Here is a 165957-nt window from a genome sequence, read left to right on the forward strand (position 1 = left end):
ACACGGCGGTCCTGGTCACGCTGACCGCCCGGCAGATAAATCCCGACGCGAAGATCGTGGTCGCGGTGCGCGAGGAGGAGAACGCGCCGCTGGTGCGCCAGTCCGGCGCCGACGCGGTGATCACCAGCGCCAGCGCGGCCGGCCGGCTGCTCGGCCTGTCGGTGCTCAGCCCCAGCGCGGGCATGGTGATGGAGGACCTGATCCAGCAGGGCAGCGGGCTCGACATCGTGGAACGGCCGGTCATAAAGGCCGAGGTCGGCAGAGGCGTGGGCGAGACCGACGACCTGGTGGTGAGCGTCGTACGGGGCCACCGAGTCCTCGGCTACGACGACCCGGCCATCGGCAGACTGGAAATGACGGACCGTCTCATCACCATCGTGCGGGTTCCGTGAGGCCCGGGGCTCAACACCGTCGTGCGGGTTCCGTGAGGCCCGGGGCTCAACACCGTCGTGCGGTTCCGTGAGGCTGAGGTCGCGGGTCGCTGCCGTGCGGGTTCCGTGAGGCTGGGGTCGCGGGGCACCGTCGGTGTGGGTCCCTGAGGCCGGTTCGCGGGGCTCCGTCGTGGGCGTCCGCTGAGGTCACGGGTCCCAGGAGTAGCCTCGCGGGCATGCGAGCGATCACGATTCCAGAACCCGGTGGACCCGAGGCGCTGGTGTGGGCCGACGTCCCGGATCCCGAGCCCGGCGAGGGCGAAGTGCTGATCGACGTGGTGGCCAGCGCCGTCAACCGCGCCGATCTGTTGCAGCGCCAGGGCCACTACAACCCGCCGCCCGGCGCGTCCCCGTACCCCGGTCTCGAATGTTCCGGGCGGATCGCCGCGCTCGGCCCCGGCGTCACCGGGTGGGCCGTGGGCGACGAGGTGTGCGCGCTGCTCTCCGGCGGCGGTTACGCGGAGAAGGTCGCCGTCCCGGCGGGGCAGCTGCTGCCCGTGCCCGAGGGCGTGAGCATCGACCACGCGGCCTCGCTGCCCGAGGTGACCTGCACCGTCTGGTCCAACGTCTTCATGGTGGCCCACCTCAGGCCCGGCGAGACGCTGCTCGTGCACGGCGGCTCCAGCGGTATCGGCACGATGGCGATCCAGCTCGCGAAGGCCGTCGGCGCGAAGATCGCCGTCACCGCGGGGACCGAGGAGAAGCTGCGGTTCTGTGCCGACCTCGGCGCCGACATCCTCATCAACTACCGCGAGCAGGACTTCGTCGAGGAGCTGAAGCGGGCCACCGACGGCGTCGGCGCCGACGTCATCCTGGACAACATGGGCGCCAAGTACCTGGACCGGAACGTCCAGGCGCTGGCCGTCAACGGACGGCTCGCGATCATCGGCATGCAGGGTGGCACCAAGGGCGAGCTGAACATCGGCACCCTGCTCGGCAAGCGGGGCGCGGTCAGCGCGACCTCGCTGCGCGGGCGTCCGCTGAACGAGAAGGCTGCCATCGTCGCCGCCGTCCGCGAGCACGTGTGGCCGCTGATCTCGGCCGGTCACGTACGGCCGATCGTGGACCGCGAGCTGCCGATGGACCGGGCGGCCGACGCCCACCGGGTCCTGGAGGAGAGCTCGCACAGCGGCAAGGTGCTGCTCGTCGTGCCGTAGCTGTTCGTAACCGCGGGTGCGGGTGCGGGTGGGTGTGCGTGTGCGGGTGCGGGTACGGGTGCGAGCGGCCGGGTCAGCCGCGCCGTACCCGCAGGGCGACGAAGGCCAGCGCCAGGCCGCAGCCGACCAGGACCAGGCCGGTGCCCAGCGGCAGGATGCGCAGCACCGGCTCCTGCTCGGCGGTACGGACGACGGATGTGCCGGCCGGGGCGGGGGAGGCGGGGGCGCGCGTGGTGTCACCGGACGGTTCGGCCGCGCCGCCGTCCGCCGACCCTGGGGACTCGCCGACCTCCCCCTCCTTTCCCTTCTCCGTCCCCCGTTCCCTCTCCCTCTGCTCGGCGGGATGGGCGGGATCGGCGGGGTCGCGGTCCCGCCGGACCGGGTCGGCGTCCTCGCCGTGCGGCGTTGCCCTCTCGCGGCCCGGACGGACCCGGCCCTCGCCCGCGGGGTGTCCGGCCCGGGGCGGGTCGGTGCTCGCGGGCTTCTCCCGGGCCTGCCCGTGCTCCGAGACATCGGACGCGTCGGACCCGTCGGACCCCTCGGTCGAGGACGCTGGGTCGGAGGCCGGGTCGGAGGCCGGGTCGGAGGTGGGGTCGGAAGCGGGTTCGGAGGAAGGCGCGGACGCGGCCGGGGACGGATCCCCCGAGGCGTCGGCCACCGACCCCGCGTCCTCGACGGCCGCCGTCTCGACTGCGGCCCCGGCGGTCGCGTAGGACGAGCCGGTGTCGTACGCCGCTGCACTGCCGTACGACGAAGCGGTGCCGTATGACGAAGCGGTGCCGTACGACGAAGCGGTGCCGTACGGCAGTGCCGCGGCGTGTGGCATCTGGGTGGCGCCGCCGGCCCATGTCAGGGCCAGCAGCAGTCCCAGCCCCGCCACGCGCGGCCCGGGGCCGCCCGCCCGCCGGCTGCGGAGCTTCGGAGTCACGTCGGTGACCCCCTCCCGTGCGGAGTCGCCAAGATCAACGGGATCAGCCTCACACGAGGTGTCGATCCCGGCATCTCGGGCGATTGCCGCGGCCCGTCCGGAGTCGGAGGCCGGCCCGTCCGGAGTCGGAGGCGGGTCCGTCCGGAGTCGGACGATAGCCACCGTTTCGTACACGGTGGATCACCCCGCGCAGGGGGCACCACCGTGGTGAGGTGGACAAGTGCGAGAGAATGGCGGCATGGAGATGCCGAGGAACGAACGGTCACCGGAGAACCCGAACATCCTGGTCGTCGGCCAGGACGGGTTGGCTCTCGGTGGCGCCGGGGACGAGGACTCCCGCGAGATCCCGGTGACGGAGATGGTGGAGCAGCCCGCCAAGGTGATGCGCATCGGCAGCATGATCAAACAGCTGCTGGAGGAGGTGCGCGCGGCTCCTCTGGACGAGGCCAGCCGGGTGCGGCTCAAGGAGATCCACGCCAGTTCCGTGAAGGAGCTGGAGGACGGTCTCGCGCCCGAGCTCGTCGAGGAGCTCGAGCGGCTTTCCCTGCCGTTCACGGACGAGGGGACGCCGAGCGACGCGGAGCTGCGGATCGCGCAGGCCCAGCTCGTCGGCTGGCTGGAGGGTCTCTTCCACGGGATCCAGACCACGCTGTTCGCCCAGCAGATGGCGGCCAGGGCCCAGCTCGAGCAGATGCGCCGGGCGCTGCCGCCGGGCGTCGGCGGCGGCGAGGGGGACGAGGACCCGCACACGGCCGGCCGCCAGGGCGGCCCGTACCTCTGAGCGGCACGGCACCCGCCTACAGCCGGCACGACACCGGACGGCACGGCACCCGCCTACAGCCGATACGACACCCGGACGGCACGGCACCCGCCTACAGCCGATACGACACCCGGACGGCACGGCACCCGCCTACAGCCGACACGACACCCGTACGACACAACGCGACACGACACCTCCAGGCCGCACCGGCCACGGACCCGGTCGCACCGCACACGGACGACGAAAGGGCCCGGCACACCGTGCCCCGGGCCCTTCGCGCGCGTGGGTGTCGCGGACGCGGGCGCTACGCCGGGTCGCCCGTCGACACGCTCAGCTCGATGTCCGGCATGTCCTCCGGGTCGACGTCCGTGCCCGCGGAGGGGAACTGGTCCATGACCGTGCCCTCGCCGTAGGTGTTCTCGTCGACGTTCTTGATCTTCATGGTCCAGCCCGCGGCCTGGAAGCAGGACTTCACCGACTTGATGTACTTGAAGGAGAAGTCCGGGACCTTGATCTTGTCGGGGTCGTTGTACGACTCCTCCGGCTCCGTGCACTCGGTCGACTCGATCGTCTTCGTCTCGTCGGGTCCCTTGTGATCGGCGCCCTCGGACGCCGTTGCGGAGGAGCTGGCCTCGGTGCCGCCGCCCTTGTCGTCGTCGCTGCCCTTGTTCAGGGACAGGGCCGTGACCAGGCCGCCGATCGCGATGAGCGCCACGACGATCGCGCCGATCACCACGGATCTGTTGCTTCTGCGGCCGCCCGGACCGCCGCTGTTCTGGCCCGCGTTGTGCCCGGTGTTGTGCGGCGCGATGTTGTACGGCGGCGGGGTCGAGGTGCCCTGCTGATGGGAGTACGCGGCGGTCTGCGGCGGTGCCTGGTAGCCGCTGTGCTGCGGATAGCCGTACGACGAGTTCGCGGGCGCCGGGGTCGGCGGGCCGTACGGGCCCGGCTGGTACGGGGTCTGCACCGGGCCGGTCGGCGCCGGGGCCGCCTGGTCGACCGGCGGGAAGACGGCCGAGCCGACGCCGGCCCCGCTCGCGGTCTGCGCGCCCGGGACGATGCTCGGGGCGGCGGCCTGGAACGACTGGGCGACGCGCAGGCACTCGTCGCGCATCGCCTCGGCGCTCGGGAAGCGTTCGTTCGGATTCTTCTTCAGCGCGCGGGCGACCAGCGCGTCCACGGCCGGGGGCAGCGAGCGGTTGATCGAGGAGGGCGCGACCGGCTCCTCCTGCACGTGCGCGTACGCGATGGCCAGCGGCGAGTCCGCCTCGAACGGCAGGCGCCCGGTGACCAGTTGGAAGAGCATGATGCCGACCGAGTACAGGTCGCTGCGCGCGTCGACGCCGCGACCGAGCGCCTGCTCGGGCGACAGGTACTGCGGGGTGCCGACCACCATGCCGGTCTGGGTCATCGACGTGACCCCGGACTGCATGGCGCGCGCGATGCCGAAGTCCATGACCTTGACGACGTTGCGCTTCGTCATCATCACGTTGCCCGGCTTGATGTCCCGGTGGACCAGGCCCATCTCGTGGCTGATCTCCAGGGCGGCCAGCACATCCGCGGTGATCTTCAGGGCGCGGTCGGCGGGCATGGCGCCGTAGGCCTGGATGTCCGCGTCGAGGACCGAGCCGAGCGGCTTGCCCTCGACGTACTCCATGACGATGTACGGCGTGGTCAGGCCGTCGAGGTCGTCCTCGCCGGTGTCGAAGACCGAGACGATGTTGGTGTGCGTGAGCTTGGCCACGGACTGGGCCTCGCGGCGGAACCGCTCGCGGAAGGCCTGTTCGCGCCCGAGCTCGGTGTGGAGTGTCTTGATGGCGACCTGACGGTCGAGCACCGAGTCGTACGCGAGGTGCACCGAGGCCATGCCGCCTTCGCCGAGCAGATCCCGCAGTTGGTAGCGCCCGCCGGCGACCGCACGCCCCGCGTACCGGCCCTGTGCGCCGTCCTGGCTCATGTTCTGCGTCCCCCATCGGCGCGGGCGGTAGCGGCTGGTCGGCTCCCGCATTTGGTTCGAATGTCAGTGATCCACGTGCTATTCCCGGCCAAGTCTGCCCGAGGGCACTGACACGTCAAGCTCGGTGCCCGTTCCGTGACCGTACGCGAAAGAAGCGTCGCGCAAGCGTTACAGGGGGCGTACGGCCGGTACACAGGATTTGCACGTGGGCCCCCGCTGCGGGTTTCATGACCGGTCCATCTGGATCCCGATGGATTCCAACTCGAATCGAAGTCGGACCGACGCATTGCGCGGAGCCTGTAGCGTGGCTCGACGGAGACCGTAACAACCACCGCGCAGACCGCGGGCAGAAACGACGGCGAGGACTGATGGCACAGCAGCGCGCTCAGGGCCCGTCCGACCCCGAGGCGAGTGGCGGCGGTATGTCAGACGCGCCGGAGACCTGGGGCAACGGCGGGCTGGTCGGCGACGGCCGTTATCGGCTGACCCGCAGACTCGGCCGGGGCGGCATGGCCGAGGTGTTCGCGGCCGAGGACGTACGCCTCGGACGCACCGTCGCGGTCAAGCTGCTCCGGTCCGATCTCGCGGAGGACCCGGTCTCCAAGGCCCGGTTCACCCGCGAGGCACAGTCGGTGGCGGGGCTCAACCACCACGCGGTCGTCGCCGTGTACGACTCCGGCGAGGACGTCGTCGGCCACGGGGTCGTCCCGTACATCGTGATGGAGATCGTCGAGGGCCGGACGATCCGCGATCTGCTGCTCAACGCCGAGGCCCCCGGGCCCGAACAGGCGCTGATCATCGTCTCCGGTGTCCTGGAAGCGCTCGCCTACTCGCACCAGCACGGCATCGTGCACCGCGACATCAAGCCCGCCAACGTCATCATCACCGACACGGGCGCCGTGAAGGTGATGGACTTCGGCATCGCGCGCGCCCTGCACGGCGCGCAGTCCACGATGACCCAGACCGGCATGGTCATGGGCACCCCGCAGTACCTCTCCCCGGAGCAGGCGCTCGGCAAGGCGGTCGACCACCGCTCGGACCTGTACGCGACCGGCTGCCTGCTGTACGAACTCCTCGCGCTGCGGCCCCCGTTCACCGGTGAGACACCGCTGTCCGTGGTCTACCAGCACGTCCAGGACATCCCCGTACCGCCCTCCGAGGTCGCGCCGTCGTCGCCGCCCGAGCTCGACGGGCTCGTGATGCGCGCGCTGGCCAAGGAGCCGGACGACCGCTTCCAGACCGCCGAGGAGATGCGCGGCCTGGTCCAGTACGGGCTCCAGATGCTGTACGACCAGGGCGGGCACACCGGCACCTGGAACACCGGGCCCGTCGACGCGCACGACGGCCGGCAGACCCCGGCGGCGGGCTTCGCGGGCACGAGCGTGCTTCCCCACCCGGGCGACTCCGGCACCACGCAGATCCCGGCGCCGATTCTGCCCCCGCCCGGTGCGGACGACGGCGGCTTCGAGGGGCACGGCAACCACGGCAGCGGCCGCGGCAAGCTGTGGATCCTCGCCGTCTTCGCGGTGATCGCCATCGCGGCGGGCGTCGCGCTGGCTCTGAACAGCGCGAACGACGAAGGCGGTGGCGGCGCCGGCACCAGCCAGTCGCCCACCTCGACGTCGTCCAAGGAGGACAAGGACCCCAGCGAGAGTCCGAGCGACGACGCCACGGACGAGGCGACGGACGAGGCCACGCAGGAGAACACCGACTCGGGCACCGGCTCGGACTACTCGCCGTCGTGGACGCCGTCCGAGAGCCAGTCCAGCCAGGCCGAGGACGAGCCGACGGGCGACGACGACGGGGACTCGACGACGCCGACGAAGCGGCCGACGTCCTCCGCCCCTTCCACGCCCAGCGACGACGACACCGCGTCGACCGACCCGGTGGGCGACGACGAGGGCACCGACGCCGGCGGCGGCCTGACCGGCTGAGAGGCCGTGTCCGGGCACCTGTGCGAGGCGTTCAGCCCGTGAACGCCTCGCACACCGCCTCGTACTTCCGCGTCCACCACACGGCCAGGGCCGAGGCGGCGGGGAACTGCGGGTCCGCGCGCGTGTCACCGCGTTCGTAGTGCCAGCGCAGTATCCAGAAGTCGTTGAGACGTTCCCACCACACGCGGTGCACGGCGGCCGCGAGCTCCTGGGACGTGGCCCCCGCGGAACGCCGGTACGCGCGCGCGTAGGCCCGCACTTTCGTCAGGTCCAGGGTGCCGACCGGGCGGACGAAGAAGATCACCGCGGCGCGGACCGCCTCCTCGGCGCGCGGCTGGACGCCGAGCCGGTCCCAGTCGACGATCGCCGCCGGTTCGCCGCCGCGGTAGAGCAGGTTGAAGGGGTGGAAGTCGCCGTGCACCCAGCCCACCGAGCCGCCCCGTGCGGGCCGCCGGTGCGCGTGCTGGGCGAGCAGGGCGCGCCGTTCCAGGAGCCGGTGCCCGGCCAGTTCGTCGAAGGCGTCCGACGGGCGGTGCCGGCGGACGAGGGCGAGCAGGTCCTCGATGAGGGCGAAGGTGTCCGCCGGGTCGGCGCCGTCCGCCGGGCGTGCGGGCATCCGGGCGTCCGCGGGCATCACCTGCTCCAGGCAGGCGTGCACGATGCCCAGGAGCGCGCCGAGGCGCCGGCACTGCTCCCGGGAGAGCTGGCCGCCGTGCCGGTGCCGGCCCTCGATCCAGGGGTGCAGGGCGTAGGCGTGGCCGCCGACGACGGTGACCGTGCGGCCGTCGCTGCCGGTCAGCGGCGGGGCGACCGGTACGCCCAGCCCGGCCAGGCGCTGGGTGGCCTGATGCTGACGGACGATGGCGGCGGGGTCGGCGGTCTCGGGGTCGAAGTGGTGCTTGAGGAAGTACCGGCCGCGGGTGGTGCGGAGCCGGTAACCGCGGTTGAGCAGCCCCTGCTCGACGGGTTCGCAGGTCAGCACGGTCCCGGCGGGGTATCGGCGCAGGACGGCACTCAGCGGGGGCGCGTGAAACGCAGGGGGTGGTACAGATGAGCGCAGCACGCGCCAGATGGTAGGGCACCGGACGGGGCGCTGACCTCGCCCTTGTCACAGGCAGTCGTTCTCTGTCACACTGCGTGCCCGCTGTGCCCATTCCGGCCGCCGTGGCGCGAAATACCTCCCCCTGCCCCTGCCCCTGCCCCTGCCCCTGCCCCTGCCCCTGCCCCCTGCGTCTGTTCCTTGTCCCAGAGGTGCGAAGACCTACTTCCGCTCCTCGTCCCAGAGGTGCACGGTGGCGAACCGCGGCTCGATGACCAGGTGGGCCGGGTCGTAGGGCCGGCCGTCGATCAGGCCGGGCGAGGGGCCGAACAGCGCGAGCTGCGCCGGGGTCGGCCGGACGCTCTCGCACCGGCCGACGATCTGCACCGACCAACGGCCCTCACCAGGACGGGCGGTGCCCAGGTTGTCCGAGCCGTAGGCGACGACGGTGCCGGCGCAGGCGCGGTGGTAGCCGCCGCCGTGCATCCGCAGCAGTACGCGGCCGTCCACCACGATGTGGCGGGCGACCGCGAGGACGGGCAGCGCGCGGACGCTGGTGGCGGCCCGGCCGTGCCGGGTGCGGCCGAGCAGGTCCACGGCGAGCTGTTCGGCTGTGGGCATGCCCTCCAATCTGGGGCACGCCCGGCGGACGGAACAGGGGCGGCGGGCCTGTCATCGGGGGCCATAAGTCCTGAGTGAGAGCCTGTGTCATATCTCCGGTCGGATCAGCGTGCGGCGTCTGGTGCGTGCGATCGCAAGGCGCCGGAGCGTCCTCGTAGCGGAGCTACTAGGACGTTTCGGCAACGCGGCGAGCGTGCGTGCCAGGCGTCGCACGCCCGGCCGGGGATATGACACAGGCTCTAAGCCCCGGTCCGTGGAGCACGACGGAACCCCGCCCGTGGATCACGGTGAGCCCCGGTCCGTACGTTGCCGTGAGGATGGTCCGTGGCTCGCGCTCAGGGCTGCCGCTGCCTCCCCGCCTGTACGCGCGCCACGTACGCCGCGGCCTGGGAGCGGCGTTCCATGCCGAGCTTGGACAGCAGGCTCGAGACGTAGTTCTTGATAGTCTTCTCGGCGAGGTGGAGCCGTTCGCCGATCGCGCGGTTGGTCAGGCCCTCGCCGATCAGGTCGAGGATCCGGCGTTCCTGCTCGGTGAGGCGGGCCAGGCGGTCGTCGCCCCCGCCGCTGCCGCCGTCGCGCAGCCGTTCCAGGACCCGGGCCGTGGCCACCGGGTCGAGCAGGGACTTCCCGGCGGCGACGTCGCGGACGGCCGCCAGCAGTTCGGTGCCGCGAATGGCCTTCAGGACATAGCCCGAGGCGCCCGCCATGATCGCGTCGAACAGGGCCTCGTCGTCGGCGTACGAGGTCAGCATCAGGCACTGGACGCCCTCGTCGCGCGAGCGGATCTCGCGGCACACCTCCACGCCGCTGCCGTCCGGGAGCCGTACGTCGAGGACGGCGACCCGGGGCCGGGTGGCCGGAATCCGCACCAGGGCGTCGGCCGCCGTTCCGGCCTCGCCGACCACCTCGATGTCGTCCTCCCCGGAGAGCAGTTCATGCACCCCCCGGCGCACCACCTCATGGTCATCGAGGAGGAATACGGTGATTTTTCCATCTTCGCGCACGCGGACAGTTTCCCACGCGCTTTCCCATACGACCATTCGGTCCGCTTGCGAAAGAGTCTTCCCGTCACCGGGGCGCCCGGGATAACGTGCCGGTGTTCCGGCCCCCTGCAAGGCTGTGACCAGCAAGTGTTCCGGACTTTGCGGAGATGCTTGGAATTCCTAGCAAAAATACTTGGAAATCCAAGCAAAAACGCAGGTCAGGAGGGGTTTCACAGAAATGTGGAGCACTGGGTAACGTGCATGTTGCAGGGCGCTCGCCGGGGCACCTGTCACGCCTGTTTCCCGGCCGAGTGGCACCCACCCCGTGCACGGGTCAGGGAACAGGCGAGCCGTTCCCCCGAGCTCACGGAGCTGGGGGGATTCCCAGCCACCCGGCAACCCCGGGGGCCGGACCGACGGAGGAGCACACGTGACCGTGGAGAGCACTGCCGCGCGCAAGCCGCGACGCAGCGCCGGTACGAAGAGCGCCGCGAGCAAGCGCACCGGCGCCGCCGCGAGGAAGGGCCCGGGCACGGAGCCCGAGCTCGTCCAGCTGCTGACGCCCGAGGGCAAGCGGGTCAAGGACGCCACGTACGACGCGTACGTCGCCGGCATCACCCCCGAGGAGCTGCGCGGTCTCTACCGCGACATGGTGCTCACCCGGCGGTTCGACGCCGAGGCCACCGCCCTCCAGCGCCAGGGCGAGCTGGGCCTGTGGGCCTCGCTGCTCGGCCAGGAGGCCGCGCAGATCGGCTCGGGCCGGGCCACCCGCGAGGACGACTACGTCTTCCCGACCTACCGCGAGCACGGCGTCGCCTGGTGCCGCGGGGTCGACCCCACCAACCTGCTCGGCATGTTCCGCGGTGTGAACAACGGCGGCTGGGACCCCAACAGCAACAACTTCCACCTGTACACGATCGTCATCGGCGCGCAGACCCTGCACGCCACCGGCTACGCCATGGGCGTCGCCAAGGACGGCGCCGACTCGGCCGTGATCGCCTACTTCGGTGACGGCGCCTCCAGCCAGGGCGACGTCGCCGAGTCGTTCACCTTCTCCGCGGTCTACAACGCCCCTGTGGTGTTCTTCTGCCAGAACAACCAGTGGGCGATCTCCGAGCCGACCGAGAAGCAGACCCGCGTCCCGCTCTACCAGCGCGCGCAGGGCTACGGCTTCCCCGGCGTCCGCGTCGACGGCAACGACGTCCTCGCCTGCCTGGCCGTCACCAAGTGGGCCCTGGAGCGGGCCCGCAACGGCGAGGGGCCCACGCTCGTGGAGGCGTACACGTACCGGATGGGCGCCCACACCACCTCCGACGACCCGAGCAAGTACCGGGCCGACGAGGAGCGCGAGGCGTGGGAGGCGAAGGACCCGATCCTGCGCCTGCGCACGTACCTGGAGAAGTCAAACCACGCGGACGAGGGATTTTTCGCGGAACTCGAGGCCGAGAGCGAGGCGTTGGGCAAGCGAGTACGCGAAGTGGTGCGGGCCATGCCGGACCCGGACCGCTTCGCCATCTTCGAGAACGTGTACGCGGACGGGCACGCGCTCGTCGACGAGGAGCGCGCCCAGTTCGCCGCCTACCAGGCGTCGTTCGCGGACGAAGGGGAGGTCAAGTAGCGATGGCTGCGGAAAAGATGGCACTGGCCAAGGCGATCAACGAATCGCTGCGCAAGGCCCTCGAGACCGACCCCAAGGTCCTGATCATGGGCGAGGACGTCGGCAAGCTCGGCGGTGTCTTCCGGGTCACCGACGGCCTCCAGAAGGACTTCGGCGAGGACCGGGTCATCGACACCCCGCTCGCCGAGTCCGGCATCGTCGGCACGGCGATCGGCCTCGCCCTGCGCGGGTACCGGCCGGTGGTGGAGATCCAGTTCGACGGGTTCGTCTTCCCCGCCTACGACCAGATCGTCACGCAGCTCGCGAAGATGCACGCGCGAGCGCTCGGCAAGATCAAGCTCCCCGTCGTCGTCCGCATTCCCTACGGCGGCGGCATCGGCGCGGTCGAGCACCACTCGGAGTCCCCGGAGGCGCTGTTCGCGCACGTCTCGGGCCTGAAGGTGGTCTCCCCCTCGAACGCGGAGGACGCCTACTGGATGATGCAGCAGGCCATCCAGAGCGACGACCCGGTGATCTTCTTCGAGCCCAAGCGGCGCTACTGGGACAAGGCCGAGGTCAACACGGACGCGATCCCGGGCCCGCTGCACACCGCGCGCGTGGTGCGCGAGGGCAGTGACTTGACGCTGGTGGCCTACGGCCCGATGGTCAAGGTCTGCCTGGAGGTCGCCGCCGCGGCCCAGGAGGAGGGCAGGTCCCTGGAGGTCGTCGACCTGCGCTCCATCTCGCCGCTCGACTTCGACACCGTCCAGAGGTCCGTCGAGAAGACCCGCCGGCTGGTCGTGGTGCACGAGGCCCAGGTGTTCCTGGGCACGGGCGCGGAGATCGCCGCCCGCATCACCGAGCGGTGCTTCTACCACCTGGAGGCGCCCGTCCTGCGGGTCGGCGGCTATCACGCCCCGTACCCGCCGGCGCGCCTGGAGGAGGAGTACCTGCCGGGTCTTGACCGGGTGCTCGACGCCGTCGACCGCTCGCTGGCGTACTGAGGGAGAGGCTCGTGACGACGATGACCGGTACCGCGCCCGGGCTGCGCGAGTTCAAGATGCCCGACGTGGGCGAGGGTCTCACCGAGGCCGAGATCCTCAAGTGGTACGTACAGCCGGGTGACACGGTCACCGACGGCCAGGTGGTCTGCGAGGTCGAGACGGCCAAGGCCGCCGTGGAGCTGCCCATCCCGTACGACGGTGTGGTGCGCGAACTCCGTTTCCCCGAGGGGACGACGGTGGACGTCGGCCAGGTGATCATCGCGGTGGACGTGTCCGGCGGGACCTCCGCCGTGGAGCCCGCCGCCCAGGCACCCGTGGCCGAGGCCCCGGCCACCACCGAGGCTCCGGCCGGCGGGGAGCCCGCCGAGCCGAAGCCGGAGGGCCGCCAGCCGGTCCTCGTCGGGTACGGGGTGGCGGAGTCCTCCACCAAGCGCCGACCCCGCAAGGGCGCCGAGCCCCGGGACCGGGCCGACGGCCGGCCGACGGCCGACGCACAGCAGGCCGCCGCCGCGCTCCAGTCCGAGCTGAACGGTCACGGCACGGCAGGTCAGGACACGGCAGGCAGCGGCACCGCGGACCACGGTGGGGCGCGGCAGCGTCCGCTGGCCAAGCCGCCGGTCCGCAAGCTCGCCAAGGACCTCGGCGTGGACCTCGCCTCGGTGACCCCGTCGGGCCCCGACGGCGTCATCACGCGGGACGACGTGCACGCCGCGGTGGCCCCGGCCGCCGAGCCCGAGGCCCCTTCCGTGGCCGAGGCCCCGGCCGCCGCCCCGGCGCCCGTCGCCCCCGCCTCGTACGACGGCGCGCGGGAGACCCGGATCCCGGTCAAGGGTGTCCGGAAGGCCACCGCGCAGGCGATGGTGAACTCCGCGTTCACCGCGCCGCACGTCACGGAGTTCGTGACGGTCGACGTGACGCGCACGATGAAGCTCGTCGAGGAGCTCAAGCAGTCGCCCGAGAAGTACGGGACCGAGGGCCTGCGGGTGAATCCGCTGCTGCTGATCGCCAGGGCGCTGCTGGTCGCGCTCAAGCGGCACCCGGACGTGAACGCGGCCTGGGACGAGGCCAACCAGGAGATCGTGCGCAAGCACTATGTGAACCTGGGCATCGCGGCGGCCACCCCGCGCGGCCTGATCGTGCCGAACATCAAGGACGCCCACGCCAAGACGCTCCCCGAGCTGGCGCGGTCCCTCGCCGAGCTGGTGACGACGGCCCGGGACGGCAAGACCTCCCCGGCGGCGATGCAGGGCGGCACGATCACGATCACGAACGTCGGTGTCTTCGGCGTCGACACGGGCACGCCGCTGCTCAACCCCGGCGAGTCCGCGATCCTCGCGGTCGGCTCGATCAAGCTCCAGCCGTGGGTCCACAAGGGCAAGGTGAAGCCCCGGCAGGTCACGACGCTGGCGCTGTCCTTCGACCACCGTCTGATCGACGGCGAGCTGGGCTCGAAGTTCCTCGCCGATGTCGCGGCGATCCTCGAGCAGCCCAAGCGGCTGATCGCCTGGACGTGAGCCGGTAGCCACCGCACACGGAGGAGGCGGTAGCCACCGCACACGGAGGAGGGGCCGGCCGCTTCGAGCGGCCGGCCCCTCTCCCGTGTTCCGTACAGGTGGGCGCCGTTACTTGGCGAAGCCGTACGTCATCAGCTTCTTCGCGTCCGACGTGCGGTTGGCGACCGACGAGGAGGCGAGGACCGTGCCGATGACCGTCTTGCCGTTGCGGGTGGCGGCGAAGACGAGGCAGTACTTGGCCTCCGGGCCCGAGCCGGTCTTCACACCGATGCTGCCGCTGTAGTCGCTGAGCAGGTTGTTGGTGTTCGACCAGTTCATGTAGCGGTAACCACCGCTCTTGGTGGTGACCTTCTGCTTGGTCGACTTCGTCTTCACGATGGACCGGAAGGTGGAGCTCTTCATCGCGCTGCTGGCGATCTTGGTGAGGTCGCGCGGCGTCGAGTAGTTGGAGCCCTTGCCGATGCCGTCGAAGGAATCGAAGTGGGTGTTCTTCAGGCCGAGGCTCTTCGCGGAGGCGTTCATCTTGCCGATGAACGACTTCACGCGGGCGGCGCGGGTCGAGCCGCTGCCGAACTTGTCGGCGAGCGCGTACGCGGCGTCGCAGCCGGACGGGAGCATCAGCCCGTAGAGGAGCTGGCGGACGGTGACCTTGTCGCCGACGATCAGCCGGGCCGAGGAGGCGTTGTTGGCGACGATGTAGTCGCTGTAGGCCTTCTGGACGGTGACCTTGGCGTCCAGGTTGAGATTGGACTGCGCGAGCACGACCTTGGCGGTCATGATCTTGGTGGTGGAGCCGGTGGAACGGCGGGTGTCGGCGGCCTTGGTGTAGAGGCTTTTGCCGGTGCCGTTGTTCATCACGAAGCCGCCCTTGGCGACGATCGTGGGCTTGGTGACGGCCTGCGCGGGCGCGGCGGTGAAGGCCCCGGCCGCCAGTACGGCGCCGGCGGTCACGGTGACGGCGGTGGCCCTGCGAACGCGAATGCCCTTGATGCCGGTTTTCAAAATGATCGCTCCGAATGCGCGAAATGCCCCTGGGAGAACGGCACATGGAAGGGCCGTCCTACTCACAGACACCCCAGAAGGGCAAAGGGATGCACGGGAAACGGCAGTTGTTTCTGTGACCTGGATTACGCCGGGGGCGCCCGCATTTCACATGATGGACCGGACGGGGCATGCGTACGTGTTGTATCTATCATGTGCGCATGCCTGTCGCCCCAGCTCCCGCCTCCACTCCCGCCGCGAAAGCCGTGAAGACCCCGCCCGCCGCCGACCGCGTCTACGCCCACGTCAAGCAGGGCGTCCTGGACCGCCGTTACGAGGGCGGCACGCTGCTCACCGAGGGCGAGCTCGCCGAGGCCGTCGGCGTCTCGCGCACGCCCGTACGGGAGGCGCTGCTCCGGCTCGAGGCCGAGGGGCTGCTCAAGCTCTACCCGAAGAAGGGCGCGCTCGTGCTGCCCGTCTCCGCCCAGGAGATCGCGGACGTCGTCGAGACCCGTCAGCTCGTCGAGGAGCACGCGGCCCGCAAGGCCGTACCGGCCCCGGCGCCGCTCCTGGAGCGCCTGGAAGAGCTGCTCGCGCAGCAGAAGGAGCAGGCGGCCGCCGGTGACTTCGCGGCCGCCGCCGTCACCGACCGCTGCTTCCACGCCGAGATCGTCCGCAGCGGCGGCAACGAGATCCTCTCCCGCCTCTACGACCAGCTCCGCGACCGGCAGCTCAGGATGGGCGTCGCGGTCATGCACGCGCACCCCGACCGGATCGCCAAGACGCTCAGCGAGCACGAGGAGATCCTGACGGCGCTGCGCTCCGGCGACGCCGAGGCGGCCGTCGGGATCGTGCACCGCCACGTCAACTGGTTCTCCGACCTGGCCCGGGGCGAGGTCCGATGAGCACCACGGCACTGCCCGGGGACCCGCCCGGCGGGCGGCGCGCCGTCGCCGTCTGGGGCATCGGCGTCGCCGTCTACTTCGTCGCGGTCATCTTCCGCACCTCGCTGGGCGTGGCCGGGCTCGACGCGGCCGACCGCTTCCACGTGAGCGCCTCCGCGCTGTCCACCTTCTCCATCCTCCAGCTCCTGGTCTACGCGGGCATGCAGATACCCGTCGGCCTGCTGGTCGACCGGCTCGGCACCAAGAAGGTGCTGACCATCGGCGTAGTGCTGTTCACCGCGGGCCAGCTCGGCTTCGCCTTCTCCCCGTCGTACGGCACGGCGCTGGCCTCGCGCGCGCTGCTCGGCTGCGGGGACGCGCTGACCTTCATCAGCGTGCTGCGGCTCGGCAGCCGCTGGTTCCCGGCCCGGCGCGGCCCGCTGGTCGCGCAGCTCGCCGGTCTCGTCGGCATGGCGGGCAACCTGGTCTCCACGCTGGTGATCGCCCGGCTGCTGCACGGCATCGGCTGGACGGCCGCGTTCGCGGGCAGCTCGCTCGCCGGTGTCGTCGTCCTGGTCCTGCTGCTGCTCTTCCTCAAGGACCACCCCGAGGGCCACGAGCCGGAGCCCTTCCCGCACCAGGGGGCCGCCTACGTACGGCGCCAGATCGCGCAGTCCTGGCGGGAGCCGGGCACCCGGCTCGGGATGTGGGTGCACTTCACCACGCAGTTCCCCGCGATGGTCTTCCTGCTGCTGTGGGGCCTGCCCTTCCTGGTGGAGGCGCAGGGCATGACCCAGGCCGCGGCCGGCGAGCTGCTGACCCTGGTCGTCCTGTCCAACATGGTGGTCGGCCTGGTCTACGGGCAGATCGTGGCCCGGCATCACGCGGCGCGGCTGCCGCTGGCGCTCGGCACGGTGGGCACCACCGCGGCGGTCTGGGCGACGACGGTCTTCTGGCCGGGCGAGCACGCGCCGATGTGGCTGCTGGTGGTGTTCTGCGTGGTGCTCGGCGCCTGCGGGCCCGCCTCCATGATCGGCTTCGACTTCTCCCGGCCCGCCAACCCGCCCGAGCGGCAGGGCACCGCGTCCGGCATCACGAACATGGGCGGCTTCGTCGCCTCGATGACGACGCTGCTGCTGATCGGCGTGCTGCTGGACGCGACCGGTGAGGACTACCGCGTGGCGTTCTCCGCGGTGTTCGTGCTCCAGGCGATCGGCCTCGGCCAGATCTTCCGGCTGCGCGGGCAGGCGGCCCGCCGCGAGCGGGAGCGGCTGGTGGCCAGCCGCGTGGAGACGGTGCACGTACCGGCGTAGGGGCCTGCGCCGCTAGAAGTTCGGGAGGCGTCCCGGGGTCAGGGTGTGACGGCGAAGTTCCTGAGGATCGCCGTCGTCAGGCCCGGGTCGCCCTCGGTCTTGATGCGGTCGGCGACGGCCTCCGCGGCGACCCGCCCGCAGGCCAGCCGGACGTACGTCTCCCAGTCCAGGGTGAGGGTGGCGGCGGGGCCGAGGGAGGGGGCACCGTCTATCGTGCCGCGGCCCTCCGCGTCGACCCGGACCGTACGCAGGAACTCGACGGGGCCGTGTACGTCGAAGACGACCGCGGAGTTGGCGGGCGCGCCCGCGTCCTTGGCGACCACCTTCGGCAGGGCGGACAGCAGCACGTCACGGGCGACCTGGGCGCCCGGGGAGTCGAGGTTGCCGGGCCGGCCGAGGGCGGCCCGGAGGTCCTGCTCGTGCACCCACACGTCGAAGGCCCGGTACCGCATGGACTCCTCCAGGGTCGGCTCCGTGCCCAGCGGGCCGCGCACCTTGGTGTCCGGGGTCCGCGACTCGTTCCTGAGCTGGCGGTTCCTGCGGATGATCGTGTACTCCAGCTCCGACGTCATCTCCGGGGCCGTGTGGTGGCGCCGGACGTCGACCTGCATTTCCATGTACCGCTGGTGCTCGTTCGTCACGTGGTACAGATCGCGGGGGAGGGTGTGGATCGGCCGGGGGTCGCCCAGCATCTCGCAGTCGAGGCCGATGACGTGCGAGACGAGGTCCCGGACCGACCAGCCGGGGCAGGGCGTCCGGCGGTTCCACTCGCCCTCGACAAGCGGCGACACCAGCTCGGATATGGCTTCCACGGAGTGGGTCCAGGCGTCGGCGTAGGACTGAAGGCTGGGATGCAGACTCACGGAACGGGACCCCTCGGGCGGTCGGTACGCGGGCAGTGGGTGTCTTGGAACGCTAAGTTACGCTGCTGTGAGGCACCCCGGCAGTGCTTTCGTGTGACGATCGTAGGCCCGTAAAGACAGCTCGAATGCCAGGACGGTGGTACTGTGCGCGCCTCCCTCATCCAGATCGGCGTAGACGAGGACGAATCGGTCGATTCGCGCAGGCGGCGCGTGGCCGCGTTGGTACGGGAACAAGCCGGTGCGGATCTGGTGGTCCTGCCGGAGCTGTGGACGACCGGAGCGTTCGCCTACGAGGCGTTCGGCACCGAGGCGGAGGCCCTCCACGAGCCGGCCGGCGAGGCCGGTCCCGGTACCGAGGCAGCCCTCCACGAGCAGGCCGGTCAGGCCGGTCAGGCCGGTCCCGGCGGGCCGACCGCCGAGCTGATGGCCAAGGCGGCGAGCGACGCCGGTGTGTGGCTGCACGCGGGCTCCGTCCCCGAGCGGGGCGCCGACGGCACGCTCTACAACACCTCCCTCGTCTTCTCCCCCGGCGGCGAACTCGCCGCCTCCTACCGCAAGATCCACCGCTTCGGCTTCGACAAGGGCGAGGCCGTCCTGATGGGCGCCGGGACGGACCTGGTCACCGTCGCTCTGCCGGAGACCACGCTCGGCCTCGCGACCTGCTACGACCTGCGCTTCCCCGAGCTCTTCCGCGGGCTCGTCGACGCGGGGGCGCAGACGCTGGTCATTCCGGCCGGCTGGCCCGAGCGGCGCCGCTCCCACTGGACGCTGCTGGCCCAGGCGCGGGCGGTCGAGAACCAGGCGTTCGTCCTCGCATGCGGAACGGGCGGGACGCACGCGGGAGTTCCCCAGGCCGGTCACTCGATCGTGGTGGACCCGTGGGGCGAGGTGCTCGCGCAGGCGGGCGCCGGCGAGGAGGTCCTCACCGTGGAGTTCGACCCCGCGAAGGTCGGGGCGACCCGGGAACAGTTCCCGGCGCTGAAGGACCGGGTCCTGGGGCTGGGGACGCCCCGGCGCTGAGGCCGCCGGGGATCCGGCGGGCAGACGGGTGCGGCGGCTCAGTCCTCCCCCCGTTCCTTGTCGGCCAGGTGGATGACGCAGACCGCCACGGCGATCAGCAGTGCGTCGTCCGCGTCGTCCCGGACGATGTCGACGCCGTAGGTCTCGCGGACGTGCAGCCACCGGCGGGAGATCTGGGCCAGCAGCTCGTCGCCGTAGTCGATGGCGAACTCGCGGTCCAGAATTTTGCCGCTGACGTCGAGTTCGGTGCCGTCGACCAGGGACACGCGGTAGTGGTTGCGCAGCAGCGACAGGCGCTTGCGCTTGATGGTGGCCAGGGGATCGCCGTCCCGCTCGATCACCATCGTGTCCCGCAGGGCGAACATCTTCTGGTGGATGTCGATGAGGACACGCCCCCGGACGTCCTTCAGCTCGAAGGTGTCCCGCAGCCGCATCGCCTTGCCGTCGACCAGGAAGACCTTGTCGCCGTGCTGGTCCTCGATCCAGTAGTCCTCGCCGAAGCCGAGGAGCCGGTCGCGTACGAGATATCTCATGCCATCACCGCTTCCCCGGCCGCGGGTCCGAAACGCCGCCGGTAGGCCGACGGGCTGAGCCCCGTCTCGCGCCGCAACCGTATCCGCAGGTTGGCGGCGGTGCCCAGACCGCTGTGCCGAGCGACCACATCCAGCCGTTCCTCGCCGCGCTCGATGAGCCGGCAGGCGAGCGCCACCCGCTCCCCGGTCAGCCAGGCCAGCGGGGTCGTGCCGAGCTGCGTGCGGAAGCGCCGGTGCAGCGTGGCCGGGCTGATGGCCGCGCGGGCCGCGAGGTCCGCCACGGTGAGCGGCTCGCCGATCCGCTCCTGCGCCCAGGCCAGCAGCGGCGCCAGGGACTCGTCCGGTACGTCGGGCAGCGGGCGCTCCACGAACTGGCGCTGGCCGCCGTCGCGGTGCGCGGCGAACACCAGCCGCCGGGACACGGCGTTGGCGATCTCGGCGCCGTGGTCCCGGCGTACGACGTGCAGGCCCAGGTCGAGGGCGGAGGCGCTGCCGGACGCCGTGAGGATGTCGCCGTCGTCCACGAAGAGCACGTCCGGCTCCAGCCTGACCCGAGGGAAACGGGCGCGGAACGAGTCCGCCCACATCCAGTGGCAGGCGGCCCGCCGACCGTCCAGCAGCCCGGCCTCGGCCATGGTGAACGCACCGGAGCAGAAGCCGATGAGCCGGGCGCCCCGCGCGTGCGCCCGGCGCACGGTGTCGAGCACGTCCTCGGAGCGCGGGGTGTCGGTGTCGGGCCGGTTCGGCACGATCAGCGTGTCCGCCTCCTCGGCCGCCGCCAGGCCCGCGATCCCGCCGAGGGTGAAGAAACCGTCCCGCATCCGGGTCAGCGGCGCCGCCGCGCACAGCCGGAAGTCGTACAGCTCACGGCCGAGTTCGGGTCTGCGCAGCCCGAAGACCTCGATGGCGCAGCTCATCTCGAAGGGGTTGGAGTTCTCGTCGACGAGCAGCACGATCCGGTGGGGCGCGGGCGGCCGTACCGGCTGCGGTCCCGACCGCCGTTCCCGTTGTGCTCCTGAAGGCCGTACCGGGATCGGCTGTGTTTCTGAAGGCCGTGCCGGGATGGGCTGTGTTGCTGAAGGCCGTGCCGAGATGGGCTGTGTTGCTGAAGGCCGTACCGGGATCGGCTGTGTTGCTGAAGGCCGTACCGGGACCGGCTGTGTTCCTGAAGGCCGTACCGGCTGCGAGGATTCTTGCGGCATACGCGATTTCTAGCACTCGTGGGCGCGGTGCGGCCCGGCCGAGGATGGACCGATGAGCAGCGAACCCGCCAACTCCGCGTTCACGTCCGCCTCCGCGGCACCGGCACCGGCACCGGCACCGGCCTCCGCCTCACCGGCGTCCGCGTCCGGCCTCCCCGTCTCCCTCGCCGACGCGCTGGCCTCGTTCGACGACCTCTGGAGCCCCCGGATCGTCACGGCCGTGAACGACTACGACGTCCGCGTGGCCAAGGTCGAGGGCGAGCACGTCTGGCACGCGCACGACCACACCGACGAGTTCTTCCTGGTCCTCGACGGTGAGTTGACCATCGAGCTGCGGGAGGCCGGGGGCGAGCGGGCCGTCGTCCTGCCCAGGGGCTCCGTGTTCACCGTCCCGCGCGGCACCGAGCACAGGCCGGTCGCCCCGGGCGGAGCCGCCATCCTGATGTTCGAACCCACCGGCACCCTCACCGTGGGCGACCGCCACGAGGAGGTGCCCGACCACGTCGACGCGACGACGGGACACAGGCTGGCGTAGCCCGGCACGGCGCCCGGCACGGCGCCCGGCACGGCGGGAAGCCCCCGCGGTCGGCCGACCGCGGGGGCTCCACATGCGGTGGGGCGCCGTTACCGGTAGCCCTCCGCCCACGTCTCGTCGTCCTCGATGCCGAGGTCGTCGGGGCGGGCGCGGTCGTTCGCGCCGGGCATCCCGGCGTCCGAACCGCGCCGCCCGCGGTCCCTGTCCTCCATGCCCTCGGGGTCCCGCAGGCCGTCGCGGTCGCGCGGGGCGTCGGGGTCGCGCAGCGCGTCGTAGTCCCGCAGTCCGGGTTCACGCATGGATTCATCGGGCTGTCGTGCCATGGAACTGCTCCCTTGCAGTCGCCCCCCTGCCTGCATCGAGCATCACCCGGCCCCGGCGCGTTCGCATCCCGTGGAAGTCCGCGTACGGAGTGTGACCGGATCCGGGTGGCGGGCGGTCGAGTTATCCACAGGCGGACGGGGTGTCGCCGGGCGAAGTGGCACCCTTGATCCATGAACCGCACCGCACCGCGCCGCGCCCGCGTCCGCGCCCCCGAGCTGATCGGCAAGGGCGGCTGGCTGAACACGGGAGGCACCCAGTACAGCCTCGCCGACCTGCGAGGACGCATTGTCGTCCTGGACTTCTGGACCTTCTGCTGCATCAACTGCCTGCATGTCCTGGACGAGCTGCGGGAGCTGGAGGAGAAGCACCGGGACACGGTGGTGATCATCGGAGTGCACTCGCCGAAGTTCGTGCACGAGGCGGAGCACGGGGCGGTCGAGGACGCCGTCGAGCGGTACGGGGTCGAGCACCCGGTGCTCGACGACCCCGAGCTGGCCACCTGGAAGCAGTACGCCGTGCGGGCGTGGCCGACGCTCGTCGTGATCGACCCCGAGGGGTACGTGGTCGCGCAGCACGCGGGCGAGGGCCACGCGCACGCGATCGAGCGGCTCGTCGAGGAACTGGAGGCCGAGCACGAGGCCAAGGGAACCCTGCGGCGCGGCGACGGTCCCTACGTGGCGCCGGAGCCGGTGGCCACGGACCTCCGCTTCCCGGGCAAGGCGCTGCTGCTGCCGTCGGGGAACTTCCTGGTGAGCGACACGACCCGGCACCAACTGGTGGAGCTGGGCCCGGACGCCGAGTCGGTGGTCCGGCGGATCGGCAGCGGCGCGCGCGGTTTCACGGACGGCCCCGGGGAATCGGCGAGCTTCAGCGAACCGCAGGGGCTGGCCCTGCTGGCGGACGGCGGCGTCGTGGTCGCCGACACGGTGAACCACGCGCTGCGCCGCCTCGACCTCGACAGCGGCGAGGTGACGACACTCGCGGGGACGGGCCGGCAGTGGTGGCAGGGCTCGCCGGCCTCGGGCCCCGCGCGCGAGGTGGACCTGTCGTCGCCGTGGGACGTGGCCGTCTTCGACGGGCGGGTGTGGATCGCGATGGCGGGCGTGCACCAGCTGTGGGCGTACGACCCGGCGGCGGGCACGGTCGGTGTCGCGGCCGGGACGACGAACGAGGGCCTGGTGGACGGCCCGGCCGGTGAGGCGTGGTTCGCCCAGCCGTCCGGTCTCGCGGTGTCCGCCGACGGCGAGCGGCTGTGGCTGGCGGACTCCGAGACGTCCGCGCTGCGCTGGGTGGACCGTACGGGCGAGGTGCGCACGGCGGTCGGCACGGGCCTGTTCGACTTCGGGCACCGGGACGGCGCGGCGGAACAGGCGCTGCTCCAGCACCCGTTGGGGGTGACCGCGCTGCCCGACGGCTCGGTGGCGGTGTCCGACACGTACAACCAGGCGCTGCGCCGCTTCGACCCGGCGACGGGCGTGGTGACGACGCTGGCGACGGACCTGCGGGAGCCGAGCGACGCGGTCGTGGTGGGCGGTGACGTGGTGGTCGTGGAGTCGGCGCGGCACCGGCTGACGCGGCTGAGACTGCCCGAGGACTCGGTCCGGGTGGACGCGGTGGCGCACCGTACGCAGCGCGCGGCGACCGAAGTGGCCCCCGGGAAGCTCCGGTTGGACGTCGTCTTCCAGGCCCCGGCGGGTCAGAAGCTGGACACGCGGTACGGCCCGTCCACCCGGCTGCTGGTCTCCTCCACGCCCGCGGAGCTGCTGCTCGGCGGCGAGGGCGCGGGCACGGACCTGTCGCGCGTGGTGGAGCTGAACCCGGCCGTCACGGAGGGGGTGCTGCACGTGTCCGCGATGGCGGCCTCCTGCGACGACGATCCGGCCAACGAATACCCGGCCTGCCATGTCCACCAGCAGGACTGGGGCGTGCCGGTCGTCCTGGCCGAGGGCGGCGCGGAGCGGCTGCCGCTGGTCCTGGCCGGGATGGACGAGGGCTGACACAGCGCGGTGGGGGACGGCCGTGGCCGTCCCCCACCGCGTGGAACCGTCTGTGTTGCTGCTGTCGTACGGCCGTGCTCAGGCGCCGTAGCCGTCGCTGTAGCCGCCGTGGTGGTGGTGCCGGTCCTCTTCGACCACGGTGGTGGTGGCGGGCGGCACGACCATGCGCCGCCGCTTGGCGATGGAGCTGAACGTCGCCACTCCGATGAGACCGACGATCATGAAGATGATGCCGACCAGGTCGAGGTTAACCCCCTGCATGTCCCAGTCGGTCGCGAAGGTGAGTATGGCCCCCACCGCGATCAGAATGATGCACCCGCCCAGGCCCATGGGTGTCGCCTCCCTGTTGCCAACTTGGCGTTTCTCAGGCTCAACCCGAGTACCCGGGGCCGGGCAGGGCATGCCGAATCCGTTCTTCCGGCCCCGGCTAGCCCTCCAGGAACGCCGTCAGGGCGTTCGCCAGCAGGAACGGGTCCTCAACGCCGCAGAGTTCGCGCGCGCTGTGCATGGACAGGATGGCCACGCCGATGTCGACGGTCTTGATGCCGTGCCGGGCGGCGGTGATGGGCCCGATCGTGGTGCCGCAGGGCATGGAGTTGTTGGAGACGAAGGACTGGAAGGGCACGCCGGCCCTGTCGCAGGCGGCGGCGAAGATCGCCCGGCCCGAACCGTCCGTGGCGTAGCGGTTGTTGACGTTGACCTTGAGGATGGGGCCGCCGTTGACGCGCGGGTGGTGGGTGGGGTCGTGCCGCTCCGCGTAGTTGGGGTGGACGGCGTGGCCGGTGTCGGAGGAGAGGCAGACGGTGGCGGCGAAGGCGCGGGCGCGGTCCTCCAGGGTGCCGCCGCGGGCGAACACCGAGCGTTCGAGGACGCTGCCGAGCAGCGGACCGTCGGCGCCGGTGTCCGACTGGGAGCCGGTCTCCTCGTGGTCGAAGGCGGCGAGTACGGGGATGTAGGAGAGGTCGCCGGAGGAGCTGACCGCGGCCAGGGCGGCGGTCGCGGCGTGCACGGACAGCAGGTTGTCCATGCGCGGCCCGGCGACGAGCTCGCGGTCGCGGCCGAGGTGGGCGGGCGGCTCGACGGAGTGCGCCATCAGGTCCCAGCCGGTGATGTCGCCGGCCGCGAGCCCCGCCTCCTGCTCGACGAAGGCGATGAGGTCGCCCTCCCGGCCGTCGCCCAGACCCCAGACGGGCTGCGAGTGCCGCTGCTTGTCGAGCTTGAGGCCGTCGGCGGAGACCGAGCGGTCGAGGTGGACAGCGAGCTGCGGGACGCGCAGCAGCGGGCGGTCCACGTTCACCAGGCGGGTGCTGCCGTCGCGCAGTGAGACCCGCCCGGCGAGACCGAGGTCGCGGTCGAGCCAGGAGTTGAGCAGCGGACCGCCGTAGATCTCGACCGCGACCTGGCGCCAGCCGTGCGCACCGGTGTCGGGGAGCGGCTTGACCCGCAGGTTGGGGGAGTCGGTGTGGGCGCCCACGATCCGGAACGGGGTGTGCGGCGCGGCGCCCTGAGGGACGTACCAGGCGATGATGGCGCCGCCGCGCAGCACGTACTTGCCGCCGGTCGTCCCGTCCCACGCGTCGGTCTCGGCCACCTGACGGAATCCGGCCTTCTCCAGACGCGCGGCGGCGCTCGCCACGGCGTGGTACGGCGTGGGCGAGGCCGCGAGGAAGGCCATCAGATCGTCGGTGTGGCCGCGGTCGAAGCGAGTGGATGTGCGCATGGTGTTCACCTTAACGACGCGCGAGGGCCCGCTCCCCGGGATGGGGAACGGGCCTCGTGGAGGGGATGTGAAGGGGGCGGGTGCCCTGGCCGGAAGCATACGTTCCGCTGGACGGACCGTACCCGGCTGCGGTATTGGCGCCCGGATCGTCATGGGCACCCGGCGAGGGGTGCCCATGACGGAGCCGGAACAGACGGCCTGACGGCCTGGAACGCCGCCTTCCAGGAAGCCGCTTCCAGAACAGAAAGCCGCCTTCCGGAAAGCCGCCTTCTAGAACGCCGCCTCGTCCAGCTCCATCAGGTCCAGGTCGACGCCCTGGGCGAGCTTGCGGGCGCCGGTGACGCCCGGCAGGACGTTGGCGGCGAAGAACTTCGCGGCCGCGATCTTGCCGGTGTAGAAGGCTTTGTCCTTGGCGGAGGCGGTCTGGAGCTTCTCGGCGGCGACGGCCGCGCCGCGCAGCAGCAGGTAGCCGACGACGACGTCACCGGAGGCCAGCAGCAGGCGGGTGGTGTTGAGGCCGACCTTGTAGATGTTCTTGACGTCCTGCTCGGTGGCCGCGAGGTCGGTGAGCATCAAGCCGACGATGGCCTCCAGCTCGACGGCGGCCTTGGCGAGCTGCTCCCGGGCGCCCGCGAGCTCCTCGCCGCCGTGGCCGAGCGCGAGGAACTTCTTGATCTCCTCGGCGAGGGAGTTCAGCGCGGCGCCCTGGTTGCGGACGATCTTGCGGAAGAAGAAGTCCTGGCCCTGGATGGCGGTGGTGCCCTCGTACAGGGTGTCGATCTTGGCGTCGCGGATGTACTGCTCGACCGGGTACTCCTGGAGGAAGCCGGAGCCGCCGAAGGTCTGGAGCGACTGGGCGAGCTGCTCGTAGCCCTTCTCGGAGCCGTAGCCCTTGACGATCGGCAGGAGCAGGTCGTTCAGGGCCTCCAGGGCGGCGGTGTCCTCGCCTGCGGCCTCCTTGACCTGGATCTCGTCCTGGATCGCGGCGGTGTGCAGCACCAGGGCGCGCATGCCCTCCGCGTACGCCTTCTGCGTCATCAGCGAGCGGCGGACGTCCGGGTGGTGCGTGATGGTGACCTTGGGCGCGGTCTTGTCCATGAAGTTCGCCAGGTCGGGGCCCTGGACGCGCTCCTTGGCGTACTCGAGGGCGTTCAGGTAGCCCGTCGAGAGCGTGGAGATCGCCTTCGTGCCGACCATCATGCGGGCGAACTCGATGATGCGGAACATCTGGCGGATGCCGTCGTGCTTGTCGCCGATCAGCCAGCCCTTGGCGGGGTGGCGGTCGCCGAAGGTCATCTCGCAGGTGTTGGACGCCTTGAGGCCCATCTTGTGCTCGACGTTGGTCGCGTAGACGCCGTTGCGCTCGCCCAGTTCGCCGGTCTCGAAGTCGAACTCGTACTTCGGGACGAGGAAGAGGGAGAGGCCCTTGGTGCCGGGCCCGGCGCCCTCGGGGCGGGCGAGGACGTAGTGGAGGATGTTCTCCGACATGTCGTGCTCACCCGAGGTGATGAACCGCTTCACGCCCTCGATGTGCCAGGAGCCGTCCTCCTGCTGGACCGCCTTGGTGCGGCCCGCGCCCACGTCCGAGCCCGCGTCCGGCTCGGTGAGCACCATCGTGGAGCCCCACTGCCTGTCCACCGCGATCTTGGCGATGTGCTTCTGCTCCTCGGTGCCCTCGTCGAAGAGGATGCCCGCGAAGGCCGGGCCCGAGGAGTACATCCACACGGCCGGGTTCGCGCCGAGCACCAGCTCCGCGTAGGCCCAGATCAGGGAGCGGGGGGAGGTGGTGCCGCCGATCTCCTCGGGCAGGCCGAGCCGCCAGTACTCCGAGTCCATGAACGCCTGGTAGCTGTTCCTGAAGGACTCCGGCACGGGAGCGGTGTTGGTCTCCGGGTCGAAGACCGGGGGGTTGCGGTCGGCGTCCGCGAAGGACTCGGCCAGCTCGTTCTCCGAGAGGCGGGTCAGCTCCTCCAGGACGCTGCGGGCGGTGTCGGCGTCCATCTCCGCGAACGGGCCGGTGCCGTACACCTTGTCGCGCCCGAGGACCTCGAAGAGGTTGAACTCGATGTCGCGCAGATTCGACTTGTAGTGCCCCATGACGACGGCTCCGTAAGAAATCGGGGAGGCCGTGGATCGGAAGGGATCTACCAGCCTCGTCAACGCATACCAGCAAGTAGCTACGATGATGCTACCCGTCGGTAATAAGAAGCAACCCCGAATGGGTCATCTGTGACTCAGTACTCTTTGTGTCATGTACGGCTACGACCAGAACGCGGGCGCCCAGCAGCAGTACGCCCCGCCGCCGCAGCAGCAGATGCCCGGGGGCTACGGCCAGCAGCCTCCGCTCTATCCCGAGCCGTCCCCGCCGTCCCTCGCGGACGCGGTCCGGGCCTTCACCACGGGCTCGATGGCCGCCGAGGACTTCCAGCAGGTCTTCGCCACCTCGAAGGTCTACTGCCCGCGCGGCGACAACCCCGGTTTCCTCGCGCTGCACAACACCCAGCAGCCCGTGATCCCCATGTTCACCTCGCTCAAGGAGCTGCGCCGGTACGCCGGCAAGGAGTCGAAGTACTTCGTGATCACCGGCGCCGAGGTGATCGACCTGCTGCCGACCGGCTACGGCTTCGTCCTCGACATGGAGGGCGAGCACCGCATGGTCTTCGACGCCAAGGCCGTGGAGCAGATGGTCGACTTCGCGATGCGCCGCATGTACGGCTGACGGCCGGCGGCACGGGCCGGCGCCGTACGGCCGGGGTCCCGCCTCTCACCACTCGCGCCCGGAGGGAATGTCCTCCGGGCGTTCTCCGTTATGGGTGGCAGAAAGTTCAACGCTCAACTAAAGTGGTCCGCACGTCGCCCAAGGAGGTACCGACATGCCCGCCGTGACCGTCGAGAACCCGCTGACCCTGCCCCGTGTGGCGGCCCCGGCGGACGCCGTGGCCCGTCCCGTGCTCACCGTGACGACCGCTCCCAGCGGTTTCGAGGGCGAGGGCTTCCCGGTGCGCCGCGCGTTCGCCGGCATCAACTACCGCCATCTCGACCCGTTCATCATGATGGACCAGATGGGTGAGGTGGAGTACGCGCCCGGTGAGCCGAAGGGCACCCCCTGGCACCCGCACCGCGGCTTCGAGACCGTCACCTACATCATCGACGGGATCTTCGACCACAAGGACTCCCAGGGCGGTGGCGGCACCATCACCAACGGCGACACCCAGTGGATGACGGCGGGCTCGGGCCTGCTGCACATCGAGGCGCCGCCGGAGCAGCTCGTCATGTCCGGCGGTCTCTTCCACGGCCTCCAGCTCTGGGTGAACCTGCCGGCCAAGGACAAGATGATGGCCCCGCGCTACCAGGACATCCGCGGCGGCCAGGTCCAGCTCCTGACCACCCCCGACGGCGGCGCGCTGCTCCGTGTCATCGCCGGTGAGCTGGACGGCCACGAGGGCCCCGGCGTCACGCACACGCCGATCACGATGATCCACGCGACGGTGGCGCCCGGCGCCGAGGTGACCCTGCCCTGGCGCGAGGACTTCAACGGCCTGGCCTACGTCCTCGCCGGGCGCGGCAGCGCCGGTACGGCCCGCCGTCCCGTGCACACCGGCCAGACCGCCGTCTTCGGCGCCGGCTCCTCGCTGACGCTGCGCGCCGACGAGCGGCAGGACTCGAACACGCCGGACATGGAGGTCGTGATCCTCGGCGGGCAGCCGATCCGCGAGCCCATGGCGCACTACGGGCCCTTCGTGATGAACACCCGCGAGGAGCTTCAGCAGGCGTTCGAGGACTTCCAGAAGGGCCGCCTCGGCAGCATCCCGGCGGTGCACGGGATGTCGGCGGACGGACCGGCCGAGAGCTGACCGGCCCCTGGCCGGGCGCGTCACGCGAGCGCGTCACCCGGGCGGGCCGTCCCATGAGGACAGCCCGCCCTTCGCGTGCTCGGGTGGAGACGTGCGAAGCGTGCATCTCCTGCCCGAAGGCGTCAGACGGCTCGCGGCCTGGTGCGCGGTGATCCTGCTCGTCGCCGCCGTCGGATGGGTCGGCATCACGCTGTGCGGAAAGCTCCGTACGGCGGTGGTGCCGGTGCTGCTCGCGCTGCTCGGCACGGCGCTGCTCGAACCGCTGTACCGGCGGCTGCTGAAGCTTCACGTCAACCGCTCGCTGGCGGCCGGGCTGACCTGCGCGGCCGTGCTCGTGGTCGTCGGCGGCGCCGTCTACATCGTCGTCGCCGCGCTCATCGACACCGGCGACCAGATCGTCGCCTCGCTGAGGCAGGCCGCGAACTCGATCGCCCGCCACTTCGGCTCGGCGGGCACCTCGCTGGACGACCTGGCGGGCAACGCCAAGGAGCTGCTGGGCAAGTTCGGCGGCACCGCCGCGTCCAACGTGATCAGCGGCGTCAGCGTGGTCGGCGAGACCGTCGCCATGGCGGTCCTCGCCCTGCTGCTCGTCTTCTTCTTCCTGCGCGACTCCGCGCGGGCCGCGCGGGCGCTGCGCACCATGTCCCCGCACGGCACCGCCGACACCGTCGAGGCCATCGCCCGGCGCGCCTTCGCGGCCGTCGAGGGCTTCATGCGCGGGACCACGTTCATCGCCCTCATCGACGCCGTCTGCATCACCGTCGGGCTGCTGATCCTGCGCGTGCCCGGCGCGGTGGGCCTCGGGGCGCTGGTCTTCGTCGGCGCGTACATCCCCTATCTCGGGGCCTTCATCTCCGGCGCGGTGGCGGTGCTCGTCGCCCTCGCGGACCGCGGGTTCGTCATCGCGGTGTGGGCGCTCGGCGTGGTCGTCGCCGTCCAGCTCCTCGAAGGGCACATCCTCCAGCCGCTGATCCAGAGCCGTACGGTCCAGATGCACCCGGCGATCGTACTGCTGGCGATCACCGCGGGCGCCTCGGTGGCCGGCATCCTCGGCATGCTCCTCGCGGTACCGCTGACGGCCGCCGCGTTCGGCGTGGTGGCCGAAGTGCGCGGCCGTTACGGGGACGGGGACTCGGACCCGTCAGGTGCTTCCGGCGTCTCGTAGAGCTCGAACCAGATGGACTTGCCCTCGCCGCGCGGTTCGACGCCCCAGGCGTCCGCGAGGAGTTCCATCAGCACCAGGCCGCGCCCGGAGGAGGCCAGCTCGCCGGGGCGGCGCTTGTGCGGCAGGTCGTCGCTGCTGTCCGTGACCTCCACCCGCAGCCGCCGCCGACCGGACTCGCCGCCCAGCTCCGCGACGAGCAGCGCGTCCCCGTCGGTGTGCACGAGGACGTTCGTCACCATCTCGGAGGCCATCAGCACCGCCGAGTCGACCTGGTCCTCGGAGGACCAGTCGTGGAGGAGTTCGCGCAACTGCTGGCGGGCGCTCGCGACGCGCTCGGGCTCGGCCTGCGCGACGGCGGCCATCGTGCGGCGGACCTGCGGTGCCACGAAGCCGACCGGGTCCGTGCAACTGCCGCCCGCGCCGAGCCGGCACAGCAGCAGCACCGCGATGTCGTCCTCGCGCCGGTCGGCCAGCGGGCCGGGCGTGTGGTGCGAGGACGGCCCGTGCACGGCCTGGACCAGCGAGTCCGCGAGCGCCTCCAGGTCGCCCTCGTGCTCCTCCAGGATCCGGCGGATCCGCCGCCACCCGGTCTCCAGGTCGTGCCCGCCGGTCTCGATCAGTCCGTCCGTGCACAGCAGCAGCGTCTCGGCGGGCTCCAGGGCCAGCCGGGTCGTCGGGTAGTCGGCGTCCGGGTCGACGCCCAGCGGGAGGCCGCCCGCCGTCGGCCGGGTCAGCACGGTCCCGTCCGCCATCCGGATCGCCGGGTCCGGGTGGCCGGCACGGGCGATGTCCAGCGTGCCGGCCGCCGGGTCCACCTCGACGTACAGGCAGGTCGCGAAGCGGGGGTCGGTGTCCTGGCCGCTCTGCGGCGCCGAGTTCGTGATGCCGTACAGGAAGCGGGAGGCGCGGGTGAGGACGGCGTCCGGGCGGTGGCCCTCGGAGGCGTACGCCCGCAGCGCGATCCGGAGCTGGCCCATCAGCCCGGCGGCCCGTACGTCGTGCCCCTGCACGTCGCCGATCACCAGGGCGAACTTTCCGCCGCCGGGCGCGGTCCTGGAGGCGCCGCCGGGCAGCGGGATCATGTCGTACCAGTCGCCGCCGACCTGGAGGCCGCCGCCGGTGGGGACGTAGCGTGCGGCCACGGCCATGCCGGGGATCTCCGGGCCGAGCAGCGGCAGCATCGAGCGCTGGAGGCCGTCGGTCAGCTCTCGCTCGGAGTCGGCGACCCCGGCCCGGGACAGCGCCTGCGCCAGCATCCGGGCCACCGTGGTCAGCACCGAGCGCTCGTCCGGCGTGAACGACACCGGGTAGGTGAACGCCGCCATCCACGCGCCCATCGTGCGCCCGGCCACGGTCAGCGGCAGGAACGCCCAGGAGCGCCGACCGAGGTTGCGGATCAGCGGCCAGGGGGCCGGGTAGCGCGCCCGGTACTCCTTCGGCGAGGACAGATAGACGGCGCGGCCGGTGCGCACCACCTCCGCGGCCGGATAGTCCGTCTCCACGGACATCTGGGTGAACGGTTCCACGTCACCGGCGCGGTGCCCGTGGTGGCCGATCATCGTCAGCCGGTCGCCCTCCGCGCCGAAGACGGCGAGCCCGTCCGGGGAGAAGCCCGGCATCGACAGACCCGCCGCGACCCGCAGCACCTCCTCCGTCGACTGCGCCTCCGCCAGCGCCCGGCCGGCGTCCAGCAGGAACGCCTCGCGCGAGCGGCGCCAGTCGCCGGTGACGGGGGTGCGGGCGGCGGCGCCCGGCGGCTGCTCGCTGACCTCCTGGAGGGTGCCGATCAGGGTGAAGGTGCCGGACTCGGGGTCCGTCGACGGACGGGAGCGGCTGCGCACCGTGCGGATTACGCGCCCGTGCTCGTCCATGATCCGCAGCCGGGCCTCGGCGAGGGTGCCCTCGGCGAGGGCGAGCTGCACGATGCCGTCGATCTCGTTCCAGTCGACCGGGTGGAACCGGGCGCGGACGCCCGCCTCGGTCAGGGTCGCCGGCTCGGCGGGCAGGCCGAGCAGCCGCGCGGCCTCGGCATCCAGCGTGACGAGCCCGGCGTCGTCGTCCCAGCGCCACAGCCCTGTCGCGAGGGCGGCCAGGACCTCCCCCACGGCGGGCAGGGGCTCACCAGTGCGCATTCCTCCACTCTATGGAGGAGAGATCGTGAACTGCCACCGAGGGCGGCGGCCCGGTGAGGGGACCGAGGGCGGTGGCCCGGTGAGGGGCAGGTGCCGGGCGGCTATTGCGGGAAGCGATCTTGAGGCGGCCGGTACCCTTGGGAGATCCGGGCCGAGCCGGTCCGGATCTCCCGATCCGCGAAGACTGGATGAACGACGATGCATCGGTACAGGTCCCACACCTGCGGCGAGCTCCGCGCCTCTGACGTCGGCAGCGACGTCCGGCTGAGCGGCTGGCTGCACAATCGCCGAGACCTGGGCGGCATCCTCTTCATCGATCTGCGCGACCACTACGGCATCACGCAGCTCGTCGCCCGCCCCGGCACCCCCGCCTACGAGGCCCTGGACAAGCTCACCAAGGAGTCCACGGTCCGTGTAGACGGCAAGGTTGTTTCACGTGGAACGGAGAACGTGAACCCCGACCTGCCGACCGGTGAGGTCGAGGTCGAGGTCGGCGAGGTCGAGCTGCTCGGCGCCGCCCAGCCGCTGCCGTTCACGATCAACGCCGAGGACGGGGTCAACGAGGAGCGGCGTCTTGAGTACCGCTTCCTGGACCTGCGCCGTGAGCGCATGCACCGCAACATCATGCTGCGCACCGCGGTCGTCTCCGCGATCCGGCACAAGATGGTGGCCCTCGGGTTCAACGAGATGGCGACGCCGATCCTGACCGCGACGTCTCCGGAGGGTGCGCGCGACTTCGTCGTGCCCTCGCGTGTACACGCGGGCAAGTTCTACGCCCTCCCCCAGGCGCCGCAGCAGTTCAAGCAGCTCCTGATGGTCTCCGGCTTCGACCGCTACTTCCAGATCGCGCCCTGTTTCCGCGACGAGGACGCCCGCGCGGACCGTTCGCCGGGCGAGTTCTACCAGCTCGACGTGGAGATGTCCTTCGTCGAGCAGGAGGACGTCTTCCAGCCGATCGAGAAGCTGATGACCGAGCTCTTCACGGAGTTCGGCGGCGGCCGCGAGGTGACCTCCCCCTTCCCGCGGATCCCGTTCCGCGAGTCGATGCTCAAGTACGGCTCGGACAAGCCGGACCTGCGCGCCCAGCTCGAGCTGGTGGACATCACCGACGTCTTCGAGGGCTCGGAGTTCAAGGCGTTCGCCGGGAAGCACGTCCGCGCCCTCCCGGTCCCGGACGTGTCGTCCCAGCCCCGCAAGTTCTTCGACCAGCTCGGCGACTACGCGGTGGAGCAGGGCGCGAAGGGCCTGGCGTGGGTCCGGGTGGCCGAGGACTCCTCGCTGACCGGCCCGATCGCGAAGTTCCTCACGGAGGAGAACGTCGCGGAGCTGACGAAGCGGCTGGGGCTGGCCGCCGGGCACGCCGTCTTCTTCGGCGCGGGCGAGTTCGACGAGGTCTCCAAGATCATGGGCGCGGTCCGGGTGGAAGCCGCGAAGCGCGCCGGCCACTTCGAGGAGAACGTCTTCCGGTTCTGCTGGATCGTCGACTTCCCGATGTACGAGAAGGACGAGGAGACCGGGAAGATCGACTTCTCGCACAACCCGTTCTCGATGCCGCAGGGCGGCATGGACGCGCTGGAGAACCAGGACCCCCTGGACATCCTCGCTTGGCAGTACGACATCGTCTGCAACGGCGTGGAGCTGTCCTCCGGCGCGATCCGGAACCACGAGCCGGACATCATGCTCAAGGCGTTCAACATCGCGGGCTACGACAACGAGACCGTGGAGCGCGAGTTCGCCGGCATGCTCCGCGCGCTGCGCTTCGGCGCCCCGCCGCACGGTGGCATCGCCCCGGGCGTCGACCGCATGGTGATGCTCCTCGCGGACGAGCCGAACATCCGCGAGACGATCGCCTTCCCGCTCAACGGCAACGCGCAGGACCTGATGATGGGCGCGCCCACCGAGTTGGACGAGTCGCGTCTGCGCGAGCTGCACCTCCAGGTGCGCAAGCCGCAGCCGAAGTAGTCACCGCGCCCCGAAGTGGCTCGGAACCGACGTCGGTTCCGAGCCACTTTCGCGTATGGGGCGGCCGAGATCGGAATACACAGCTCACACCCATACTCATGACAGCTTGGCTCCCTAGCGTCCCGGGCCATGACTGAGACCCCCGAAAGAGCAGACGGGTTAACGGAACTGACGCGTCGTAAGGTCGTCGTCGCGGGTGGCGCGGCCGTGGCCGTCGTGGGCGTGGGCGGCGGACTCGCGGCCACCGCGTTCGCCGACGACTCCACGACGACGGGCTCGGCGTCCGCCGCGGAGTCGAGCGCCGCGGAGACCTGCTACGCGCTCACCACGGAGACCACCGAGGGCCCGTACTACATCGACGCGGACAAGCTCCGCCAGGACATCACCGAGGACCAGGAGGGCATCCCCCTGACCCTCCGGCTCAAGGTGATCGACGCGGAGACCTGCAAGCCGCTGAAGAACGCGGCCGTCGACATCTGGCACTGCAGCGCGTTGGGCGTCTACTCCGGTTACGAGGGCATGGGCAGCGGCGGTGGCGGCACCCCGCCGACCGGCGCCCCCACGGACATCCCCTCCGGTACGCCCACCGGGGAGCCCCCGTCCGGCGGTCCCGGCGGCGGTGGCGGCGGCCACCAGGAGCCCACGGACGACGAGCGCTATCTGCGTGGCACCTGGCGCACGGACAAGCACGGCTACGTCACCTTCCGGACCGTCTTCCCCGGCTGGTACCAGGGCCGCTGCGTCCACATCCACGTCAAGGTGCACGTCGACGGCACCTGGACGGACGCCGGCTACGAGGGCGGGCACACCTGCCACACCGGCCAGCTCTTCTTGGACGAGGAGTCGGTCCTCGCCTCGGCCGAGGTCGAGCCGTACTCGACGAACACGACCACCCGCACCACCCTCGACGAGGACACGATCTACCCGGACAACGGGCACGAGGGCGGCCTGCTGTACCTCGCCTACAACAAGAAGAACATCGCCAAGGGCGTCCACGCCACCCTGACCATGGGCGTCGCCCCGGACGAGACCCACGACAGCACGGACACGCCGCCGGGCGGCCCGACGGAGACGGCGACACCGTCGACGTCGGCGACGGCGAGCTGACCCGGCCCCCACCACCACACGACGGAGGGCCCGGGACCGGGGGCGGCCCGGGCCCTCTCCCCGTACGGGTGCGGTCTACGCCTCGTACTCCGTGAGGTCGATGGTGTGGACCGTCAGGGGGTGGCCGTACTCGGGGTGGACCGTCTCGCGTTCGAGCGTCATGCCGAGTTTGCGCATGACGTTGACGGAGGCGTTGTTGCCGACGCGGGCGATGCTGACGACGCGGTCGAGGCCGCGGTCCTGGAGGGCGAACTCCAGGGCGGCGTGGGCGGCCTCGGAGGCGTAGCCCTGGCCCCAGAACTGCCGGCCGAGGCGCCAGCCGATCTCGACGGCGGGCAGCACCTCCGGCAGGAACTCGGGTACGGACAGGCCGGTGAAGCCCGCCAGTTCGCCCGAACCGAGAAGCTCGACGGCGAAAAGCCCGAAGCCCTCCTCGTCCCACTCCTCCTCCCAGCGCTCGATGTCCGCAGCGGTGCGCTCGAGATCGCGCACCGAACCGTCACCGATCCAGCGCATCACCGCGGGGTCGGCGTGAATCTCGGCCAACGGCACGAGGTCGTCATCGGTCCAGCGGCGCAGGAGCAGGCGGGGGGTGTGGATCTCGGTCATGGGTCCATCCTGCCCGAGGGTTGACGGAGCGGGCGGCGGTGTCCGTGGACGGGCTCCGGACACCGCCGGTCGTGCGGTCGTGCGATCAGCCGGTGGCACCATCGAGGGCGGACGGGTCGGACCGGGAGGCGTACAACTGCGTCACGTCGGCGCTGTCGGTACGGGACCAGACGGCTGTCGCGGTGCCGTCGTCACCGGCGTCGATCGCACCGTGCACGAACGCGTCTGCCGAGCCGGGCAGTTGTGCCGGGCTCGTCCACGCACCGTCCGTGAGCGCGGACTCCTTCAGTACCCGTCCCTCGTCGTCGCCGACGGACTCGGTCCACAGGGCGTGCACCGTCCCGTCGGCGCCGATCGCGGCGTCGTACTGCTCGGGCACGTACGCGGTCGACAGCGTCCGGACGTCCGACCACGCGCCGTCGGCCGCGTCACGAGTCGCCGTGCGGGTGGCGAAGGTCTTGGTCCAGTCGACCCAGACGAGCGTCACGTCGCCGTCGGGGGCGATCAGCGGTTCGGGCGTCTCGACCAGGCTGTCCGTGGTGGACACAGTGTCGGCCGCCGACCAGGAACCACCCGCGGAACGCGTCGCCGTGTGGATCGTCCGCGGGTCGGACTCGCCGACGCGCGCCGAGTAGGCCAGGACCAGTGAGCCGTCGTCCGCCGCCGAGAGCTCGGGCGTCGTGAGCGACATGTAAGCGTCGGTCGCGGTGGCCGGCGCGCTCCATGCCGCGGTCGAGGCCGGCTTCGACACCGTGCGCAGGGTGCTCGTCTCGCCGGCCGTCTGCTTGTACGCGATGACGGCTGTGCCGTCCGAGGTGACCGCGACGCTCGGGTCCGTCGCAGACGAGGCGCGGTCGGCGGTCGCGGTGCTGACCCGTACCGGTGCGGACCACGTGCCGTCCGTGCCCCGGGTGGCGGTGCTGACCTCGGTCTTCGAGGACGCGGTCGCCCGGGTTCCCCAGGCCGCGGTGAGCGTCCCGTCGGGCGCCTCGGCGAGGTCGATGCCTCCGTCGGTCCAGCCCTGACCGGCTGCTACGACGTCGACGGGCGCCGACCAGGACGTACCGTCCGCCGCCAGCACCGCACTGCGTAGCCGGATGTCCTGCGAACCCGACCCCGGGGCGGTCTCGTTCGGGAACTCGACCCACAACGCGGTGACCGTGCCGTCGGCGGACGCGTGCAGCTTGGCGCTGCCCGCCTCGGTGGGGGTGGTGGCGAGGAGTGCGGGCGCTCCCCAGGTGTCGCTGTCCGCCGGACGTACGGCGGCATAGAGCTTGCGCTCGTTGCTGTTCGGACCGGCGAACTGGTTCCACAGCGTCACGGCCGACCCATCGGCGGCGGTGACGACGTCCAGCACGGAGGCGTCCACGTCCGTACCCGTGAGGGCGGTCGCCGCCGACCAGGTGGCGGCGGTCGGCGCAGCGGTGGCCGTACCGGCGGTCAGCAGCGGCACGACGGCGCCGCCTGCGACGACCAGCGCTGCCGAGGTGATCGCGGACGCCAGACGGCGCCGCGACCTGGGGTGTCTGTCGTATCTGCCCATGCGTAACTTCCCTCCCGCGAGCGGGTACTTGCCCACCCGTACATGTGTGCGGACGGTAACAGCGCCCACTGACACCGGAGGTGCGGGAGGTTGGGCCTCAGGTGTCGTACCGGCCGTCCCACGGGGACGCGAAGCCGAGGCGGTCCGGGTAGAGCTCGGCCCAGCCGCCCTCGCTGTCCTCACCGGTGACGAGCCCGAACAAGACCCCGTCGACAGTCACTTGGAACGGGCGGATCGCGATGTCGGTGTACGACCGCCGGGGCAGGCTGCGCAGCAGTTTACCGAGGTGGGCGCGGGCTCGGGCCAGCACCGAGTCGTCGCCGTCCGGGTTGCGCTGCTGCTCGGCCCAGGTGCCGGCGCACCAGATCTCCGAGTCGCGGTAACGCCCCTCGGCGTCGAAGGTGTGGAACACGCTGTAGAGACGCTTGTGCTCCTCCCACCCGTCGTCCGGACGGTAGCCCTCGGGAAAGGCGTACGTGACCGATGCGAGGAACTGACCGTCGGCGTAGTGTCCGATGCTCTCCGTACGATGCCTGGGCTCGTAGGCGATCGGAATGACGTGGGGTACTGCTGCCATGGCGAAACCATACGGGTGGGTTGTGCACATGCCACACGCGGGCCTTGTCTGACGGGGCTCCTGGCGTTCACCGGTTCAGCTCGCGTAGCGCGGCAAGCCCTCGGTCGAGATGGTCCAGTCGGCGATGGTGACGTCCTCGCCGTAGAGGAAGTCCTTGCGGGTGGCGTAGCGGGGTCCGGCAGGCGTGCAGTGAATGTCGGTGAGGACGGCTCCCGTGCCGGTGCGCGGGTCGAAGATGGCGTACACGGGGATGCCCATCAGCGGGTAGTCGCGTGCCTTGCCCACCCAGTCGTTGTCCGGGTTCGAGCGGGAGACGACCTCGATGGCGGCGATGAGCGTACGGGGATCGAAGGTCCCGGGAACCTCCATGTCGGCCATGGCGATCACCATGACGTCTGGGCGGCGCATGATGCCCTCGGGTTCGTCCTCGACATCGGGCTCGCCCGTGTGCGCCACGATCTCGTCCGGCATCAGTTTTTCGAGGCGTTTCCGCAGGTGCAGGGTGGTCAGCTCGTGGGGGCCGACGGGCGCCATCATGTCGTGGACGATTCCTTCTCTGGTGACCTCGAATTTGCCGGGCAGGGCGTCGTCCATGGACTGGATGAAATCCCGCATGGCCCGGTAGCGGTGGGAGGAGTCCTGCTGCGCGTTGTCCGGCGCGATGGTCATGGCGCTCGCTCCTCGTCATCTGTGCCTGAGGGAAAGAATCGTCCCTTTCATGCTAGGCGGACTCCGGAGGATCGGTTCGGCAGTCGCGGCACCGCTCGACTCCTGGCGCGGCTCGGATGCTTCTGTCGCAGCCGTCGCAGTTCCGCATCGGGTGGATCGCGGGAGGCGGTGGTGCAGGGGTGCGGTACGGGGGCGGAGGCGGCAGCTGGGCTGTGAGGCGGTGGGCCAGTAGGGCGGCTGGACGGTGCAGGGGCTCCGAAGGGAGGCCGCTGGTCAGGGCTTCGCGTACTGCCGTGGGGGTGAGGTCGCGTTCCAGCCAGGCAGCCACCCCGGGGGCCAGGTGGGCGGTTTCGGTCTCCGAGAGGAGGAGGCGGGGGTCGTGGCGGCGGAGGGTGGCTACGACTTCCGTCGCCCTCAGGAGGAGGGCCGGGGAGGTGGTCGCCGGCTGCGGTACGGCGGGGAGGGCGCGGCGGCGCGGCTTGTCTTGTGGGGTGGCGGCGGGTGGTCGGCGGGGCGGTGGTTCCGGTGGTCCCGCTGCTGCGCTGCGGCCCGGTTGGTTGCAGGAGACCGTGCGGGTGACGATGCGGCCTGTCGCGGTGCGCTCGCGGGTCCGGCGCAGATAGCCGTGTTCTTCCAGCTCGCGGAGGGCGTTGGCGATACGCGTCGTGCCCTCCGGGAAGCGGGCCGCGAGCGTCTTGATGTCCACCTTCGCGCCCGTGGGCAGCGACTGGATGTAGACGCCCAGTCCGATCGCCAGGCCCGACAGCTCCCGGTGCTGCGCCAGGTGGTTGCCGATCACCGTGAAGTGGGTGGCGTGGCGGGTGTTGTCGTGGGTCACTCCGGCCGGGTGGGGGTCTGAACCACTGCTGGGACGCCGGGAAGAGTGGTTTTTGGTCGCTGCGCCGGTACGAGGGTACGGGTGCGCGTTATCGTGCTGGGTATCCATCGGGAAGGTTGTGCTTCCTTGTTGGTCAGGCCCTCGCAGTGGGATGGCAGTCCCCGCGAGGGCCGACGTATGTCTGGTGCGGTCGCGCTGAGCGTAGAGCAGCCAACCAGGGCCGACGCCAATTCAGTTGAGGATGTTCACTCGCCCGGGTGAGGGGCTGCGAACGGCTGCCTCCGGCGGGAGGGAGGGGTGGGGCTTGGCGGGTTTCTTTCTCCCGGGTTCTTGCTTTGGGGGATCGCCTGCCGCACCGGAGTACACGTTTATGGGATGCGGTCAGTCCGGCTGCGTGTAGTCCAGTTCCGCCCAGACCGTTTTGCGCGGGACCGGGCCCAGTCGTACGCCCCAGCGGTCGGTCAGGGCCTCGACCAGGAGCAGGCCGCGGCCCGATTCCGAGAGCGGGTCGGCGGACGCCCGGCGGTGCGGGGCCGCTTCCGCCCGGGTGTCCGTCACCTCGATGCGGAGGGTTCCGGCAACGGGGTCCGTGAGCAGCGCCACGCGGAAGTCCCTGCCCGGCAGGCGGCCGTGTGTCGCCGCGTTCGCCGCCAGCTCCGCCACCAGGTGCTCCGCCCGCTCCACGACTCCGTGCGGTAGCCCCCACGTGCGCAGCCACTCCGTGGCGAGGAGGCGTGCGAGGCGGGCTCCGCGCGGTGTCGGTGACAGTAAGACACTGAAGTGGCGCGCGGGTGGGTGGAGTTGGGTGGACTTTTCTTGGTTCACGTCACCCAGCGTGGCCGCGCGTGCCTGCGGTGAACAGTGATCAGTCCGGTGCGTACGGTGACTGTCCGGAGTTTGTCCACCGGTGTCCGGGCTGTCGTCGTGGCAAGCCAATGGGAGGGCACGGGATGCAGGTCAACGGTGACGCGGAGGAACCCGGCTGGGAAGTCGACCCTGACGACGACTGGGGCGTGGCGGTCGTCGCCACCGTGGGGCGCCAGCTCAAGCTGCGGCGCGAGGCGGTGGGTATGCGGGCCGCCGACTTCGGAGCGGCGGTCGGTTACGGGGAAGACCTCGTCTACAAGATCGAGGGCGGGAAGAGGATTCCGAGGGCCGAGTATCTGGACAGGGCGGACGAGGTCCTGGACGCGGGCGGTCTGCTGGCGGCCATGAAGGAGGATGTGGCCAAGGTCCGGTACCCGAAGAGGGTTCGCGAACTGGCCCGGTTGGAGGCGCAGGCGGTCGAGGTGGCGCTCTACAGCAACCACAACGTCCATGGCCTGTTGCAGACGGAAGAGCACATGCGGGCGCTCTTCGGCGCGTGGCTGCCCGCCTACTCGGAGGAAGAGACGGAGCGCATGGTGGCCGCGCGAATGGCGCGGTGCTCGATCTTCGAGAGGTCGCCGGCGCCGACTCTCAGCTTCGTCCAGGAAGAGGTGACGCTCCGTCGACCTGTCGGAGGCAGAATGGTGTGGCGGCAGCAGCTCGAGCGGCTGCTGGAGCTAGCGCAGTTGCGAAGTGTGTCGGTCCAGGTGATGCCGACAGACAGCGAGGAACACGTCGGTACGGGCGGACTGATCGAGGTGCTGAAGTTCCCGGACGGTACGGCGGTGGGACGCTCTGAGGGAGCGTTCAACGGGCGACCGGTGAACGACCCGAAGCAGCTCCGGATCCTCGAACTGCGCTATGGCATGATCCGGGCCCAGGCCCTCACGCCCCGGGAGTCGCGGGCCTTCATCGAGCAGATGCTTGGAGAGACATGATCCGCACCTCCACCACTCCGGACACCTCGGACCTGGCGTGGTTCAAGAGCAGCTACAGCAGCAGTGGCGACGGCAACGACTGCGTCGAAGTCGCCCGTATGCCAGGTGCCGTGCACGTGCGCGACTCGAAAGACATACGCGGGCCCCAGTTCGCCGTAGCGCCCGAGGCGTGGGCGGCGTTCGTGCCGTACGCCTCGGGGAGCTGACGCGTCGTTTCGGGTCAAGCCTGGTCGGACTGCTTGTCCTCGGTGAAGAGGTCATCGGCATGCGGCGCGGTCACCGCTAGCTCCAGCCAGCGGTCCAGCGTGTCCAGGTCTGTGCAGGCTGTGATGCGTTGCCGGGCTTCCTCGGAGACGTCGATACCGCGTACTTCCAAAATCCGGGTGATGCCTTGAGTCTTGCCTTCGGCCTTGCCCTCGGCCTTGCCTTCGAGGTAGGCGGTCTCACGGACAGTTCCCCGTCCGGGGAAGTAGGTGACGAACGTCATCAGCTCTCTCCATTTCTTTCCGGCCGGGGTGTCTCCCAGGCCCACGTCAAGGAAGTCGCCGTAATACACGGCTGTCTTCTCGTCGGAAACCTGTAGAGCGCGAGCCACCGGTTCCAGTATGGCCATGGCATGCGCGCTCTTGCCATGTGTCAGCACCGAGAAGGTGGCCATCGCCAGGTTTTCCTCCACCGCCCTCTGTTCCGTGATGACCGGTACGTTGCCGGGTCCAAGGACGAGCGGGTACGTACGCTGAGCCGTCCAGCCCCGGGCCTCGCAAGTGAAGGGGCCCGCGGCCCACTTCGCGGTCGGCTGGTCACGGCAGGCCACCACCAGCAGCACGGGGAGCTGGTACTTCGACTGCAAGTACGCCACGTAGTACGGCCAGCTCGTCTCTTTGCCCACGTCGCGTCTGGTCTGCGCTTCGATGGCGAGAAGGAAGTCCTCACCGTCGGAGGGCTGGACGCGCAGCACGCTGTCCACCCGGCGCTCCAGTGGCCGGGTCTCCGTCACGTCCGGGGTGATGACGTCCACGGTTGCCTTGTCGGGCAGAGGAAGGCCCAGGGCCTCGAAGGCGGGAACGAGAATCTCGGGCCGGTCCTGAAAGAGCCGGTGAGATGCCTCGTGCGGTGATGTGACCATGTGCCGGAATTTAGAGCCGATCACGGCCGGTGCCCGAATATTTGAGGTGCGATCACTCTTTCGAGTCGGGAAGAAACGTTCTGTTTATCGCCCAGGTTGACCGACCCGCGCATGACATAAATCGAAAGGGCCAGGAAACACTTGAGCCCGGTGGTGTTGAGAACAACGCCACCGGGCTCAGGAGACGGAGGACGGTCAGGCGGGGTCGCCGCCGAAGCGCTCCTTGTAGTTCTCCAGGTCCTCGTCCGTGATCTTGGCGAAGAGGACCGGCGGGACCGTGAAGGCGGTGCCGGCCGGGACCGAGGTCAGGGACTTGGCCTCGTCCTGCGTCACCCACGTCGCCGTGTCGCCGTCGAGGGCGAACGCCGCGCGCATCGCCTTCGCCGACGCCGGGATGAAGGGTTCCGAGACCACCGCGTAGAGGTGGATCAGGTTCATCGCCGTGCGGAGGGTCAGGGCCGCGCCCTCGGGGTTCGTCTTGATCTCCAGCCAGGGGGCCTTCTCCTCCAGGTAGGAGTTGCCCGCCGACCACAGGGCGCGGAGAGCTGCCGCGGCCTTGCGGAACTGGAGGGACTCCATCTGGGTCTCGTACTCGGCGAGCAGGCTCGCGATCTCCTCGCCCAGCTTCGTCTCCGCCTCGCCCGGCTCGCCACCCGCCGGGACGTCGTCGCCGAAGCGCTTGCGCGAGAACGACAGGACACGGTTCACGAAGTTGCCCAGCGTGTCCGCCAGGTCCTTGTTCACCGTCGCCGTGAAGTGCTCCCACGTGAACGACGAGTCGTCCGACTCGGGCGCGTTGGCGATCAGGAAGTAGCGCCAGTAGTCGGCCGGGAGGGTCGCCAGGGCCTGGTCAGTGAAGACGCCCCGCTTCTGGGACGTGGAGAACTTGCCTCCGTAGTACGTCAGCCAGTTGAACGCCTTCAGGTAGTCGACCTTCTTCCACGGCTCCCGTACGCCCATTTCCGTCGCCGGGAACATCACGCTGTGGAAGGGGACGTTGTCCTTCGCCATGAACTCCGTGTAGCGGACGTCGTCCGCGCCGTCCGGGCCGTACCACCAGGACTTCCAGTCCCGCACGCCGGACTCGTCCTGGTCCGCCCACTCCTTCGTCGCGCCGATGTACTCGATCGGCGCGTCGAACCACACGTAGAAGACCTTGCCCTCCGCCGCCAGCTCCGGCCACGTGTCGGCCGGGACCGGCACGCCCCAGTCCAGGTCACGCGTGATCGCCCGGTCGTGCAGGCCCTCGGTCAGCCACTTGCGGGCGATCGAGGAGGCGAGCTGCGGCCAGTCGCCGGCCGTCTCGTCGATCCACTTCTCGACCTCGCCCTGGAGCTTCGACTGGAGGAGGAAGAGGTGCTTCGTCTCACGGACCTCCAGCTCGGTGGAGCCCGAGATGGCGCTGCGCGGGTCGATCAGGTCCGTCGGGTCCAGGACGCGCGTGCAGTTCTCGCACTGGTCGCCGCGCGCCTTGTCGTAGCCGCAGTGCGGGCAGGTGCCCTCCACGTAGCGGTCCGGGAGGAAGCGGCCGTCCGCCGGGGAGTACACCTGGCGGATCGCGCGCTCCTCGATGAACCCGTTCTCGTACAGCTTGCGGGCGAAGTGCTGCGTCAGCTCCGCGTTCTGCGGCGACGAGCTGCGGCCGAAGTGGTCGAACGCCAGCTCGAAGCCGTCGTACACCGCCTTCTGCGCGTCGTGCGCCTGAGCGCAGAAGGCGTCCACCGGCAGGCCCTGCTCCTTGGCCGCCAGCTCCGCGGGCGTGCCGTGCTCGTCCGTCGCGCAGATGTACAGGACGTCGTGGCCGCGCTGGCGGAGGTACCTGGAGTACACGTCCGCCGGGAGCATGGACCCCACCATGTTGCCCAGGTGCTTGATTCCGTTGATGTACGGAAGGGCGCTGGTGATGAGGTGTCGAGCCATCGCGGGCTGCTCCCAAGTCGCTGCATGAAGTGACGGAGTCGTTTCACCGGTCCGTCTTTACGAACCTTGAAATCGTAGCCGACATGGGTAGGCCGCCCGCTTCCCGTTTTACGGGGTGGGAAACGGGCGGCCGAGTGGTGGTGCGGTACCGCGGTGGCGGTGCGGTTTCGCAGTAGCGGTGCGGTGTCGCGGTGGTGCGGTGGTGCTACGGGCGCCAGGACGCCAGCAGGCCCTCGTAGACCTCCGCGTCGGTCAGCTCCTTGGGCGTCGGGCCCGCGTGGAAGAACGCCGCGTTGTCCGCCTTCAGCTTGCGCAGGTAGTCGAAGCCCTTCGCGTCGTGCTCGCCGAACGCGATGAAGGAGAAGAACAGCGGCAGCTTCGCCGCGTCCGCGAGGGCCTGGTTGGCGGGGCCCTTCGCGTCCGGCGGGCCGTCCGTCTGGAAGACGACCAGCGCGGGGTCCTCGGTGCCGGACCTCTCGTAGTCCGCGACGATCTCCTCGATCGCGGCGTGGTAGCTCGTACGGCCCAGCTTGCCGAGGCCCGCGTGCAGCTCGTCGACCTTGCCCTCGTACTCGGACAGGGTCAGCTCGCCGGTGCCGTCCAGCTCGGTGGAGAAGAAGACGACGTGCACGGTGGCGTCGGGGGAGGTGTTCGCGGCGAGCGCCAGCACCTGCTCGCCGAGCGCCTGCGCGGAGCCGTCCTTGTAGTACGGGCGCATGGAGCCGGAACGGTCCAGGACCAGGTAGACCCGGGCGCGGGTACCGGCCAGGCCCCGCTTCTCCAGCTCCGCGCCGGCTGCGTCGTACGCGCTGACGAGGGCCGGGGCGGTGGAGTGGATGGCGGGGGCGGTGGAGGCGGGGGTCGCTTCCGGTTCCGGTTGCGGCTCGGGGGTCGCTTCCGGCTCCGGCTCGGGGGCGGGGGCCGGGGCCTCGGCGGCTGCGGGCTCGGGCTGCGGCTCCGGGGAAGGTTCCGTTGCGGGCTCGGGCTGCGTTTCCGGTTCCGGCTTCGGCTCCGCCGTCGGTTCAGGGGCCTGCTCGGCCTCCGGCTCGGCGGGCGCCTCGGCGGCGGGCTCGGCGGGCTCGGCGGGCTCGGGGGCGGGAGCGGCCTCGGGCTCGGGAGCGGTCTCTGCCTCGGGCTCCGCGGCCGGCTCGGGCTTGGTCTCGGGCTCCGCGACGGGCGCGGGCTCCGCGACCGGTGCGGGGTCGGCTTCGGCGACCGGCTCGGTTTCCGGCTGGACCTCAGCCTCAGTCTCGGCCTCGGGCTCGGCCTCTGCGGCAGGCTCGGGCGTCTGCTCCGGTTCGGCCTCGGTGACTGATTCGGTCCCGGCGACCGGCTCGGGCTCCGGCTGGGCCTCAGCCTCAGTCTCGGCCTCGGGCTCGGCCTCTGCGGCAGGTTCGGGCGTCTGCTCCGGTTCGGCCTCGGTGACTGATTCGGTCCCGGCGACCGGCTCGGTTTCCGGCTGGGCCTCGGTCTCGGGCTCAGGCTCCGGCTCCGCGACCGGCTCGGCCTTGGGCTCCTCGGCCGCAGGCGCAGGCGCGGGCTCTGCCTCGGTCTCGGCAACCGGCTCGGGCTCCGGCTCGGGCGCCGGCCGGACCTCTGCCTCGGCCTCAGGCTCCGTGGCCGGCTCCGGTTCGGCCTCCGTGGCCGGTTCCGGCTCCGGCTGGATTTCGCCCTTGGGCTCCGCCATCACCTCAGCCTCGGCGACCGCCTCAGCCTCTGCCTCTGCCTCTGCCTCTGCCGCAGGCTCAGCCTTCGCCGCAGGCTCCGGCTCCGAGGCCGCTTCCGGTGCCGGAGCAGGCGTCGGCGCCAGTTCCGGTTCCGTCGTGCGCGGCTTGGGGACCGTCACGTTGTCGAACGCCGCCGAGACCAGGTCATCCGCCACGGACGTGGACGCCGCGGACGGGGTCGGCTCCGGGGACGGTGCCGGGACCGCCGCGGCGGGCTCGGTCGTCGGCTTCGGTGTCTTATCGGCGTCGGCGCCGGCGCCGGTCTCCTCGGCCCGCGGCTCCGTGATGTCCGGTTCCGCCGGAGTCGGGGTGGTGTCCGGTTCCGCCGGGGCCGGGATCGTCGACGCCGATGACTCTCGCGAAGTCTCCGCGTCGGCGTCACGACCCTTGCGTGAGCGGCCGAACGCATTCCGCAGGAGAGTGAGAATGCCCATGTGCGCAACCCTTCGCGTGAGTTGATGCCCGTCAATCCCTGGCCAGGACGGACACGTAAGGTTAGCGGCCGGAGTTTGTGACCATGTCCCCGGCCGGGGCGCGAGACCCGGTGGCGCGAGGCCGCCGTCCGTTTCGCTCACAGCGCACCCGCAGCCCGCTCACAACACCCCTGCGGTCGCCGCGCGTTCACCCTCACTTCATTTCGAGTCCCTGATCCCGCACACGTGGGCCCCTAGCGTCACGCAGACACCAAGGGAACGTATGGGGAGAGCAAAGTGCGCAAACTGCTGCCGTTGATCGGATCGTCCGGTTCGCATCCGGGCGGCCGGTCCGCCCTGACCTGTCGCTTCCGCTGTGGCGATGCCTGCTTCCACGACATCCCCAACACGAGCACCAACGAGTACGTGGGCGACGTCATCTCCGACGCACTCAGCCGCCGCTCGATGATGCGCGCCGCCGCCGTCGTCACGGTGGCCGGTGCCGTGGGCACGTCCGCCGTCGTCGGCACGGGCGCCCCGGAGGCGGCGGCCGTGACCGCGACGACCACAGCCAAGGGCGGTCACGGCGGTCACGGCGACAGTGGTGGCAAGGGGGCCCGCGGGCTCCGGTTCACGCCCGTCGCCCCCAACACCACCGACGCCGTCGTCATACCCGACGGCTACCGGCAGAACGTCGTCATCCGCTGGGGCGAGCCCATTCTGCGCGGCGCCCCCGCCTTCGACCCGGAGAACCAGACGGCCGCCGCCCAGGCCGGACAGTTCGGTTACAACAACGACTTCCTCGCACTGCTCCCGCTGCCCGGCGAGCACGGCAGCAGCCGTCAGCTCCTCGTCGCGAACCACGAGTACACCGACGAAGTGCTGATGTTCCGTGGGTACGACGCCGAGAACCCCACCCGTGACCAGGTCGAGGTCGCCTGGGCCGCGCACGGGCTCTCCGCCGTCGTCGTGGAGGAGGACCGGAAGTCCGGGAAGCTCACCGCCGTTCCCCGGCACTCCCTCAACCGGCGCGTCACCGCCACCACCGAGTTCCGGCTCACCGGGCCCGCCGCCGGGTCCGACCTGCTGAAGACCTCCGCCGACCGCACCGGCCGCAAGGTGCTCGGCACGCTCAACAACTGCTCCGGCGGCACCACCCCCTGGGGCACCACGCTGCACGGCGAGGAGAACTTCAACCAGTATTTCGCGGGCGGCAGCCGGACCACCGACACCCGGTACGGCATCGGGACCGGGGCCACCGAGCGCAAGTGGGAGCGTTTCGACAAGCGCTTCGACATCGCCCAGGAGCCGAACGAGGTGCACCGCTTCGGGTACGTCGTCGAGTTCGACCCGTACGACCCGACGTCCACGCCGCGCAAGCACACCGCGCTCGGCCGGTTCAAGCACGAGGCCGCCACCGTCCGGATGACCGACGACGGCCGTCCCGTCGTCTACACCGGCGACGACGAGCGCTTCGACTACTTCTACAAGTTCGTCGGCAGCAAGAAGATGCGGAAGGGATCCTCGCGGGCCGTCCGTGAGCACAATCTCTCGCTCCTCGACGAAGGGACGCTCTACGTCGCCAAGCTCACCGGTGACTCCCCGGCAGCTGAGTTCGACGGCTCCGGCACGCTGCCCTCCGACGGCGAGTTCGACGGCAGCGGTACGTGGCTCCCGCTGGTCACCGCCACCGCCCGCGGCGCCGTGTCGCACGTCGACGGCATGACCGCCGAGGAGGTCCTCGTCTTCACGCGGCTCGCCGGTGACAAGGTCGGCGCCACGAAGATGGACCGGCCCGAGGACATCGAGCCCTCGCCGCGCACCGGCAAGGTCTACGTCGCGCTGACCAACAACACCAACCGCGGCAAGAGCGGTTACGCCTCCGCCGACGAGGCCAACCCGCGCAACGCCAACAAGCACGGGCACATCCTGGAGCTCACCGAGCGGCGGGGCAGGGCCGAGGCCACCTCCTTCGCCTGGTCGCTGTTCCTCGTCGCGGGCGACCCGGCCGACCCGGCCACGTACTTCGCGGGCTTCCCGAAGGACGACGTCAGCCCGATCTCCTGCCCGGACAACGTGGCCTTCGACCCGCACGGCAATCTGTGGATCTCCACGGACGGGGCGCAGCTCGGTTCGCACGACGGGCTCTTCGGGGTCGCCACGCAGGGGAGCCGGCGCGGGGAGCTGAAGCAGTTCCTGACGGTGCCTACCGGGGCGGAGACCTGCGGTCCGCTCGTCCAGGACCGGCGGGTGCTTGTCGCTGTCCAGCATCCGGGTGAGGTCGACGGGGCCTCCGTCGAGAGTCCGGCCAGCGTCTGGCCCGACGGGGCCGGGAAGATCGTCCGGCCGGCCGTGGTCGCGGTCTGGCGTGCGGACGGTTCCGACATCGGGGTCTGACCGGGTGCTTCGTCACCCAGGGTTTCGTCAGAAGACCGGCGTCGCGTCTGCCGGGTACCTCTCCGGGGCGCCGGGCGCGGGTACGTCGTGGCTGGTCGCGCAGTTCCCCGCGCCCCTGAAGGGGCGCGGGGGCTGCCGTCTCTCCAGCCACTCCCGGTACGCCGGGGCCTCGTGGGCCGTCTCCCAGTACGCCTCCTCCAGGGGTGGGAACGCCGTGTCCAGTTCCGTGTCCGAGCGGGCCGCGAGCAGCAGCCGTACGCCGAGCGGGTCGCCGTCGAGGCGGCGGACCGCCATCTCGGGGCGGGACAGCGCGGTCGGCTGGCAGACGGTGACCACCTCGCCGGTCGCGACCAGGGACGCGGCCGTGTGGTAGTCGCCGTGCAGGACACGGGGGTTGAGCCCGGCGGCGTTCAGCATCCGGTGCACGGCCTCCCACTCGCCGTCCACCGTGGGGTCGATCATCCAGCGGTCCCCGGCCAGGTCGGTCAGGCGCACCACCGTCGTCGCCGTGGCCGGGTGGTCCGGGGGCAGCCCGACGAACTGGGGCTCGCGGTCGACCAGGACGCGCAGCCGCAGGCCCTCGGGGACGCGCAGCGGGCTGCCCTCCACCTCGTGCACGAAGGCGACGTCCAGCTGGCCGTCGGCGACCATGCGGAGCAGGGCGTTCGCGGAGACGTTCATGTGCAGGATCGGTTCCTGCCGGCGGAGCCGCAGCCGGCGCAGCCAGCCCGGGAGGGCGCGGCTGGCGGTGGAGCCGAGCCGGAGCTGGAGGCCGTCCGCCGCGGCGGCCCTGGCCTCCGCGACCAGGGCGCGCATCTCGGTCACCAGCGGCCGGGCGCGCAGCAGGACCAGCCGGCCGAGCGGCGTGGGATGGCAGCCCGTGTGCTCACGGGTGAACAGCGTCCCGCCCAGCTCCCGTTCGATCCGGCGGAGCTGGGTGCTCAGCGAGGGCTGGGCCACGCCGAGCTGACGTGCCGCCCGGTGCAGACTGCCGGTGTCGGCTATGGCGCACAGTGCGCGGAGATGCCTCACCTCGAGGTCCATGCCCTGGGAGCCTAAGGCGGCGACAGGCGTTGCACCAGAGACACAAACCACGTGTAAACCAGCCGTCCTGGACGGTGGAACGGGACCGGAACATCCCGTTGATCCCTCGATAGCCGCGTCCTATCACCCATTGCCATCATCACAGCCGGCTCACAGGCACCGACACTCGGCGATGACGCCTTCACCCCCCACCACCCCCCACCCGAGGAGTCATCCCCATGAGATTTGGCATGTCCCTGTCCCGGACGCTGTTCGCCGCCACCGCCGGTCTCGGCCTCGCCGCCACCGCGCTCGGGGCGGTCCCCGCCTCGGCCGCCCCCGCCCCGGCCGCCCCGTACGCCGCGTACAACGGCTCGGCCGAGGAGGCCAAGGCCAACCAGGCGTTCTTCGAGGCGGTCATCAAGTCCGTCGCCGAGAAGCGCGCGGCCAACCCGAAGGCCGCCGTCGTCACCGTCGTCTACAACGCCTCCAGCGCCCCGACCTTCGCCTCCCAGATAGCCGCCAGCGCCTCCATCTGGAACAGCTCGGTGTCGAACGTGAAGCTCCAGTCCGGCTCGAACGCCGACTTCCGGTACTACGAGGGCAACGACTCGCGCGGCTCGTACGCCTCCACGAACGGGCACGGCAGCGGCTACATCTTCCTCGACTACGCGCAGAACCGGCAGTACAACTCCACGCGCGTGACGGCCCACGAGACCGGTCACGTGCTCGGTCTGCCGGACCACTACTCGGGCCCGTGCAGCGAGCTGATGTCGGGCGGCGGTCCCGGCACCTCCTGCACCAACGCCTACCCGAACGCCGCCGAGCGCTCGCGCGTCAACCAGCTCTGGGCCAACGGTTTCGCGGCCGCCCTGGACAAGGCCCTCGCCAAGTAGGCCAGTAGGCCAGTAGGCCAGTAGGCCAGTAGGCCAGTAGGCCAGCAGGCCAGCAGGCCAGCAGGCCACGGGAGAACGACAGCCCCACCCCCCACACCGGTGCGGGCCGCCCCCTGCACGGGCGGCCCGCACCGTCGTCGTCCGCCCCGGTCAGGGGCTACGGCTGGGACGTGATCGCCAGGGCCGCCGCGACCTCCTGCCGCAGCGGTTCGAGGACGCTGTCCGCGGGGCCGGTGAGGTCGGTGCGGACGGCGACGAGCGTCTCGGTCTCCCGCAGCCGGGCGGACAGTTCGCGCAGTTGACCGGCCACCTGGGTGACCTCCGCCTCCGACGGCGGCGCGGCGCCCTGCTTGATCCGGACCCGGGCCGCCGTCGTGGCGTCGACGATCCGCTCGACGGCGACGACCAGCGGCCACCAGGCGGTGGCGCGCCGTCCGGTGGGCGGCGGTTCGGTCAGGGCGCGCTGGAACTCCGTACGGATGGCGGACAGGTCGCGGTACAGGCGGCGGCGCATCCGGGTGCGGGCGGCGGGGTCGGGCGTACCGGAGAGGGTGCCCATGGAGGCGATGGCGCCGTAGGCGGGGCGGCCGGCCGCGAGGCCGAGGGCGATTGGCAGGGCGAGCGCGACGGCGGCGCGGGCGACGGCGGCCCGGTTGACCGGGGCGCGCTGCGCGCGGAGGTTCCTGACCAGCCAGTCGGGAGGGGTGAGGGTGGCGGGCAACTGGCGGGACATGGGGCCATCATGTCCGTCCGGTGCCTCCGTCCCGGCTGATCGGGGCCGCGGTGTCCGCGGTTCATCACCGGGTCACTTCGAGGTCATTCGCGCTGGTGGAGGGTGAGATCGACGACGAGCGCGCGGTGATCCGTACCGGGCAGGGTCAGGAACGCCGCCCGGCGCGCGGAGAAGTCCGGGGACACCAGGACGTGGTCGATCTGCGCGCCGAAGTGCGGTGCGGTGCCCGCGGTCCGCGCGGGCCAGGACGGGGTGCGGCCCGCGCCCGCGAGCCGCGCGCCGTCGTACAGGCCGGTGTCGAGGATCCGGCGGAACGCGGCGTGGTCCTGCGAGGCGTTGAAGTCGCCGGCCAGGACGGTGGGCGTGCCGTCGCCCGCGGCGGCCCAGGCGCGCAGCGCGCCGAGTTCGCGGCGCCAGACGCCGAGCTGTTCGGGCAGCGGCGGCATGGGGTGCGCGAGCTGGAGCCGTACGGTGTGGCCGCGCACCTCGGCGACGGCGCCGGGCATGCCCATGGAGCCGTCCACTCCGGTGGCCCGGCGGAGCGGGAAGCGGCTCAGGATCACGGAGCCCCCGGAGCCCGTACCGGGCACGGCCGCGCGGTAGGGAAAGGCGCCGGTCTCGCGGAACTCCGCGTCCAGCCGGTCCTGGCAGCCGTCGTCGCACTCCTCCACGAACACCAGGTCCGGCCGCTCCCGCCGGATCGCGGGGACGAGCGCGTCCGTGGCCCGGCCGAACTCGACGTTGGACGTCAGTACCCGCAGCCCGGCGACCGCGGGCCCGGCCGGGGCGCCGGTCCTCCCGTACGGCTCGATGAACCAGGCGAGCGCGCCGAGCGCCAGGACGGCCCAGACGAGACCGGTGCGCCAGCGGGCGAGCGCGGCGAGCAGCAGAGCGAAGACGGTGGGCACCAGCAGCCAGGGCAGGAACGCCAGCGCCTGCGGTACGGGCGTGATCCCGTCGGTGTCGGCGGCCCGGCAGCCGACGACGGCGCTCACCCCGGCGAGCAGCAGCCCGCTCGGCCAGGCGGCGAGCGGCCGCCCGCGCGGGCCCTCGTCCCGCTCCGCCGAGTCCGTCCACTCGGCCGCCGCGATGCCCACGTCAGGTCTCCCGCCTCTCCCGCCCTCGCCGTGCGTGGCCTCCCTCGAAGACGGGACGGCGCTCAGGACGGTTGCCGGGGGCGGGCGCTCAGGTGTCCGTGTCCGGGCGGGCCGTGTCCGGGAGGGCCGTGTCCGGGCGGGCCGTCTCCAGTCGGGCCAGGAACGCGGACAGGGCCTCGTTGAAGCGCGCGGGGCGTTCCAGGTTGGGCAGGTGGGCCGCCGCTTCGATCACGTGGAGCGTGGAGTCGGGGAGCGCCGCGTGCATCGCCTCCGCGTCGGACACGGGGGTGTACTCGTCGTCGGCGCCCACCACCACGAGGGCCGGGACGGTGACGCGGGTCAGCAGTCGGCGGTAGTCGGGGCGCTCGGCCCGGCCGCGCAGGGCCGCCGCCGCGCCCTCCGGGGACGTGCCCTTCATCATGCGGTGGACGTGCGCCGCGACCCGCTCGTCCGCGTAGGGCGCGACCATCTTGTACAGCACCTCGTCGGCGTACCCGCCCATGCCCTCGGCCAGCAGGCGGTCCGCCATGTCGTTGCGGGCCAGCCTGCCGCCCGGGGTCTCCGCGGCCGGGAAGGTGTCGGCGAGGACCAGGCCCCGGAGGCGGCCGGGGAAACGCCGGTAGCACTCCATGACGATCTGGCCGCCCATCGAGAGGCCGCCGAGGACGCACTCGGTGATCTCCAGGTGATCCAGGAGGTCCGCGATGTCGTAGGCGAACGTGGAGAGCGAGGTGACACCGGGCACGACCGGGGAGGCGCCGTAGCCGCGCAGGTCGGGGGCGATCACCCGGCGCTCCGCGGCGAAGAAGGCGAGCTGCGGGTCCCACATGGTGCGGTCGAAGGGGTGGCCGTGGACGAGGACGAGCGGCAGCCGGGACGCGTGCGCGGAGGAGGACGTGGAGGGGTGCGACGGTCCGGGGCCTTTGTCCTCGTATGCGAGGAAGGGAGCCATGTGTTCGACCCTAGAGGCCGCCAACTCCTCGGTGCAATAAAATCTTTGCCCTCGGTGCAATGCCGGGGAGCGGGTGACGGGAAAGCGAGGGCGGGCCGTGGTGGAGGACTACCGGCGGATCGCCGACCGGGTCGCGGCGGAGATCGCCGCCGGGCGGCTGAAACCCGGTGACCGGCTGCCCACGCAGCGGGCGTTCGCCCGGCGCCGCGGGATCGCCGGGTCGACGGCGGGACGGGTCTACGGCGAACTCGTGCGGCGCGGGCTCGTGGTCGGCGAGGTCGGACGCGGCACGTTCGTACGGGCGGCGCCGGTGCCCTCCGGGCGCGCCCTGGCCGAACCGGCGACGACGGCACCGGTCAACCTGGAGCTCAACTACCCCACCGCGCCCGGCCAGTCGGAGCTGCTCGCGGCAGGACTCGCGCCGCTGCTGCGGCCCGACGTCCTGGCGGAGGCCATGCGGCCGGCCCCGGCCGCGGGTACGTCCGCCGCGCGCGAGGCCGCCGCCGCGCTCCTCGCCGTGCCCGGCTGGAGCCCGGCGCCGGACCGGCTGCTGTTCGCCGGGAACGCCCGCCAGGCGATCGCGGGCGCGCTCGCCGCGCTGGTGCCCGCGGGCGGCCGGGTTGGCGTCGAGGCGCTGACGTATCCGCTGGTCAAGGAGATCGTGGCGCGGCTCGGGGTGGTACCGGTGCCGCTGGCCATGGACGGTGAGGGGGTGCGCCCGGACGCCGTGGCCGCCGCGCACCGGGCCGCTCCGCTGTCCGCCGTGTACGTCCAGCCGACCCTGCACAACCCGACCTCGATCACGGCCGGTCCCGCGCGACGTGCGGAACTGGCCCGTACGGTGCGGGAGCTGGACCTCCCGGTCGTGGAGGACCGCATCTGGTCGTTCCTCGCGGACGGCGACGGTGCCTCCGAAGGCGGGGGCGGGGGCGGGGACGATGGGTACCTGCCGCTCGCCGCTTACGCGCCCGAGCGCACCTACGTCGTCGACGGGCTGTCCAAGCGGGTCGCGCCGGGGCTCACGGTGGGGTTCCTGGTGGTGCCGGAGGGGCGGCAGGAGGCGGTGGGCGAGGCGCTGCGGTCGGGCGGGTGGACGGCGGGACGCTTCGCGCTGGCGGCCGCGGTGCGGTGGGCCGGCGACGGCACGGTGGCCGCCCTCGTCGCCGCGAAGCGCGCGGACGCGGCCCGGCGCCAGCGGTCGGCCGCCGACCACCTCGCGGGCTTCACCGTGCGGACCGACCCGCACGCCTACTACCTCTGGTGGGAGCTGCCACCGCCGTGGCGCGCCGACACGTTCACCGCGGCGGCGGCCCGCCTGGGCATCGCGATCACCCCGGGCCCGGCGTTCGCGGTGGGACCGGGGCGGGGGGTGTCCGGGTCGGGCACGGGGATCGCGACCGACGCCGGTCACGGCGGCGGACCCGGCGTCGGGCTCGCGCCCGGAACGGGCGCCGGAACCGGCACCCGCGCTGGCGTCGGGCCCGGGTCCGGGGGCGGCACCGGCGACGTAATCGCGGTCGGCGCCGGAGTCGCGACCGGCGGCGGGCTCGACGGCGGGATCGTTCCCGGGACCGGCACTCGCACCGGCGCCGGGACCGGCACGCGTACTGGCGTCGAGACCGGGCCCGGGTCCGGGTCCGGGGGCGGCACCGGCGAAGTAATCGCGGTCGGCGCCGGAGTCGCGACCGGCGGCGGACTCGGCGGCGGGCTCGCGCCCGGGACCGGCACTCGCACCGGCGCCGGGACCGGCACGCGTACTGGCGTCGGGACCGGCACCCGCGCTGGCGTCGGGACCGAGCCCGGGACGGGCGCCGGGCCCGGGGGCGGCGCCAGCGCCGTAATCGCGGTCGGCGCCGGCACCGAAGTCGCGGTCGGCGCCGGCACCGAAGCCGTGGTCGGCGCCAGCGCCGAAGCCGTGGTCGGCGCCGAAGTCGCGGGCGGTGCCGGCACCGGTGTCCGTTCCGGTCCCGGTGCCGGTGTCCGTTCCGGTCCCGGCGCCGCCGTCGATGCCGTCAGGCTTGGACTCGGGTCGGCTCCGGTGGGGGAGCTGGCTCGGGCGTTGCGGAGTCTCGCCGGGCTCGCCCGATCCGCTCCGTGAGCAGCGCGGCGAGCGCCACCGCCAGGCCCAGGCCCAGCAGCGCCCAGGAGGTCGCGCGCAGTGTGGCGGTCAGGGTGTCGTAGACGGCGCCGGCCGCCGCGTCGGACACGTCCTCCGGCAGGCCGGACAGCGTCATCCGGCGGCCGGCGGCGACGGCCACCCCGAGCAGCGCGGCGCCCAGCGCCGTACCGAGCCCGGTCGCCAGCACCGCGCGGCGGCGGCAGACCGAGACCAGTACGCCCGTCACCGCCAGGGCGACGGCGGCGGCGGGCAGCCAGAACCCGGCGATCTCCAGCATCTGGAACCCCTTCCGGAGCCGGTCGAGGTCCGCGGCGCGCACCACGGTGACCTCGGTGTGTCCGACCGGGATGCGGTCGGCGAACGGTACGCGGTCGGCGGCCAGTTGACGCTTGACCTGCCGGGTCACGGGGCCGAGCCGCAGCGTCACCGAGCGCTCGCCCTTGTCCCGCAGCCCCTGCATGACGGCGTCGTACGCGGCCTGGTTGGCGGTGTCCCACGCGGTGCGGAAGGCGTCCGTCCTGGTGAAGGAGCGCACGGCCGCGTGTACGAAGGTGTGCACCTGTCCGCGCAGCCGCGGCCCGACGTGGATCTCCCGCATGATCCCGGCGGTGGTCGACGCGGCGATCGCCTCCCGGACGTGCGGGTCACCGGCGAGCGGCGCCGTCGTGGCCTCGTAACGGCCGCTGTCGCCGATCTCGTACGTGGTCCACGCCGCGAGCGCGCCCACCGGCGCGAGCAGGCAGGCGAGCACGATCAGCGCGGCCGACACGGCGCTGCGGACACGTAGGGGCACACCGTCAGGCAAACCCCGGCGGGCGCCACTTGCGACACTTTTGACTGCAAATGGGGGCATATGACAAGCCGTTCGGGGGCGCGGGACGGAGCCCGCGCCCCCGGCCCCCGGTCCGCGGGACGGAGCCCCCTGCCCCGGCCCCCTGCCCCGGCCCCCGGTCCGCGGTGCGCTCAGGCGGTCGGGCGGGCCCGCGTCCGGTCCCCCGCCGCGGTTTCGGCCGCCTCCTCGTGCGCGGTGATCCGGTAGAACATCGCCAGGAAGACTCCCGCGCCCACCAGCAGCGCCGTCATCGAGCAGCGCAGCACGGACGAATCGCCCTGGCTGTACAGGAAGCCGAACGCGATGCCCGCGAAGGCGCCCCACATCGCGGCGTGCGCGCCCCGGGCCAGCCGGGGCGCCACCGCGGCCACAGCGATCCAGACGAGCATGAAGACGACCCCGGTCACGATGCCGAAGAGGACGTTCCAGCCGGTGATGGGCCCGGCGTCGCGCCGCATCTGGGCGGCCCAGTACCCGTAGAGCAGACCGAGCACCGCGGGCACCGCGACCCGTGCGACGGCGTGGACGCGCGGACCGAGGACGGTGTCCGGCGCGCGGGAGGTGCGGTCGGTGGAGCCGGTGGTGCGTCGTGTCCCTGACGCGGGTGCCGCATGAGCCATGGGAACACTCCTTCCAATTACTCGCCCCGCCTTCCAGCGCACACCCGCGGCGGACCGGGGGCAAGTCGGGATGCGGGCGTCCCGGCACCGTGTTTCGCTGGGCCGCATGAAGCTCGTACGCGGCGGCGGACCGGAGGAGGCGGGCCTCTCGGCGCGCGCCCCGGCCCCGGCCGTCCGCTGAGAAGCCGGTACGGGCAGGTGGGCGCCCGGCGGCGCGACGTGCGACCCGGCCCGGGAAACCGGCTCCGGGGCCGGGGGCACGCCAGGGCCTTCGGCCTGCTCGGCCGGCTGTCGCGGGCCGGGCGGCCCGACGCCGTCGCGCGCCAGCGGCTGCTGCGCGTGCGGGGCCGCAGCGTCGCCTGGGTGCCCCCGCTGCTGCTGCTCCTCGGCATCGCGGTGGCCGACGCCAACACCTCCGGGGAGTTCCGGGTCATCTCCTGGATCGTGCTCGTGCCCGGTATCGCCGCGGCGATCTGCGGGGTGTGGGGCACCGCCGTCTTCGCCGCGCTGTCGACGATCGCGTACATCACCGTGGACCGGTCCTGGCCGCACCAGTACCAGTCCGGGCTGCCCGACTTCATCCTGGTCGCCGTCGGCGGCATCCTCGCGACCCTCGCGTGCGCGATCCGGGTGCGCGGCGAGCGGCGCATGCTGCACATGCGGGACGTCGCCGAGACCACCCGGCGGGCGGTGCTGCGCCCGCTGCCGCCGGTCTGGGGCGGCCTCGAACACGCCGCCGTGTACCTGCCCGCGGACGTCCAGGCACGGGTCGGCGGCGACTTCTACGACATCCAGCCGGGCCCCTGCGGCACCCGCGTACTCCTCGGCGACGTCCAGGGCAAGGGCCTCGGCGCGGTCGGCGTCGCCTCCGCGCTGCTCGGCACCTTCCGCGAGGCCGGTTACCACGAACCCGCCCTGGAGACGGTGGCCGAACGCCTGGAGACCAGGCTGCGGCGGCACCTGTGCTACTGCTCGGCGGTCGGCCAGACCGACGGCGACCGCTTCGCCACCGGCATCCTGGTCGGCTTCACGGACGAGACCCCGCACGAGATGGAGGTCGTCAACTTCGGGCACGAACCACCGCTGGTGGTCGGCCCCGGCGGGGTGCGCCCGCTGCCGCCGGGGCACGGGCTGCCGCTCGGCATGAGCGAGCTGGTGCCGCAGTCGCCGCCCGTGCTGCGGGTGCCGCTGGCCCCCGGCGAGACGCTGCTGCTGGTCACCGACGGGGTGACCGAGGCCCGCGACCGCGACGGCGCCTTCTTCCCGCTCCTGGACCGGGTCGCCGAGGCGGTCGCCGCCGACCCGCGCACCGCCGAGCCGCGCCGGCTCGTCCGGCTGGTCCGCGACGGCACGCTGCGGCACAGCCGGGGGCGCCTGGACGACGACACCACGGTCTTCGCCGTACGCCGCCCGGTGCCCACCGCCCGCTCCACGCGCCGCCGCGCGGGCGGCTGAGGGCGGCGACACGCGGCCGGTGCCCCCGGGTCCACAAGCCCACGCATAGCCGGGCGTTCACACCGCGCCCGTCCCCCCTGCGCACGTGCAGCGGTTACGGTGCTGACGTACGTGATCGACGGGGAAGGAACGGGGGAGGAACGATGCCCGGAACCGTGCTGCTGCTCGCGGCCTCACCGGTGGGCAAGGGATGCCTGGTGGACGCGGCGTCCGTGCTCCCCGTCCTCGCGGCCGTCGACCCCGCCGTGCTGTCCGGCGCGGAGACCGCGAACGTGGTGGAGCTGGCGGACCCGCTCGACCCGCAGGCCGTGCTGACCCGGCTGCGCGCCGCCGCGACCGCCCCGGGGCCGCTGACCGTCTATCTCGCCGGGCAGCTCCAGCTCGACCGCCGCCAGCACCTGCCGCACCTGGCGCTGGCCCGCACCACCCCGTCGACGGTCCGCTACACCGCCTTCCCCTGGCACTGGGTGCGCGAGGAGCTGCGGCTGCGCCCGCCGGGCACCACCACGGTCTTCGCCGACCTGTACGCGGACACCGAGAGCTGGCAGCAGCTGGCGGGACAGCCGCTCACCGCCGGGGACGGCGTGACCCTGTACGGCCATGTCGCCCCGCCGCCCCCACGCCGTACGACGGCCGTGCCGGCGTACATGAAGTCCCTGGCCACGATCCTGCGCAGCGGGTACCGCCCGGCGGCCGAGGAGCTGCACCAGCACGCCCTGGCCCGCTCGCTCGGCGAGGGCGGCAGGCCCGGCATCGTGCTGGCGGCGCGGGCGCGGGTGCCGGTGGCGCCCGACCCGCACGCCGACATCACCGCCGCCGTGCAGGCGGGGCGGCACGGCCAGGCCGCCGCGCTCGCCGCCCAGTGGGAACAGGCGGCGGTACGGGCGTACGGTCCCGCCTCCGAGCAGGCGCTGCACTGGCGGGAGGTCGGGGCCGACCTGGCGATGTTCGCCGGGGACCCGGTCCGCAGCTGCCGGAGCTGGCTGGCGGTGGCCGGGGCCCGGCTCGGCGCGGGCCAGTCGCCGGACGCGCCCGCCGTCGAGGCGGCCGTCGACCGCGCCCACCACCAGTGGGGGCTGATCCGGGACGCGGCCCGGGCGCGTGAACTCGGCGTCGTGCTGGCCGACCTGCGCAGGCGGGTGCCCGGCCGCCGCGAGGGCGCCCTCGAACACATCCGGCAGCACCTCGGGGAACTGGGGGCGGGAGCGGCCGGGGTCGCGGGCTGACGGCACCCGCCCGGGACCGACCGCGAGGGGTTCCGCCGGTCCCGGCCGCGCGACTGAGGGGTTACGCCGGTCCCGGCCGCGCGACGTCTGCGGGTTCCGCCGGTCCCGGCCGCGCGACGTCTGCGGGGTCCGCCGGGTCCGGCTACGCGCCTTCTACGGGGTCCGCTGGGTCTGGGTGGGTGCGCCGTGGGACGGCCGCGGCGGCTCGGCCGCCTTCGCCGGGCCCGCGTTCGCGGCGGTGACCAGTGCCGCGACGGCGACGACCGCGGCGCCGAAGACCCTGACCGGGCGGTTGGGGATGCGTCGGAGCACGGCGACCTCGCAGCAGCGGCTTCAGCGGGTTATTAAGCTTGTTTAATGCGTCACTTAACGTAGAGCCATCCTGAGGCCAAGGGCAAGAGTGCGCAGGTGAGTTGAACGAACGTCAGGAATAACCGGAGTGTAAGCCGCCTTAATGGCATGCTTAATTCATGGCGGAACGCGACGACCCGCAAATCATCGGGCGCAGGGTGCAGCAGCTGCGCACCGAGCGCGGGCTCACCCAGAGGCAGCTCGCGGAGCCGGCCTACACCCCGGCGTACATCTCCACCCTGGAGGCCGGCCGGGTCCGCGCCTCCGAACCGGCGCTGCGGCACATCGCCGACCGGCTCGGCGTGGCGTACGAGGAGCTGGCCACCGGCCGCCCGGCCCACCTCGCCACCGGGCTGCGGCTGCGGCTGACCGACGCGCAGCGCACCCTCGCGACCGGCGAGGCCGAGGTGGCCGCCGAGCAGTACGAGGCGCTGCTCACGGAGGCCGAGACGCACGGTCTCGTCGCCGAACAGGCCGCCGCCCTGCTCGGCCTCGGCGAATGCGCCCTGGAGACCGGCGACCTCGAAGTGGCCAGGACCCGCTTCGAACAGTCCGAGCAGCGGCTCGGGGACGCCCCGCTGCCGCTGCGCGTCCCCGCCCTGCGCGGCCGGGCCGTCGCCCACTACCTCGCCGGTGAGCTGCGCTACGCCTGCTACCTGTTCGAGTCCACCCTCGACGAGCTCAACCGCAACGGACTGCACGACCCGGACGCCCTGCTGCTCCTCTACACCGGCGTCATCGCCCCGTACATGGACATGGGCGCGCACGCCCGCGCCGCCCAGGCCGCCGAACTGGCGCTGGCCCTCGCCCCGCAGGCCGGCGACCCGGCGCTGGTCGCCCGCATGCACCGGTCCGTCGCCCGCACCCTGCTCGCCGAGGGCCGCACCGCCGAGGCCGACGCCTCGCTGGCCAAGGCCGCCGAGCTCTACCGCCGGCTCCAGATCCGTACGGAACTGGCCAACTGCCACTGGATGCGCGGCTACCTGTACGCGCAGAACGGGGACCTCGACCGCGCCGAGAGCGAGCTGCGCGAGGCCAGGACCATGCTGTCCGCCAAGCGGGCCGCCCTCTACACCAGCCAGGTCGCCGTCGAGCTCGCCGACGTGCTGCACCGGCGCGGCAAGTCGGAGGAGGCCGCCAAGCTGCTGCGCGAGGTGCTCGGCGACCTCAGCTCCGAGCGCGGAGCGGTGCACGCGGCCGCCGCGCACCGGCTGCTCGGCATCATCGCCGAGGACGCGCACGACACCGAGGCCGCCGAGGAACACTACGTCCGCGCGCTGAGCCTGCTCGAGCGGGCGGGCGCGGCGGGCGACCTGGCCGACCTGTGCCGGCTCCTCGGCGACCTGCTGCGCCGCGGCGGCCGGACCGAGGCCGCGCTCGACGCGTACCGCACGGGGCTCGGCCACCGGACGGCCCCCGGCACGACGACCCTGGGACCGGCCCCGGCACAGCCCCCGCTCTGACGCCGGCTGCCCGCTGCCCTCACTGGTGGCTTTTCGGCCCTCCCGGCCGCGTGCACAGCCGACTCCCAGCTTCTCCCTGCTTCCGCACAGCGCCCCCTCCTAGCCTGCCCGGGTGAGCGATCAGCGGTACCGGCGGCACGAGGTCGCCCACGGGGCGCTGCGGGCCGCCCGCGCCCTGGTGTACGCGGTCGTGGGCGGACTCGCGCTGACCGCGATCGGCGTCTTCGTCTCCGTCGTCGGCCCGGTGGTCGCGCTCGACCTGGCGACGCCCGCGATGTCCGCCTGGTGGACGGTGTTCACCGCCGTGGTCGTCCAGGGCGTCCCCTTCCTGCTGCTCGGCACCCTGGTGTCGGCGGCGATCGGCGCCTTCGTGCCCGACCGGGTGATCAGCAGACTGCTGCCGCGCAACCCGGCGCTCGCCGTGCCCGTCGCGGGTGCGGCCGGAGCGGTCCTGCCGGGCTGCGAGTGCGCGTCCGTCCCGGTGGCGGGCAGCCTGATGCGCCGCGGCGTGGCACCGGCGGCGGCCCTCGCCTTCCTGCTCTCCGCGCCCGCGATCAACCCGGTGGTCCTGGTCGCGACCTCCGTCGCCTTCCCGGGCCGGCCCGGCATGGTCCTCGCCCGGCTCGTCGCCTCCCTCGCCGCGGCGGTGGTGATGGGCTGGCTGTGGGCCCGGTTCGGCCGCGACGACCTGCTGAAACTGCCCGCCGCGCCCCGTACGCGTACAGGTGGCGGAGGCGCCGCCTCGCGCTGGGCGGACTTCGGGGCCGGACTCCAGCACGACTTCCTGCACGCGGGCGGCTTCCTGGTGCTCGGCGCGGCGGCCGCGGCGACCTTCAACATCGCCGTGCCGCGCTCGGTGCTCGACGTGTTCACCGGCTCCCCCTGGCTCGCCGTACCGCTCCTCGCCGTCCTGGCCGTCGTGCTGTGCGTGTGCAGCGAGGCGGACGCGTTCGTGGCGGCCTCGCTCACCGGCTTCTCGCCCACCGCGCGCCTGGCCTTCATGGTGGTCGGCCCCATGGTGGACCTGAAACTGATCGCCCTCCAGGCGGGCACGTTCGGCCGGGCCTTCGCCGTCCGGTTCTCCTCCGTGACCTGGCTGGTCGCCCTGGTGTGCAGCGTGCTGACGGGATGGTGGCTGCTGTGAGGCGCTACGGGCCCGCCCTGCTCCTGCTGCTGAGCGGCGCCGCCGTGCTGCGCGTCTCGCTCTTCAGCGACCTGTACCTGCGGTACGTGCAGCAGGGGCTGTGTCCGTACCTGATCGCGTCGGGCGTACTGCTGGCGGCACTCGGGGCCGTGTCCGCCGTACGTACGCGGGCACCTGAGAGGCACGACGAGGGCGATAACGGCGATGACGACGACGGTCACGGTCATGAGCACGGTCGTACGCCCCGGATCGCCTGGCTGCTCGCGGTGCCCGCCGCCGTGCTGCTGCTCTTCCCGCCGCCCGCGCTCGGCACGTACAGCGCGGAGCGGGAGGCGGCGGAGCGCGCGGCCCAGGGCGTCGGCACCTTCCCCGCGCTCGCCGCCGGGGACCCGGTGGACCTGACCCTCGGCGAGTTCACGTCCCGCGCGATCTACGACGAGAACCGGTCGCTGAAGGGCCGGACGGTACGGCTGACCGGCTTCGTCGTCCGCGGCTCGGACGGCACCTGGTACCTGGCCCGGCTCCGCATCACCTGCTGCGCGGCCGACGCGAGCACGTACAAGGTGCGGATCGAGGGAGCCGACGCCCCCGAGGACGGCCAGTGGGTCACCCTGACCGGCACCTGGCGGCCGCACGGCGCCCTCGGCTCCGACGAGGCGTGGCCGCCGGTGCTCGACGCCGCCTCCCTCACCCGGGTGAAGCAGCCGGCGAACCCGTACGAGAGGCGCTGAGCGCGCGCCCGACTTGGGCACGGCGTCGCTGGGTACCCACCGCGGGGTCCCGCCAGGCGAGCGGTGGAAGGAGGCGGTGGGCGTGCGCCCGGAGGAGGACGACAGCGGCGGCACACCGGGTCCCGGGTGGAGCGGCAGCCCGGAGGAGGACGGCGAGTGGGCCCGGCTCGCCTCGGTCGTCGCCGAGGAGGCGTACGAGGCACCGCTCGAAGAGCTGCCCGCCCGGCTGTGCGCCACCGCCGTACGGCTGCTGCCGGTCTGCGGCGCGAGCGTGCTGCTGCGCGGCGACGGACTGCCGGTACGGCTGGGGGCGAGCGACGGGACGGCGGCCCGGGTCGCGGACGTCCAGGGCACGCTGGGCGAGGGCCCGGGGCTGGACGCGGCGGCGGCCGGGGCGCCGGTGTTCGCGTGCGACCTGGCCCGCGGGGCCGACCTCGGCCGCTGGCCGGTCTTCGCCGAACAGGCCACCGGAGCGGGCGTCAGGGCGGTGTACTCGCTGCCGCTGGGCGAGGGCGCGGCCTGCGTCGGCAGCCTGGACCTCTACCGGGACACCCCGGGCGAGCCCACCGGGCGGGACCTGCGGACGGGGGGCCTGGTGGCGGGCGTCGTCACGGTCGCCCTGATGGCCCTGCCGGACGAGGAGTGGACGGTGTTCGGGGGCGGCGACTCCCGGCTCGGCCGGATGACCTCGGAGCACGAGCAGATCCACCAGGCCACCGGCATGATCATGGCCCAGCTCGACCTCGGCGCCGGGGACGCCCTGGCCCGGCTGCGCGGCTACGCCTTCGCGCACGGCCGCACGGCGGGCGCCGCGGCCCGCGAGGTGATAGCCCACCGCAAGCGGTTCGACGACGAGTGACCCGCGGCGGACGTCCCGCGCCATGCCGGCCGGTCCATGGCGGTTGCGTGCGAACGGGTGACCCTTTGACCGTCACTTCGGGCGCTCATCGTGTTACTGTCGATTCGAGTTGCAGTTGTGGTTCCCAAAGTTTCCTGGGTGCATCTTCCGGTTCACACCGGTTGTTCAGCCTTTGAATTTCCCGGGGTTCTCTCCGGACGGGTCAATCATTGCGGCGACGAGGGTCCGCGAGGTGCGGATTCTTGAGCACTGCTCCCGTAAGGAGAATTGATATGGCTACCGGTACCGTGAAGTGGTTCAACTCGGAAAAGGGTTACGGCTTCATCGAGCAGGACGGCGGCGGCGCCGACGTCTTCGCCCACTACTCGAACATCGCCACCCAGGGCTTCCGTGAGCTCCAGGAGGGCCAGAAGGTCTCGTTCGACGTCACGCAGGGCCAGAAGGGCCCGCAGGCCGAGAACATCGTCCCTGCCTGATCCGGCTCACGCCGAGGCAGACGCCTGACCCGCGGGTCGGCTGACGCGTACAGGTGGCCGGGGCCGCACCTCACATGGTGCGGTCCCGGCCACCTGCATTTGTTCACGGGACTTTCACCCCGTAATCATCTCTCCTTTCCCTCTCCTCTTCGTCTCCCCCGCTTTTCGCTCTCGCGTATGTGCGGCGCCGCGCTATTCGCCGGTTCCGTATTGCATTCCGGTGTCCGGAGTGCGGGTGAGCAGGTCACGGAGCGCCGCCGCGACCTCCGCCGGGGCCTCCTCGGCCATGAAGTGGCCGCAGGACACCGTGCGGTGGTGCAGGTCGGGCGCCCAGGCCGACCACAGGGCCGTCGCGTCGTAGCCGAGCGCGGCGCCCCAGTCCTGCTGGAGGACGGTGACCGGCATCCGCAGCCGCACCCCGGCGTCGCGGTCGGCCCGGTCGTGCTCGACGTCGATGCCCGCCGAGGCCCGGTAGTCGGCGACGATCGAGGGCACGGCGGCCCGGCACGCCGCCAGGTAGGCGGCCCTGACGTCCGCGGGCATCGCCGCCGGATCCCGGGTCCACAGGTCGAGGAAGTGGCCGAAGAACGCGTCCGGCGCCGCACCGATCAGCTGCTCGGGCAGTCCGGGCGGCTGGGCCATCAGGAACAGGTGGAAGCCGACGGCCGCGGTCGTGCCGTGCAGCACGTCCCACATGTCCAGGGTGGGCAGCACGTCGAGCGCCGCGAGGTGCGTGACGGCGTCCGGGTGGTCGAGCCCGGCGCGTACGGCGACGAGGGCGCCCCGGTCGTGCCCGGCGAGCGCGAAGCGCTCGTGGCCCAGCTCCCGCGCGAGCGTCACGATGTCGGCGGCCATCGTCCGCTTCGCGTACGTGTCCGCGCCGGTCTCGGCCGGCTTGTCGCTGGCTCCGTAACCGCGCAGGTCGGGGCAGATGACCGTGTGCTCGGCCGCGAGATCGGCGGCGACGTGCCGCCACATCAGATGCGTCTGCGGGAAGCCGTGCAGCAGGACGACGGGGCTTCCGGAGCCGCCGACCGCGACGTTCAGGGACACTCCGTCGGCGACGGGGACGCGGTGCTGCCGGAAGCCGGGGACGGCCGGGGCGGACGGGGTGGTCGCGGTGGCGGCCGGGGTGGTCGGGGGCATGGCGGACCTTTCTGAGGGCGTGGCCGCGTGCTGTTCCGTGGCCACGTGCTGATATGAGCTTGTGGTGCGCCGATCAGCAGGCGATCAGCGCGGCGGCCGGGGTGGCGGAGTGCGTACGGTCGTCGGGCAGACGGCGCTGGAACGTGGAGGTGGCTCAGTGGAGCGGCGACGGCCGGTCGGGTCCGGGGCGCTCGGGCCGGTCGGGTTCGGGGTGCTCGGGCCCGTCGTGGCCGAGCGCGACGGCGCCGCGCTCGCGCTGAAGGGCCCCCGGCACCGGGCCGTGCTCGCCCGGCTGATCGTGGCCCGCCGCCGCGTCGTGCCCGTCGCCCGCCTGGTCGACGACCTGTGGGACGACCCGCCCGCGGGCGCCGTGGGAGCCGTGCAGACCTTCGTCGGGGCGCTGCGCCGGGCGCTGGAACCGGAGCGTCCGCCCCGCGCCCCGGCACGGCTGCTGGTCACCGAGGGCCCCGGGTACGCGCTGCGCGCGGAGTCCGGCGCCGTCGACGCGTGGCGCTTCGAGGCGGCCGTCACCGGCGCCGCGCGGCTCTCGCCCGGGGAGGCGCTCGACCGCCTGGAGGAAGCGCTCGCGCTGTGGCGGGGACCCGCGTACGCGGAGTTCGCGGCGGACGGCTGGGCCCGCGGGGAACGCTCCCGCCTCGCCGAACTGCGGCTCCAGGCGGTGGAACGGCGGGCCGCCGCCCACCTCGCGCTCGGCCGCGCCGCCGAGGCGGTGCCCGACCTGGACGCGCACACCGCCGCCCACCCCTGGCGCGAGGACGCCTGGCGGCTGCTCGCCCTCGCCCTGTACCGCACGGAGCGGCAGGCGGACGCCCTCGCCGTGCTCCGCCGGGCCCGCTCGACCCTGGCCGGGCGGCTCGGCCTCGACCCGGGCCCCGCGCTGCGCCGCCTGGAGCACGACATCCTGACCCAGTCCCCGCACCTGCGACCGGACGACGGCCGACTCACGGCACCTGAAAGCGAGGCGGCGGACACGGTGGCGGCGCGGCTGTGGGCGCGGGCCACGCAGGCGTACGACCGTACCGTCGCCGCCGGTGCGCGGGCCCGCCTCGAATCCACGGTCGGGCTGCTGCGCGGTCTCGCGGTGACCGGAGGCGGCGGTCTGGCGGCGGCCCGCGAGCACCGGATGGCGGCCGTCGTGGCGGCGGAGGAGTCCGGCGACCCGGAGCTGACCGCGCGGGTCATCGGCGCGTACGACGTGCCCGCGATCTGGAGCCGCGGCGACGACCCGGAACTGGCCGGGCGGCTCGTCGCGGCGGCCGAGCGCACCCTCGCCGCCCTGCCGCCCGGTGCGGAGCACGCCGCGGCGCGCTGCCGGCTGCTGGCCACCGTCGCCCTGGAGACGCGCGGCACCGACGCACCCCGGGGACCGGCCGCGGCGCGGCAGGCCGAGGCGATCGCGCGGCGGCTCGACGACCCGGCGCTGCTGGCGTTCGCCCTCAACGGGACGTTCATGCAGTCCTTCACCCGGGCCGGGCTCGCGCCGCGCCGGGACCGGACCGGCGCCGAACTGGTCGCACTCGCCGCCCGCCACGCCCTCGTGACCTCCGAAGTACTCGGTCACCTCGTCCGCCTCCAGGCCCGCAGCGCCCTCGCCGACTTTCCGGCGGCGGACCGGCACGCCGCCGCGGTGGACCGGCTGGCGGAGCGGCACGAACTGCCGCTGGCGGGCGTGTTCACCCAGTGGTACGGGGCCCTGCGGCTCGCCGCGGCCGGCGAACGGGACGAGGCGGAGACCGCGTACCGGGCCGCCGCTGCCCGCCTGGACGGCGCCGGCATGCCCGGCCTGGAGCGCGGCCTCCTGCCGCTGGCCCTGCTGTGCCTGCGCATCGGAGGGACGGACGCCGTGCCGGTGGTGGATCCGGGGGACGACTGGGGCCCGTACCGCCCCTGGATCGAGCCGCTGGCCCGGCTCGGCGCGGGGCAGGGGGCCGAGGCGCGGGCGGCACTGCGCGAGTTGATGGAGCCGCCGCGGGACCACCTGTACGAGGCGCTGTGCTGTCTGGAGGCGGTGGCCGCGCTGGCGCTCGGCGAGCGGCCGGTACTGGAACGGGTCCACGCCCGGCTGCGGCCGGCCGCCGGGGAACTGGCGGGCGCGGGGAGCGGTCTGGTCACGCTCGGTCCGGTGGACGACTGGCTCGCCCGGATCGCGGGGTCGCTCCGTGGCGGCCCGGCTCGCTGACTCGTTAATGGGATCCATTTTCATGTAGCGTGTGGGTGCCGCCAACTGGCGTACTGCCAGCCATCCACCCGCGTACCGTCCTCAGGAGTCCGTCATGGCCGTTCCCAAGCGGAAGATGTCCCGCAGCAACACCCGTCACCGCCGCGCCCAGTGGAAGGCCACGACGCCCCAGCTGGCCCCGGTCGTCGTGGACGGCGCCCGGATCATGGTCCCGCAGCGCCTGGTCAGGGCGTACGAGCGCGGGCTGCTCCGCCCCTAGGACTGACGGGACGTTTCGGATCCCCGGGGCTCAGGCCGGATAGGCGTGCGTCTGCGTCGCCTTCACCGTCGCCCAGACCGGGGCGCCCGGCCGCAGGTCGAGTTCGGCCGCCGCGACGGTGGTCAGGTCGGCGGCGAGCGGGAGTTCGCCGGTGAGGTCCGCGCGGATCTGGTCGCCGTGGGTCTCCAGCCCGGCGACCTCGCACCGCCACAGGTTCCGCGCGCTGGCACCGGTGGGACGGTCCCGGTACAGCGTCACCGCGCCGGGCGGGAACGCCACGAACACCGGTCCCGTCAGGTCCTCGGTCGTGGTGATCGACGGGCCCGCGTCGAGCCGGACGGTGTGGCCGTCGGCCCGGCCCCGGTAGAGGTTGAGCCCGACCAGCTGGGCGATGTAGTCGGTACGCGGCCGGCGCGCGATGTCCGACGGGGCGCCGTCCTGCACCACCCGCCCGTCCTCGACCACGACCAGCCGGTCCGCGAGCACCATCGCGTCCAGCGGATCGTGCGTGACCAGTACGGCGACGGCCTCGAAGTCGGCCAGGTGGCGCCGGAGCTGGGCCCGTACGTCGAGGCGGGTGCGGGCGTCCAGCGCGGCGAGCGGCTCGTCGAGCAGGAGCAGCCGGGGCCGGGTGGCCAGCGCGCGGGCGAGGGCGACACGCTGGGCCTGTCCGCCGGAGAGCCGCCGCGGCTTGGCGCCCGCCCGGTCGGCGAGGCCCATCCGGTCCAGCCACTCGGCGGCCACTTCCCTGGCCGCCGCCTTCGACAGGCCCTGGCAGCGCGGCCCGAAGGCGACGTTGTCCAGCGCGGACAGGTGCGGGAAGAGCAGGTAGTCCTGGAAGACGACGCCGACCGGGCGTGACTCGGGCGGCGTGCGGTCCAGCGCCGTACCGTCCAGGCGCAGCCGGCCGCCGTCGGAGAGCGGGGTGAGTCCGGCGAGCGCGCGCAGGGCGGTGGTCTTGCCGGCGCCGTTCGGGCCGAGGAGCGCGACGACGTCCCCTGGCGCGGCGGTCAGTCCGACGTCGAGGTGGAAGGAGCCGCGGTCGACGACGAGCCGGGCGTCGAGCCCTGCGGAGGAGTCTTCGGCGCGGGCGGTGTCCGCCGCGGTCGCGGTCTTTCCGGCGTGCGTCATCGGCCCGCGCTTTCCGTCGTACCGGTCGTCGTCCTGCCGGTCGTCGTCCTGCCGGTCGTGTTCCTGCCGGTCGTGGTCATGATGCCGTCATCCAGCGGTCCCGCAGCCCGGCGAGTACGGCGATCGACACGGTCAGCAGTACCAGGCTGAGGGCGATCGCGGCGGCCGGGTCGTTCTGCAGGGCGAGGTAGACGGCCAGCGGCATGGTCTGCGTACGGCCGGGGAAGTTGCCCGCGAACGTGATCGTCGCGCCGAACTCGCCGAGCGCACGCGCCCACGCCAGGACGGCGCCCGCCGCGATCCCCGGGGCGATCAGCGGCAGTGTGACCCGGCGGAACGCGGTGAAGCGGGAGGCGCCCAGCGTGGTGGCGGCCTCCTCGTACCGGGGATCGGCGGCCCGCAGGGTGCCCTCCACGCTGATGACGAGGAACGGCATCGCCACGAACGTCTCCGCCACGACCACGCCCGCCGTGGTGAACGGCAGCGTGATCCCGAAGGCGGAGTCGAGCCACTGGCCGACGACGCCGTTGCGGCCGAGGGCGAGGAGCAGCGCCACACCGCCCACCACCGGCGGCAGGACGAGCGGGAGCGTCACCAGGGCCCGGACGAAGCCGCGGCCCGGGAAGTCGGTGCGCGCCAGGACCCAGGCGAGCGGCACGCCGAGGACCATGCTCGCGGCGGTGGCGGCCGTGGCCGACAGCAGGGAGAGCTGGAGCGCCTGCCAGACCTCCGTACTGGTGAGCTGGTCCGGCAGGCTGCGCCACGGGGCCCGCACGAGCAGGGCGATCAGCGGCAGCAGCAGGAACGCCAGGCCGGCGAGGGCGGGCAGCAGCAGCGGGAGCGGCACCCGGCCCCGGCGCCCGAGCGAGCCCCGACCACGACCCCGGTCCCGTACCCGGACGGGGGTGCGGGACCGGGAGCTCGTCGGCTCGGTGTGCTCCGGGGCGGGACGGGTCACGGCTTGAGGAAGCCGGCGGCCGTCAGTACCTTCTGGCCGTCCGCCGAGCGCACCAGCTCGATGAAGGCCGCGGCCGCGTCCGGGTTCTCCGAGTCCTTGAGGCGGACGATCGGGTAGTCGTTGACGGCCTCGGAGGACTCGGGGAAGTTCACGCCCTCCACCTTGTCACCCGCCGCCTTCACGTCCGTCTGGTAGACGACGGCGGCGTCCGCCTCCTTCAGCACGACCTTGTTCAGGGCGCTCTTGACGTCCTGCTCGTACGAGACGGGGGTCAGCTTCAGGCCGCTCGCCTTCAGCGCCGTCTGCGCGGCGGCACCGCACGGGACCGTCTTGTCGCACAGGACGACCTTGAGGTCGGAGTCGGTGAGGTCCTTGAGGGAGGCGACCTTGTCGGGGTTGCCCGGCAGGGTGGCGATCTCCAGCTGGTTGCGTACGAAGGTCGACGGGGTGCCGTCCGCGTCGCCCGCGTCCGTCACGGTGGCCATCGTCTTGGGGCTGGCGGCGGCGAAGACGTCGGCCGGGGCGCCGCCGGTGATGCCGGCGGCGAGGGTGTCGCTGCCGCCGAAGTTGAAGCTGACCTTCGTACCGGGGTGCGCCTTCTCGAACTGCTTCCCCAGCGTCGTGAAGGACTCCTTGAGCGAGGCGGCGGCGAAGACGGTCACCTCGCCCGAGAGTTCGTCGGACTTCGCCGAGGCGTCCGACGACTTCGAGGCGCCGGAGTCCGCGTCGGAGTCGGAGGACGAGCAGGCGCTCAGGGCGAGCAGTGCGGCGGCGCTCGCACCGGCCACCTGGAGGGTGCGGCGGGCACGGCGGGTCCGGCGCGCGGTACGGGTTGTCACGGGTGCACTCCCTTGGACGCTGCTGGGCATACGCCGATCATACTTCCGCATATGCAAGGCGTAAGTCTCTAGTCGCATCGCATGAGCCGGGTGATCGCCGGGGGTGCGTACGCATGTGCGTTGCTACGGAGTTGCGGGCCCGGGGTGCTCGTCCGTGCTCCTGGTCCGGTCGCGCCGGGGCGCTGTGCGCGGTCGAAGTGCACGTTGCCGGGGCGCTACGCGCGGTCGATGTGCACGTTGGTGGACTTGACGCGGGCGGTGGCCTCCACGCCCACCTCCAGGCCCAGTTCCTCGACGGCCTCCCGGGTCAGCAGGGAGACCAGCCGGTGGGGGCCCGCCTGGATCTCCACCTGGGCGGCGACGTCGCCGAGCTTGACGGCGGTGACAATGCCGGGGAACGCGTTGCGCACGGAGGTGCGGGAGGTCTCCTCCTCCGCCTCACCGGTCTTGGCGAGTTCGACCGAGAACGCCGCCAGGGCCCGTCCGTCGATGAGCCGCCGGCCCCCCTCGTCGCGATGGGTGGCGACCCGGCCGGCGTCCGCCCAGCGCCGCGCGGTGTCCGGGCTCACGCCGAGCAGACGGGCCGCCTGCCCGATGGTGTAAGACTGCATGCGCGCCAAGGTATGCGCCAAAAGCTGGCATATGCAAGGAAACTGAGCGGGGTGCTGCGGGTGCGACGGGGTGTGACTTGATGCTACGGACCTGCCGGGTGCCGCCGGCGGTGCTGCGCGTGTTGCTGGGCGCCGCATATGACGCTGTCAGTATGCCGCTGTCAGTAAAGGGCCCCTTTTCGGACGGGCGGAGTAGGGTAAAAAGCCACAGTGCGGGAGCGGTAATCGGCACGTCGGCCGACGGCCGTCCGTACTGCGGCGGAGCGCCGCTCCCCACACCGTGACGAGCACGAACCGCGACGCGAGACGCGCGCCGCGCGGCACTTGAGGACAGCCCGAGACCCCGGCCTGATTTCACCGTGAAGGGCGCCTCCATGGCCACCGCACTTCAGCCCGTAGCCCGACTCCGGCTGGCACCCCCCAGTTCCGTGCCGCGCCCCATCGACGGGGCGTGGTGGCCCCGCTCGCGCGATCTGCTGGTCGAACTTCCGCTGCTGCTCAGCGGGTTGCCGGCCGAGTGGGGAGAGATCACGGGCGTCACCGTCAGCGCGGAGCTGTGGTCGGAAGGGCCCGGACGGCTGTACGTCGCCGACCATGTCGTACGGCTGCGGGGCTCCTCCGGAGCGCAGGGCCGGCACACCATCTGCCTGGTCAGCCAGGGCCGGGGCCGCTGGGACCTGCTGGTGATACCACCGGAGGCGACGGCGGCGGACGCCGAACCCCTGATGGAGGCGGCGGCGTCGGGCACGGGGTGAGCCCGTGGACGCCGACATGGCGAACGCCGGTGCGGTGGCCGTCGGTGCCGTGACCGACCGCCGGTCCGGAACCCGTACCGGCGTCCGCCGCGGCGTGTTCCGGCGGTGCGGTGGGGCGGGTGGGGTGGTGGCGTCCGGGGGGCCGGTACTGCCGTACTTCGGGGTCTCGCGGGGCTGTCCACGTCTGCCCGGCTCACCTAGGCTCGGTCACGCGGGACTCGTCGTCGAGCCCGCCACCGTCGCGAAGCCGCGGTCGCGGCTTCCCGCGCCCCAGGTCCCCGGGTGCCGGCGCCCCCGGACCCCTGGGCGTCACGTCGAGACCACAGTCGTCCGGCGTATCCCTGTCCGGGCCGCCGCCCCGTGCCGCGTCCGGACTCCGAGCCTCCGTCCCCGTCGCAGCCCGCTCCGGTGCACTCCCGCGCGCCCGGCGGGCCGATGCGGGACCACCTGCCCTGAACAACGCCGGCCGGGGGGCGGCGCTCCAGGGCGACGCGGCCGCCGCCGGTGCACGCACCACCGGCGGCGGCCGCCGTGCCGACGGGCCACCGGGCCCGGGGCCACCGCGCCATCAGGCCGCCGCGCCGTTGCGCCCCCGCCCCTCCCCGGACCTGCGGCGCACCCGTAGCGGCAGGCCCTAGTACCGTGCGGAGCGGCCAAGGAATCACGTTGCCGTGCAGTGTCCCGTCACGGGGCCGTGTATCGCGCGTCCCGTACAGGAACGGAACATGTCCAGCTCTCCCACCACTCCCTCCGTCTCTTCCTCCACCGCATCCGAGGTTCCGTCCGTGCTCCCGGCGGGGCCCGTGGACGTCCGGCTGATCGTCACCGACATGGACGGCACGCTGCTGGACGGTGACGGGCGGATACCCGACGGGCTGTGGCCCGTACTTGACGAACTCCGGCGGCGCGGGGTGCTCTTCAGCCCCGCGAGCGGGCGGCAGTACGCCACGCTGGAGCGGCAGTTCGCGCGGGCGCGGGACGGCATGGTCTTCATCGCGGAGAACGGCACCTACGTCGTACGGGACGGGGCGGAGCTCAGCGCCGACCCGCTGGACCCCGCCGTAGCCGCCCGGATCGTCGCGACCGCGCGAGGGCTCGCGGCCGGGGGCACCGACCTGGGCGCGGTCGTCTGCGGCAAGCGGTCCGCCTACGTGGAGCGGACCGACGAGGCGTTCCTGGCGGAGGCGCGCAAGTACTACGCCCGGCTGGAGACCGTGCCGGACGTCACCGCCGTGGACGACGAGATCATCAAGGTGGCGCTCTTCGACTTCGGCCCCGCCGAACTGACCACCGCCCCGGCCCTGGAGTCCTTCACGGAGACCCACCAGGTCGTCGTCTCCGGACAGCACTGGGTCGACGTCATGAACCGCACCGCCGACAAGGGCGCGGCGGTCCGCAGGCTCCAGCGCGACCTGGGCATCACGCCCGCCCAGACCCTCGTCTTCGGCGACTACCTCAACGACCTGGAGATGCTCGACACCGCGGACTGGTCCTTCGCCATGGCGGGCGCCCACCCGGCGGTCCTCGACCGCGCCCGCTACGTGGCCCCCGCCCACACCGAGAACGGCGTGCTGCGCGTCATCGCCCGCCTGCTGGACCTGCCCGCGGAGCCCGCCGCCGGCTGAGGCGGAACGACGGAACGACCAGGCCGGTACGGTCCCGAAGGACCGTACCGGCCTGGTCGTCGTGGCTACGAGCCGTTACGCGCCGGTGATCACGCGACGTCGAACCGGTCCAGGTCCATCACCTTGCTCCACGCCGCGGCGAAGTCCTTGGCGAACTTCTCCTTCGCGTCGTCGCTCGCGTAGACCTCGGCGACCGCGCGCAGCTCGGAGTTGGAGCCGAAGACCAGGTCGGCGCGGGTGCCGGTCCACTTGACCTCGCCGGTGGCGCGGTCGCGGCCCTCGAACGCGGTCTGGTCCTCGGAGGTCGAGGACCACGCGGTCTCCATGTCGAGCAGGTTGACGAAGTAGTCGTTCGTCAGGGTGCCCGGGGCGTCGGTGAGGACGCCCGTCTTCGAGGCGTCGTAGTTGGCGCCGAGCACGCGCAGGCCGCCGACCAGGACGGTCATCTCGGGGGCGCTGAGCGTGAGCAGGTTGGCGCGGTCGATGAGCAGGTACTCGGCGGGGAGCCGGTTGCCCTTGCCCAGGTAGTTGCGGAAGCCGTCGGCCGCGGGCTCCAGGGCGGCGAAGGACTCCGCGTCGGTGTGCTCGTCGGTCGCGTCGACGCGGCCCGGGGTGAAGGGCACCTCGATGTCGAGACCGGCGTCCTTGGCGGCCTTCTCCACGGCCGCGGAGCCGCCGAGCACGATCAGGTCGGCGATCGAGACCTTGCGGTCGGAGGAGGCGTTGAACTCCTCCTTGACGTTCTCCAGGGTGCGCAGGACCAGGGCGAGCTGGTCGGGGTTGTTGACCTCCCAGCCCTTCTGCGGCTCCAGGCGGATCCGGGCGCCGTTGGCGCCGCCGCGCTTGTCGCTGCCGCGGTAGGTGGAGGCCGAGGCCCACGCGGTGGAGACGAGCTGCGAGACGGTCAGGCCCGAGTCGAGCAGCTTGGCCTTGAGGGCGGAGATGTCACCGGCGTCGATGACCTCGCCCTCGCGCGCCGGCAGCGGGTCCTGCCACAGCAGCGTCTCCTCGGGGACCTCCGCGCCGAGGTACAGCGACTTCGGGCCCATGTCGCGGTGGGTCAGCTTGAACCAGGCGCGGGCGAACGCGTCCGCGAACTCCTCCGGGTTCTGCCAGTAGCGGCGGGAGATCTGCTCGTAGACCGGGTCGAAGCGGAGCGCCAGGTCGGCGGTGAGCATCGACGGGGCGATCTTCTTCGAGGCGTCGTGGGCGTGCGGGACGGTGCCCTCGCCCGCGCCGTCCTTCGGCTTCCACTGCTTGGCGCCGGCCGGGCTCTCGGTCAGCTCCCACTCGTAGCCGAAGAGGTTCTCGAAGAAGCCCATGCTCCACCGGGTGGGCGTGGTGGTCCAGGTGACCTCGAGGCCGGAGGTGATGGCGTCCGCGCCCACACCGGTGCCGTACGAGTTCTTCCAGCCGAGGCCCTGCTCCTCGAAGCCGGCGGCCTCGGGGTCGTCGCCGACGCTCTCGGCCGGTCCCGCGCCGTGGGTCTTGCCGAAGGTGTGGCCGCCGGCGATCAGCGCGACGGTCTCCTCGTCGTTCATCGCCATGCGGCGGAACGTCTCGCGGATGTCGCGGGCGGAGGCCAGCGGGTCCGGGTTGCCGTTGGGGCCCTCGGGGTTGACGTAGATCAGGCCCATCTGGACGGCGCCGAGCGGGTTCTCCAGCTCACGGTCGCCGGTGTAGCGCTCGTCGCCGAGCCAGGTGGTCTCGGGGCCCCAGTAGACGTCCTCCTCGGCCTCCCAGACGTCCTCGCGGCCGCCGGCGAAGCCGAAGGTCTTCGCGCCCATCGTCTCCAGGGCGACATTGCCGGTGAGGATCATGAGGTCGGCCCACGAGATGGCCTTGCCGTACTTCTTCTTGACCGGCCACAGCAGGCGGCGGGCCTTGTCCAGGTTGCCGTTGTCCGGCCAGCTGTTGAGCGGGGCGAAGCGCTGCTGACCGGCGCCGGCGCCGCCGCGGCCGTCGCTGATCCGGTAGGTGCCGGCGCTGTGCCAGGCCATGCGGATCATCAGCGGGCCGTAGTTGCCGAAGTCGGCCGGCCACCAGTCCTTGGAGTCCGTCAGGACCTCGGCGATGTCCTGCTTGACCGCCGCGAGGTCCAGGGCCTGGAACGCCTCGGCGTAGTCGAAGCCGTCGTCCATGGGGTTGGCCACGGGCTGGTTCTTGGCGAGGATCTTCAGGTTCAGCCGCTCCGGCCACCACTGGCGGTTCCCGCCGCCCTGGGTCGGGTGCGGGGCGCGCTCGGCGTGCGCCACCGGGCAGCCGCCCGCGCCCTCCGCGTCCGTTTTCGGATCGGTGACGATTGCGTCGTGGTTCTCAGTCATGGGAATCCTTCCGGACCGGGCCGATCGAGCGGGCCCGAGAACTGCGGGCGGTGGCGGAGCTGTTGAGGGACGGCACTGCTGTCGGGACACGCGGAGCACGGGCCCCCGGGGTCGGCGGACGCGCCGTACCACCGATGGGCGACGCCGGGCGGGTCCGCCCCGGTGCCGCTCCGTCCTGTGCTGTTCCGGTGGTCTCCTGTCCCTTGGCCAGTGCCGGATCCGATCCTACGATTGACAGAGTCCAAGTCAAGAAGTGAGCCAAACCTGCCAGAGACGTGAGGGTGAGCCGATATGAGTGACCTGCTGGAGCGGCTGCGGGGGCGCGGCTGGCGGATGACCGCCCAGCGGCGTGTCGTCGCCGAGGTGCTCGACGGTGACCACATCCATCTCACGGCCGACGAGGTGCACGCGGCGGCCGTGCGGCGGCTGCCCGAGATATCCCGGGCGACCGTCTACAACACGCTCGGCGAACTGGTCACCCTCGGCGAGGTGCTGGAGCTCTCCACCGAGGGCCGAGCCAAGCGCTACGACCCCAACGCGCGCCGCCCGCACCAGCATCTGGTCTGCTCCGGCTGCGGCACCATCCGCGACGTGCACCCCACCGGGAACCCGCTGGCCGACCTCCCCGACGCGGAGCGCTTCGGCTACACGGTCTCGGCGGCCGAGGTCACCTACCGGGGGCTTTGCCCGTCGTGTGCGTAGCCGCGGCGGGGTCAGGCTAGGCTCCTGCGCGTGTCACGGGTGAGGGCGGCGGCGCCGCGGGAGTACGCGCGGGCCGTGGCCGCGCGCTGGGACGCGCTGGGCGCGACGACGCGGGACGCGGTGGTCGTGCTGCTGCTCGTCCCGGTGGTCTACGCGCCGGTGACCGCGCCGCTGGGCGCGCAGCTCAGCGACCTGCCACGGCATCCGTACGACGTACCGGCCGTGCTGCTGAGCGTGGCCCTGTGGCTGCCGCTGGTGGTGCGGCGGCGGTGGCCCGGCGTCTGTCTCGCCCTGGTGGCCTGCGCGTTCGCCGCGCACGAACTGCTGGGCGGCCCGCAGACGCTCGCGACGGTCGGCCTGTACGCGGCGCTCTACGCCGCGGGCGCCCACGCGGCCCGCCCGCGCGGCCCGCGCCTCGCCCTCACGGCCGCCGCGGTCGTCGCGGGCTACCTGCTGTTCGCGTTCGGCCTCGACGCGCTGGACTCACCGCTCGGCCCCACCGACTACGTCCTCTTCGCCGTGATCCTGGCCGTCTGCTGGGGCGTCGGCAGGACCGTACGGGCGTGGCGGGACGCCGAGACGGACCGGCGGCGGCTCAGCGTGCAGGCGGCGACGGCGCGCGAACGGGCGCGTATCGCACGGGAGTTGCACGACGTGGTGACCCACCACGTGACCGCGATGGTGGTGCAGGCGGACGCCGCCCAGTTCCTGCTGGAGGGCGCGCCCGACAAGGTCGGCACCGGCCTGGAGGCGATCAGCTCCTCCGGCCGGAGCGCGCTGACCGACCTCCAGCACCTGCTCGGCGTCCTGAAGGCGGACGGCAGCCCGACCGGCGGGGACGACGGTGAGGGTGCTCCCGGCGGTGCGGCGCCGGACGCGGCCGAGCGCGCGCCGAGGCCCGGCAGCCTCGCCGAACTGGTCGAGCGGACCCGGGCCGCCGGGCAGCCCGTCGAGCTGACCGAGCGGGGGGAGCGGCGGGCGCTGGCCTCGGGCGTCGAACTGGCCGCGTACCGCGTCGTGCAGGAGGCGCTCACCAACGCGCTCAAGCACGCGCCCGGACACCGTACGGTCGTACAAGTCCAGTACGGCAAGCATGAGTTGGAGGTCGAGGTGGCCAACGACGGGGCGCCCGGCGCGGGCGGCGGCGGGGTGCGCAGGCCGCTCGGCCGGGGCGGCGGGCACGGGCTGATCGGGCTGCGCGAGCGCGTGAGCGTGTTCGGCGGCGAGCTGTCGGCGGGCGCGCGGCCCGGGGGCGGCTTCAGCGTGCGGGCGCGCATACCGTCCGGGAGGCCCGCATGACCTCCGCAGCGCACACGGAGAACGTGATCAGGGTGCTGGTCTGCGAGGACCAGGAACTCGTCCGGGCCGGCTACGTCACCATCTTCGGCGCGATGCCCGACCTGGAGGTCGTGGGCGAGGCCGCCGACGGGCGCACGGCGGTGGACGCCGCGCGGCGGCTGCGCCCGGACGTCGTCGTGATGGACATCCGGATGCCGCTGCTCGACGGCATCGAGGCGACCCGGCTGCTGGCCGGACCCGACGTCGCCGAGCCGGTGAAGGTCCTGGTGGTCACCACCTTCAACCTCGACGAGTACGTCTACGAGGCGCTGCGGGCCGGTGCCAGCGGGTTCCTGCTGAAGGATTCGCCGCCGCGCGAGCTGGTGGGCGGCATCCGCACCATCGCGGCGGGCGAGTCGCTGCTCGCGCCCGCCGTCACCCGGCAGCTCGTCGGCCGGTTCGCCGACCGGATCCGCCCGGACCGCCGCAGGCCCGGCGCGGCCGGGGCGCTGTCCGTGCTGGCCCCACGGGAGACCGAGGTGCTGAAGCTCATCGCCGAGGGGCTGTCGAACGCCGAGATCGCCGACCGGATGGTGCTGAGCCGCGAGACCGTCAAGACGTACGTGTCACGCATCCTGACCAAGCTCGACCTGCGCGACCGCGTGCAGGCGGTGGTCTTCGCCCACCGGACGGGGCTGGCCTCCGTACCGGACTGAGGACCGGCGGCGGGCGCGCCGGTCCCGCGTGGCGGGCGCGTGTCCCCCGCGAGAGCTACACGCGACTGTCCACCCCGGGGCGACGTTCCGAGATGCCCCCCGCTCATAGCGTTCACCACATCGCGGCGGCCACCGGGCCGCAGGGCGCCGGCAGGGAGGAACGTCATGTCGCCACAGGGCGCGCAGTCGCTGAAGGACCGGACCACGGAGCTGGTGCGGGAGCTGTTCTCGCAGGAGTCGCCGGGTGCGGGACGCCGGACGCCGCCCGCGTGGCTGCGGCCCGCGTGGGCACGGCTCGTGGCGATGGTCGTCGTCATGGCGGTGGTCCTGGCGTTCGGGGCCGGGGCGCGGGCGTCGGCGGGCACCAACCCGTTCCTCAACCTGGTGGCCGGCGCCCTCGTCGTGGCGGTCGCCCTGTCGGTGTACGCCGCGCTCGTACGGTTCCTGGAGCGGCGGCCCGTCACCGAACTGGCCCCCAAGGACGCGGCGTTGGGCCTGCGCACGGGCGTCGTCATCGGTCTCGGTCTCTTCACCGCCACCATCGCCCTGGTCGCCCTCTGCGCGGACTACGGCACGCACGGCGGGGTGTCGGTCGGCGGGGCGCTGGCCGTCCTCGGTCTGATGACGGGCGTCGCGGCCACCGAGGAACTGCTCTTCCGGGGCGTCGTCTTCCGGCTCCTGGAGGAGATGACCGGCACGCGGTGGGCGCTGGCGATCTCGACCGTCGCGTTCGGTGCCCTGCACCTGCTCAACCCCGGCGCCACGGTGTGGGGCGCGCTCGCCGTCGGCATCGAGGGCGGCCTGATGCTCGGCGCGGCCTACGCGGCCACCCGCAGCCTGTGGCTCCCGATCGGTCTCCACTTCGCCTGGAACTTCGCCGAGAGCGGCCTCTTCGGCACCACGGTCTCCGGCAACGAGGACGCCCAGACCGGTCTGGTGCAGGGCGTCGTGGACGGCCCCGCCGTGCTCACCGGGGGCGACTTCGGCCCTGAGGCCAGCCTCTTCGCCATCCTCGTCTGCCTCGTCCCGGCGGTCCTCTTCCTCCGCGCGGCGAAGCGGCGCGGAGACCTCCGCCCCCGGCGCGCAAGCAGCGCCCGCTGAACCCGTCACGACCTCTTTGACCAGCGCGGTTTCAGTCCCCGGAGTCCGGTTCCGGGGGCTGAAACCGCGCTGAAAGCGTTCTGAACCGCCGGAGCCGCAAGCTCTGCGGCATGACGACGACACCGCACGAACCCGCTATCGCAGTACAGGGGCTGCGCAAGTCCTACGGCGACAAGACCGTCCTCGACGGCATCGACTTCGAGGTGCCGGCCGGCACGGTCTTCTCCCTCCTCGGGCCGAACGGCGCGGGCAAGACCACCGCGGTCAACATCCTGTCCACCCTGATCTCCGCCGACGGCGGCCGGGCCCGGGTGGCCGGACACGACCTGACCGCCGAGGCCCAGGCCGTACGGGCCGCCATCGGGGTCACCGGACAGTTCTCCGCCGTGGACGGACTGATCACCGGCGAGGAGAACATGCTCCTGATGGCCGACCTGCACCACCTCTCCCGTAGCGAGGGCCGCCGGGTCACCGCCGAACTCCTCGAACGCTTCGACCTGACCGAGGCCGCGAAGAAGCCCGCCTCCACCTACTCCGGCGGCATGAAGCGCCGGCTCGACATCGCCATGACCCTGGTCGGCGGCCCGAGCGTCATCTTCCTCGACGAGCCGACCACCGGACTCGACCCGCGCTCCCGGCACACCATGTGGCAGATCATCCGCGAGCTGGTCTCCGGCGGTACCACCGTCTTCCTCACCACGCAGTACCTGGAGGAGGCCGACCAGCTCGCCGACCGCATCGCCGTCCTCGACGGCGGGCGGCTCGTCGCCCAGGGCACCGCCCAGGAGCTCAAGCGGATCGTCCCCGGCGGCCACGTACGGCTGCGCTTCTCCGACCCCGGCACCTACGAGCAGGCCGCGACCGCGCTGCGCGACGCCTCCCGGGACGACGAGGCGCTGTCCTTGCAGATCCCCAGCGACGGCAGCCAGCGCGAACTGCGGGCCATCCTCGACTGGCTGGACGCCGCCGGCATCGAGGCCGACGAGCTGTCCGTGCACACCCCCGATCTCGACGACGTGTTCTTCGCCCTGACCGCCGACGCCGCCCCCGCCCAGGCCCCCGCCGCCCACGCCCAGACCGAGGAGACCGTGTGATGAGCACCGCCACCTACGCCTTCCGCGACAGCCTGACGATGCTGCGCCGCAACCTGCTGCACGCCCGGCGCTACCCGTCGCTCACCCTGAACCTGCTGCTCACCCCGATCATGCTGCTGCTGCTCTTCGTGTACGTCTTCGGCGACACGATGAGCGCGGGCATCGGGGGCGGCACGCCGGACCGTTCCCTGTACGTCGCCTACATCGTCCCGGGCCTGCTGCTGATGACCATCGGCTCCACCGTGGTCGGGACCGCGGTCTCCGTCTCCAACGACATGACCGAGGGCATCATGGCCCGCTTCCGCACGATGGCGATCCACCGCGGCTCGGTGATCGTCGGGCACGTCATCGGCAGCGTGCTCCAGTCGATCGTCAGCGTGGTCCTCGTCGGCGCCGTCGGCGTGGCCATCGGCTTCCGCTCCACCGACGCCACGGTCCTGGAGTGGCTGGCCGCGTTCGGACTGCTCGTGCTGTTCGCCACGGCGCTCACCTGGATCGCGGTCGGCATGGGCCTGGTCAGCCCGAACGCCGAGGCCGCCAGCAACAACGCCACGCCGCTGATCCTGCTGCCGCTGCTGTCCAGTGCCTTCGTCCCGCTCGACACGATGCCGGGCTGGTTCCGGCCCATCGCCGAGTACCAGCCGTTCACGCCCGCCATCGAGACCCTGCGCGGTCTGCTGCTGGGCACGGAGATCGGCCACAACGGCTGGCTCGCCGTCGCCTGGTGCGTGGGCCTGACCGTCCTCGGCTACTTCTGGTCCAAGGCGCGCTTCGACCGCGAGCCGCGCCGGTGACAGCGGGCGGGAGCCGGCGGACGGAAAGCTCTCAGGCTCCCAGTTCGCGCACGGCCGCCGCCCGCAGCTCCGTCCGCCCCAGGGCGGCGTACTCCGACCTCGCGTCGGCGTACGCCGCCCTGTCGGCGTCCCCGGCCGCCGTCCGCGACCGGGTCAGCGACAGCGAGGGGAACTCCCGTACCGCCGGCATCCGTTCCGCGAGGGCCACCAGGCGTACGGCGGCCGGATCGCCCGCGGCCAGACCGGCGAAGCCGAGCCCGAGCAACACCGTTCCGTAGACGGGCAGTTCGGCCGGGGAGCTGTCGCCCGAGGTGGCGGACAGCATGCCGAGCAGCCGCCGCCGCAACCGCCCGGCCAGCTCGGACACCGGACCGAGCCGGTCGTGCTGGGCGTGCGCCGCCAGCGCGGCGGACTGCACCTCCAGCGCCCAGGGAGCCACGAACGGGTCGTCCACGTGCAGCGCGCTGTTCGCCCGCATCCGCTCCACCGCCCGGCGCCACAGCCCGAGCCCCACCTCGGTCAGCCCGCGGGCCAGCGCGATCTCCGCCCGCAGCGGCAGCTCGGGGCTGAACACCCGGGCGGGCTCCGGCTGCTGGTCCAGGGCCGCGAGCCCGAGCCAGTACTCCGCCTCGTCGGGCTCCCCGCGCTGGAGCGAGGCCATGGCCAGGCCCCAGCGGACGCCGATCGAGTCCGGCCAGTCGCCGTACTCGCCGAGCGCGTCGAGCGCGGCCCGCAGATGTTCGTACGCCTCCGCGCCGCGCTCGGACTGCAAGCACAGCTCGCTGACCCGGCCGTGGCCGAGCAGCGTCAGGGACGGGTTGCCGACCGGCACCAGCGTGCCGATCATCCGGCGGGCGCAGTCCAGGGCGCGTTCCGTGTCGTGCTCGGCGTCCCACACGTAACTGGCGACGCCCGCGGCGACGCCCGCGAGCAGCGGCTCCTCGGCGTCGCACAGCTCCTGGAGGCGTTCGTAGCGCGGCGGACGCAGCTCCGGCAGGGCGCACAGCACGACGGCGAGCGCCCGCAGCACCGTGTCCGGCGGGGCGGGCGGCAGCCGCCGCAGGGTGACGAGGTGCCGGATGGCGCGGGGCCCCTCGCCCATGAACAGGCCGGCCGTGCACACGGCCGCCGCGCTGCGTGCCGCCTCCATATCCTGTGGACGGGCGGGGTCGGGCCGGTAGTGGGACAGCGGCCCGCCGGACTCGGCGGCCACGGCGGTGAGCCGGCCGTAGTGGGTGTCGGCGGCCCACAGGGAGGCCAGTACGGCGGTGAGCGCCGCGATGGCGGGACCGTCGGCGCGGGCCAGCGCGTACCGCAGCGCGAGTACGAGGTTGTCCTGCTCGGCCCGGATGCCCAGCCACTGGGCGGCGGCGTCGGAGCTGAACAGCACGTCGTGGCGGGCCAGCCCGAATTCCCGTGCCCAGGACAGGAACCGGCCGGTGACCGTCTCCTCCTCGCCCGCCTCGGCGCGCCGCGCGGCGCTGAACTCGCGCAGCGTCTCCAGCATGTGGAAGCGCACCCCGGACGGCCCGTCGCCCACCTTGACCAGGGACTGGTCGGCGAGCTGTTCGAGCAGCGACAGCGCGTCGACGGTGTCGCCGAGCACGTACTCGGCGGCGTCCTCGGTGAAGCCGCCGGGGAAGACCGACAGGGCGCGCAGCGCCGCCCGGCCCCCGGGCTCCAGCAGGTTCCAGCTCCACTCGACCACGGCCCGCAGGGTGCGGTGCCGCTCGGGCGCGTCCCGGGCGGCCCCGCGCAGCAGGGCGAAGCGGTCGCCGAGGCGGCGGGATATGTCGGCCACGGAGAGCACTCGTACCCGGGCCGCCGCCAGCTCAACGGCCAGCGGCAGCCCGTCCAGGTGGCGGCAGATCCCGGCGACGAGACCGGCGTCGAGCTCGACCCCGGGCCGTGCCGCCCGCGCCCGCTGCCCGAAGAGCTCGACCGCGTCCGCGAGCGACAGCTCCGGCAGCGCGTACACGGACTCCGAGGTCAGCCCCAGTGGCGCCCGGCTGGTCGCAAGCACCCGCAGCTCCCTCGTCCGGGAAACCAGCGCCCGTACGAGGTCGGCGGCGCCGCGGACCACGTGCTCACAGTTGTCCAGGACCAGCAGCGCGGGCCCGGTGCCCAGGGCGGCGACGATGCCGCTCACCTCGTCCGCGCCACCGGCGAACGGGCGCCCCTCGGCGGTGCCGACGGCCGAGGCGACCTCGGCGGCCACGTCGTCGTCGGCGGTGACACCGGCCAGCGGCACGAAGTGGACCACCGGCTGTTCGGCGGCCCGGCTCACCGCGTGCGAGAGCCGGGTCTTGCCGAGTCCGCCGGGTCCGACGACGGTGACCACGCGGACGTCGCCGAGCAGCCCGGTCACGGCGCGCACGTCGGCGCCCCGGCCCAGCAGCGGGTTCGGCTCGTGCGGCACGCCGTGGCGCAGCCGCGCCGTCTCCGTGTTCAGCAACTGCTGGTACACGGATCTGAGCCCTGGGCCCGGATCGGTGCCGAGCTCCTCGCGGAGCCTGCGGCGGTAGGCGTCGTACCGGGTCAGCGCCGCGGCCCGGCCCGCGGTGGCGGCCTCGCAGCGCAGCAGCTCCGCGAGCACCTCCTCGTCGCGCGGCGCCTCGCGGGCCAGCTCCGCCAGCGGCGCCGCCGCCTCCTCGCGCCGCCCCGACCGGGCGAGCGCGAGCGCCCGCAGACGGACCAGCGAGCGGTACGCCGGGACGCGCGCGGCGCGCAGCGCCACCACCGGGTCGTGCAGCTCCTCGCCCGTACCGGCGGCGACGTTCCCGTCCCACAGGGCCAGGCCCGCCGCGGCCCGCGCGAGGGCCCCTTCGTGATCGCCCGCCCGCGCCCGCTCGGCGCCCGCCGCCTCGTGCAGCAGCAGCGCGGAACTGTCGACCCGCGTCTCGTCGAGCGCCAGCCGGTACCCGGTCGGGGTGGACTCGACGAGCCCGGCACCGAGCTGGGACCTGAGCCGGGAGACCAGCACCTGCACCGCCTTTCCCGGCCGCTCCGGCTGCTCGTCCGGCCACAGCCCCTCCACCAGACGGCCCGTGCTGCATCCGGTGCGCAGGTCCTCGGCGAGCAGCGCGAGCAGCCCGCGCAGCCGGGGCGCGGTGACCTCGCGCCCGCGGTGGGCGACGCGGGAAAGCAGGGTCAGCTCGGTGGGGTCGGGTGCCGTCGCGGCGTTCGCGGCGTTCGCGGTGGTCGTGGTCGCCCCGGTCGCTGTCGCGGTGGTCGCGGTCGGCGCGGTGAACTCGGTGGTCGTCTCGGTCGGCGCGGTGAACTCGGTTGTCGTCGCGGTCGGATCGGTCGGATCGGTCGGATCGGTCGGCTCGGTCGTCACGGCTGAACATTAGCCAGGCACTCGAACCCGTGGCCGGAAAACAGCCCACCCACAGCCCGCTCTCAGACACGCGCGACAGCATGCGGCACATGCCTGCCGCTTGTGGAATCCGCCAGGGCGCGGTGCGTGTGCTGATCGTCGACGACGAACCGGAGCTGACCGAGCTGCTGTCGTGGGCCGTCACCGAGGCGGGCTGGCAGCCCTTCCTGGCGAACGACGGCCGCAGCGCCCTCACCCTCGCCCGCGGCTGCGCCCCGCACGCCGTCGTCCTGGACTGGATGCTGCCCGACCTGGACGGCGTGCACGTGCTGCGGCGGCTGCGGTACGAGAACGCCGAGCTGCCCGTGCTCATGCTGACCGCCCGCGACGCCCTGGAGCACCGGCTCGACGGACTGTCGGCGGGCGCGGACGACTACGTCACCAAGCCGTTCTCACTGGAAGAGGTCATGCTGCGGCTGCGCGCGCTGCTGCGCCGGTCCGGTGCGGAACAGGCGGCGGCGGACGAATCGGTACGGGTGCTCGGGGATCTCGTCCTGGCGGAGAAGACGCGGCAGGTGCAGCGGGACGGGACGCCGATCGCGCTGACCGCGAAGGAGTTCGACCTGCTCAGCTTTCTGATGCGGCACCCGCGGCAGGTGCTCAGCAAGGCACAGATCCTGGACGAGGTCTGGAACAGCTCCTTCGACAGCGAGGGCAACCTGGTCGAGGTCTACATCTACGGCCTGCGCGCGAAGATCGACAAAGGCCGGCCACCGATGATCCACACGGTACGCGGCGCGGGGTACGCGATCAGAGCCGCGCACAGCGGGACATGACGGGCCGGGGCGGCGGGGGAAGAACGCGTACGGCGCGGGTACGTACGGGTACGGCGCGGGCGCGGGTACGTACGCGTGCGGCGCGGGTACGGGTACGTACGCGTGCGGCGCGGGCGCGGGTACGTACGCGTGCGGCGCGGGCGCGTTTCCCGCGTACCTGGGCCGCCGGGGCGCGGTCGTTGCGGGCTCGGCTGGTGTTGTTCACCAGCGTGATCCTGTGCGTGGCGTGCGCGGCGATGGCGCTCAGTACGATCCTGGTCCAGCGCGCGCATCTCCTCGACGACCTGGACCAGCGGGTCCGCGACGCCGTCGAGCGCAGTCAGGGCGGCGTCCGCTTCGGCGCGGGCCGCGGCGGCGCCACCGACCTCGGCTTCCTCAGCGAGCAGGGGCAGCGGGCCGGCACCGTGGGCGGCCGCCTCGCCGGCGGCCGGGTCAGCGCCGCAGAGGTGGTGGACGGGGACGGCGGCCGTACGACCCTCACAGCCGCCCAGCGCGCGGCCCTCGCCGGGATCGCCGTGGACGGCACGGTGCGCACGCGGACGATCCCCGGCCTGGGCACCTACCGGGTGACTGCCGTCGGCGGCGGTGACGCCGCCGCCCCCGTGCTCGCGGGCCTGCCCATGGCCGACGTACAGGACACCGTCCACCACCTGATCTGGACCGAGTCGCTGATCGCCGCCGCGGGCCTGGCCGTCGCGGGCTGTACGTGCGCGGTGGTCATCCGGCGCCAGCTCCGCCCGCTCGGCCGGGTGGCCGCCACCGCCGCCGAGGTCGCCCGCGCACCCCTGGACCGCGGCGAGGTCACCGGCCTCACCCGGGTTCCCGCCGCGGACACCGACCCCGCCACCGAGGCCGGCCAGGTCGGCGCCGCGCTCAACCACCTGATCGACCGCATGGAGTCCTCGCTCGCCCAGCGCCAGCGCAGCGAGGCCCGCATGCGCCGCTTCCTCGCCGACGCAGGCCACGAACTGCGCACCCCGCTCGCCTCCATCGCCGGGTACGCCGAGCTGATGGACCGCGGCGCCGCGGGCGTCGAACCGCGGCTCGCCTGGCGCCGGGTCTCCGCGCAGTCCGCCCGGATGACCGGGCTCGTCGAGGACCTGCTGCTGCTCGCCCGGCTCGACGAGGGCCGCCCGCTGCAAGCGGTGGACGTCAATCTCGCGACCCTGGTGGCGGAGGCCGTCTGGGACGCGCGGGCCGCGGGCGCCGACCACGACTGGCGGCTCGCGCTGCGCCTGGACGAACCGGCCACGGTGACCGGCGACCCGGCCCGGCTCACCCAGGTCGTGGCCAACCTGCTGGCCAACGCGCGCGTGCACACACCGCCCGGCTCGCGGATCACCGTCACCGTGGAGGCCACGCGCGCGTGCTGCGCGATCCGGGTCCGGGACGACGGCCCCGGCATCCCGCCGCGCCTGCTCCCGTCCGTCTTCGAGCGCTTCACCCGCGCGGACACCTCCCGCTCCCGCACCCCCGGCACGGGCGGTGGCTCGGGCCTCGGCCTGGCCATCGCCGCGGCGATCACCCAGGCGCACGGCGGCCGTATCGACGTCACGAGCGAGCCGGGCCGCACGGAGTTCACGGTCACCCTGCCGTACGGCCGGTAGCCCCCCGCCACCCCTTCCGCACTCTCTGCCCGGCCCTCCGCCTCCCCGTATCCCCAGCGAATTCACAGGTCGGTGCGGCGCCGCAGGTCAAAGGGGCCGCGGGCGCCTTCCGCCGGGCCGTTTTGGCCCTGGTACCGGACGTGCTTCAGCTCAGCCTCAGTTGGCGCCTCCAGGGTTGCCGCCAGGGCCCGGCCGAGGGGGTGGGCCATGACGAAGGGAGTCAGCGACGATGACCGATCTCGACACCGGGGAGACCGCGGCGCGGGAGCCTGAGCAGGAGACCGGCCGTCGCGCGCACGCGAGCCGCCGCAACTTCATGCGCAAGGTGTTCTTCGCCTCCGGCGCCACCGCCGTCGCCACGATGGGCGGCGCGGGCGCCTGGGCCGCGCTCGCCGACGACACCACCGGCACGGCCGACGCCTCGGCCTCCGCCTCCCCGAGCGGCATGCCCAGCGGCGGCCCCGGCGGCGGCGCGGGCGGCCCCGGCAACATGACGATCACCGAGGACTTCTTCGGTCTGACCACCGACGGCAAGCGGATCGACGACCTGTTCACGATCCACTCCACCGGCGTGGCGACGGCCCCCGTCATCACCGCCGCGAACGCCTTCCTGGCCGGTCTGAGCGACGACCAGAAGACGTCGACGCAGTTCACCGTCCACTCCACCGAGTGGCGCCTGTGGAGCAACGTCGACTCCTACGACCGCCAGGGCGTCTCCCTCGCCGACCTCAGCGACGACCAGAAGGCGCTGGGCACTGCCCTGCTGAAGGCGGCCCTGAGCGCGGACGGCCTGGAGACCACGGAGAAGATCCGCAAGATCAACCAGGCGGCCGGCGAGGCGATCGGCAACACCAACTCCTTCAACGAGAACGCCTACTACTGGACCGTGATGGGCACCCCGTCCGACTCGGAGCCCTGGGGCTTCCAGTTCGACGGCCACCACCTGGTCATCAACTACTTCGTCCTCGGCGACCAGGTCGTGATGAGCCCCTGCTTCTGGGGCTCGGAGCCGACCAAGATGGAGATCGACGGCGAGACCGTCGAGGTCTGCCAGGAGGAGGTCACCGCCAGCCTGGCCTTCGTCAACTCCCTCACCTCCGCCCAGCAGTCGGTCGCCATCGCCTCCTCGACCAAGTCGAACGAGTCCATGAAAGCGGGCGCGTTCTCCGACAACGCGGTCCAGGAGTACGAGGGCCTGCGCGGCAACAAGCTGAACGCCGCCCAGAAGAAGAAGCTCCTCGCCATCGTCGAGGCGTTCGTGGGCCGCGCCAAGGCCGACGCCGCGAAGGTCAGGATGGCCGAGGTCGGCAAGCACCTCGACGACACCTACGTCACCTGGTCCGGCGGCATCGCCGACGACTCCGCCTTCTACGTCCGCGTGCACAGCCCCGTCGTCTGGGTCGAGGTCGACTGCCAGGGTCCGGGCCCGCTGGCCGGCGCGTACGGCGCCAGCCAGGGCGGCGACCCCACCCAGCTCCACGTCCACTCGATCATCCGCACCCCGAACGGCAACGACTACGGAAGGGAGCTCCTGCGCCAGCACTACCTGACGTCACCGCACCACCAGTGACACGCGCGACCCGTTGAGTCACCTCTCAGTCATGGCGGAGGGCCGCACCCGATCCCGGGTGCGGCCCTCCGTGCGCCCGGCTCACCGGAACCCGCCGTTGCCCTCCGCTCGTCGGTTCGGGCTTGGTGATCTACGGCTGCAAGTGAGTACGGTGGGCCGCGCCTTGAGCACGAGGGCAACGTCACGCATGGACCGGACGAATACGCCGGGACTTCGTCGACGCGCATGACGGGGGCCGGGCGACACGCGTTACGTCCTGTCCGCAGTGGGTGAGAGCTTCCTCCTGAGTCGTTGCGCTCAGTGATCATGCGGCGCTCGCTGAGCGGCGCGGTCGCGCCTGTCGCGGTGCACGCGAGTCACCGTCACTGTCGGGGCTACGCTCCGGGCAGCGACGCCGCCAAGTGCTCCCACGCCGCGTGCACGTCCTCCCCCACGATCCCGAACTGGGTGATGACCGCGACGCAGCGGCCGTCCGCGTCGTCGAGTTCGAGTGCCGAGGTCGGGCCGTGTGCCGCGGTCGAGCGGACGAGGTGGCAGGCGCGGACGCCGGTGAGGTCGATCTCCACCGAGCTCTCCGCGAGCACCGCGAAGACCCGCCCGCCGACGGTCCGGTCCGTGACGTGGACGAGGCCGCCGCACGCCTGCATGGCCGACGGGGCGAACACCGCGACGCCGATGGGCAGTCCGACGGAGCAGACGTGGTCGAGTACGGCGGGCACGACATCGGCGTCGACCGGCCGGTGCTCGCCGCGGTACCGGTGGAACGCCGCGCGCCGGGCGGCCCCGCCGTCCCCGAGGATCGCGTCGAACTGCGCGAGCTGGTCGCCGTTCTCCCAGGCCGCCGCCTCGGGCACCGCCGGGCCCTGGGCGGTCCGGGCACCGGCGCCGACCGTGCCGACGAGCCCGGCCAGCAGCCGGTCCCCCTCGGAGAGCAGCCGCCCCTCGTGCACGGTGCGGCCGTCCGCGTCGAACAGGCGCAGCGCGACCGAGCCGCTGTCGGCGTCCCGCGCGACCACGGCCGAGGCGACCCCGGCAGCGTCGACCCGCAGCGCGATCGAGCCCGGCCGGACGGCGAACGCGTCGCCGCGCAGGCTCGGGACCGCGTAACTGCCGGCCTGCTCGATGTGCGCGACCGGGCCGCCAGTGACGGCCTGTACGTACTGGAAGAGCGTCAGGCACTTCGCCAGTTCCGGCATGCGTGCGTCGATCAGCCGGGCGCTGCCGTGCCGTCTGCGGCAGCACCCTTCGAAGGCGCACGGGCTCTCGGCGTCCCGCCGCTCGGGGCCGTGACTCGTATGGTGGTCCGTCATGTTCAGTACACGTCCCGTACGTAGCGCTTCGCCCGGCGCAGACCGGCCAGGTACTCCGCCGCGTCGTCGTCGCCGCGTCCGCGCTGCTCGGTGATGACGCCCAGCAGCGTCGCCTCGACGTCCTTCGCCATCCGCGAGGCGTCGCCGCAGACGTAGACGTGCGCGCCCTCCTCCAGCCACGCGTACAGCTCGCGCGACCGCTCCCGCATCCGCGTCTGCACATAGACCTTCTCGGCCTGGTCGCGGGAGAAGGCCAGGTCGAGGGCGGTGAGGACGCCGCGCTCGCGCAGCTCCGCCAGCTCGTCCTCGTAGACGAAGTCCGTCGCGCGGTGCTGGTCGCCGTAGAAGAGCCAGTTGCGGCCCGCGGCGCCCCGCGCGGCGCGCTCGTGCAGGAAGCCGCGGAACGGCGCGATGCCCGTACCGGGGCCGATCATGATCATCGGGGCGTCGTCGTCCGCCGGGACGCCGAAGGAGGCGTTCGGCTGGAGGTAGACACCGACACTGGCGCCGACGCCGGCGTCCGTGCCCTCGCCGACTCGGTCGGCGAGGTACGTGGACGCGACGCCGCCGTAGCGGCGGTGCGGGGTGCCGTACCGGACCGACGCCACGGTGAGGTGGATGCGGTCCGGGTGGGCCAGCGGGCTGGAGGAGATCGAGTACTGCCGGGCCTGCAAGGGGCGCAGGAACGGCAGCAGTTCGGCCAGGCCCGGGGTGGCGGCCCCGGCGTCCCGCAGCAGGTCGAAGACGTCCCGGCCCCAGAGCCAGGAGTCGAGTTCGGCACGGTCGCCGTGCGCGACGACCGCGGCGAGGTCGCTGGACGGCGCCCGCTCGACCAGGTCGGCGATCAGCTCCTTCGACGGGGTACGGATCTCGCGCTCGGTGCGCAGCAGCTCGGCGAGCGGACGCCCGTCGACCTCCTCGTCACCGCTCGCCCCGAGGTGTTCGAGGAGCGTGGCGACGAGCGTGTCGTCGTTCACCGGTACGACGGCGAGCGCGTCGCCCGCCGCATAGGTGATGCCGCTGTCCCCGAGGTCGAACTCGTAGTGGCGGATCTCCTTCGCGCTGCCCGGGGAGGACAGCAGCCGGTTCACGGCGAGGCGGGAACGGTAGGGGTTGCGCTTGTTCCACGTGAAACATCGACGGGGGGCCGGGGAGCCGCCCGTGCCTGTGGACGTTTCCCCCGTGCCCGTGCCCGTGCCCGTGCCCGTGCCCTCCGCCCCGGCGCCCGCGGTGACCGGCTGGGCGCCGGTCTCCGCCGCCACCCGCTCCAGGACCGCCGCCGTCCACTCGGCCGCCGGGTCCTCGAAGTCGACGTCGCAGTCCACCCGGTCGTGCAGCCGGGCGGCGCCGAGCTGTTCCAGCCGGGTGTCGACGAGCTTCGCGGCCTGGCAGAAGTCGTCGTACCCGCGGTCGCCGAGCCCGAGCACCGCGTACCGCAGCCCTTCCAGACGCGGGGCCGTCTCCGCCTGGAGCGCCTCCCAGAACAGCCCGGCGTTGTCGGGCATCTCGCCCTCGCCGTAGGTCGAGGTGACGACGAGTACGTGGGTCATCGCGGCGAGTCGGTCGGGCGTGACCTCGTCCAGCGCGGTGGCCTGGCCGCCGAGACCACGGGCGCGCGCCCCGGCGACGAGGTCACCGGCGACGGACTCGGCGTTCCCGGTCTGCGTGCCGAACAGCACGTCGACCGTCGCCGCGGGCGCGCCGCCCGCGGCCTCGTCCCGGCGTCCGGCGGCCGCGATCCCGGCGATGAACCCGGCGAGCCACGCCTCCTGTTCGGCGGAGAAGGGCGCGTCGGCCGGGATGAGGGCACCGGTGGGAGGCTTGAGCGTCCCGGTGGGCGGCATGAGCGTCCCGGTGGGCGGCATGAGCGTCACGTGGTCACCGCCTCGGTGGGGGTCTGCGGAAGGTGGCTGTGGCGGGCGGCGATGTCGTCCAGCGCCGCGGTCGCGAGCAGTTCGTCGAAGCGGGCGGCGCGCACGCGGCCGGCGTTCTTGGTGTTCTGGTGGACGATCCAGCCGTAGGTGCCGGGGGCGTCCACGCTGAGGTTGTTGCGCTGCTTCAGGGCGCGCTTGTAGTCGTCCAGGCGCAGAATCGCGATGAGCGTGGCCAGTTCGCCGTCGTCGAACCGGTCCAGCGTGCTGCGCAGGTACTTCACGACGCGCTGCCTGACGAAGAAGTCCTCGGTGAGGATCAGATTGCGGACGGCCGCGGCGACCCGCGGATCGTCCGGACCGCTCGCGCCGGGCACCCGCTGGAGCGCGAGATCCTGCGCGGCACCGAGCACCGTGTACGAGGACAGCAGCGAGAACATGTCGGCGGTGCCGTCGTCCCGGTCGCCACCGTTTTGGTCGCTACCGCCCTGGCCGCCGAGCGCCGGGGCCCGGCCGCCGAGCACGGTGCGCCGGTCGCGGTAGTCGACCTTGAACGCGCGCAGCTTGTCCGTCGCGATCGAGGTCGCCAGCTCGTCCAGCAGCTCGGAGCGGGTGGCGGCGGCGAGGATTTCACCGGCGTCCTGGTACAGCAGCAGCGCCCGCGGCATCCCGCAGTACACGTGCTGCCGCTCGCTCTCCCAGTCCGCCAGCAGCCGGGCCGCGAGCGGCGAGCCGGTGGCCTCGGCGTGCCAGGCGAGGAGCAGCCGCACGGCCGCCTCGTGGAAGGCGCCGTGCCCGGTGTCGGTCACCGGGAAGACGAGCAGCGAGTCGGCGCTCACCCGGCCCGCGACCTCGCCCGTTGGGTCGTACTGGTAGAGGAAGCCGCCGCTCATGCCGTTGCCGAGGCCCTTGCCGAAGCCGCCGAGGTTGAGCACGGTGCCGCCGGTCATGTACTCGCAGCCGAAGTCGCCGATCCCCTCGACCACGGCGGTCGCGCCGGAGTTCCGTACGGCGAACCGGTCACCGGCCTCGCCCTGCACGAACGTCCGGCCGCCGGTCGCGCCGAACAGCGCGAAGTTCCCGACGAGCACGTTGCCGCCGCGGTCCGGACTGCCGCCGCCGGGGGCGCGGACCACGATCCGCCCGCCGCTCTGGCTCTTGCCGACCCCGTCGTTGGCCGTCCCGGTGTGCTCCAGCGTGATGCCGTCGTTGCAGAACACGCCGTAGGACTGCCCGGCGGACCCGCTGGTACGGATGCGGACGGCACCGTCGGCGAGGCGGCGCCGGCCGCGGTCGTCGGTCGTGACGGCGGGTACGTCCGCATCGTCGTAATCGTCGTACTCGTGGTTGAGCAGCCGCTCGACGTCGATGCCGAGCTGCCCGCCCACCGACTTGTCGCTGTTGCCGAGCCGGATGCCGTCGATGAGGACGGACGGCTCGCGCCGGTCGAGGAGCGCGGCGCGGACCCGCTCGATGAGGGCGTCGTCGGTGCGGTAGTCCTTCTCCAGGTACTCGGGGTCGGTGACGGTCTTCCCGGGCACGCGCGCGAGCAGCCGCCGCACGTCGAGCCGCCCGACGCTCGCGGGGTGGTCGAGGAGCTGGAGCAGGTCCGTACGCCCCCGGGCCTCGCGCAGGGACCGCAGCCCGAGCCGGGCGAGGATCTGCCGCACGTCCTGCGCGATGTTGAGCAGGTACTGCGCCAGCGCCCGCGGGTCGCCCTCGAACGCCTCGGCGTTGGTGGTGAGCCCGGCGGGGCACTTGACGTTGCAGTTCTTCGCCATGACGCAGCCGAGCATCATCAGCGCGGTGGTGCCGAACTCGAAGCTGTCGGCGCCGAGGAGGGCCGAGGTGACGACGTCGCCGCCGGTCTGGTGCGCGCCGGAACAGCGCAGTACGACCTTCTGCCGCAGCCCGTTGGCGACCAGCGCCTGGTGCACCTCGGCGACACCGATCTCCGCCGACCGCCCGGCGTACTTCAGGCTGGTGACGGCAGCGGCACCCGTACCGCCGGTGTTCCCGGCGACGTTGATGACGTCCGCGCCTGCCTTGGCGACGCCGACCGCGATCGTCCCGATCCCCTCCGAGGACACCAGCTTGACGATCACCCGGACCCGGGCGGCCTTGCAGTCGTGGATGAGCTGGGCGAGATCCTCGATGGAGTACGTGTCGTGGTGCGGGGGCGGCGAGATCAGCTCGATGCCGGGGGTGCCGCCGCGCGCGGCGGCGATGTCGACCGTCACCTTCGGCGCGGGCAGCTGACCGCCCTCGCCGGGCTTGGCCCCCTGCCCGATCTTGATCTCCAGCTCCTCCAGCATCGGATCGGCGAGGTAACCCGCCCAGATGCCGAACCGGCCGGACGCGAACTGCTTGATCCGGGAGCCGCGGATGGTCCCGTACCGGGTGTGGTGCTCGCCGCCCTCGCCGCTGTTGGACAGGGCGCCGACCATGTTGGCGCCGTGCGCGACGGCCTCGTGCGCGGTCGCCACGAGCGCGCCGTGGCTCATCGCGCCGGAGGCGAGGCGGCGGGTGATCTCGTGCGCGGGCTGCACCTCGTCCAGCGGCACGCTGCCGGGGGCGCCGTCGAGCAGGGCGAGCAGGCGCGCGGCCGTACCGGTGACGGCGACCGTCACGCCGTCGGCGGCCACGTCGAGCGTGACGACCTCGCCGGGATGCGCGAGTGCGAGCCCGTCGGCGAGCGCGGCGTGCAGCGCGGCGGCGCCGGCACCAGGATCGGATCCGGGGCCGGAGCCAGGGTCGGGGCCGGGGTCGGGGGAGGTGAGGCGGAGCCGGACGGTGGTGGGGCCGGGCACTCCGCGGTCGGCGCCGGGAGCACCCGCCGTGGCCGTGGCCGTGGCCGTGGGTGTCGCGGTGCCGTGAGCCCGGACGGCGGGGCGGGCGGTGCCGGAAGGGCCGATGTCGGTGTGCTCGACGACGGCCGCGGTCACTCCCCGTACGGTGACGCTCTCGTTCCCGTCGGTCGAGAACCGCCCCAGCTCACGCGCGAAGTCCTCCGGCGTACGCAGCCCCGTGACGTCCGCGGGCAGCGCGAGCACGTCGCGCAGCGCGGCCGGCCGGCGCAGCCGCTCCTCGTGCGTGGTCCGCAGGAACGCGCGGTACCCGGGCGTGATCCGGAACGCGTCGATCTCGGCGTCGCTGAGCGCGTCGTACCCGGTGTTGCGGTACGCGGCGTCACTGATGCCGAACGCGTCGTCGAGCTGTCCGAGGGTGAGCAGCCGCAGCGCGTCCGGGTCGCCGGGCCTGCCGAAGGCGACCGGCTCCTCGGCCATGTCCCCGAAGCCGCGCACGGCGGAGACACCGAAGGAGTGCCCGGCGCCGTCCGACCGCTCCTTGAACAGCCCGAGCAGCGGAATCTGCTGCTCGCCGCGGACCGCACGGGCCCGCTCGTGCCAGTCGGTCGCGGCCTGCGCGATCCGGGCGAACCCGACCCCGCCGACCGGAGCGTCCATGTACGGGAAGATCCGCGCGAAGACGTCGTCGCGGGTGTCGAGGTAGTTCGGCTCGAAGAACGCGCCGCCGATGTAGCTCTCGGCGGTGCAGAGCCCGACCCGCCCCATGGTCTTGGCCAGGGACTTCTCGGCGGCCTTGCGGAACCTGGCGAGCGCCCGGTCGGTCTCCGTCTTCTCACCGGCGGGCGCGGGGGCGCTCGGGTACTTCTCCTCGGCGCGCAGCCGGGCGCTGAGGCTGTAGACGGCGGAGGCGCCGAAGCCGAGCGCGGTGGCGACGTGGTGCGAGGAGGCGAGCTGCCCGCTCTCGGCGACGATCGAGACGCGCAGCCGCAGGCCGGTCTCGATGAGCCGCTGGTTGACGGCGGCGACGGCGAGGACGACGGGCAGCGGTGCCCGGGTGGACGAGACGGCCCGGTCGCTGAGCAGCGCGATGCCGCCGTGTCCGGCGGCGAACCGCTCGACGTCGTCGCAGAGCCGCTCGATCGCCGCCCGCAGCGCGTCGGCGTTGCCGGTCTCGTCGCCGGGGACGGGCGTGTAGAGCATGGCGAACCGCTCGAGGGGCACGATCCGCTGGTCACGCAGCCGCACCATGTCGAGATGCCCGAGGACGGGCGAGTTCACGACGAGCTGCCGCCCGCGGTGGTCCCCTGTGCCCCCGTCTCCGGCGCTTCCGCCGCCGGCGCCGCCGGTGCCGTCGGGCTTGGGGCCGAGGGCGACGCGCATGCTCATGCCGTCGGCCTCGCGGATGCTGTCCAGCGGCGGGTTCGTGACCTGCGCGAAGCGCTGCGAGAAGTACTTCGCCATGCCGCCCTCGGTGTCGCTGAGCGCGTTGATGGCGTTGCCGTACCCCATCGCGGAGATCCGCTCGGACCCGTTGGCGAGCATCGGGTCGAGCATGAACCGGAAGCTCTCCTGGTTCAGCGAGTACGCCACGTACCGTCCGGCGAGCGTGAGGTCACCGTCGTAGCCGAGGGTGGTGGTGCCGCGGTAGTAGTCGGGCGCGGGCAGGTCGTCCAGATTTACCCGTGCCGCGTCGAGCAGCTCGCTGTACGGCCGCCGCGCGGCGAGGGCGTCGAGCACCTCGCGGGTCCGCATCCGCCGCCCGGTGCGGTGATCGACGACCAGCATGCCCCCGGCCTCGATCCGCCCCCGGTGCACGACCTCGTCGTCCGGGAACGCGACCTGCCCCGCCTCGGAGGCCACGATCAGGTACTCGGCGGTCTCGACGGTACGCAGCGGGCGCAGCCCGAGCCGGTCGAGCCGGGCCCCGATGACGTCCCCGTCACTGAAGATCACAGCGGCGGGCCCGTCGTTCTTCTCTTCGTACAGGGAGAAGTACTCGAGCATGTCGCGGACGCCGGAGGGCAGCGTGCGGTCGTTCTCCCAGGCGGGCGGCATGAGCGAGACGACGGCCTCGACGAGGTCCAGCCCGTCGTCGAAGACCCGGCTCTGCAACGTCTGGTCGAGCCGGCTGGAGTCGGACTGCCCCGGCGGCCGCACGATGCTGCGGGTCCGGGCTCGCGCCAGAGCCTCGTCGCTCAGCCGGTTCTTCCGGTCGGTGTTGAGCTCCCCGTTGTGCGCCATGAGCCGGAAGGGCTGCGCCATGGTCGGATGCGGCTCGGTGTTCGTGGAGAACCGGGTGTGGAAGTAGAGCGACCGCACGGAGTGCCGGGGGTCGGTCAGGTCCCTGAAGTACGCGATTACCTCGCCGGAGTTGAGTCTGCCCTTCAGTACCTGGGTGCGCGCGCTGAGCGACAGCGGATACAGCCCGGTGTAGGAGTCGTCATCACCATAGGCGACGGCTTCGACGGCGAGCAGCGCGCGGTGGGCGGCGGCGTCGACGTCGGCGCGGCTGAAGCCGTCGGGGGCCCGGAAGACCCACTGCACGATGGGCAGCTGGTACTGCTCGGCGGCGGGCCGGGCGACGGAGTGGTCGACGGGCACGTCCCGTACGAGGAGCGTCTCGAAGCCCTGCTCGGCGACGCACCGCCCGACGAGACCGAGCGCGCGGTCACGGCGGGCGGCGTCGACCGGGACGAAGCAGTTGGCGACCCCGAAGTACCCGGCGCGCAGCGTCTCGCCGGTGAGCGCGCCGAAGAACTCCACGGACAGGTCGACACTCACCCCCGCGCCGTCCCCGACACCCTCGGCGGACGTGCCGCCGCGGTGCGGGATGGCGCAGAGTGCCTCGTCGCCCTTGCGGATGACGTCGTGGCCGGGCCGCCCGTCGAGACGGGTGATGAAGCCGACGCCGCAGTCACTGTGATCGCGGGCAGGGTCGTACAGACCGTAAGCGGAGTGGTTCACGTGCATCGTCCTGTGGTGCGGCTCTGCGAGCGATGCGGCTCCGCGAGGAGCGGTACGGCTCTGTGAGCGATGCGGCTGGGTGAGCGGGGTCGGCAACGACATGACAGCGGGTGGCAGCGGACGGCCAGGCTGCGTCGGTGAAGCGCTCGCCGCGGGCGGACGGTGGACCGGCGGGGCGGTCGGGGTCCGGGGTGGTGCGTGCGGGTACCGGAGTGGTGCGTGGTGGCACCGCGAATAGGTATGGTAAGCCTTACCTAACTTTCACCGCAAGGGTGCGCGTTACATGTATGTGGGCTATGCGTCGGTCCGCATAGCCTGTGCCGCCGGTGCCCAACGCCAGCCGGAGGCGTGAAGCGCTTCGGCCCGGTCGATGGCGATCTCCTGGCGCAGTCTCGTCTCTTCTTCGTCGCGGAAGGCGGCAGAGGCGGTGTGCTGCGTGGGGTGCTTGCGGTAGATCAGGCCCGGCTCGGTCTGCATCCACCCGCGGCTGACCGCCTCGCAGAACAGGACGAGAGCCGCGTCCTCGAAGGCCGGTATCGCCGGCCAGCCGCCCGTGAGACGCACCAGATCCGTGCGTGCGGTCAGCGTCGTTCCCACGACCGGCAGCTCACCGCGCTTGAGACCGTCCAGGATCGCCCGTTCCGGCAGCGGCCCGGGAACGGGGTCGTACGGACCGGGCTCCAGGCGGCCGTCGAAGCGGAGATCCAGGCAGGGGGAGACCGTCCATCCATAGGACGGATCGGCCTCGAGGAACTCGATGTCGCGGGCGAGGGTCTGCTGGTCGGGCAGCAGATCGTCGGCGTCGACGCAACGCAGGAGGGTGCCGGTGGCGCGCGTCAGCCCCAGTGTCCGGGCCTGCGCGGCTCCGCCCCAGCGGCCGGCGCCCTTCGATATCCACGGTGCGTCCGGTATGGCCTCCAGAGGCCTGCCCGTACGGCCGTCCTCCTGCACCAGCCACTCGAGCTGCCAGCCGGCAGGAAGCTTCTGATCGGCGAGGCACTCGTGCAGTTCGTCCAGGTAGGCGTACCCGTTCTCGTGCACGGGCGTCAGGACAGTGAGCTTGGGCATGGGGAAGTGCTCCATGTGAGGTGACGGTGTCGACCGTGATGAATGCGGAGAAGGGAACCGACTCCGGTCACCTGGCGATGCACGGGTCCCCGGCACGGCGCGAGGCCTTGGTGTACGAAGGGGACGCCCGAGCAACGACGCCCGTCAACTGTGCGCTGCGAGCGGCGAGTTGCCGGTGACTGATCACCCCACCATGATCCATGGTCCGTAACCATGGTCCGTAATCCGTGATCCGTGGGGCCGGCCGCAGTCGGAGCGGGACTCAGCGCACCGGGAACCCGAAGGAGTACCCCTGGTCCTTCAGCCAGGGCAGGACGCGGCGCAGGGCCTCGACGGTCTGGGCGCGGTCGCCGCCCGCGTCGTGGAAGAGGAGCGTCGGACCGTTGGACAGCTCCTGCTTCACGGTGGCGACGATGGCGTCCGTGCCCGGCAGCTCCCAGTCCTTGGTGTCCACGTTCCAGCCCAGCGGGCGCATGCCGTGGGAGGCGGCGAGCTTGCGGCTGTAGGGGGTGAAGGCCCCGCCGGGCGCCCGGTAGTACATCGGCCGCACGCCCCCGGACGCCTCGGTGATCATGCGCTCGGCGTCGAGTATCTGCTGCGACTGGTAGCTCTCGGACTTCTTGTCCATGGTGGTGTCGTGCGAGACCGAGTGGTCGCAGAGCCGGTGCCCGGCCGCGACGACCTTCTTCACGAGGTCCGGGTGCGCCTTCGCCTGCGGCCCCACCATGCAGAACGTGGCCTTCACCCCGTACTCCCGCAGCACATCGAGCACTTGAGGGGTCCACTCGGGGTCGGGCCCGTCGTCGATGGTGATGTTGACGCCGTGCGCCCCAGCGTCCGAGGAGTGCGCGATGGTCACGTCGACCGCCTTGACGTCACCGCCGGGCGTGGCCGAGGCGCTCGCCTTCTTCGTCGAGCCGCCGACGGAACCGGCCTGCGCGGTCCACACCGAGGCGCCGGTAGCGAGCATCACCACGCCGAGCGCCGCCCCGATCACCTTGCCGTACCAGCCCCGCCCGCCACCGTGCCGTGCCATGTCCGCCCACTCCCGCCCAGTTCATCAATCTCTGGCCACCTCGCGACCACCCAGCAGGATGAGAAACGTTGGCCAAGGGATGCGTCTGTTACCGGTCACGGACAATCCCGGGGTTATTTACGGACAACTCGCCGATCGGCGTATCCTCCGGTCTGGCTGCCGGAGCCGTCTGCCGCAGCGGTCCGTCGGAGCCGTCTGTCGCCTGAGGAAACTATCCAGGAGGATGACCGGTGATGATCACCCTGGCCGCCGTAGGAGGAGTGGCGCTGGTCGAGCTGGGCATGGCCCTGACCCCGGGGCCGAACATGATCCACCTTGCCTCCCGCGCCATCACCCAGGGCCGCAGGGCGGGCCTGGTCAGCCTCGGCGGGACCGCCGTGGGATTCGTGTGTTACCTGCTGGCCGCGGCCGCGGGCCTGTCCGCGCTGTTCGCCGCGGTACCAATGGCGTACACGGTGGTCAAGCTCGCCGGCGCCGCCTACCTGGGCTACCTCGCCTGGGGCATGCTCAAGCCCGGGGGCCGCTCGCCCTTCGCGCCGGACCAGGACCTGCCGCCGGTCTCCGACGCGCGCCTGTTCTCGATGGGGCTGCTGACCAACCTGCTCAACCCCAAGATCGCCCTCCTCTACGCCGCCCTGCTGCCCCAGTTCCTGGACCCGCAGGCGGGCCCGGCCTGGGGACAACTGCTCCAGCTCGGCGGCGTGCAGATCGTCGTGGGGGTCTCCGTGAACGCTCTGGTGGTCCTGGGCGCGGCGAGGGTGTCGAAGTTCCTGGCCGCGCGCCCCCGCGTCATGGCCGCCCAGCGCTTCACGGCAGGCGGCCTGCTGGGCGTCTTCGCCCTGCGCACGGCCTTGTCCCGCACACCGGCTTCCACCTGAGCGGGCGGAGGGACAGCAATGTCTGGATTGTCTGGTTCGGGTCGAGGCCGGGGCGGCTGGAGCGAGCCCGAGCGAATGATCGCGGAGGCGCGGAAGGCGTTCTTCGTGATGTTCGGCTTCGTGGCGTTCGTGTGGCTGGTGCAGCTGGCCAACTACGCCGGTGACTACGCGCTCTCGCGGGATTACGGGGTTGTCTCCGGCGACTCCGGCACGCTGCCCCACCTCCTGACCGCGCCTTTCCTGCACTGGAACTGGGCGCACCTTGAAAGCAACTCAGGACCGCTGTTCGTCTTCGGATTCCTCGCCGCTTACCGCGGCGTGGTCCGCTTTCTCGGCCTGAGCCTGGTGGTCGCGGTGTGCAGCGGGCTGGCGATCTGGTTCTTCGAGCGGGGCGGCGCGGACACGGTCGGCGCGAGCGGCCTGGTCTTCGGTTACTTCGGTTACGTGGTCGTACGCGGCCTCTTCGACCGGCACCTGATCGACACCCTGATCGGCGTCGTCATGGCGGCGTCCTTCGCCTACCTGCTCACCGTGGCCGTACCGGGAACACCGGGCGTGAGCTGGCTGGGCCACCTGGGCGGCCTGACCGGCGGCGTGGCAGGTGCATGGCTCTTCCGCGACCGCCACCGGAAGCCGGCCGGGTCGGCACGCTCCAGCGCAGACGCGGCCGACACGGTCACGGGAGCCGCACCCGCAGTCGGCAGCGCGAAACCAACCAACCGCGACGCGCTCCCGGCCACCCCCACCGACAACCCACGCGCCGCCCTGCACAAGGAACTGCGCGACATGGGCCTGCTTTAGGCCGGCTCGTCAGAGGACAAGACCCTCGCAGTCTGAGCGACCTCAACTGGTCCACACGTCCTGACAATTACTCGGCTTCACGCGCCTGGTCGCGCTCCGGGCTGGTCTGGGTGGGGAGGTCCCGGAGGAGCACGGCGACGGCCTGGTTGAGGTGGTGGCGCAGCTGGTCGCCGGGGACGTCTCGGTAGTGGTCGGAGAGGAACGTGAGCGGGCCGAACACGGCGCCGAGGACGCAGCCGAGACGGACCCGGACGGCGGGATCGGCATCGGGGTCGGCGAGGAGCCCGGCGAGGGGGGCGCCCTCGTCCTGGAGGCTGGGTCCGATGGCCGGGTCGTCGGCGAAGAGCGCACGGTAGGTGTCCTCGTCGCGTTCGAGGGCGTAGAGCAGCTGGCGTTGGCCGAGGGCGATGTCGATGACTCGGGGGAGGGCCCGCTGCCATGCGGCGGGGTCGGTGCCGGCCACGATCAGGCGGTCGACCATGCCCTCCTGGGCCTTGAGAGCCCGGCCGACGACAACGCGGGCGATGTCGTCCTTGGTGTGGAAGTGGTGGTAGACGGCGGCCTTGGTGATCCCGAGGGCCTCTGCGATGTGGCGCAGCGAGGTGCCCCCGTAGCCCTGGCGGGCGAAGAGGTCGATGGCGGCCTCGACGACCCGCTCCCGTGTCGAAGCCGAGGTCGCCGCCGCTTTGGTCGAAGTCACGGTCACAGTATGTCACCGTCTTGTCCTTGCCTAGCCGACCGGCTAGTGCTAGCTTGCCGATCGGCAAGTGACGGCTAGTCGATCGGCTAGCAACTGCTTGTCGATCGGATTTTCGGCGAAACGTAGCGAGAAGGAGCCGCTGTGGCGAGCACAGATGGGCCGATCATCGACGCCAGGGGACTGGTCAAGCGGTTCGGCTCGACCGTCGCCCTCGACGGGCTGGACCTGGTGGTGCCGGCGGGCACCGTGTTCGGGCTTCTCGGGCCGAACGGTGCGGGCAAGACGACCGCGGTGCGGGTGCTGGCCACGCTCGTCCGCCCCGACGCCGGCCAGGTGCGCGTCGCCGGCCACGACGCTCTGGCCCAGCCGGGACGGGTGCGGGAGTTGATCGGCCTGACCGGCCAGTACGCCTCGATCGACGGGTTCCAGAGCGGGCGGGCCAACCTGGTCATGCTCGGCCGGCTCAGCGGCCTCTCCCACCGCCAGGCCAAGAGCCGAGCCGCTGACCTGCTCCACCGCTTCGATCTGGCCGACGCGGCCGATCGGGCCGCGGGCAACTACTCGGGCGGCATGCGACGGCGTCTCGACCTGGCCGCCAGCCTGGTCACCACCCCACGGGTACTCTTCCTCGACGAGCCCACCACGGGTCTCGACCCCGCCAGCCGCCTCGGGCTGTGGGAGACGGTGACCGATGTCGTCGCCCAGGGGACGACCGTGCTGCTCACCACCCAATACCTCGAAGAAGCCGACCATCTGGCTCACAGGATCGCGGTGATCGACCACGGCCGGGTCGTCGCCGAGGGCACGCCGAGCGAACTCAAAACGGCGGTCGGAGCCACCGAACTGGTCGTCACCATCGCCGCCGACAGCGACCTGTCCGCCGCCGCCGACCTGATCGAGGCGACCGGGTTCGCCACCCGCCCCATCCAGGTCGACACCGACGGCCGCCGGCTCCGGCTGCTGGCCGGCGAGCGGGCACACATCGCCGGCGACCTGATCAGCGCATTGTCAGGGGCAGGCATCCACGTCGACCTGCTCAGCGCACAAGAGCCCAGCCTCGACCAGGTTTTCCTGACCCTCACCGGTCACGCCGCCACCACCGGAGCCGCAACCGGCACCGCCACCACCGGAGCCGCAACCGGGACCGCCACCACCGGAGCCGCAACCGGGACCGCCACCACCGGAGCCGCAACCGGGACCGCCACCACCGGACCCGCAACCGGCACCGCAACCGGCACCGCAACCGGCACCGCAACCGGCACCGCCACCCCGTCGGCTTCCCGAAAGGCGTCGGCATGACCTCCGCCCCGACCCTCGCCGCCCCGTCTCAGGTCCTGGCCGTACCCCGCCGGCGCAGCGGTGCCCGCCGCCTGCTGGTCGACACCGCCGTCATCGCCCGGCGCAACATCTCCAAGACGCTGCGCGAACCCGAGTCCCTGCTCGACGTGACCGTCATGCCCATCATGTTCATCCTGCTCTTCGGCTATGTGATCGGCCCCGCCATCAGCCTCGCCACCGGGAGCGCTCACACCACCACCGACCAGTTCCACTCCTACCTCATCCCCGGCATGCTCGGCTTCACCATGGTCAACGCCGCCGGCGGCAGCGCGGTGGCCATCGCGGCCGACATGGGCGAAGGGATCATCGACCGGTTCCGGTCCCTGCCCATGTCGCGCGCCGGGGTCCTGCTCGGCCGCAGCATCGCCGACCTCGCCACCTCGGCCCTGGCCATCGCCGTGGTCGCCGTCACCGGCGTGATCATCGGGTGGCGTCCCCACCACGGCGTCGGAGACACCATCGCCGCCTTCGCCCTCGTACTCCTCTTCGCCTACGCCATCGACTGGCTCATGCTCTGCCTCGGCCTGGTCATCCGCAACGTCGAAGGCGCGGATCAGACCCGCCTCCTGCTGCTGTTCCTCCTCGGCATGGTCTCCACCGCCCTCATCCCGGTGAACCACCTGGCCGGCTGGCTCCAGGCCTTCGCCTACTGGAACCCCGTCAGCGTCCTCGCCGCCGCCGGCCGCCACCTCTTCGGCAACCCCGACCCCGCCGCCACCTCCAGCGCCTGGACCATGCAGCACCCCGTCGCGGCCAGCCTCATCTGGTCCGTCGGCATCACGGCCGTCTTCGCCGCCGCCGCCGTCCATCTCTACCGCACCCGCGCCAGCCACTAGATGTCGGTCAGACGTCGATGATCGGAGTATCCATGGGCACATCCGGCACCACCCCCGACACCCTCGGCGATCGGCTTGCCGGCCGGTTGTTCGTCCGATCCGCCGTCACCGAGGTGGAACAGATCGCGGCCCGGATGCGCCGCATCCGGCTCAGCGGCCCCCGCCTCGCTTCCCTGAGCTTCACCCCCGGCCAGCACCTCCGGGTACTCGTCAGTGACCTGCTCTCCCTCCAGGCGCTGCGAGAAGGGTTCCGGGACGCGCTGCGGACCTACTCGGTGTGGCACCACGACCCGGCCACCATGAGCATCGACCTGTGCGTCCTCGACCACGGTGACGGGCCCGGCGCCCGCTGGTCCCGTCAGGTCGCCGTCGGCGACGACGTGTACTTCAAGGGTCCCGAGGGCAAGTTCGTGCTCCGCCCGGCCGCCTACCACCTCTTCGTCGGCGAGGAGACGGCACAAGTCGCCTTCGGGGGCATGCTCCGATCCCTCGACCCCGACACGCCGGCCCACGGCGTCATCGAAGTCGACGACGAGGCGGACCGCCTTCCCCTGCCCCACGCCGAGCAGGTCACCTGGCTGTCCCGGCACGGCGCCGGCGCCGAACGCTCCACCCCACTCGTCCAGGCCCTCCGCTCCCTCCAACTCCCGGACGAACCAGGCCACGCCTACATCGCCGGCGAAGCCAAGACCTGCGCCGCCGCCCGTCGGCACCTGGTCCAGGACCGCGGCTGGCCGGCCCGGTCCACCATCTCGGTCAAAGCGTTCTGGACGCCAGGAAAACGGGGCCTCGAATAGACCGACGCAGCCACCTGCACGGGACAACCGCTGCCGTCCAGCAGGGAGTGGGACGAGTCCGTGACTGGATAACAAGTAACCCCCGGGCCAATGGCCTGGGGGCTCATAGTGGAGCGGGTGACGAGAATCGAACTCGCGCTCTCAGCTTGGGAAGCTGCGGTCATTTGGGGCGCGATCGGTAGCTGACCTGGGCGAACCATCGAGCCGTGGCCTCGTCGGGCTCGACCGCTTTCCCCATGATTCCCCCTCGTTCCCCGCTCGATATGGTGCGCTTGTGGTGCGAGGGCTGGCGTGCTGCATGCCGGGTATCCGTCCATGCATGCTTGCCATCGTGTACCGGTCCAACGACACAGCGACAACCATTTGGGCGTTCGTGCTCTCGTTCCTGGTTGTGCTGACCGTGGTCTGGTACGTCCGGCGTCGCAGGTAGCCGTGACCACCGCTTCAGGAGTTCGACCTCGGCCCGGCGTAGTTGCAGCGCAACGCGCGCACGAGTGCCGTAAGCGTCTGCCGGTTGCCACGGTTGTCCGTAGGCGTTGATGTCAACGTTGGATGCCAGCGGAACACCGTAGGGCCGGGCAGCCGCCGTTGGCGCCGAGACCGCGGGCCGCTGGCTCCGGCCGGAAGGCCCGTCTCCGGCCCGCGGTTGGCCCGACGTATCCGGGGTTCGACGAGCGATGTGCTCAGCGGAGCGTCTCGTGCGCGTCTGTCCTATTGCCCCGCGCGGGATTCTGCCGCCTCGGATCAGATCTGGCTGACGTCGATCTCCACCAGGAAGGGGGCGGTGACCCTGAGGACACCGGTGAACACGTCTCCGTTCCGGTAGGTCTTCGTCGCGGGATCGAGGACGTATGTGTAGACGAGGGGGACGCCCGTCGCGGCCTGCTCGATGCGCCAGTAGAAGCCGATGCCTGCTTTGGCGTACTGGTCGACCTTCACGATGCGGTCGGTGGTCTCCGAGCCCGGCGACACCACCTCGACCACCAGCAGTACGTGTTCGGGCCGGGTCGGTGTGACGTCGATCGTGTCCGCGCGGTAGACGACGACGTCCGGGCGGCGATTGGTGAGTGGAACGTCTTGGAGACGGACGTCGAAGTCAGTATCGGCGTTCCAGTCGGGGCCCGCTGCGGCGTCCAGGGCGTTCGCGAGAATCCGGGCCAGCCGGTTATGGCGCTTCGAGGCGCTCGGGCTCACGACGACCATCCCGTCCACGATCTCGATACCGGCGCACTGCTCCTCGGACCACGACTCGTACTCCTCCGCCGTGATCTGCTCGTGCATCCACGCCGGGGCCACCATCTCGGCAGTCATGTCATGCCTCCCGGGTATTGAGCGGCGGGCCCGATCCCGCTGCGAACAGCGTACTGGCCCGGCCTCGCCGGACGGACGCTTTGTGCCGGCCTCGGCTCGTGACCGATTTCCGGAGCGTGCTTGGCAGGCGGGCCGGGCCGTCGACCTGCGGACGCGTGGATCGGGTAAGTGACTCGGTGTGTGTCAGCCGTGTGCCGCAGCGATGGCGCGGATCTGGCATGCGGCGACTGGCAACCACACACAGCAAAAAGGCCCGGGTCTTTGACCTGGGCCTTAATCATGGAGCGGGTGACGAGAATCGAACTCGCGCTCTCAGCTTGGGAAGCTGATGTTCTACCATTAAACTACACCCGCGTAAGACGCCGGTTGGGCCGGTGTCGAATGCTCGCTCACTCTACCCCATGGCAGGGTCGGTGCCAGGCCTCGTATCAGCCCCGCGGTGTTCACGCCGTGGGGTCGCGTCGTTTTCGGAAGCTTCTCGGAAGCATGGACGCGGCTGCGAGGGGCACCAGTTGGGGCGTACGGTGGAGGCGTGGTGCAGGGGTGGCGCCGGGACCGGAGTGCCGCCTGGAGGGCCATCCCGTTCATCCCCTAATGTGGCTTTCGTCGTCAGTCAGACGCGGCTCTTGGGGAAGGGACTCTGAGGACTTGATGGAGCGCACCACCGTCGTCCGTTGTGCCGATGGGCACGTGTTCAACACCGCTTCGTTCCCGATGCAGCAGGCCGAACGGCTCGGGCCCGGCCGACTGCTTCGGTGTCCGCGGTGTGCACGGCTCCGCAGTGTCGTACCGGTGACTCTGGAGAAGCGGTACGCGGGATAGCGAGAGCGGGCTGTAAGAGCGGGCAGTACGAAGCGAGCGGGACGCGGGACAGGCAGTAGCTGTACGCGGGACACGCAGTAGTGACGCGGGCGCGCGGATCGGCACGATTGTGGCTGGTCCGCGCGCCTTGCGTATCCTCGGGGCGTGCTTCTCTCAGACAAGGACATCCGGGCCGAGATCGACTCCGGGCGGGTCCGGATCGATCCCTACGACGAATCCATGGTGCAGCCGTCGAGCATCGACGTCCGTCTCGACCGCTACTTCCGGGTGTTCGAGAACCACCGCTACCCGCACATCGACCCCTCCGTCGAGCAGACGGACCTGACGCGGCTCGTCGAGCCCGACGGGGACGAGCCCTTCATCCTGCACCCCGGTGAGTTCGTCCTGGCGAGCACGTACGAGGTGATCAGTCTCCCCGACGACCTCGCCTCGCGGCTCGAGGGCAAGAGCTCGCTCGGGCGGCTCGGGCTCGTCACCCACTCCACCGCCGGGTTCATCGACCCCGGCTTCTCCGGGCACGTGACGCTGGAGCTCTCCAATCTCGCGACCCTTCCCATCAAGCTCTGGCCGGGCATGAAGATCGGGCAGCTCTGCATGTTCCGGCTCAGTTCGCCGGCCGAGTTCCCCTACGGCAGCGACCGGTACGGGTCCCGGTACCAGGGCCAGCGCGGGCCGACCGCCTCCCGGTCCTACCTCAACTTCCACCGGACCCAGGTCTGAGAGACAGAACACAGAACGGCGAGAGCAGTGAGAGTCATATGAGTGATGTGCGGGAGAACCTGAGCTGGGACCTCTTCGGGGGTGCCGTGCGCGAGCTGGCGCAGACCATCGCCGACGACGGCTACGAGCCGGACATAGTGCTGTCCATCGCCCGCGGCGGTGTCTTCGTGGCCGGCGGGCTCGCCTACGCTCTCGACTGCAAGAACCTCCACCTCGTGAACGTCGAGTTCTACACCGGCGTCGGCACCACCCTCGAGATGCCGGTCATGCTCGCGCCCGTGCCGAACCTGATCGACTTCTCGGACAAGAAGGTCCTGATCACCGACGACGTCGCCGACACCGGCAAGACGCTCAAGCTCGTGCACGACTTCTGCGTCGACACCGTCGCCGAGGTCCGCAGCGCCGTCGTCTATGAGAAGTCTCATTCGCTGGTGAAGTGTGAGTACGTGTGGAAGCGGACGAATGACTGGATTAATTTCCCGTGGAGTGTCGAGCCGCCCGTGATCAAGCGGTCCGGGCAGGTTCTCGACGCCTGACGGGTGCATCAGCCAAGAGTCGGGCCCGCCCTCGCTTGCGAGGGCGGGCCCGACTCTTGGCTACGGCGGACAGCGGCGCTAGAACGTGCCCAGCTTGATGATCGACAGGATCGCGATCAGCTGGATCGCCGACGCCGCCAGGGCCTTCGGCCACGGCAGGTCGTGGGAGCGGGTGACCATGAGGGTGAGCAGGGCGCCGGCCGCCACCCACGTCGCCCAGCCGAGGATCCGGACGAAGGACGCGTCGCCGCCGGCGAACATCGCGACCACCAGGCGCGGGGCGTCCGTGATCGACATGATCAGCATGGACAGGCCGACCGTCGGCTGCCACGCGCCGTCGCCGCCGAGCTGGCGGGCCAGGGTGTGTGTGACGACGCCGAGGATGAACGTACTGATGACGAAGGCGATGCCGGTGATCAGGACGATCGGTACGGCGTTGGAGAGGGTCGCGTTGATCGCGTCCTCGCGGGCACCGTCGAAGCCGAAGACGGCGAGCAGGCCGTAGAGGAACGAGACGACGAGGGCCGGGCCCCACATCGCGTAGTCGCGCATCTGGAGGAAGGTCTGGTTCGGGCTGACGACGACGCCCTTGAGGAGGTCCTTCCAGTGCAGGCGCGGGCCCACCGGCGGGGGCGGCGCCTGGCCGGCCCGGTAGGTCTCGCCCTGGTTGTAGGGGTCCTCGCCGATGGCGAACGCCTGCGTGTGGCCCGGCTGGTTCGCCGCGTACGGGTCCGGGCCCTGGTGGCCCTGGCCGTCCCCAAAGTACTCCGGCTCGCCGTTGCCGCCGCCACCACCTGCCTGGGGCCAGCCGCTCTGCTGCCCGCCGCCGTACGGTTGCCCGCCGCCGTACGGCTGTCCGCCGCCGCCGTACGGTTGCTGAGGCGCGTTGGGGTAGCCGTACGACGGGCCCTGGCCCTGCTGCCCGTACTGCTGCGGGTGTTGTTGCGGTCGCCCTTGCGCCGTGCGGTTGTCCCGGCCGCGTCCGATCCTGAATCCAGCCACGTCAACGAACGTACCTGCTCCCGGCGTACGGTGTGCCGGGCCCGGGGGGACGGGCCCGGCTTTGCGGCCGAGCTGTGACATCCCTTAAGGGGGATGGGGAGAGACGCCCCGGAGGCCTTAGGGGGTGCCCCCGTGGAACCTCAGTGGCTGCTCAGGGGCGCGCCGTACTTGAGGGCGGTTGACGGGGACGGCAGGCCCAGCTTGGCCGGGGTGAGGGCGACGGAGCCGGCCGCCGCGACGTGCGGCAGGGTCCAGACGCCGCCGGAGGCGGAGTTCTCGCCGGGCGAGCCGACCGCCGCGTCCACGGAGCCGTCGTGATCGTAATCGCCCGTCGCGACCGCCGCGCCGAAGGCGTCGCCCGCCTCCGCCGCGCCGGGGACCTTCGGCGTGCCCTGGTTGTACGCCACCGACGTCGCCTCCCCGAACGCGTCCACCAGGCCGGTCGAGTGGCCGAACAGGAGGGTGACCGCGCCCGCGCCCGCCCGGGTGCCGATCGCCTCGCCCGGCGCGCCCACCAGCAGGTCGTCGCGGCCGTCGCCGTTCTGGTCGACGACGGCCAGGGCGGCGCCGAAGCGGTCGCCGTCCTCGGCGCGCCCGTAGACCCCTACGGTGTCCTGGTTCAGGGTCTGGCTGCGGATGCCGAAGGACTTCGCGTCCCCGTAGTGGATGTGGATGCCACCGCCCTTGGTGTACTCCTCCGGGCCGCACGGGTCGTCGATGTTCTCGTCGGCGATCTCCCGGCACTCGCCGAGTGCCAGGTCGTCCAGGCCGTCACCGTCGAAGTCGCCCGCCGCCAGCGCCGTGACGCCCGCGTTGTCCGTGTTCCAGGTGTTGGCCATGGACTGCTCGGCCGCGTCCCACGACCACAGTCTTACGTGCGACTGGGTGAAGGGGTCGTCCACCGTCCAGTACGCCACCGCCAGGTCGTCCGTGCCGTCGCCCGTGAAGTCGCCGGTGGCCAGGACCGGGGCCCGGCCGCCCATGGCGCCCTCGAAGACGGTGGTACTGATCCCGTCGGCGGTGCGGGCCACCACCTTGTCCTTGCCGCCGATGACTATGTCCCGGCTGCCGTCGCCGGTCAGGTCCGCCGCGGCGACGGACAGGCCGTAGGCCGCCGACGTGGACGGGCCCACGGCCACGTTCGCCCCCGGGCCCGTGCCCTTCTTCGCGCCGCCGATGCCGACGACCACACCCACGTCCGTGCCACGGCCGGTGACGTCCTCCCCGGGAGCGCCGACCAGCAGCTCCGCGTAACCGTCTCCGCTCATGTCGACCAGCGCGACGGAGGCGCCGAAGCGGTCACCCGCCTCCGGCGTGCCGGGCACCTCCGGTGTGGCCTGCGTGATGCGGGTGCTGCCGTGGGCGCCGAGGCCCTTCGCGCCGCCCCATACGAGGTTCACGTAACCGGCCTTCGCCTTGCCGTCGACCGCGCCGTCCGGCACGCCGACCGCGAGATCCGCGTAGCCGTCACCGTTGAAGTCGCTGGTGACGGGGCTGGGCTCGGCTGCGGGCGCGGCGTTCGCCGCGGTGGCGAAGGCGAGTGGTGCGGTGGTCGCCGCGACGACCGCGGCGGCGAGGGCGTACGTCCGTATGCGCACGGGGGCTCCTGGGCTCCGAGGGGTGACTGACCGCGTCCTGCGGGTGGGGGGCGGTTCACCTGTTGGACACCCGGGGGATGGGTGGGGTTGTGTCACCCCGGGCCGCTCTTCGCGTCGAGTTCGCACCAGACGTACTTCCCCGCCGCGCCGCTCGCCGCGCTGACCTGGAACCAGCCCCAGTCGTCGGCGTACGCGTCCACGAGGCGCAGGCCGCGGCCGTGCTCGTCGTGCGTACGGGGGTACGTCGTCGGCGGCGGGGTGGGGTCCGTGTCCCACGCGCCGAGGCGGAAGGAGGGGCCGGACTGTCTGAGCTTGAGTGCGGCGGGGCCCTTGGTGTGCCGGATGGCGTTGCCCAGCAGCTCGGAGGCGAGCAGCTCCGCGGGTTCGAGGAGGGTCGGGAGGTGGTGGGTGGTGAGGATGTCACGGAGGGCGCGGCGGCAGATTCCGACGGCGCGGGGGTCGTGGGGGATGTAGAGGGTGTACTCCCAGGGGGCGGGCCCCGGGCCGGGCATGGGCATGCGGGCTCCAGTGGGGGGTGAGGAGGTGAGGGGGAGACGGTGGCTCTGTCGCCTCGCCATGGCGCGGCGAGGGGGTGCACTTCCGCTCCGGGGAGTGGTTAGCTCATCACTGACGGTAGGGGTGAGTACTCACCCCGGTCAAGCGAAGCTGGGATACTGGACGTCCAACTCCCGTGAAAGGACGACCGGATGCCGGCGAGAAGCGTCGTGACCGCACGTCAGGCTCGGCTGGGCGCCGAGCTTCGCAAGCTGCGGGAACTGGCCGGGTGGTCGATCCGCGAGGCGTCGGAGGTTACGGGGATCGCGCAGACCAAGCTGTCCATGACGGAGGCGGGGAAGGTCGGTGTGAGCGCGGAGCGGGTGCGGCAACTGGCGGTGCGGTACACGTGCGATGACGCCGCCTTGGTGGACGCGCTGGTGTCGATGGCCACCGAGCGGGTGCGCGGTTGGTGGGAGGAGTACCGGGGACTGGTGCCGTCTGGCTACCTCGACTTGGCCGAACTGGAGCACCACGCGCGGTACTTGCGGACGTTCGAGGCCGTGCACATCCCCGGCTTGTTCCAGACGGAGGACCAGGTACGGGCGATCTTCGCCGCGTCGGTGCCCCAGTTGTCGGCGGAGGACGTCGCCGCGCGGGTGCGGTTCCGCAAGCAGCGGCAGGGCGTGCTGGACACGCTGGATTACACGGCGGTCGTCCATGAGGCGGCGCTGCGGATCAAAGCGGCTGACGCGAAGGTCGCCCGGGACCAGTTGGTGCACATCCTGGAGGAGGCCGAGCGCCCCAACGTCGCCGTGCACGTGATCCCGTTCGAGGTCGAGGGGTTCGTGGGCATCGACACGCCGTTGGTGTGCGCGGGGGGTCCCGTTGCGCAACTGGACACTTTCCTGGCGGACACCTCGTACGGCGGAGAGTTCCTGGATGCGGAGGCACAGCTCAACCGGTATCGAGGCATCCTCCAGCGGATGGAGAACGTCGCGCTGGGCGCCGTAGAGTCGAAGGACTTCATCCACCAGCTCGTGCAGCGGATGTGAAAGGTCTCGACATGCCCTCAGTCATCGCATGGCAGAAGTCGTCGTTCTCCGGCGGCGACGACTCGTCCAACTGCGTTGAAGTCGCTGCCACCCGCGGAGCCCGCTTGCTCCGTGAAAGCGACCAGCCCGGCACTGTGTTGAGTGCCACCGGCACCGCGCTCGCCGGGCTGATACGTCACCTGCGTGAGCAGCGCTGACGCCACCCTCAATGCACCGGCTGGCCCACGCTCAACAGGTTCCCCTCGCTGTCCCGGAACCACGCCCCCCGGTCCGCGCGGGCGCCGGACTCGCGGAAGTGGCCCTCCACCTGCACGATTCCGCCGGTCGTCCGGCCACCCCCGTACACATCGGGAAGTTCGAACTCCTCGAAGACCACCCCACGGCGCCTCAGTTCCGACACCGTCGCCTCGATGTCCGCCACCCGCCAGGACATCTGCGTGAAGGTGCCGGGCGAGGCGCCCGCGGAGCGGAAGAGCTGGAACTCCGCGTCGCCGCACCGGTACAGCAGGCCCCCCGGGCGTTCGTCCACCGGCTCCAGGCCCAGCTTCTCGGCGTAGAAGCGCCGGGCCCGGTCCAGGTCCTGGACCGGGAGCCGGGTGGAGACCCGGGCCCGGTCCAGCCCCGTACCGGGCCCGGGGCCGACACCCGTACCGGCCGCGTTCATGTCTTCGGGCACGCCTTCAGTCATGGACCCAGTGTCGCGCCGGCGGACGCGTCGGTCAGCCCGTCAGGGCACTCCCGAACGCCCCGTTCTGCTTGCTGGAGAGGCCGATCTTCGTCGGGCCGAAGCTGGCCGACCTGGTCGTGGAGTAGAGGGAGGTCGCCGCACCGGGGAGGTGCCACGCCGCGCCCGAGCCGTCGTTCTCGTTGTCGGCGATCACCGTGAGGTCGGCCCGGCCGTCGCGGTCGACGTCCGAGGTCAGCAGCCGGGACCCGAACCGGTCCCCGCCCTCCAGCGCGCCCGGTACGCCGGGGCTGTCCTGGGTGAGGAAGACCGCGCCCGTCGTGGTGACGCCCGAGGCGGAGCCCCGCAGGAGGGTGAGGGCGCCCGCGCTGGGCAGGTAGAGCGTGTCGTCGCCGAACGTCTCGCCGGGTGCGCCGATCGCGAGATCCGCGCGGCCGTCCTTGTCGAGGTCCCCGATCGCCACGGCCTCCCCGAAGCGGTCGCCGTACTCGGCGGCGTCCGGCACCCCGGCGGTGCTCTGCGTGAGCGTCGTACGGCGGGACGCGCTCGGGCCCGACGACGTGCCGTAGACGACGCTGACCTCGCCGCCCTTCGAGCCCGAGGGCTCGGTGTCCGGCTCGTCGGGGTTGCCGAGGGCGATGTCGCCGTACCCGTCGCCGTCGAGGTCCCCGATCGCGGCCGTCGTACCGGCGCGGAGGTTGGTGGACGCCTTGCTGAGGCCGCTCGCGGTGCCCTTGTAGTAGCGGGCCGCCGCGAGGACGTCCTTGTTGGTCTGCTGACCGGTGACGACCAGGTCGGCCCTGGCGTCCTTGTCGACGTTGCCCGCGGTGAGGCCGGGCTTGTCGACGCCGGGCGTGTAGGACGAGACGCTGCCGGTGGAGCCGGACTTGGCGAACGGGCCGCGGATCAGGCGGATCCGGTACGGGTTGGAGCCGGTGTCGCTCTGCGCCGAGATGGCCAGGTCGGGCTTGCCGTCGCCGGTGAAGTCGGCCGCCGCGATGCTCAGGCCGAAGTAACTGCCGTACAGCGGCTGCGGGTTCTTGACCGTGGTGCCCCCGGAGAGGCCCGACTTGGAGCCCCAGACGATGACGACCGTGCCCGAGTCCTCCTTGCTGCCCACGGCCTCGTGCTGGGCGGCGATGACGAGGTCGCTGTAGCCGTCGCGGTTGAGGTCGGCCGTGGCGATCTGGTCGCCGAACCGGTCGTCCTTCTCGGCCGCGCCGGGGATGCCGGAGGTGTTCTGGCTGATGACCGTCCGCTTGGCCGGGTTCGGGCCGGTCGACGAGCCGTACACGGCGACGACCTGGCCGGCCCAGGTCTTGCCGCCGACGGTGGCGGCGGGCGCGGCGATCGCGACATCGCGGTAGCCGTCACCGTTGAAGTCGCCCGCCAGGCCCGAGGGCGCGGCGGAGGCGGTGGTGGGGAGCGCGAGCAGGCCGCCGGTGAGGCAGGCGGCACTCAGGAGGAGGGCGCGGGTGCGCATGTGGCCTTTCTCCGCGGTACGCGGGCCGGGTCCGCTCCGGTACACGTGAGCGGACCCGGTGGGGAGGGGGGAGGTGATCAGTCCGCGAAGTTCACGCCGAAGGCCGGCGTGCCCGTCGTCGCGACGCCCGTCGCGCTCGGGGAGATCGAGCGGGAGCCGGTGGTGGTGATCTTCGTGCCGTCGGACGGGAGGTAGAGGACCGAGCCGTTCCCGGCGTTCTCGTACGAGCCCGCCAGCAGGTCCGCCCGGCCGTCACCATTGACGTCGTCGAGCTTGACCTCGGCGCCGAGGTTGTCGTCCGTCTCGTCGCTGCCGGGGACGCCCGCGGTGGACTGCGCGAAGAACTGCGCGCCGGACGTGCCGACCACGCCGTCCGCCGAACCGTAGATGACGGTGACCGCGCCGGTGTTCTTCACCCCGTCGAGGTCTTCGCCCGCCGCGCCGACGATCAGATCCTGGTAGCCGTCACCGTTGACGTCGCCCATGTCCAGCTCGTAGCCGAAGTAGTCCTCCTTCTCCGAGCCGCCGGGCACGCCGCTGGTGTCCTGCGTGATGCCGTCGGTGGCACCGGGGCCGCTCGCCGAACCGTAGGTGACCTGCACCTTTCCGCCCTTGGCGGAGTACGGGACGGGCGTGCCGTCCTCCAGCGTCTCGTTGTCCCAGAACGCGCCCGAGACGACGTCGGCGAAGCCGTCGCCGTTCACGTCGCCGATGGCGGTGATGATGCCCGGCCTGAGGGTCTTCGCGGAGGACACGTTCAGACCGCTCGCGGTGCCCGGCACCCAGTAGTTGGTGTTCCAGCCGTAGTCGGTCTCGGTCTCGAAGCCGTCGACCACCAGGTCCGTACGGCCGTCGCCATTGACGTCGCCCGCCGTGAGGTTGCGCGGACCGCCCGTCGTACCGCCGGACTGGATCGGGGGCTTGAGCGTGGAACGGACGATGCCCGCCGCGCCGGCGGAGGTGATGCCGCCCCGGTAGACGTAGATCGTGCTGGAGGAGTTGCCGACGGCCAGGTCGGCCTTGCCGTCGCCGTCGAAGTCACCGGCGGCGAGGGTGCGGCCCCAGTAGTCGTGCGAGGACACGGCCGGGTCGGGGATGGTGACGGCCTTGCCGGTCAGGCCCGAGGCGGAGCCCCAGAGCACGGCCACGGTGCCGCCGTTGACGTCGGAGCCGACCTTCTCCCAGGCGGCCGAGACGGCGAGGTCGTCGTATCCGTCGCCGTTGAAGTCGGCGTACGCGGTCTCGGCTCCGAAGCCGTCCCCGGCCTCGGAGCTGCCCGGGACGCCCGCGCTGTTCTGGCTGAGCACGGTGCGCTGGGCGGAGGACACGCCGGTCGTCGTGCCGTAGAGGGCGACGACCTGTCCTGCCGCCTTCAGGCCGTTCACGTAGGCGCCGGAGGCGGAGAAGGCGACGTCGCCCACGCCGTCGCCGTTGAAGTCGGCCTGCGGGACCGTGGCCGAGTCGGCGGCCAGCGCCGTACCGGCCGTGAAGGTGAGCAGTCCGCCCGTCAGCGTGGCCGCGGCGGCCGTCGCGAGGGCGAGTCGCAAGTGCTTGTGCATGCGGGATTCTCCTGCGGCATGCGGGGGACGCCTGGCGGGCGTCCGCGTCAAATGGTGTACGTCGCGCCCGCGTTCGCCCGGAGTTCTCCCGGGCGTAACGGGGCGGTCGGCGAACAGGAGACCGACGACGGGGGTGCAGGGTTGTACGTGAACTGACAGAAGTTCTGTGAAAGACGGGACACCGGTGAACGCCGGGTGCCCCGGCTCAGGACAGCCGCAGCGGCACCCCCACGTCGTCCGGCGTGAAGAGCTGCGTCCGCTTCACGGCGAAACCGGAGTCCGCGCCGCGCAGCACCAGGAACGCGCCCTTGCGCTTCTCGTACAGCGGCCCGAAGACGACCGCGTCCGCGTGCCCGTCGCCGTCGACGTCCAGCAGCGGCGGCTGGTGGTCGAAGGCGTTCCAGTAGTACGGGTTCGGGGTGCCGGGCAGGCCGTCGGTCGCCGCGTCGACCGACTGCTCGCCGTCGGTGGACTGAGCCCCGTCCGGCCCGCCGGGCAGCAGCGTCACCTTGCCGTCGTGGCGCCGGAAATCCGGGGTGTTCACGACGATGTCGGGGTGCCCGTCGCCGGTCACGTCGCCGACGGCGGGCGCCGTACCGAAGTCGTAGCGGCGCCGGTCGGCGGCGTCCGTGCCGCCGATCACGGTCCGCTCGCGGCCGGTGCCGAGACCGGACCTCGCGCCGTAGAGGACCGTCAGGGCGCCGCCTGCCGAGTCCGCGGGGGCCGTGTCGAGCCGGGTGGGCACCAGCAGGTCGGTGACGCCGTCGCCGTCCGCGTCACCCGCGGCCGGGGTACGGGGTCCGCCCTCGACGCCGGTGGCGTCCGCGACGGCCGCCTCCGCGCGGGTGTCGCGCACCAGACCCTCGTCGCCGCCCTCGTAGTAGCCCATCGCGTGCAGGTCGTCGGGCGCGCTCTCGTCCTCCTCGGCGTCGAAGGAGTATGTGAACACCACCTCGGCGCGCCCGTCGGAGTCGAAGTCGCCGGTGGTGGCCGACGCGGGGGCGGCGTACCCGCTCTGACCGAGGTCGAGCGCGGTCTGCCGCTTCGGCTTCCCGGCGCGTGTCAGCGGCCCGTACAGCAGCAGTCCGTCACCGGCGGGCGCCGACGCGGCGGGATCGCCCGAGCCGCCGCTGCCGCCGTCGAGCAGGTCCGCGGAACCGTCGCCGTCGAAGTCGGCGGCGGCCAGCGGGCGGAAGCCGTCGGGGACGTCGAGGCGCCGGGCGGCGCCGAGGCCGCGGGCGCCGCCGAACAGCGCGAAGGTCTCCCGTGTCCGCCCGCCGGTGCCGCGGGCGGCCACCAGGTCGGTGAACCCGTCCCCGTCGAGATCGGTACGGAGCAGCGGGGAGGTGAACGACGCGCCGTTCCCGGTCCCGGCGGACGTCCGCCGCGCCGTACGGGGGTCGAGGCCCGTACGCGAGCCGTAGACGACGACCAGCGTCGCGGCGGTCTTCGCACCGTCCTTGGACCGCGACGCGATCACGCCCGCGTAGTCGTCGTAGCCGTCGCCGTTGAAGTCGCCGGGGCCGGGGTGCGCGGAACGCTTGCCCGCGGCCGGGCGGGCGGTGGCGTCGGCCGGCTCGTCGGACGTGCACCCGGTGACCGCGAGGAGCAGTACGGCGGCCGTCGCCGTGATCGCCGCGCCGCGCCCCCGCACCCCGGTTTCTCGTGTACCCGTGACTGTCATGGGACGACGACACCCCATGTCCCCGGGCCGGGCCAGGGAGATGGGGTGTCGTCGGGTACTTCGTTATGGGGCCGTCACTTGACGGGCTCGGGCTCCGGCGCGTCCTCGCTCTCGGCCTCGCCGGCCGGGTCGACGGGCGTCCTGACCGAGTCCAGCAGGAGCTGGGCGACGTCCACGACCTGGATGGACTCCTTCGCCTTGACGCCCGCGGCGGAGCCGCTTTCAGATGCAGCCTTCTTGCCGTTGACCGAGTCGGTCAGCATGACGAGGCAGAACGGGCAGGCGGTGGAGACGATGTCCGGGTTGAGGGACAGGGCCTCATCCACGCGCTCGTTGTTGATGCGCTTGCCGATCCGCTCCTCCATCCACATCCGCGCGCCGCCCGCGCCACAGCAGAAGCCGCGCTCCTTGTGGCGGTGCATCTCCTCGTTGCGCAGACCCGGGACCCTGCCGATGATCTCGCGCGGGGGTGTGTAGATCTTGTTGTGGCGGCCCAGGTAGCACGGGTCGTGGTAGGTGATCAGGCCCTCGACGGGGGTCACCGGGATCAGCTTGCCCTCGTCGATGAGGTGCTGGAGCAGCTGGGTGTGGTGGATGACCTCGTAGTCGCCGCCGAGCTGCGGGTACTCGTTGCCGAGGGTGTTGAGGCAGTGCGGGCAGGTGGCGACGATCTTCTTCGCCGACTTGGGCTTCGCCGACTCCGGCGTCACCTTGCCGTCGTCGTCCATCTCCTCGCCGAACGCGGCGTTGAGGGACATGACGTTCTCCATGCCGAGCTCCTGGAACAGGGGCTCGTTGCCGAGGCGGCGGGCGGAGTCACCGGTGCACTTCTCGTCGCCGCCCATGATCGCGAACTTCACGCCCGCCATGTGCAGCAGCTCGGCGAAGGCCTTGGTGGTCTTCTTCGCCCGGTCCTCAAGGGCGCCCGCGCAGCCGACCCAGTACAGGTACTCGACCTCGGTCAGGTCCTCGATGTCCTTGCCGACCACCGGCACCTCGAAGTCGACTTCCTTCGTCCACTCCAGGCGCTGCTTCTTGGCCAGGCCCCAGGGGTTGCCCTTCTTCTCCAGGTTCTTGAGCATCGTCCCGGCCTCCGAGGGGAAGGCGCTCTCGATCATCACCTGGTAGCGGCGCATGTCGACGATGTGGTCGACGTGCTCGATGTCCACCGGGCACTGCTCGACACAGGCGCCGCAGGTGGTGCAGGACCACAGGACGTCGGGGTCGATGACGCCGTTCTCTTCGAGGGTGCCGATCAGCGGGCGCTCGGCCTCGGCGAGGGCGGCGGCCGGGACGTCCTTGAGCTGCTCCTCGCTCGCCTTCTCCTCGCCCTCCATGGACTTGCCGCCGCCCGCCAGCAGGTACGGGGCCTTGGCGTGGGCGTGGTCCCGCAGCGACATGATGAGGAGCTTCGGGGACAGCGGCTTGCCGGTGTTCCAGGCCGGGCACTGCGACTGGCAGCGGCCGCACTCGGTGCAGGTGGAGAAGTCGAGCAGGCCCTTCCAGGAGAACTGCTCGACCTGCGAGACACCGAAGACGTCGTCCTCGCCGGGGTCGGTGAAGTCGATCGGCTCGCCGCCGGACGTCATCGGCTGGAGGGCGCCGAGCGCCGTCCCGCCGGTCGCGTTCCGCTTGAACCAGATGTTCGGGAACGCCAGGAACCGGTGCCAGGCCACACCCATGTTGGTGTTGAGCGAGACCACGATCATCCAGATGAACGAGGTGCCGATCTTGACCATCGCGACCAGGTAGACCAGGTTCTGGAGGGTGGTGACGCCGAGCCCCTTGAAGGCCAGGACCAGGGGGTACGACGCGAAGTACGAGGCGTCGTAGGAGTCGACGTGGTGGAGGGCGCCCTCCAGGCCGCGCAGCACGTAGATGGCCAGGCCGATGGTGAGGATGACGTACTCGACGAAGTACGCCTGGCCCGCCTTGGAGCCCGCGAAGCGGGACTTGCGGCCCGGCCGCGACGGCAGGCTCAGCAGCCGGATCACGATCAGTACGGCGATGCCGAGGACGGTCATCACGCCGATGAACTCGGTGTACATCTCGAACGGCAGGAAGTCGCCGATGACCGGCAGCACCCAGTCGGCCTTGAAGAGCTGGCCGAACGCCTGGGCCAGGGTCGGCGGCAGGGTCAGGAAGCCGACGGCCACGAACCAGTGCGCGAAGCCGACGATGCCCCACCGGTTCATCCGCGTGTGACCGAGGAACTCCCTGACCAGGGTCACGCTGCGCTGATAGGGGTTGTCGGTCCGACTGCCGGCCGGTACGGGCTGGCCGAGCTTGAAATACCGGACGAACTGGCCGATGGCGCGCGCGAGCAGCGCAACGCCGACCACGGTCAGCACCAGCGACACGACGATCGCGGCGAGTTGCATTTGGGGGCTCCTCGGGCCTGCGAGGTGAACTTCGGCTTGGGCTGTGCGAGACGTTCAGCCGATTACTAAGCGGTAACTTATGCAGTCCGTCTGAGACTACCCACTTCTAGCGCCGCACTGTAGCCAGGAGGGCGGTGATCTGCGTCGCTGAGGGTTGCCTCATGGCGAGGCGTTGCCGTACCGCTACTCTTCGCATTATTCGTGCCGCATCCACCACATCGCGGCTTTCGCCCATATTTGGGCGACCGGCGGGTACGCATGGTGGCGGCGGGCCCAGGGGCCAGGCCATGAAATCACAGGTCATCGGCGCATTGCGCGTAAGGAACGGATAAGACTTGAGTCGCCTCGACTCAGCTCTGTTGACCGCGTGGCGGACGTGATGCACACTTGAGTCCGTTCCACTCAAGTCAGCTGGAGGAATTGACATGGCACGTGCGGTCGGCATCGACCTGGGCACGACTAACTCCGTCGTCAGCGTTCTGGAGGGCGGCGAGCCCACCGTCATCACCAACGCCGAGGGCGCCAGGACCACGCCGTCCGTCGTCGCCTTCGCCAAGAACGGTGAGGTGCTCGTCGGCGAGGTCGCCAAGCGCCAGGCGGTCACGAACGTGGACCGGACGATTCGGTCCGTGAAGCGTCACATGGGTACGGACTGGCAGATCGAGCTCGACGGGAAGCACTTCAACCCGCAGCAGATGAGCGCGTTCATCCTGCAGAAGCTGAAGCGCGACGCCGAGGCGTACCTGGGTGAGAAGGTCGCGGACGCGGTCATCACCGTCCCGGCGTACTTCAACGACTCCGAGCGCCAGGCGACGAAGGAGGCCGGCGAGATCGCGGGCCTGAACGTCCTGCGCATCGTGAACGAGCCGACCGCCGCCGCCCTGGCGTACGGCCTCGACAAGGACGACCAGACGATCCTCGTCTTCGACCTCGGCGGCGGCACCTTCGACGTGTCCCTCCTGGAGATCGGTGACGGCGTCGTCGAGGTGAAGGCCACCAACGGTGACAACCACCTCGGTGGTGACGACTGGGACCAGCGCGTCGTCGACTACCTGGTCAAGCAGTTCCAGAGCGGCCACGGCGTGGACCTCTCCAAGGACAAGATGGCCCTCCAGCGCCTCCGCGAGGCCGCCGAGAAGGCCAAGATCGAGCTGTCCTCGTCCACCGAGACCTCGATCAACCTGCCCTACATCACGGCCTCCGCCGAGGGCCCGCTGCACCTGGACGAGAAGCTCACGCGCGCCCAGTTCCAGCAGCTCACGGCCGATCTCCTGGAGCGCTGCAAGACGCCGTTCCACAACGTCATCAAGGACGCCGGCATCCAGCTGTCCGAGATCGACCACGTCGTTCTCGTCGGCGGTTCGACCCGGATGCCCGCCGTCGCCGAGCTCGTCCGCGAGCTGACCGGCGGCAAGGAGGCCAACAAGGGCGTCAACCCGGACGAGGTCGTCGCCATCGGCGCCTCGCTCCAGGCCGGTGTCCTCAAGGGCGAGGTCAAGGACGTCCTGCTGCTCGACGTCACCCCGCTGTCCCTCGGTATCGAGACCAAGGGCGGCATCATGACGAAGCTCATCGAGCGGAACACGACGATCCCGACCAAGCGGTCCGAGATCTTCACCACCGCCGAGGACAACCAGCCCTCCGTGCAGATCCAGGTCTACCAGGGCGAGCGCGAGATCGCGGCGTACAACAAGAAGCTCGGGATGTTCGAGCTGACCGGTCTGCCGCCGGCCCCGCGCGGTGTCCCGCAGATCGAGGTCTCCTTCGACATCGACGCCAACGGCATCATGCACGTGACCGCGAAGGACCTGGGCACGGGCAAGGAGCAGAAGATGACCGTCACCGGCGGCTCCTCGCTGCCGAAGGACGAGGTCGACCGGATGCGCCAGGAGGCCGAGAAGTACGCGGAGGAGGACCACGCCCGCCGCGAGGCCGCCGAGACCCGCAACCAGGGCGAGCAGCTCGTCTACCAGACGGAGAAGTTCCTCAAGGACAACGAGGACAAGGTCCCCGGCGACGTCAAGACCGAGGTCGAGGGCGGCATCGAGGAGCTGAAGGCCGCGCTCAAGGGCGAGGACACGGCCGAGATCCGTACGGCGACGGAGAAGGTGGCCGCCGTCTCGCAGAAGCTGGGCCAGGCCATGTACGCCGACGCCCAGGCCGCGCAGGCCGCCGGCGGCGCCGAGGGCGCCCCGGGCGCCGAGCAGGCCAAGGCCGACGACGACGTGGTCGACGCCGAGATCGTCGACGAGGACCGCGACCGCAAGGACGGTGCCGCGTGACGGAGGAGACCCCGGGTTTCGACGAGAAGCCTGACGTCCCCTCCGGCGCCACCCCTGACGACGCCGAGCCGCAGGCCGCCTCCCCCTCCTCGGAGGGGGCGGCCCCGGCCGGGGACACGGCTGCGCAGACGGCCGGTCTGACGGCCCAGCTGGACCAGGTGCGTACGGCGCTCGGCGAGCGCACGGCGGACCTCCAGCGCCTCCAGGCGGAGTACCAGAACTACCGCCGCCGGGTCGAGCGGGACCGGATCGCGGTCAAGGAGATCGCCGTGGCGAACCTCCTGTCCGAGCTCCTGCCCGTGCTCGACGACATCGGCCGGGCGCGGGACCACGGCGAACTGGTCGGCGGCTTCAAGTCGGTGGCCGAGTCGCTGGAGTCCGTCGCGGCGAAGATGGGCCTCCAGCAGTTCGGCAAGGAGGGCGAGCCCTTCGACCCGACGATCCACGAAGCCCTGATGCACAGCTACGCGCCGGACGTCACCGAGACCACGTGCGTGGCGATTCTGCAGCCGGGGTATCGCTTCGGCGAGCGCACCATCCGCCCCGCGCGGGTGGCCGTCGCCGAGCCGCAGCCCGGCGCGCAGACGGTCAAGGGCGAGGAGACCGAGGCGGCCGACGACAAGGAGAGCGGTGGCCCGGACGAGGGCTGACGTCGCACGCACGAGAGAGGAGGGACGTCGGGGATGAGCACCAAGGACTTCATCGAGAAGGACTTCTACAAGGTTCTCGGCGTCCCCAAGGACGCCACCGAGGCCGAGATCAAGAAGGCGTACCGGAAGCTCGCCCGCGAGTACCACCCGGACGCCAACAAGGGCAACGCCAAGGCGGAGGAGCGCTTCAAGGAGATCTCCGAGGCGAACGACATCCTCGGCGACCCCAAGAAGCGCAAGGAGTACGACGAGGCCCGCGCCCTCTTCGGCAACGGGGGCTTCCGCCCGGGTCCGGGAGCGGGCGGCGGCGGTTCCTTCAACTTCGACCTGGGCGACCTCTTCGGAGGCGGCGCCCAGGGCGGGGCCCAGGGACAGGGCGGCTTCGGCGGGGGCATCGGCGACGTCTTCGGGGGCCTGTTCAACCGCGGCGGCGCGGGCGCGGGCGCGCGTACCCAGCCGCGCCGGGGCCAGGACATCGACACCGAGGTCACGCTCAGCTTCACCGAGGCCGTGGACGGTGCGACCGTACCGCTGCGGATGACCTCGCAGGCGGCGTGCAAGGCCTGTTCGGGCACCGGCGACGCGAACGGCACGCCCCGGGTGTGCCCGACGTGCGTCGGCACCGGACAGGTGGCCCGGGGTTCGGGCGGCGGCTTCTCGCTCACCGACCCCTGCCCGGACTGCAAGGGCCGCGGCCTGATCGCGGAGCACCCCTGCGAGGTCTGCAAGGGCAGCGGGCGCGCCAAGTCCTCGCGCACGATGCAGGTCCGCATCCCGGCAGGCGTCAGCGACGGGCAGCGGATCCGGCTGCGTGGCAAGGGCGCCCCGGGCGAGCGCGGCGGCCCGGCCGGTGACCTGTACGTCGTGGTCCACGTCGGCGAGCACCCGGTGTTCGGGCGCAAGGGCGACAATCTCACCGTCACGGTGCCCGTCACCTTCACGGAGGCGGCGCTCGGCGGCGAGGTGCGGGTGCCCACCCTCGGCGGGCCGCCGGTCACGCTGAAGCTGCCGCCCGGCACGCCCAACGGCCGCACCATGCGGGCCCGGGGCAAGGGCGCGGTGCGCAAGGACGGCACCCGCGGGGACCTGCTGGTCACCGTCGAGGTGGCGGTCCCGAGGGATGTTTCGGGCAAGGCTCGCGACGCGCTGGAGGCGTATCGCGAGGCGACCGCGGACGACGATCCGCGGGCGGAGCTTTTCCAGGCCGCGAAGGGAGCATGAGGACGCCATGGACGCAACCGGCCGTCGACGCAATCCGTACGAACTGACCGAAGAGACGCCGGTCTACGTCATCTCGGTGGCGGCCCAGCTCTCGGGCCTGCATCCGCAGACCCTGCGTCAGTACGACCGCCTGGGCCTGGTCTCGCCCGACCGTACCGCGGGCCGGGGCCGGCGCTACTCGGCCCGCGACATCGAACTGCTGCGTACGGTGCAGCAGTTGTCGCAGGACGAGGGCATCAACCTGGCGGGCATCAAGCGGATCATCGAGCTGGAGAACCAGGTCGCGGCGTTGCAGTCCCGCGTCGCCGAGCTTCAGTCGGCGGTGGAGGGCGCGGCGGCGGCGATGCGGCAGCGCGAGGCCGCGGTGCACGCCTCGTACCGGCGGGACCTGGTGCCGTACCAGGACGTCCAGCAGACCAGCGCGCTGGTGGTGTGGCGGCCGAAGCGGTCGTCCGAGTAGCGGGGTCCGGCGAAAAGCGGGCGAAGGGGCCGGGAGGCGTGACCTCCCGGCCCCTTTCGCGTGCCCGGGGGGCCGGGTGCGTGCGGCTCGTCCGGCATGCCTGCCCCGAAGGTCACGGGGGAGGGGGTCCGGCGGCTGATGGTGCGTCCGGTGCGTCCGGTGCGTCCGGTGCGTCCGCCAGGACCGCGCCGCACTCCGGGTCCACGCAGCGGACCTCGGCCCGTTCGGGGAAGGCGCGCAGGGACGGTGATCCGCAGTGCGGGCAGCGGCCCGGCAGCCGTACCAGCCGCTCGGGGTCGCCGAGCGCACGGGCGCACCGCGCGGCCATCCGCCGGGTCTCGTCCTCGACGTGGGCGGCCAGCACCGGATCTCCCGCGATCCGCTCGAGGAGGCCCGCGATCCGGCGCAGCCGCACCGGCACCGGGGCGGGTGCCACGGGCCGCAGGCCGAGCCGCTCGCGCACAGCCTCCTCCAGTTCGGTGACGCCGTCGGTGATGTCGCGCAAGGCGTCCGAGACATGCGGCCGCGCGGGCGTCAACGCCTCGACGAGATCCGGGAATCGGCGGATCAGCGAACCGATCCGCACCGTGTCGCCCGCCGCCCGTACGCCGCTCATCCGGCGCCCTCCCCTCTCCCATAAAGGGAACACACGTTCGAAAAACGAGGTGAGGGGACAGAGTCGCACGGGGTGCGGGGGCCCGGCAAGTGGCCACGGAGGGTGACGAACCGTCACTTCCGTTTGTGTGCAGGGGTATTCACCGAGGTGAAGAGAGTGCGCCCGAACAGTGGCCTCGGTGGGCTGCAACCTTCACAATCTGCTCACAGGAGTCCGTTGCCATCTCGTTAAGTGGTTACTCCTTGACGCTGCGGTACGTCGCGGCGTTGGCTTTCAGCCACCTGGGGCGCAATGCTGCACCCTCGTCCGGAAGGCGCATGAAGTGAAGACCCGTTCTCGTATACGTCGTACCGCCGTAGCCGTGGGTGCTTCCGCCATGGCCGTCTCCCTCACCGCGTGTGGCGTCGTGGACGGGATCGGCGGGGACGGCGGCTCCGCCAGCCCCACGAAGGGCAACGACATCACGGTGGGTCTGCTCCTCCCGGAGAAGGAGAACTCCCGCTACGAGAAGTTCGACTACCCCATCATCAAGGAGAAGGTCGCCGAGCTGACCGGCGACCAGGGCACGGTCGACTACGCGAACGCCGGGCAGAGCGCCACGAAGCAGAAGAGCCAGCTCGAGCAGATGATCACCGACAAGGTCGACGTGCTCCTGGTGGACGCGGTGGACTCCGCGGCCATCGCCTCCGGGGTGAAGAAGGCCAAGGCCGCGGGGATCCCCGTGATCGCGTACGACCGCCTGGCGCAGGGGCCGATCGACGCGTACGTCTCCTTCGACAACGAGCTGGTCGGCGAGGTGCAGGGCCGGGCCCTGGTGGAGGCGCTGGGGGAGAACGCCGCCACCAGCCAGATCGTGATGATGAACGGCTCGCCCACCGACCCGAACGCCGCCGAGTTCAAGTCCGGGGCGCTCTCGGAGCTCGAGGGCAAGGTGGACATCGCCAAGCGGTTCGACACCAAGGACTGGAAGCCGGAGAACGCCAAGACCAACATGGAGCAGGCGATCAGCGCCCTCGGTCTGGACAACATCGCCGGTGTCTACTCCGCGAACGACGGCATGGCGGGCGCCGTCATCGAGGCGCTCAAGGAGACCGGCGCCACCAAGATCCCGCCGGTCACCGGGCAGGACGCCGAGCTGGAGGCCGTGCAGCGCATCCTCACGGGCGACCAGTTCATGAGCGTGTACAAGTCGTACCCGCAGGAGGCCAGCGCCGCCGCCGAGATGGCCGTCTCGAAGGTCCAGGGCCGCTCGATCGAGTTCGACGCGCTGACCCGCGACACCGTCGACAGCCCCACGGACAAGAAGATCCCCGCCCAGCTCGTCCCCGTGGTCGCCCTCACCGACAAGAACATCGAGGAGACGGTCGTCAAGGACGGCATCTACACGGTCAAGCAGATCTGCACGGCCAAGTACGCGTCGGCGTGCTCGAAGGCGGGACTCAAGTAGCGAAGGCGGGGCGCGAGCAGGGCGCGACGGCGGCTTCGCGCGGCGCGCCCGCGCCCGGGTGTCCGCCATGCGCCGGCCGGGCGACGACAGTGGAGTTTCGGCCAACCGGAGCCGAGTTCACCGGTTGCGCCGGCGCGGGCCCAAGTCGGACGGCGCGCGCTCTGCCCGAGTGCGCTCCCTGGGCGCCCGCAGCTTGTTGCAAGGTGCCGGACGGAGCCGGGGGTATAGCGGGACATTCGGGGGTGAATGAGGGCAGGCTCGTGGCAGAGCCGTGTTGCGATGGCGGACCGGGCCGCGCATAGTTGCGCTGCGGAAGACGCCGAGGCGCTGCATCGCGCACGACGCTGGAGCCAGGGGTTTGGAGCCAGGGGTGGGACATGGCCGGGCACGGGACGGACGCGCATCCGCACGGCGCTGACCGGCTGTGCGAGGCCGGGGACCGCGTGTACTCCCGGGCCGTACGGCGTGGTCGGGTGCCGCGCACGGACGCCGAACCGGTGCCCTGCCTGCTTGAACTGGCGCTGCTGCACCCCGACCCCGACGACATGGCGTGGCTGGTGCCGACCTCCCCGCAGGAGGTCATGACGCGCCTGCTGCGGGGCGTCTACGAGGAGGTCACCGCGAGCCAGACACGGGTGGGCGAGGCGGTGGCCGCCTTCGAGTGGTACGCGGGCCTCGGCGGCCGCGTCCGGGCCCCCGCCGAGGGCGTCGCCATCCGGGTCCTCGACGGACTGCCGCGCATCCAGGCCGCGATGGACGAGGCCACTCAGGCGTGCCAGGCCGAGGTGCTGACCGTGCAGCCGGGCGGCATCCGCCGCGAGGACGAGCTGTCCGAGGGCATGCACCGGGCGCTGGAGCTGCGCCGCCGCGGGGTGCGGATGCGCGACCTGTACACCCACGTGGCGCGGCACGGGCAGGGTCTGCACACGTACATGGAGCTGATGGGCGGCGCCGCGGAGGCCCGTACGCTCGACGAGGTCGTGGAGCGGCTGATCATCTTCGACCGGAAAGTGGCGTTCATCCCCGCCAACTCCGAGCGCACGGTGGCCCTCGAACTGCGGCACCCGGCGCTGGTGGAGTACCTGGTCACGGTCTTCGAGCGGCTCTGGCGGCTCGGTCTGCCGCTGGCCGCCCGGCTGCCGTCGACGGGCATCGAGGGCATCACGCACCGGGAGCGGTCGATCGCGGCACTGCTCGCCGAGGGACACCAGGACGCCGTGGTCGCCGAACGGCTCGGCATCAGCGTCCGCACCTGCCGCGCGCACATCGCACGGCTCTCCGAGACCCTCGGCGCCGCCAGCCGTACGCAGCTCGGCGTGCGCATCGCCCAGGCGGGCCTGGACGGCCCGCCCAGGTCCGCCGAGCCGGGCGAGCTGCTCCCGGTGACCGTGCCCCGCCCGGAGTCCCCCGCGGCCCCCTGAGAGCCTGTGACAAGGGCTCTCAGTGGTCGTCGGAGTCCAGCAGGCCCGACTGTGCGATGAGGAAGCCGAGCTGGGCCCTGCTGCCGCTGCCGAGCGCCGCGGCGAGCTTGGCGATGTGGGCGCGGCAGGTCCGTACGTTCATCCCGAGCCGGCGGGCGATGGCCTCGTCCACGTGCCCCTCCACGAGGAGTTTGGCGATGGAGCGCTGGACGCCGGTGATGCCGTCGGTGGGCGGTGCGTAGGGCGCCTCCTCCAGGAGCGGGACGGCGCGGGCCCAGAGCTGTTCGAAGACCTTGGCCAGATACTCCACCAGGCCCGGGTGGCGCAGCTCCAGGGCCACCTGGGTGTCCCCGCGCGCGGGGATGAACGCCACCGTGCGGTCGAAGATCATCAGCCGCTCGATCAGCTCTTCCAGGGTGCGTATCTCGACGTTGCCCTTGGTCATGTGCTCGGCGTAGGCGAGCGTCCCCTGACTGTGCCGGGCGGTGTGCTGGTAGAGCGTGCGCATGGTGATGCCGCGGGCGATGACCGCCTGGCCGCGCTCCAGGGCCTCGGTGAGCGAGTGCTCGCTGCGGCCGCCGCCCGGCTGGACGGTGAGGATCTCGGAGCGGCACTCGGCCATGGCCAGCTCGATCGCCGAGTTGATCCGGTTGATGCCCTCGAGCACGGTGATGGCGTGCGTGGTCGGCGGATCCTGGGCACTGATGGCCATGAATGGCTCGAAGGAGTCGGTCAGCAGTACGGCCTGGCTCCTGCGCTCCTGTATCTCCCGCTCTATGGGGTGCAGCCGCTGCGCGAGCGCGGCCGCCGGCGGCACCGGACGCAGCCACAGGGCGTCGTCCGGATCGGGATGCAGGAGGGCGAATTCCATCAGGCAGGGTGCCTCTTCGACCTCGGTACGGGCTATGCGTCCCGAGCGCAGTGCACTGGCATACAGACGCTTACCCTCGTCGCACAGTTCAGTCTCGGCATGAGGATGTGTCCGATGTGAGTTCTTTGTAGGCAAAGCTCCACCCCCCAGGGTCCTGAACGTGCAGGAACATGATGCATCGACCCTGTGGTGTTTGCCTGACTGAATGAGCCATCGTCTTGGGGACGGCGGGGGAGAGTATCCAAGGAAGTGAGGACGAAGCCGACTATGTGCAAGAGAATGGTTCGCTCGGTGCTCGCTGTCGCCTTCTCCGCTGGGATGGTCTTCAGTGCCGCAAGCGCCCTGGACCTTTCCTGGAGCAGTGAGCCTGCTGATGCACAGTCCAGCACGACCGACTCCGTGCCCCCGGACCTCTCCTGGAGCAGCGCCCAGTCGGGCGACCTCTCCTGGAGCAGCGTCACCGCGGACGTTCCCGGGGACCTTTCCTGGAGTATCAGCGCCCCCAAGGGCGTGAACGCATGACCACTCCCCCTGACGACCGCTCCTTCCGCCGGGAGATGGCCACGGCCTACCGGTCCGGCTGGCACTTCATCGATCTGGCCACCGCCATCCCCCACAGCGGTGACTCGTTGATGGTGACCGTGTTCGGAGAGCCGGTGGTCGTCACCCGGGACGACGAGGACGATGTCCGGGCCTACCGGTGTCTGCGGCGGCCTCGGGGGGCGCCGCAGCCCGTACGGTGCGCCATCCGATACGGAATGATCTTCGTCAACCTCGACCAGCGCGACCATGAACTGGCCGAGCCGGCAGCGCCGGACGTAAGGACCGTTACAGCCACCCCCCGCAGTGCCTGACGCGATTCCCCCGTCGTTACAGATCGCTCAGGTGCTTCCCCCCGCAGCGGCGTCACCGTGACCTGAGCACGGTGACGCCGCTGCAGTTTTGGGCGAAACCTCCGGGTATCACCGCTTCTGCGGAGCCCGTTCTGGCGCCGCGCGTATCCGCGCGGCGCTTTCGCGTGTCGCCCCTCACCCGAGCGAGCCCTCCTCCGGCGTGGCGGGAACTTGTCGAAGTCGGCGCGTTCGCCCCCGTGGCTGCCCTTGAGTGGAATAGACTCAAGTTTGTGGACGTTGCTTGAGTCAGGCTGACGGACGGCCGACGCCAGGAGGAGGAGACAGCGAACGTGGACGCCGAGCTGACCAACAGGAGCCGGGACGCGATCCAAGCGGCCGGCAATCGGGCCGTGTCCGAGGGGCACCCGGACCTCACCCCCGCACACCTGCTGCTCGCTCTGCTGGCGGGCGAGGAGAACGAGAACATCACCGACCTGCTGGCCGCGGTCGACGCCGACCAGGCCGCCGTGCGGGCCGGCGCCGAGCGGGTGCTGGCCGGGCTGCCCAGCGTGACCGGCTCGACCGTCGCGCCCCCGCAGCCCGACCGCGAACTGCTCGCCGTCATCGCCGACGCCACCGAGCGGGCCAGGGAGCTCGGCGACGAGTACCTGTCCACCGAGCACCTGCTGATCGGCATCGCCGCGAAGGGCGGCCGGACCGGGGACGTACTCTCCTCGCAGGGCGCCAGTGCGAAGAAACTGCTGGAAGCGTTCCAGAAGACCAGGGGAGGGCGCCGGGTGACGACCCCGGATCCCGAGGGCCAGTACAAGGCACTCGAAAAGTTCGGCACCGACTTCACCGCCGCCGCGCGGGAGGGCAAGCTCGACCCGGTCATCGGCCGGGACACCGAGATCCGCCGCGTGGTCCAGGTGCTGTCGCGGCGCACCAAGAACAACCCGGTGCTCATCGGCGAGCCCGGCGTCGGCAAGACCGCCGTCGTCGAGGGCCTCGCCCAGCGCATCGTCAAGGGCGACGTTCCCGAGTCCCTGAAGGACAAGCGGCTCGTCGCGCTCGACCTCGGCGCCATGGTGGCCGGGGCCAAGTACCGCGGTGAGTTCGAGGAGCGGCTGAAGACCGTGCTCGCGGAGATCAAGGACTCCGACGGGCAGATCATCACCTTCATCGACGAGCTGCACACCGTCGTGGGCGCGGGCGCCGGCGGCGACTCCGCCATGGACGCGGGCAACATGCTCAAGCCGATGCTGGCCCGCGGCGAGCTGCGCATGGTCGGCGCGACCACCCTCGACGAGTACCGGGAGCGGATCGAGAAGGACCCCGCCCTGGAGCGCCGCTTCCAGCAGGTCCTGGTCGCCGAGCCCACCGTGGAGGACACCATCGCGATCCTGCGCGGACTCAAGGGACGGTACGAGGCCCACCACAAGGTGCAGATCGCGGACAGCGCCCTGGTGGCCGCCGCGACCCTCTCCGACCGGTACATCACCTCGCGCTTCCTGCCCGACAAGGCCATCGACCTGGTGGACGAGGCCGCGTCCCGGCTCCGGATGGAGATCGACTCCTCGCCCGTCGAGATCGACGAGCTCCAGCGCTCCGTCGACCGGCTGAAGATGGAGGAACTGGCCCTCAGCAAGGAGACCGACGCCGCGAGCAAGGAGCGCCTGGACAAGCTGCGCCGCGACCTCGCCGACAAGGAGGAGGAGCTGCGCGGCCTCACCGCCCGCTGGGAGAAGGAGAAGCAGTCCCTCAACCGGGTCGGTGAGCTGAAGGAGAAGCTGGACGACGTCCGCGGCCAGGCCGAACGAGCCCAGCGCGACGGCGACTTCGACACCGCGTCCAAGCTGCTCTACGGCGAGATCCCGTCCCTGGAGCGCGACCTTCAGGAGGCGTCCGCGGCCGAGGAGGAGGCCGCCAAGGACACCATGGTGAAGGAGGAGGTCGGCTCCGACGACATCGCCGACACCGTCGCCGCCTGGACCGGCATCCCCGCCGGGCGCCTGCTGGAGGGCGAGACGCAGAAGCTGCTGCGCATGGAGGACGAGCTCGGCAAGCGGCTGATCGGGCAGTCCGAGGCCGTGCGCGCGGTCTCCGACGCGGTACGGCGCTCGCGGGCCGGCATCGCCGACCCCGACCGGCCCACCGGCTCCTTCCTCTTCCTCGGCCCGACCGGCGTCGGCAAGACCGAACTCGCCAAGGCGCTCGCCGACTTCCTCTTCGACGACGAGCGTGCGATGGTCCGCATCGACATGTCGGAGTACAGCGAGAAGCACAGCGTGGCCCGCCTGGTCGGCGCCCCGCCCGGCTACGTCGGCTACGAGGAGGGCGGCCAGCTCACCGAGTCCGTGCGCCGGCGCCCGTACAGCGTCGTGCTGCTCGACGAGGTGGAGAAGGCGCACCCCGAGGTCTTCGACATCCTGCTCCAGGTGCTCGACGACGGGCGTCTGACGGACGGTCAGGGGCGGACGGTGGACTTCCGCAACACCATCCTGGTGCTGACGTCGAACCTGGGCAGCCAGTTCCTGGTCGACCCGGTGAGCAGCGAGACGGAGAAGCGGGAGCAGGTCCTGGAGGTGGTCCGTGCCTCCTTCAAGCCCGAGTTCCTCAACCGGCTGGACGACCTGGTGGTCTTCTCCGCCCTCTCCAAGGACGAGCTGAGCCGGATCGCCCGGCTCCAGATCGACGCCCTCGCGAAGCGGCTCGCCGAGCGCCGGCTCACCCTGGAGATCACCGACGAGGCCCTGGCCTGGCTCGCCGACGAGGGCATGGACCCGGCGTACGGCGCCCGTCCGCTGCGCCGCCTGGTGCAGACCGCGATCGGCGACCGGCTCGCCCGGGAGATCCTGTCCGGCGAGATCAAGGACGGCGACACGGTCCGCGTGGACCGCTTCGGCGACGACCTGATCGTGGGCCCGGCAACCGGCAAGACGCTGTAGGCAGGCATCAGGACATGTGCCGTACGGGCCCGCCACCCTCTCCCGGGTGGCGGGCCCGCGTCACTCCATGAACGGGCTGAACGGCGTGTTGTCCGCCAGGAAGAGGACCACCGCGACCACGAACCAGATCGCGAACGCCAGACACCCAAGCCACAGCCCCCACAGGAGCCACCGCAGCTCTCTCCGCATCCCCATGCCGCGATCCTGCCGCCCGCCAGTCATGACCCCGTCACTTCCGGGTGACCGGATCGTGTCAGCCCGTGGCTGACAGGGGCGTCGGGGCTTGCCACCCCCCTCCCCGCATGAGGGAGGATGGCGGGATCCGTACGAAGGGAAAAACACGGTGAGCATCGACCCGTCCTCGATTCCGAACTTCGGGGGCCAGCCCGAGCCGCAGCCCGGCGGACCGGCGGGCCCCGTCGTCCCGGATCAGGACCTCGTGAAGCAGCTCCTCGACCAGATGGAGCTCAAGCACCTCGTCGACGAAGAGGGAGACCTCGTCGCGCCGTGGGAGCAGTTCCGTACGTACTTCATGTTCCGCGGTGAGGGCGACCAGCAGGTCTTCTCGGTGCGGACGTTCTACGACCGCCCGCACCAGATCGACGAGAAGCCGGCGCTGCTGGAGTCCGTCGACGACTGGAACCGCCGCACGCTGTGGCCGAAGGTCTACACCCACACGCACGACGACGGCACCGTCCGCCTCATCGGCGAGGCGCAGATGCTGATCGGCACGGGTGTCAGCCTGGAGCACTTCGTCTCCTCGACGGTGAGCTGGGTGCGTGCCGCGATCGAGTTCGACAAGTGGCTCGTCGAGCAGCTCGGCCTGGAGCAGGACGTGGCCGACGCCGAGGGTGTGGAGAAGCCGGAGGACGACGCGTAGGCGTCGCCCACCGGTCACCGGGGACGTCGGTCCGCGGGACTCACAGCGGTGTGCGTGCCGCTCACAGCGGCGTGCGGGAGAAGACGACCAGGTACGCCCCGTAGGCGAACGAGAGCCCGGCCAGGGCGCCCACCACGAGTGCGGCGTGCCAGGGCCGGGCTCTTGCCGTGCGCACCAGCGCGCCGGCCAGCGGCAGCAGCAGCGGGAAGGCGGGCAGCAGGAAGCGCGGCTTCGAGGCGAAGAAGCCGGAGCCGCCGAGCACCACGAGGAGCAGTACGCCGCTGTAGACCACCAGCGGCACGGGGACGCGCTCGGCGAGGAGCAGCGCGAACAGCAGCACGCCCGCCGCCACGATCACCATCGTCAGCGGGAAGACGAACCTGTCGCCGCGCAGCAGCAGGTGCCGCATGAAGCCCAGCGAGCCGTCCCCGAGGTCGAACCGGGAGCCCCACAGCCGCTGCACCGTGAAGTAGCCGCCGAGCGGATCACCCGTCCGGCGGCCGACCCACAGCACGTATCCGGCCCAGCCCAGCGGCGCGAGCGCGATCCCCGTCCACAGCCTGTGGGTAACTTTTCGCTCTTCTCCGCGCTCCCGCCCGGGTCCGCCCTGTCCTTGGCCCCGGCCCCGCCAGAGTTCGTGCGCGGCCGCCGTCATCACCGCCGCGGCCACCGCGAAGCCGTTCGGCCGGGACAGCCCCGCGAGCGCCGCGAGCGTGCCCGCCCACACCCACCGCCCGGTGAGCACCGCATGCAGCGACCAGGCGGCCAGGGCGGTGAGCACCGGCTCCGTGTACGCCATCGACAGCACCACGGAGTGCGGCAGCAGCCCCCAGAGCAGCACCAGCACGGTGGCGACCGCGGGCCCGCGCACCCGCGCCCCGACCAGATAGATCCCGTACGCGGCGAGCGCGGCGGCGGTCCAGGAGACCAGCAGTCCGGCCGCGCCGCCGCTCAGCGGGGCGGCGGTGGTGACGGCGCGCACGAGTCCCGGGTAGAGCGGGAAGAACGCCATGTCGCTCTGGACGACGGTGCGGAAGTGCAGCGTGCGTCCGTAGCCGTGTGCCGCGATCCCCAGGTACCACAGCGAGTCCCAGGACCGGCCGAGCAGCGCGAGGGGCTGTCGGCCGTCACCGCGGGCGAGGGCGGCGAGCGCGAGGCAGCCGGTGAGGCGGGCGGCGGCGAACAGCCCGAGCGCGGTGGCCGCCGTCGTCGGCAGCCGCCGGGGGCGCGGGACCGGCCGGACCCGGCGCCCGGCGGCGGCCTCCTCGGTGGTGGGGGCGGGGATGGTGCTCGCGTGGGTCACAAGCGAACTGTGCGTCCCTTATGGGGTATTTGCGAGCATTACGCGGCCGTGTGGGTACGGCTCGTGCCGGTCCGGCGCGCCACCCCGGCCTCCCGTCCCCCCGGTGCTAGTGCCCCAACAGGCAACGTTCGCCCCGTCGCGACGCCCGGCACGCACTCTCGCCGCACCGGGCACAAACCCAAGTACGTCCAGTACGAGGGCTTGCGCCCGGCACGCCGAGAGCACGCACCGAACGCCGCTCCTTGACGGGCAAACGTTGCCTGCCGGGGCACCTAGAACGCCGCCTTCAGCCGCTTCGCGGCCTCCTCCAGGACCTCCGTACGCTTGCAGAACGCGAACCGCACGAACGGCGCCCCGGCCTCCCGGTCGTCGTAGAAGACCGCGTTCGGGACGGCGACGACACCGGCCCGCTCCGGCAGCGCGCGGCAGAACGCGAAGCCGTCCGACTCGCCGAGCGGACGGATGTCGGTGGTGACGAAGTAGGTGCCCGCCGGGCGGAAGACCTCGAACCCGGCGTCGGCGAGCCCCGCCGCCAGCATGTCCCGCTTGGCCCGCATGTCCGCCCGGAAGGTGTCGAAGTACGCGTCCGGCAGCGCCAGCGCCTCGGCGACCGCGTACTGGAACGGGCCCGAGGCCACGTACGTCAGGAACTGCTTCGCCGAGCGCACCGCGCCGGTCAGCTCCGGCGTCGAGGCCACCCAGCCCACCTTCCAGCCGGTGAAGGAGAACGTCTTCCCGGCGGACCCGATGGTGACCGTCCGCTCCCGCATGCCCGGGAAGGACGCCAGCGGCACGTGCTCGGCGTCGTCGAAGACCAGGTGCTCGTAGACCTCGTCGGTGACCACGAGCAGGTCGCGCTCGACGGCGAGCCGGGCGATCTCGGCCAGCTCCGCGCGGGTCAGCACGGTGCCGGTGGGGTTGTGCGGGGTGTTGACCAGCAGCAGCCGGGTGCGGTCGGTGACCGCGTCCCGCAGCTCGTCGAGGTCGAGCCGGAACGCCCCCTCGTGCGGGCGCAGCGTCACCGGCACCCGCCGCCCGCCCGCCATCGCGATCGAGGCCGCGTACGAGTCGTAGTACGGCTCGAACGCGATCACCTCGTCGCCCGGTTCGACCAGCGCCAGCAGGGACGCGGCGATCGCCTCGGTGGCGCCCGCGGTGACCAGGACCTCGGTGCCGGGGTCGTACGCGAGGCCGTAGCGGCGCCGCTGGTGCGCGGCGACGGCCTCCCGCAGCTCGGGGACGCCCGGACCCGGCGGGTACTGGTTGCCGCGGCCGTCCCTGAGGGCGCGCACCGCGGCCTCCCGGATCTCCTCCGGGCCGTCCGTGTCGGGGAATCCCTGGCCGAGGTTGATCGCTCCGGTGCTGAGCGCCAGGGCCGACATCTCGGCGAAGATCGTGGTCCCGAACTCGGCGAGCCGGCGGTTGAGGAAGGGGCGTGCGCTGGGGGTCATGGCCGCCATCCTGCGCCGAAGCTCTGGACTTCCTCAACTCGGCTTTGGCTCCCGCGGTGCACGGGCATCCCCCCTCCACGCAGGAACAAGCACCCGTGACACGCAGGAACAAGCACAGGTGACACGCAGGAACAAAGCACAGGCAAGGGGCCCACGGGGGGCCGCTTCGGGGGAAGTGGAAGGAGGGTGACGCCATGTTCATCGGCATCATCCTGGCGGTTGGTCTGGTCGTACTGATCGGCGCCGTCGTGGCCGCGGGACGCGGTGACGACTCGGGCGCCTACCGGTCGAAGGGCCGCAAGCGGAGCGGTTCGCGCGGCTCGAGCTCCGGCAGCAGCAACAGCTGGTGGGCCGGGAGCAGCGACACCGGCTCGACCGGCGGTGACTCGTCCGGCGGCCACCACGGTCACTCGTCGTGCGGCGGCGGCTCGTCCTGTGGCGGCTCGTCGTGCGGGGGCGGGTCGTCGTGCGGCGGCGGGGGCGGCGGATGCGGCGGAGGCAGCTGACACGGGGCAGCCGAGCTCAGTCCAGGGGGAAGTGCTTCCGGAACTTGCCCCCAGGTGCCCGTCGGGGATCTTCCCCGGCGGGCACTTCCGTGTCCCCGGCGGCCACATGAGCCCTGCTGAGTCCCCTATGTGTCGGCTTGCGGCGAAGATCCGCGTACACCGGGCGCACGCGGGGGTTGAACAGTTGAGCTGTGGAGCCCTCGGGGGGATGGAAACCCGCCGAAGTTGGGTAAAAGCGCTGTGGCAGCGCCACAGTTCATGATTCCCTCTAAAACGCCAACGCGGCCCACGGACAGTCCTCCTCCTTCTGGCACCGGGCTGACCGGGCCGATCCCCCGGTACCGACCGGGGCGCGCTGCCTCCCCCCTCCCTTTTCGCGTGCTAGCGGAGCCGACCCATGCTCACGACCCTGAACACCTCGTACACCGACACGTGCGCGGCCGACCTCGCCTGGGCCCTGGGCCGTGACCCACTGCCCGCCCTCGCCGGTCTCACCTTGCAATTCGACGCCGTCAGAGTCGAGTTGCGGCTCCTGGGCGCCTCCCACCAGGTCATCCTGGAGGAGGAGCGGGGCACCTGTTCGGAGACCGTCGCCTGCATGACCGGCAGCAGCACGCCGCTGCCCCTGGGGGTCGCCAAGCGGCTCGGCGACTGGGAGTACGAGTTCGCGGCCCGGGTCGAGACGCTCCCGCGCGGCTCCTTCGCGGGCCGCGCCCAGGAGTTGCTGGCCCTGGTCGCGGACCATCCCCAAGGTCTCGCGGGCGTCTTCCCCGGCAGCCCGCACGCCTTCACCGCGATGCTCGCGCAGCGCCGCGAGGGCCAGGTGCACTGGCGCACCTGGCACGCCTACCCGCAGGACGGCCAACTCGTCGCCACCCGCACGAAAGTGGGCGTGAGGGTGCCGGCGACGCTGTGAGACACCCGGTGCGGGGCGGGGCTGCGGGCCGTGCGGCGGCAGCCGCCGCACGGCCCGCGGCTTCCCCTGTTCGTGCGGCGGCTTTCTCATTGCCGTGCGCGGGGGCGCGGTGCGTACGGCGGATTCCCCGTGCCGTGCGCGGGGGCGCGGTCCGTGCGGTGGCCTCCCCGGTGCCGTACACGTGCCCGCGATCCACACGTGTGGGTGACGTAGTGTGCTACGGGTGTGACGTAGCGTTCGCAGGGTGATCGAACCCCGCGCGCCCCTCACCGCTCCCGGTCGCGCGCGAGCGGACGGTCCGGCCGCTCCCGGCGCTCCGCCGTCCCGGGGCGGACCGGGGCCGGCGCGGCTGCCCGTCCGGCCCGGCACCGGCCGCTTCCTCGTTCTCGTCTGCGTCTTCGTCTGCGCCGCCTGCGGCCTCGTCTACGAACTCGAACTCCTCGCGCTCGCCGCGTACTTGATGGGCGACTCGGTCACCCAGTCCTCCGTCGTGCTGTCCGTGATGGTCTTCGCCATGGGTATCGGCTCGCTCGCGGCCAAGCGGCTGCGCTGCCGCGCCGCGGCCGGCTTCGGCGCCGTCGAGTCGGCCCTCGCGCTGATCGGCGGATGCAGCGCGATGGCGCTGTACGCGGTGTTCGCCTGGACCGGCGACTGGGGCGGCGTCTGGGCGAACGGATCACGCGCGCTGCTGGTCGGATTCTCCCTGGCCATCGGGTTGCTGATCGGCGCCGAGGTGCCCCTGCTGATGGAGCTGATCCAGCGCATCCGGCGGCAGGACGCGGGCGGCGCGGTGGCCGACCTGTTCGCCGCGGACTACGTCGGCGCGCTGGTCGGCGGCCTGGCCTTCCCGTTCCTGCTGCTGCCCCTGCTCGGCCAGCTCACCGGCGCGCTGCTCACCGGGACGGTCAACGCGATAGCGGGCGCGGCGCTGGTCCTCGGCCTGTTCCGGCGGGACCTGACCCGGCGCGCCCGCTGGCTGCTGGTCGTCGCCAACCTCCTCGTCCTCGCGCTGCTCGGCGGCGCCGCCGTCTTCGCCGGCGACTTCGAACGGGCCGCGCGGCAGGCCGTGTACGGGGAGGACGTGCGCGTCCCCCAGCAGACCGCCCTCCAGGAGATCGTCCTCACCGGCGGCACCCACGGCCGGCCCCTCCTCCTCTTCCTCGACGGCCGGCTCCGCTTCAGCAGCCGGGACGAGCGCGTCTACCACCGGGCCCTGGCCGGCCCCGCCATGAACGGGCGGCACGCGCGCGTGCTCGTGCTCGGCAGCGGCGACGGGCTCGCCGCGCGCGAGGTGCTGCGGTACCCCGGGGTGCGCCGGGTCGACGAGGTCGCCCTCGACCCGGCCGTCGTGGCACTGGCCCGCCGGGACCCCGCCCTGTCCGCCCTGAACCGGCACTCCTACGCCGACCCGCGCGTGCACGTCGTCACCGCCGACGCCTTCGACTGGCTGCGGCACACCCGCGGGACGTACGACGTGATCGTCTCGGACCTGCCCGACCCGGGCATCACCGCGAGCGCCAAGCTCTACTCGCAGGAGTTCTACGGCATGGCCCGCCGCGCCCTGGCCCCCGGCGGCCGGCTCGCGGTGCACGCGGGCCCGGTCTCCTCGCGGCCCCGCGTCTTCTGGACGGTCGACACCACGGTCCGGGCCGCCGGGCTGCGCACCCTGCCCTACCGGGTGAGCGGCCGCGACTCGGAGTTCGCGGCCGGACCCGACCGCGCCTCCGGCGCCTCCCGCACCCCCCGGGACTGGGGGTTCGTCCTCGCCGCGCGCAGCCGCCGGGCGCTGAGCAGCGCCTCCGGGTCCTGTCCGTGCGGGCCCTCCCGGCCTGCGCTCGCCGCCGACGCCCGGGACGCGGCGGCCACCCGGGTCACGGGCCTGCCGCCCTCCACGCTGGTCCGTCCGCGGTACGCCGACTGATACGCCTGCCGGTACGCCCGACCGAGTCGCCGCGGGCGCGGATCCCGGGGAATCCCGTCATACGCGGGTGCGGTTCCGGCGGGCCTGGGTAGGCTCGGCTGACATGGACCATGAGGTGTTCGTTCCGGTTCGGGCCGAGCGGCTGAGGGAGGCGCTGGCCGACCCCGCGCGGATCGCCCGGGCGATCCCCGGCCTCCAGCAGGACGCGGGTGGGGCACCCGTCTCCGGTCGCCTGAAGGTACGCGTCGGGAGCCACAGCATCACCTACCGCGGCGCGCTGGGGGTCACCGCCAAGGACGACGGTTCGTACGCCGTCGAGGGCGACGGCACGGAGTCCCGGGGCAGCGGTTCCGTCAAGCTCGCGCTCACCGTGCGGCTGCTGCCCGCGGACGGCGGGACCACGCTCGCCTTCGGCGGCGGCGCCACCGCGGACGGCCGGGTCGAGGAACTGCCGCCGGACGCGGTCCTCTCGGCGGCCACCCGGCTGCTGAACCGCTTCGCGGAGAACCTGGCGAGCGCGGCCGGGACGCAGGAAGCGGAGGCCGGGTCCGACGCCGACGCTGCCGACACCGATGCCGCCGGTGCCGGCTCCCCGGTGGGCCCCGGCGCCGACCTCGACGCCGTGCCCGAGCCCGCCGCTCCCTCCGTCTTCGAGACCGAGGTGCCGCCGTCGTCCCTCGACCCCCTCACGGAGGACGCGCTGAGCGGGCCGGGGGCGGAGGACGAGCCCGACGAGGAGGGCCTCGACCTGGACGACGAGGACGACGAAGTGCTCGGCGAGCTCGTGGACGGCGGGTTCGACGAGGGCGGACTCGACGCCGGGGACCTCGTGTCCGGCGGGCTCGGCGCGGTGGACGAACCGCCCGCCGAGGCGGCGCACGCCCGCCGCACGATGATCGGGCGCAGCGCGGAGGAGGTCGACCACGCGCCGCCGCGCGGCCGGTACGCGCCCGTGCCGGCGCCCGAGGCCGCGGGCACCAGCGCCACCCTGCGCTGGGCGGCGCCCGCCGCCGCGTTCGTACTGGCCTCCGCCATCGTCGTCAACCGCGTGCTGCGCAAGCGCCGCTGAGCGGACCGGTGCCCGCGCCCGCCGGGCGGGCGCGGCGCCGCCCTGACCGGCCCAGTAGGGTCGGTACGTGAGTAGCGAAGACATCACGCTGACCGCGGGCGACGCGGAGGTGACCGTCCAGCCGGGCAACGGCGGACGGGTGGGCGGACTGCGGATCGGCGGCGTCGAACTGCTGCGGCAGGGCGCGAAGTTCGGCTGCTTCCCGATGGTGCCCTGGTGCGGGCGGATCCGTGAGGGGCGGTTCCGCAACGGCGGCACCGTCCACGAGATGCCCCTCAACTCCCCGCCGCACGCCATCCACGGCACCACCCGGGACGGCGCCTGGCGCACCGCGCGGGCCGACGGCACCGAGGCCGTCATCACGTACGACCTGGTCGAACCCTGGCCGTACCCCGGCCGGGTCACGCAGGTCTTCACCCTCGGCGGGGACAGCCTCACGCTCACCACGGCCGTGGAGACGTACGAGTCGTCCTTTCCGGCGCAGATCGGCTGGCACCCGTGGTTCAACCGCAGCCTCGGCGGCGCGGACGTGGAGATCGACTTCGCGCCCGCCTGGCAGGAGGAGCGCGGGGACGACCACCTGCCGACCGGGCGGCGGACCGACCCGAAGCCCGGCCCGTGGGACGACTGCTTCGGGATGCCCGGCGGCGTCGACACCACCCTGACCTGGCCGGGGCAGTTGGAGCTGAAGGTCACCAGCCGCGAGGAGTGGGTCGTCGTGTACGACGAGCAGGAGGCCGCCGTCTGCGTGGAGCCGCAGACCGGTCCGCCCAACGGGCTCAACACCGCGCCCAGGCTGGTCACGCCCATCGAGCCGCTGGAAGCCACCATGACCTGGACCTGGCGACGCCTGTGAGGCGGGGGCGGAACCCGGCCGGGTCCCGCCCTTAAGCTGACTCGTATGAGTGACGTACGCGGCGCGCTGCTGCAACAGATCAAGGACAAGGCCGTGGTGCACGGCAAGGTGACCCTCTCCTCGGGGCTCGAGGCCGACTACTACGTAGACCTGCGCCGCGTCACCCTCGACGGGGAGGCCGCACCGCTGGTCGGACAGGTGCTGCTCGACCTCACCGCGGAGCTCGGCTTCGACGCCGTCGGCGGGCTCACCATGGGCGCCGACCCGGTGGCCGCCTCGATGCTGCACGCCGCCGCCGCGCGCGGGCAGCGGCTCGACGCCTTCGTGGTGCGCAAGGCCGCCAAGGCGCACGGGATGCAGCGCCGGGTCGAGGGTCCGGACATCGCCGGCCGCCGGGTCCTCGTCGTCGAGGACACCTCCACCACGGGCGGCTCCCCGCTGGCCGCCGTCGAGGCCGTGCGCGAGGCCGGTGCCGAGGTCGTCGGCGTCGCCACCATCGTGGACCGGGCGACGGGCGCGGCCGAGAAGATCGAGCAGGGCGCGGGGGTGCCGTACCTCTTCGCGTTCTCGAAGGACGAGCTCGGGCTCGACTGACGCGGCGCACACCTCTCACGAAGTCCGGCCCCGTTCGTCCACAGGCTCAGGGCCCGGTTGTCCACAGGCCGGACGCGCTGTCTGGAGCATCCGGCCAAGTCTGGAAAGATGGGGACGACGATGACGTCGCCCCCTAGGTCAGGGCCGTAAGCAACACGCCACCCGCACATACAAGGAGCGGACAGATGCCCATCGCAACCCCCGAGGTCTACGCCGAGATGCTCGACCGGGCGAAGGCAGGCAAGTTCGCCTACCCGGCCATCAACGTGACCTCGACCCAGACCCTGCACGCTGCGCTGCGCGGCTTCGCGGAGGCCGAGAGCGACGGCATCGTCCAGATCTCCACCGGCGGTGCCGAGTTCCTGGGCGGGCAGTACAAGAAGGACATGGTCAGCGGCGCGGTCGCGCTGGCCGAGTTCGCGCACATCGTCGCCGAGAAGTACCCGGTCAACATCGCGCTGCACACGGACCACTGCCCCAAGGACAAGCTCGACGGGTACGTGCGTCCGCTGATCGCGATCTCCGAGGAGCGCGTCGGCAAGGGGCAGAACCCGCTGTTCCAGTCCCACATGTGGGACGGCTCGGCCGAGACCCTCGACGACAACCTGCGGATCGCCCAGGAACTCCTGGAGAAGGCCCGCAAGGCGAACATCATCCTCGAGGTCGAGATCACCCCGACCGGCGGCGAGGAGGACGGCGTCTCGCACGAGATCAACGACTCCCTCTACACCACGGTCGACGACGCGATCCGCACCGCCGAGGCCCTGGGCCTGGGTGAAAAGGGCCGCTACCTGCTCGCCGCGTCGTTCGGCAACGTGCATGGTGTGTACAAGCCGGGCAACGTCGTCCTGCGCCCCGAGCTCCTCAAGGAGCTGAGCGAGGGCGTCGCCGCCAAGTTCGGCAAGGCGTCCCCGTTCGACTTCGTCTTCCACGGCGGCTCCGGCTCCACGGCCGAGGAGATCGCCACCGCGCTGGACAACGGCGTGGTGAAGATGAACCTGGACACGGACACGCAGTACGCGTTCACCCGCCCGATCGCGGACCACATGTTCCGCAACTACGACGGCGTCCTGAAGGTCGACGGCGAGGTCGGCAACAAGAAGACGTACGACCCGCGCACCTGGGGCAAGCTCGCCGAGGCGTCGATGGCCGAGCGCGTCACGGCGGCCTGCGGCCACCTGCGCTCGACGGGCACGAAGATCAAGTAAGCGCACCGCTCGCACCGGGACGGGCCCGGCATCCCCAGGAGACGCTGGGGATGCCGGGCCCGTTCTGTGCGGCAACCGTCGAAGGTGGCCTTCGGGCGGGCGGAGCTGGCCTCCGGGCCGTCGGCGCGGGATGATCCGCACATGCCAGCTCCCGCACCCGCACAGGAGTCGCCGGACACCACGCCCGGCGTCCGGATCGCCGAACCGCGGGGCCGGTGGGTCCTGTTCACCACGGTGCTCGGTTCGAGCATGGCCCTGCTGGACTCGACCGTCGTCAACGTCGCCCTGCCGCGCATCGGCCGCGACCTGGACAGCGACCTGACCGCGCTCCAGTGGACCGTCAACGCGTACATGCTGACGCTCGCGGGTCTGATCCTCATCGGCGGGGCGCTCGGCGACCGGTACGGACGCCGGAAGGTCTTCGTCCTCGGCGTGGTGTGGTTCGCGGTGGCCTCGCTGCTCTGCGGTCTCGCGCCCAACGCGGGCGTGCTGATCGCCGCGCGGGCCCTCCAGGGCGTCGGCGGCGCCCTGCTGACGCCCGGCTCGCTCGCGATCATCCAGGCGTCCTTCCACCCCGACGACCGGTCGAGAGCGGTCGGGCTCTGGTCCGGGTTCGGCGGTGTCGGCGCGGCCGTCGGCCCGTTCGTCGGCGGCTGGCTCGTGGACGGCCCCGGCTGGCGCTGGGTCTTCCTGCTGAACATCCCGCTGGCCGTGCTGTGCGTACCCGTCGCCCTGCGGCACGTGCCGGAATCGGGCGGCGGCGCCGTTCCGGGCGGGGGCGACACCACTGCGGGTGCTCGCGGGCACCGCCGCTTCGACGTGCTCGGCGCCGCGCTCGGCGCGCTCTGTCTGGCCCTGGTGACGTACGCGCTGATCGAGGCGCGCGGCGGCTCCCTCGTCGTCGCCCTCTGCGCGGTCGCCGGGGTCGCGGCCGGGATCGGCTTCGGGTACGTGGAGAAGCGGCGCGCGGATCCGATGCTGCCGCCCGGCATCTTCGCCTCCCGCCAGTTCACGGCGGTCAACCTGGTGACCCTGTGCGTCTACGCCGCCTTCGGCGGGTTCTTCTTCCTGGCCGGGCTCCAGCTTCAGGTCGTGGCCGGTTACTCACCGCTGGCCGCCGGTACGGCGCTGCTCCCGACGACCGTCCTGATGCTGCTGTTCTCCGCCCGCTCCGGCGACCTGGCCAAGCGCATCGGGCCGCGCATCCCGCTCACGGCGGGGCCGCTGCTGTGCGCGGGCGGCATGCTGCTGATGCTGCGCGTGGGCCCCGACGCCTCCTACGTGGCCGACGTCCTGCCCGCGCTCCTTGTCATGGGCTCGGGCATGGTCACCCTGGTCGCGCCGCTGACGGCCACCGTCCTGGCCTCCGTGGACGCCGCGCGGGCCGGTCTTGCCAGCGGTATCAACAACGCGGCGGCCCGGGTGGCCGGTCTCGTCGCGGTGGCCGCGCTGCCGCTGCTCACCGGCATGGGGCCGGAGGCGTACCGCTCGGCGGAGCAGTTCGACGACGCGTTCCGGCGGGCGATGCCGCTGTGCGCGGGGGTGCTGGTGATCGGGTCGGCGCTGGCCTTCGCGACGGTCCGCCGTCCGGCGGAGGGATGCCGGCGGCCGGAGTGCCGCACCCACGGCAACGTGTCGGCTCCGCCGTTGGAGGGGGAGCGGCGGGGGCGGTGAGCCGGGGGTACGGGGTCGGTGGGGCGGGTGCGGGTTCGTTGTGGTTCTTCGCGCAGTTCTCCGCGCCCCTGAGAGGGCGGTGAGTCGGGGGGTACGGGGTCGGTGGGGCGGGTGCGGGTTCGCTGTGGTTTTCCGCGCAGTTCCCCGCGCCCCTGAGCGGGCTGTGGGTCGGGTGCGGGTGCGTTGTGGCTGGTCGCGCCGTTCCCCGCGCCCCTTCAGGGCGCCCCCGTAGGGGCGCCCTGGCCGGGGGCTACCGGCGCAGTTCCGCGAACGCCTCTTCGCTGCTGTCCTTCAGGAATTGCAGGCAGCGTTCCGCCTCGTCCTTCTCGTCGATCGCCTCCGCGGCGCGGGCGAGGGCGGCGAGGCAGCGCAGGAAGCCGCGGTTGGCCCGGTGGTCCCACGGGACGGGTCCGTGGCCCTTCCAGCCGGCCCGGCGCAGCGCGTCCAGACCGCGGTGGTATCCGGTGCGGGCGTACGCGTACGACTCGACGACCCGTCCGGCCTCGAAGGCGTCGTCGGCGAGCATCGCCCAGGCGAGCGAGAACGTCGGGTACCGCGCGGCGACCTCCGCCGGCGGCAGCGACTCCTCGCCCAGCAGGCGGTACGCCTCTTCGTTCTCGGGCAGCCGGGTCGGTTCCGGGCCGCCCAGCAGGTTCTTGTGCGTCGTCATGAGTGCAGTCTGCCATCCGCCGCCCCGCCTCCCGCCGGGCGGCGGGGCACCCACGTCACGCCCCGTACGTGAGCTGCTTGACGTGTCTCAGTACCGGTGACGTCTCGGAGCGTACGACGCCGGGCAGTCCGCCGACGCCACGGGCCAGGTAGCGGAACAGCTCCGCGTTGTCCCGGGTGATGACGACGGCGACCAGGTCGCACGCCCCGCCCGCGACGGCCGCCACGAAGGCCACCTCAGGATGCGCGGCCAGGGCGTTGCCGACCTCCTCCAGGGCGCCGGGCGCGGCGGAGACCCACAGGACGGCCCGGGTGCCGTACCCGAAGCGGCCGACGTCGAATTCGAGGTCGATGAAGAACGCGCCGGACGACAGCAGCCGGGACAGCCTGCGCTTGAGCACCGGTTCCGTGCCGCCCGTCGCCCGCCGCAGCTCGGGGTAGGTGGCCCGGCCGTCCCGTTCGAGGACGCCGACGATCGGCTCGTCCTCGGCGGTGATGCGAGGCGGCTCCGCGGTGCCGGGCGGCTCCACCGGACCCCGCAGTTGCGCGGCCTGCCGGCCCGTCAGCGCCCGCGATTTGCTCAGCCATCCCACCGGACCGCCGAAGAACCGGTGCAGCACCTGATGGGCCCGGATCTCGACGATGCTGGGCGTCCGGGGCAACTTGCTGAGCAGCAGGTCCTCCTGCTCGCCCCGGGACCGGGCGCGCGTCACACAGACGACCTCGGTGCCTCCGGAGGCCAGCGCGATCCAGGCGGTGTCGGGCCGCCGGGCCAGCGCCCGCGCGATCACCTCAGCCGCGTCCGGCGCACAGCGGAGCTGAAGCATCCACTGGTCCTGCCCCAGCCGGATGCCGTCGCGCACCCCCACCACCCGCAGCGCCGCCTCGGCGCGCAGCCGGCGGTAGCGGCGGGCGACCGTCTGGTCCGAGACGTCCAGCACCTCCGCGATGCGGCTGAAGGGAGCGCGCCCCGCCACCTCCAGCGCGTGCAGCACCTTGAGGTCGAGCGCGTCGAATGTGTCGGATCCCATCCCCTGCGCCCTTCTGGGTGTCGGAAAACGAGGAACGACGGCCCGTGACCGGCGGGTCGGTGCCGTCCGCACCCATTCTGCGTGGCGTCCACCGGAACACGTAACCGGAACACGTAACCGCTGAGGGAGTTGGGTGTACATGGCCAAGTGGAGGCCGCTGATCGCGGTCTGTCTGGGGACGTTCATGCTGCTGCTGGACGTCACCATCGTCATCGTGGCGATGCCGGAGATCGCGGACGCGCTCGACGCGTCCCTCTCCGGACTGCAATGGGTGCTCGACATCTACGCGTTGACGCTCGCCGCCCTGCTGCTCGGCGCGGGCGTACTGGCCGACATCGTCGGCCGCCGCCGGGTCTACGCGGTCGGCACGGCACTCTTCGCCGCCGCGTCCCTCGCCTGCGGCCTCGCGGTGAACTCCACGACGCTCGTGCTGTTCCGCGGGCTCCAGGGGATCGGCGCCGCCGCCATGTTCGCCACCACGCTGTCGCTGCTCGGCGCGGCGTACCAGGGGCGGGACCGCTCGGTCGCGCTCGGCGTGTGGGGCGCGGTCAGCGGTGCCGCCGCCGCGTGCGGGCCGATCCTCGGCGGCGTCCTCACTCAGAGCGTGGGGTGGCGGTGGATCTTCTTCGTCAATCTGCCGGTGAGCGTCCTCGCCGTCTGGCTCACCCTGCGGACCGTCAGCGAGTCCAGGTCGCCGCGGGGCAAGCGGGTCGACTGGGCGGGTACGGCCGCCTTCGCTCTGTTCGCGGGCGGGACGACGTTCGCCGTGGTGCGGGCGGAGGCCGTCGGCTGGGGATCGGCTCAGACGGTGCTCGCCTTCGCGGTCGCGGCCGTGTCCCTGATCGCCTTCGTCGTGGTCGAGCGGCGGACGGCGCACCCCCTGCTGGACCTCTCGCTGTTCCGCCGCCCGGCCTTCGTGGGCGTGATGGTCGGCGCGCTGGCCCTGAACGCCGTGGCGTTCGGTGTGCTCCCGTACACCTCGATCTGGCTCCAGACCCTGCTGGGCATGAGCCCGATCCGCGGCGGTCTGGTGCTGATACCGCTCGCCGTCGCCGCCTTCGTCGCGGCGGCGCTGAGCGGCCGGCTGCTGCACGGGGCGTCCGCCCGGCTGACCATCGGCGGCGGACTGCTGCTCATCGGGGGCGGCACCCTGGGGCAGGCGGTGCTCGACGCGGACTCGTCGTGGCCCGCGCTCACGGCCGGGCTCGTCGTCTGCGGTTTCGGCGTGGGCCTGGTGAACCCGTCGGTGGCGGGCGCCGCCCTCGCCGCCGTCCCGGCCGAGAACGCCGGTATGGCGGGCGGCGCGGTCAACACCTTCCGCCAGCTCGGTTACGCCTTCGGCGTCGCCGTCTTCGGGACCGTCGCGACGGCCCGGATGGAACACAGCCTGCACGGCACCGCGGACCCGCACGGTGCCGCCCACGCGCTCGCGGGCGGCGGCGCCGAAGCGCTGCGCGGCGTCCTTCCCGCGCACCGGCTGCACAGCGCCTTCGCGGCCGGCCTGGACACCGCGAACGCCGTGGCGGGCGCCATCGGTCTCCTCGCGGCGGCCCTGGTCCTGATCCTCGTACGTACTCCCCGTACTCCCCGTACTCCCCGTACTGCCCGTACTGCCCGTACGCCTGGTACTCCCCGGCCCGTGCCCTCGGATCCGTCTTCGGCGCCGTCCTCGGCTCCGTCTTCGGCCGGAGATCGGGCGCGCCTTGAAGTTTCGGGAGAGCATTGATGAGGATGCATCCGGGGACCGGGGCCCCCGTGCCGGTAACGGCAGGGGCGGACCGCTACCCGGAGTACACAACAGGAGACAGCGATGCACGAGCCAGAGGCCCCGCATCTCGACTTCCGAGGGACGACGCCCTACGAGGACTACGTCCAGGCCGACGTCCTGACCCACCTCCAGCACACCCTCTCCGACGATCCAGGGGAAATGGTTTTCCTGGTGACCACCCAGGTCATGGAGTTGTGGTTCACGGTGATCGTCCACGAGTGGGAGACCGCGTCGCGGTCCCTGCGCGCGGGCGACGTACCGGCCGCGACCGCCGCGCTGAAGCGGTCGGTCCGCGAGCTGGAGGCGCTGAACGCCTCCTGGAAGCCGCTCGGCGGGCTGACACCCGCGCAGTTCAACTCCTACCGCGGCTCCCTCGGCGAGGGGTCCGGCTTCCAGTCCGCGATGTACCGGCGCATGGAGTTCCTGCTCGGCGAGAAGTCCGCGTCCATGCTGGCCCCGCACCGGGGCGCGCCGCGCGTCCACGACGAACTGGAGAAGGCGCTCCAGGAGCCCAGCCTGTACGACGAGGTGCTGCGGCTGCTCGCCCGGCGCGGGCACGCCGTACCGGACGCCGTGCTGCGGCGCGACGTCTCCCGCAAGTACGAGCCCTCGCCCGAGGTCGAGGCCGTCTGGACGGAGCTCTACTCCGGCGACGAGAGCGCGGACCTCGCCCGGCTCGGCGAGGTCCTGACCGACATAGCCGAGCTGGTCTGGCGCTGGCGCAACGATCATCTCGTCGCCACCCGGCGGGCCATGGGCGCGAAGACGGGCACCGGCGGCTCCGCCGGGGTGGCCTGGCTGGAGAAGCGGGCGCGGAGCAATGTCTTTCCCGAGCTGTGGACGGCGAGGTCCCATGTCTGACCGGCCGCCCGTACTGCTCAAGAAGGCCGAGGAGCTGGACGCGGATGACCGGCTCGGCGCGCTGCGCGACCGGTTCGTGCTCGACGACGTCGTCTACCTCGACGGGAACTCGCTGGGCGCGCTGCCCGCGCACGTGCCCGGCCGCGTGGCGGACGTCGTCGGAAGACAGTGGGGCGAGCTGCGGATCCGGTCCTGGGAGGAGAGCGGCTGGTGGACGGCGCCCGAGCGGATCGGCGACCGCATCGCCCCGCTGGTGGGCGCCGGACCAGGGCGGATCGTCGTCGGCGACTCGACCAGCGTCAACGTCTTCAAGGCGGTGGTGGGCGCGGTGCGGCTCGCCGAAGCCGATGGACGGGACGGCGGGAACCGCGGGAACGGTCCTGGGCGCGACGAGATCCTGGTCGACGCCTCGACGTTCCCCACGGACGGATACATCGCCGGCTCGGCGGCCCGGATGACGGGCTGCACCGTGCGGCCCGTGGCCCCGGGCGACGTACCCGCCGCCCTCGGCCCCCGTACCGCCGCGGTGCTGCTCAACCACGTCGACTACCGCACCGGCCGGCTGCACGACCTGGCAGGGCTGACCGCCGCCGTACACGCCGCGGGGGCGTACGTCGTGTGGGACCTCTGCCACAGCGCGGGCGCCCTGCCGGTCGGGCTCGACGCGCACGGGGTCGACCTCGCGGTGGGCTGCACGTACAAGTTCCTGAACGGGGGGCCGGGTTCGCCCGCGTACCTTTACGTGCGGTCCGGGCTCCAGGACCGCTTCGACTCTCCGCTGCCCGGCTGGAACTCGCACGCCGAACCCTTCGGCATGCGGGCGGAGTTCGAGGCGGCCCCGGGGGCTCTGCGCGGCCGGGTCGGCACGCCCGACATCCTTTCCATGCTCGCCCTGGACGCCGCCCTGGACGTGTGGGACGACGAGGCGGTCACCATCGAGGCGGTACGGGCCAAGTCCCTCGCCCTGACGGACTTCTTCCTGGAGTGCGTCACCGCGTACGTGCCCGGGGGCCGGGTGGAGTCCCTGACCCCGGCCGCGCACGCCGAACGGGGCAGCCAGGTCGCGCTGCGGTGCCCGGACGCGGGCGGCGTGATGCGGCGGCTCGTCGAGCGCGGCGTGGTCGGCGACTTCCGCCGCCCCGACGTGCTCCGCTTCGGGTTCACGCCGCTGTACACGGGGTTCGCGGACGCGGAGCGGGCGGCGCGGGTGCTGGGGGAGGTCCTGGGGGAGGCCCTGGGGTGACCCGGCCTCGGGGGCGGCGAGGTCTCAGGGGCGCTCGGTGATCGCGTACGCCCCCGCCGTGGCCGCGGCGACGGCGGCGCGTGCCGCGCGGTCCGCCGCGGCCCGGTCCGGGACCGTCCCGGTGGTGAGCAGCGCGTAGTAGAGGGGCGCCGACACCGCGCGTACGACCAGCGCGGGGTCGGTGTCCGGCGGCAGTTCGCCGCGCTCGACACCGCGCTCGACGCAGGGCACCCACTCCGCGACGCGTACGTCGTAGAAGCGGGCCAGCGCCTCGGCGGTGCGCGGGTCGCAGGTGGCCGCCGCGATGACCGCGCGGAACAGCGGGCCCTGCCGGTCGTCGGCCAGGGTCCGCCGGACCAGTTCGGCGTTGGCGCGCAGGTCGTCCAGTACGGAACCGGTGTCGGCGCGGGGCAGCGACTGCTCGGCCATGTCGACGAGCAGGTCCGCGACCAGGCCCGTCACGGTGCCCCACCGGCGGTACACCGTCGTCTTGCCGACCTCGGCCCGCCGGGCCACGTCCGCCAGGTCGAGCCGCGCGAAACCCTGCTCGGCCAGTATGTCCCCGGCCGCGCGCAGGACGGCGGCGCGCACCCGCGCGGTGCGGCCACCGGGGCGGACGGTGCCGGGCTCGGCGGAGGCGGAGGCCGCGGAGGCCGCGGCGGACGCGGGGGTCGCGGCGGACGCGGGGGTCGCGGCGGACGCGGGGGTCGCGGCGGACGCGGCGGGCTCGGCAGGCATGGAGGGCTCGGCGGGCATGGGGCCTCCGTGAGTTTCGGTCGGGCGGGTCGTCGGTCGCTTCGTTGTGGCGTGCGTCGGGTGGTCGGTCGCTTCGTTGTGTCGTGCGTCGTGCGTCGTGCGTCGTGCGTCGTGCGTCGGGTGGCCGGGTGGCCGGGTGGCCGGGTGGCCGGGTGGCCGGGTCAGCGTAACGAGACAGGGGAACCGTTTGCTCTTCACCGAGCGTGACAACCCCATGTCCGCCCACGTCACCCGCCTGATACCGTCCCGGCCAACGGCCGAATCACCATCAGGTGACCCCCCGGTCACCACCGGGCCGCGCACCGCCCAATTCCGTTTCGACGCTGAGAGGTTGTTGGAGCATGCCGGACGACGCCGCTCCCCGCGATGCCGCAGAACCGGGTGACGCGGACGCCCGCGACGCCGCCCGGGACACCCAGGAGGAGGCGTCGGCCTTCTCGCACCCGCCGGTCGACCCCGACGCCGTGGCCGCCTACGGCGACCATCCCGACCAGGTGATCGACTTCTACGCCCCGCGCGGCCCGGACGACCCGGCGGCGGCCCTGGCCCCGCTGGTCGTGATCCTGCACGGCGGCGCCTGGCGGACTCCGTACGACCGCCGCCACGTCACCCCGTTCGCCGACTTCCTGGCCCGGCGCGGCTTCGCCGTGGCCAATGTCGAGTACCGGCGGGGCGGCGCGGGCGGCACCGTCCCCGCGCAGGGCGGCAAGGGCCCGGTCGCGGGCCGCTGGCCGGAGACCTTGGACGACGTCGCCGCCGCGCTCGACGCCCTGCCCGCGCTGGTACGGGAGGCGCTGCCGCAGGCGGATCCGCGGCGCACGGTGCTCACCGGGCACTCCGCGGGCGGCCACCTGGCGCTGTGGGCCGCGGCCCGCCACCTGCTGCCGGCCGACGCCCCCTGGCGCACCGACGGGCCCGCCCCGCTGCGCGGTGTGGTGGCCCTCGCGCCCCTCGCGGACTTCGGCGTCGCGGAGAAACTGGACGTCTGCTCCGGGGCCGCCGTCCAGTTCCTCGGCGGCGCGGCGACGTTCGCGGAGCGCCGGGCGTACGCCGACCCCGCCCTCCTCGTGCCGACCGGCATCGCCACCACCCTGGTCCAGGGCCGCGGCGACGTCGTCGTCCCGCAGGCGGTCGCCGAGTCCTACGCGGACGCGGCGGCGCGGGCCGGCGAGGTGGTCGGCCTGACGCTGCTGGAGGACGTCGGCCACTTCCCCCTGATCGACCCGGCGGCCGACGCGTGCGCGGTGGTGGCGGAGGAGATCGGGCAACTGGCCTGGTGACGGCGGCGGGGCCCGTAGTACTTGAGGGGGAGCCGGAAGGATGCTTCTCACTGGTGACGACGGGGTGGTGGGCCTCCGCCTACCTTGGGAAACGTGACCGAGACGACCACGCAGATGCCGACGAACACGCAGCCGGGGGACCGGGAGGGCAGAGCGCGCAGCCCGGAGTTCCGGATGGCCGCGGACGCCTGGCGCGGACTGCGACGCGAGCTGCTGGACGACGCCTTCGCCTATGACCCGCTCCCGCGCATGCGCGTGGACGGCAGGCTGACCAGGCGGCTGTCCCCGCGCCTGCGGCGGTACGCGGCATGGATACCGCACGGTGCGGTGGTGGGTGTCGGCCTGCTGGTGATGGGCATCGGAGCGTCCTCCCCTCAGGACGGCTTCTTCACGCAGCTCAGCGGGCTGCTCGCCCTGGTACCGGTCCTGCTGACGCTGCTGCGGCCCATCGGCGCCTTCTGGGTCTCCATGGCGGCCACCCCTCTCACCGCGTGGATGACGTGGAACGACCATTGGGCCGACTGGCCGTGGCGGCCGGGCAGCTTCGCCTGCCACCTGGCCGTGCTGGTCATCGTGGCCCTGCGGACCAGCCCCCGCACGGCGGCGTGGATGTGGGGGCTGACAGGGGCCTACGGCATAGGCGCGGTGGCCCTGTTCAGCGACGACCACTACAGCTTCGACACCGCGCCCATGCTCATCGTCTCGGCGCTGGCCCTGCTGATCGTGGCGGTCCGGCACATACGTCGCACCGCCGAACGGGAGGTGACCGCGCAGCAGACGGTCACGGAGCACGAGCGCTCCAGGCGGACCCTGCTGGAGGAGCGCACGACCATCGCCCGCGAGCTGCACGACGTGGTCGCGCACCACATGTCGGTGGTCTGCATCCAGGCGGAGGCCGCGCCCTACCGGGTGGAGAACCCGCCGGAGGAGCTGGCACGCGCCTTCGCGACGATCAGGGAGAACGCGGTGGCGGCCCTGACGGAGCTGCGCCGCGTGCTCGGTGTGGTCCGCGCCGAGGACTACGAGGCCCCGGACGCCCCGCAGCCGACCCTGGGCGACCTGGACGGGCTGCTGGCCAATGTGCGCGAGGCGGGCCTGAGCGTCGACAAGGTGCTGACCGGCGCGGTGCGGGAGCTGCCGCCCGGGGTGGAGCTGTCGGCGTACCGCATCGTGCAGGAGGCGCTGAGCAACACGCTGCGGCACGCGCCGGGCGCGGACGCCCGGGTCGAGGTCTCCTACGTCCTCGGCGGTCTGGGCCTGCGCATAGTCAACGGCCCGGTGCCGGCGACGTCCCTGGTCAAGCCCTCACCCGGCGCGGGACACGGCATCACGGGCATGCGGGAGCGGGTGTCGATGCTGGACGGCGAGATGACGGCGGGAGCGGTGGAGGACGGGGGTTACGAGGTGGCGGTGTACTTGCCGGTGCCGCTGGTACCGCCCGTGCCGCCGACGAGCGAGGACGGGGACGGGGACGGGGACGGGGACGGATCATGACCATCCGGGTCCTTATCGCGGACGACCAGATGATGGTGCGCGAGGGCTTCTCGGTGCTGTTGAACGCGATGTCCGGCATCGAGGTCGTCGGCGAGGCGGTCAACGGCCGGGACGCGGTCACGAAGGTGCGGGAGCTGGCCCCGGACGTCGTCCTGATGGACATCCGCATGCCGGAGATGAACGGCATCGAGGCGACGCGGGAGATCGTCGCGATGGGCGGTGACTCGAAGGTGCTGGTGCTGACCACCTTCGACCTGGACGAGTACGTGTATCAGGCGCTGCGCGCGGGCGCGTCCGGCTTCCTGCTGAAGGACGCCTCCGCCCGTCAACTCGCTGACGGGGTCCGGGTGGTGGCGGCGGGGGAAGCGCTGCTGGCCCCCTCGGTCACGAAGCGGCTGATCACGACGTTCTCCGGGATGGCGGAGACCCCGCGGCTGATGCCCTCGCAGGAGGCGTACGGCGAGCTGACCGACCGGGAGACGGAGGTCCTGGTGCTGATCGCCCAGGGCCTGTCGAACGCGGAGATAGCGAGCCGGCTGGTCGTCGCCGAGTCCACCATCAAGACCCACGTGAGCCGCATCCTGGTCAAGCTGGGCCTGCGCGACCGCACGCAGGCGGCGGTGTTCGCGTACGAGGCGAGACTGGTGACGCCGGGCTGAGGCCACGGGACACGCGCCAAATGCCGCGTGTCCGCGCCTCAGGCGGCGGCCAGCTCGCACCACACGTACTTCCCCCGGCTCCCGTCCCGCCACTGGGGTTGCCACCCCCAGAGGTCGGCGCAGGCCCGCACGAGCGCGAGCCCCCGCCCTTCCTCGGCCTCGGCGGTCGGCATCAGGTACTTGGGCGACGCGGGCGGCGGCTCGGGATCGGCGTCCCAGGCCCCGAGCCGCAGGGTTCCGGGCGGCGCCCAGCACACGCCGAGGGCGGAGGGCCCCTTGGTATGCCGCACGGCATTGGACACCAACTCGGCTGCTAGCAGCTCCGCTACGTCCACGAGGCGGATCAGTCCGTGCACGGTGAGGATGAGGCGGAGGGTACGGCGGCTGACGGTGACGGCACGGAGGTCGTTGGGGATGAGGAGGGTGTACTCCCAGGGGGCGCTGGCGATTTCGGGCATGGGGAAGCTCCTGATCGGTGAGGGGACGGCTCGATACACGCTGCTGCCACAGCGTGCCTGGCACATCACCGACGGTAGGCATAAATTTATTACGCCGCAAGCGGCTGCCGTAATGTGGCACCCGAACGAGGCATGACCGTACGGCCGTTGAAAGCAGGGAAGCGCATGCCGCCGAGGAGTCACCCCACGGCCCGACAGGCACGCCTGGGGACCGAACTGCGCAGACTGCGTGAGGCGGCCGGCCTGAAGGCTCGGGAGGTGGCGGCCTTCCTGAACTCGACCTCGACCCAGATGAGCCAGATGGAGGCAGGCATCGCTGGGGTCAGCCCGGAGCGCATCCGCCGCCTCGCGGCGCACTACGCCTGCACGGACGAGGCGTTGATCGACGCGTTGACGGCCATGGCTGCTGAGCGCGGCCACGGCTGGTGGGACAAGTACCGCGGGATACTGCCGCAAATCAACATGGACCTGGCGGAGGCGGAGCATCACGCGATCTCGCTACGGGAAGTCGCCATCACCTATATCCCCGGCCTCCTTCAGACCCCGGACTACGCCCGAGCTGTGTTCAGGTACATGCGTCCGGAGTTGCCGGAGAACGAGTTGGACCTGCGCGTCGAGCATCGAATGAAACGGCGCGTGGTCATCGAAGGTGACAGTCCGACTCCCTATGAGGCGGTCATTCACGAGTTCGCCCTGCGTGTACGCGTCGCCGAACGCCGGGACTCACGTGGGCAACTGGGTCGGGTCCTGGACATGATCGAGCAAGGACGGGTCACTGTCCGGGTCATCCCGATCGACCTCGACGGCTTCGCCGGAGCCGACGGCACAATGATGTACATGGCGTATCCCGTTCCTCGGCTGGACACCGGGCTGCGAGACGCTCCCACGGGCACCGTCCTTATCGACGGGGAACCACAACTGAAGCGTCTGCGAGCCCTTTTTGACAAGGTGAAGAGTGCGTCCTTGGCCCCCGATGCGTCGCGGGACTTCGTTCGCCGACTGGCAAAGGAGCTGTGATCCGCGTGGTACACCAGGAAATGAACTGGCGAAAGTCGACCTATTCAGGCGGCGGTGAGGGCAACAACTGCCTGGAGATCGCGGACCTCCCGCCCCGAATAGCCATCCGTGACTCCAAGAACCCCGCTCACGGCACCCTCCTCTTCCCCCGCGGCGCGTTCACCGCCCTCCTGGAGTTCGTCAGGGGAACCCCCTGTTCACAGGTGGGCCGACCGCGTTAGCGTCCCCGCATGTCAGCAACCGGGCGTCGTGTCGAGGGCGTCTTCGATCCGTGGGACCCGGCGTTCGTCGCCGATCCCTACCCCGCGTTCGCGGAGCTGCGGGCGCTGGGGCGCGTGCACTACTACGAGCCCAGTAATCAGTGGCTCGTGCCACACCACGCGGACGTGGCCGCGCTGCTGCGCGACCGCCGGCTCGGCCGTACCTACACGCACCGGTTCACGCACGAGGACTTCGGGCGCACCGCGCCGCCGCCCGAGCACGAGCCGTTCCACGTGCTCAACGATCACGGGATGCTCGATCTGGAGCCGCCGGACCACACCCGGATCCGGCGGCTGGTGTCGAAGGCGTTCACGCCGAGGACGGTCGAGCGACTGCGGCCGTACGTGCACCAGTTGGCCTCGGAACTGGTCGCCGACCTCGTGGCGGCAGGCGGCGGTGACCTGCTGACCGACGTCGCCGAGCCGCTGCCCGTCGCCGTGATCGCCGAGATGCTGGGCATCCCGGAGTCCGAGCGGGCGCCGCTGCGGCCCTGGTCGGCGGACATCTGCGGGATGTACGAACTGAATCCGTCGGAGGAGACGGCGGCCAGGGCGGTGCGGGCCTCGGTCGAGTTCACCGAGTACCTGCGCGAGCTGATCGCCGCGCGGCGCAAGGAGCCCGGTGACGACCTGGTCTCCGGGCTCATCGCCGCGCACGACGAGGGCGACCGGCTCACCGAGCAGGAGATGATCTCCACCTGCGTGCTGCTGCTGAACGCCGGGCACGAGGCGACGGTCAACGCGACAGTCAACGGGTGGTGGGCGCTGTTCCGGAACCCCGATCAGCTCGCCGCCCTGCGCGCGGACCGCGCCCTCGTGCCCACCGCCGTGGAGGAGCTGATGCGGTACGACACCCCGCTCCAGCTCTTCGAGCGCTGGGTGCTGGAGGACATCGAGATCGACGGGACCGCGATTCCCCGCGGGTCCGAGATCGCCATGCTCTTCGGGGCCGCCAATCACGATCCCGCCGTCTTCGCCGATCCCGAGAAGCTGGACCTCTCCCGCCGGGAGAATCCGCACATCTCCTTCAGCGCGGGGATTCATTACTGCATCGGTGCGCCCCTGGCGCGGATCGAACTGGCCGCCTCCCTGACCGCGCTGCTCGACCTGGCCCCGGGGCTGCACCTCGCCGCCACCCCCGAGCGCAGGCCCAACTTCGTGATGCGGGGACTGAAGGAGCTGCGGGTCGCGGTCTGAGCGGCGGCGGGGCGGCGGGGCAGCTCTGATCACGTCGTGGTCATGTCCCGCCGCCTGAGCCCGGCCAGACCCAGCACCGTGAGGGCGACGGCGACCGCCGTCAGGGCAAGCACCGGCGGCCAGTTCATGTCGCCGCCCGGCAGCTTCGGCAGGTGGGTGAAGGGCGAGACGTCCAGGACCGCCTGCGGGGCATCGAGGGCGGGGCCGATCCAGCCGAGGACGAGGGCCGCGCCCGCCGCTGCCCACGCGGCCGGGGCCAGTTGGGGCGACAGGCCGTGCAGCAGGACCGCGAGGGCGGCGATCAGCCAGATCGCGGGGAGCTGGACCAGACACCCGGCGAGCACGGACCCGAAGGCGTCACCGTGACCGTAGCCCGCGCCCAGCCCCAGACCGCCGAGAAGCATCAGCAGGGCGGAACCCGCGAAGGCGACGACCAGGTGCCCCGCGGCCCAGCGCAGCCGGCCGACCGCGTTCGCCAGGACCGGTTCGGCCCGGCCCGAGGTCTCCTCGCCGTGCAGCCGCTCCACCGACGCCACGGCGTACAGCGCGGCGACCATGCCGAGCATGCCGGTCATCGTGGCGAGGAAGGCGTCCGTGATACCGCTCTGGCCGCCCATGCGCTCGATCATCTCCCGGGTCCGTTCGTTGTCGCCGACGAGGTCGGCCGCCCCCTTGGTGATGGCGCCGAAGGCGGCGCCCGCGGCGAGGAAACCGAGGCCCCAGCCGAACACGCCGCCGCGCTGGAGCCGCCAGGCCAGTCCGGCGGCCGTGCGGATCCGGCCCTCGGCGGGGCCCGGTCGGGTCGGCAGGAAGCTCATGCCGAGGTCGCGGCGGCCGGCCAGTTCGTAGGCGGCCAGGCCCTGGAGCGCGGCGGCGGCCAGGAACAGCAGCAGTACCCACCAGCGTTCGTCCGCGAACGCCCGTACGTTCTCCAGCCAGCCGAGCGGCGACAGCCAGGTCAGCACCGAGGAACCGTCGTCGGTCGCCGCGTCGCCCGCCGCCCGCAGGACGAACGCCGCGCCGAGCAGCCCGCCCGTCAGCCCCTTCGCCAGCCGCGCGCTCTCCGTGAACTGGGCGGCGATCGCGGCCATCGTCGCGAAGACCATGCCCGCGCCTCCGATGGCCAGGCCGAACGCCAGGGCACCCGGCGCGCCCTGGCCCGCGAGGCCCACCGCGATCAGCAGCGCCAGCGCCGCGTTCGCGGTGAACGCCGTGAGCAGCGCGGCCGTCAGCGGCGCGCGCCGCCCCACCATCGCCGAGGAGACCAGTTCCTGACGGCCGCCCTCCTCCTCGTCCCGGGTGTGCCGGACGACGATCAGCAGGCTCATGACGCCGGCGAAGACGCCCCCGTACACGCCGAAGCGCCAGGCGACGAGGGTGCCGAGCGAGTCGCCGAAGACCGGCCCGTACGTGGCGCGCAGTGAGCTGTTGGCCAGCATCTGCCGGGCGACCTGGGCCCGGTCGGCGGGGGTGGCGTAGACGCTCTCCAGCGCGTTCGGCATGGAGAGCACCGTCAGGCCGATGAGCAGCACCCACAGCGGGATCACCAGCCGGTCCCGGCGCAGCGCGAACCGCAGCAGGGCGCCGGTCCCGGCGAGCGGACGGGACCTGCCGTGCCGGGCGACGGGCGGGACGCGGGCGGCCACGGCGGTCATCGCGCCATCGCCCCCTTCGCGTTCCCGGCCCGCTCCGCGCCGGGGGCGCGCAGGTCGTCCTGGTAGTGCCGCAGGAACAGCTCCTCCAGCGTGGGCGGCGTCGACGTCAGCGACCGCACGCCCGCGTCGGTCAGCGCCCTCAGTACGGCGTCCAGCTTGTCGGTGTCGACCTGGAGCCGGGCCCGCGTGCCGTGCACCTCGGCGCCGTGGACGCCGGGCAGCTCGGCGAGCCCGGCCGCCGGGCGCGCCAGCTCGGCGGAGACGGCGGTACGGGTCAGATGGCGCAGGTCGGCGAGGGAACCGCTCTCCACGGTGACGCCCTTGCGGATGATGCTGACCCGGTCGCACAGCTCCTCCACCTCGCTCAGGATGTGCGAGGACAGCAGGATCGTCCGGCCCCGGTCGCGCTCCTCGGCCACGCACCGCTGGAAGACCTCCTCCATCAGCGGGTCGAGCCCCGAGGTCGGCTCGTCCAGGATCAGCAGGTCGACGTCCGAGGCGAAGGCGGCGACGAGGGCGACCTTCTGGCGGTTGCCCTTGGAGTACGTACGCCCCTTCTTCGTCGGGTCCAGCTCGAAGCGTTCGGTCAGCTCCGCGCGGCGCGCCCGGTCGAGGCCGCCGCGCAGTCTGCCGAGCAGGTCGATGACCTCGCCGCCGGACAGGTTGCGCCACAGGGTGACGTCGCCGGGGACGTACGCGACCCGGCGGTGCAGCTCCACCGCGTCGGCCCAGGGATCGCGGCCGAGCACCTGCGCGGCGCCCGAGTCGGCGCGCAGCAGGCCGAGCAGGACGCGGATGGTGGTGGACTTCCCGGCGCCGTTCGGGCCCAGGAAACCGTGGACTTCACCGGCCTCGACGGTCAGGTCGAGGCCGTCCAGCGCGTGCGTCCTGCCGAACGACTTGTGCAGTCCGGAGACGGTGATTGCCTTCGTCATGGTTTCGAGCGTACGCATCTTTCAGAAACTTGTGAAGGTTAGGAAGTTGATAAAGCATCGTTAGACTCGGGAGGGTGAACACGTGCGAGGTGCCGGTGGAAAGGACGCAGACATGACGGACGGGACGTTTCGCCGGGACCCCGAGTCCGTCTCGCAGTTCGTGGAGAACTTCGCGGCACAGCTCGTCCAGGCCGGTATGCAGCGGATGCCGGCCCGTGTCTTCGCGGCGCTGCTCGCCTCCGACTCCGGCGCCCTGACCTCCGCCGAACTCGGCGAACGGCTCAAGGTCAGCCCGGCCGCCGTCTCCGGCGCGGTGCGCTACCTCGCGCAGCAGCGGATGGTGTCGCGTGAGCGCGAACCCGGCTCACGGCGCGAGCGCTACCGCGTGCACGGCGACCAGTGGTACGAGACGCTGACCAACCGCGAGGGCGTGCTCCAGCTCTGGGAGCGGGCGCTGCGGGACGGCGTCACCAGCCTCGGCCCCGAGACCCCGGCGGGCCGCCGCCTCGCGGAGACCCTCGCCTTCTTCGAGTTCGTGGAGGGCGAGATCGCGGCGATGATGGAACGCTGGCGTGTCCACCGCCGGACGCTCGTGGCCGGCCGGCCGGGCCCGGGAGAACTGGTGGGCTCGAGCCCGAAGGCTGAGTCCGAGTCCGAGTCCGCGTCCGAGCCTAAGGGCTGAGGTCTCGCGTCCGAGCCCGAGGGCTGAGGTTCCGAGTCCGGACGTGACGCGAAGCCCCACTCACCCCGGCAGTGTGAGCCCCCAGGCCCCTTCCCGCACCGTCCACGTCCGGGTCCGTACCGGCCCCGCGATCTCCGTGTCCGCGCGGTAGCGGAAGTCCGTGCCCGAGACGGTGACGCGCCGGCCGACCGCCCGCAGGGGCGCGGCCTCGGCGCCCACGGACAGCCGCCGGACCTCCACCTCGGCCGTCCCTCCGGAACAGGGCGTCACCGACAGCGCCGCCACGGGCTGGTCGAGATCGACGAGCATCACGCCGTCGACCTCGATCCGCAGCCGGGCCGGGGGCGGGGGCGGCGGGGCCGACCGCGCGGGGCGCGCGGCGAGCGTACGGACCAGCGACTGGCAGGTACGCAGCCAGTGGTGTGCCGAGGACACCTGCGGGGAGGAGGGGGAGGAGCTGGGGGTGCCGGGGGTGCCGGGGGAGTCCAATGTGCCCGGGGAGTCCAAGGTGCCGGAAGGGCCGGGAGAGCCCGGGGCGCCCGAGGCCGACGGGGTGCCGGCCGACGTGGAGGCACCACTCGAAGACGACGGCCCGCCCGACGACTCCGGCGACGACGCGGACGCCTCACCTGACGCCCCGGCCGTGGACCCACCCGACGCCCCGGACCCCGCGGTCGAAGCCCCCGACGGAGACCCTGCGGTCGAGGCCCCCGACGGAGCCCCTGTGGTCGAGGCCCCCGACGGAGCCCCTGTGGTCGAAGCCCCCGACGGAGCCCCCGCGGTCGAAGCCCCCGACGCGGCCCCCCAAGCGACTCCGGACCCGGCCCCCGCCCCGCCCTCCGACGCGGACCCCGCAGCCCCCGCCGGTGAAGGCCCGGCTCCGGTCGGTGAAGGCCCGGCTCCGGCCGGTGAAGCCCCACCCCCCGCCGCTGAAGGCCCGGCCCCCGCCGATGACGTCCCGGCCCCCGCCGGTGAAGCCCCACCCCCCGCCGCCAGCCGCCCCCGCAGCACGGCGCCCGCTGTCCGTCCGCGTGCGCGGGCGGACAGCGGGAACCGGCCCCGCGTTCCGGTACCGCCGGGCGTCTCCGTCGGCAGCGGCGGGATCGTCAGGCCGCCGAGGACCACGCCGTCGCTGTCGTCCACCAGCAGGTCGAGGCGCCGCTCGGTGCCGTCGAGGACCGTGCGCGCCGCCGCCACGGCGCCCGTCGGCACGCCGAGCGCGCGGGCGAGCGACAGCGTGCCGCCGACGGGCACCCAGGAGAGCACGCAACCGGCGATTTCCCGCCGCCGGTGCAACAGGGTCACGGCCCGCAGCAGGGCCCGGTCGTCGCCGATGACGACCGGCCGCCGGGCACCCCTGCGGTCCAGTGCACGGGCGAATTCCTCGGGCCCCTCAGGGAGGCACACCTTGGTGACCGCACCCGCGCTGAGCACGTCTTTCGCGATCCGTACCGACTCCCCGTCGCTGCGACGCGCGACCGGGTCGATGACCACCAGGAGCTGGTCGGAAGCCGCCACCTCGGTCATGCCTCGCTTCCTCGGGTAGCATCTTTGTGCAAGAGCCCCTTGCGCTATTGCGCCAGGGGCTTCGTCTATTCCGGGGCATCCGGTCCGACGGTCGCGGCCAATGAAGGTCGCCGGTGCACACGGTCGCGAAACGCGGCCGTGTACGTCCCCGACCTTGGACATGCCCCGCCCGGAAGGGGTGTACGCCTGTGCCCGCACTTGTGCTGCTCGGTGCTCAGTGGGGTGACGAAGGCAAGGGGAAGGCCACCGACCTGCTCGGTGGATCCGTGGACTACGTGGTGCGCTACCAGGGCGGCAACAACGCCGGCCATACGGTGGTCGTGGGCGATCAGAAGTACGCCCTGCACCTCCTCCCTTCCGGAATCCTCACGCCTGAGTGCACGCCGGTGATCGGCAACGGAGTCGTCGTCGACCCGTCGGTCCTGTTCTCCGAGCTGAACGGACTGAACGAGCGGGGCGTCGACACCTCCAAGCTCCTGATCAGCGGCAACGCTCACATCATCACGCCGTACAACGTCACCGTCGACAAGGTGACGGAACGCTTCCTCGGCAAGCGGAAGATCGGCACCACCGGGCGCGGCATCGGCCCGACCTACGCGGACAAGATCAACCGCGTCGGCATCCGCATCCAGGACCTCTACGACGAGTCGATCCTGACGCAGAAGGTCGAGGCGGCCCTCGACGGCAAGAACCAGCTGCTCACCAAGGTCTACAACCGCCGCGCCATCGAGGTGGGCCAGGTCGTCGAGGAGCTGCTGACCTACGCGGACCGGCTGAAGCCGTACGTCGCGGACACCGCGCTGATCCTGAACCAGGCGCTGGACGACGACAAGGTGGTCCTCTTCGAGGGCGGCCAGGGCACCCTGCTCGACATCGACCACGGCACGTATCCCTTCGTGACGTCGTCCAACCCGACCGCGGGCGGCGCCTGCACGGGCGCCGGTGTCGGCCCGACGAAGATCAGCCGCGTGATCGGCATCCTGAAGGCGTACACGACCCGCGTCGGCGCGGGCCCGTTCCCGACGGAGCTGTTCGACGAGGACGGCGAGGCGCTGCGCCGCATCGGCGGCGAGCGCGGTGTGACCACCGGCCGTGACCGGCGCTGCGGCTGGTTCGACGCCGTCATCGCCCGCTACGCGACCCGCGTGAACGGCCTGACGGACTTCTTCCTCACCAAGCTGGACGTGCTGACCGGCTGGGAGCAGATCCCGGTCTGCGTCGCGTACGAGATCGACGGCAAGCGGGTCGAGGAACTGCCGTACTCGCAGACCGACTTCCACCACGCGAAGCCCGTCTACGAGACGCTGCCCGGCTGGTCCGAGGACATCACCAAGGCCAAGACCTTCGAGGACCTGCCGAAGAACGCCCAGGCGTACGTCAAGGCGCTCGAGGAGATGTCCGGCGCGCCGATCTCGGCGATCGGCGTCGGTCCGGGCCGCGACGAGACGATCGAGATCAACTCGTTCATCTAGGCATTCAGGCATTGCGAGCCGATGAAGGGGCGGGTGCCCGGCCGGGCCCCCCCCCCCTCTCCCGTGCCGCCCCGCCCGCACCGGAAGCGCGGGGGCGTTTACACAAAAACCAGCCCCCCCGACCGGGGGTCAAAGCGTATGGC

Annotated in this window: 139 protein-coding genes, 1 tRNA gene and 5 pseudogenes (1 of these 145 running past the window's edge); 79 read left to right on the plus strand and 66 right to left on the minus strand. The window is 72.1% G+C overall.

Features of this window, described 5'->3' with window-relative positions; all coding sequences use genetic code 11:
• Positions 1-392, plus strand: a pseudogene (locus ACFV6E_RS05200) (potassium channel family protein) (its annotated part extends 253 nt beyond the left edge of the window); the annotation flags it as partial.
• A gap of 215 nt (positions 393-607) precedes the next feature.
• Positions 608-1588 (plus strand): NAD(P)H-quinone oxidoreductase, encoded by a 981-nt coding sequence (locus tag ACFV6E_RS05205; RefSeq protein ID WP_385163295.1) that lies wholly within the window; start codon positions 608-610, stop codon positions 1586-1588.
• Positions 1589-1661: 73 nt separating this feature from the next.
• Here ACFV6E_RS05205 and ACFV6E_RS05210 read toward each other — a convergent pair whose 3' ends face one another.
• A complete protein-coding gene (locus ACFV6E_RS05210; RefSeq protein ID WP_385459473.1) occupies positions 1662-2516 on the minus strand; it encodes a hypothetical protein in 855 nt (284 codons plus the stop codon).
• A gap of 238 nt (positions 2517-2754) precedes the next feature.
• On the opposite strand from ACFV6E_RS05210, the gene ACFV6E_RS05215 reads away from it, so the two are divergent.
• A complete protein-coding gene (locus tag ACFV6E_RS05215; RefSeq protein ID WP_385163290.1) occupies positions 2755-3297 on the plus strand; it encodes a bacterial proteasome activator family protein in 543 nt (180 codons plus the stop codon).
• A 283-nt stretch (positions 3298-3580) separates the two neighbouring features.
• Here the strand turns inward: ACFV6E_RS05215 and ACFV6E_RS05220 are convergent, their stop codons facing one another.
• Positions 3581-5233 (minus strand): protein kinase, encoded by a 1653-nt coding sequence (locus tag ACFV6E_RS05220; RefSeq protein WP_385459616.1) that lies wholly within the window; start codon positions 5231-5233, stop codon positions 3581-3583.
• Between the two features lie 368 nt (positions 5234-5601).
• Here ACFV6E_RS05220 and ACFV6E_RS05225 point away from each other — a divergent pair, with 368 nt between their 5' ends.
• The gene (locus ACFV6E_RS05225) at positions 5602-7167 is read left to right on the plus strand and encodes a protein kinase (protein ID WP_385459475.1); all 1566 of its coding nucleotides are present in this window, start codon (positions 5602-5604) and stop codon (positions 7165-7167) included.
• 31 nt (positions 7168-7198) lie between these two features.
• On the opposite strand, the gene ACFV6E_RS05230 is transcribed toward ACFV6E_RS05225, so the two are convergent.
• The 3 genes from ACFV6E_RS05230 to ACFV6E_RS05240 form a co-directional block, all read right to left on the minus strand.
• Positions 7199-8230 carry a phosphotransferase gene (locus ACFV6E_RS05230; RefSeq protein WP_385459477.1) on the minus strand — a complete coding sequence of 344 codons (1032 nt, stop codon included), beginning with the start codon at positions 8228-8230 and terminating at the stop codon, positions 7199-7201.
• A 198-nt stretch (positions 8231-8428) separates the two neighbouring features.
• Positions 8429-8827, minus strand: coding sequence for a pyridoxamine 5'-phosphate oxidase family protein (locus ACFV6E_RS05235; RefSeq protein ID WP_385163283.1), 399 nt, complete (start codon positions 8825-8827; stop codon positions 8429-8431).
• A gap of 335 nt (positions 8828-9162) precedes the next feature.
• Positions 9163-9831, minus strand: coding sequence for a response regulator (locus ACFV6E_RS05240; protein WP_385163280.1), 669 nt, complete (start codon positions 9829-9831; stop codon positions 9163-9165).
• A gap of 409 nt (positions 9832-10240) precedes the next feature.
• On the opposite strand from ACFV6E_RS05240, the gene pdhA reads away from it, so the two are divergent.
• Genes pdhA through ACFV6E_RS05255 form a run of 3 tightly spaced genes read left to right on the plus strand, consistent with a single transcriptional unit; the run spans position 10241 to position 13925 of the window.
• Complete coding sequence (pdhA, locus tag ACFV6E_RS05245; protein ID WP_385163277.1) at positions 10241-11428, plus strand: pyruvate dehydrogenase (acetyl-transferring) E1 component subunit alpha; 1188 nt, start codon at positions 10241-10243, stop codon at positions 11426-11428.
• A 2-nt stretch (positions 11429-11430) separates the two neighbouring features.
• The gene (locus ACFV6E_RS05250; protein WP_385163275.1) at positions 11431-12411 is read left to right on the plus strand and encodes an alpha-ketoacid dehydrogenase subunit beta; all 981 of its coding nucleotides are present in this window, start codon (positions 11431-11433) and stop codon (positions 12409-12411) included.
• Between the two features lie 11 nt (positions 12412-12422).
• Positions 12423-13925: a dihydrolipoamide acetyltransferase family protein gene (locus ACFV6E_RS05255; protein ID WP_385459479.1), complete on the plus strand. Its 1503-nt coding sequence runs from the start codon at positions 12423-12425 to the stop codon at positions 13923-13925.
• 108 nt (positions 13926-14033) lie between these two features.
• On the opposite strand, the gene ACFV6E_RS05260 is transcribed toward ACFV6E_RS05255, so the two are convergent.
• Positions 14034-14927, minus strand: coding sequence for a D-alanyl-D-alanine carboxypeptidase family protein (locus tag ACFV6E_RS05260; RefSeq protein WP_385176977.1), 894 nt, complete (start codon positions 14925-14927; stop codon positions 14034-14036).
• 200 nt (positions 14928-15127) lie between these two features.
• Between ACFV6E_RS05260 and ACFV6E_RS05265 the strand changes: the two genes are divergently transcribed.
• Positions 15128-15811: a GntR family transcriptional regulator gene (locus ACFV6E_RS05265; RefSeq protein WP_385459481.1), complete on the plus strand. Its 684-nt coding sequence runs from the start codon at positions 15128-15130 to the stop codon at positions 15809-15811.
• Positions 15808-17103, plus strand: a complete 1296-nt coding sequence (locus tag ACFV6E_RS05270) for a nitrate/nitrite transporter (protein ID WP_385459483.1) — start codon at positions 15808-15810, stop codon at positions 17101-17103. Before ACFV6E_RS05265 ends, ACFV6E_RS05270 begins: the two co-directional genes overlap by 4 nt.
• Positions 17104-17141: 38 nt before the next feature.
• Here ACFV6E_RS05270 and ACFV6E_RS05275 read toward each other — a convergent pair whose 3' ends face one another.
• Complete coding sequence (locus ACFV6E_RS05275) at positions 17142-17966, minus strand: maleylpyruvate isomerase family mycothiol-dependent enzyme (RefSeq protein ID WP_385176983.1); 825 nt, start codon at positions 17964-17966, stop codon at positions 17142-17144.
• Between the two features lie 144 nt (positions 17967-18110).
• Between ACFV6E_RS05275 and ACFV6E_RS05280 the strand changes: the two genes are divergently transcribed.
• Positions 18111-18986 carry a carbon-nitrogen family hydrolase gene (locus tag ACFV6E_RS05280; protein WP_385176985.1) on the plus strand — a complete coding sequence of 292 codons (876 nt, stop codon included), beginning with the start codon at positions 18111-18113 and terminating at the stop codon, positions 18984-18986.
• Positions 18987-19024: 38 nt separating this feature from the next.
• Here the strand turns inward: ACFV6E_RS05280 and ACFV6E_RS05285 are convergent, their stop codons facing one another.
• Both ACFV6E_RS05285 and ACFV6E_RS05290 read right to left on the minus strand, forming a co-directional pair.
• A complete protein-coding gene (locus tag ACFV6E_RS05285) occupies positions 19025-19519 on the minus strand; it encodes an LURP-one-related/scramblase family protein (RefSeq protein WP_385176987.1) in 495 nt (164 codons plus the stop codon).
• Positions 19516-20436 carry a GlxA family transcriptional regulator gene (locus ACFV6E_RS05290; protein ID WP_385459618.1) on the minus strand — a complete coding sequence of 307 codons (921 nt, stop codon included), beginning with the start codon at positions 20434-20436 and terminating at the stop codon, positions 19516-19518. The genes ACFV6E_RS05285 and ACFV6E_RS05290 overlap by 4 nt, the downstream gene beginning before the upstream one ends.
• Positions 20437-20773: 337 nt before the next feature.
• Between ACFV6E_RS05290 and ACFV6E_RS05295 the strand changes: the two genes are divergently transcribed.
• The gene (locus tag ACFV6E_RS05295; RefSeq protein WP_385459485.1) at positions 20774-21256 is read left to right on the plus strand and encodes a cupin domain-containing protein; all 483 of its coding nucleotides are present in this window, start codon (positions 20774-20776) and stop codon (positions 21254-21256) included.
• Positions 21257-21345: 89 nt separating this feature from the next.
• Here ACFV6E_RS05295 and ACFV6E_RS05300 read toward each other — a convergent pair whose 3' ends face one another.
• Positions 21346-21579 (minus strand): hypothetical protein, encoded by a 234-nt coding sequence (locus ACFV6E_RS05300; RefSeq protein WP_385176990.1) that lies wholly within the window; start codon positions 21577-21579, stop codon positions 21346-21348.
• A 171-nt stretch (positions 21580-21750) separates the two neighbouring features.
• Between ACFV6E_RS05300 and ACFV6E_RS05305 the strand changes: the two genes are divergently transcribed.
• A complete protein-coding gene (locus tag ACFV6E_RS05305; RefSeq protein WP_385459487.1) occupies positions 21751-23577 on the plus strand; it encodes a thioredoxin-like domain-containing protein in 1827 nt (608 codons plus the stop codon).
• A 78-nt stretch (positions 23578-23655) separates the two neighbouring features.
• Here ACFV6E_RS05305 and ACFV6E_RS05310 read toward each other — a convergent pair whose 3' ends face one another.
• The 3 genes from ACFV6E_RS05310 to ACFV6E_RS05320 form a co-directional block, all read right to left on the minus strand.
• Entirely contained in the window at positions 23656-23907 is a 252-nt protein-coding gene (locus ACFV6E_RS05310; protein WP_385161592.1) for a DUF6458 family protein, read from the minus strand.
• Between the two features lie 97 nt (positions 23908-24004).
• The gene (locus tag ACFV6E_RS05315) at positions 24005-25297 is read right to left on the minus strand and encodes a M18 family aminopeptidase (protein WP_385161594.1); all 1293 of its coding nucleotides are present in this window, start codon (positions 25295-25297) and stop codon (positions 24005-24007) included.
• 270 nt (positions 25298-25567) lie between these two features.
• Positions 25568-27394 carry an acyl-CoA dehydrogenase gene (locus tag ACFV6E_RS05320; protein ID WP_385161596.1) on the minus strand — a complete coding sequence of 609 codons (1827 nt, stop codon included), beginning with the start codon at positions 27392-27394 and terminating at the stop codon, positions 25568-25570.
• Between the two features lie 154 nt (positions 27395-27548).
• On the opposite strand from ACFV6E_RS05320, the gene ACFV6E_RS05325 reads away from it, so the two are divergent.
• The 3 genes from ACFV6E_RS05325 to ACFV6E_RS05335 all read left to right on the plus strand — a co-directional run bounded on the left by ACFV6E_RS05325 (position 27549) and on the right by ACFV6E_RS05335 (position 30316).
• A complete protein-coding gene (locus tag ACFV6E_RS05325) occupies positions 27549-28016 on the plus strand; it encodes an SseB family protein (RefSeq protein ID WP_385161598.1) in 468 nt (155 codons plus the stop codon).
• A 154-nt stretch (positions 28017-28170) separates the two neighbouring features.
• Positions 28171-29151, plus strand: a complete 981-nt coding sequence (locus ACFV6E_RS05330; RefSeq protein ID WP_385161600.1) for a pirin family protein — start codon at positions 28171-28173, stop codon at positions 29149-29151.
• A gap of 100 nt (positions 29152-29251) precedes the next feature.
• Positions 29252-30316 carry an AI-2E family transporter gene (locus ACFV6E_RS05335; RefSeq protein WP_385161602.1) on the plus strand — a complete coding sequence of 355 codons (1065 nt, stop codon included), beginning with the start codon at positions 29252-29254 and terminating at the stop codon, positions 30314-30316.
• On the opposite strand, the gene ACFV6E_RS05340 is transcribed toward ACFV6E_RS05335, so the two are convergent.
• Entirely contained in the window at positions 30268-32448 is a 2181-nt protein-coding gene (locus ACFV6E_RS05340) for a SpoIIE family protein phosphatase (protein WP_385161604.1), read from the minus strand. The genes ACFV6E_RS05335 and ACFV6E_RS05340 overlap by 49 nt on opposite strands.
• A gap of 198 nt (positions 32449-32646) precedes the next feature.
• Between ACFV6E_RS05340 and aspS the strand changes: the two genes are divergently transcribed.
• A complete protein-coding gene (aspS, locus tag ACFV6E_RS05345) occupies positions 32647-34410 on the plus strand; it encodes an aspartate--tRNA ligase (protein ID WP_385161606.1) in 1764 nt (587 codons plus the stop codon).
• Positions 34411-34539: 129 nt separating this feature from the next.
• Positions 34540-35517, plus strand: a complete 978-nt coding sequence (locus ACFV6E_RS05350) for an intradiol ring-cleavage dioxygenase (protein WP_385459489.1) — start codon at positions 34540-34542, stop codon at positions 35515-35517.
• 75 nt (positions 35518-35592) lie between these two features.
• On the opposite strand, the gene ACFV6E_RS05355 is transcribed toward ACFV6E_RS05350, so the two are convergent.
• The 6 genes from ACFV6E_RS05355 to ACFV6E_RS05380 form a co-directional block, all read right to left on the minus strand.
• Positions 35593-36126, minus strand: coding sequence for a GNAT family N-acetyltransferase (locus ACFV6E_RS05355; RefSeq protein ID WP_385161610.1), 534 nt, complete (start codon positions 36124-36126; stop codon positions 35593-35595).
• Positions 36127-36211: 85 nt separating this feature from the next.
• Positions 36212-37669, minus strand: coding sequence for a hypothetical protein (locus tag ACFV6E_RS05360; RefSeq protein ID WP_385459491.1), 1458 nt, complete (start codon positions 37667-37669; stop codon positions 36212-36214).
• Positions 37670-37766: 97 nt separating this feature from the next.
• Positions 37767-38246 (minus strand): hypothetical protein, encoded by a 480-nt coding sequence (locus tag ACFV6E_RS05365; protein WP_385459493.1) that lies wholly within the window; start codon positions 38244-38246, stop codon positions 37767-37769.
• 75 nt (positions 38247-38321) lie between these two features.
• Positions 38322-38915: a Uma2 family endonuclease gene (locus ACFV6E_RS05370; RefSeq protein WP_385161616.1), complete on the minus strand. Its 594-nt coding sequence runs from the start codon at positions 38913-38915 to the stop codon at positions 38322-38324.
• A 52-nt stretch (positions 38916-38967) separates the two neighbouring features.
• Complete coding sequence (locus tag ACFV6E_RS05375; protein ID WP_385161618.1) at positions 38968-39861, minus strand: helix-turn-helix domain-containing protein; 894 nt, start codon at positions 39859-39861, stop codon at positions 38968-38970.
• Positions 39862-40134: 273 nt separating this feature from the next.
• On the minus strand, positions 40135-40578 hold the full coding sequence (locus tag ACFV6E_RS05380; RefSeq protein WP_385459495.1) for an ATP-binding protein: 444 nt from the start codon (positions 40576-40578) through the stop codon (positions 40135-40137).
• Between the two features lie 125 nt (positions 40579-40703).
• Here ACFV6E_RS05380 and ACFV6E_RS05385 point away from each other — a divergent pair, with 125 nt between their 5' ends.
• Both ACFV6E_RS05385 and ACFV6E_RS05390 read left to right on the plus strand, forming a co-directional pair.
• Entirely contained in the window at positions 40704-41558 is an 855-nt protein-coding gene (locus ACFV6E_RS05385; RefSeq protein WP_385459497.1) for a helix-turn-helix domain-containing protein, read from the plus strand.
• The gene (locus tag ACFV6E_RS05390; RefSeq protein ID WP_385161624.1) at positions 41555-41764 is read left to right on the plus strand and encodes a DUF397 domain-containing protein; all 210 of its coding nucleotides are present in this window, start codon (positions 41555-41557) and stop codon (positions 41762-41764) included. Before ACFV6E_RS05385 ends, ACFV6E_RS05390 begins: the two co-directional genes overlap by 4 nt.
• A gap of 14 nt (positions 41765-41778) precedes the next feature.
• On the opposite strand, the gene ACFV6E_RS05395 is transcribed toward ACFV6E_RS05390, so the two are convergent.
• The 3 genes from ACFV6E_RS05395 to ACFV6E_RS05405 form a co-directional block, all read right to left on the minus strand.
• Complete coding sequence (locus ACFV6E_RS05395; protein WP_385459499.1) at positions 41779-42684, minus strand: hypothetical protein; 906 nt, start codon at positions 42682-42684, stop codon at positions 41779-41781.
• Positions 42685-42879: 195 nt separating this feature from the next.
• Complete coding sequence (metG, locus tag ACFV6E_RS05400; RefSeq protein WP_385459501.1) at positions 42880-44604, minus strand: methionine--tRNA ligase; 1725 nt, start codon at positions 44602-44604, stop codon at positions 42880-42882.
• A gap of 205 nt (positions 44605-44809) precedes the next feature.
• Entirely contained in the window at positions 44810-46291 is a 1482-nt protein-coding gene (locus ACFV6E_RS05405) for a VWA domain-containing protein (protein WP_385459503.1), read from the minus strand.
• A gap of 750 nt (positions 46292-47041) precedes the next feature.
• Between ACFV6E_RS05405 and ACFV6E_RS05410 the strand changes: the two genes are divergently transcribed.
• Positions 47042-49141, plus strand: coding sequence for a PhoX family protein (locus ACFV6E_RS05410; RefSeq protein ID WP_385459505.1), 2100 nt, complete (start codon positions 47042-47044; stop codon positions 49139-49141).
• 27 nt (positions 49142-49168) lie between these two features.
• On the opposite strand, the gene ACFV6E_RS05415 is transcribed toward ACFV6E_RS05410, so the two are convergent.
• Positions 49169-50185, minus strand: a complete 1017-nt coding sequence (locus ACFV6E_RS05415; RefSeq protein WP_385459507.1) for a LysR family transcriptional regulator — start codon at positions 50183-50185, stop codon at positions 49169-49171.
• A gap of 218 nt (positions 50186-50403) precedes the next feature.
• On the opposite strand from ACFV6E_RS05415, the gene snpA reads away from it, so the two are divergent.
• Positions 50404-51060 carry a snapalysin gene (snpA, locus tag ACFV6E_RS05420; protein ID WP_385161636.1) on the plus strand — a complete coding sequence of 219 codons (657 nt, stop codon included), beginning with the start codon at positions 50404-50406 and terminating at the stop codon, positions 51058-51060.
• Positions 51061-51217: 157 nt separating this feature from the next.
• Here the strand turns inward: snpA and ACFV6E_RS05425 are convergent.
• From ACFV6E_RS05425 to ACFV6E_RS05435, 3 genes and pseudogenes are all read right to left on the minus strand, one after another.
• Positions 51218-51595 (minus strand): annotated as a pseudogene (locus ACFV6E_RS05425) (FUSC family protein); the annotation flags it as partial.
• A gap of 281 nt (positions 51596-51876) precedes the next feature.
• Positions 51877-52890 carry an endonuclease/exonuclease/phosphatase family protein gene (locus ACFV6E_RS05430; protein WP_385459509.1) on the minus strand — a complete coding sequence of 338 codons (1014 nt, stop codon included), beginning with the start codon at positions 52888-52890 and terminating at the stop codon, positions 51877-51879.
• An 88-nt stretch (positions 52891-52978) separates the two neighbouring features.
• Positions 52979-53842: an alpha/beta fold hydrolase gene (locus ACFV6E_RS05435; protein ID WP_385161640.1), complete on the minus strand. Its 864-nt coding sequence runs from the start codon at positions 53840-53842 to the stop codon at positions 52979-52981.
• A 100-nt stretch (positions 53843-53942) separates the two neighbouring features.
• Between ACFV6E_RS05435 and ACFV6E_RS05440 the strand changes: the two are divergent.
• Positions 53943-55241, plus strand: a pseudogene (locus ACFV6E_RS05440) (PLP-dependent aminotransferase family protein); the annotation flags it as partial.
• A 613-nt stretch (positions 55242-55854) separates the two neighbouring features.
• Here ACFV6E_RS05440 and ACFV6E_RS05445 read toward each other — a convergent pair.
• Complete coding sequence (locus tag ACFV6E_RS05445; protein WP_385161642.1) at positions 55855-56754, minus strand: hypothetical protein; 900 nt, start codon at positions 56752-56754, stop codon at positions 55855-55857.
• A gap of 170 nt (positions 56755-56924) precedes the next feature.
• Complete coding sequence (locus ACFV6E_RS05450; protein ID WP_385459511.1) at positions 56925-57413, minus strand: hypothetical protein; 489 nt, start codon at positions 57411-57413, stop codon at positions 56925-56927.
• A gap of 276 nt (positions 57414-57689) precedes the next feature.
• On the opposite strand from ACFV6E_RS05450, the gene ACFV6E_RS05455 reads away from it, so the two are divergent.
• Together ACFV6E_RS05455 and ACFV6E_RS05460 are read left to right on the plus strand one after the other, a co-directional pair.
• Positions 57690-58868: a PP2C family protein-serine/threonine phosphatase gene (locus tag ACFV6E_RS05455; RefSeq protein WP_385161721.1), complete on the plus strand. Its 1179-nt coding sequence runs from the start codon at positions 57690-57692 to the stop codon at positions 58866-58868.
• A 143-nt stretch (positions 58869-59011) separates the two neighbouring features.
• Positions 59012-60094, plus strand: a complete 1083-nt coding sequence (locus ACFV6E_RS05460; RefSeq protein WP_385459513.1) for a hypothetical protein — start codon at positions 59012-59014, stop codon at positions 60092-60094.
• A 153-nt stretch (positions 60095-60247) separates the two neighbouring features.
• Here the strand turns inward: ACFV6E_RS05460 and ACFV6E_RS05465 are convergent, their stop codons facing one another.
• The gene (locus ACFV6E_RS05465) at positions 60248-60406 is read right to left on the minus strand and encodes a hypothetical protein (protein ID WP_385161648.1); all 159 of its coding nucleotides are present in this window, start codon (positions 60404-60406) and stop codon (positions 60248-60250) included.
• A gap of 158 nt (positions 60407-60564) precedes the next feature.
• Between ACFV6E_RS05465 and ACFV6E_RS05470 the strand changes: the two genes are divergently transcribed.
• From ACFV6E_RS05470 to ACFV6E_RS05490, 5 genes are all read left to right on the plus strand, one after another.
• Positions 60565-61908 (plus strand): tetratricopeptide repeat protein, encoded by a 1344-nt coding sequence (locus ACFV6E_RS05470; protein ID WP_385161650.1) that lies wholly within the window; start codon positions 60565-60567, stop codon positions 61906-61908.
• 112 nt (positions 61909-62020) lie between these two features.
• Positions 62021-63052 (plus strand): permease, encoded by a 1032-nt coding sequence (locus ACFV6E_RS05475; RefSeq protein WP_385459515.1) that lies wholly within the window; start codon positions 62021-62023, stop codon positions 63050-63052.
• On the plus strand, positions 63049-63783 hold the full coding sequence (locus ACFV6E_RS05480) for a TIGR03943 family putative permease subunit (protein WP_385459517.1): 735 nt from the start codon (positions 63049-63051) through the stop codon (positions 63781-63783). Before ACFV6E_RS05475 ends, ACFV6E_RS05480 begins: the two co-directional genes overlap by 4 nt.
• An 82-nt stretch (positions 63784-63865) precedes the next feature.
• Positions 63866-64642 (plus strand): GAF and ANTAR domain-containing protein, encoded by a 777-nt coding sequence (locus tag ACFV6E_RS05485; RefSeq protein ID WP_385459519.1) that lies wholly within the window; start codon positions 63866-63868, stop codon positions 64640-64642.
• A gap of 272 nt (positions 64643-64914) precedes the next feature.
• The gene (locus tag ACFV6E_RS05490; RefSeq protein WP_365236484.1) at positions 64915-65118 is read left to right on the plus strand and encodes a cold-shock protein; all 204 of its coding nucleotides are present in this window, start codon (positions 64915-64917) and stop codon (positions 65116-65118) included.
• Between the two features lie 192 nt (positions 65119-65310).
• Here ACFV6E_RS05490 and ACFV6E_RS05495 read toward each other — a convergent pair whose 3' ends face one another.
• Positions 65311-66264, minus strand: a complete 954-nt coding sequence (locus tag ACFV6E_RS05495) for an alpha/beta fold hydrolase (RefSeq protein ID WP_385459521.1) — start codon at positions 66262-66264, stop codon at positions 65311-65313.
• Between the two features lie 157 nt (positions 66265-66421).
• On the opposite strand from ACFV6E_RS05495, the gene ACFV6E_RS05500 reads away from it, so the two are divergent.
• Positions 66422-68464 (plus strand): BTAD domain-containing putative transcriptional regulator, encoded by a 2043-nt coding sequence (locus ACFV6E_RS05500; protein WP_385459523.1) that lies wholly within the window; start codon positions 66422-66424, stop codon positions 68462-68464.
• A 94-nt stretch (positions 68465-68558) separates the two neighbouring features.
• Entirely contained in the window at positions 68559-68723 is a 165-nt protein-coding gene (gene rpmF / locus ACFV6E_RS05505; protein WP_385459524.1) for a 50S ribosomal protein L32, read from the plus strand.
• A 30-nt stretch (positions 68724-68753) separates the two neighbouring features.
• Here the strand turns inward: rpmF and ACFV6E_RS05510 are convergent, their stop codons facing one another.
• The 4 genes from ACFV6E_RS05510 to ACFV6E_RS05525 form a co-directional block, all read right to left on the minus strand.
• Positions 68754-69854 (minus strand): ABC transporter ATP-binding protein, encoded by a 1101-nt coding sequence (locus ACFV6E_RS05510; RefSeq protein ID WP_385161665.1) that lies wholly within the window; start codon positions 69852-69854, stop codon positions 68754-68756.
• 76 nt (positions 69855-69930) lie between these two features.
• Positions 69931-70701 (minus strand): ABC transporter permease, encoded by a 771-nt coding sequence (locus ACFV6E_RS05515; protein ID WP_385459620.1) that lies wholly within the window; start codon positions 70699-70701, stop codon positions 69931-69933.
• A 107-nt stretch (positions 70702-70808) separates the two neighbouring features.
• Entirely contained in the window at positions 70809-71681 is an 873-nt protein-coding gene (gene modA / locus ACFV6E_RS05520) for a molybdate ABC transporter substrate-binding protein (RefSeq protein WP_385161667.1), read from the minus strand.
• Positions 71682-71866: 185 nt separating this feature from the next.
• On the minus strand, positions 71867-72262 hold the full coding sequence (locus tag ACFV6E_RS05525) for a molybdopterin-binding protein (RefSeq protein ID WP_385161669.1): 396 nt from the start codon (positions 72260-72262) through the stop codon (positions 71867-71869).
• Positions 72263-72636: 374 nt separating this feature from the next.
• Between ACFV6E_RS05525 and ACFV6E_RS05530 the strand changes: the two genes are divergently transcribed.
• Together ACFV6E_RS05530 and ACFV6E_RS05535 are read left to right on the plus strand one after the other, a co-directional pair.
• Positions 72637-73017, plus strand: a complete 381-nt coding sequence (locus ACFV6E_RS05530; protein WP_385161671.1) for a DUF5994 family protein — start codon at positions 72637-72639, stop codon at positions 73015-73017.
• A 725-nt stretch (positions 73018-73742) separates the two neighbouring features.
• Positions 73743-74642 (plus strand): Cof-type HAD-IIB family hydrolase, encoded by a 900-nt coding sequence (locus ACFV6E_RS05535; RefSeq protein WP_385459526.1) that lies wholly within the window; start codon positions 73743-73745, stop codon positions 74640-74642.
• Between the two features lie 89 nt (positions 74643-74731).
• Here ACFV6E_RS05535 and katG read toward each other — a convergent pair whose 3' ends face one another.
• Positions 74732-76966, minus strand: a complete 2235-nt coding sequence (gene katG, locus ACFV6E_RS05540) for a catalase/peroxidase HPI (RefSeq protein WP_385161675.1) — start codon at positions 76964-76966, stop codon at positions 74732-74734.
• Positions 76967-77257: 291 nt separating this feature from the next.
• Between katG and ACFV6E_RS05545 the strand changes: the two genes are divergently transcribed.
• From ACFV6E_RS05545 to ACFV6E_RS05570, 6 genes are all read left to right on the plus strand, one after another.
• Positions 77258-77668, plus strand: a complete 411-nt coding sequence (locus ACFV6E_RS05545; RefSeq protein ID WP_385161677.1) for a Fur family transcriptional regulator — start codon at positions 77258-77260, stop codon at positions 77666-77668.
• Between the two features lie 30 nt (positions 77669-77698).
• Positions 77699-78967 (plus strand): sensor histidine kinase, encoded by a 1269-nt coding sequence (locus ACFV6E_RS05550; protein ID WP_385459528.1) that lies wholly within the window; start codon positions 77699-77701, stop codon positions 78965-78967.
• Positions 78964-79662 carry a response regulator gene (locus tag ACFV6E_RS05555; protein ID WP_385161681.1) on the plus strand — a complete coding sequence of 233 codons (699 nt, stop codon included), beginning with the start codon at positions 78964-78966 and terminating at the stop codon, positions 79660-79662. Before ACFV6E_RS05550 ends, ACFV6E_RS05555 begins: the two co-directional genes overlap by 4 nt.
• A gap of 165 nt (positions 79663-79827) precedes the next feature.
• Positions 79828-80763: a CPBP family intramembrane glutamic endopeptidase gene (locus ACFV6E_RS05560; RefSeq protein WP_385459530.1), complete on the plus strand. Its 936-nt coding sequence runs from the start codon at positions 79828-79830 to the stop codon at positions 80761-80763.
• 110 nt (positions 80764-80873) lie between these two features.
• Positions 80874-81857 (plus strand): ATP-binding cassette domain-containing protein, encoded by a 984-nt coding sequence (locus ACFV6E_RS05565; protein WP_385459532.1) that lies wholly within the window; start codon positions 80874-80876, stop codon positions 81855-81857.
• On the plus strand, positions 81857-82651 hold the full coding sequence (locus ACFV6E_RS05570; RefSeq protein ID WP_385459534.1) for an ABC transporter permease: 795 nt from the start codon (positions 81857-81859) through the stop codon (positions 82649-82651). The genes ACFV6E_RS05565 and ACFV6E_RS05570 overlap by 1 nt, the downstream gene beginning before the upstream one ends.
• Before the next feature lie 31 nt (positions 82652-82682).
• Here the strand turns inward: ACFV6E_RS05570 and ACFV6E_RS05575 are convergent, their stop codons facing one another.
• Positions 82683-85805, minus strand: a complete 3123-nt coding sequence (locus ACFV6E_RS05575) for an ATP-binding protein (protein ID WP_385459622.1) — start codon at positions 85803-85805, stop codon at positions 82683-82685.
• 275 nt (positions 85806-86080) lie between these two features.
• On the opposite strand from ACFV6E_RS05575, the gene ACFV6E_RS05580 reads away from it, so the two are divergent.
• The 3 genes from ACFV6E_RS05580 to ACFV6E_RS05590 all read left to right on the plus strand — a co-directional run bounded on the left by ACFV6E_RS05580 (position 86081) and on the right by ACFV6E_RS05590 (position 89983).
• Positions 86081-86806 carry a response regulator transcription factor gene (locus ACFV6E_RS05580; protein WP_385161689.1) on the plus strand — a complete coding sequence of 242 codons (726 nt, stop codon included), beginning with the start codon at positions 86081-86083 and terminating at the stop codon, positions 86804-86806.
• Between the two features lie 194 nt (positions 86807-87000).
• Positions 87001-88413, plus strand: a complete 1413-nt coding sequence (locus ACFV6E_RS05585) for a sensor histidine kinase (protein ID WP_385161691.1) — start codon at positions 87001-87003, stop codon at positions 88411-88413.
• A 229-nt stretch (positions 88414-88642) separates the two neighbouring features.
• Positions 88643-89983, plus strand: a complete 1341-nt coding sequence (locus tag ACFV6E_RS05590; protein ID WP_385161693.1) for a DUF3500 domain-containing protein — start codon at positions 88643-88645, stop codon at positions 89981-89983.
• Positions 89984-90357: 374 nt separating this feature from the next.
• On the opposite strand, the gene ACFV6E_RS05595 is transcribed toward ACFV6E_RS05590, so the two are convergent.
• The 5 genes from ACFV6E_RS05595 to ACFV6E_RS05615 form a co-directional block, all read right to left on the minus strand.
• Entirely contained in the window at positions 90358-91293 is a 936-nt protein-coding gene (locus ACFV6E_RS05595; RefSeq protein WP_385459536.1) for a hypothetical protein, read from the minus strand.
• Between the two features lie 2 nt (positions 91294-91295).
• On the minus strand, positions 91296-93158 hold the full coding sequence (locus tag ACFV6E_RS05600) for a sulfite reductase flavoprotein subunit alpha (protein ID WP_385459624.1): 1863 nt from the start codon (positions 93156-93158) through the stop codon (positions 91296-91298).
• A gap of 5 nt (positions 93159-93163) precedes the next feature.
• Positions 93164-98938: a glutamate synthase-related protein gene (locus ACFV6E_RS05605; protein ID WP_385459538.1), complete on the minus strand. Its 5775-nt coding sequence runs from the start codon at positions 98936-98938 to the stop codon at positions 93164-93166.
• A 294-nt stretch (positions 98939-99232) separates the two neighbouring features.
• Positions 99233-100006 (minus strand): glycosyltransferase, encoded by a 774-nt coding sequence (locus ACFV6E_RS05610; protein ID WP_385161699.1) that lies wholly within the window; start codon positions 100004-100006, stop codon positions 99233-99235.
• A 262-nt stretch (positions 100007-100268) separates the two neighbouring features.
• On the minus strand, positions 100269-101042 hold the full coding sequence (locus ACFV6E_RS05615) for a polysaccharide deacetylase family protein (RefSeq protein WP_385161701.1): 774 nt from the start codon (positions 101040-101042) through the stop codon (positions 100269-100271).
• Positions 101043-101275: 233 nt separating this feature from the next.
• On the opposite strand from ACFV6E_RS05615, the gene ACFV6E_RS05620 reads away from it, so the two are divergent.
• On the plus strand, positions 101276-101920 hold the full coding sequence (locus tag ACFV6E_RS05620; RefSeq protein WP_385161703.1) for a LysE family translocator: 645 nt from the start codon (positions 101276-101278) through the stop codon (positions 101918-101920).
• A gap of 18 nt (positions 101921-101938) precedes the next feature.
• Complete coding sequence (locus ACFV6E_RS05625) at positions 101939-102721, plus strand: rhomboid family intramembrane serine protease (protein WP_385459540.1); 783 nt, start codon at positions 101939-101941, stop codon at positions 102719-102721.
• Positions 102722-102788: 67 nt separating this feature from the next.
• Here ACFV6E_RS05625 and ACFV6E_RS05630 read toward each other — a convergent pair whose 3' ends face one another.
• Complete coding sequence (locus tag ACFV6E_RS05630; protein ID WP_385161707.1) at positions 102789-103421, minus strand: TetR/AcrR family transcriptional regulator; 633 nt, start codon at positions 103419-103421, stop codon at positions 102789-102791.
• 141 nt (positions 103422-103562) lie between these two features.
• Here ACFV6E_RS05630 and ACFV6E_RS05635 point away from each other — a divergent pair, with 141 nt between their 5' ends.
• From ACFV6E_RS05635 to ACFV6E_RS05645, 3 genes are read left to right on the plus strand one after another with little or no spacing between them, the layout of a single operon-like run.
• Positions 103563-104720, plus strand: coding sequence for an ATP-binding cassette domain-containing protein (locus tag ACFV6E_RS05635; protein ID WP_385459542.1), 1158 nt, complete (start codon positions 103563-103565; stop codon positions 104718-104720).
• A complete protein-coding gene (locus tag ACFV6E_RS05640; RefSeq protein WP_385161711.1) occupies positions 104717-105595 on the plus strand; it encodes an ABC transporter permease in 879 nt (292 codons plus the stop codon). The genes ACFV6E_RS05635 and ACFV6E_RS05640 overlap by 4 nt, the downstream gene beginning before the upstream one ends.
• 32 nt (positions 105596-105627) lie before the next feature.
• The gene (locus tag ACFV6E_RS05645) at positions 105628-106392 is read left to right on the plus strand and encodes a siderophore-interacting protein (RefSeq protein ID WP_385459544.1); all 765 of its coding nucleotides are present in this window, start codon (positions 105628-105630) and stop codon (positions 106390-106392) included.
• 744 nt (positions 106393-107136) lie between these two features.
• Here the strand turns inward: ACFV6E_RS05645 and ACFV6E_RS05650 are convergent.
• The gene (locus ACFV6E_RS05650; protein ID WP_385161715.1) at positions 107137-107703 is read right to left on the minus strand and encodes a Uma2 family endonuclease; all 567 of its coding nucleotides are present in this window, start codon (positions 107701-107703) and stop codon (positions 107137-107139) included.
• 280 nt (positions 107704-107983) lie between these two features.
• Positions 107984-108057: transfer RNA gene (locus ACFV6E_RS05655), tRNA-Gly, on the minus strand.
• Positions 108058-108669: 612 nt separating this feature from the next.
• On the opposite strand from ACFV6E_RS05655, the gene dcd reads away from it, so the two are divergent.
• Both dcd and ACFV6E_RS05665 read left to right on the plus strand, forming a co-directional pair.
• Positions 108670-109245: a dCTP deaminase gene (gene dcd / locus ACFV6E_RS05660; protein ID WP_385161717.1), complete on the plus strand. Its 576-nt coding sequence runs from the start codon at positions 108670-108672 to the stop codon at positions 109243-109245.
• Positions 109246-109283: 38 nt separating this feature from the next.
• On the plus strand, positions 109284-109781 hold the full coding sequence (locus tag ACFV6E_RS05665; protein ID WP_385161719.1) for a phosphoribosyltransferase: 498 nt from the start codon (positions 109284-109286) through the stop codon (positions 109779-109781).
• 78 nt (positions 109782-109859) lie between these two features.
• Here ACFV6E_RS05665 and ACFV6E_RS05670 read toward each other — a convergent pair whose 3' ends face one another.
• The 3 genes from ACFV6E_RS05670 to ACFV6E_RS05680 form a co-directional block, all read right to left on the minus strand.
• Positions 109860-110864 (minus strand): Yip1 family protein, encoded by a 1005-nt coding sequence (locus ACFV6E_RS05670; RefSeq protein WP_385459546.1) that lies wholly within the window; start codon positions 110862-110864, stop codon positions 109860-109862.
• A gap of 59 nt (positions 110865-110923) precedes the next feature.
• The gene (locus tag ACFV6E_RS05675; RefSeq protein WP_385459548.1) at positions 110924-112381 is read right to left on the minus strand and encodes an integrin-like protein; all 1458 of its coding nucleotides are present in this window, start codon (positions 112379-112381) and stop codon (positions 110924-110926) included.
• A 92-nt stretch (positions 112382-112473) separates the two neighbouring features.
• A complete protein-coding gene (locus tag ACFV6E_RS05680) occupies positions 112474-112899 on the minus strand; it encodes an ATP-binding protein (protein ID WP_385459550.1) in 426 nt (141 codons plus the stop codon).
• A 207-nt stretch (positions 112900-113106) separates the two neighbouring features.
• Between ACFV6E_RS05680 and ACFV6E_RS05685 the strand changes: the two genes are divergently transcribed.
• Both ACFV6E_RS05685 and ACFV6E_RS05690 read left to right on the plus strand, forming a co-directional pair.
• Positions 113107-113931 (plus strand): helix-turn-helix domain-containing protein, encoded by an 825-nt coding sequence (locus ACFV6E_RS05685; RefSeq protein WP_385459552.1) that lies wholly within the window; start codon positions 113107-113109, stop codon positions 113929-113931.
• An 11-nt stretch (positions 113932-113942) separates the two neighbouring features.
• Positions 113943-114128 (plus strand): DUF397 domain-containing protein, encoded by a 186-nt coding sequence (locus tag ACFV6E_RS05690; protein WP_385162186.1) that lies wholly within the window; start codon positions 113943-113945, stop codon positions 114126-114128.
• An 8-nt stretch (positions 114129-114136) separates the two neighbouring features.
• On the opposite strand, the gene ACFV6E_RS05695 is transcribed toward ACFV6E_RS05690, so the two are convergent.
• The 5 genes from ACFV6E_RS05695 to ACFV6E_RS05715 form a co-directional block, all read right to left on the minus strand.
• Complete coding sequence (locus tag ACFV6E_RS05695) at positions 114137-114595, minus strand: VOC family protein (protein ID WP_385459626.1); 459 nt, start codon at positions 114593-114595, stop codon at positions 114137-114139.
• Between the two features lie 55 nt (positions 114596-114650).
• Positions 114651-116099, minus strand: coding sequence for an FG-GAP-like repeat-containing protein (locus ACFV6E_RS05700; protein ID WP_385459554.1), 1449 nt, complete (start codon positions 116097-116099; stop codon positions 114651-114653).
• Positions 116100-116176: 77 nt separating this feature from the next.
• The gene (locus tag ACFV6E_RS05705) at positions 116177-117658 is read right to left on the minus strand and encodes a VCBS repeat-containing protein (protein ID WP_385459556.1); all 1482 of its coding nucleotides are present in this window, start codon (positions 117656-117658) and stop codon (positions 116177-116179) included.
• A gap of 205 nt (positions 117659-117863) precedes the next feature.
• The gene (locus tag ACFV6E_RS05710) at positions 117864-119342 is read right to left on the minus strand and encodes an FG-GAP repeat domain-containing protein (protein ID WP_385459558.1); all 1479 of its coding nucleotides are present in this window, start codon (positions 119340-119342) and stop codon (positions 117864-117866) included.
• Between the two features lie 74 nt (positions 119343-119416).
• On the minus strand, positions 119417-121723 hold the full coding sequence (locus ACFV6E_RS05715) for a (Fe-S)-binding protein (protein WP_385162178.1): 2307 nt from the start codon (positions 121721-121723) through the stop codon (positions 119417-119419).
• Between the two features lie 425 nt (positions 121724-122148).
• Here ACFV6E_RS05715 and dnaK point away from each other — a divergent pair, with 425 nt between their 5' ends.
• From dnaK to ACFV6E_RS05735, 4 genes are read left to right on the plus strand one after another with little or no spacing between them, the layout of a single operon-like run.
• On the plus strand, positions 122149-124005 hold the full coding sequence (dnaK, locus tag ACFV6E_RS05720; RefSeq protein ID WP_385162176.1) for a molecular chaperone DnaK: 1857 nt from the start codon (positions 122149-122151) through the stop codon (positions 124003-124005).
• A complete protein-coding gene (grpE, locus tag ACFV6E_RS05725; protein ID WP_385162174.1) occupies positions 124002-124655 on the plus strand; it encodes a nucleotide exchange factor GrpE in 654 nt (217 codons plus the stop codon). The genes dnaK and grpE overlap by 4 nt, the downstream gene beginning before the upstream one ends.
• A 33-nt stretch (positions 124656-124688) precedes the next feature.
• Positions 124689-125876 carry a molecular chaperone DnaJ gene (dnaJ, locus tag ACFV6E_RS05730; protein ID WP_385162172.1) on the plus strand — a complete coding sequence of 396 codons (1188 nt, stop codon included), beginning with the start codon at positions 124689-124691 and terminating at the stop codon, positions 125874-125876.
• 7 nt (positions 125877-125883) lie between these two features.
• The gene (locus ACFV6E_RS05735; protein ID WP_385162170.1) at positions 125884-126336 is read left to right on the plus strand and encodes a heat shock protein transcriptional repressor HspR; all 453 of its coding nucleotides are present in this window, start codon (positions 125884-125886) and stop codon (positions 126334-126336) included.
• A 112-nt stretch (positions 126337-126448) separates the two neighbouring features.
• Here ACFV6E_RS05735 and ACFV6E_RS05740 read toward each other — a convergent pair whose 3' ends face one another.
• A complete protein-coding gene (locus ACFV6E_RS05740; RefSeq protein WP_385459560.1) occupies positions 126449-126952 on the minus strand; it encodes a hypothetical protein in 504 nt (167 codons plus the stop codon).
• 376 nt (positions 126953-127328) lie between these two features.
• On the opposite strand from ACFV6E_RS05740, the gene ACFV6E_RS05745 reads away from it, so the two are divergent.
• Together ACFV6E_RS05745 and ACFV6E_RS05750 are read left to right on the plus strand one after the other, a co-directional pair.
• Positions 127329-128399: a sugar ABC transporter substrate-binding protein gene (locus tag ACFV6E_RS05745; protein WP_385162205.1), complete on the plus strand. Its 1071-nt coding sequence runs from the start codon at positions 127329-127331 to the stop codon at positions 128397-128399.
• Between the two features lie 377 nt (positions 128400-128776).
• Positions 128777-129820, plus strand: coding sequence for a LuxR C-terminal-related transcriptional regulator (locus ACFV6E_RS05750; protein ID WP_385162166.1), 1044 nt, complete (start codon positions 128777-128779; stop codon positions 129818-129820).
• Positions 129821-129839: 19 nt separating this feature from the next.
• Here ACFV6E_RS05750 and ACFV6E_RS05755 read toward each other — a convergent pair whose 3' ends face one another.
• Complete coding sequence (locus tag ACFV6E_RS05755; protein ID WP_385162164.1) at positions 129840-130691, minus strand: helix-turn-helix transcriptional regulator; 852 nt, start codon at positions 130689-130691, stop codon at positions 129840-129842.
• A 518-nt stretch (positions 130692-131209) separates the two neighbouring features.
• Here ACFV6E_RS05755 and ACFV6E_RS05760 point away from each other — a divergent pair.
• On the plus strand, positions 131210-131545 hold the full coding sequence (locus tag ACFV6E_RS05760; RefSeq protein ID WP_385162162.1) for a hypothetical protein: 336 nt from the start codon (positions 131210-131212) through the stop codon (positions 131543-131545).
• A gap of 329 nt (positions 131546-131874) precedes the next feature.
• A complete protein-coding gene (gene clpB / locus ACFV6E_RS05765; protein ID WP_385162160.1) occupies positions 131875-134472 on the plus strand; it encodes an ATP-dependent chaperone ClpB in 2598 nt (865 codons plus the stop codon).
• 60 nt (positions 134473-134532) lie between these two features.
• On the opposite strand, the gene ACFV6E_RS05770 is transcribed toward clpB, so the two are convergent.
• Positions 134533-134667, minus strand: coding sequence for a hypothetical protein (locus ACFV6E_RS05770; protein ID WP_385162158.1), 135 nt, complete (start codon positions 134665-134667; stop codon positions 134533-134535).
• A gap of 148 nt (positions 134668-134815) precedes the next feature.
• Between ACFV6E_RS05770 and ACFV6E_RS05775 the strand changes: the two genes are divergently transcribed.
• Positions 134816-135352, plus strand: coding sequence for a YbjN domain-containing protein (locus tag ACFV6E_RS05775; protein WP_385162156.1), 537 nt, complete (start codon positions 134816-134818; stop codon positions 135350-135352).
• 61 nt (positions 135353-135413) lie between these two features.
• On the opposite strand, the gene ACFV6E_RS05780 is transcribed toward ACFV6E_RS05775, so the two are convergent.
• Entirely contained in the window at positions 135414-136655 is a 1242-nt protein-coding gene (locus ACFV6E_RS05780) for a hypothetical protein (protein ID WP_385459562.1), read from the minus strand.
• 272 nt (positions 136656-136927) lie between these two features.
• On the minus strand, positions 136928-138115 hold the full coding sequence (locus ACFV6E_RS05785) for a pyridoxal phosphate-dependent aminotransferase (protein ID WP_385459564.1): 1188 nt from the start codon (positions 138113-138115) through the stop codon (positions 136928-136930).
• A gap of 185 nt (positions 138116-138300) precedes the next feature.
• Here ACFV6E_RS05785 and ACFV6E_RS05790 point away from each other — a divergent pair, with 185 nt between their 5' ends.
• From ACFV6E_RS05790 to ACFV6E_RS05825, 8 genes are all read left to right on the plus strand, one after another.
• The gene (locus ACFV6E_RS05790; RefSeq protein WP_385459566.1) at positions 138301-138612 is read left to right on the plus strand and encodes a hypothetical protein; all 312 of its coding nucleotides are present in this window, start codon (positions 138301-138303) and stop codon (positions 138610-138612) included.
• Positions 138613-139009: 397 nt separating this feature from the next.
• The gene (locus tag ACFV6E_RS05795) at positions 139010-139528 is read left to right on the plus strand and encodes a DUF2617 family protein (protein WP_385162148.1); all 519 of its coding nucleotides are present in this window, start codon (positions 139010-139012) and stop codon (positions 139526-139528) included.
• Between the two features lie 244 nt (positions 139529-139772).
• Positions 139773-141449 carry a polyamine aminopropyltransferase gene (locus ACFV6E_RS05800; RefSeq protein WP_385459568.1) on the plus strand — a complete coding sequence of 559 codons (1677 nt, stop codon included), beginning with the start codon at positions 139773-139775 and terminating at the stop codon, positions 141447-141449.
• A 103-nt stretch (positions 141450-141552) separates the two neighbouring features.
• Positions 141553-142518: an SRPBCC domain-containing protein gene (locus ACFV6E_RS05805; RefSeq protein ID WP_385459570.1), complete on the plus strand. Its 966-nt coding sequence runs from the start codon at positions 141553-141555 to the stop codon at positions 142516-142518.
• 67 nt (positions 142519-142585) lie between these two features.
• A complete protein-coding gene (locus ACFV6E_RS05810) occupies positions 142586-143374 on the plus strand; it encodes an aldose 1-epimerase (RefSeq protein WP_385459572.1) in 789 nt (262 codons plus the stop codon).
• A gap of 45 nt (positions 143375-143419) precedes the next feature.
• Complete coding sequence (gene pyrE / locus ACFV6E_RS05815) at positions 143420-143968, plus strand: orotate phosphoribosyltransferase (protein ID WP_385162140.1); 549 nt, start codon at positions 143420-143422, stop codon at positions 143966-143968.
• 185 nt (positions 143969-144153) lie between these two features.
• The gene (gene fbaA / locus ACFV6E_RS05820; RefSeq protein ID WP_385459574.1) at positions 144154-145176 is read left to right on the plus strand and encodes a class II fructose-bisphosphate aldolase; all 1023 of its coding nucleotides are present in this window, start codon (positions 144154-144156) and stop codon (positions 145174-145176) included.
• Between the two features lie 141 nt (positions 145177-145317).
• Positions 145318-146850 carry an MFS transporter gene (locus ACFV6E_RS05825; RefSeq protein WP_385459576.1) on the plus strand — a complete coding sequence of 511 codons (1533 nt, stop codon included), beginning with the start codon at positions 145318-145320 and terminating at the stop codon, positions 146848-146850.
• Positions 146851-147100: 250 nt separating this feature from the next.
• Here the strand turns inward: ACFV6E_RS05825 and ACFV6E_RS05830 are convergent, their stop codons facing one another.
• On the minus strand, positions 147101-147520 hold the full coding sequence (locus ACFV6E_RS05830) for a DUF3151 domain-containing protein (RefSeq protein ID WP_385459578.1): 420 nt from the start codon (positions 147518-147520) through the stop codon (positions 147101-147103).
• A gap of 55 nt (positions 147521-147575) precedes the next feature.
• Entirely contained in the window at positions 147576-148550 is a 975-nt protein-coding gene (locus ACFV6E_RS05835) for an Lrp/AsnC family transcriptional regulator (RefSeq protein ID WP_385459580.1), read from the minus strand.
• Positions 148551-148689: 139 nt separating this feature from the next.
• On the opposite strand from ACFV6E_RS05835, the gene ACFV6E_RS05840 reads away from it, so the two are divergent.
• The 3 genes from ACFV6E_RS05840 to kynU all read left to right on the plus strand — a co-directional run bounded on the left by ACFV6E_RS05840 (position 148690) and on the right by kynU (position 152422).
• Positions 148690-150276 carry an MFS transporter gene (locus ACFV6E_RS05840; protein WP_385459582.1) on the plus strand — a complete coding sequence of 529 codons (1587 nt, stop codon included), beginning with the start codon at positions 148690-148692 and terminating at the stop codon, positions 150274-150276.
• Between the two features lie 84 nt (positions 150277-150360).
• Positions 150361-151179 (plus strand): tryptophan 2,3-dioxygenase family protein, encoded by an 819-nt coding sequence (locus ACFV6E_RS05845; RefSeq protein ID WP_385459584.1) that lies wholly within the window; start codon positions 150361-150363, stop codon positions 151177-151179.
• A complete protein-coding gene (gene kynU / locus ACFV6E_RS05850; RefSeq protein WP_385459586.1) occupies positions 151172-152422 on the plus strand; it encodes a kynureninase in 1251 nt (416 codons plus the stop codon). Before ACFV6E_RS05845 ends, kynU begins: the two co-directional genes overlap by 8 nt.
• A gap of 24 nt (positions 152423-152446) precedes the next feature.
• Here kynU and ACFV6E_RS05855 read toward each other — a convergent pair whose 3' ends face one another.
• Positions 152447-153178: a TetR/AcrR family transcriptional regulator gene (locus ACFV6E_RS05855; protein WP_385459588.1), complete on the minus strand. Its 732-nt coding sequence runs from the start codon at positions 153176-153178 to the stop codon at positions 152447-152449.
• A gap of 341 nt (positions 153179-153519) precedes the next feature.
• Here ACFV6E_RS05855 and ACFV6E_RS05860 point away from each other — a divergent pair, with 341 nt between their 5' ends.
• From ACFV6E_RS05860 to ACFV6E_RS05870, 3 genes are all read left to right on the plus strand, one after another.
• A complete protein-coding gene (locus ACFV6E_RS05860; protein WP_385459590.1) occupies positions 153520-154458 on the plus strand; it encodes an alpha/beta hydrolase in 939 nt (312 codons plus the stop codon).
• 93 nt (positions 154459-154551) lie between these two features.
• Entirely contained in the window at positions 154552-155952 is a 1401-nt protein-coding gene (locus ACFV6E_RS05865) for a sensor histidine kinase (protein ID WP_385459592.1), read from the plus strand.
• Entirely contained in the window at positions 155949-156611 is a 663-nt protein-coding gene (locus ACFV6E_RS05870; protein WP_385459594.1) for a response regulator, read from the plus strand. The genes ACFV6E_RS05865 and ACFV6E_RS05870 overlap by 4 nt, the downstream gene beginning before the upstream one ends.
• A 38-nt stretch (positions 156612-156649) precedes the next feature.
• On the opposite strand, the gene ACFV6E_RS05875 is transcribed toward ACFV6E_RS05870, so the two are convergent.
• Complete coding sequence (locus tag ACFV6E_RS05875) at positions 156650-157069, minus strand: ATP-binding protein (RefSeq protein ID WP_385459596.1); 420 nt, start codon at positions 157067-157069, stop codon at positions 156650-156652.
• 165 nt (positions 157070-157234) lie between these two features.
• On the opposite strand from ACFV6E_RS05875, the gene ACFV6E_RS05880 reads away from it, so the two are divergent.
• From ACFV6E_RS05880 to ACFV6E_RS05890, 3 genes are read left to right on the plus strand one after another with little or no spacing between them, the layout of a single operon-like run.
• Positions 157235-158086 carry a helix-turn-helix domain-containing protein gene (locus ACFV6E_RS05880; protein WP_385162203.1) on the plus strand — a complete coding sequence of 284 codons (852 nt, stop codon included), beginning with the start codon at positions 157235-157237 and terminating at the stop codon, positions 158084-158086.
• Positions 158087-158106: 20 nt separating this feature from the next.
• Complete coding sequence (locus ACFV6E_RS05885; RefSeq protein ID WP_385162201.1) at positions 158107-158307, plus strand: DUF397 domain-containing protein; 201 nt, start codon at positions 158107-158109, stop codon at positions 158305-158307.
• Positions 158308-158316: 9 nt separating this feature from the next.
• Positions 158317-159543, plus strand: a complete 1227-nt coding sequence (locus ACFV6E_RS05890; protein WP_385459598.1) for a cytochrome P450 — start codon at positions 158317-158319, stop codon at positions 159541-159543.
• Positions 159544-159572: 29 nt separating this feature from the next.
• Here ACFV6E_RS05890 and ACFV6E_RS05895 read toward each other — a convergent pair whose 3' ends face one another.
• Positions 159573-161198: an ABC transporter permease gene (locus tag ACFV6E_RS05895; RefSeq protein WP_385459600.1), complete on the minus strand. Its 1626-nt coding sequence runs from the start codon at positions 161196-161198 to the stop codon at positions 159573-159575.
• Entirely contained in the window at positions 161195-162133 is a 939-nt protein-coding gene (locus ACFV6E_RS05900) for an ATP-binding cassette domain-containing protein (RefSeq protein ID WP_385459602.1), read from the minus strand. Before ACFV6E_RS05900 ends, ACFV6E_RS05895 begins: the two co-directional genes overlap by 4 nt.
• 112 nt (positions 162134-162245) lie before the next feature.
• Here ACFV6E_RS05900 and ACFV6E_RS05905 point away from each other — a divergent pair, with 112 nt between their 5' ends.
• The gene (locus ACFV6E_RS05905; RefSeq protein ID WP_385459604.1) at positions 162246-162815 is read left to right on the plus strand and encodes a GbsR/MarR family transcriptional regulator; all 570 of its coding nucleotides are present in this window, start codon (positions 162246-162248) and stop codon (positions 162813-162815) included.
• A 60-nt stretch (positions 162816-162875) separates the two neighbouring features.
• On the opposite strand, the pseudogene ACFV6E_RS05910 reads toward ACFV6E_RS05905, so the two are convergent.
• Positions 162876-163235: pseudogene (locus ACFV6E_RS05910) on the minus strand (diacylglycerol kinase); the annotation flags it as partial.
• A 672-nt stretch (positions 163236-163907) separates the two neighbouring features.
• Positions 163908-164342: pseudogene (locus ACFV6E_RS05915) on the minus strand (diacylglycerol kinase family protein); the annotation flags it as partial.
• Between the two features lie 188 nt (positions 164343-164530).
• On the opposite strand from ACFV6E_RS05915, the gene ACFV6E_RS05920 reads away from it, so the two are divergent.
• Complete coding sequence (locus ACFV6E_RS05920) at positions 164531-165814, plus strand: adenylosuccinate synthase (RefSeq protein ID WP_385162112.1); 1284 nt, start codon at positions 164531-164533, stop codon at positions 165812-165814.
• Positions 165815-165957 lie beyond the last annotated feature (143 nt).

The sequence above is a fragment of the Streptomyces sp. NPDC059785 genome (assembly GCF_042732375.1).
GTDB lineage: Bacteria > Actinomycetota > Actinomycetes > Streptomycetales > Streptomycetaceae > Streptomyces.

Coding starts and splice junctions, on each gene's coding strand:
- ACFV6E_RS05690 (WP_385162186.1), top strand. CDS start 113,943: ATGCCCTCAGTCATCGCATGGCAGAAGTCGTCGTTCTCCGGCGGCGAC.
- ACFV6E_RS05830 (WP_385459578.1), bottom strand. CDS start 147,520: ATGACGACGCACAAGAACCTGCTGGGCGGCCCGGAACCGACCCGGCTG.
- ACFV6E_RS05835 (WP_385459580.1), bottom strand. CDS start 148,550: ATGGGATCCGACACATTCGACGCGCTCGACCTCAAGGTGCTGCACGCG.
- ACFV6E_RS05740 (WP_385459560.1), bottom strand. CDS start 126,952: ATGAGCGGCGTACGGGCGGCGGGCGACACGGTGCGGATCGGTTCGCTG.
- ACFV6E_RS05555 (WP_385161681.1), top strand. CDS start 78,964: ATGACCTCCGCAGCGCACACGGAGAACGTGATCAGGGTGCTGGTCTGC.
- ACFV6E_RS05320 (WP_385161596.1), bottom strand. CDS start 27,394: ATGGGGCACTACAAGTCGAATCTGCGCGACATCGAGTTCAACCTCTTC.
- ACFV6E_RS05590 (WP_385161693.1), top strand. CDS start 88,643: ATGACCGATCTCGACACCGGGGAGACCGCGGCGCGGGAGCCTGAGCAG.
- ACFV6E_RS05265 (WP_385459481.1), top strand. CDS start 15,128: ATGCCTGTCGCCCCAGCTCCCGCCTCCACTCCCGCCGCGAAAGCCGTG.
- ACFV6E_RS05490 (WP_365236484.1), top strand. CDS start 64,915: ATGGCTACCGGTACCGTGAAGTGGTTCAACTCGGAAAAGGGTTACGGC.
- ACFV6E_RS05305 (WP_385459487.1), top strand. CDS start 21,751: ATGAACCGCACCGCACCGCGCCGCGCCCGCGTCCGCGCCCCCGAGCTG.
- ACFV6E_RS05525 (WP_385161669.1), bottom strand. CDS start 72,262: ATGCAGTCTTACACCATCGGGCAGGCGGCCCGTCTGCTCGGCGTGAGC.
- ACFV6E_RS05385 (WP_385459497.1), top strand. CDS start 40,704: ATGCAGGTCAACGGTGACGCGGAGGAACCCGGCTGGGAAGTCGACCCT.
- ACFV6E_RS05545 (WP_385161677.1), top strand. CDS start 77,258: ATGAGTGACCTGCTGGAGCGGCTGCGGGGGCGCGGCTGGCGGATGACC.
- ACFV6E_RS05390 (WP_385161624.1), top strand. CDS start 41,555: ATGATCCGCACCTCCACCACTCCGGACACCTCGGACCTGGCGTGGTTC.
- katG (WP_385161675.1), bottom strand. CDS start 76,966: ATGACTGAGAACCACGACGCAATCGTCACCGATCCGAAAACGGACGCG.
- ACFV6E_RS05745 (WP_385162205.1), top strand. CDS start 127,329: ATGGCCGTCTCCCTCACCGCGTGTGGCGTCGTGGACGGGATCGGCGGG.
- ACFV6E_RS05405 (WP_385459503.1), bottom strand. CDS start 46,291: ATGGCGGAGCCCAAGGGCGAAATCCAGCCGGAGCCGGAACCGGCCACG.
- ACFV6E_RS05395 (WP_385459499.1), bottom strand. CDS start 42,684: ATGGTCACATCACCGCACGAGGCATCTCACCGGCTCTTTCAGGACCGG.
- ACFV6E_RS05875 (WP_385459596.1), bottom strand. CDS start 157,069: ATGCCCGAAATCGCCAGCGCCCCCTGGGAGTACACCCTCCTCATCCCC.
- ACFV6E_RS05535 (WP_385459526.1), top strand. CDS start 73,743: ATGTCCAGCTCTCCCACCACTCCCTCCGTCTCTTCCTCCACCGCATCC.
- ACFV6E_RS05355 (WP_385161610.1), bottom strand. CDS start 36,126: ATGACCGAGATCCACACCCCCCGCCTGCTCCTGCGCCGCTGGACCGAT.
- ACFV6E_RS05795 (WP_385162148.1), top strand. CDS start 139,010: ATGCTCACGACCCTGAACACCTCGTACACCGACACGTGCGCGGCCGAC.
- kynU (WP_385459586.1), top strand. CDS start 151,172: ATGTCTGACCGGCCGCCCGTACTGCTCAAGAAGGCCGAGGAGCTGGAC.
- ACFV6E_RS05450 (WP_385459511.1), bottom strand. CDS start 57,413: ATGGCTCATGCGGCACCCGCGTCAGGGACACGACGCACCACCGGCTCC.
- ACFV6E_RS05805 (WP_385459570.1), top strand. CDS start 141,553: ATGGACCATGAGGTGTTCGTTCCGGTTCGGGCCGAGCGGCTGAGGGAG.
- ACFV6E_RS05330 (WP_385161600.1), top strand. CDS start 28,171: ATGCCCGCCGTGACCGTCGAGAACCCGCTGACCCTGCCCCGTGTGGCG.
- ACFV6E_RS05295 (WP_385459485.1), top strand. CDS start 20,774: ATGAGCAGCGAACCCGCCAACTCCGCGTTCACGTCCGCCTCCGCGGCA.
- ACFV6E_RS05205 (WP_385163295.1), top strand. CDS start 608: ATGCGAGCGATCACGATTCCAGAACCCGGTGGACCCGAGGCGCTGGTG.
- ACFV6E_RS05530 (WP_385161671.1), top strand. CDS start 72,637: ATGGCCACCGCACTTCAGCCCGTAGCCCGACTCCGGCTGGCACCCCCC.
- ACFV6E_RS05750 (WP_385162166.1), top strand. CDS start 128,777: ATGGCCGGGCACGGGACGGACGCGCATCCGCACGGCGCTGACCGGCTG.
- ACFV6E_RS05790 (WP_385459566.1), top strand. CDS start 138,301: ATGTTCATCGGCATCATCCTGGCGGTTGGTCTGGTCGTACTGATCGGC.
- ACFV6E_RS05375 (WP_385161618.1), bottom strand. CDS start 39,861: ATGGATACCCAGCACGATAACGCGCACCCGTACCCTCGTACCGGCGCA.
- ACFV6E_RS05290 (WP_385459618.1), bottom strand. CDS start 20,436: ATGAGCTGCGCCATCGAGGTCTTCGGGCTGCGCAGACCCGAACTCGGC.
- modA (WP_385161667.1), bottom strand. CDS start 71,681: ATGCCCAGCAGCGTCCAAGGGAGTGCACCCGTGACAACCCGTACCGCG.
- ACFV6E_RS05350 (WP_385459489.1), top strand. CDS start 34,540: ATGACTGAGACCCCCGAAAGAGCAGACGGGTTAACGGAACTGACGCGT.
- ACFV6E_RS05340 (WP_385161604.1), bottom strand. CDS start 32,448: ATGCGCACTGGTGAGCCCCTGCCCGCCGTGGGGGAGGTCCTGGCCGCC.
- snpA (WP_385161636.1), top strand. CDS start 50,404: ATGAGATTTGGCATGTCCCTGTCCCGGACGCTGTTCGCCGCCACCGCC.
- ACFV6E_RS05785 (WP_385459564.1), bottom strand. CDS start 138,115: ATGGCGGCCATGACCCCCAGCGCACGCCCCTTCCTCAACCGCCGGCTC.
- ACFV6E_RS05560 (WP_385459530.1), top strand. CDS start 79,828: ATGTCGCCACAGGGCGCGCAGTCGCTGAAGGACCGGACCACGGAGCTG.
- ACFV6E_RS05905 (WP_385459604.1), top strand. CDS start 162,246: ATGACGGACGGGACGTTTCGCCGGGACCCCGAGTCCGTCTCGCAGTTC.
- ACFV6E_RS05370 (WP_385161616.1), bottom strand. CDS start 38,915: ATGACCATCGCGCCGGACAACGCGCAGCAGGACTCCTCCCACCGCTAC.
- aspS (WP_385161606.1), top strand. CDS start 32,647: ATGCATCGGTACAGGTCCCACACCTGCGGCGAGCTCCGCGCCTCTGAC.
- ACFV6E_RS05610 (WP_385161699.1), bottom strand. CDS start 100,006: ATGCCCAAGCTCACTGTCCTGACGCCCGTGCACGAGAACGGGTACGCC.
- ACFV6E_RS05595 (WP_385459536.1), bottom strand. CDS start 91,293: ATGACGGACCACCATACGAGTCACGGCCCCGAGCGGCGGGACGCCGAG.
- ACFV6E_RS05495 (WP_385459521.1), bottom strand. CDS start 66,264: ATGCCCCCGACCACCCCGGCCGCCACCGCGACCACCCCGTCCGCCCCG.
- ACFV6E_RS05845 (WP_385459584.1), top strand. CDS start 150,361: ATGCACGAGCCAGAGGCCCCGCATCTCGACTTCCGAGGGACGACGCCC.
- ACFV6E_RS05755 (WP_385162164.1), bottom strand. CDS start 130,691: ATGGAATTCGCCCTCCTGCATCCCGATCCGGACGACGCCCTGTGGCTG.
- ACFV6E_RS05235 (WP_385163283.1), bottom strand. CDS start 8,827: ATGCCCACAGCCGAACAGCTCGCCGTGGACCTGCTCGGCCGCACCCGG.
- ACFV6E_RS05860 (WP_385459590.1), top strand. CDS start 153,520: ATGCCGGACGACGCCGCTCCCCGCGATGCCGCAGAACCGGGTGACGCG.
- ACFV6E_RS05360 (WP_385459491.1), bottom strand. CDS start 37,669: ATGGGCAGATACGACAGACACCCCAGGTCGCGGCGCCGTCTGGCGTCC.
- ACFV6E_RS05650 (WP_385161715.1), bottom strand. CDS start 107,703: ATGACTGCCGAGATGGTGGCCCCGGCGTGGATGCACGAGCAGATCACG.
- ACFV6E_RS05250 (WP_385163275.1), top strand. CDS start 11,431: ATGGCTGCGGAAAAGATGGCACTGGCCAAGGCGATCAACGAATCGCTG.
- ACFV6E_RS05880 (WP_385162203.1), top strand. CDS start 157,235: ATGCCGCCGAGGAGTCACCCCACGGCCCGACAGGCACGCCTGGGGACC.
- ACFV6E_RS05310 (WP_385161592.1), bottom strand. CDS start 23,907: ATGGGCCTGGGCGGGTGCATCATTCTGATCGCGGTGGGGGCCATACTC.
- ACFV6E_RS05885 (WP_385162201.1), top strand. CDS start 158,107: ATGAACTGGCGAAAGTCGACCTATTCAGGCGGCGGTGAGGGCAACAAC.
- ACFV6E_RS05225 (WP_385459475.1), top strand. CDS start 5,602: ATGGCACAGCAGCGCGCTCAGGGCCCGTCCGACCCCGAGGCGAGTGGC.
- ACFV6E_RS05565 (WP_385459532.1), top strand. CDS start 80,874: ATGACGACGACACCGCACGAACCCGCTATCGCAGTACAGGGGCTGCGC.
- metG (WP_385459501.1), bottom strand. CDS start 44,604: ATGGCTCGACACCTCATCACCAGCGCCCTTCCGTACATCAACGGAATC.
- ACFV6E_RS05415 (WP_385459507.1), bottom strand. CDS start 50,185: ATGGACCTCGAGGTGAGGCATCTCCGCGCACTGTGCGCCATAGCCGAC.
- ACFV6E_RS05300 (WP_385176990.1), bottom strand. CDS start 21,579: ATGGCACGACAGCCCGATGAATCCATGCGTGAACCCGGACTGCGGGAC.
- fbaA (WP_385459574.1), top strand. CDS start 144,154: ATGCCCATCGCAACCCCCGAGGTCTACGCCGAGATGCTCGACCGGGCG.
- ACFV6E_RS05705 (WP_385459556.1), bottom strand. CDS start 117,658: ATGCACAAGCACTTGCGACTCGCCCTCGCGACGGCCGCCGCGGCCACG.
- dnaJ (WP_385162172.1), top strand. CDS start 124,689: ATGAGCACCAAGGACTTCATCGAGAAGGACTTCTACAAGGTTCTCGGC.
- ACFV6E_RS05645 (WP_385459544.1), top strand. CDS start 105,628: ATGGGCACATCCGGCACCACCCCCGACACCCTCGGCGATCGGCTTGCC.
- ACFV6E_RS05470 (WP_385161650.1), top strand. CDS start 60,565: ATGGCGGAACGCGACGACCCGCAAATCATCGGGCGCAGGGTGCAGCAG.
- ACFV6E_RS05710 (WP_385459558.1), bottom strand. CDS start 119,342: ATGACAGTCACGGGTACACGAGAAACCGGGGTGCGGGGGCGCGGCGCG.
- ACFV6E_RS05680 (WP_385459550.1), bottom strand. CDS start 112,899: ATGCCCATGCCCGGCCCGGGGCCCGCCCCCTGGGAGTACACCCTCTAC.
- ACFV6E_RS05615 (WP_385161701.1), bottom strand. CDS start 101,042: ATGGCACGGCACGGTGGCGGGCGGGGCTGGTACGGCAAGGTGATCGGG.
- ACFV6E_RS05665 (WP_385161719.1), top strand. CDS start 109,284: ATGAGTGATGTGCGGGAGAACCTGAGCTGGGACCTCTTCGGGGGTGCC.
- ACFV6E_RS05215 (WP_385163290.1), top strand. CDS start 2,755: ATGGAGATGCCGAGGAACGAACGGTCACCGGAGAACCCGAACATCCTG.
- ACFV6E_RS05285 (WP_385176987.1), bottom strand. CDS start 19,519: ATGAGATATCTCGTACGCGACCGGCTCCTCGGCTTCGGCGAGGACTAC.
- ACFV6E_RS05640 (WP_385161711.1), top strand. CDS start 104,717: ATGACCTCCGCCCCGACCCTCGCCGCCCCGTCTCAGGTCCTGGCCGTA.
- dnaK (WP_385162176.1), top strand. CDS start 122,149: ATGGCACGTGCGGTCGGCATCGACCTGGGCACGACTAACTCCGTCGTC.
- ACFV6E_RS05600 (WP_385459624.1), bottom strand. CDS start 93,158: ATGCCGCCCACCGGGACGCTCATGCCGCCCACCGGGACGCTCAAGCCT.
- ACFV6E_RS05435 (WP_385161640.1), bottom strand. CDS start 53,842: ATGGCTCCCTTCCTCGCATACGAGGACAAAGGCCCCGGACCGTCGCAC.
- ACFV6E_RS05270 (WP_385459483.1), top strand. CDS start 15,808: ATGAGCACCACGGCACTGCCCGGGGACCCGCCCGGCGGGCGGCGCGCC.
- ACFV6E_RS05735 (WP_385162170.1), top strand. CDS start 125,884: ATGGACGCAACCGGCCGTCGACGCAATCCGTACGAACTGACCGAAGAG.
- ACFV6E_RS05570 (WP_385459534.1), top strand. CDS start 81,857: ATGAGCACCGCCACCTACGCCTTCCGCGACAGCCTGACGATGCTGCGC.
- ACFV6E_RS05365 (WP_385459493.1), bottom strand. CDS start 38,246: ATGGCAGCAGTACCCCACGTCATTCCGATCGCCTACGAGCCCAGGCAT.
- ACFV6E_RS05855 (WP_385459588.1), bottom strand. CDS start 153,178: ATGCCCGCCGAGCCCTCCATGCCTGCCGAGCCCGCCGCGTCCGCCGCG.
- pyrE (WP_385162140.1), top strand. CDS start 143,420: ATGAGTGACGTACGCGGCGCGCTGCTGCAACAGATCAAGGACAAGGCC.
- ACFV6E_RS05870 (WP_385459594.1), top strand. CDS start 155,949: ATGACCATCCGGGTCCTTATCGCGGACGACCAGATGATGGTGCGCGAG.
- ACFV6E_RS05510 (WP_385161665.1), bottom strand. CDS start 69,854: ATGACGCACGCCGGAAAGACCGCGACCGCGGCGGACACCGCCCGCGCC.
- ACFV6E_RS05900 (WP_385459602.1), bottom strand. CDS start 162,133: ATGACGAAGGCAATCACCGTCTCCGGACTGCACAAGTCGTTCGGCAGG.
- ACFV6E_RS05840 (WP_385459582.1), top strand. CDS start 148,690: ATGGCCAAGTGGAGGCCGCTGATCGCGGTCTGTCTGGGGACGTTCATG.
- ACFV6E_RS05825 (WP_385459576.1), top strand. CDS start 145,318: ATGCCAGCTCCCGCACCCGCACAGGAGTCGCCGGACACCACGCCCGGC.
- ACFV6E_RS05580 (WP_385161689.1), top strand. CDS start 86,081: ATGCCTGCCGCTTGTGGAATCCGCCAGGGCGCGGTGCGTGTGCTGATC.
- ACFV6E_RS05770 (WP_385162158.1), bottom strand. CDS start 134,667: ATGGGGATGCGGAGAGAGCTGCGGTGGCTCCTGTGGGGGCTGTGGCTT.
- ACFV6E_RS05760 (WP_385162162.1), top strand. CDS start 131,210: ATGACCACTCCCCCTGACGACCGCTCCTTCCGCCGGGAGATGGCCACG.
- ACFV6E_RS05315 (WP_385161594.1), bottom strand. CDS start 25,297: ATGCGCACATCCACTCGCTTCGACCGCGGCCACACCGACGATCTGATG.
- ACFV6E_RS05890 (WP_385459598.1), top strand. CDS start 158,317: ATGTCAGCAACCGGGCGTCGTGTCGAGGGCGTCTTCGATCCGTGGGAC.
- ACFV6E_RS05700 (WP_385459554.1), bottom strand. CDS start 116,099: ATGCGCACCCGCGCCCTCCTCCTGAGTGCCGCCTGCCTCACCGGCGGC.
- ACFV6E_RS05625 (WP_385459540.1), top strand. CDS start 101,939: ATGTCTGGATTGTCTGGTTCGGGTCGAGGCCGGGGCGGCTGGAGCGAG.
- ACFV6E_RS05325 (WP_385161598.1), top strand. CDS start 27,549: ATGTACGGCTACGACCAGAACGCGGGCGCCCAGCAGCAGTACGCCCCG.
- ACFV6E_RS05715 (WP_385162178.1), bottom strand. CDS start 121,723: ATGCAACTCGCCGCGATCGTCGTGTCGCTGGTGCTGACCGTGGTCGGC.
- ACFV6E_RS05220 (WP_385459616.1), bottom strand. CDS start 5,233: ATGAGCCAGGACGGCGCACAGGGCCGGTACGCGGGGCGTGCGGTCGCC.
- ACFV6E_RS05895 (WP_385459600.1), bottom strand. CDS start 161,198: ATGACCGCCGTGGCCGCCCGCGTCCCGCCCGTCGCCCGGCACGGCAGG.
- ACFV6E_RS05620 (WP_385161703.1), top strand. CDS start 101,276: ATGATCACCCTGGCCGCCGTAGGAGGAGTGGCGCTGGTCGAGCTGGGC.
- ACFV6E_RS05695 (WP_385459626.1), bottom strand. CDS start 114,595: ATGAACGCGGCCGGTACGGGTGTCGGCCCCGGGCCCGGTACGGGGCTG.
- ACFV6E_RS05460 (WP_385459513.1), top strand. CDS start 59,012: ATGCCCGGAACCGTGCTGCTGCTCGCGGCCTCACCGGTGGGCAAGGGA.
- rpmF (WP_385459524.1), top strand. CDS start 68,559: ATGGCCGTTCCCAAGCGGAAGATGTCCCGCAGCAACACCCGTCACCGC.
- ACFV6E_RS05670 (WP_385459546.1), bottom strand. CDS start 110,864: ATGTCACAGCTCGGCCGCAAAGCCGGGCCCGTCCCCCCGGGCCCGGCA.